This window comes from Bacillus sp. FSL M8-0077 (genome assembly GCF_038050255.1).
GTDB lineage: Bacteria > Bacillota > Bacilli > Bacillales > Bacillaceae > Bacillus > Bacillus altitudinis.
The window spans coordinates 3,760,358-3,932,014 of sequence record NZ_JBBPAF010000001.1; the positions used below are offsets into that span (position 1 = coordinate 3,760,358).

A 171,657-nucleotide genomic window follows, 5' to 3' on the forward strand; every position below is an offset into this window, starting at 1 on the left:
CCACTCATCTAACTTATCATATCTAGAAGAAGCGCTACCTAAAATTTACATAAAAAAAGACAAAAGCGATTCTTCACTTTTGTCTTTTTCACTTTATTCTGTAATCACTGTATGAATCAAAGTCGGAGCATCGGCATGGTCATCAATGCGGATGTTGTCATAAATTTTCTCCATGACATTCGCAACATCTTCACGGTTTGCATGCAGCGTCACGAGAGATTCACCTTTTTCTACACGATCGCCTACTTTTTTGTTTAGCATAATACCAACAGATAGGTCGATATCGTCTTCTTTTGTTGCGCGTCCTGCTCCAAGAATCATCGCTGCAACACCGATTTCGTCTGCGACGATTTCAGCGATCACACCTGATTCTTTTGCCGGAACTTCGATTTGATAAGGTGCTTGCGGCAGTTTTTCCGGTTGATCTACAATCGAGCCGTCTCCACCTTGGTTTTCTAAAAATTCCTTGAACTTCTCAAGTGCTTTGCCGTTTTTCATGACTTCAATTAGCTTTTCTCTTGCTTCATCAAGTGTCTCTGCTTTTTTCGCAAGAACGACCATTTGACTTCCTAATGTGAGCACAAGCTCGTTTAAGTCTTCAGGGCCTTCGCCTTTAAGCGTGTCAATCGCCTCTTTCACTTCAAGGGAATTTCCAATCGCTAATCCTAGCGGCTGAGACATGTCTGAGATGACAGCCATCGTTTGTCTGCCAACATTATTTCCGATACGAACCATTGCTTTCGCAAGCTTCTCAGAATCTTCAGGTGTTTTCATGAAAGCACCTGCGCCTGTTTTTACATCTAGTACAATGGCATCTGCGCCAGCAGCGATTTTCTTACTCATAATAGAGCTTGCAATGAGCGGAATTGAGTTAACAGTTCCTGTTACATCACGAAGCGCATACAGTTTTTTATCAGCAGGTGTCAGGTTGCCTGATTGTCCAATGACCGCTACTTTATGACGGTTCACCAGCTCGATGAACTCGTCTTTTGTAATTTCAACGTGGAAGCCTTTGACTGCCTCTAGCTTGTCGACAGTTCCACCCGTATGTCCAAGACCACGCCCAGACATTTTTGCAACAGGTACATCAAGTGCTGCAACAAGAGGAGCGAGTACAAGCGTTGTTGTATCGCCTACACCGCCTGTTGAATGCTTGTCTACTTTAATGCCGTCGATAGCAGACAGGTCAATTGTGTCCCCTGAGTTTGCCATAGCGAGTGTTAAATCTGCACGTTCTTGATCCGTCATATCTTGGAAGAAAATCGCCATCGCCAAGGCACTTGCTTGGTAGTCAGGAATTGTTCCGTCCGTATAACCTTTGACAAAGAAAGAAATTTCCTCTGAAGATAATTCTTTTCCGTCACGTTTTTTCGCAATGATATCTACCATTCTCATTGTTTTCACCATTCCTTTTTTAGTTTAGTAAATCAAACCGACAACGCCTGCTGTTAAGAAGCTGACGAGTGTTGCACCGAATAACAGCTTTAATCCAAAGCGTGCGACAACGTTTCCTTGTTTTTCATTTAAGCCTTTCACTGCTCCAGCAATGATACCGATAGACGAGAAGTTCGCAAATGACACAAGGAATACAGAAATGATCGCTTCTGTACGAGCAGTGAAATGAAGACCGTCGCCAGATAGAGCAAGCATCGCTACAAATTCGTTAGATACCATTTTGGTCGCCATAATACTTCCTGCTTGTACCGCTTCACTCCAAGGTACACCAACAAGGAAAGCAAATGGTGCAAACACATATCCAAGTACATCTTGGAAAGAAACACCGATGGCAGCTGTGAAAATGCCATTAATCATCGCAATTAATGCAACGAATCCAATCAACATCGCAGCCACAACAATGGCTACTTTGAAACCATCCATAATGTATTCGCCGAGCATTTCAAAGAAAGATTGTCTTTCTTCTTCTACGACTTCAAGCATGTCTTCGTCTTTAGACACTTCATATGGATTGATGATAGACGCAATAATAAATCCACCAAATAGGTTCAGCACAAGTGCTGTAACAACGTACTCCGGTTTAATCATTTGCATATACGCACCGACAATGGACATTGATACAGTCGACATCGCAGATGCACACAATGTATAAAGACGCTGTTGAGGTAATAATCCAAGTTGCTTCTTAATGGAAATGAACACTTCGGATTGACCTAAAATCGCTGACGCTACGGCGTTGTAAGATTCTAGTTTCCCCATTCCATTGACTTTACTAAGCAAATACCCAATTCCGCGTACGATCAGCGGAAGGATACGCCAATGCTGCAGGATACCAATCAAGGCAGAAATGAAGACGATCGGCAACAAGACATTGATGAAAAAAGTTGACGCATTATCATTCATTAACCCGCCAAATACGAAGTTGATCCCTTCACCAGCATAGCCTAGAAGCATTTGGAATCCTTTTGCAAAGCCCCCGACTAGGAAGTTCCCAACACCTGTATTGAGCAGAATATAACCTAAAATAAATTGCAGTACAATCATGACAATGACTGGACGGAATTTCACTCGCTTTTTCCCGTTACTTGCCAGCCATGCAATGGCGAGAATCACCAGCAAACCGATAATACCAATGACGTATTTCATGTTTTTCCTCCTTGAATGAATTCGTTTACATTAATGTGCTTGTATGGAACAAACCCTATTTCGCAAACAAATTGCGGAAGAAAATCCCAGAAATGAGATCCTTCCGCATATGACTTTTTCATCATCTAATGAGTCATGAATGTTATCCTACCATAGGATCGTATGAATTAATAGTCTTTAGTAGGAGCTGATTGATCCCCTTTAATAATGGAAACGCCTGCACTGGCACCAATGCGGGTTGCGCCTGCAGCTGTCATCGCTTCTACGTCTTCTTTTGTTCTTACGCCGCCTGATGCTTTGACACCGATATCAGGTCCAACTGTTTTACGCATTAATGCGATGTCCTCAGCTGTTGCACCGCCTGTACTAAATCCAGTCGATGTTTTGACGAAATCAGCGCCAGCTTTTACAGAAAGTTCACAAGCTTGTACTTTCTCTTCATCTGTGAGTAAACAAGTTTCAATGATGACTTTCACTAAGGCTTTGCCTTTTGCTGCGTCTACAACGGCACGAATATCTTGTTCAACTGCTTCATATTCGCCATCTTTCAATGCCGCAATATTGATGACCATGTCCACTTCAGTTGCACCATTTTCAATGGCATCCTTTGTTTCAAATGCTTTCACTGCTGTTGTGTTTGCACCTAACGGGAAACCGATGACTGTACATACATCAACGCCTGTTCCTTCTAGTTCTTTCGCCGCAAGAGATACCCAAGTTGGGTTCACACAAACGGAAGCAAATTGATAGGTCTTTGCTTCTTCTAGTAACTGCATGATCGCAGCTTTAGATGTATCTGGTTTTAGTGCTGTATGATCAATGAGCTTTGCTATTGTCATGATTCACACTTCCTTTTAATTATGATACTTTCATCTTAAATGACTATTGAACAATTGTAAACACACTTATGAAATTTTGTTCATCTATTTTGTGACATTTAAAACAGCTCTTGCTGTGTGCTGATCGATCATCAATACGTTCGCATATTTTCCTCTCAGCGCCCCATGGATTGAGGCAACCTTTCGATGTCCACCAGCGACAAGAATGGAGCGCTCTTTTTTTCTCAAATCATCAAGCTCCACACCGATTGTCCGATTGTTAATCGCTTCACTGCAAATGCGTCCTTCTTGATCATAAAAACGCGAACAGATATCTCCGACACTGGATGTCTTGAGCAGTGCCTTTTCTTCTTCACGGAAATAACCGAGCCTAAACAAAAGCGCCTCATCTCTTACCGTCCCAACAGTAAACACAGCGATATTTGCCTGTTTGCCCATTTCAATAATGCGCTGGATATGTCTGTCCTGTTCGACCATCTCTTTAACGGCGGCACTATCGAACACAACAGGCAGCGGCAAATAGCGTGGTGCCGTTTGAAAAGCTGATGCAAACAGCTGGATCGTTTCCGCAGAATATGTATTCACATGTGAATGGCTGATTCCACCTTTCAGCTGAACAACTTCTACCCCTTTTACCTGTTTAGGTTGCATCTTTTGAGCAATTTGATACATCGTGGTGCCCCAGCTCACTCCAACGATATCGCCGTCTTTCACCGTATTTTGAAGATAATCTGCACCAAACCGGCTCAAGTAATCAGTAATCGTTGGATAATCGTCCTTTGGTGAAAATACCACATGAGCCTCGAGCAGATCATATTTTTCTTTCAGCAATAAGGACAGCTCATTTAAATCCTCAAATGGGTCCATCACTGTAATTTGGACGTACCCTTTTTCCTTCGCATACTGAAGCAGACGAGACACCGTTGGCCTCGACAGGTCAAGCTGCTTGGCGATTTCCTGCTGACTGTAATCAGATAAGTAATAGAGCCTTGCTGCTTCAATACTTAATTGCTGTTTCTCCCGATCCATTCGTACGCCTCCTTTTTTCCTCTATCATAACAAATTGTTCACTTCACCATGCACAAATGTTCATTTAAAGAAAATGGTGTAGGTTGCGTGAAAGGTCTCTTGCTTCTCTAAAGTTTGAATGCCGAATTTCTCCTTATACTGCCCATTCGTCCCTTCCATATCAGCGATCCCATACCAAGGCTCAATACAAACAAAAGGAGCCATTGTTCCCTTTTCTTGATCATATGGAGACCAAATACCAACGAACGGAAAACCACTGAGATCGACCTCAATGCCGTGACCTGCTTGAGAAATCAATGATACTTGATGAATATGACTAAAGATCATTGCATCGTTCTGAAAAAGTTCTGGGCGAAGTTGAATCGGCTCAAACTCAACACCTTTCTCCTTCTCTCTCACAAGTGAATCATGAAGTTCATATTGGACTGGATCATGTTCGGTGGAAGGTGTCAATGTAAGTGAATAATCCGCTGTCTGCTCACCTTCAACAAGCGGGACATGAAATGCCGGATGCCCGCCAATCGAGAAATACATCGTGTCATCTCCCTCATGAACAATTTCCCAGGAAATCGTTAGTCCATTTTCCGACAGTGCATAACTGATGCGCGCTGTAAATTCATACGGATATTGTGACGTGTGACGGCCATTTGATTGATATTGAAAAACCACCTGATCTTTTGCTTCTTCAAATAGTTCAAAATCAACATCACGCAAAAATCCATGCTGCGAGAGATGATACATTTGATCGCCTATCTTGTATTGATCATCCTTCAACCGTCCGACAATCGGAAATAAGACGGGAGACACTCTGCCCCAATAAGCAGGGTCACCAGACCACATATATTGACGTCCACTTTCTTTATGAAGCACCTCTCTCACCTCGGCACCTCTTTCATTGATTTGAACCAATAACAGATCATTTTCAATCGTTCTCATTCAACACATCCCCTTTCCTTCTTCTTTTATTATGACAGGGATTTTCGGTTTGAGTATAAAAATAAGAATTCCTCAAGCCTTAGAATGTTTCTTCATATAAAAAAATTTTAAAAAAGACAGAAATTCGCCAACAAAATGTAATGCTGATTCGTCTAATCTTATATAAAATAAAAGAATCGTTGTTCTTTTGGAGTGACAACAAAAAAGACGCGTTTGATATTGATGGGGGATTCTTTTTCATGAACAGCAAGGAAAACCGTTTACGTTACATATTAGGATTAGATGGGCTGAGAGCTGTTGCCGTATTGGCGGTCATTGCTTATCACTTACATATTGAACCCGCAAGCGGCGGGTTTCTTGGCGTTGATTTGTTTTTTGTGATTTCTGGTTACTTGATTACAACCATCTTGCTGCATAAGCAGGATTTGGGCTATCAAGAGCTTCTGCCTTTTTGGATGGGCCGCATCAGAAGGCTGCTTCCAGCTGCCTACGTCATGATTTTTTTAATCGTCAGCTGGTGCGCCATTGCTGGTTCAAATGCATTAATGTCCATTCGTGGCGATGCCTTATCGTCCTTTTTTTATGTGAGTAACTGGTGGTATATTTTTCATCAGCTCTCTTACTTTGACAGCTTCAATGCTGTATCTCCACTAAAAAATTTATGGTCTTTGGCGATTGAAGAGCAATTTTATCTCATTTGGCCGGTACTGTTGATTGCTGGACTGAAATGGGTGAAAAATAGATCCCATCTTCCTATGATCACCTTTGGTCTGGCACTTGTATCTGCTTTATGGATGGCCATTCTCTATTCACCGGATACTGACCCGAGCAGGATCTATTATGGAACAGACACACGTGCGTTTGCACTCCTCATCGGGTGCAGTCTTGCATTTGTCTGGCCTATGCACAGACTTTCCAGCAGAAAATTACTTCCTGTCGGCAGACGTATGTTACATATAGCCGGATTCGGTTCGATGGTCATTTTCCTCTTATGTGTTTATGCAGTCGACGAATTTGACGGCTTTCTCTACCAAGGCGGTATGCTTTTATTCTGTCTGAATGCAGCGATCTTAATTGCGTGTGTCTGCCATCCTGCCAGTCTGATTGGGAAATGGTTGTCTTTTCAACCACTCGTTTGGCTCGGGAAGCGGTCTTACGGCATCTACCTATGGCATTATCCAATTATCGTACTGACCACACCGGTCATTGAGATTGGACAGCCTTCTATGGGACGTGTCACATTGCAGCTCATCGCAATTCTACTCATATCAGAGGCTTCCTATCGTTTGATCGAACAGCCGATTCGTAAACTAGGGTTTAGACAATATTTTGCCTCTTGGTCGATTTGGAAAACAGGAATCAAGCAATGGTCTATGTCCAACAAAGTGTTTCTTGGGATTGCCGCAGTCCTTTTGATTTTATTTACCATCGGCATGTCTAGCTCGTCTCATACATCCCCGCTTGCGCAAGAAGTAACACAAATTAAGACAGCGCCCCAAAAGGCTGGGGGTCAGACAGAATCAAAAGTGAAGAAAAAGAAAGACAAACATGAGAAAAAAGCGGATCCTAAACAATTTCACCAAGTTCTTGCCATTGGTGATTCCGTCATGTTAGACATTGCCTCAAATTTAGAAAAGGCATATGAACCAATCACCATTGATGCAAGGATCGGAAGGCAAATGAACGAGGCCATCCGCATCGCCCCTCAATATGCTTCTTTTAATAAGGCTGATACCGCTGTTATTATTGAGCTTGGCACAAATGGTTATTTTACAGAGGGGACTTTGACCTCATTCATTCAACATTTCTCGAAGGCACATATTTTTCTTGTGAACACTCGCGTTCCAAGATCTTGGGAAAATGATGTGAATGCAGTCATCGAGAATGTAGCCAATCAACATCACAATGTGAGCTTAGTCGATTGGCATTCAGCTGCAACAGGACAGTCATCCTATTTTCAGCCAGATGGTGTTCATCTTTCCACAAAAGGCTCTGACACATTGACTCAGCTCATTAAAGCCAGTATCAAGAAAAAAGGAGATGTGTCATCTTCATCATAAGAAGACTAGCATCCTGTGAAGACATGTGTGCAATTGCTCTGCGTATTTTGATGGAAAATCCAAAAAAGACATACTTTCCTAGGCATGTCTTTTTTTGTGATGGATGAGCACGAAGCTGCATTATGCTTTACTTTTAAAAGACCAAACGATGACAGGTATGAGAATTAACGATAAGATTCCTCCACTTAAAGATAATGTAGCATAACTCGCATTCGCAACGACCATTCCTGAAAGGGCACCGCCAGAAGCACCTGCTAACGCAACAAAAACATCGAGTGTTCCTTGGGTTTTTGCCCGGGTTGATGGTTCTGTAGAATCCACTATTTGAGCAGTACCACTAATTAAACCAAAGTTCCATCCCAATCCAAGTAAAGACAGAGCAATGATTAATAGAATCATTGAATCACTTGGTGCGAATGCTGCTAATAAACCAGCAAGTAACAATGTGATGCCCGCCGCTATGCTCATAGCTGTTCGTCCTAGTTTATCTACAAGTACACCCGTGATAGGTGAAGGAAGATACATGGCCCCTATATGAAAACCAATCACAATGCCCACTTCGGCTAATCCATGACCATGATGCTGCATATGCACCGGTGTCATGGTCATGAGTGCAACCATGACAATTTGAGTTAAGATCATAACCGTGGCACCTACTGTAAGCCCTTTTTTATCTGTTTTTTTATCCGCAGCATCTGGTTTATTTACATGCCCATGTTCTACTTTGTAAGCTGCTATTCTTCGGGCAATGTCTAACGGATCAGGACGCAGTAAAATAAAAAGGACAAGACCAGCTACAATAAGTGCTGCTGCTGATAAAATAAAGGGACCAGCAAGTGCTGGAACACCAATTGATACTGCAAATTTCCCCATCACTTCAACTAAATTCGGACCTGCTACTGCTCCAAATGTTGTCATGACCATTGTCGTACTAATGGCAGTTGCACGCTGTTTGGAATTCGCTAAGTCCGTCCCAGCATAACGCGCTTGTAAATTTGTCGATGTACCTGCGCCGTAAATGAAGAGCGATGCAAATAATAAAAAGACACTATTCATCATAGCTGCCATCACAACGCCAATTGCTCCGAGCCCTCCAGCAACAAAACCTGTCGATAAACCGATCCGTCGTCCATAACGTTGCGAAAGCTTTCCTACAATGAAAGCTGACCCAGCTGACCCCAAAGTAAATAAAGCGATTGGGACTCCTGCATATGCTTCAGTCCCAAGCATTTGTTGCGCTAAAAGGGCGCCTACCGTAATTCCTGCGGCTATTCCAGCCCCTCCGAATATTTGCGATAGACTGACAACGAATAATACTCGTTTATATAATTTTTTCAATTTTAGGGGCGAATCTATATAACTCTTCACTACATCTTGTTCTGTATCTAGCACTTGTAAACACCCACTTGAGATTTATTTTCCAAATTCAGTCGACAATCCTCGATTTAAATCTCTTTCACCTCTCAGCCATTTACATGGAGAGAAAGCTGTTGTTTTCGGATCATAGACACCTTGTTTTTAAATATATCATGAATAAAGCGCCCACCTGACTGACTTTCTCTTTTGAGCTGACTCGTATTCTTTGTCGTTTTCTTCTATGCCGTTAAAAGGCTGGCTTTCAATGCTAATGCGTGCTTTTCCTTCGTTTTTTGATCCACCAACGCAAAATCACCATTCTCATACGCTAATGAAAATAATTCTTCGATATGAAAGACACCTGCCTGAAACTGCCTGCTCAATACATGCAGTGCCGCAGCACTTGCGACTTGAGCCGTTGCTTGAGACTCATCGCGACCTTTTATTCCAAGCGCTGCCTGATGAATTTCGTTACTCTTCATTCCTACCGCTTCCACTTTCACTGCATATTGATCTGTACCCATTTGAGCAGATTGAATCAGTGAAACGGCTCGTTCCTTGATTTTCGGCATCGTGAGAAGGGACGTCATTCCGAGTTTCCTTGTGAGAGCAAATGCACGTGTCGCTACGCCAGAATCAAAACAGAGCCTTGTTGTTACAGAAGGCACATGGAGCGTCGAAGGCAATGTTTGCTGGTCAGAGAAAGGGAACTGATAGGCTTGCCGCTTTCCAAGCGTTTTGCCAAAATCAATGCGTTTCCCTCCAGTAAAACTTTTGACTTTCTTTCGCTGATGATTCTTCGTCAGCTCATAATCCGTATGCACATGATCAAGCGTCCATTCAATAGCTGCTTTTCCATGCTGGTCGCCTAACCCAAGCATGATACTAATATCAATTTGCTCCACAGAGGTCAGATTAGATGCCGCCTTCGCTGCAAGCAAATTGGTGAGACCAGGTGCAAGACCTACGCTCAACACAGCCGTTGCGTTCAATGGTTGCTGTACCTTTGCCAGCTGCTCAATATAGGCTCCTTTTGCCGAAATATCTAGATAATCAATGCCTGACCGTAAGCATGTTTCAGCAAATGACGTGTCATCTTGATCAAGACACATGATCACGAGTTTCGTTTCATCCATCCAGTCCGTATCCACTGGTTGTCTTACGTCTATCTGAAATGGACGTACACGCCCATTCGTTTGGCGTGAAAATTGTTCAGCCTTCTCATAACTTCGGCCAGCCGCAAAGACTTGCCCTGGATACACGTCACTTAATTGAAGACATATTTGCTGCCCCACATGTCCATAGCCGCCTATCACCATCACTTTTGACCTCATTTTCCAACCGCCTTTCTATTGCCTCTTTTACAAACAATCCCTTTGATCATGCCAGCTTGAAAATAAGGTCTGATGTCTTGAAATCCTGCTTCGGTTAATTGTGCTGTCATCTTTTCTTCAGACACGGGATATGTTGTGACACCCAGCCTTTCTCGGAAGGACGTAAACACTTCCTTTTCCAAGCCTTGACGCTTCATGAAGAGAGAAAGCATATGAAGCTCCTGCTGAAATGCAGGCGTTTCTGGATCTCCTTGAATAAACGCCAGCACGAGCGGTGCCCCTGGCTGAAGCCGGCGGGCGATCTCCTGTAAAAAGGGAAGCTGATCTTTTACAAAATGAATGACAAGCAAACTTACTGCTGCATCGTACGACTTTTCAACCGGCACTTTGTCTAAGGCCATCTCATACCATGTGACGCGATCTTGCATATGAAGCTGTGCCACTCTGCGCTTGGCCATATCAAGCATGGTTGGAGATGGATCAACCCCTATGATATGCCAGTCTTTATTTCTTTGAAGCATGTTGATGATCTCTTCGCCCCCACCTGCTCCGACTGTCAAAATGCAAGAAGCCGCTCCCATTAATTCGATTTCTACTCTATCCACTGTCAGCTCATGCAAAAGATGATAGCCCGGTACTTTATGTGCAATTGTCGCTGCATAGGATTCAGCAACAGGATCATGCCAATGTTGATTTACACTCATATGTCTTCTCCTCCAGTTTCCGCTTTGCTTCGTTTCTTTTACACTAACGGTATGTTATCTTCATTGTAAGAAGATAGATGAGAAAAAACGATCCCTAAAAGTGGGGATATTGAGGAGGAGATCAAGTGAACAATCCAGCCGCTCATTTTCAGCAGCTGAGAAAAAACATTCGAGATGAACTTGCTGCTATCTGTGATTTTGATGCTGCCTGTATCACAACCATTGATCCAGCTACTCTCCTCTCGACGGGTTCTTTTACAGATGAACCGATTGAAGCCATACATAACGAGCTGTTTCAAAATGAATATTTAAAAAAAGATGTGCACCAGCATGAAGATCTAGCGAAAGGTCCTGTCCACGCTGCCAGTCTCGTCCAAAGCGGAGAATACACCAATAGTGGTCGATACCAGCACATTTTGTTACCTAACGGATGGGCAGATGAATTGCGGGCAGCCCTTGTGATTCAAGGTGAATGCTGGGGAATCGCAAGCCTTTATCGGAAAAAGGAGAAGGAACCTTTTCATGAACAAGACATACAAGCGGTTAGTCGCCAAACACCAGCACTCGCTGCCAAGCTGAGAGATGAACTTTTTAAAAAAAGAGAAACAGAAGAAGATGAAACGGCGGAACACCAAGGCTTCCTCATTCTTTCACACGATTACCATCTTCTTTATGGAAATGAAGCTGGACTTCATTGGCTTCACACCTTCCAAACCTTTGAGCAAATTCATGACGGTGCCGTCATGCCCCGGCCGTTTAGAGCATTAGGTGCTAAGCTTTTATATGGCGGCGGTGACCAAACAGCGGTCAGCATCACCAGAATGCCGACAGGGCGTTTTCTCTCTCTTCAAGCATTTCGATTAGCTCAGGCAGCTGGGCAGGAAGAGGCTGTCATGATTCATATTAAACGAGCTCAAACAAGTGACATTCTTCCTTATATAGCGAAAACATATCGGCTGACAGAAAGAGAAATGAACGTCCTTGATTGCTTAATAAAAGGACAATCCACGAAGGAAATTGCCAGTACGTTATTTATCTCGCCTCATACTGTGCATGATCATGTAAAGGCGATGCTCGAAAAAACAAATTTGAACAGCAGACGTATGCTTGTTTACTTTTTCTCACACATATAAAAAAAAGCGGCTACCTCATTGGTAGACCGCTCTTACTTTATTTTCCGATGACTCGCTCATGCAGAACATGTGCTACTCCAGCTTCATTATTGGATTTTGTCACTACATCTGCAACTGCTTTGACATCGTCAATGGCATTTCCCATAGCAACGCCACATCCTGCAAATTCCAGCATCGACACATCGTTCCCATTGTCTCCAATCGCCATCACTTCTTCACGAGAAATCCCCAGTTCTTGCGCTAGAAGCTTTACAGCATTTCCTTTGCTCACATCGGGATGAAGAATTTCTAGGAAGAAATCTGTGCTTTTCACCATCATGTACTGATCCTTTACTTCAGATGGAATGGCTTGTATCGTCTTTTCCAAACGTTCCGGCTGATCAATATACATCATTTTCGGAAGTCTCATGGATGGGTCTGCCTCTTCGACAGGTAAATACTTAAGCGGCAATTTCGTTAAATACGATTCAAGTACCGTGTATTCACTAATATCCCGATTTGGTGTGTATAGATGAGCTGAATCGAAATAATGCATAGGTGTATCCAGCTGACGGCTCAGTTCATATAAAGAAGTCAAATCATCATAGGATAAAGTTAATTCTGATACGACTTCATTTGTATGGCTGTTTTGTACAAGCGCTCCGTTATAGGCGATGACATAATCCCCCTCTTGATCGAGCTGCAGCTCTTTTAAGTAGCGGTGCACCCCGCCAATCGGCCGGCCTGTACATAAAACAATTTTAACGCCTTTTGCCTTCGCCTGTTGAATCGCTTCAAACACCTCATCCGGCACCATATGCTGATCATTTAATAACGTACCATCCATATCAATTGCGACTAATTTATACATTCACTGCTCCCCTTTTCTCAGCAAAACGTGCTGTCACTATTTTGAGTGATCATCTACATGATCACATGCTATTCATCATACTATGTACCTATTTTAGCCTATCGTTTTTTTCTTACGCTGTCTACTTGTTCCTATCTGTAACAAAAAATCACGTTCTCCTAATCTATTATAACGTATTCTATGAAATCTGCTGTGAATAGATCAGTTCCCCCTTTTTAACTATATAAAAAGAAACAAATGTTCATCAGAGAATATTTTGAAACTAGCAAATCTAATTGTATGATAGATAGCAAAGAAAGGAGGTGCAGAGAATGATTACATTAACGAGAGGAAAATTGTCAAAAATGTCTGGTGTACATATTGAAACCATTCGTTTTTATGAAAATGAGGGTGTGCTCCCCGAGCCTAATAGGGCACATAACGGCTATCGTTTATATGATAAAAAATATGTACTCATGCTATCCTTTATCACTGAAGCAAGAAAGCTAGATTTCTCACTGAAAGAAATTCGTGAAATTATCACATCACTATTCGAGAAACAGTCGAAAACAGAAGCGGAACAGCTGCTCGAACAAAAAGTAGAGGATATTCAAAAATCCATTCAAGAGTTAAAAAAAAGGAAGGCGGCCATTCAACTGTTAACGAAACAAACATTAGCTAACATTAGTTAATTGTAAGGGCTGCCCAAGATGTGCCGGTATTTTTTACTGGCACCCCTCTGCGCCTAGCTGTTAAGTACACGTTCTATGAAAACATCAGGTATACTAGAGACAGCTAGACGTGACATCAATCGTATTGAAAGGGGTTATGAGTAGAATGAGAATAGCAACCATCGGAACAGGTGTGATTGTGGAAGGTTTCCTGCAGGCGATTGAACAGCTTGAAGGTGCTTCTTGCCACGCCGTCTATTCAAGAAAGGAAGCAACGGCAAAGAAGCTCGCAGATCAATTTGGGGTGCAAACGACTTATACCGATTTAACCGCTATGTTAGAAGATCCCCACATAGAAGTAGTGTATATCGCATCACCAAATCGTTTACATAGCGAGCATGCGACGGCTGCATTGAAACACGGAAAACATGTGATTTGTGAAAAGCCTTTCACCTCTAATGTGAAAGAGTTAGAAGCCTTAATCGCTCTCGCAAAGGAAAAGCAGCTCTTCCTATTTGAAGCCATTACGACTGTTCATATGCCCAACTATCATTTAATCAAAAAACACCTTTATCAATTAGGCAAAATCAAACTCGTTCAATGCAACTATAGTCAATATTCAAGTAAATATAATCAACTGCTCGCCGGGGAAACGCCAAATGTCTTTAACCCAGAGTTTTCTGGCGGTGCCCTCATGGATATTAACATTTACAATGTTCATTTCATTATGAATCTATTTGGTTCACCGAAAGACATTCGTTACCAGGCCAACCGCCATCCAAACGGCATCGACACATCTGGTGTTTTAACTTTTACTTACAATGATTTCATCGCCACAAGTGTTGGCAGCAAAGATACAAGCAGTATGAACTTCGCTTTGATTCAAGGGGAAAAAGGGTTCCTGCATGTGAAAAATGGTGCGAATGGCTGTGAGGAAGTGTTGCTGCATATAGGGGACCAAGTCACTTCACTCAATGCACAAACCAATTCAAACCGCTTGTTTTATGAAGTGGAAGCCTTTCAGCATATCATTGAAACCAGAAACGACGAAAAGTGTTATGAATGGCTTGATGACAGTCTTTCTGTCATGAAGGTTCTTGAAGCCGCTAGGAAAGATGCCGGTATTGTTTTCCCTGCGGATCATGCTTAAATAAAAAAACCGCCTTCTGAAATGAAAAGGCGGTTTTTTGACATTAGATACTCTTTGAATATGCCACCAGACGCTGAGACATATGATTCACTTCATCAACTGAAGCGTTCACTTGCTCTGTTAAAGCAGCCTGTGTCTGCGTAAGAGCTGTCATATTGGAGATATTTTCAAGAATTTGATCGATTTGTGTTTTCATTTCAGTTAAACTAGATTCGATATTTTCTGTCGCATTGGCACTATGAAGCGCTAGCTTACGCACTTCATCGGCAACAACTGAGAAACCGCGTCCCTGCTCGCCTGCTCTTGCTGCTTCAATTGCGGCATTCAAACCGAGCAGATTCGTTTGGTTTGCCACTTCTTTGATCAAGTCTGAAATATTCTTCGTCTCATCTGCACTGTTTTTCGCCAGATGAGCAGCAGATGTTGACTGCTCTTGAGCGACAGCAAGCTCCTGTGCTTGGTTTGTCACAGAACTGATGCCAGATACCATCTCACTAATTGAACTTGAAAGCTGTTCTACTTGGGAAGCCATTTCATGGGCTGTTTTTTCTTTATTTTTTTCTAACGTAATATCACGAATCGTTCCTGCAACACGTAAAGGAACACCCTTCTCATCACGAATGGTTTCACCGCCCGCATGATACCAGCGGTACTCGCCATTTTTACTCTGCAATCTATAATCAATGTCAAATGGCGTGCGCCCAGAGTGGTCATTTAAGTGATCCGAAAAGGCTTGGAGAGCCGATTCTTTATCTTCAGGATGCAAACGATCACTCCAGCTACTCAACACGTTCGGGAAATCTTTTTCATCTGTAAAACCAAGCGTTTTTCTAAACTGTGGAGACCACCAGAATTCATTGTTTGGATTGACAGAATCACCAGCCTCTACAACCATATCCCAAGGAGCTTCCACAAGCGCACGGTTGATCAAGTCATATCTTGTCACGAATGCTTGCAGCTCTTCTTCTTTCATTTTCTGATCATGAATATCAAAAAGAGCCCCTGCCACACGAAGAGGTACCCCATTTCGATCTCGAATCGTCGTTCCAGTTGCTTTGAACCAGCGATACTCGCCATTTTTCAACTTCAGACGATATTCGATATCATACGGTGTACGGCCAGAATGATCCAATAAATGCGTAGAGAATGCATTTAAGGTGTATTCCTGCTCATCTGGATGAATTCGAGATGCCCAGCTGTCTAAGACATTCGGAAAATCGTTTTCATTTTGAAAACCTAGCATTTTGCGGAAATCATCTGTCCATGTGAATTCGTTTTTTGGATTCACAGGATCTCCTGCTACAACCGTCATATCCCATAAACCAACTTGAATCGCTTTTGTCACTAAATTCATACGCATATGAATATCTTCTTGCGCATCTTGCATCTTTTGCAACGCTTCATTTATTTGAGCCACAGCTTCTATTGTTTGACTAGAAGAGAATGCAGCAGTATCAATTCTGGCTGAAAAATCCCCCTTCTCAATTCGTTCAACTAATTGACTGGTTTCACTTAGAAGGGCTCCCGACGATGAATCACTTGCTTTTCTCATAAACATCTTCAATAACTCCTTTCATTCTTCCATATTTTTTTGAAATATTTTACAGTTACAAATAATTCTTTATTAGGACTTTAGTCATACAAAAGATATATCGACAAAAACTGAAAATTGTTTATGTCAGAATGAAGGCAAATGTTCATTTTTTCACGAAGTTTCAGATTTTGGGGATGGGTCATGGAAAGGATTTATGGAAGAAAACGGCTCATTTGATAGAATCAACCACCTATTTTGTCTGAAAAATCTCTTTTTTTATATTGACACTGACCGCTCGAAAAAAGAAAATGGAACATAAGCATTTTAAAAAAGGAGAACGTCATGAGCGCGAATCAGGAACAACACGAATTAAAAAAGCTTTTATCGCCGCGTCATATTCGCATGATTGCGATGGGCGGGGTCATTGGTACAGGAATCTTTAAAGGAAGTGCCGATACAATCGGCTTAGCAGGTCCTGGAGTCATCTTTTCCTATGTATTTGCTGGATTGCTTCTTCTCATTGTCATGGCGGCTTTAGCTGAAATGGCCATCGTCTATCCGGGGAATAACCTTCGCGACCTCATACAGATTGCGCTTGGTCAACGTTTTTCATTTGTTGTCGGATGGGTTTACTGTTTTATGTGGCTCACTGTATGTGTCATTGAAATCATTGCAGCGGGGAGTTTACTTCAATATTGGATGCCAAACGTACCTTTATGGTCCTTATGTTTACTTTGCTCGCTTTTAGTCATCGGAATTAATTTAAATAATGTAAAATACTTTGGTGAAATTGAGTTTTGGTTCGCTGGAATGAAGATTTTCGTTATTATTGTGTTTATTATTCTCGGTGCCGCATTATTATTTGGAATCATTCCGAGCGAACAAAGCACGCCTGTTCTCACCAATTACCAAAACTTTGTCCCGAACGGATGGGGTGCTGTCTTTGCCTCATTATTAGTGGTGATCTTCTCGTATGGAGGCTCTGAATTGATCGGGCTGACCATTACAGAAACAAAGGATGCAGAAAAGGTTTTACCTGGTGTTGTCAAAAGTATGATGTGGCGCATCATCTTGTTTTACACACTGCCGATTTTGATTATTTGCGGACTCATTCCTTGGAATCAAATCGATCCGAATAACAGTCCTTTTGTCCAAGTCTTTTCAGCAGCTGGCATGCAGGGTGCCTCTCACTTCATTAATTTCGTCTTGATTACAGCCGTTCTATCTGCCGCCAACTCTGGTATTTACGGCACGACGAGAATGATTCATTCTCTATCTAAATCAGACGGCGGTCCAAAAAAGCTGGCACAGGTCAACAAAAGAGGTGTACCTATTTTAAGTTTATGGGTGACCGTTCTGTTTCTATTAATCGGAACATTCTTTGCTTACTTGTACCCAGATCAAATTTTCAGCTATATGCTGGCTATCCCTGGTTTTGCGGTTTCTCTTATTTGGATCAGCATCTGTCTGGCACATTTGAAACTGCGTCCAAGATATCCGCAGGAGCCGTATTTCAAAGTTTGGTTATTTCCGTATTTCACTTTATTTGCTGGTCTTGTACTCAGTGTCAGTTTTGTTCTGTTCCTATTCAGACCAGAGAACTTACCTAGCTCGATTATCAGCATCGGTTTCTTAACAGCAGCCATCATTGCTTCATTTTTAATGAAAAAGAAAGCTTAGAAACGCAAGCAAAAACCCGCCTCAGTGGCGGGTTTTTTCATGAGCAGCTGCTGTGACTTCAAAATCAACAGACGCTTTTGGGATGCCGTTGATGATGATGGTTAATGTATGAATGCCTTCATAGTGCTTTCTCGTTGTCATATTTTGAAACGACTGTGACCTTACGAACTCTCTATGGAGCGTTGATCCTGTTTCAAATTCTGTGATTTTAAATACCTTTTGATTGCGTGTACCACGAGCTTTCACGTAATCAATGGCATACTCTACGCGCAGCTTTAATGGCTTATCAGCCTGAAGAATAAAATGAAAGGTCAGTTTCTCTCCAATACAAATGGGGTCCTGCGTAACCTTCAAATCCGTTACTTGGATAGAAGGATCATCTCCATAGCCAAATAAAGCCATGATATCTGGATCGCCTTTTTTCAATAACGTACGGGATGCATGTTTGACAATCCAGTTTGTATGTTCATTGGTTCCATACCAGCTTTTGACCATTTGCTTCATGAGATCGGGCTGAATTGCAGAAATATCATTTAAATGATTCGCTACACTTTTTTGCACATACTTGGCCGAATCTGACTTCAAGTTTTCCAAAATGGGCAGCGTGACAGAAGGGTCCTTTTTCAGCGCAGGGACGGATAATCCCCACGGCAAACGAGGCCTGCATCCTTCACTAGCGAGACGGCGAATATGTTCATTTTGATCCTGTGACCACACAAGCATCTGCGCCAGCATTTTCTCTTGATCTCGAATGAGAAAAGGTCGAACGGCAAATTCAGCAGTGGAAAACGGTGTAAAGTATTCAAGTGCTTTGATCGAGATATCCCAATGGTCAACACCATATGTCTCGACATAGTCTGGAAATACGAGCGCACTGAGCCCTGTAAAATGCGGTGCTGTCTGACGCAGTACATCGATTGCCTTCTCATAATCCTCAGGCAGACAGGCATGCATCGATTCAGTCACTCTTCTCATTCGTCCTTTCAACTCCAGCTGCTCCCAATCCTCTTGAAACACGAGCTGCTGAAAGTGATCAGCATCAAATACAGTTGACACTTGCGCAAGTTTTTCTGCTAAATTTTGAATAAATGGTTCATTATATACATGTTTTAAAGGTTCGATCATGTCCGCCTCCCATAGCTCAATATCATTATTTTATCCTAAATTGTCAAAAGCGGCATAACAACAAGCCAAAAACAGCCCAATTCCGAAGAATTGAGCTGTTGTGCCGTTATATAAACATATTAATGATCATAATAAATGCAATGGCGCTAACGGAAATGATGGTCTCCATAGCCGTCCATGTCAAGAATGTCTCTTTAATGGTCATACCAAAATACTCTTTGATCAGCCAAAAACCAGAGTCATTGACATGAGACAAAATCAGTGAACCCGCTCCTGTTGCTAAAACAAGCAGCTCTCTGCTCACATCCGGCATGGATGCAGCGATTGGGGCTACAATTCCGGCCGCTGTCATCATGGATACTGTAGCAGATCCTGTTGCCACACGAATAACCGCAGCAATCAGCCAGCTAAGTAAAATCGGTGAGATTGGGGAGTGTTTGGCTAAATCAGCAATATAATCCCCAACGCCTGAATCGATCAATACATTATTGAACGCTCCGCCTGCACCAATCACAAGCAGAATGGAAGCGATCGGTCCCAAACATTCGTTACTAAATGACAGCACTCGGTCACGGCTCATCCCTTGTATAAAGCCAAGACTAAAGAAAGAATACACGGTCGCAATCAATAAAGCTGTTATGGGATCTCCGATGTACTTAAACATCTGATACCACATACTATCCTCTGGCAAAATAATGTCCGCCAACGTGGCAAGCAGCATAAGGATGACCGGCACCAAAATGGTAAACATCGTATTCGCAAAACCAGGAAGCTTCCGATCAGCATGTCGTTCCGTGAATTGCTTTCTGAGCATCTCTGGAACTGGTTTATGTATTCGTTTTCCAATCCACTTACCATACAACGGTCCAGCAATAATAGCTGTTGGCAAACCGACGATGATTGAAAAGAAAATCGTTTTCCCCACGTTGGCATGATAGATGCCTACTGCTGCCATTGCAGCTGGATGAGGCGGAACTAGCCCATGCACAACAGACAAGCCTGCGATTAATGAAATCCCAATCGTCACGAGCGAAATGCCCGTTTCAATCGCAATGGTAAAGAGTAAGGGAATGAGAAGAACAAATCCGACCTGGAAAAAGACAGGTATCCCCACGATAAAGGCTACAAACATCATCGCCCAATGCACATTCTTCGTCCCAAAACGACTGATGAGTGTTTGAGCGATCCGCTCAGCGCCCCCTGACTCAGCCATCATTTTCCCAAGCATGGTCCCAAGCGCTAGCACAATCGCCAGTAACGATAACGTGTTCCCTAATCCCGTTTTAATCGATTGAATGATTTCCTGTAAATCCATTCCTGTAGCAAAACCTACTAGCATAGAGGTAATAATCAAACTCACAAACGGATTCAACTTAGCGACTGTAATGAGAATGAGTAAAAGGACAATCGCCGCAATCACAATGAATAAAAGCATGTTCTCCCACCTTTTCCCCGATGTTTAACGATTTTGTTTTAATTGCAACGCACTAATGACATCAAATTCATCCTTCAGTTTGTCATAGAGACGCTCATATAAATAAAATAGCTCTATGTATGTTTCGTTGTTCTCCATATTTGGTTCATGGCGAGCAGAAATACGAATCCATTCCTGTACTTCTTCTATCTCTTCCATATGACCTAAACTATGAAGTGCAAGGACAGCCGCCCCAAGTGCGGAAGCCTCGTAGCTTTCTGGAACGAGCACTTCTCTGCCCATCGTATCCGCCAAAATCTGCCTCCATAGCGGGGATCTCGCAAATCCACCAGAAGCCCGGACATCCTTCGCTGGACCTGTTAAATCTCTTAGTGCCACACCGATCGAGAAAACACTCATAATGACGCCTTCTAACACGGCTCTAATAAAGTGCTCGCGCTTATGCTGAAGACCAATCCCGAAGAACGTGCCTCTTGCGTTTGGATTCCAATAAGGTGCACGCTCACCTGTTAAAAATGGTAGAAACAGCAGTCCTTCTGAGCCAGCTGGAACCTTCTCTGCAATATCAATCATCAGATCGTAAGGGTCTACACCTAGACGCTTCGCTACCTCCACCTCTGACGACCCAAATTCATCCTTCAGCCATCTCAGCATAATCCCGCCGTTATTGGTCGGTCCTCCGACTACCCAGTGCTTGTCCGTCAATGCATAGCAAAATGTTCTTGATTGCTCATCTGTAATCGGCTGATCTACGACTGTACGTACTGCACCACTTGTCCCAATCGTGACTGCTACCTCACCTTTGCCAATCGCACCAACACCAAGATTCGCTAGGACACCGTCATTTGCACCCACAACAAATGGTGTATCTTCTTCAATGCCCATTCGCAGCGCAATTTCTGGCTGAAGCCCACGCAGCTGATGCGTCGTTGGAACAAGTTCAGACAGCTGATTCACCTGAATTCCTGCAATACGTAGGGCCTCCTCGTCCCATTGAAGCGTTTCCAATCGGAACAGTCCTGTTGCTGATGCAATTGAATAATCGACCACATACTGACCGAAGAAATGATAAAGAACATACTCTTTGATGGAAATGAATTTTGCTGCCTGATTGAAGACGTCAGGTGTCATTTCCTTGATCCATCGTATTTTTGAAAGCGGTGACATTGGATGGATCGGTGTTCCGGTTCTTTTATAAATTTGAAAGCCATCTAAGTCCGTTATGATTCGTTTCGCTTGTTCTGCACTTCTGTTATCAGCCCAAATGATACTGTTTGTTAATGCTTTTCCATTCTCATCCATGACGATTAAGGAATGCATCGCCGTACTAATTCCCACACCTATGAGTTTTTTTGCATCAAATGCTGCTTTCGTCAATGCGCCTCTTACACTCGCAATCACAGCATCTAAAATATGTTCAGGGTCCTGCTCAACCCATGCTGGCTGGGGGTGAATGAGATCATAAGGAACAGAATGCTTTGATATGACTTTCCCCTGTGGTCCAAATAGAACCGCCTTTGTACTTGTTGTTCCAATATCCAAACCAATTACCGCCTGGTTTCCCTTCATCTGTATCACGCCCAATCATTGATTTGAAATAAAGTGTCGTGGTGCCGGTGTACCTGATAAATCCCATTATAGGAATATTTTTTTCGACATTCAACGATCAAAAAGAAAATAATTTTCACTGAAAACCTCAGAATCGTTACCACAACAGCATTTTTCACTAACAGAAAAATTTATTTTTGAAACCATTACACCCTTTTTTGAGAAATCGTTTCTCTCATTTGCTTTAAGTTTGTTAATGTTTCCTGCTGCCTTAAATGTGCAAGCGCAAAATATAGCACATCAATCACAGTAAGCTGGGCAAGCCTAGCAGACATCGCTTCCGTTCGGAAAGCCGTTTCTTGCGTTGATGTATACAGCGTGACATCTGCAAGCTGACTCAATGGAGAACGCTGATAGCTTGTAATGCCAATGGTTTTCGCTCCTTTCTCCTTGGCTGTTTTCATCGCATCCAGTAAATCCTTATTTCGACCAGAATGAGATATACCAAGCACTGTGCTCTTTTGATCAAGCAGACCTGCCGACATCGCTTGAAAGTGAGAATCTGTATGAACAATACAGTTGATGCCTGTTCTCATAAATTTGTGAAAAGCATCTTTGGCGATGAGGCCAGACCCACCGCTGCCATAAAACTCTAAGCGCTCTGCTTCATGGATTAATTGTACGGCTTTTTCTACATCTTCTGGATTCAACAATTGAAAACTATCCTTTAATGCAGTGATGTTTGCCTGAAATACCTTTTGCATAAAAACGGCAGTATCATCGTCAAGACTCATCTCTTCATCTACATAATCAGGCTTCGTTTGGTCTATTTCCTGGGCAATAGCAATCTTCAAATCTTGATACCCCTCAAATCCAAGCCTTTTACAAAGACGAAAAATCGTTGCCTCTGAGCTCGCTGTCTTTTTGGCAAGTTCGACAATCGACAAATGGATGATGTCGTGGGGCTCACTCGTAATGTGCTCAGCAATTGCTTTCAATTTTGGCGGCAATCCTCTGCTTGCTGCCCTTATCTTATCTATACTACTTAAACTGACAGAAGCCAATTGACTTCACTCCTTCCTTATTCATGGGAGCGCATACATTTCCTCATGTTCCCATCTTATAAAAAAGAAGCCTGTTTGGACAGACTTCTTTTTTAAGAATTCAAGACTTTGATCATTAAATCAAAAAACCCTTCAGCATCTACATCCATACACACTTGAAGATTGCGATCTTTTCCCCATTGATGCTGAAAATCACATATCATTTGACCATCGCAGAACTCACTCTTCGTCTCCACTTCTACATGAAACGCCTGTGTATTCACAAGTTGTTTATCAATTGCAAGACTTACAGCAAGCGGATCATGCATAGCACATGCCCACACCCCATTCCGCTCAAAATAGCGCTGGCGGTAAATGCTTGTGCTCTCTCTGATATAATTGGCTAACGTTTCATTTTGAATGGCATTAATTCTCTCATCCGTTAACAAGACCTGTCTCGTGACATCCAGCCCTACTTGAGTCAATGAAGTGAATCCAGCCTCCAGCACCAATTTCGCCGCTTCTGGATCTGCATATGTATTAAATTCCGCAACCGGTGTGACATTTCCCTGTCCCTGCACGACACCCCCCATAAAAATGACTTCTTTCACGTGATGAACCAGCTCAGGGCATTTTTTTACCGCAAGGGCTAAATTCGTTAAAGGCCCTGTCAACACGAGCGTAACCTGCTTCGAATACTTCAGCACTTGGTCAATGATAAAATCAGGCGCAAAACCTTCATCTGCGGTCTTCTTAGGCCGGGCGTCCTTTAAAGCGCCGCCAATTCCATCCTCCCCATGCACCCGATGTTCATAATGAGGGGCTCTCAAAAGAGGCGTTACTGCACCTTTGATGACAGGGATTTCCTCTGCCTCAACCAGCTCAAGCACTTTACACGTATTCAACGTCGCCGCTTCAACAGACACATTCCCGCACACCGTTGTGATCCCCAACATATCAAACCGCTTACTTTTCACTGCAAGCAAAATACCAATCGCATCATCAATTCCAGTGTCTACATCCAAGATCAATTTCTTTTTATTTGCCATGTTTGAAAGCTCTCCCTTGTTTGTAAGTGTTGTTAGGGGAATGATAGCATATTTTGAAATTGATTTAGGGAATCAATCGGCTTTGTCGACTTGTTATTTCACTTTTTCTCCAATGTCTTTCAAATATTGTTCGCGTTCTTTTTTGGAGAGATCTTTTAAAAAATTCTCTTTTAATTCCGGTTCATCTTTATATTTTTCCCAGTCCCTAAAACGAATTGATAACTCGTATGAATAACTCATTGAACTGATTTCTTTTGTTCTATACTTTAATGAAGCGGAGAACTCGTACTTTTCTGGCTCATCATTTATATATCCTCTAATTACGATGTAGCCCATTGGATCAATAGTTACCCTCTTCTTAAACGTTATGGTCTTAATAAAGTGATGGATGTCTTCTTTGCGTAAACATTCTTCTATTTTAGGCTTCATTTTTTCTGCGAGCTCTTCTGCTTTTTCTTGATCGCTCTTTTCTTTTACCACATCATTTGATTTACTTTGCTTATTGTGCTGAGTGATTAACGAAGTCACTGAGACAATGATGATAACGACCAAAACAGATACAAGTTTTATTGTGTTTTTCATGTCTACCGTTGCCACCTTCTTAATAATGAAAAATAAAAAAGGTAATTTATCAACTTTTTGTTATTTATCCCCAATATCCTTGAGGTACTGTTCACGTTCTTTTTCAGAGAGTCGTTTAAGATAGTTTCCCTTTATTTCAGGCTCTTCTTTATATTTATCCCAGTTTTTAAAGCGATATGATAAATCAGGAGAATGACTCATCGAACCTATTTCATTAGATTTGTATATTAATGATGCAGAAAAATGATATTTTTCTGCATCGTTATTTATATATCCATCAACTGTGACATAACCCATAGGGCTTATAGATACATTTTTTTTAAATGTGATGGTTTTAATAAAATTGTGAATATCTTTTTCATGTAAATATTCTTCAATTTTTGGTTTCATCTTTTCTGCGAATTCTTCGGCCTTTTCTTGATCGCTTTTCTCTTGCACTACTTCATCTGAAAAACTCTGATGAATGTACTCTACAACAAACACAGTTACGGAGATGACGGCGACCACAATTATGATAGAAAATTTCATGATATTTTTCATAAAAAGCAAAACTCCTTAATGAACTTTAATCAGCTGACTATTGAATTTGACAAAATAAAAACAGGTAGGCTAGTACCTGTTTTACTCTTTTTCTCCAATGTCTCTCAGATACTGATCACGTTCCTCCTTAGTAAAACTTTTAAGGTAATTTTCTTTCACTTCCGGCTCATCTTTATATTCTTCCCAATCTATAAAGCGGTCTGATAAATCAGGGTCATAACTCATTGAACCGATTTTTTTAGCTCTATATTGTAAAGAAGCTGAGAAACCGTACTTTTCCGGTTCATCATTTACATAACCATCAATCGTAATATCTCCCATTGGGTTAATGGTCACATCTTTTTCAAACGTGATGGTTTTGATAAAGTCATGAATATCTCTTTTGTGTAAGTGCTCTTCAATCTTGGGTTTCATCTTCTCTGCAATTTCTTCTGCTTTTGCTTGATCACTCTTTTCCTTGACCGCATTATTAGATTGAATATGCTTGTTGACCTGAACGATTAATGAAGTCACTGCGACAAGGATGACTACAAACAATACAGATAAAAGCTTTATTGTGTTTTTCATGTCTACCGTTGCCACCTTCTTAATAATGAAAAATAAAAAACAGGTAGGTGATTACCTGTTTTATTATTTTTCTCCAATATCTTTAAGATACTGTTCACGTTCTTTTTCGGAGAGTCTTTTAAGATAGTTTTCCTTTAGTTCAGGTTCATCTTTGAATTTATCCCAGTCTTTAAATCGATAAGATAATTCAGGAGAAAAAGTCATGGTACCTACTTCCTTAGATCGATATTCTAATGATGCAGAGAAGTCATACTTTTCTGGGTTACCATTAATATACCCTCTAATTATTATATAACCCATTGGATTAACGTTTACTCCCTTATCGAACGTAATGGTTTTAATAAAGTTGTGAATATCTATTTTATGTAAACGTTCTTCTACTTTCGGTTTCATTTCTTCTGCGAATTCTTTTGCTTGTTCTAAATCGTTCTTCTCTTTCACGATTGTTTCACCTTCTGATTCATTCAATTTTTTTTCTTTATCTTTTTGAAAAACAAGTGATAATACTAGAATAAAAACGATAGTAATCAAAACAATCAGTACAACCTTAAATGTATTTTTCACAAAAATTATCCCACCTTTTAAATATTCAATCGATAGGTTTTTATACCTTTTTTTATAGATATTTACCATACAATATCTTATAATATACATGATAATTATTACAGGAGTGTAAATGTTGACCAAAAAATATGCAATTAATCAACTTAGCGATAAAGAATATAATGAAATATCATCAGCATCTTATGATATCTTCAACTATGAAAATTCTAAAGATATACACTTGAAAAATGGTAAAATAATGTATGTTGTTGACCACCAAGAAACAAAAAAAGGTCTTAACTCACTAACCCTTGTATCAGAAGAAGATTTTGAGCGCTCCGATGGCGGAAAAGACCTCACCAAAATCAAAAACGCCGTCATCGCCTACCGCGGGTCAGAACCGATTGGGGCAGGCCAATATAAAGATACCATTAAAAAACATGGAAAAAAAGAGTCAGATGATCTTCTTTCTACCATTTTGACAAAGCTGCCTCCTTTTAGCCAGTCAGAGACGTCAAAGGAAGTGACGACGAAGATGACGACAGGGACAACGACCTATACAAATGAGATTGTGCAAGATTGGTTGATTTCAGATACGAAGTATTTGATTAAAAATATCCCTTTTGAACACGGCGCTGAGAATCAAATGGTGCAAGCGGACCGGTATGCGAAAGAGATCCATAAGAAAATGCCGAATGCGAAGATGTATGTGACAGGGCATTCACTTGGTGGGTCAAATGCTGCCTATGTTCTTGTCAAAAATGATTTTATTCAAGGCGGGGTCACCTTTGAGAATCCGAATATTTACCCAAATCTATCGGATGGTCTGCAAGCCAAAGCATTAAAAGGTGATTACCGTAGTAGATTAACAGAATATATCAATCTCAATGACGGGCTATCTCTCTTAAATCGTCATACGACAGAAATCGGTCGTGTGAAAGTGATGTATGATGCCGCTTTACCTGAAGGCGTCGATTACACTGAGGACTCCTCAAAAGCCGTCCAATTTATGAAAAATCTCCTCAATCGGGCAATGAGTGTGAATCCTTCACTTGATGCGAATTTATTTCTTGAAGCCCTCGCCGGCAGCCATGGCTTAGACCGGTATTCCTTTTCGTCAGATGGCTCCGTTCAAACCATTGATGATATGTTGAGAAAAAACCCTTCTCTCACTGCCGCCATGTTACATCAATTGAGCCAATCAAATGTTCACCCTCAAAGTGTGGTAGCGATTTTAATCAAGTCGCATGTTCTCATGAACACAGGTCGTACATTCTCCACATATGCCGAGCACCATATGCAGCAAATCATTCGTAAAATTGAGAAACTCGATGACAAAGTGGAGCAATCGGTGGAACGCGTCCGTTCAAGATACAAACAAATTGTCGGTTTTGGTTCGTATGATCAGCTGACGGCTTCAGATGTGGATGCTGTGATTCGCCACTTAAAAACAGAGGGTCTTGAAAATGAATTCTATTCGGTCAAAAAATATGATGCAGCGATTGATCATGCGATGGATATGAAAAGGTGGCTGGACTCGGTATCAGATGATATGAGCCAGCTAGGAAAACAATACCACGATGCAGATACGGCCCTAGCCAAGAACATGGGTATTTCTTAAGGAGTACGATAAATGGAATTTTCAAAGAAACAACCAACAGATGCAGATCGTTTTTTGCAAAGAATGACAGATACGCATACATCAAGCTCCATCTTCTCAAAAATAAACTTTGACACGGAAGACATGACACCAGCAGAGCTGGCTGCTTTGAAAGCAAAGATCAAAGAAGAACAGAAAACAGCGCTGATCAGAGCCATCCGGCATCAGCTTCAAAATGAATTTGCAGAAGATCGCCAAGAAGCAGAAAAAATGTTAGACCTGATCGATGAACTTCTGATCAAGGTGTATCAACATAAAAGGGAGATCCAAACCCATATGTCAGGTGAAGCCGTTGACGCTTTAATAGAAAAAATCGAACAAAGACTCACATTTTTTGAGCTGAAAGAGGATGTTCAATCCGCTATCGACTCGATCGGCATTTAAATGAACCTTCCATCCGGTGAATCTTTTCCCCGTTTCACTCGTATATACTAAAAGAGTGATTGATTTGAAAGGAGATCTGTTTGTGGGATATATGTTGTTATTTTCGGTTGTGATCGGTCTTGTCCTGACCCTTTTGCTCACACCACTCAGGTTAATCGTTAGAAAGAAAGGGACTGAACAACAGGTACCGCTTATGTGGATTGCGGGACTTGCCCTGCTGTTCATCATCGGGATTTTCGGCTTCTACTACATCACCAATTTAGACCGTAACCCATCATCACTGTGGCTCATTGGACTTGTTGTGACAGCAGCAGGTGCCTTTTTATCAGTGGGATTGGAGCGGAAGATCAAGGGCGTTTTATTTCTCATATTATTGCTACTCGGTGTTTATATGGCAACCGCTTTTCTATTCAATGCAAATGAGAAATTCGACGTGTCTAAAATGGAGCAAAAAGTCGAAATCAAAGCGTTTGATGAGACAGAAACACCTGCGAGTGTACCACCGCAATTTGCTCGCAATAAGATGAAGAAATCGTTCGGACAGGTGCCAAACACAAGCTACTACGAGCTGGGCAGCTTGCAAATTCAGAAGGTCAATGGTGAGTATGTGTATATCGCACCCGTCGAGTTCTCCGATTTCTTTAAATGGATTCGTTCTGGTAGCACACCGGGTTACTTTACACTAAGTGCGACCGACTCATCTGCCAATCCAAAGTTTGTGAAAACCGAGATGGTCTATACGCCTTCTTCCTATTTCAATAAGGAAATTGAGCGGCATATCCGTCTTCAGTACCCAAATTTGATTTTCTATGGAGACACGCAGCTGGAGATCAATGATGATGGCAAGCCTTATTACATCCAAACATTTGGAGATTTTATCTCTGCACGAAACGGGTTTAAAGCTTCAGGTGTGGTTGTTGTGGATGCCAAAACGGGTGAAACGAAGAAATACGCCTTAGACAAAGTACCAGCCTTTATTGATGGCGCTGTGTCACCAGAGGCCGTCAGTCTGCAGAATAGTTACTTCGGCAACTATGTACATGGTTTCTGGAACAGTCTTTTTGGAAAATCGGATGTGAAACTCCCTTCAGACGAGGGGACTGAAGCCAATGTAAGTCCAGTGTTTGATGCCAAAGGGGAAATGTATTACTTCACAGATTTCACCAGTCCAAAAGAGGGCGTTGATTCCATGCTCGGGTATGCACTGACAAATGCCCGAACAGGAAAAGCCACGTATTATACGGGTAATCTTGAAGAATCCTACATGGATTCACAAGGAGCTTTGCAAATTATTGAGAAACGATTTATCGAGAAGAAATGGAAGGGCCGCATGCCGATTCTTTATAATTTCTATGGGGAAGCCAGCTGGCTTACACCTGTTCTCGATTCAAACGGGTTCCTGCAAAACTACTTTATTGTTTCGGCAGCCAATCCTGAAATCGCGGCATACGCTTCTACACCAAACGAAGCACTAAGAGCCTATAAAACAGCTCTTCAAAAAGGCGGCGGTACCGTCAATAGTTCATCAAAGCAAGAAAAGAAAGAGTCGACAGGCAAAGTAAAGAGGGTGTATAAGGAAAAGACCGGGGATTATACAACCGTCACCTTCTTACTAGACGATGGGAAAAACTACACCATGTCTTCTGAAAAAGAGCCTCTTATCATTTATTTAAAAGATGGGGATCAAGTCACCATGAAGTACACAGATACAGGTGAGATTTTCCTCCCAGTTGATGAAATCAACATCAAAGGATTATAAAAAAAGACGCTTCTCCTACTGCGGAGAAGCGTCTTTTCTCTCTTTCCTCAACAACTCAACAAGCAATTCCTTATTTTTATTCCCGCCTGTCATCGGGGATTCGACATAGGAAAATGTCCGTTTAAAATCCATTCCCCTCACAGAAATGACAGCCAATTCACCGCCAATGCTGCCCCGCTGGAGGACATATTTAGATAAAACAGATAGCCCCATTCCATGAATGACAGCTTCTTTGATGGCCTGGTTGCTGCTAAATGTCACAAACGTCCGTGCTTTCAGGCCATTTGATTTCAGGACGTGCTGTAAGTATTCTCCTGTCCCAGATCCCTCTTCTCTTGTGATCCATGTTTCATTTTGCAATTGATCAATGGTGACGTCCTTTTTCTTTGCAAACGGATGGTCTAATGGGGCAACGATATACAATTCATCCTCTAGGAACGTTTCTACAGAGAGTTCTTTGTCATTGGTTTGTCCTTCGATTAATCCGATATCGACATGGAACAACCGGACATGTCTGGCAATCGCCTCTGTATTATCAATGACCACCTCAATATCAACATGCGGATAGAGCTGATGAAATTCTGCCAAGATTTGCGGCAGTACATACTCCCCAATGGTAAAACTCGCTCCAATCGTGAGCTTCCCTCGTGCCAGATGATGATGCTCATAAATATCCTGCTTCGCCTGTTCATATAAACGAATGATTTGTTTTGATCGATGGTACAGCATATCCCCAGTTGGCGTCACCGTTAATTGCTTTGGCGAACGATTAAGCAGAACAGTCTGAAATTCCTGCTCCAAATTCTTAATGTGAAGACTGACACTCGGTTGAGAAATCCGCAGCTTCTGAGCTGCTTTTGTAAAGTTTTTCTCTTCTACAACTGTCACAAATGTCTTCAGTGCATCATAATACATCTGTCCCTCTCCTATCAGAAATCTTAATCCTACATCTTCAATATATATATTTTACTAATTCCTTTCCAGATCGTAAAGAACAGTCTAAACGCAATCAATTTAATAAAAATATTTACTAATTTTTTTAAAGACTCTATACTGAAAGGAGATATTTTCTATAGGAGGTGCTGACTTGGCAGCTAAAATAAAGGACATTGCGGAAAAAGCCGGATTATCCATCGCCACCGTGTCTCGCGTACTGAACCAAGATCCCAACCTATCGGTTACGGATCAAACACGTGAGAGAGTATACGCGGCAGCAGAAGCTTTGTCCTATCAAAAAAAGACATTCAAACATTCGCTAAAAAAAATTGCCTTTCTCTATTGGATGACAGAAAAAGAAGAGCTTGAAGATATTTATTTTAAATCCATTCGTCTAGGCATTGAGGAACTCACCAATACCAGAAGCTTAAATGTTACCGCTTACAACCCATCTGATGGTCTTCAATCGATTGATCCTTCTACAGAAGGCATCATCGCCATCGGTCGATTTAAAAAAAATGAGCTTGATCAATTATATGCGATCACAAAACACATCGTCTTTATTGATACATCACCAGATGAAGACCGCTTTGATTCTGTGAAACCAAACCTGAAACGAATTGTAGAAAAGATTATTGATTCTTTTATCGAAAAACAGCACACATCCATCGGATTTATTGGCGGGACAGATCTTGATCTCAATACAAATAGGCGTATTCCAGATATTCGTGAAACGACCTTCCGCCAGTACATGACAGCACACAACAAACTGGATGAGCAATTGGTCTATATCGGTCACCATTTCTCTGTAGATGAAGGCTATTCATTGATGATGAAGGCGATCGACGAGCTTGGTGATCACCTGCCAACCGCTTTTTGTGTCGCAAGTGATCCTCTTGCGATAGGCTGTTTACAAGCATTAAATGAACGCGGTTTTTCTTTACCAAATCGAGTGAGTGTCTTTAGTATCAACGATATTCACGTCTCTCAATATGTGTCACCACCGCTCACAACTTATCACATCCATACCTCTTTACTTTGCGAAACATCTGTCGATTTACTTTTAGAAAGACTGGTTGATGGCAGAACATTACCAAAAACCGTGCTGATTGCCTCAGATCCTGTCTTTCGTAAAAGCACGATATAAACAGCTGGAAGCCCTGCCGTATATGGCGGGCTTCTTTTCTCTTTATTTCAGTAAAAAATTTTACTTAATAAATTTAATAAAATGTGTTTACTTTTTTTACTCAAGTTGATATTCTCACATTAAGAAAGCGTTTTCTTATCATCTGTGAAAAAAGAACGAGAGGGGATTACGAATGAAAAAGGGAAAATGGGCGACATTATCGGCAGTCGTTGGTACTGCTGTGCTGCTGCTGTCAGCATGCGGACCAGGAGATGACAATTCAAGCGGTACACAGCCGGCATCTACAGGTACAAAGACCTTGTTAGTGTGGGAGGATGTCAAAAAGTCTGATGGGATTCAAGACGCTGTCAAAGAATTTGAAAAACAAAACGACGTGAAAGTCAAAGTAGTCGAAAAAGCATATGCCGACCAAATTGAAGCGCTTCGTCTTGATGGCGCAGCCGGCACTGGTCCAGATGTCATCACCATGCCTCACGACCAAATTGGCTCAGCTGTCACAGAGGGATTGTTACAAGAAATCAAACCAGATGAAAAAGTGATCAATTCCTTCACAGACGAATCGATTCAATCACAAACGATAGATGGAAAGCTGTATGGCCTACCAAAATCCGTTGAAACCACTGTGCTTTTCTATAACAAAGACCTCGTGAAAAAGGCACCAACAACACTCGATGGCTGGTATGACCTTTCGAAAAAGCTGACAAAGGACGGGAAATACGGTTTTGTTGCGAAATGGGATGAAATTTACTACGCAGAAAGTGTATTAGGCGGTTCAGGTGGCTATATTTTCAAACAGAAAAACGATGGTGCTTATGACGTCAATGATATTGGTCTTAATAACGATGGTGCCATCGAAGGCGGAAAATACATTCAGACATTCTTTAGCGAAGGACTTTTCCCGAAAGGCATCATTGGTGAGCAAGGAATCAATGTCCTCAATTCCTTATTCACTGAGAAAAAGGCAGCGGCTGTGATTTCTGGTCCATGGTCATTTGGCCCTTATAAAGAAGCGGGTATCGACTATGGCGTGACCGAACTGCCAACACTCCCTAACGGAAAACATATGAGCTCGTTCTTAGGTGTAAAGAGCTACAACGTCTCCTCTTATTCTAAAAATAAAGAACTCGCCGAGAAATTTGTTGAGTTTATCACGAACGAAAAAAATTCGAAAAAGCGCTTTGAAGTAACAGAGGAAATTCCACCTGTGAAAAAGCTGATGAAAGACCCAGTGATTACTGAAAACGCAAATGCGGATGCTGTTTCAAAGCAAACAAAATATGCCACGCTGACACCGAACAATCCAGAAATGGCAGAGGTGTGGAAGCCGATTGACAGTGCATTAGGACTGATTGCGACCGGCCGTACCGATGTGAAAAAGGCATTTGATGATGCGGTCAAACAAATCGACTCGCAAATTAAAGCGAATCACTCCAAATAAACATCAAGCGCAGGTAGCTGTTCAGCTATCATGCTGCCTGCACTTGATCTAATTTCATATGAAGTAGGTGTTAGACGTGACGGGTAACCTTGAACTAGACCGCACACACATAGTGGAATCAAAGACACACCGGAGACGGGCGCTAATGTTCTCTCTTATACCCGGGATGGGGCAAATATACAACAAACAGTATGGCAAAGGGGCACTCTTTTTCCTGTTTGGCGTTTCTTTTCTACTTGTGTTTTATGATTTATTCAATATTGGCTTCTGGGGGCTGTTCACACTTGGTACGATGCTGCCTCGTGACAACTCTGTTTTCCTTTTAGCAAAAGGAATTATTGCACTTTTAACAGCTGGATTTGGCATCGGTTTTTATGTACTCATGATACGAGATGCATTTATGAACGGAAAGAAACGTGATCAAGGGGTTCCGCTTCAATCCATCCGTGCTCAATACCATCAGCTCATCGATCAAGGCTTTCCTTACTTAATGAGCACTCCTGCTTTCTTTTTACTTCTATTCTCTGTTGTCTTTCCTATTATGTTCAGCTTTGCGCTGGCCTTTACAAACTATGATTTATACCACTCGCCTCCTGCCAATCTCATTGATTGGGTAGGCATCAAAAACTTTCAAAATATCTTTTCAATCGATATTTGGAGAGACACATTCATTGATGTACTGGGCTGGACGGTCGTATGGACGTTGGCTGCATCGACCCTTCAATGTGCTGTCGGCATCTTTCTAGCGGTTCTGCTCAATCAAAAAGATTTAAAAGGAAAACGGTTTTTCAGAACAATTTTGATTCTGCCGTGGGCTGTTCCAGGATTTGTGACCATTTTGGTGTTTGCTGGATTGTTTAACGACACGTTTGGCGCGATCAACAATACCCTTTTTGCATCGATTGGAATTGATCCAAAACCATGGCTGACAGATCCATTTTGGAGCAAAATCGCTCTTATTACGATGCAGACCTGGCTTGGTTTTCCTTTTGTGTTCATTATGACAACCGGCGTTTTGCAGGCCATTCCTGAAGATTTATACGAGGCTGCAACCATTGATGGGGCAAATTTCTTTCAGAAATTCCGGTCCATTACATTACCGCTTGTCCTCTATTCAATTGCACCTATATTAATCACGCAATATACGTTTAACTTTAACAACTTTAATATCATCTACTTATTTAATGGCGGGGGGCCGCCTGTTGCTGGATCCACAGCGGGGGGCACAGACATCTTGGTGTCTTGGATTTACAAACTGACGATGCAGTCTTCTCAATATGCACTCGCTGCCGCTGTTACGATCTTACTGTCAATCTTCGTCATTGCCATTGCACTTTGGCAGTTTAAGAGAACGAATTCATTCAAAGAGGAGGACATGATGTGATATGGGATCAAAACAAAATAAGCTCATTCGTCTGAGTATCACTTATTTCATCCTTTTCATTGCCTCCGTATGTATTCTATATCCACTCCTTTGGACGATCGGTGCTTCCTTTAATCCTGGGAACAGCCTGATGAGCACAAGCATGTTTCCGAAATATCCAACGTTCAGCCACTTTACAGAACTCTTCTTCGGTCAAGGAGCACTTTATGCAAAGTGGTATTGGAACTCAATGAAAATCAGTATTGCAACTATGCTCTTAACGTTGATACTTGTCAGCTTTACAGGTTATGCCTTTTCTAGGTTCCGATTCAAAGGCCGCAAAAATGGGCTGATGCTCTTTTTGCTGCTGCAAATGATTCCTCAATTTTCAGCGCTGATTGCCATTTTTGTATTGGCTCAAATGCTTGGACTCATTAACAGCCACCTCGCATTGATTTTGATTTATGCAGGCGGACAAATTCCAATGAATACGTATTTAATGAAAGGCTATCTTGATGCGATTCCAAAGGATCTCGATGAATCAGCCAGAATGGATGGCGCAGGGCATTTCAGGATTTTCATCCAAATTATTATGCCGCTTGCCAAGCCGATTTTAGCCGTTGTTGCCATCAACTCATTTACAGGACCGCTGGGTGATTTCATCATCTCCAGTGTCATTGTCCGTTCACCCGAAATGTATACGCTCCCAATCGGTCTATACAATCTTGTATCAGACAAAATGGGTGCCAGCTACACGACCTTTGCAGCCGGGGCTTTACTCATTGCGATTCCAGTTGCTTTATTGTTTCTTGTTTTACAAAAACAATTTGTATCCGGCCTCACACAAGGCGGGACAAAAGGATAAGGGGAGATTTGATGAAGAAATGGTTACTCGTCACTGTTGTCGTTTTCTTTCTGATGGGGTTAGGTATTCTGCCTGAAGCAAAGGCTGATACGATTTCGGTGAAACCGATCAATGGGTTGCAAGGTGATTTCATCAAAGGAGCCGATATCTCCATGCTCGCAGAAGTGGAACGAAGCGGCGGCAAATACTACAACCAAGACTGGCAGCAGGTTGATCCTCTCAAGCTATTAAAAGATAAAGGTGTCAACTATGTGCGCATCAGACTCTGGAACCACCCATACGACAACCAAGGCCGTGCCTATAACGGCGGGACAAACGATTTAAATACCGCCATTGCTCTATCGAAACGTGCAAAAGCACAAAACATGAAAGTGCTGCTTGATTTTCACTACAGTGATTTCTGGACCGATCCCGGTAAACAGTTCAAACCGAAAGCTTGGACCAATCTCTCGCAAAGCGATTTAGAGAAAGCGGTTGGCACTTACACAAGCGATGTGCTCAAAGCGATGAAAGCACAAAATGCCCTGCCAAATATGGTACAGGTCGGGAATGAATTGAATTCAGGTATGCTTTGGCCGAACGGAAAGAGCTGGGGTGAAGGCGGCGGTGAATTTGACCGGCTCGCTGCTTTGCTAAAAGCGGGAACAAATGCTGTCCGCTCTGTCGATTCAAACATCAAAATCATGCTTCACCTTGCACATGGAGGGGACAATGGCGCATCTCGCTGGTGGTTTGATGAAATTACCAAACGAGGCGTTTCGTTCGATACGATCGGTTTATCTTACTACCCGTATTGGGACGGGGGATTTAGCGGTCTTACTACCAATATGAATGATATTAGCGCCCGCTATAACAAAGATGTCATCGTGGTAGAAACCGCCTACGGCTTCACAACAGCAAATGGTGATAACCTCGATAACTCATTTAACCAAGATTCAGTCAATACGGCCGGTTATCCAGCATCACCACAAGGGCAGGCATCTTTTATACGAGATCTATCAGAAAAAATTTCACAAGTGAAGAACAATCGCGGGAAAGGGTCCTTTTATTGGGAGCCGCTTTGGATTCCAGCAAAAGGTGCTCCGTGGTCTAGTCAATACGGGCTCGCTTATATTCAAACAACCGGCACAGTCGGGAATGCTTGGGAAAATCAGGCCATGTTTGATTTCAACGGAAAAGCCCTGCCTTCTCTTGATGTATTTAAACAAATGACACCGTAATTAAACAGATAGGACGTGACAAAATGGGAAAGCGTTACCCACTCGTTCACCCAAATGTGAAAGGCTTTTTGCATGGTGGCGACTATAATCCTGATCAATGGCTCCATATGCCGGAGATCATTGACGAGGATTTTCGATTAATGAAGCTTGCACACTGTCAAACATTCTCTATCAACATTTTCGCATGGAGCAAGCTCGAGCCAAAAGAAGGGGAATATGATTTTGCCTGGCTGGATGATATCATGAACCGCTTGGCAGCACAGGGAGCTCACGCCATTCTCGCCACGCCAAGCGGAGCAAGACCTGCTTGGCTCTCGCAAACATATCCAGAAGTCTTACGCGTTGAAGCAAACCGCCAGCGCAACTTACACGGGCTTCGCCATAATCATTGCTTCACCTCACCGGTTTATCGAGAAAAAACGAATACACTTAACCGTTTACTCGCTGAACGCTACAAGGACCATCCAGCGCTGATCATGTGGCACATTTCAAATGAATTCGGCGGCGAATGTCATTGTGAGCTTTGCCAAGAGGCATTTAGAGACTATTTGAAAGACAAATACAACCATGACCTTGAAGCTTTGAATCAAGCATGGTGGACGGGATTTTGGAGCCACACCTTTACCGATTGGTCGCAAATCGAGTCACCTGCACCGCACGGGGAGCACATGATTCATGGCATGAACCTAGACTGGAAGCGTTTTGTCACAGCGCAAACGATCAATTTTTATCAAAATGAGATTGAACCGCTGAGAGAATTAACACCTCATGTGCCAGTAACCACCAATTTTATGGGCGACTATCCGCATATGCGTCCATTCCTTGGACTGGATTATCATCAATTTGCAAAAGAAGTCGACGTGATCTCATGGGATAGCTATCCAGCATGGCATAGCGGCAGAGAAACCACTGCAGAATTAGCGTCAAACGTCGCCTTCGTTCACGATTTATATCGTTCACTAAAGGACGGTCAGCCGTTTCTTGTGATGGAAAGCACACCAAGCCTCGTGAACTGGCATGAAGTGAATAAGGTGAAGCATAAAGGAATGGCACACCTCTCTGCCATGCAGGCGATTGCCCACGGGTCCGACTCCGTCCTTTATTTCCAGTGGAGGCAAGGCCGAGGCGCCTCTGAAAAATTCCACGGCGCCGTTGTGGATCATTCAGGACATGAACACACACGTGTGTTTCAAGAAGTCGCTGATTTAGGAAAACAGCTGGAGCAGCTTCAGCCGATTGCGGGTACATCCGTTCAACCAGAGGTCGCCATCATATATGATTGGGAAAACCATTGGGCGATTGATGATGCGCAAGGTTTAAATAATACCAACAAACGCTATGTAGAGGCTTGTCAAACTCATTATCGAAGCTTCTGGAAAAAGGGCATCCCTGTTGATATTGTCGGAATGGAAAAGGATTTCTCATCCTATAAAGTGCTTGTGGGGCCAATGCTCTACATGATCAAACCAGGCGTGGCAGAAAAGATCGAAGCATTTGTCAAAGAGGGCGGCATTTTTGTGGCAACTTACTGGAGCGGCATGGTCGATGAAAACGACCTCTGTTTCCTTGGTGGTTTCCCCGGTCCTCTCCGTCATGTACTTGGTATTTGGGCAGAGGAAATCAACACGTTGATGCCAGATGAACACGTCTTAATGACCACAGGAAATGGACGCACTTATCATGTCGGGCAATATTGCGAGTCCATTCATCCTGAAACGGCCTCTGTGTTAGGGCATTTTGAGAATGGCTGCTATGAAGGACAGCCCGCCCTTACTGTCCGTCCATTTGGCAAAGGGAAAGCATACTATATGGCTTCTGAAAATGAGCAGGCGTTTTATGATGATTTTTACGAAGATCTCATCGCAGGAATAGGCATACAACCGATCCTATCCTCTTCGATTCCAGAGGGAGTCAGTGTCCAAAAACGCACTGATGGATCGCAGGACTTTGTGTTTATGATGAATTTTACAGATAGTAAAAAGGTAATTTTGTTAGAAGATCAAATCACTTATGAAGATGCATTCCACTCTTCAAATTTAACAGGAAAAATAATACTAGATGCCTATGAATATTTTATATTAAAAAGAAAAAAAGAATGTCTTTAAAGACATTCTTTTTTTCTTTTTATGCAAGAACCAACCTTAAATTCAGCTTAAATTCAGCTTATAAACAAAATTCTAACTTGAAATAATATGGCAAAGCATGATACATTATTTGTGAGAATTAGCAAAAAAATACTTTTTGAATCAAGGAGCATTTATGGATAATAAACACAACTTTATTACTCTAATACATCATTTCGTCTTTTCTCCTAAGAACTTTCTCTTAATCAAATACTCTAGTGAAAAAAATTATCGTCATTCTTGGTTTGTTTTCCTGGCTGTGTTAAGTCTGTTTTTAGGGTTTTATTTAGCTATTTTCCCCACAATCTCTACATTAATTAATCATTCTTTTAAAACAAATGGGATTGATTATACTGCTGATATGAGCATACTCATTATGATGATTACACTAGCATTAGGGATTGTTCAATTTACAGCAATGGTTCTTGTAAGCTTCTTTATAATACATATCATTGGGATATTATTTGGTGGTGTTGCTACTGCTAAAGAATTTTTCCCAAGTTTTATTTATTCTATCATACCGGTTGCTATCAAATTTATAATTCTCATTATCTTTTCTTTCTTTTTAGGTAGTGATTTTGCATTTTCAGTTATTTATCCAAATTCTCAAAAGCCAATTGATATTATATTGAATATTATCATCGACCCCTTTTTTTGGTGGTCTACCATTCTAGGGTGTATTGCAATTAAAGAAATACACAAAATTTCCTATATAAAAACTGTCATAATCGTTTGTATAACAATGTCTTTAGGTATTATTTCTCTTTTTTCAACTAGCTTATTTTTGTAAACTGAAAGGAGGTGAATTCAAATATGAAAAATAGCAATCTTTTTAAAATTGCGAGTGTTACAAGTATAGTTTCTCTTTTTGCCATCGCTACTTTCCTTATGGGTTCTTCAGAAGGTATTGCAAGTTTAGCTTCTATTGATTTCAATTCAGGTAATCAATTTGCTTTAGACCTTGCAACAAACTTAGGAATTAGTCGCAAGACCGCTTATGCTGCTATAGGTGTTATCATGACTACGGGCGATGTCCTAACAATACTTAGTCTATTAGCTGTTGTTTTGGGTGGAACTGGCCTTGTCACTGCTGCTATGGTAGCTACTGCGAAAAAATTGGCTACAAAACACGGCAAAAAATACGCTGCAGAATGGTAAAATCCAAAGTGAAGAAATTGAGGAGTATAATTATACTCCTCCTTCTTTTCGTCTAGGAGGAATATAATGCTCAACAAAAAAGTTTTTATGGCAAACTTTAAACTTACATATAGACGTACTTTAAACCGTTTGATTTACTTTTTCCCATCAAGCGAAAATTTACTAAAATCAAATAGACTTATTTTTGTTTTTACACCCTTTTTTTTAGTCTACCTTTTTATTCTATATAAGGCTTCAACTACTCTTTTGCCTAATGTACCAGTCCATATTTTATCATTAGGTACAAATTTTATTATTCTTTTTTTTGTTTTGAATATTTTAAAATCATCAACTGATATTTTACATCGATATGTATACCCTGAAGATTTCCTTCTTTTACATACTTTAAAGACAGATCCCAAAAAAGTTCTATTATCGAGATTTTTCACAACAATTTTTCTAAATGTTTTATTCAAATTAACAATAATGGTATTCCCTGTACTTTTTTTCATAAATTTTTATACAAGTAATAAACTATACCTTTTTTTATCATTTGTACCACTATTTATATTTATCTTTGGCCTTACATGCATTTACTCATTACTCACATATATCGCTTATTCTAAATTTTTATACAAAATCTTGAATTCTAGGTTAATTAGTCTGTTATCTTTTATAGGAATTGCACTCTTATCTGCTCTTTCAACTACTTTTTTTGGTTGGATCGGACTTAACTACTTTTATGAAAAAGATCTTCTTGAAGCTATTGAAAATTTCATATCTGTATTTAGATTAGAGACGATATTAACAAACACATGGCTTCCTACTAACTGGTACCTACTTTCAACAAAAAGTGATATCTATTTATTTATCATATGTTCTTTAGGTTTAATTGCACTAGGATTTCTTTTACTCTCTATTTCCTATCTAATAGTTTTGAAAGTGTTGCTTATAAAGGAAGCAACACCTAATAATCTTTTGCCGAGAATAAAACCAATCAAATTACCTTTTTTAAATTATTTAATAAATTTCTTTCCCCGGCAAAATATCGCAATTTTAAAAAAGGATCTTACTGCTCTATTAAGAGCTAATTTTACTATCAAGAGACGCTTATTGCTATCTGTAAATATGATTGCAATAGAATTAGGTGTATTGGTAGGAATTAGTTTAAATCAAAAGTGGTTTGACTTCTCGGAACTTTTTGTTATTTATCCAATTTTATTTGCCGTAACTTACAACACTTCTTTATTAGGAGAAGGCTTACTTGGGATAACTTCAGCAGATGCAGAGCGCGAAAATCTATATATTTATAAGAATTCAGGCGCTTCTATCTTCAAGTTGATTGCAGGAAAATCAATACTGCATTTATCTATAATTCTTATTATAATGAATTCATTATTTTTAGTTATATTATTATTATTCAACTTAGATACTATGACTCAAATTATTTTGTATATCATGATTAATTCAATTAGTCTTATTATAGGTTCTGGCCAAGTGATAGGTACTTTCCTCTATCCTCGTTTAGACTGGGAAAATTTAGAGGATATTGGTTCGTCTGTTAAAGCCTCATTTTTTGAACATACTATTCTTGGGGTACTACTAGCATTTTACCTTCAATTGTATGGGGTCTCAGGTGCTCTCGTTACTTTTGAAATTATTGATAGGAGTATATTCTTTTTACTTATTGTGACTGGAACATGTCTATTTTTCATTGGAATTTCTCTATTTTATTATTTTTGGATTAAAAGAATAGGAACGAAACATTGGGAGATGAAAACATGAAAATTGAGAATCTATCTTTCAAATATAAAGATAAACAAATTTTAAAATCTATAAATTTAAAAATAGAGCAAGGTAAGGTATATGGTTTACTAGGACCGAATGGTGCTGGAAAATCAACACTTTTAAAATGTATTCTCGGGATTATGAAACCATACGAAGGTAATATTACTATCAAGGAGAAAACTATATATTCTGAGAGATCTTCCTATCTTAAGTATATAGGTTATGTTCCTGATTCTCCTTTTATCTATCATTATTTAACCCCTAGAGAGTACCTGGAATTTATTGCTGACTTACAAGACGTACCCTCTGAAATGAAGGATAATAGAATTGAAGTTTTGTTAGATCAATTTAACTTAAAACAAAATGAGAATGATATGATTTCTACATTTTCATTTGGTATGAAACATAAATTATCTGTTGCTGGAGCCATAATTCATGAACCTGAAGTTTTAATATTAGACGAACCATTAGGTGCGTTCGATCCTCCCACTACAAAGATGATGAAAAACTTTCTTAAACGTTATGCTGAACAAGGTAATACTGTGATCATGTCTACACACCTTGTTAATATCGCTCAACAACTATGTGATAGAGTTGGTATTTTAATTAACGGTGCTCTTGTTAAAGAATATGATCACCTTACAAACATTCAGCACTTTGAAGATTTAATTATAAAAGATATGGATACTTTACTAAAATGACAGGAATAATAATCAGAAATAAACGTATACTTTATATAGCAAGTATTTTATACATAGCAGGTATAGTTCTTGGGGTTATTTTTAACAATATTCTACCTAGTCTTAGTCCAGAAACTGTTGATGAAGTTACAGTTCTCGGATATTTCAAACATAACTTTGCTGCAAATTTATTTCTCATTTTCTCAATGTTTACATTTGGTATTTTGACATCTATCTTATTATTATTAAATGGATTTTTAGTAGGCTTATCCTCTTTACAAAGTATTACCGATCATGGTAACAATTTGTTATATATATTAACTGCTTTAATTCCTCATGGTATCTTTGAAATTCCTGCCATGATATTATCAGGTTCACTTGGTTTCAAATTGTTAGACTTTGTCTACTTAAAAATAAGAGGGCTACATTCCCCCAAGAAACATTTCTTTTCGGATATTTTATTTTTTACTATGGTGATATGTCTGTTGACATTACTTGCTGCTTTAACAGAAGCATTATTAACGCCCTTTTTACTAAAAAAAATTCAATAGGAGGTCCTTATGTTTATTAATAAAAAAAAGATAGATAAATTACTAGATGATCATTTAGAGGAAAACAAGGGAGATTCTAAAAACACAATTAATAGTTCTTTTATAATTGTATTTTATTTTTCAATACTCTTATCAATCTGTACTTTCTTTTTTGATTATAGATTTTTTTTAATCACTTTGTTTGGTCCAACCATTTTAGTGACTTTTATATCTCCTCCCCTACAATTTAATAAAGGAATTTATAGAGGTTGCTCTGCATTATATTTATTACTATTAATTATAGTGACATTTTTCTGGATCAAGTAAATTATCAACTGTTAATAAAAAACGTCCGAAACAGACGTTTTTTATTTTACCATTTTAAGTGGATTTTTTTCTAAATTTTTTGACATGTTGAACACCGCGCCACGATTGGATTCACCATCCTTTTTTACCATTGTATAGGTATGAAAGCGGTTGCCTAATGCTCATATTTTTGATACTCTTTTTTTCAATGCAAATGTGGGATTGCATTGGTAAAAAAACAAACAAATGTAAACGGTTTATTGTAGGGGGAGGGGCTTATGTTAACGTTTGTTGGATTGTTGATTATTTTAACGATTGTTGTTTTGCTGATTTGGGGGAAAGCAAGTCCAATTGTCGCCATGGTCATGGTGCCTTTAATAGGCGCATTCATCGCAGGGTTTGGTATTAATGACATTCAAACCTTCTTTGAACAAGGGATTATCAAAGTATTGCCAGTGGCGACCATGTTCATCTTCGCCATTTTATTTTTTGGCATTTTACAAGATACAGGGTTCTTTGAACCTGTAATTAAAACGTTAATCAAGCTGACCAGAGGGAATGTTGTCACAGTTGCGATGGGAACTGCCTTGATTGGAGTCATCGCACACTTAGATGGAGCAGGCGCTACAACCTTTTTATTAACTGTACCTGCACTGCTTCCACTTTATAAAAAATTACATATGAGTCCTTATTTACTGCTATTGTTAATTGGGACGAGTGCTGGATTAACCAATATGGTGCCTTGGGCCGGCCCCACAGGACGGGCAGCGAGTGTCCTTAATATGGACCCATCTGAACTGTGGGTACCGCTCATTCCAATTCAGCTGATCGGTGTCGTACTCATATTAGGAATGGCATTCATTTTAGGAAAGAGAGAAGAAAAACGCATTCGGGTAAAAGTTGCAGCAAATGAAGTAGCTGCTGTTCAATTAGAAGGCGCTGATTGGGATCGTGCCATTCAATCAATCAGTGAAACAGGTGATGCGTCTTTAAAGCGTTATCACTTAATGTGGGTAAACTTCATTCTATTTTTAGCTGTTGTTGTCCTTCTTGTGATGAACGTGATTCCTGCTAGTTATATGTTTATGATTGGTCTTTCACTAGCACTTTTGGTGAACTATCCGAATGTGAATGTACAAATGGAGCGAATTAAGGCGCATGCTCCAAGTGCACTAATGATGGCAGCTGTTATTTTCTCCGCAGGTTCTTTTTTAGGAATTCTTGAAGGAACGGGCATGCTGAAGGCCATCGCAGTGGACAGTATTCACATTTTACCAGCTTTCTTACTGCCATTTTTACATATCATTGTGGGGATATTTGGGGTTCCGCTTGATATGCTGACAAGTACGGATGCCTATTATTATGCACTTCTGCCAATTGTCGAATCGATTACATCAGAGGTCGGCGTGTCAGGGACATCTGCAGCATATGCCATGATGATTGGAAATATCATCGGCACCTTTGTCAGCCCCCTTGCACCTGCTGTATGGCTTGCCATCGGTCTTGCAGGGGTCGATATGGGGAAACATATCCGCTACTCCTTCTTTTGGATGTGGGGGTTCAGTATCGTTTTACTCATCATCGCCAAACTGATTGGCATCATATAAAAAAGAAAGACATGCGCAAACCAGCGCATGTCCTAGGTTGTTGACAAAGGGCTAAAATGAACTTTATTTTAGCCCTTTGTCTTCTTTTCAGCGTGATAGAAAACCTTTGCAGTCTAGGAAGGACGAGCACCGGAGCAGAGCGAATTTGACATTCGTGAGCACCGGAGCGCAGGACTGACAACGAATGCGAGGGTTTGTCTACACGCTGAGACATGCGCAAACCAGCGCATGTCTTTTTCTTTGAATTATGAAGGATATTCACTCGTGTGAATGTCTGTTTTCGGTTTTCTAATCAGTGACATCAATCCAACGATCAGCAACAAGATCATCGGAACGAAAGCAAGACCAACAGTTCCAATTAAAAGAGTCACAGCCGAAACCAAGAAAAGAATACCAGAAAGCACGGCACGGCGGTCTGTTTTCAAAACAATCACACCAACAAGGGCTAAGACAGCCGCTATTGCGGAAACAACCATAAACTGAACGCCAAAGGCATGAACCGATGCCTCAAGTGTTTCAACTGGCAAGGCGCTGCCTTCCTCTTGTAAAATCTCATTCATTTCTTCATAAAATGCTGGGTCCACAGAGAGCATCAACGCCCCAAAACCAACACCAATTACGTTGAGGACAATACTGATAATCCCCATAATTTTTTCACCTTTACGCTTAATCATTGATAGAAACCTCCTAAAAAGTTAAATTAACCTGTTTTTACTTCTCGCTTTTGGAAGACGATTAAAGCAACCGCCAAGAAGATGGCCCAATAAATGACTAGGACCGTTAGTGAGAATCCTAGGGACATGCCTTCGATATAAGTAGGTGTTTCTGCGAAATACTGTACAGGATCGTTGGCAAACAATAAGTATTTCGCCCAATCAAAGAAGAACATCAAAATGCTTGTGATGGATGCTCCGACAACATAGGCTAATACACTAATTGCTATGGAAATGGCCTCACTTCTAAACACCGTTGAGATGGCAAAAGAAAGTGTCCCTAATACAACAAACATAGCACAATGCGCCAAATAATAAGAGACCATATTTGCAAACTGAGACCGTTCAATGACTTCACCATTTTGATAAGCCAAATACACATAATCATTGTTTAGTCCAAAGAATATCGCACCTAAGATAAAGGATAAGATAAATAGGACAGCGATCAGGAAAAGTGAATATAGTTGAACGGTAAAGTATTTAGACAAAAGAACCTTCAACCTGGATGGCGGACGAATCAGTAATAATTTAATTGTACCATGCTTATATTCAGCCGAGACAATGGTGGCTGCAATAATAATCACAAATACACCGACCAGCTGAAGCAAATTAGCATTTGTTTTCACATAAGTCCATGCATTTTTACCGAATTGATCGGCTGGAGGTAAATCATGTTTGATTCGATACTCATTGATCGCTATATCGGTTTCAAGGGATCTCTTATAAAAGCTTATATTATCCTCTTTCAATTCTTGCTTATTTGCTTTATTGATTTCTTGCAACTCAGTTTTCCAATCACCGGATGCTTGATCTCCGTCATTTGTCTTAACAGCAAAAATCAACGTCGCAATCATACCTAACACAAGAAGTCCAACCATAATCCAAGTACCTACACGATAACTGATTTTCATCCACTCGTTTTGAATGAGGCGAATCATACGTCTGCCTCCTTTTTACCTGTTAAGCTTAAGAACTTATCTTCTAAGGTTTGTTTTTCTATTTTGATTTCGTACAAATGAATAGAAGCTTCACTCAAATGACGAATCAATTGTGGCATTTTCTCTTCTAGGATGGAGAAGAATAAGTACTGCTCCTCTTCTCTAACTGTGATGCCTTCCTCGAATGCCTCAATGAGCTTTTGAGCTTCTACTAGCTCGCTTGATGCTACTTTCATTCGATAATTGACCAAATCATCATGCTTCGTCTCTGCACGCTGATCCTCAATCGCAATCAGCTTTCCTTTTTGGATAATGGCGAAACGATCACACATCAATTCCATTTCCGACATGAGATGACTTGAAACAATGACAGCAAGACCTTCTTCCTTTGCCAGCCTTCTCAAGTAATCTCGTATCATACGAATTCCCTCTGGATCTAGTCCATTGGTCGGCTCATCTAAGATTAGCAGTTTCGGTTTATGTATCAATGCCTGAGCAATCCCCAAACGCTGCTTCATTCCTAATGAAAACGTACGGACACGCTTATGTTTCACATGCTGCAAACTAACTAGTTCTAGCAGTTCATCAATTCGACCTTCATCCACTTTTCCATTCATTCTGGCAAAATGAACAAGGTTTTGTCTTGCCGTTAAATGATTATACATTTCTGGATTTTCAATAATGGCACCGACATCTTGGATGGCATGCTGATATGAGGTTTGAATACTATGACCATTAATCAGAATGTCACCGGATGTAATGGGAGAAAGACCGACCATCATGCGAATGGTTGTCGTTTTTCCTGCGCCATTCGGTCCTAAGAAGCCAAAGACTTCGCCCGCTTGGACAGAGAAACTCAAGTCTTGAACAATCTTTTTCCCACGAATATGCCTAGATACATTTTGCAGTTCTAAAACGTTCGTCACGTTACCTCTCCTTCTTTGTCTAAGTATCATCTATCATCTATTTCCTGATAAACACCATGATCCGTCAAAAATAGAAGAACACTTCCATATGGTACAGCAATGCCCAAAAGTTGTGAAGGGGATTAGGCAAAATTTAGAGAATCATCTGCCTTTTTTAAGGTGAGGTTAAGGTAATCATTTTAATAAGATCTTATTGCACGAAAGGGACTCCCCTAAATTTTATAGGAATTAGAACCTAAATCATAAATAGTATATTTTCAAATTCTTTAAGTATGATAAAATATATTAACTTCAGCTACTCCCTCAACATAAAGATATAATAGAGGCAAGCGATAAGATGTAGAGTTAGATCACCTTGTCTTTTTTCAATACTGACTGTTGCAGGTGGTATTATTTTATCGTATGTAATGTCAGCGATGGTCTGCTTTGAGTCTTCCAATCTAACACGTTTATCTGCGAAACCTCTCTTTAGATAATAGGTAGTATCATTGATGATGAAACGCATCGTTGGATTTGTTTTGATTTTAGTTTGATCTTCGAATATCAACCTTCCTTTCTCCTTACATTCTATGCTCCAATTTGAGCGGTACATAGATCTGAAGGATAAATTTTCTGTAGCTTTTACAACAGTATTCAAATTTGCATCCATAACCTCAACATTCAAAAAAAACTCATCAAATATATGATCCAAAATTCTCTCAGCTTTATTTTTATAAAATCTTTTTATGAATCCAATGGGGACACCTTCTTTATTGATGATAGGGATGCATTTAGTCGTTTTTTTCATAACAGTTTTTTTGAAATATCCAAATTCCACTTCTACCACCCCATCGATAACTGATCTTCAAAAATAAAAGCTTTATAAAAAATATAAAACACCTAATGAGCAAAGGAATTGAATCCCTGTGACAATTTAGGTGTTTTTTATACGTTAACAACAATCCTATACATCATTCTTCTTCAGCATTTATAGTAAGCTTGTCATGACCGAATTCTAATTATGAGAAGAACATTTCTTTGTCATTATACTTTCTTCACAAACTCCGATTTTAACTTCATCGCGCCAAAGCTAGGAATTTTACAATCAATGTTATGATCGCCTTCGACTAAACGAATCCCTTTGACCTTCGTCCCTATTTTTAAAACCGAAGAAGAACCTTTGACTTTTAAATCTTTAATCACTGTGACCGTGTCACCATCACTTAATAGATTTCCATTCGCATCTTTGACAACAAGCTGCTCCTCTGCTACTTGTTCTTGTTCTAGCGACCATTCATGCGCACATTCAGGGCAAATAAGCATGCTGCCATCCTCATATGTATAGGTTGAACTGCACGAAGGACAATTCGGTAGATTAGACATTTGTGTTTCCTCCAACTTTCTTTTTCATTTAGAACCATTTTACCACATTTCTATAGAAAGAGATGTGATAGAAAAGGAAACATTTTTCACCGCTTACTTATTTTTTCCAATTTTTATCATGGCCGCAATATTCCGTGCTGTTCTCTCTACATGCACACTAGCATCATGCATGACTTCAGCCAGAGTGGTGACGCCAGGGATAATACTAAAAAGTGCATCAATGCCATGATCATGTACGACTGCACTGTCTTTTGAGAGGGACCCAGCGATGCCAATCACAGGGAGTCCATATTGTTTCGCTGCTTTGGCTACACCGATCGGCGTTTTGCCGTAAATGGTCTGCTGATCAATCCGGCCTTCCCCGGTAATGACTAGGTCAGCGTCCTTTAGTACGTCATCAAAATGGACGGCTTTCAGTACAATATCGATTCCCTTTTTCAGATCAGCCTGTAAAAAGCCTAATAAACTCGCACCGAGCCCCCCTGCAGCTCCTGCACCTGCCGCATCGCCAACGGAGACATGAAGCTGCTGCTTAGCCACTTGTGCAAAATGAGATAAATTCCTGTCTAACAGTTGAACCATTTCTGTATCTGCTCCCTTTTGAGGACCGAACACAGCAGACGCTCCTCTTTCACCCGTTAAAGGATTATCCACATCACACGCCACTTCTAGACGGACTGATTGCAACCTCGGATCTAGTCGAGATAGGTCAATAGAAGCTAAATGATTCAGTGATCCACCGCCCGGCGTGAGGTCTTGGCCTGCTTTATCGAGAAAAGAAGCACCTAAACCTTGCATCATGCCAACGCCGCCATCATTTGTTGCGCTGCCGCCAAGCCCAATGATTAAATGCTTCGCTCCTTTATCCAGCGCTGCAAGCATTAATTCTCCTGTCCCTCTAGACGTCGTGAATAAGGGGTTCCGTTTTTCTGGCGGGACAAGATGTAATCCTGATGCTGCTGCCATCTCTATGACAGCTGTCTGACCATCTCCCAACATACCAAAAAAGGCATCCACAGGTTTGCCAAGCGGGCCCGTGACCACTTGCTGGACAATGTTCCCGCCTGTCGCATCCACTAACGATTGAACTGTGCCTTCCCCTCCATCTGCCATTGGGATTTTCATATATTCTTCATGTGGCAAAATAGAGCGAAATCCTCGTTCAATGGCACATGCTATCTCATAAGCAGATAAACTTTCTTTAAATGAATCTGGTGCGATCACAATTTTCATCCAAAAATCCCTCGTTTCTCATTAAGTCCTCAGCCGAACAGCTGGAAAATACCAAAGATAATGGTCGATACAACGGTTAATGTCAAACCAATTAACGATTCAAAGGGCATTAATTTTAACCGTTCTTTTATATCCATTTGAACACTTCCTGCCGTTGCATGGAAAAAGCTTCCGTGCGGCATATGGTCGAGAACAGTTGCGCCAGCGTGAATCATGGCTGCGCCTGAAAGGGCAGATACACCAAGACCAATAAGAGTTCCGCTAAATACACCACTTGCAACTGCCGTCCCTGCAGTTGTCGAAGCTGTGGCTGCCGACATAAAAATTCCAGACGCTGGTGCAAGCAAGTAAGGAGGTAGTCCCGAAGCGTCAAGCGCCTGAATAAATACCTCTTTCATGGAAGAATTCGATACAATTCCAGCCAATGTGCCTGTCCCTAGTAACATGATCGCTACACCTGACATTTTATGTAGCCCTGACATCGCATAATCATTGAGAAACTTCCCTTTTTTCATGAAAAGAGCGCCTACTATTCCTCCTATTGGTAAGGCAATCATTGGATCAATATTTATTTGAAACAACGGCCTCAAGGCTAACAAGAGAATGGTCACAAGCGGGCCGACAAGCGCTTGTAGAAAACCAGGCACTTGAATCTGGCCTTGGTCAGCTCCCTCTTCCAGAACAGGTGTCCCTTTATTCGCAAGCTTTTTGGCTAATACATACGTGACTGCTATCCCGAAAATAGCCGGTATGACACCTGCCGCCATCAGAGAAGTAAGCGGAACACCAAAAGCATCAGAGGCTGCAATGGCATTCGGATTCGGTGACATGATATTCCCCGCCTTCCCTCCTCCAATCATCGCAAGTAAAATCCCCGTTTTTGAAAGTTTTGCACGCTTGGCAATGGCAAGTGCGATTGGTGCTACTGTAATGACTGCTACATCTACAAAAACACCCACCGTTGTTAAAATCATTGTTGCAAGTGCGAGTGCTAAAAGTGCTCTCGCCTCTCCAAGCTTTTTGACGATGGCCTCCGCAATAGATAACGCTGCACCCGACTCAATTAAAACCCCTGCCAGTACACCTGCCGCCATAATTCGAAGAACAGCCGGAATCATGTCCTTTGCGCCTTCCATCATGACGTTCACAGTCTGCACAACATCTACACCGCCAACCAAACCGCCAATAAATGCGCCTGCCAGCATGCCGTAAGCAGGTGATACTTTTTTTAGAATGAGAACAATAGCGATTACAAGCGCAGTCAATGCGCCCAATGTACTTACTGTCACATCTCCACCCATACTCCATTCCTCCTGATTGTCTTTTCTTAATTGTAAACGCTTACCCTTTGGGATCGAGTTGTGAATCTAAATGAACTTCTTATATTTATTTCTTCATCCAGTTGTGCAAATGCTCAATTAAGACAGTTGATTGTCCAATTGTGCTATGTACAGCTCCATCAACTGTTTCACATGACGCGGATCTTTTCCGGTCAATGCCTGAATTTTATCTAAACGATATCGCAGTGTATTACGGTGAATAAATAGACGATCAACGATTCTTTGTAAATCCCCGCCCTCTTCAATGTAAACCGTTAACGTTTGAACGAGCTCCATTTCTTGTATCAGCGGATGATAAAAATCACTCCACCGTTTCCCCTCTTTGGCGGCTCCCGCTTTTATAAACAAGCTTTCAAGCTGATAAGATTCAAAGACATATATGCGTTCCTCTGGATGGAGCACCTTTCCTAACCGCAGGGCTTCTCTCGCATGCTGAAAGGACAACGGTAATTGACTCATGTCCTCAGCGACAGTTCCTACACCCACAAGCACTTGCCCATCAACTGCACCCGCCATTGTTTGCTGCAGCTGTTCAATCACATGCTTGAGTTGATGGTCAAATATCGGCTGTCTTAACAGGATCAATTCATGACGGAAGGTCATGCCTAGTAAATCATCCGCATTCTTATCGTATTGAATGGCATGCATCATTTTGTGTACAGTGTCCTCAGACGATGGAATCGGCTGAAAAACAATAGCCATTCGCCGCTTGTCTAAATCCATTCCAAGCCAGTCAGCACGGTACTTCAGCTGATGATCACCCATGTCAGATTCGGAGATGAGCTGATTCACAATTTCACTCTCTATTCGCTGCCGCCACTGGAAGCGTTCAAGCAGAAAAGACTGCTCTAATACGAGCTCAGCTGCCATTTTTACCAGCTCGGCATGATGACGAATGTCCTCTGGCTCACCCGTAATCCCAATGACACCAACAACTTGTTCCCGAAAGCAAATAGGCAGATTGATTCCAGGCCTCACGCCTTTTAAGCGGCGGGATGTCTCCTGATCAATCTCCACGCTATCTCCGCTTGACAGCACTAGACGTGCTCCATCATGTTTTTGTCCAATCCTTTTTCGTTCACCAGACCCAATAATGACACCATCTGCATTCATGACATTGATGTTTTGATGTAAAATATGCATCGTACGTTCAACCATCTCTTGAGCCAATTCACTCGTTAAAAATTGCATTCAGCATCTCTCCTGAAGGGGTTTTCATTCAATGTATCATAGTGTCATTGCACAATAAATGCAAAGCTTCAAAAAACAGCCGTTGACAAAGATACGCCAAAAAGTGTTTAATCAAATCAAGGGACCGACCGACAGTCTAGTCAAAAGAAAGGATGGCTTTATGAGAACCGTTAAACATCCTGAGGAACGCAAAAATGACATCTTAAATGCAGCAGAGAAGCTTTTTTCAACCAAAGGCTATCAGCAAACCACAATTATTGACATCCTCAAAGCCGTTGGCATTGCAAAAGGCACATTCTATTATTACTTTACTTCCAAAGAAGAAGTGATGGATGCAATCATTGACCGGATCATAAAAGCAGATATCATCGAGGCAAAGCGTATTGCCGCTGATCCAGATATCTCAGTGGTTGATAAATTATTTCGCATCATCATGGCACAATCTCCTAAACAGGGCAGCCATAAAGAAGGCATGATCGAACAATTTCATCAGCCTGCGAATGCAGAGATGCATCAAAAAAGCTTGATCAAAGCCATTACAGAGCTATCACCCGTTTTAGCAGAAGTCATTCAGCAAGGGGTAGAAGAAGGGATATTTCAAACGGATTATCCGCAAGAGACGGTCGAATTTCTCCTCGCTTCTGCACAGGTTATCTTTGATGAGGGACTTTTCCAATGGACCACAGCGGAAAGCATACAACGGGCGCTAGCATTTATCGCAATCCTTGAAGCCTCTTTACATGCAGAAAAGGGAAGTTTCTCCTTCCTTCTCCAACGTTTAACTGGAGAACCGGAAGACAATAATCAGTGATTGGTCACTTCAATACCAATCCTGCATACATTATAGACTGACGGTCGGTCTAAAAGGAGAGTGATTTTCATGTCGTTATCAGCCAAAAATGGCTCCACCCATTTTATCTATCTCGTTCTCGGGCAAATTATTTCCGTTTTCGGGTCTTCCTTGATTCGTTTTGTTCTATCTTTACACGTCTTGGATATGACACATCGTGTTGATTTATATGCCCTGCTTTTCGCTTTATCCAATATCCCGCTCCTCCTTTCGCCATTAGCAGGAGCAATGGCTGACCGGTTTAACAGAAGAAATTTGATGATTTTATTTGATGTTCTTACTGGCATTATGATTCTGGCTTTTTATTTCTGGTTATTTTCAGGTCATGATTCACTTTATATGATTGGAGCCGTCATGATTCTCCTTGGTGTCATGAGTACGTTTTATGCTCCTGCTGTGATGTCCAGTATTCCTCAGCTAGTGAAAGAAGAAAAATTAGAACAAGCGAATGGCATCGTGAATGGCGTGCAGGCCCTTTCAGGTGTTGTCGCTCCTATCATTGGCGGCATTTTATACGGACTCATTGGGAGTCAGGTCATCATAGGCGCTAGCAGCATTGTATTTTTTCTATCAGCATGCATGCTTTTACGGTTAAATATTTCTTTCTCACCTAGCCCACTCGCAGAACCGATGACCAAAGTACTCTTGAAAGATATGAAACAAGGATTTTCCTATATCGGAAGCCAGCCATTTTTAAAAAGAGCCATGCTGCTTGCAGCGTTGCTAAATTTCTTCCTCACACCATTTTTTATCGTTGGAGGTCCCATTATTTTAAGGGTCACAATGAAAAGCAGTGACATCATGTATGGAATAGGAATGGGCATCATTGAGTTTGCCGTCATCGCAGGCGCCCTGCTAGTTGGGCTTGTAGCGAAACATTGGCGCATTCCTACTTTGTATCGCTGGCTGCTCGTTATCGCAGTCATTTTGCTGCCTGTTGCTTTCTCAACATCCAAGATGGCTCTTCAATTTGGTACATTTCCAGCCTATTTTCTTTTTTTAGCAGGGTGTCTCCCAATTGCCATGTTGCTCACCATGATTTCGATCGTTGTCATCTCACATGTGCAAAAGAAAACACCAAATGCCCAATTAGGAAAAGTCATGGCCAATCTGACAATGGTCTCTCAATGTGCTGCACCGCTCGGTCAAATGATGTACGGGTTCTTGTTCAACACTTTTTCCGCCAGCATGTATGTAACCGTGTTAATCGTCAGTGCCTTGATGTTTGCACTTGCCTTCCTTACAAAAAATATGCTTCGACATGAAGGAGAATCAGCCTCATGAGATTGACGTTTATCAAGAAAGACCTAACCCGCCACCGTCTCATTTCAATCGGCTTAACCCTTTGCATCATGATGACATCATTTTTAGCAACAAGCGCTGCGCAAATGACGGCCCAGCTGAATGGTTCCATTTCTGATCTACTCCAATCAGCCAAAGCACCAGACTTTGTCCAAATGCACGATGGCAGCTTAGATGAAAAAGCGGTCGATACATTTTCAAGTAAACAGTCGATGGTGAAGGCGCATCAAATTGTTCCAATGATTCCGATCGAACACGTCGACATCAAGTTCGGGGAGGAGCCCGCTCAAGCAGGTGTGATGGATCATTTATTTGTAAAGCAAAATCGCTACTTTGATTTTCTTTTAAACGAACGAAATGAAAAGCTCACTGTAAATAAAGGAGAAGTAGCAGTCCCTATTTACTTTCAACAAAAATACCACTTAAAGATTGGCGAAAGATTACTCATTACAAAAGGCTCTCATCAATTCTCTTTTCAAATCAAAACGTTCTTACGAGATGCCCAAATGAATCCAAGTCTTGTCAGTTCAAAGAGATTTCTTCTGCATGATGCGGACTGGGCAGCACTGAATCAAGTGTTTCAAAAAAAGGAGTACTTAATTGAATTTTTATTGCATGATGCTGGTCAAGCAGATGCTTTTCAATCACTCTATCAATCATCTGAGCTGCCACAACAGGGGCCTGCTGTCACATTACCCCTGCTTCGCATGCTGAATGCCCTAACAGATGGTATGGTGATCGCCATTCTCCTCCTTGTCTGCTTTCTGCTCATTAGCATTTCCCTCCTCTCTCTTCGTCTGGCTATGACCGCCGCTATAGAAGAGGACGAACGTGAAATTGGAATCTTAAAAGTACTAGGAATCCCTTTATCAAAAATCAAACAATTGTACGTTGGGAAGTATGCTGTGCTGGCCTGTATAGGGTGTATAGGAGGCTATTTGATGACACTCATGTTTGGTGATATGTTTACAGCCAATATTCAGCAATATATGGGGAATCGCCTCTCTTTTATTCATCAGGTGATCCCGCTTTTGGTGTCAATTTTGACGGCAATGATCGTCATCTCATTCAGCTATGCTGTCCTAAGGAGATTTGGCCAAATATCAGCAGCTCAAGCCATTCAAGCCGGCATCAGTTCACCAAGCCATAAAAAACAAATTCCTATGCATCTCCAGAAAAACAGATTCCTCCCAGTCAATTTTTGGTTTGGTTTGAAGGATCTGTTCTCCCGAGTGAAGATGTATTCAACAATTGCCTGTATTATCGCGCTTTGTACATTTTTAATGTTAATGCCGATTCAGTTATGGTACACATTACAATCACCAGATTTCATCACATATCTTGGCTCTGGAAAAAGTGACCTTCGAATCGATATTCGGCAGGGAAATCATTTAGAGAAAAGTACAAATAAAATAGAGTCTATGATTAGCGAAGACCTAGACATTCAAACATCTGCCGTCTATCAAACAACTTCTCTACAGGCAAAAACAATGGAGAATACATTAGAAACACTCTATTTAGAAACAGGTGATCTCTCAGCATTCCCTCTCACCTATTTACAAGGAAGGGAACCGTTGAAGGAGGAAGAGATTGCTTTGTCAGTGTTGAGTGCTGACTCACTTCAGAAAAAAATAGGCGAAAAAGTCACTCTCGCCACAAATGGACAGCAAGTTCAAAAAATAGTTACCGGCATTTATCAAGACGTCACCAACGGAGGGAAAACAGCTAAAGCATTATCTCAGCCTTTTCCTCAATCATCCCTTTGGAAAACCATTCAAATACAATTAAAACAAGGAATAGATATGGCAGGAAAAAAAGCAGCACTTGAAACAAATATGTCTCCTGCAAAAGTGACAGATATGAAAGAATATGTGCATCAAACAATAGGAAGCACCGCATCTCTAGTAAAAGTGATTGCATTATTTTCAACCATCGCAGCTTTTGGAACAGCCAGCCTCATGTTAATGATGTTTCTGCACATGTTAAGGGCGAAAGATTTAAATCGTACTCACTTGTTAAGGACGATTGGGTTTTCTCAAAAAGATTTAACCTATCAATACTTAACAAGTTTTATCGTCGTTCTCTCTATTGGTGCCTTCATTGGAGCAATCGCTGTTCATACTATTGGTCCGGCGTTGATGAGTGCAGGCGGCGCATCATTAGGAGCATCCAGCCTTCAGTGGTTAGCCCCGAAATGGGTTTGGATCGTGTATCCTCTCCTGCTGTTTATGGTGAATTTAACTGTCATCTCGTGGTTATTGAAGTCCTTTTTTTCTAGTAAAATCAGCCGTCATACACTTTCATAAGGAGATGTTTCACATGGAACAATTAATTGAAGCGAAACAATTGTCTTTACAAATTGATTCATTAAAAGGACAAAAACAGACCATTCTTAGAAATATTCACTTAACCATTAAACGTGGAGAATTTGTCACCATTATGGGACCTTCAGGGTGCGGAAAAACCTCTTTACTTTATCAACTTAGCGGTATAGAGACCTCCTCAAGAGGCGAAATCAAATATAAAGGTCAACTGCTATCAGAAATGACAGACAAACAGTTAACAGCTTTGCGCTTATCAGAGATGGGATTCGTCTTTCAACACAGCCACTTACTAAAAAATCTCAATCTATTTGATAACATTATTGCTGCAGCTTACTTAGCGAAGAAAATGCCGAGAAAAGAAGTCAATGAACGAGCGAAATATCTAATGGAGAAACTTGATATTGATCATTTAGCTGATAGATATTTATCAGAAGTATCAGGAGGACAGCTCCAAAGAGCCTCTATCTGTCGAGCTCTTATGAATGAACCAAACATTCTTTTTGCCGATGAGCCCACAGGTGCTCTTAATTCAAGCACCACAAAGGAAGTCATGGATATTTTTTCACAAATCAATTCTGAAGGAACAACTCTGCTTCTCGTCACCCATGATCCAAAAGTGGCCCTTTGCTCTGAAAGAATTTTGTTTATGAATGACGGTGAAATTACAGCTCATTTAAATTTAGGAAAATACGATCACTTCAACGCTGAGAAACGAGAGACCTTGTTAAACAAGTGGTTACAAAATTTAGGGTTTTAATTGGTTTAAAACAGGCAGAAAGCTGCCTGTTTTATTTTTTATTACACTCAAAGGAGTAATCCATAGTCAAACTATTTGTTTCTAGTATGATTTTGCCGTCTTCTTGTTGACAAGATTCTGTCAGCAACTCAATTTCTTTGCTATAAAAGTATCTCTTTGAGATATAAAGAGTGACTAAAACAAGTAAAAGCGTCGTAATAACAATTGTCATTTGCCAGTTTAACATTTGAAATCTTTTTTCATTTCAACATCCTTTCTGAAAGGTCAATACTTGTCTCGGATATTCACCTTTCTCAGTAACTACCAGTTTCTTTTCCAACATCATCTAGAAACATCATAACTAATTTTTTCTTCTAGATCGACCTTTCATTGTTCTTCTCTCATAGCTAAAATAGCTTTATTTCATATATTTGGATGGTATTTTCGACCATAAACTTAAAACTAATAGTATCTATCACGTTTTTAGACTTCCAAAAAAAGATTTTAATCATTTGAATAAACAATCAAACACCATTACAATATCTTACATCTCATGACATAAGGTCCTTTTTATTACCTCCTGTCAATCACCTCCCAGAAACGATTATATTTTACCAAAAATTGTGATATCGTTTTTTATTGAAACAGGCGAAAGGATGTTTAAAGAGGTGAAATTTCCATGACGATCATTTCAGCTGAACAGGTGGGGAACCGTTTAAATGATTGGCGTATTGCCATTCGTAAGCATGATGTACACAACGCAAAGACAATCTACACAGAATTAAAGGAATTACTTCAAGAAATGGAAGAGAATCAGGAGGTCTTGACCTACTATTCATTGCTGGAAGGCAAGTTTAAGCTCATGTTATATGAACGAAGGGGTAAAAAATTGAATGAACCGACAGAGCTAGAATACCCTTCTAAAACAAACGACTTAATTGAATACTACTTTTACCTATATAAAGCCCTTTACGCTTCATATAACAGAGACTATGCATCAGCCATCGGACTGTTTAAAATCGCTGAGAAAAAACTACAAAACATTCCTGATGAAATAGAAGTAGCAGAATTTCATACGAAGGTCGCAAACCTTTATATGTTGCTTCGCCAAAGCCTGATTTCACTTCATTATATTCAAAATGCCATCGATATTTTCAAAGGTCATGATGGCTATGAAAGAAGACTGACAGCAGCTTTTGTAATCGCAGCCACCAACTTCATGGATATTGGCGATTTCAAAAGAGCTGAGAATTACTACACAAAAGCATTACACATCTCAAATCAATTAAACGATCATTTTCTAGCATCACAGCTTTATCACAATATCAGTATTCTATATGCCGAAGCTGGAGAATCAAAAAAATGTATTGATGCCCTAGAAAAGGCTCTTAGCGATGATGACTACCTTTCATCTTGTTATTTCCAACACTCCATGTTTATGTTACTAAAAGAGCTGCTCTCCATCGATGAAAAGTCGCAAGCTCTCTATTATTTTGAATTGGTCAAACAAAAACATGAAATAGACAAAAACCCCATCTATACAGCAAAAATGAATTTTCTCTATCACCTATATTTCACTGAAGACATATCCAAAAAAGCTCAAACCTGTTTCGATGACATCAGCATTCTGAAAGAATTAAAGGATGTTGAAGGTGCCCGTGAATTAAGTGCACTAGCTGCCAAACACTTTGAAGAGCTAGGTTCAATTCACCAAGCATACCTCTTTTTAAAGGATGCCTATCAATTGGAACACACTACACTTAACTGGAGGAATTATGATGAAAAAAGTGAGTTTACTCATCTTCGCTTTAGCCATCGTTGTTTTCGGACAAACGGTGTCTTACAATTCGTTAAATGATACAAATCTTGGCCCAACAGAACGACCTATCGGAACATAAACCGATACAATACAAATAACCACTTGCCTCATTACAAGGCAAGTGGTCCACATTTATTTTAGTTCTTGATAAGAAATGAGGCGGTGAATATGTACCGCAAGATACGTAAGTTCGTCATTTGGAATAACAATACTATGCACCTGTTTAATATAATCTTTGATTTTGAAAGCCACATCCATCGCTTGAGGATACAAGTTTGCAATTTGTTCAAACAACTCATTTTCTTGATCTGATAATAATTTATTTGCGTAAAATCTTTCAACAAAGAATTTCACATGTGTAATAAATCGGCTGTAATGAATATTCTCTTGATCCATTTTCATATTCAATGTATAGCGGACGAGATTCACAATACTTCCGATCATTTTGGCATACTTCATGCCATCTTTTGAATCGGACTCTTCACCTAACGCATTAATTAAATGAAAGGCGATATTGGCCGCTTCTTCCTTTGGTAATTGTATGCCCAATGTATTGTTGACTAACTCAAGCGCATAATTACCTACTTCAAATTCTTCGGTATAATAGTTTTTGATTTCCCAGTATACTCGATTTGTAATATTAATATTCTTCTTGTGCCGTTCTACTGCAAAATTCAAGTGGTCCATCAAGGTAAAATAGACACCAGAATTCAGATTTGAGTTTAAGCGTTTTTCAGCATATTGAACAATATGCTGAGTTAAATCGATAAACTCTTGCGGCATTGAATCTAACAGTTGGAGAAATTCCTTCGCTCTCATGTTATCGACAGACATAAACACTTGGTCTGCCTTCTTTTCTTCAATCATTTGACCTGGTTTTTGTCCATAACCAATCCCTCGGCCGAATAGAACCATCTCCTGTTGGTTCTGATCTTCAGCCAGAACCACACTCGAGTTTAAAACTTTTTTGATTTTAAACATCGTCATCACCTGTTTTCATGATTGTGGTTTTTCAATCAAGCGATTCACCATTTGTTTCAATGACCTTTTGGTACCAATAAAATGAGTCTTTGCGAGAACGTTTTAATGTACCGTTTCCATCGTCATCTTGATCTACATGAATAAATCCGTATCGTTTTGACATCTGTGATGTACCTGCACTAATAATATCAATTGACCCCCAGCTCGTATATCCGAAGAGGTCAACGCCTTCTTCCACCGCTTCTCTCATTTGGCGGAAATGCTCTTTGAAATAGTTAATACGATAATCATCGTGAATTGATCCATCAATTTCAACAACATCTTTTGCACCCATGCCGTTTTCTACAATGATCAGCGGTTTTTGATAACGATCATATAATTCTATTAATGAAATTTTCAGACCAATTGGATCAATTTGCCATCCCCAATCAGTAGATGGAAGGTAAGGATTTTTGACGCCACGGATTGTATTTCCATCCGTTTTTTCTAATCCTTCATCAGCTGATTCAGTTAAAGACATATAGTAGCTGAATGAGATAAAATCTACTGTATTTTCTTTTAAAATAGAAAGATCATCTGATTCCATTTGGATATGAATGTTTTTTCTCTCAAGCATGCGCTTGATTAGCGGCGGGTATTCACCAAATACCTGAACATCTGCATAGAAATAGTTTTCTAAGTTTTGTTTCAATGCCCGCTCCACATCATTCGGATGACAAGTGTGCGGATACGTTGTTAATTTTGTCAACATACACCCTACTTGACTGCCTGGTATAATGCGATGACAATCTGCTGTTACGAGTGCAGAGGCAATGAATTGATGATGGAGTGCTTGATAAACCGTTTCTTCCTCTTTCCCTTCTGGGCAGCGATCAGGAATAATTCCTGCTGTAATAAAAGAGTGGCGGTGAATACTATCTATTTCATTAAAGGTAAGCCAATATTTCACATCATGTTTATAGCGTTCAAAACATACATTGGCAAACTTAACAAAGAGATCAACGACTTTTCTTTCAACCCAGCCATTATATTTCACGCTCAGTGCTAACGGCATTTCATAGTGTGACAGCGTCACAATCGGTTCTATGTTGTGTTTTTTCATTTCTGCAAATATACGATCGTAAAATTGGAGTCCTTTTTCATTTGGTTCGTTCTCTTCTCCAGTTGGGAAGATTCGGCTCCATGCAATAGAAATGCGAAGAGTTTTAAAACCCATTTCAGCAAATAGAGCCAAATCCTCTTTATAGTGATGATAAAAATCAACACCTCTGCGTTTTGGATACTTTTTATCATCTGGATCTTTCATCGCTCGATCTATATTTTCAGAAGTAACAGCTAAATGCCCTTCATAATCTTCTACACTCAAATTAGACCGGTACATCGCAATATCAGCAACAGATGGGCCCTTTCCATCTACATTCCAAGCTCCTTCTGCTTGGTTGGCGGCAATGGCGCCGCCCCATAAAAATCCTTTTGGAAAACCTTTTATTGTCGTCATATGTTTAGCCTCCTAATTGGGTGATAACCATCAATGTATCTTGGCGATTGACCTCTTGTAATGGCTGTACCTTAATATCATATTGATCTGTATTCGTGATTACTGCAAGTGTAACTGGATCGTATCCTGCTTCCATGATTTTTTCCACATCAAATTCAATGAGTAAATCCCCTGCTTGTACACGATCTCCTGCCTGCACTTTTGGATAAAAATACTGGCCTTCCAACTGTACAGTATCAATGCCAATGTGGAATAATACTTCCACCCCTTTGTCCGTTTTCATACCGAGTGCATGGTTTGTTTCGAACAACAAGGTTACCTCACCATCTACTGGTGCATATAGCGCTCCTTCTGAAGGAACAATGGCAATTCCGTCTCCCATAACCTTTGAAGAGAAAATATCATCTTTTACTTCAGATAGAGAGATCATTTGACCAATCACAGGGCTTTTGAATGTTTCCCCTGCTCCAATTTGTTCAGCAAATGCATCTTGATCATTTGTCTTTTCTTCTACTTTTTGATCCTTACCTAATACAAAAGCAGCGATAAAAGCGACAACGAAGGAAATGACAGCTCCAATGACAGCAAACATTAGGTTTCGTGGAAGCTCATCTGATATAAACATCGACATACTTGCTAATCCAGGACCAACAAGTACAAAGGCTTGTATACCAACTAATCCAATGAAGATCCCGCCAACAAACGAACCAATCATGACACTTCCAAGTACACGTTTATTTTGAAGTGTCACACCATACAAAGCAGGCTCTGTGATGCCAAAGAATGCTGAAATTCCTGCCGAAATGGCTGTTGATCTGAGTACCTTGTCTTTCGTGCGTAGTGCCACTGCGAAACATGCTCCACTTTCCGCAATATTATGCGCAAGGGATGCTGGTAAATAAAGTGCTTCTTTCCCGAGGTTCCCCATCGTTGTAACTGCATAAGGGACCATTGCTTTGTGCATGCCTGATGCAACCATAAACGGGAGTACCGCTGCTAAAATTGCGACAGCTACCCAACCTACTGTATTAAACATCGCAAGAATAACGGATGAAAACCCTTGTCCTGCTGTAAAACCAAGTGGTCCTAATAACAGTAACGTAACTGGTACAGTAATGACTAATGACATCATTGGGACAAAGAAAATCCGAATTGGTTTTGGTGAAAATCGTGTGAAGAATTTTTCCATTTGAGCGTAAAGCAATACAGAAAGGATTGCTGGAAACACTTGATACGCATAAGCTATATTTTTCACGTCGAATGACATTAATTGTGCACCTTCAGTGAGCATGGCTGTCATGTTCGGAAGAAGGAGTGCACCGACTGCTGATAATGCGACCAGTGGGTTTACTTTTAGTTTATTTGCCGTTGTTACAGCGACTAGTAATGGCAGGAAGTAGAGTGGTGCGTCACCCACCATGTTCAGTATTTGATAGGTTTGGCCTTTTGCATCCACCCATCCTAATAAAGAGAAAAGGAGAAGAAATGATTTTAAAATCCCTCCGCCTGCGATTGCCGGAACAAGCGGCTGGAAGACACCCACAATGAAATCTAATAGAACTGTGCCTACTTTTCTTTTTTCTTTTGGTTGATTGGATGGCACGCCTTGCCCAGACGAGCTGCCTCCCATTAAATTTGTTACCTTTTGATACACTTCAATTACGTCATTCCCAATGACCACTTGGCATTGTCCTGACATTCTGACAGCTATGACACCTGGTGTTTTTTCTAATGCTGGTACATCTGCTTTTTTCTGATCAATTAGTGTAAAGCGAAGTCTTGTTGAGCAGTGCTCAAGGTGCGCAATGTTTTCTTTACCACCTACATGCTGTAAAACGTCTTTGGCGACTTGTGTGTAATCCATTTTTTCTCCTCCTTTTCTCATACATGAGACCTATATTTTGGCAATAAAAAAAGGATCTAAAACGACAAATTAAAAAAATTCATCGTTTTTAGATCCTGCCTGCATGACCAGTCACATGTCTAATTTATTTATATTGGATTTGTTTTTAGTATATATTGATTATATGAAAGCGTCAACATTTATTTTTCTAAAAATTATTAAGGTCTATATGCCTAAAATACTTTTCTTTATTTACTTAAAGTAACTTTCTATTCTTTTGTTCCTTCTATCATCAATCAACGAAATGTTTCTCCATAAAAAACCAGATAAGTTGATTCACTCATCTGGTTTAAGAACACCTATTTTTTCTTTTCTTCAGCCTTCTTTTTAAATGCTTTCGCTTGTTTTTCATATTCCTTTTTCGTGACCGCTTTTAACTCTACTGAATCGCCTGTCATGATATATGGTTTAGGGAGTTTTTTATATTCCTGACGCGTGAAAGCTCTTAACTCTATTGTACCATTAGTCTTTTTAATTGGCAGTTTGATTGATTTTGCATCTCGATCAGTCGAACCTATAAGTACACCGTGTTCAATTATAGGATCATAGCTCATGTCTAAAAAGCCCCCGCCATCAGTAAAGCCCCCGACTTCTAATTTCATTTCTTTATAGGGCTTACAACCTTCTTCAGAAACAGTTGTTATTAGAAAAGAGCCGAGCCATCCATTCTCAATATGCATGCTTTCCACTTGTAAAAATAGTTGTTTGTCCTCTGCCGTATATAGAAAACCATATACCTTTGCTACCTTATCCCTGAAGTGTCTCATATTGTCATAAAATCTAGTTTCTGAAGTATCAACTAGATGTTCATGTCGAACTTGAAGTTTTTTGTGATACGAATCTAGCTTTTTTCGATTGATTGCTTTATATATTCTGCTTTTCTTATCACCTTGTTTTTTCACAGATAGGTCTTTACCGGACATTTGAACTTCGTATATGATTGTTTCTTTGCCTTGTTTGACTCGAAATTCATAACCGTTTTCCTTTGAACTCCCGGACACTACATATTGTTTTTTATATATTTGGGGATCCCACCATATTTCTTCTATATACTTTTCGTTTAGATGCCCCGTTACTTTGCCTTTATTCTCAGATATCTCAAACCAGCTCATTTTATCCTTCGTTTTATACGCAAATGCATAGGCATGATTCAATGAATTTTTTTGTGCGGTCGCTTGATATGCTGTCCAGCCGCCTCCACCTAAGATGAGTACTGCCAGGATAGACATGATCCACATTTTTAATTTACTCATACGTACCTCCACTCATATATGCTTTTAAAAACTTTTATTATCCCTATCATATATTCAACTAAATTCTGATCGTCCTGAAATGCCATTCACAACAATCATCTGTTCCAACACGATCTACTTTTGCATTTCTTTCGCCTTCTTTTTGAATGCTTCTGTTTGTTCTTGATATTCCTCTTTCGTGACCGCTTTAAATTCTATGATCCCGCCTGCCATTTTAAAAGGAAATTTAATGTATGTTGCGTCTCGATCAGTTTCCCCTAAAATAAAACCCTTTTCAATTGCAGGATAAGTACTCAAATCAAACATTATCCCATCTGAAACTCCACCTGCTGTATGTTTCGTTTCTTTATATGGTTCACCACCATCTCCTGGGACCTTTCTCATTAGAAAAGAACCTGCCCATTCAGACTCCATATACATTCGTTTTACTTTTAAAAATAGTTGGTATGAACCATCCTCCGCTGTATACAGATAACCATAAGCGCCTGTTACTTTCTTAATGAAGTTTCTTACATAATCATGAAATCTATTTTCCGTGTCATCCATCAGTTTCTCATATCGAGTATGAATGTCCTGTTGAACAGCACGTAGGTTTTTTTGATCAACTGCTTTGTATGTGATGCTTTGCTTTTCACCTTGTTTTTTCACAGAAAGATCTTTTTCGGCAAGGTGAACTTCATATGTGACCGTTTCTTTCCCTTGTTTTACATGAAATTCGTAACCGTTTTCAATTGATTTTCCGGTTAATTGATATTTGTTGATAAATATATTGGGATCAAAATGCCTTTTTGGATTTTCCTCTAAAATGGTTTCATTCAGATGACCTGTTACTTTTCCGTTTCTCTCTGTTACCTTGAACCAGTTCACACGATCATTTGTCTTATATGCAAAGGCGTAGGGGTGATTCAAACCACTCTTTTTTGCGATTGCTTGATATGCTATAAAGCCGCCTCCACCAATCATTAGTACCGCCAGAATAGCCATGAGCCAAATTTTCGATTTACTCATATATCCCCCTCCAAACTATAATCGTTCAATCAATATGAATGATTCATCTCATTGATTAACAAATCAGTGATCTATTCACCTCCTTTCTAGCATTTGTTTTTTTCTCATACATCTTGTGTCTGCAGCTATACATCGTTTATTATATATCTAAATGATATATCTTTTAGATAGGTGTGTTGATCAATGAAAAAATACAATGATACGACGTATGCGATTTTGGGGATTTTAACGACAGATTGTAAGTCTGGGTATGAAGTGAAGCAATTAATTGATAGGAGCTTGCATCACTTTTGGAAAATTAGTTATGGACAAATTTATCCAGCTTTAAAGTTAATAGTCGAGGAAGGGCTTGCGAAGGTTTCACCTGCTTCTACAACTGGGCGCTCAGACAAGCGGGAGTATCATCTGACTGAAAAAGGGCTGGACACGTTGAGGCAATGGCTGGCGCAGCCGCTCGATCAAGTACCATCAGAACGAAATGAGGTGTTATTAAAGTTATTCTTCGGTCAATATCTTTCGTTTGAGAAAAAATTGGTGCTTTTACAGGATTATGAGAGGCAGCTCCGTATCCGTTATGAGACATATGTTGCGATTGAACAAAACATTCAAGAGCTGTATCCAGATGAAGCTGATGCGAAGTATTGGCTGTATACGTTAGATTACGGAAAGAAAGTGGCACAGGCTGGAATTGATTGGTGCGTAGAGACCTGTGAATCGATGAAGAAAGAAGGGTGAACAAATGAAAAAAAATATACGTGCTGACAGGTATACAACAGACAATTCTGAGCCGATTGTTGTGTTCATTATCGGAATGAGAATCAATAAACGCTGGGCTGTCCATCAATGGCTGCCAGTATTTATGGCGATGCCGGGGATGATCAAAGAACTTTATACACATCAAGAAGAACTTGGTTTTCTCGGGACAGAAAATTACTTCGGTTTACGCACCACCACCATGATCCAATATTGGAAATCAACAGAGGATCTCCTTGCCTACGCCAAGATGGAGAAGCATTTGGCTGCTTGGAAAGGATTTAACCAAAGAGCACGAAATAATGACACAGTCGGAATTTATCATGAAACGTATCAAATTCAAGCCGGTTCATATGAATCTATCTATGTGAACATGCCTTCTTATGGATTGAGCCAAGCTAAAGCGCCCATCCTAATTGGAAAAGGGGAAGGTAAAGAAACCGCAAAAGAACGCCTTTCTATAAAAAATTCCTAGAGATCATTCTCTAGGAATTTCTTTTTGCAACCATCACAAAATGTTTTAATATGCGGGCAGTTAATCCCCAAATGGTATAACGATCGTAATCATAAAACCACTCCTCAATCGAACGACTCCCCCAGCTGTATTTTTCTCCATTCATGATTTTTTCATAAGGAAAGTCCTCTCCTGGTGTTGGCTGAACCGATACATGGTGTAAGTACGGCTCATATTGGCTGAGCCATGATAGAGGTACTGTAAAGGTCTCCTCTACTTCTTCTTGATTAAAGGAATGTTTGACCTGCTGTTCATCAATGATTCCGACAAATGGATATACCACAAAGGATGGAGAGGCAATATAAGGACTTAGCTGTCCTAAAACCTTGACGGATTCGGGCGGAATCCCTAGTTCTTCATATGTTTCCCGCAGTGCAGCTTCTTTTGCGGTTTCGCCGCCGTCGAGTTTGCCTCCTGGGAAGCTAATATCGCCAGGCTGTTTTCTCATCGTCAGTGATCGCACTTCAAATAAAACATGCCATTCCCCGTCTACCTGCACCAAAGGGACAAGGACTGCCGCTTTGAACGCTGTCTCTTCTCCAATAAATAGCGGCTGTGATTGATGTAAGTCACTTTTTAATTGATCAATGAACATGGGCATCACCTATTTTCCGTTTCTCTTTTCTTTAGCGTATCATTGATTTCCTTTTGAATAAAGGCGATCTTTCTGACAATTACTTTTATCATTTTGACAACTATACTTGTCAAAATGAATATAATACTTTACAATCAAGAGGAGATTTTGATCAGAGTTGAGGTGACAGAATGAAAAATCGGCTAAAAGAGCTGCGGGCACGTGATGGTTTAAACCAGACGGAGCTTGCGAAACAAGCAAAGGTTTCCCGCCAGACGATCAGCTTAATGGAACGAGATGAATTAATGCCGTCTCTCTTACTTGCTATGAGGCTTTCACGTATTTTTCAAGAACCCATTGAACATATTTTTCTATTCGAGGAGGATGAACTCACATGAAAACTGTATACAAAATGCTCTTAGGTGCTCTCCTTGGTTTTCTCGGTGCTTACTGTTTGCTGGCAGCCGAATTTGAGATGACACTTCTGCAAGCTGCATTTGAAGCAACTCTTGTCATCACTGGCTTGACAGTTCTATTCATCATTTATTGTTTTTTAGGCATATCACGCATGAAGAAAAGAGTCTCTCTTTCAGTATCTGGTGATGCGGAGGATGAACTAGAGGCAAAACAGTACCGAACATTTACTGATGTAACGTTAGCTAATACGGTGAGCACCATTTTATCGATTATGGCAATTGGTATTTCCATCGTAACCGAGCAGCCACTCTGGCTGATTCTCGCAAATGCTGCTTTATTTTTGATCACCGTCATTCTTTCTTATGCATCGATCAATGTCCTAAAGCTCGTCTATCCTAATCGTCACCTACCTAGTCCTTCCGATAAAGATTATGGCAAAAAACTGCTCGCCATTTCTGATGAAGGTGAAAAGCATGTGATGCTCGATGGGCTTTTTCACACTTATCAAATGATGAATATTTTATTGACCGGTGCCATGTTTATTTTGATTGTCTATTCTCTTGGCGCCAATCACTCTCAGCTCTTCTCCATCATCGTCGTTGGACTTGTTCTAATCATTCTTAATGCATACTATATGTTGAAAATTAGAAATCGTTAAATAAGCAAAAGCACAGCCATTTAAAAAGGCTGTGCTTTTTTCGTTCATTATGCTGAACGGCGTTTCTTTCGTGCATAAATCAAAAATAGGAACCCAAACCATACGGGTGTCAATAACAGTGCTGGACGTGTTGCATCAGCGAAAAACATGATGACAAGAATAGCAGCAAAGAGCACAAGAACCGCTATATTCACAAAAGGTGTAAATGGCGCTTTAAAGGTAGACGCCTTATGCAGTTCAGGACGTGTCTTCTTATATTTCAGATGGCATATTAAAATAATACTCCATACCCAAATGAAACAAATGGCACTGATCGTTGTCACAATACCAAAGGCTTGTTCAGGAATCAGCTTGCTTAAAAGAGCCCCTACTGACACCACAATCGTCGACACAAACAGGGCATTACTTGGAACAGCATGCTTATTTAGACGGCCAAAGGATGCCGGTCCTTGTTTTTGATGACTGAGATTATACAAAATTCGGCTCGTTGAGAACATACCGCTATTACAAGCAGAAGCCGCAGATGTCAGGACGACAAAGTTGATGAGACCCGCCGCTACTGGTATCCCAATCAGCCCAAAGGTTTTCACAAAAGGACTTTCTGATGCACTGAGTTCTGTCCATGGGTTGATACATAATAGTACAAAGATCGCACCCACATAGAAAAATAGAATTCTTAATGGAATTTTATTAATCGCGGACGGGATGTTTTTTTGCGGATTTGCTGTTTCTGCCGCTGATACGCCGACAAGTTCCACTCCGACATACGCAAAAACCACCATCTGGAATGACAATAAGAAGCCTGTCACACCATTTGGAAATAATCCTCCGTGTGACCATAGATTCGTTACCGTCACGGGCCCTGCATCTGTTTGAAAACCAATGATTAACAGGACAACCCCAACGCCAATCAACAATAATATTGTAATCACTTTAATCAGTGCAAACCAAAATTCCATTTCTCCAAAAAGCTTCACCGTTAATAAATTAAATCCTAGCAAAATCAATAAACATATAATAGCAGGAATCCACTGCGGAATATCAAACCAGTACTGCACATACACCCCGACCGCAATAACATCCGCCATCGCTGTCATAATCCAGCAAAACCAATACGTCCATCCTGTCACAAAGGAAGCCCATGGGCCAAGATAATTCTCTGCTATATCCGTTAAAGACTGATAGCCCGCCTTAGATAAGAGCAATTCTCCAAGTGCCCTCATGACAAAAAAGATGGCCATTCCAACAATTAAGTACGCAAAAATGATCGATGGTCCTGCCAATTGAATAGCCTTTCCAGAGCCTAAAAACAGCCCAGTTCCAATCGTTCCGCCAATGGCAATTAATTGAACATGACGGTTTGATAAATCTCGCTTTAACTCTTGTTGTGCCAATTTCAACACCCTCCTACGACACGATTCTATACTGAAATAATGAACTCTGAAAAAGTCCATAAAAAAAGAGATTGGATGCGCTCCAATCTCACGGTCATAAAAGAATAGCAAAATAGAGAAAAGCAATACACAGCATGATCCATGCATCACAAATACAATATTTCGTACTCTTCTGTCCTTTTGCCTGAGATTGTGAACCCTTCGGCGCCGCACATACATGCGGTCTCTCCAGAAGCTGCTCCTGCCATAGTGTGACCCACAGCAATCATAGCCTTCGATATTTACTTAAAATGTTGCTATTTCTGAATAATTTTATATTTTACGCCTCTAAAAGAAAGCTGTCAATGGTAATCTTTTAAGATGTTGTTTCCTCTTTATCTGAAGCTGATATGACATCACTTCATCAACACCCCTTGATTAAGGTATAATGAAACAAAGAATGTTCGGCTCGTTTGGTGGAGACATCCATCTTGATGATGAACCATAGTTAGGCAATCCATTGAAGTTGGTGAAGACAAATGAAAAAAATGAACAAACAGCGTGTGACATTACAGGAAGTCGCCCGGCATGCCGGTGTATCGACTTCAACGGCCTCACTCGTTGTTCGCAACAACCCTAGGATCTCTGAAGCCACCCGGAAAAAAGTGCTGCAATCCATGGAGGATTTGGGATACGTGTACGATCGCGTCGCCGCCAACATGCGGTCGAAAAGTTCAAATATTGTGGGTGTGATCGTCACTGATATTTCAAACACCTTTATTTCTGAATTTTTAATCGGTGTGCAAACCACACTTGAGTCACTTGGCTATACCGTTTTACTTGGGACAACCTTTGATAGTGTGGATAAGCAGGAGCGGCTCATTTCCACAATGGTAGAGCACCGAGTGGGTGGAATCATCTTAAATCTAGCATCGAAGAGCTCGACACGAACGGTGAAACAATTAAACAACATTCGCACACCAAAAGTATTGGCAAACCGTGAATTAGCAGATGTCCATTGTGATTATGTCGGCGTTGATTATGAACAAGGTACTTGGATGGCGGTCCGTCATCTTCTTCAAAAAGGACATCGCCGCATCGCTTTCTTAGGCGGAGTCAAATCCTCCTCGACTTGGATTGAACGGATGAAAGGGTTCAAAAGAGCCCATGATGATGAGGACCTGGCGATGGATGAATCTCTTATTATCGATATGGTGCCTACCCGTGAAGGCGGGAAAGAAGCCCTTGCCCAAGTGATTGACCTTCCCGAACCACCTACTGCTATTTTTTGCTTCAGTGATTTAGTGGCGTTTGGGGTGATTCAAGAATTGGCAGCGCGTGACATCAAACCTGGTGAAGACATTGATGTAGTTGGGTTCGATAACATCCCTGAAGCTGAGATGTACCACCCGCCGCTCACCACAGTCTCATCATTTCCACGATCCATTGGAGTCAAAGCAGCCAACCTTTTGTATCATAAAATGAACGAGCAGGATGAAGAAATGCAGCGATTGATATTAAAGCCTCAACTTCATATTCGAGAAACCTCGACATGATCATGAAAAGGAGAATTGCTTTGCAATTCTTCTTTTTTTATTGTGCAAGTCAACTATTTCTTTATTACATTTTTCTTTTTTTAAATCACAAAGTCATAAACTTGACACATTTTAAACACAGGAGTATATTTATCTCGTTGCTTCTTTTGGTATATCGTTATACCTTTTGTGAACATATCGTTATTTATGATATCAACTACAGTTAAAGATGGATCTTTTGATTCTGATCAAATCGAGGAAGTCCATCAACTTATGATAACTGTTATTATTTTTAATTATTTAGTAGAACGATGTACTTATTTGAAGAACAGATGCATATTCATTATTTTTTCATCAATCACACAAGGGGTGTTGTGATGGACTTAATATTATTTACGTTTAAGGAAATAACAAAGGGTAACAAGAATTTGGCCCGAACAGGGTTTCAAATATAGGAGTGGGAACATGAAAAATCCATACATTAAATCATCACTTGGCATGTACTTAAACTATTTCATGCTAGGCATGATCAATATTATTGTGGCATCAAACATGGAAAGCTTATCTGAACGCTACCATGTAGATATTCCAAAAATCAGCTTGCTTGTATCAGCAATCGGTATCGGTAAATTAATTGCTCTCTTTTTCTCTGGCCGGCTGGCAGACAGCTGGGGGCGAAAACCTGTCATTATTACAGGTAACTTTCTTTACTTATTATTCTTAATTGGGATTCCAACGACGACCAATTATACATTGGCTTTCATTTTTGCCATTTCCGCAGGGATTGCAAACTCATTACTTGATTCAGGAACATATCCTGCTTTGACAGAGTCATTTCCTAAAAAAGCAAGTTCAGCTTCTGTATTAGTGAAGGCGTCTGTATCAATTGGTGCGACTGTTCTTCCATTTATCTTGGCATTCCTTATTGCACATGATATCTTCTGGGGCTGGGCATTCTTTGGTCTAGGACTTCTTTATTTACTTGTAGGCATTTACTTGATCTTTATGCCGTTCCCAAATCATAAGCAAACGGCTTCTCAAAACGATCTTCCCGTTCAAGAGCAAATGAAGGAAGAACCGAAAATGTTTGGTGAAGGTTTAGCTGTTGTACTTATGGGATTCACGTCTACTGCATTATTTGTTGTATGGCAAACTTGGCTTCCACAGCTCGGGTTAAAATTGATTGGACTTGGCTCAGGACAAGCGACACAGCTTCTTTCTTATTTTAGTATTGGTGCACTGGTGTCTGTTCTATTGCTTTCAGTCGTATTAGATAAATTCATTTCACCGATTATGGTCGCCATTATTTACCCAATTGGGGCATTCCTTGCCATGCTTTCGCTATTTCAAATCGAAACGTACGGCATTGTCATTGTTAGTACCTTTTTCTTAGGATTATTTACAGCAGGCATTTTCCAGTTGGCTATGAGTATTATGATGAAATTATTCCCTACAAACAAAGCAACGGCTTCATCATATGTCAACATTGCGGCAAGCTCAGCGTTTATCCTTGTTCCGCTGATTACAAGCGGACTCGTCAGCACGTACGATATTAAAATGACTTTATTCTTCGATATGATCATTGCGGTCATCAGCGTATTGTTAGCAGTCTTTGTTTTACGACGCATGAAAAAATTGTTTAGATAATTAAAGGAGATGTCAATCATGACAAACATACATGAACGTAATATTGATGGAAAAACAAAATTAGTCGGTCTTCTTGCAACACCAATCGGGCACAGCCTGTCACCACGGATGCACAACCTTGGCTATACACTAACAGGAATCAACTATGCTTACCTTGCTTTTGAGGTAGGAAATGATGAACTAGAAGCAGCAGTAAACGGGATGAAAGCGATGGGTGCAGCTGGATTTAACGTATCCATGCCGAACAAAATGAAAGTGCTCGATTACTTAGATGAACTAGATGATTCTGCAAAATATACTCGTGCAAGCAACACAGTTGTGAACAAAGATGGCAAGCTGGTTGGCTACAACACAGATGGTCTTGGTTACGTAAGAAACTTAATTGAACACGGCGTTGAATTAGCTGGACAAAAGGTTACACTCGTTGGATCTGGCGGCGCTGCAACACCGATTGCCATTCAGCTTGCACAATCAGGTATTCGTGAAATTAGTATTTTTGCTCGTAATGACCAATACTTTGTTCAAGCAGAAGAAAATGTAAATTACATCAACAACGAAATGAAATCATTCGGTGTCAAAGCAAACATTTTCCCACTTGAAGACAAAGACGCTTTCCGTCGTGAAGTAGCTGAAAGTGCGATCTTAGCAAACGGGACAAGCCTTGGCATGAAACCATTAGATGAGCTCAGCATTATTGACGATACCCTTGATGTATTACGCAAAGACTTAATCGTGACAGATGTCGTCTACAACCCGCAAAAAACAAAACTTCTTGCTCAAGCACAAGAAGCTGGTGCCAAAACGATTAACGGTCTTGGCATGATGCTATGGCAAGGTGCCCTTGCGTACAAACTCTTTACTGGCCAGGATATGCCAGTTGAACAAGTGAAACAAATTCTATTTGAAAATGACCGTTTCTAAACGAAACACAGAAAAAAGACGACCTCCACTCTGGAAGTCGTCTTTTTTATTCGTGAATCATCACACGGCGATATCGATAAAGGATATACACCGCGCCGATGATCGCCACAACAGCCACACACGCATCAAATATAAAGATTTGCAAAATGGTCGAGTGGGTTTCGATCAAACCAGTGACGACCGGAATCACAATGGCGGACACTCCACCTGCTGTTGAGATAATTCCTGTCATCGTCCCTTTGTTTTTCCAGAAAAACTCAGCCATTACGGTTAACGTCAGTTGAAAGACACCCGCTGTTGAAAAGCCCAATACAAATGCATTGACGGTCCCGATGACTGGAGACTTCACGACCAATAGCACACAGATAGAGGCTAATGTAATGATCGGATAGAGTAGCAGCACGGTGACCGGACGGACAATGCGGCGCAAAAGAAATGCGAGCAATAAGACAGACAGCAAACCGCCCATGCTATAGTAACTAAGCAGCTTCACAGAACTGCCAGAAGCCATCCCCAATATTTCCTCACCGTACGTAGGCAGCCAAATTTGCGGCAATGCGTACAGACCATTTGATGTAAAACTGATCACAATAAGTGCGACCCCTTCTCTCCAAAACGTAGGCTCTGATGAGAAACGCGGAAGTCCATCATGCTCCGTCACCTGAACTTGCTCCACCTTGCGATGATTCGGAAATGGCAATGTCCACAGCATTATCACATTCACTAAATAGATAAAAGCAGGTGCAAAAAACGCAAATCCATAAAACAGATCATGCTCTGCTAAAAAGAAAATAGCGAGCGGCAGAATGGTCGCCCCAATCGAAATAAACGCCTTCACCATCACATTTGCAGATCCCGAGTTTTGAGGAAAAGCTTCCATTAAAGCCGGATACGTCCCTGCATCCATCGCCGAATTCGCCACCCCTGCCAAAATCGCAAACGCAAATGCGATTTGATAATTCGGAGACATTGGGATTCCGATGAGGAACACTGCCATCAGCACCCCCGAAACCAAAATGACCGGCTTTCGTCCAAAACGATCTGACAGTACGCCCGATAGACCATACGTAAGCACCCTGCCAATACCAAGTGCAGATATCATATAACTAATCCCCGCACTATTTGTATCTAATTGTTTGATCAAAAATGGCATATTAGAAGCCAAAATAATATTGACCATACCTAATAAAAAATAATTGATATAAAGACTAGAAGCCGTTCTCAAATACGGATTCCTCATGCTGACACACCCCTCAACACATTGCAATGAAGTGACAAATAATGGTTACGCTTACAAGATTCATGCGTGAGGAGAAACAGCTTTGCAACCTTCACGTACTTGAAACATCTCATCATTTCATGCAGCTCACAGCTTACATGCCCTTCATTTATCAAGCATCTATTCAAATTTTCACTAGCTCTTATTTTATATGAATGTGAAAAGTAATGATAGTGAATTGCTTAAATTTGAGAGAATTGTTTATAGAAAAAAATCCCTCTAAACTCACATTCCCCAAAGACTAAGCTCATAAAAATATTCTGTACGCTCTATGTATCATCCAAAATGAAAATCCTCTGCTATTAAAATGAAATCTCCGTATCCACTTGAGAATTTGGTGTGCTCAAGAAGTTTCGTTAACTGATGAAACACTTCATCTACATTCACTAAAAGCGCTCCAATTTCATGATCTCGGAAAAAAAGCAATCTCCCTTGTTTAGGAGTCGCTTTCACCCTTCCGGCCATTTCCTTTAACAACTGTGTAGATTTTTCCCTGCTCTAGATAGTTGTCTCCATGTATTTGACTTTTATGTTCTCTCGATTGCAGGAAAGTAAATGCCTTCTGACAAAAAAATTGATTCTCTTCGACCTCCAAAAAAGGGGGTTCTGGAAGTGTCATATAGCTTAATTCGTTTATTAAGTGCTTTCTTCTGCTTTTTCTTTTTAAGGTTTCTATTTTAGTTTTTTGGTTTTGTGCATATCAGATACCTTTCTTTAAAAACAAATTCTCTTCTGGTTATATTTGACCTTTTTGCTCTTTTCACGTTATCAGCACAATCAATTTAATAAATAAGTACGAGTTCTTTTATCTAAATACCTTTGCAACCAAGATGATTTTTGTTTTTCTTAAGGAAAAAACCTTGAAAGGTTCCTACCCATCAAGGTTTTTGTGGCTACTAAGATTCAAAAGCCGTTCTTTCTGGGAATATGCCACCTTCTCTTACAAGGCATACTGCCAATCTTTGAGCCGCCCGATCAAAATAAAACTCGTTAGGAATATTTTGATCTGGTAAGCTCTCTAACTCTCTAAATTTTCTAGTTATTTTACTCAACTCAATTTTACCCATTATCTCTTCATTTGGTCCAAATTTGTAAACTACAGTTTCTTCATCCTCATATTCCTTTAATAATAAAACATACGAAGCCAATTTTATTCCTCCTTTGGTGGATACCAAGGACGCCCAGATTCAACTGTTTTATCATGTGCGGTCCTGTAATCTGTTTTGAATATTCCTTCAAATTTTGATTCAAAAAGTTCATGATTTAATAAATCAATATCATTCTTTTTATAATTACCTTTTTGTAACCTATCCCAAGCTTGTGCAATTTGATAATCTGAGTCAAAACGCCCAACCCCATGCTCTTTTACATGCTCTTTTATAAACAAATGCTCCTTTATTCTTTGTATCCTGTGTTCGGGTATTCCAGTATTCTTAGAAATAGGCTTAATATCAGCTTTTGTCTTTCTAAAAGATTCATACATTTCTTCTGCTTTATCAAGTTGTTTTAGATATTCATCTATTGAAAGTTCTCTACCACCAGTTTGAACTCTTTCAGCATTCTTAAAACCTATTTTACCATGAAACCCTTTTGCCCCAAACGGCAAAAGCATGCCAAGCGCTGCATTCATACTCGCTTCCTGCTGTTCTCTCGAGACCTTATTTCCAAACATATCTCGACCCGTAATCGCTTCGCTGAAGCCGTTTGTTGCGGTGAGTCCATATAAGCCTTTTTGTGATGTTTTCAACGCATCGAAAGATTTTTGTGATGTCTTGTAAATGTCGACTGCTCTAACTGCGGCGGACGTGGCTTGAGTCGTTTTATAGACGGCTTTTCCGCCTTTGAAAATACGTCCTGCCCAACCGACGATCGGGATGTATCCTGCTGCTGCCATGCCGCCTGCGGCGACTCGCTGGCCTGCGGTGAGTTCTTCACCTGTGATCGGATCGACACCTGTTGCGGCACGTTTTGCATCGTTCACGCCTGTCAGTTCATTGACGATATTTCCTCCGTAATCAAGAGCTTTTTCATACCACGGACGGTTGGCTAGCGCTTCTTGTTCCTTTGCGATCTTGCGAGCTTCTTCTTGATCATTTTTGATTTTCAGATATTCAGAAGTTTGCTTCTCAATATCGTTTTTTGCCTTGTAGATTTCGCTAATTTGATACGCTTTCTTGTCAAAATTCATAGGCGAAATGGATTTTCCATCATTTGTCGCATTCATCATTTCTGCGTACAATGCCATTGTAGCCTGCTGCTCCGTCTCTGACAAAGCATATTCATCTTTTAGATTTTGATCAAGCTCTCTTAGGTCTTTCACTGTCTTTTTTCGCTCGTCTTCCGCATCTTCTATTTTTTCATCAAAAGTTTGGCTATCAAATACTTCTAGTGAAATGAGGTCATCTATGTCTTGAAAAATGGTTTTAAGAGCGTTTTTTTGATCCTTTATAATACTTTTGGCATTTTTGATTCCCATATGTACAGCGTTGTCTAAAAAGTGTTCTTCTACAAAGGTATCGCCGCCAAAGTTTGTATCATCAAGCGTTCCAGAAACACCTTCATGAAAGGCTTTTTGCTTATCAATAAAGCTGATGAACATGTCCACATTTCCGGCGAGTTCTTTGTAGAAACTTTTAATGTTATCCGCACCTTTCCCAGTGAAATCGTCACCGAGGTTCGCCACGCCATGTAGCGCTTTTTTTAAATCAACCATTTCTTCTCGGAGTGCCTGATAATGTTTTGCCCTTGCATCCACGACACTGGTTAGTGCTTTTGCATCAAGTATCTTGCCCAGATTAAGCCACTCCCTCCATTATTGATCATAAAGTCTATTTTACCGTGACCTTCAAAACGGAAAAATAGGCTAAATGACATAAAAAATGGAATGAACTCTCTATTCAATTTACCTACTAATTTGGATAAACGAGTTTATCAATTGCAAGGATATAGAAAAAGCCAGACAGTTCATTATACTCTGTCTAGCCACATGTTCACGTTACTTATAATCATTGATTGGTCCTTTATCCATCAAGACATCGATCTCATTTGAATACTTCATTTTTAACTTCGGTCTACGCTCAGAGTTTGGTTTACTGTAAAGCTCTAAAGGACGAATGATCACGCCATCATTCGTGTTTTGAAGAATACCTGGAACACAAGAATAAATTCGATCATTGTCATTTGCATGTTTCGCATGAATCGTGACAGACGTTCCTTGATGATTATCGATACTCATAGTCACTCTATATCTATAGAAAGAACCCGTTCCATTTGATTGAGCAGAGTAAACAACTGGTACCACCGCTAGGATATCATCATTTAACCTTAGTTTAATGACTTCTGTTTTCATTGATTCATGGTTTCTACCGACATCTCCCATATGCTCAACAGCTCCGTTGCCGTGACTTTTGAGAGCAGGAACACCTTTTGCGCCAAACATGGCCACATCTATTTGTTTTCCTGACTTCGTATAGACCAATGCATAAATATCATAATCGGTTCCAGATTCCCAAGATACTGTAGCTGTAATCTCAGGCGTTTTTTCAATGATGATCGGTTTATGACCTTTGTCTAGACTAATTTTACCTTGAACTTTCTCTAAGCTAATAGGTGCAGTGACTTTCTCTTTAGCGGCTGGCTTCATTGGAGCAGGCTCATCAATTAATTTTTCAGAAGTCATTTGAGGAGGTGTAGAAACATCCTGTTCATCAGGTTCAACCTCTACCCCAAAAAGCTTACATAACCCTTCTAATCCAGAATCGAAGCCACGCCAGATAGATCGTGCTTTCGTTTCACTATTTCTTATGTATAGCTCTACTACAACAATACCCTTTTCATTTGTAAAGCTTACTGGTGTTAGGTATAGCACCTCATCACCTGTTCGAATTTCTGCTTGCAGATTCTTCACTTGAGAAAAGCCGATTCCTTGATCTTCTGTTAGTGTAATAGCCATCTTTGTAATTCCGACAGGCACTTTGCTCATATCAAAATTCAATTGATGTCTTTTCAACTGATCTGATATCTCTGCTGGTAAAAGTGTCGCGACACCCGTGACACTCTCCGGCTGATTGTAAAAAATTATGCCATTATCTCCTTGAACTAGATCTGAATCTGTTAAGAGAAACGCCGTTAAAGAAATATCAATTGCAGATGACACTTCATAACTGATGGATACTTGTCCCTTTGGAGAGTTTAGTACGGTATTGGCACCCATTTGCAGAGTTTGATTCATTTCAACAACTCCTATTCTTTATCTATCATTCATCATTTTTATAGACCAATTATACCAAATTAAGTAATGGAACCTATTAATATCTATATCTCTTTTCATCTCTGTAATGGTATGAGACAATGCCTCCTAAAAACAAGCTACTCTCGAAAGGAGAATCAATGTGGATAAAAAAATCATTCCTGCTGTTATGGTGATATTTAGTTTTTGGATTCTTCTTCAATTAGCATTTAGCATCAATATCTTTCGCAATCCAATGAATTATTTCATTGTGCCAGTCATTTCTTTATTACACTTCTTCACCGTTCGTTGCAATGACGTTTTGATACCAAGTAAACGAATCTTTTTTGAGTCTCTTCATTGAACCATTACCTTCGTTATCGCGGTCAACATAGATCATGCCGTAGCGTTTTTTCATTTCACCGGTTGTGAATGACACGATATCAATGATGCCCCAAGGTGTATAGCCGATGAGGTCCACATCGTCATATTCAATCGCTTTTTTCAGTGCTTGAATATGAGATGCGAGATATTGAATTCGCTCTGGGTCATGAATAGATCCGTCTTCTTCCACTTGATCAATGGCACTTTTCCACAATGAATAGCGGGATTTGATAGCGATCGTAAAAACGATTCAATGTATATCTTAAGCCTGTCTCAAAAACGGGGTTCAGTCCCATTCAGGAGGATTTTACTGTTCTCTTTCAACCTGTAAACATTCCTTCCCTCTCTCTTGAGTAGTTAACCCATCGATGGCAGTACCACCATAAAAAATGACTAAATAATCCTCTTTACCTATAAGAACAACCGGAAAAGCATGATGTTCTTGCAGATTCTTTTCAACATCATCTGGATGAATCTCGACTTCCATTTCATGTCCAATAAATGCATACTCGAACGTAAGAGTATGATAAATTTCTACAAGACACTGTACGATCTCATGTTGAATAAGAACTACATCATGTGAAACAACCTCTGTCCAGTTTAAACACAGAACGAATCCAACAAAACCAGCTTCTTTTTGTATGTTCATGGTCGTATGTTTTAGACATGTTCCCGCTAATTCAAATTCTGTATAAAAACCTTCTAAGTAATTGTTTTTGATTTTATTTTCTTTTACATCATGTTCGATCCATGTTTCGCCATCAGCGTCCTGACTAAACTTTACTTTTGTTACTGATATTCCTTTTTTTGTTAAATAGTCAGTCAGTTGGTGAAAAGTAGTTGTTAAATGAATGTCATCATAGAATACCAATCCGATATTGATATATCCTCCTAAAGCTATGCTGAACCCCTCGCTTTCTTTATGTTTTGTTCAAGCATACTACAAAAAAGTAGATTCTTTTGAACCTGCCTTTTGATCCGGTATTCTTTCAGCCTTAAAATTCTTTACTGTCTTACTACTCACTGACATTCCTTTTCCTGTAACGGTAACGTAGACCTTTCCGCCCCTAGCGCCTAGTTGTTTGATGTTACATGAACAATTCCAATTCATCACATCAAAAAGATTCATTTTACGAATGCATCATACAAACTTATGATGAACATAACAACATGGTTAGGAGGATTCGCCAGATGAAAGATATTAGGGTGTATCATGTCGATGCGTTTACAACTGAGAAATTTGGAGGTAATGCCGCTGGGGTGGTGTTGGATGGGGAATGGTTAACGGAGGATGAAATGCAGAATATCGCCAAGGAGTTGAACTTACCCGAATCTGTTTTCTTACTGCCGGCACATGATGAAAAAGCCGATTATCGAGTGAAATATTTCACTCCAGCGGAAGAGGTCAATTTCTGCGGGCATGCGACAGTTGGATTGACTTGGCTTTTAGCGACGGAGCTAGAGATGGCTAAAGAAAAATCAGGGGTGGTGTTAGAAACAAAGATCGGCCGTGTTCCCGTTGTATGGCACGAGGAAAATGGCAAGGTCGTTGATGTGGAGATGACACAGGTCACACCAAAGACGCGAGATTTTATCATCGATGTAGAAGAGCTTAGTGACATGCTCGGTATAAGCAGTGACAGGATTGATCCATCCTATCCTATAAAATTAGCAAATACCGGGAACTGGCATCTCCTTGTTCCGCTGAAACATCAGGATGACATTGATCAAGCGGCACCAAACTTAGCTGTTTTAGGGAAAATGAATAAAGCACAGGATATCACAACGACTCATCTTTATACGTTTTAATCCACAAACGACTATGATCTTTATACAAGGGATTTTGCACCTGGGATTGGTATACCCGAAGATCCTGTAACGGGAGCAGCAAACGGTGCATTGACCGGATATTTTTATTTGGAAGGGATCATTTCTCAGCAAGAAACCACTCATCTGCGTATTGCTCAAGGTGATGCAATCGGCAGACCAGGATTGCTTCGTATCACGGTCATTCCGAATGAAGCAAAGCCAGTGATTAAAGTAGCAGGTGCAGCGGTTATTACCATTCGCGGGGTGATCACACTATAAATTGATCAGCTTGAATAGAGACTCTCGTTCAAGCTGAATCTATTTAAAATGATCTTTGACCGCTTCAATCCATCTTTTAGTAGAGGGAGAGACTGTGTTAAAAGATTTAAACGCCATATTGATTTCGCGATAAACACTGGTCTCAAGTGGAATTACGTTCGTATGAGGCACCTGAGGCGGCAAAATCAACTTCGGAATGATCGTGAGCCCAAGACCTTCCTGAACCATAGAGATGATCGTATTGTTGTCCCCAATTTCAAACAAAACATGGGGCTTCACGCCTCTTTCTTTTAATAATTTCTTAATGAGTTGATCACAGCCCGCTTTTGGCATAATAAATGGTTCATCTTGAAACGAAGCGACTTCCATCACCTTCTTTGTATGGAAACGATGACTCTCTTGCATGAGCACCACCAATTCATCTTGAAACAGTGGAACAGTTTCCAAATCTCTAGATGGCTGTGTTAAAAACCCAAGATCAACTGTGCCAGACGCGATCCACTCTTCAATCTCTTCATAGCCGCCTTCGTATAACTCCAATTGGATATTGGGATAACTTTTCGTAAAACGATGAATGAGCGGCGGAAGCATTTTTGCAGAAAAACTAGAAAACGTGCCGATCTTAATGCTCCCCACTTCCATCCCTTGAATCAACGCCGCCTCCTGCTCAAGCAATGACGCATGATGAATGATTTGGCGAATATGCGGCATCACCCGCTCACCTGCATCTGTCAGCGACAGCCCGTTTCGATTCCGATGAAGCAGCACAATCCCAAGTTCTGACTCAAGCTTCGCCATATTATGACTCACCCCAGACTGCGTCAGCCCAAGCTTCTCACCAGCTTTTGTAAAACTGCCGCATTCGACGACTGTTTGAAATACTTTGTATGGGAATGTCATTCGTTCGCTCACCTCACTTTAGATCTTGACAAAACCTACTGTTAGACATGTCTGTGATTTTTCGATTTAATTGTTGTTCGACCAATTGAAAACATGCCTGCTGAATCCATAAACGTTTAAATGTATAGAGTTGTTCTTTTTCATCGCCATGCATCTCTTCATCTTTTTCTAACTGAAAATCTGTTAATTCGATTTTGTCATGAACATGCATATGAATAAAAACATGCGCATTGTGAAAATCATGCATATGCTCTACTAAAGCTGAGATATTGGTGATAAAGTCATCAAATATATCTTCTTCTAGCGTTTTCTTGAGATCTAGATGGCTGTGCACATCCATTGATATGTAATTATCTCTTTCATCCAGTTCTTCTTGAGTAGCCAGAGGGTTATCATGAATCGTTGCTTTTCTATTTAAATCTGTAATCGAGAAATAGACGATGATGTCTTTATTATCGAGAAATTCATACGCCCATATCTCTGCATCTCTTAATCTTAAAATGCGGGTGAGGTTGTCCAACTTTTTATACCCTCCAATTAATTATTCATCGTCGTCGACGAAGACCTAGACGCCGCTTCATCAGCTTTCACACAATCAATCGCAACAACGAGCGCAATCATCACAGGCTCCATCTCTTCCTTCAAAATATCCACCTTGTAGCTATCCCCCCAAGTAAACCATTCCTTCTTTACCTGACCGATCACTTCGCCGCTTTGCAGCACTTGGAAATTCATATCCCACCAGTTCCCTTGTACTTCGATACCAGCAGCATCAATTGAATATTTTGCTTTGAAGAACGTAAACTCTTTTTTGATCGTCAATACCTCTTGCCCACCGACTTCTACTAAAAACTTTGGTAAAAAGCTAAACATTTTCTTCGTAATTACAGCGATTTCTTCTCTTTCTGTATTCAAAATGGTGAACGTCTTTGGCACCTTCATAAAGCTGCCTTCGACCACATATACATCATTCTCCTGCTCATCCTTTACCGTAAACCTGCCGCTCAGACTAAATACCTTTTGTTTCATATAAAGTTGTTTCATAAGTACCTCCGATTCAGCTCAATCAATTGATTAGTCTTATATCTGATTATACCAAAAAATAGAATGTACAAAAAACCACCTAAGTTCAGATGGTTTTGGGTTACTGATTCATTGTCAGAAAATTTTTTCGTAGATTTGAAAAGCCAATGGAATTCTACACGTTGATTCTTAAATTCTTAATTGCCAAAACTTAGCTTTTAAATAAAATTAATACTTAGTAATAATTTACTAAGCATTAATTCGTTATTTCATAATAAGCCCCACAATTTTGCTAAATGGGATCGATGAATCATGTTGAACAACTAAAGCTTTTGAGAATCGATTTAGGTATTGTTTCTCATGTGACTTTGGTGAAAGAATGATTAACTTCCTTTTCAATTCCTGCACATATAAATCAAACACTTTTAACTTTCGATTTTCATCAAGCGCACTATCAAATTCATCTAGTACAATAAAACCTGGTGTAAACGATAAATTTTGTAATAGTGCTAGCGCAAATAGTAATGAGCTTAACGACTCTTCACCGCCGGACACACCTTTTCCAACTCGTCCGCCTCGTGCTTTCACACTAACATCTTCCATCGTCCCCCGATGGCCTTCTTTCCTTGCTTTAATGAATAATTTAAACACATTACGCCCTCTTCTATCTGCATCAACTGTCCAAGACACTTCTCCTTCAAATTGAAACTGCCTCATAAAGAATTCAAATCGATTCCTCACCTCAAGCACTCTCATGTTAATCGTTGTTTCTAACTTGTCCTTTAATTGCTCTGTCCTCGCTCCATTCTCTGTTAATAAATTGTCTAAACGGCTATATTCTTGATCCAGTCTTTCATATTCAGTCTTCGCAGCCTTATAATTTTCAGGTGCTTCTGGATCAATCTCAGGTTCATTTCTTGCACCATCAAACATCGTTTTTCCATGATCTCGTTCTGTTCTTAACTCACTAATAGATGGAATTTGATCAGGAAATCGTTCTTGGCTTGCTTCTGAGTAAAGCGGTAACTCGAACTTTTTGATTTCAGTGATCTCTTGCATGTAACCCACCAAATCTTGCTTCATTCGATCTATTTCATCCTGTTTTTCTTTCAGTCGACGGCCTATGTCCTCTTTCTCTCTATTTTTATATTGTAAGTCATCTTCTAATGCTGTTTTCACTCTCTTTTGTTTTTTGACTATAACAAGATGCGTATCAAGTTCTTCTTCTAAATAGTGGCTGTGTTTCTTACACCTTTCATACTCTCCTTCTATAACAGCCAACTGTTGTTGAAGTGCTTTATATGCTTGATACTTTTCTTTCCTTTTCCCTAACTCTTCGTAAAAAGTTCCTTCTCGTTCGAACAACGTATAATCATTGTTCAGTTGGGCTTTTACGTTATTCAAATCGTGTCTTTCTTGATCTAGCTGTTTTAACTGCTGCTGCTTTCCTGACAATTCCTTTTCTTTTCTTGTTAATTGTCTCCCTCGATCTTCCCGTTCATACTCTTTTGACATAAACGCTTCTGCTTCTTTCACAGATGTAATAACACGATTTAGATTTTGTAGTTGTACCGTTAACTCATTCAGCTCTTTCTCTAATTCCGTACACCTTATCTTCTTTATCTTTAGTTGTTGCTCTACTTCTTTTTTTCTGGCCTGTAATGATGTTTCGCTTAAAATCAATCGGTCTTTTTCCTGTGAACCTCGAATACCCATGTCATCATATAAATATCCATTTTTGATGTGGATGGTCTTATGTTTGAAGAATTGCTCGATCCACCACAATGCTTTGATTGCATGCGGAATGAATTCGTCTCGTACACTTTCCTTCACTTTAAGATGAAGTGCTGGTAAGGATGTCATTGAGCGATCTGGAACTATATTCATGAGAGACACATGGTACAGGTCATTAGGTGGTTCGACTTTTTTCCCTTGAAAAAAGATTGTGTACTTAATCGCATCGAAAAGTTGCTCATCTTTTAATTGAGCCTGTTCATCTAATTCGACTAATTCACGAAGGGGAAATGCTCTCACATTTCTCTGTCTGAAATAGCTAAGTGACTGCTGTTGGCGTTGAGAAAGCTCTTGATTGTCCATCAATAATTGATGTTCGATTTCTAATTCCTCGACCTCTTTTGATAAAGTAAACTGTTCATCTTTCGATTGATTGATCTCGTTCTCTAATTGATGAATTCTCACGCTCACATCATAAGAACTAATGTACTCATTTAAAAGCTCTTTCATTTTTTTACTATCCGTTTCATCTTGCTCTATTCTAACCTTTAATTCTGCTATTTCATTGCGCAATTGATTATCTATCTCTTTTAATTGAAATACATCTTCATCGACTTGCAAAAGCTGATGCGAGTTGTGATTAATCTCTTTTTTCAACCGAATTAAGTTTTCCCTCACGTCCTGCTCTGTATGCCGAATGTACTTTTCTTGTTCCCTGATATCCTTTAATTCCTCTTCTATGATAGAAATTTCTTCATTTTTCTCAGTTATCTTTTCTTTTAATAGAGACATCTCTTCGTGACAATTTTCAATATCATCTTCTAATTTTTCTTGTTTAAGTAAAAGTTGATTTACGCCTTCACTTTGCTCTAAAAGTTGTGCTTGTTTCAACTGAATTTTATCATTTATTTCTTCATAATCAGTTTCAAGCTGATCATTCAAATCTTCCAACAGCTTCTGTTCTTTTTTGAGTGCTTTTTCTAATAAAAGGAGGGCTCTTATATATTGCATGCCTCCGGTCTTTAGACGTTCTTGATTCTGATTAAAAAGGTATAAGCGTTGTTTACTAATATCGAGACTTAATTTACTGTTATCGACGTTGTGCTTTGTAAGGTCTAACGCTTCCTTGGATTCTTTTAATCTCTCAATGCTTTCTTCCCACTCTTGCTGCATTTGAGAAATACCGTGCATTTCACTAAAAACTCGAAAACGCTCTTCTGGATTCATAGTCGCAAATTGGTTGACATCTTGCTGATACCAAATTAAGTAATAGGCATCGGGATCGATCTTATATTTATACAGTAGTGTCTCTTTATAAGATGAAAAGTTAAACTGTCCCCCACCAGAGGTATATGTGATTGTATTCTCCCACTCATCGATCTCATCTCCAGTTGAAATGGAATATTCTCTTTTCAGCAATTGCCCCGACTCTTGTACGATGTTCAACGTAAACTGAATAAACTTTGCTGCATCAATTTTCATCGGACCTTCATTTTGAAACACAATTGAAATTTTAGCTTTCCACGTCTCGTCTGGCAAAAGGTTCCGTGATTTTAAGCCTTCCAAGTCAACTTTTGAAGAATATAAGACAGCACCTAGACAATAAGTAATGGTAGACTTACCAGAACCATTTGGCCCAGAAATGAGAATATGCTGATCAGCTCCAGCTAAATCAATTTGTTCAGGACGATAATCCCGTATGCCATTAAACGTTAATCTCCAAGGTATCATTGCTCTGTCCCTTCATTCTTAAAATTGTAGCGTTTAAAAAACTTCATAACTTCTTCTTTATTTAATTGATTTGAGTGACTAAACTCCGCTGTTCTTCGCAAAAAAGAGTCAGAAAAGATATTTGCACCGATAGCCGTCAATTGGAAAGCCCTTTCTGTTGAATCCGTCTCGTAGTCTTCAATCGCACCGATTTTTTTTAAAGGGTCGATATTTAAATTGATTCTATTGTTCGCCTTCTTTGTTTCATGCCCCAATGCCTCTAACAGTTGATCAAACAGTGTATATTCATGTTTCAGTACTTCCTGTTGATAAAAGATATAGAGTAAAATAGCCAAGCTTTCCTTAGATAGTGTGTTACGCGCAGCTGATGCTGTCACTCGCATGAGCACAACTACTTGATCCCGCGTATCATCATAGATGATTTTGAAATATCGGCTAATGGCTTGATTAACTCTTTTGATAAATGAAAAAAAAGAGTCTTCATCACCCGAAATACCTAGTTGTTTCTCAACTTCCTTACGAGATAACCCAAAATTTCCAGATCGAATTGAAGCAGACGATGAAAAAAGAATGTTCATGAACGTCATCTCTTCTATTTGCGTGAGAACGCCCCGAATGTCTTGCAAGGCATTCAGTGGGTTTACATTCAATTCGTTTGTTTCACCATTTGAACTTTCATTGATGGTCGTTGTCTCTTTTCCGTTTGACAATATCTGTTCCATCTTCACTGTTCATCCACTTCCATTCTTTTTCGTACTGTTTATGTCCTCTCAGTTCCGTCCCCTTTGATATAACAATCTCTTTATTGCTCACTAAAGCAGAAATAGCAGTTAAAGCATTTATTGCGTCACTCCACTGCTCTGTTGTAGCCTCAATGACAACCTGTTCTAAAGTCGCTTGTTCTTGTTTTTCAAAGTACGCTTCAATCTTTGTTGTATCAATCATTTCTTTTGTTAAAAGCCAATTAGACTCTGCGATGTGTCGCTCTAAATCAACACCAGATACCTCTTCACTTGCGTATACGATGTCCTCTTCTTCCTCTTGAATTGAGTCAATAATAGGTTCATAATTTTCTAAATAATCGACAGCCACCTCAATTGTGCCAGACGTTAAAGGAGAAGCAAATTTCACAGGCATCCATAACCCATCAACTGCCTCATCCACATATTGATTTTGTTCCATGAAACTTAACAACTGATAAACATCTGGAATATCTGATTCAAGCGGTGGTTCAAACATACTGGAAATGAAACGTCTAATCTTTTCAGGCTGAATATGAGAACTAAATGGGGTATTCTGCATATTCGTAAACTTTAAATATTTTTTAATCATGCCAAGGCTAAGATTTGTCCCTGTTGTAAGTACTTCTGTACCTTTCTGCATGAGTTCTGTAAGTACTAAACTGTCTTCTACCGTTTGAAACTTTTTAAATCTCTCTTCCAATTTTACATCTAAATCATTCATTAACTCGTGAATCAACTCTAACTGGGGTAAGGCATGTCGATCGGCAAGCATTTCTAGCTCACGCTCTTTTAAAAGTGTAATAGCATTTTCTACATGCCTTATCATACTTGCAATTTTGTTCCCACCTGAAATCCCTTGATCGTCATAGGCCTCACTAATATCTGAATCTCGTCTAGCCTGAAACAACGACCTGCCAATCTCATCATTCATATAATAAGCTAATGAATCATTGGCCAGTCGAATCAGCATATCCATCATCCGTTTTCCAACATCACGCATTTTGATTCTTCTCGTTTGTTTAGAAATCCAATTGTACTTCACTAGCACCTGGATTACTTGATCGACTCTTTTTTGAGAAGGCGGCTCCTTATCATCATAACGATTTCGATACCGATAGTAGATTGATTCAGTATTTTCAATAGGCTCACCTAAACCTAGAGCTTCTTCATTTAGCAACTGAATGATTTTTAAAAGCCTTAGTATTTCCCCAGGAGTTTGAAAAAATTGTTGAGCACCTAAATCACTAAGAACCCCACTAAGAGTAGAAATATCCCGCATGGATTGCATCAATTCTGGTGCTGAGTATGAAGATTGAAAAATTGAAATTAATCCTGAATCCACTTTTTCCAAAGATCGACACCTCCCATCATCTGCTCTTGTTCCATCTTTTGATGCTGAAGGAAATCCATGACACACTGTTCATAATGCTGATAATCCGTGACCACTTCTTGATTTTGCAATATCCACTTTAGTTTTAAATGATCAAAAGATTTCAGTATTTCATATACTTTTCTTGCAATATAAACGCCATCTAAATCATAATCACACCAAATCATCACTTGCTTTACCTGACTATGCTCTAAAATTTGTGTCACCGCTTCTCGATGAGCAGACCTCAAATGTCCATCTGTACACAAAACATATGATTTCGTCTCTTTTAAAAAATCCCTTTTTGACGCCATACTTGTTAAAATAGCTCGATTTTCAACGATCCAGAAAGTCGTTGCATCTGTATGATATGCTTCATTTAATATAGATAAGTTTGTGAGGGCATGAACTGGTCCAATTTCATAAGAAGAATATTGTCCCTTCAGTTTTCCAGAAAAAAAGACGGGTGTGATCTGCCCCAAACTCGTTAAACCCAACTCTTGAATCGGCGTCTGCGACCAGTCCTCTATCTCACTTATAAATTCTTCTTTGTCAGCATCAAATTTTTTCGATCCACCAATCTCCTTGTAATACGTTGCACCAATCTCTTTCCAATCAAACGATTCTTTAAGAGAGGAAATATGACAAAATGCGCAAACAAAATGTAAATACTTAAGCCTTTTTATCAGTGGCCAGCTGGTTGAAAATGATAAGGAAATCCCCGTCTCGCTTGGATTTAATTGCTGAACCCTCTCTGTTAACTTTTTAATACCTGATATTCTATTGGGAGATAATGCTTGATGTTTTTGGCCCATTTTCACTGCAAACTCGTTTAAACGATCTTGGATCATTAAAATGTCATTCACCAATTCATCATGCTTTCTTTGATGCTGCACTGATTGATATTCAAATAATCGATAGCCCATCCGATAATGAGCTTTACTAACTGTTTTACCATCCTTCTCAAAACGAATCTCCTTGATAATCCAGCCTTCCTTTAACCAATTAAATGTTTCCTGTTCATCTTCATTTAATTCCACTTTTTTATTAGTTGTTAAGGCTAAAGATGCTATGGCTGGATCTAATGGTAAATCATTTACATGTTGATACTGGGTAGATACAGTTAATACGCCTAAAACCCGATATGTTCTTGCAGACCGCTTAATAATGTTGAACTGAGTGAAAAATTGATCTTGTAATGCAGATGTTAACTCCAACTCTTCTTTGCTTCTTAAGATATAGTCTTCAATATATTGGCGTACCTTTTCATCTATCATATCATTGCCTCTTTACTTATTTGACGTTTCTATTTAAACGGGTAATTTAGTGTGAATTTGGCATTATCGCATTTCCACAGTGGCGTTTTTTCATATTCAAATATGTTCATATATAAAAAATATCTGATCTTCGCATTCATTAAGTTTATATGCATTATTTTACTATTTCACTCTATAAATTGGAATTGTTTTCAGTTAAGAAAAAAGGCTTGGGTAATGTTTGTTAAAGTTCGTGATGCAGAATGTAGGTTTATAAATTAATAAATGATCGTCTCTATCTTACTTTCTTTTCCCCTCTACAGAATCGTGAGTTAAACTTGTTTGTTGCCTGACAAACTTTCTTTTGTTAAAGGTAGTTCATGGAATGAGATGTTGTTATTAACATTGAAAACAAATGGGATCTATTGAACGATATAATATGATTTCACTTATTAACTTTAAATTATCTTTAAATGTTTAGGTTATAATGGAAATAAAAAAGCTTGAAAAATCGTCAATCCTACACGAAAAGCATCACTAGATAAGTACGGCAATGTTATCAGTGAATAAAAGGAGGAACTATGAAAACAATAAAGTTTTTTGACTGGACCATTCATTTACAACATGATTTAACAGCTATTACAGATCATAATGAAAAGAAATTAGTCATTTTAGAACCATCAATTGAATTAAATGGTGTGATCTGGATAGATGAAAACGATGACCTACAAATCAAACCGACTTGGGATTGTGTCATTACAATTGATCCAACCAACAAATCTCTGACAATCCGGCAAACAGAAGAAGTATTCGGAGATGTGTACGAATGAAAATAGGAGGAATTATGAAGAAGACCACTTTTTATGATTGGACCGTTCACTATCCTGAACAATTAACAGCAGTCAAAGATGATACAGAAAAGAAAATGGTCTTTCTAGAACAAACGGTTGAATTCAAAGGGATTATCCGTATTGATGAGAATAATGAACTGCAAATAAAGCCGACTTGGGATTGTGTTATTATTGTGAATGCAAAACAGATGTCTGTCACAATTCGTGATGCAGAAGACTTTGTAGGGTTACCATAGAAATAAAAAAGTCTCGTTTGAGGAAAATCACTCAAATGAGACTTTTTTGTTTAGTACCCATTTACAAAGTAAGCAATGGTTTCTAATTCATCTTCTTTCAGTTCTCTGTTCACGTACTTTCGATATTCATTCGTGATTTTCTGCTGATCTCCACCACATAGATCAGTGAATTTCGCAATCATCCGAAGCTTGTCTGTTTCCTGACGAAACTCCTCTTTTGACCACGGTCTTTGGTGTGAAGGAATATACGTTTCGGCATCAAAAGCTTCTAACTCATCTAAAAGCCGCAATATTTCTTTCACCGTATAATGTACTTTTTCGGCATACATTTTCGGATAAATGCAATCACCAAGAAACAGGATTTTTTCCTCTTTCACATACACGATCACTGAATCTGCAGCATGATCGCCCCCAACATGCTGCACAACACAAGTGACCCCGCCAAGATCAATCTCCATCCGACGATCAAACGTCACAACCGGTAAAACCACCTGAATCTCTCGATGATTCTTATATTCTTCTTTGATGGCCTTCGCGCAAAACTCAATCTCCGTTCCTTCCCTCACCCGCTCACCAATCGCCTCATCTGACCAAGAAAACGGAACAAGCTTCTCCATTTCTTTTCTGGTTTTTGTAGAAGCAATTGAAACCGTATCAGGCAGCGCAGGCAGACCAAAAATATGATCCCAATGCCAATGCGTGAGGACCACCAGATCAGGAGAGGCGAGCTCATGCTTTAAAATTTTTTGGATGAAATAGTTCGCATGATCTTCTGAATTACCGGCATCGATCATTAATGTTTTGTTATTGCCTACGACCATGCCTAGGATGGGGCGGTCGGTGAGTGATACTGGTGTGATGTAGGAGAAGGTTTGGCCTATTTTTTTGATTGTGTGCATGGTGTGCCTGCTTTCTAATATTTTTATGTTTTATCCCCGTTGAATTGTTATGCGCTACTTAATCAAATATTATTTCTTTAACAAATGTTTGGCTAATTTTCGATCTTCTTTATCTTTCGTCTTCATGGAAATATGTTCAATCAATTCTCTTGTGGCCGCTTGCTGCGAATACGAAGGAGACCATTCTTTTAATACACTTAAAGCATGATACTGTAAATTTCCATCATTTGATCTAAGTGCAGCTTGAATCAATGGCAATCCTACACCGTCGTGTTCATATAAATCTTGCACAATATATTGTAGACAAGCCACTTCATCATCTGAGAGGTTTGATAACGATAAATGTGTTTCTGCAAATGTACAAAGCTCTCTAATATGCTGGTGATGATTTGTGTCCATCACAGCAAAGTATATTTCACTATTTGTCGGATCTTTCTCAAGTAAAGCAAATAGATGCTCAATCACATCTAAACGATAAAAGAGAGCGATTTCAAGTGCTTGGGAGCTAAAACCCTGTTGTAACGTATCGATTGCAAACTTTGGCCATCTACTGTCATTGATAAACGGTCGAACCGCTTCTTGGATAGCCTCATATTCGTCCTGTTTCCATGAATCATTTAATCGGTCTTCCCAAATCTCTTGATCATCATTTAAAAACTCATTTATTTTCAAAATTGGATAAAAGTCCTCAATTGTTTGGCAGTGCATATGAGCATGGTGAATAAATCGGCAGAGAACTGAGCTTGCATTTGAATACTCATCGATTCCGTAGATAGATACCTCATCTTCTAATAATGCTTGAATGATGAGACTCGCTCCATCGTATAATTCTTTGGAAATTTCATCTTCTGATAAAGCTGTTTCCAGATCACCATTAAGAGCACAAGTATAAGCTGAGTATTCATTCATGATTGTATTTTCGCAGCCCTTTGTTAGTAGCCATCGTTTTATTTCTGGCGTCGAGGCTTCCAATTGCTCAACAGCCGAAATCTTCCCCCATCCATCAACGGACTTTGCAAGACGCCAAACATGTTCGTTTCCTTGAATTGTGCCATTCTTCAATGCAAACACGACATAAGAAGTAAATTCTTCATGCATACCTATTGTGAATAAAAGCTCTTTGTATTTTTCACAGTTTGTACATCCCAGTATCATGACTGCAAATTTGACGACCTCCCGATGTGCCGCATGTTCAAGAAGCCATAACGCTTCTTGCTGTACACGGGATTCATCCCATTGTGTTTGCTGAAATCGTTCAATTAGCTCACTGTTGCGACTCGCCATATTGTTAGAAATGATTTTTTCATATGTTTTTTTTCTAGTTTCGTTTGTAGGATGATTCAGTTGTATTTCAAAAAGCTTCAATAGTTTCTTCACATAAAAAGGGGCAGGTCGTTCATCTACATAATAATCAGATAAACCGGGAGCCAATCGTGGTTCATTTTCGTCAAATAAATAATCTTCATCGGGTAAACGGTCGTCTACTATTTTATGATGTGATTGAATTTGTTGTTGAATAAAGGGAACGATTTTCTCTTTATGATCCCATGGTAGAAGGTCTATCTTCATTGAATCATCTAAAACCGTTTCACGATCTACCTTCACCATACAACGAAATCGTACATACCCACCAAGTTTAACGGACACCTTTTGTTTAGTACCATCTTGAAGCTCCAATATCCCCGACAATTTTGAATATGGAATTATATGAGACAATAAACTTTTTCGTTGTTTTCTATCAACCGTCACACCATCAATGATTAGTTGCTCTTCTTTTATTTGGTTTGTAATTTCTATAGAATGCCCTTTATATTCAATTTTCCACGTTTTATTTATTTCTTTTTCTACGTCTTTTATTACGTTACGTATTTCATGTTTAAAGTCAGCTTTGAAGCTCATGGAAGTCTCCTTTGAGTAATTGTAGATTGAATATGTGATCGTTCCCAATACCTGCTGTAACCGTTTCTTGAACTAAGTTTTCATTATATATAATACGATAAAAGAGAGTTTTCCTACATAAAAAAGGTATGGGAAAAAATTAAATTCCCGTACCTTTTACTTTCAAAATGTTATTTATTAAATGTCGGCTTTTTTCTTCACATATTCAAAATACTGAGTGGTAATCGAGACCTTTTCTACTAGCACGAAAGCAGTTTTTATCGTCTCTTCCCACGGATTGAAATTATGTTTTGTTTCTTTAATTTTCAGTTCAGTTATCCAATTGTAAGGAATATTCTCTTCTTGAAATGCATCTTGAATTGCGGATATATACTGACTGTTCTCTCCTTTAATAGAGTATAAAATACACTTTTAAAAATGTCTATTTACCTATATTTTATTGAAATAACGCATTGTGAATTAGTTCTTGTTCAAGTGGATCTTCTAAGGAGTGAAGTAAAGATGAATCTAATCTACTGTTCAATATATCATATGCTTTAGAATATGGGTTTCCATTGTATTGTAGATTATTAGCTGCTCCCCACCAATTATTACCTAATTTTGACATTCTATAAGCTGTGTAGTTTGCTAAGGAAGCCACATCTATATCATTCTTTATAGCTACTTCTTGAACTGCTTTCTTTAGAAATTGTATTCTTCCGCTAGATATATTGATGCATTCATCGAAAAGTTCTACACTTCTTCCTCCAAATATAACCTCTTCCGCAAACTTATTAGCATCTAATTCTTCTTGGTCATCAGTTTTAATTGATTGGACTTCACCTAAATCAACAATCTTTCTTTCTAACAAATCTGGCTCTTGAGTTGCGTGCCAATATTCGTGCAGTAAATCAAATAACCATCTAGAATAAGATGCACTTTGTTGTTTTAGGACAATAACATTCCTCCCATTAAATCTCCAACACGCACCGTGGAAACCACCTGGCATTTCAAAAGGTATTACTGGAATACCAAGATCCCATAAGTGAGAAATACAAGATTCCAAGCTTAAATCTCCATACGATTCAATTACATTTCTCCTAAAAACCAGCGGATCCGTCGTGAGTTTTTTAGGAGAAGTATCCAATACTCGAGATATTTCTTTTGATATGAATTCTGCATAAGATGTATAGAGATAAACAAGTTCATCTCTAGTACCTTTAGGGGTTTTATATCGAGCATTCGTTAACATATAATTATTAATTTTTGAACCACTAAGAATTTCACTTAAATTTTCATTAAAAATCTTTTTTAAAGAAGAAAATAACTTAAGATAACCATTTGTTAAATTATATTCTTCTTTTAACTCGAAAGGTATTAGTTTATTAAAAAGAAAACCTAAAGAGTTTTTAACATTTTTCTTTATTTGATCAGAGTCTAAAGCGAACATACTTTCCAACTCTGCAGGTATTTCTATTTTTAGTAGACTAATTAATTTAATTATCGTAGATGTATCAGCTTCAGCAAATAATTCATCTTCTAATTCAATATAATCAGACACATCCATATTCAGTTGGTTAGCTATATATTGCTCATCAATGCCTCTTGAAATTCTAGCTCGAATTAAATTTAGAGGCAGTTCAGTGAACCTATTAGATAATAGGCCTTGTAACTCGCCACTTTTTAATACTTCATATTCATTAATTTGACTTTGTAAATTCTCTACTTCTCCTTCTAATGCCTTTCTATAAATTTCTTGTTTCTTTGGAGATAGCTTCTTAAAAGATTCGTCAGCATCAATTTCTTGAAGTGAAGATAAAAATTGTGTTAAGCTTTCTTTTGAAATTTTTAACTCTATGTCGTTTTTTATCAAGTGCCTCACCTCAAATCTATTCTTATTATACCTTTTGGTTGTTTAGTCTTTTTATCCTTTTGAAAAAAATCTATATACCGTGAACCCACTGGGCTTGTTGCATTCGCATACATGGGGAAAAATTCTCCTTGATAGCTCATTTTTTGTAACCGTCTTCCAGATAAAGAAGCATCGACTAATCGATTATCAATTTTACCTTCATCAATTTCATCTAGATCATAAAGGGCGTCATAATCCCCAGGATTTTTCTTTTCAGTTACAAAGCTACCATCTATGAATATTTTTGTACTTCCAGCTTTTTTAAATTCTTTAATAGCCCTCTCCAAGCCTTCCAGTTGTAAATTTCTCTTATAATTAATACCATACTTAGCTTTAAACTCTTCCCAAGTCGTCAGGTGTATTCCTGGAGGGAGATTCTTATTAACAAAATTAGGTATTGGTAAAACAGTGTTGACTGTATTGTTAGTCATCATTAATATTCAACTCCAGAAATTCGCTTATTATATGAATTAATTATATCATGACCAAATTATGTAAACAATTTTATAATTCGTTTGAATTTACACGCCGTTTACCATAGGATAAAGCTTTATACTTCTAACCATTTAGCTTATTTTTAATCTCAATTGTCCATTCCATTTCTTGTTTTACCATCATTTATGATAAGGCTCCCCCCGCACAATCCGAAACGCCCGATAAATCTGCTCCACCAACACCAGTCTCATCAACTGATGCGGGAACGTCATCCTCGAAAACGACAGTTTCTCATTCGCACGCTGCATGACAGCGTCGCTTAACCCAAGTGATCCACCTATGACAAAACACACCTTACTTTTTCCGTATGTTGCCAGCTTATCTATTGTATCGGCTAATTCTTCGGAACTTTTCATTTTTCCTTCGATGGCGAGGGCGATGACGTGGGCGTCTGGGTTGATTTTGCTTAGGATGCGTTCGCCTTCTTTGTCTTTGATGATTTTCATGTCTTGCTCGCTGAGATTCTCGGGTGCTTTTTCGTCCGAAAGCTCAATGATCTCGATTTTCGCATAGGCTTGTAATCGTTTTGTGTATTCGGCTATGCCTTGCTTTAAATATTTCTCTTTTAATTTTCCTACTGTGATAATTGATATATTCACAGGTCATCCCCACCTTAAGAACAAGTTATTCATATAAGTTATCAACAATTGTGGATAAAATTTGTGTATTTTGTGTCCGATCATTCGTTCCCCACTATATATATTGCAGGTTCATCGCACAATTCACAGGTTGTGGATAAGCTGTGTGTATGTTCGATTTTTCTGAATTCTGGCGGTGTTTCGTGATCATCTATGTACATGTCTAGTACGGTTTCTATATGTTCTGCACAAGCATAAAGTAATTTGTTCATAAGTTTCTAATTCCTCCAATATGTTGTTTGGTTATTCACAAGTGTTTCGCTCATTGTTCAATATAACCGATTTATTCACATGTTAATAGTCTTTTACCATTTTCCACACCTTTTATCCACATACCAAATAAAAAAGCCTCCACTCCTGTGAAGGCTTCCTTCTATCAAAACGGATTGTAAAATCTCGTTCCTCTAACAAATGTAATCACTAGCGACACAATCAGTACCGCTCCAACAAATATTAACGCCGCATAATCTGCTTTTTGAAAGTCTTTCGCCGTAAACCATGTGCGCTTTTTATGCTTCCCAAACCCGCGCAGCTCCATTGCATTGCTGATCGTTTCAATCCGCTCTAGGCTAGAAAAAATCAACGGCATCACAATCGACAGCGCATTTTTAATCCGTTTTCCCAGTTTTTCATACTTTGATAAATCAATGCCTCTTGCTTGCTGAGAAATGGCAATCGTGCGAAAATCACGCTGAATATCTGGAATATAGCGCAAAGCAATCGCTACCGCATACGAAATCCGGTAGCTGACCCCGATTCGGCTGAGCGATGAGGCGAATTCACTTGGATTTGTTGTCACGATAAATAAAAGCGCTGCTGGCATGACGGTCACGTATTTCAGTGTAATGTTCAATTGATAGAAAAGCTGTTCAAGTGTGACATTGTACCAGCCTGCAATGTGAAACAGCTCGTGCTTCGCTCCATAGATGGCGACACCTTGCTGAGGCGCAAAGATGTAAATGGCGATGTTGTTGATCACAAGGAATATCGCCAGGACGATCACCACGAAGGAGATATCACGAAATCGCACATTCGACAGTTGAAAGAACACGATACTGGCAACTAGCATAAACACTAAAACGCCTGTATCATATGTGAGCATCGCTGCGGATGACCAGAGGGTAAAGCAAATGAGTTTGGTTGCCCCTGTCAGCCGGTGAATCGGCGACGGGCGATCGATATAGGACAGCATGTCTACAGCCATGTCATTCGTTCCTTTCTGTCAACCTCAATGAAGCGATCCACGAGTTCATTTGGATTCGGCCAGTCTGCTTTTAGCGCCAGTTCATACAGCGATGTTTCCTTTAAGCTCGCCTTTTGGACTAGCAACTGATCTGTCAGCACTTTGGCTGGTGTATCATCTGCGATTTTTTCTCCATCTGAAATGACAATGGTTCTTGTTGTGTATTCGAGCATGAGATGCATATCATGGGTGATCATCAAAATCGTGACGCCCTGCTGATTTAATTGCTCTAAAAACGTCATCATCTCTGTGTAATGTCTAAAATCTTGACCGGCCGTTGGCTCATCTAAAATGATGATTTCTGGCTCTAACACAAGAATCGATGCGATGGTGACGCGTTTTTTCTGTCCAAAACTAAGTGCTGAGATTGGCCAATTTCGAAATGGATACAGCCCGCATACTTTTAAAACCCGCTCTACACGATCCTTGATGTCGTCTTCCTTTACGCCTCTTAAAACAAGACCTAGTGCGACTTCATCAAAAATCATTTGTTTTGAAATCATTTGATTTGGGTTTTGCATGACGACGCCGATTCGTTCGGAACGCTGCTTGATGGTGTCTCCTGTGATGTCATCTCCATTTAAAAGGATTGTCCCTTTTGTTGGCTTTTCAAATGCACAAAGCAGTTTGGATAGTGTCGTCTTGCCTGCGCCATTGGCACCGGCGATGCTGATCATTTCTCCTTTTTTGACGGTAAAAGAGATGTTGTTCAGTGTGTTTGGTCTTGTCGGATAATCAAAGCTCAGCTCACGCACTTCTAGTAAATCCGGCGCTGCATTCTGCTCGACTGACGGCTCAGATGCTTCCATCCATTGTTCGATTTTCTCTTTTGCCTCGTCATTTAAGGTGAGCTGCTGTAAATTAGCGATCTGATCTCCTGCTGCAATCGGAATGCCTGCATATTTCATCGCTCTCACATATAAAGGCTCACGTAAATACGCCGCTTCTAATACATTGGAGGCGAGCAATTCATCTGGTGTCATATCTGCTGCAATCGTGCCGTCATTGACAACGATGATGCGGTCGACATGACGGAAGAGGACGTCTTCTAATCGGTGTTCCACCATCACGACCGTTTTTTTCGTTTCTTTTTGCAGTCGATCAATGAGATCGATCACTTCTTTGCCTGTAGCAGGATCAAGGCTTGCGAGTGGCTCATCGAATAGCAAAATGTCGACATCGTTGACAAGTACGCCTGCGATAGCGACACGTTGTTTTTGACCGCCTGACAGCTCATGCACGGATGATGCGAGCTTGCCGTCTACCTCTGTTAATTTTGCCGCTTTCTCGACACGTGTTTTCATTTCTTCGCGTGTGACTTGATCATTTTCAAGTGTAAATGCAATGTCTTCTCCTACGGTCAGCCCGATAAATTGTCCATCAGGGTCTTGCAGCACCGTTCCAACGAGCTGTGAGAGGGAGAAAATGTTTTCTTTCACTGCATTTTTCCCGCTGATGTGAAGACTTCCTTCCATAGAACCTTTATAAGACGCAGGAACTAGCCCATTGATACAATGGGCTAGTGTGCTTTTTCCCGATCCAGAAGGGCCTGCGATGAGGACTTTTTCTCCTTCATAGATGGTCAGGTTGATATCTTTCAATGTTGGTTCTGCCTGACTGCGATACTTGAATCCGAAATGTTCGAATTGAATCATCGGTTTCTTCATTTATGTGTTCCACCTTGCTTCATGATGTTTCTTTCGATAGACTGCCGCTTTTGCTTCTTGTTTTCGCATAAGCCGCAATGATGATGGTGCCAAGTACACCGACTGTGATGATGTTTGAGGTTCCTGCTACGATGCCTTGAAAAAATACTTTGTTAGCAGGTTCTGCATAGATCACAATGTCGAGTACCGGCGCAATGACAAACCAGCCTAATGCTTGTGCGCCGACTTGGACGGCGTTGAAGAACGCGATTTTTTTCCAGCCAAAGTCTCCCTCTTCTACTTTTAAACGGTTTGAAATAAAACCGATCATCAAACCTACCAAACCAGAAACGATAATCCAGCTCCACCAAGGTCCAAATGTGGTGGCATCTTTAATCAGATGACCAATAAATCCAATCAATGCGCCTGCAACAGGACCAAATAGCACGGCCATTAACGCAAGGAACGCGTACGATGTTTCAATTTGTGTATTCGGAATCCCAGTTGGAATGGAGACGAAGCGTCCTAAAATGACAAAGACGGCTGCGCCAATTCCGATGGCAACGACAGTTTTCGTTGAAAGTTGTTTACCTGCCATGATGTTTCCTCCTCTTATTCATATATAATGCGCGGAGCTTTGCGAATCGAAAGGCGCCAGCCTGTGCCTGTACCGATGTTATAAGCCTTTGCAAATGACCCTTGATTGATCGCCACGCCTAAATGATCGAGTGAATTGACATATACGAGTGGTTCGCCTACCTTTAAATCGGCAAAAGATCGTCCATAGGTCATGATATTTTTATACACATTTTTTGGCCCGTTGGCAATGGTAACTTCTATTGCATCCCCATAATTGATTGAAAGCTGTTCAAATAACGTATGATGAATGTTTGTCCATAGGTTTCCGAACCGCACATCTAAAATATCAATCGTCCCTGTGATCACTTCTTCTTCCGCATAAGCTTGTACGACTGAAAGGTGAATAATGTCCTCTATATTCGCCTTTGGCCCGACCTCTTCAAAAGAAATCACACCTGAAGCAATTCTCGCGCCCGTATAGGCGTAAATGTCTCTACCATGAAATGTATGTGATTTTCCTGACTTCGGCAGACGGTTGATCGTTTCATCTAAATACCGAGCCTCCACGATGCCAATATCCTGTGCGACATGCGTAAGTGTCCCATTATCAGGTGTGATGATATAGTGTGAGCTTGTTGTTTTGACGACAAGGCTCTTTCGCTCTGATCCAACGCCTGGGTCAACGACGGAGACAAACACCGTTTCTTCCGGCCAATATGTGACCGTCTGAAGCAAGCGATAAGACGCTTCCCAAATGTCATATTGGGGAATGTTGTGAGTTAAATCAAAAATGCGGATGCCACTCCTCACTGTATTGGCTACGCCGTACATTGCGCTGACCGCTCCATCATCAATACCGAAATCTGATTGTAAAACCAATGCATGTTCACTCATGTTAATCTCCCTTTCATTTGAAAAAATGGTTGTGGTGTTTCACGTGGAACATTTGAACATTTGTATGAAAAAAAAGTGGACAATAAAAAATACCCCATCCTTATCTATGAATCATAAGGACGAGGTATTTGTCTCGTGGTACCACCTTTATTTACTGTTTGCTCGCGCTAAACAGCCTCTACAAGTACAAAGCTCCAATTTGGCTCATATACTGTGGTTTTGATAACGAGTACCAACTCTCGTCGTCACCTACTAATATCATGGATATGTTCAGCACGAGGCTCAGAGACCATTTTTCGAATCATTATTTTTGCTTCTTTTCAGCTGCCGAAGCTCTCTGTGGAAAAATTGATGATTGTACTTTCTCTCGTCATTGCCTGTTTAACTATCTTGAATTAAAGCTATCATACATGATGTTTTTTGATAAATCAAGATATTTTTCTGAACATTTTTAAAAATGAGTTAACTGTTCTGGAAGAGTCTTCTTTTTTATAAAATTTAAGCAAATGTTAAAGAGCGAGATATGGTGTCTTTCTTTTCTAGCGGTATAATAAAGATGAAGGGAGGTACAGTGTGTGTGGACCATCTGTATGAATGAATTTAAGCAGCTCTTCAAAAGCACAAAATCCATCTTAACAATTGTTATTATTTTCATTTTATCTACTTTTGTATCAAGTCTTCCATTTATAGCTGCTTATCAAGGGAAGTGGGAACAGGCAAAAGACCCGTATTCCATTGGGAATGAACTAGTGATTTCGTTATTTGGTTTCTTCCTTATTTTTTTATTGTCTCATGATATTTTGAGCCGCGAAATTCATTTGAAAACCATTCGTTTTCTCGTCAGCAAAACGACCCGTTTAAACATTGTCATCGGGAAATATCTTGGGCTGATGCTGTTTTGGCTCAGTTGCATTATGACCACATATATCTTAAATATGGTGATTTCACATCGTTTTCTGTTCTCCGATGCCTTAAAAATATTAACATTTATCAGTGTCGGCATCTCCTGTGCTTTGTTTTTGTCCATGCTCTTTCCAACACCACAGAAATCGATGTTTGTTGGCATGTTGTTTTCCTTTTTATTTCCGATCATGAGCATGATGTCTGTTCTTTCTTCAGAACGGTTGATTCACTGGTTCCAATACGTGACGCCTTATTATTATGTGCGCTGGAGTGAACCGCTGACCTATGTGCTGATGAATGCCGCATTGACAGTTGTCTTACTCATTGGAACTGCACTACTGTTTCAGAGGAGGGATGTCTAAGTGCTTCATACAAAAGGGCTGACAAAAAAATATCGGACAAAAGTCGCAATAGATCATATTGACCTTGATATCCATCAAGGGGATATCTTCGGCCTCATTGGACCGAAGGGTGCTGGTAAGACGACCTTTTTTAATATCATTACAGGGATCTCCCGCCCCACCTCTGGCACGTTTATCATGATGAACATGACGTCGTTAAAAAAAGTACGTCATCATATCGGTGTTCTGCCTGAATATACAGATTTATATGAAGGGCTGACTGCTATTGAGCATATTGCCTATTTATCGAAAATTACGGGTACTCGCCAGAAAACGAGCTATTATGAAGAATTACTCGAATTTGTTGGCTTACATCGTTATCATCAAGAGAAAGTCGGTGCCTTTACACCTGGGATGAAGAAGCGGCTCGGAATGGCTCAGGCCATCGCTCATCAGCCTGACTTTATTTTACTTGATGAGCCTTTTGCGGATATTGATGCAGATTCTATCTTACATATCCAGCGGGTGATTGAATCGTTAAAATTTGAAGGAAAAACCGTCTTTTTAACAGCAGACGAGCCAAGCTTCACCCAGCCTATTTGTACCAAAACAGCTTTCATATCTGAAGGAAAAGTCGTGTCCTCTAGTACTCATCCTCAAGAGAAAACCATCACGTCCTCAACCATTCGTGCCACCTTCAAGCATGCATGGATTGATGATGAGGTGAAGCCTGTTCTCACGCAGTACTTACAAAGCGTGGGAACAGACCTTGTGATCAGAGATGACGAGACCTCATTGTTGATTCGTTCAGAAGCTCAAGTCCCAGCTATCATTCGTGCGTTTGTGAAATGCAAAGTCGACCTATACCGAGTCACGGCGCAAGATACCATGATGTCCCCATAAAAAAGTACCGTACGCTCTCCGCACGGTACTTCTCTTTTTTTATAAAGGCTTGCTCATGTAAATCCCAGTCTCAGCAAAGCCCGTTTTCTCATAAAGTGAGCGGGCGATTTGATTATGAGCAAAGACATGCAGCGATAGTTTTTTCACACCTAATGACTTTGCCTGCTCTTCTAATGCCGACATGGCCTGTTTTGCCAGCCCTTTTCCTCGATACGCTTCAAACAAAATAAAATTATAAATAAATCCTTCATGCTGAGGATGATCTGGGTCATAGCAAAGCCATACCCACCCAATGGATTCATCTCCATGCAAGAAGGTCCACAGCTCGTGATCCTCTGTCTGAAGACCTTCAGGAAGTAGCCGCTCAAATTGTTCCTCTGCGTTCTTTTGCGCTTCTTCCTGACCCCACGTCCCTGCGAGTATCTTTTCTTCTGCGTACCTCTTAATGGATGCCTCTATCAAGACGTCATAATCCGGTTGTGACATCGGCTGTAATGTGACCAAACGTATCTCCCCCTTTCCTTTTATCATATGCCGAGCATGTAAAAAAAGCCAGTCCCCTATAGGAACTGGCTAGCCTCCGAACTGATCGGTTTGGGAGAGTTTGATCTCGACTGATTTTTTCTTTCCGCTTCGGTAAAATTGCACCTTTACCTTGTCGCCTACTTTCTTTTGATAAAGATATTTACGCAGATCGACGATATTTTGTACTTCCTTGCCGTCAAACGACGTCACGACATCCAGCTCTTTTAACCCTGCTTTCCCTGCTGGAGACAAAGGCTCGACACTCATCACGACGACTCCGGTTGTGACCTTTGATGGCAGTTTTAACGTTTCCTGCCAATGATAGCTCGCAATATCTGCTAGTGATTTCATGCCAACGCCAAGATACGGACGCTTCACCTCTCCATAGCGCTCTAAATCCTCTATGACAGGGATCACCAGATTCGCAGGAATAGACAGCCCAATCCCTTCCACCTCTGACTCAGCAATCTTCATTGAGTTGATGCCGATCACTTTGCCGTCCATATTGATCAAGGCTCCGCCGCTGTTCCCAGGATTAATGGCGGCATCCGTTTGCAAAACTTCCGCATTCCAATCCGTCTGTCCATCACCATTAGAATCAACAGGGATCGCACGCTCTGTTCCAGAAATCACACCTTGTGTGACGGAGCCAGCAAATTCAAGGCCTAATGGATTTCCAATGGCGATGACAGGCTCACCTGGCTTGACATGGTCTGAATTGCCGAAGGCGGCGGTTTTCTTGATCTTATTACTTTTGACCGTAAGTACCGCTAAATCCATAAGCTGATCACTGCCGACAAGATTTGCCCCGATCCTTGTCCCGTCCTGAAGGCTCACTTCAAGCTGATTTGCGCCTTTGATGACATGATGGTTGGTCACGATATAAAAGGTGTCACCCTTTTTTTTATAAATCACACCTGACCCGCTGCCTGCTTCACCGCCTTCTTCCCAAAAGCTCGACTTTTGAATGTTAATGACGCCGACAACTGTATCCGACATACTCGACACCACTTTTGTGACCGCATCATTCACGTTCACATTGACGGTCTTTAAAGGGCCCTCTGATGCCTGCTGATCTCCAGCTGACTGCCAGCCAAAGGGGGTGCCGCTCTGTCCAGACACATAGGGGAAAAAGAATCCCATTAAAAAAGCTCCTACCAATACACCGATCAGACCAGATAGGAAATATCCTTTTCTGCTTCGTCTCGGCTTCCACTCTACATCGCGATAATCCACTATGTTTCCTTCCTTTCAGTGAATAGATGATGTATATAGTGTTGGTAAGAAGCTCTTATCTTAATCATACGATTGTAAAAATCATACGGCGCAAAGCGGGGTTGCTTTTTTCGGGTCCGTATCATATAAATCAAAGCCGTCCCCTACAACAAAGCCCTTCATTTCAAGCGTCTGCTGGACCGCCATACGGGCTAAGTCCTTCATGTTGTTGTCTTGACTCAAGTGGGCCAAATAAATGCGTGAGGTGGCGTCTCCAATCACGTCTGTCATAGCAAGAGCTGCATCTTCATTGGATACGTGTCCGACATCGCTCAAAATTCTGCGTTTAATACTCCATGGGTAGCGCCCCATTTGCAGCATGCCGACATCATGGTTGCTCTCAAATACGAACGTATTGGCTGATTTAATAATCCCTTTCATTCGATCACTCACATAGCCTGTATCCGTCATAAGGGCAAGTTTACGCCCGCCATAATGGAATACGTAAAACATGGGCTCTGCCGCATCATGTGATACGCCAAATGATTCAACATCGAGTCCGCCGAATGATTGAACCGTCTCCATATCAAAGTGGAATTTCTGCTCTGTATCCACTTTCCCAATATGTGACTCCATCGCCTTCCATGTTTTCGCATTTGCATAGACAGGAAGCTTGTACTTTCTTGCCATAACACCGAGTCCTTTAATATGATCTGAGTGCTCGTGTGTGACAAAAATTCCGTCCAAGTCTTCTGGCTTACGATCGATTTGACCAAGCAGCTCCACCATCTGTTTGCCGCTTAAGCCTGCATCTACTAAAAAAGCATGCTCGTCTGTTTCTAAATAAAAAGCGTTCCCCGTACTTCCGCTCGCTAGTACACTGAACTGCAAGCTCATGTTCTCTCACTCCAATGAAGATTTGTCTTCTTTCTCTATATGATCAAGTGTTGAGCCATCAATGGCATTGATCAAATATTCTTCCTCTGTCTTTTTCTTTGAACCAGCTGCCACGCCTTCAATCTCTACTCGCCATACAGGAACCATGACTTGAGTACTTGCACCTGGGTATTGCGTGTAGTAGCCAAGCTCTACTTTTTTCACTGTCGTGTTTTGGCTCAGCATATTTTGTGTATATAAGTCCTTCACCGTTTCAAGCGCCGGGACAAGGGTTTCTTTTCTCACTTCATTAATCGATGTCACCATCGACTGCCGATACGAGACGACCTCGTTTTGATCGTTCACATCCAATGTGATTTTCCCAATGGTTTCGGTGTCATCAAGACCTTCTTGGAAGATGTATTTTCCTTTATACGTTTGGAAAAAGACGATTTCACCTGTTTCTTCATCGATGCTCCAGAGCTTATAATTCTTGCCATCCAGCAAACGCTGGCTCACAAGATTGGTCGCTGCTGTTTTCATATCTTTTTTCGGCAATGCGACTGGTTTATTGAAGGTCATTTCAAGCAGGGTGACAGGATCATCTTTCTCGGTTTTCGGGAATGTGCTTTTCGTCTTTTGATCAGCTAATCCGTCGACATCCTTTTTCGTATATTGCTTTTTCTCAGCTGTAATGCGGTATCCAATCTTCGCTTCATCTGATAGATTGCCATATTTGATTCCGTCTGCCTTCATTTCTTCCAGCGTATCTGTTTTTTCGATAATCGCAAAATGATCGGTCGATCGCTTTTCAAAGTATTGAAAACCTAGAAAGATATCAAGAACGAGAAAGGCTAGGATAAAGATCGTTTTGGTCTTATTCCACTCCATGATTCTCGCTCCCCTCTGTCAGCAGGTCATTCGATAAAATGACGGTTTTTCCATTATATTTCATACACCATACCGGCTCTAGCCAGACAAACATTGCTTCATCCTGATCAGATGCCGTGGATGTCGCTTGATAGGCAGGGAAAATCTGTTCAATTTTCTCTAAATCATCATACTTCGTCTGCTTGATGATCAAGTTTTTCAGCTCTGTCCCATTCATCAGTTTGACCTGTTCACTCTGACTCGCTTTGTTGCCGAGAATGTAGTTTGGACGCTTGTAACTCAAGATGTCATCATTCGCCCATTGCACCTCAAGTGATGTCATACCAAATGGATGCTTTGTGCTGTTGACGATCGGCAGTCCATCCATAAACATATTAAAGGACAGTTGCTGGTTGCTGTTGATACCGAAGTATTGATAATTATCGGTAAAACTTCCGGTATCATTGAAATACTTCACGCTTCGCTTGATCAAATCCCCCGTTTGGAATACGGTACTGGAATTGATATTGCGGTGCTGATATTGAATGCGGTGGTCTTTTTGATTTGCTTCAAGACGACTCGTTCCATCTGTATACACCGTCCGGTTTAAATTAGACTCCTCCCCAACTAGACTCGGGTCTGTAAACAAAGCGTCCTTGAATTTGCTTGTCTTAATCGTTTCGATAAAGAACATTTTCGCTTCAAGCTGCTTTTGCTTCTGCGGCAGAAGGAAATCTCGTTTTGAATTTGTAGAGAAAGTATAAAGATCATAGCGCGGCATCTCATTTTGAGCGGCGGCAATGCTATCCATCAGATTACGATAGTTGGCTGATTCAATCGTCAGCTCAAGCACTGTTTCCTTGCTGTATGAAATCAAATAGACTTTCTTATTGGCCTTATCCTGCTGAGCGAACGGCACAATCATCCGGTCAAACGAGTTGTATTCAATGGATTTATTCGGCCATTTAAATAGCGCTTGGAAAATATCAATCGGAATCGGATCATTGAACACAAGATCCAATGTCTTGCCTTGCCCCTCGCGTCCATAGAAGAAATTCTTAAATTTCTGCTCGGAATATTGGTCCGACACATCGGCAATCTCTTTGACATCCCACAGGCTCACATCATTCCAAAAGTTTTGGAAGAGTTCCTTTTGATCCACTTTGAAATGCTCTCCATTGGAATGGATGAACATCTCACGCGGCTTCACGACATCAATGAGACTCCGAGGCTCGTCGCTTGAAATCTTCTTCGTTTCCACGACCTGTGTGCCGGCATCCGCCTGATCCTGCATGACGGGCTGGAACATCCAAATATTCCATGTAAACACAAGACTGATCGCAATTAGGATTGTCAATATAATGGTTTTAAAGGTCTCACGCTTCATCCCAATCATCCTCTTGTTCTTCATTGTACGGAAGGCTAAAGGTTACCGTTGTGCCTTTTCCTTCAATGCTGTCAGCCCAAATATCTCCGCCATGAGCCTGAACCATTTCTTTTGCAATCGCAAGACCTAGGCCGGTTCCGCCAAGCTTTCTTGTTCTTGCCTTATCCACTCGATAAAAACGTTCAAAGATTTTATCCATATCCTTCTTCGGAATACCGATTCCTTCATCTTTGACACTGAATAACACAAGACCCTTCTCCTCGTCCAAATCGACAGTGAACGTAATATGTCCACCCTCTGGTGAGTATTTCATGGCATTGGAAATGATATTATCGAGCACTTGTGTGATCTTATCTTGATCAATTTCAACATACACTTCGCGCTGCGGCAGGTTGCGGATGAAATCGACATGCTGCTCCTTCGTCATTTCAAAACGATCAATAACTAAAGAGATAAACCTGATAAAATTCGTCCACTCCCGGTTGAATTGATAGTCCTTGCTGTCGAACTTAGACAGCTGAAGCAAGTCATTCACAAGCCGAATCATGCGCTCGGTTTCATTCTGCGTGACACTGAGGAACCTTGGTGCAAGCTCTTTATCACCAATCGCCCCTTCAGCGAGTGCCTCAAGGTAGCTCCGCATCGTCGTGAGCGGTGTGCGCAGCTCATGAGATACGTTCGCCACGAATTCACGGCGTTCCGCATCAATTTTTTCCTGCTCGGTTACGTCATAAATGACTGCAATTAAACCATCAATTTTCCCATGCTCTTTCTGAATCACTGAGAAATTCACACGCAAAACAGACAGTTGATCTTCGCGTTCAATTTCCAGCAGCATGGAGTCTTGATTTTCGACTAAATCTTCAAATGTATGAGTTTCTTCTAAGCCAAGCAAGGACGTGATCGGCATCTCTAGAGCTGTTTCACGTGAAACATTCAAAAGCTCTAGTGCCGGGCTGTTTAATAGAATAATGGCACCGTTTTGATTCGTGGCAATGACGCCATCGGTCATATAGGCGATAACAGAAGAAAGCTTTTTCCTCTCACCCTCTGTCATCAGCTGCGCTTCCTCCAGCTCTCTCGTCAAATGATTAAAGGTCGTCGCAAGCTGGCCAATTTCGTCATGTCCATACTTCCGGACCTTCCTGGAGAAGTTCCCTTTGGCGAGCTCGATCGCTTGCTTTCTCATATCCGAGATTGGATGTGTGATCGTTCTAAAGATGAAAATACCAAGTAGAGCGGTCGTCCCAAGTGCGATCAGTGTACCCGTCGCCAAAATGGTGTTGATCGTTCGCATTTGGTTAAAAACACTTTCCATAGAAGAGACCACATAAATCACACCAACAGTCTCTTGATTCTCATTTTTGACGGCTGTCGCTGAAATACGCACCCGTTTATTCGACTCTGGGTCATAAAACTTCTTTTCATAGTCTTTGCCGACCGCAAAAATACGGCTAATGATTTGATCCGTAATTTTCTTGCCGGCAATTTCCTGACTGCCATTATTCACTGAGGCAATGACCTCTCTGCTTTCATCAATATAGCTGACTTCAGAAATTTCATTAGACTCATCTTTGTTGTTAAAATCGTTTAAGATCTTTTGAGCATCCTCTTTTAATTCTGCCTTGCTTTTCGATGAATCTTGTTCTAGGTAATACGATAACGAGTAGATTCGCTGATTCAAGGAATTATCATATGAATTAATTAAGGACTGCTCTAGCTGCTTCACAAAGTACACGCCAATGATCTGCATGGCGACAATGATCAGCAGCACGTAAATCAAGGTCAATTTAAAGTGAATCGAGCGAAAAAAACCTACTTTACTCATAAGAATCTTAGTCCTGCTCTGGGTTTCTTAAATAGTAGCCGACGCCTCGTCTTGTTACGATCCAGCTCGGGTGGCTAGGGTTGTCTTCAATTTTTTCACGAAGACGGCGGACTGTGACGTCTACTGTACGGACATCTCCGAAATAATCGTAGCCCCATACAGTTTGCAGTAAGTGCTCACGTGTCATGACTTGTCCAATATGCTTCGCTAAGTAATGAAGCAATTCAAACTCACGATGCGTTAACTCAATCGTTTCGTCACGCTTAGACACGACATACGCATCTGGGTAGATCACAAGTGAACCAATCTCGATATCATTTGATTCAGATTCTTCCTCTGATTGCGGAGCAGCCGTCTGTCTTCTTAAATTTGCTTTTACACGTGCAAGCAGCTCGCGTGTACTGAATGGCTTTGTGACATAATCGTCCGCGCCAAGCTCAAGACCAATGACTTTATCGATTTCAGAGTCTTTTGCTGTCAGCATGATAATCGGCATATCATATTTCTTTCTCACTTCACGGCATACTTCAACGCCATCTTTGTTCGGCAGCATAATGTCGAGCAAAATGATGTCTGGCTTAATTTCTTCTACCATTTCAAGGGCTTCATTTCCGTCATACGCACAATGAACCTCGTAGCCCTCTTTTCTTAAGTTAAATTCCAATATATCCGCAATCGGCTTTTCATCATCTACGACAAGAATCTTTTTTTCCATTGTGAGTTCCTCCTGCATTTTTAGCATCTATGTCATTCCATTTTGCATGTCTCATTACGCCTTCTTCATTTACGAAAAAAAGGCTCACTGTCTATTATAACGTTTTACGAGGCAAAGATAAAAACAATAACGGCTTTCTTTGCTAGTAAACGTTGGATAGAAGAACTCCACCCAAAAAAATTGATGACTTTTTCCTTTTTTATTGAAACTTTTCCAATCACCGAACGTCTATATACATGTAACGTCTTCTTCTTATGGAGCCGGGCCCTACCTAGGTCCGGCTTCTCCCTTTTTATGCCTTCTTTTCATAAGAAAAACGCACCTGCGATTGCAGATGCGTTTGGAAGTGGCTCGGGACGGAATCGAACCGCCGACACACGGATTTTCAGTCCGTTGCTCTACCAACTGAGCTACCGAGCCATCATCAAAAGATGAATATGTATAAATGGCGGTCCGGACGGGACTCGAACCCGCGACCTCCTGCGTGACAGGCAGGCATTCTAACCAACTGAACTACCGGACCTCAGTAACTTGCCCGAAAAAGCAATCGTGGTGCTCCTTCAAGCAAGTGAGGAAAAATTAGCTTAACGCTAAAGTAAATCAATGACCCGTACGGGATTCGAACCCGTGTTACCGCCGTGAAAGGGCGGTGTCTTAACCGCTTGACCAACGGGCCAAAACATGGTGAGCCATGAAGGACTCGAACCTTCGACCCTCTGATTAAAAGTCAGATGCTCTACCAACTGAGCTAATGGCTCTCGGTTTGTGAAAAGTGAATCTGAAGAAGCTGTATTGCGTCAAACCAATCGCTTTAAAAGCTGGAAAATCGCATCTTAACAAGTTTCAGAGACCTTTGCAACAACGAGATTTATAATATCATAGAGTAATTACATATGGCAATACGTTTTTCGACATTTTTTTAAAAAAAGTGTCGGATTTGATATCTTCTGTTACATGCCCCATCCCTGCAAGCGTCTTCATTAAATCAATGACCCCTGCCTATTCCAAGCACACAGAAACGTTTGATTCCGACCAATATTGGTTATACAAGAAACAAACAGCATGGTGATTGAAAAAGGAGGAAGCATAGGATGAGTTCATTTAAATTAGGAGATAAAATGCCCGATTTTTCACTGCCAACAGTGCAGGGCGATCACATTGAGTTTTACAAACATTTAGAGGAGCATCAAAGCTGGCACCTTATCGTTTTCTTTAGAGGATCATGGTGCCCAGTATGTGTCGAGGAATTAAAAGAGCTGGAAAAACAGCAATCCTATTTTCAAGAAAAGGATATTCACTTAATGACGATTTCAACGGATAACCCTGAAGACTTGAAGGAATTTGCAGACAAAGAGGGACTTTCTTTCCCCATCATGTCTGACCAAGACCTCACATCATTGAAAGCCTATGAAGTCTTCTATCACGGGGAAGATGCCCCATACGAAGATCATGGGGTGCACGGAGAACCTGCCTATTTCTTATTAAATGAAAAAGGCCAAGTCCTCTATCAGCAAAGACAAACAAGTCCATTTGGCAGACCGCACGCCAACGAACTGCGCAAAATCATTCAATACATTCGTAAAAATTTAAAAGGCCAATATAAGAGTCTAAAATAAAAAAGAAGCTCTCATCAGAGGGCTCTTCAATTGATGACAAAGGGCTAAAATGAACTTTATTTTATCCCTTTGTCTTCTTTTCAACGTAGTTGAAAACCTTTGAAGTCTAGGAAGGACGAGTAGCGGCGCTGAGCGAATTTCACATTCGTGAGCACCGGCACGCAGGACTGACACCGAATGCGAGGGTTTGTCTACACGTTGAGAAGCTCTCATCAGAGGGCTTCTTTTTTTATGATTGTTTTTTATTGTATAGCCAATCTGCGGTGAAAAACACAAGGAGACCTGTCATTAAAATCACAAAAGTAACAGGTGTACTCTCATCTTGAAAAAAAGCGTAAGATGCATGTCCCCCTAATGCTAAAAGATAAAAAACAAACGCCGATCCTGCTGCTTTTTGTGCATTGGCTTGTTCTCTTTTCGTCGTTTTTTTGAAAAACATTGTATCTATTCCCTTTAAGATGCTTTCTTCATTGTCACACGGCGAAGTGCCTGTGATCGGATATACTCCATTGGTCCAATCCGCAAAACCTTTAAGCAAAGGGCTGAAATGGCGATTTGCAGAAGTGAAATGAACAGCCATGACAAGACGATAAGGGGGGCGTTGATTTGCCCGCCAAGACCCAATCCCCAGCTATAAAAAAGAATCGAGCAGATGACATTTTGCAGGATATAGCAGCTAAGCGCCATTTTCCCTACATATTCAAACCAAGTCCACATGAACCATGATTCCGTCCGTTCTAGAAGCTTCGCCACGACAGCAATATAGAAAATAGAAAGGAATGGTGAAAACACATAGCGCACCACAAATTCTACTATTTCATTTGGTACGAAGACGAGCGCATTCAGCGGCAGACCAACCCACAAACCCATTCTGAATAATATTTTCCGCAGAGTTTGCCCACGCTCATTTTCATAAAATACACCAGCTCTCATCATCCGCACACCTAATAAAAACAAAAAGGTATTCATTGGGATAATAAAGATCGCTTCTTCTCGGTACATCAAAAAGTGCTGTAATCGGTCTTGAACTTGAGATATCCATGTCTCCGGCAGTTGTTCTTCGTACGTTGGTTCACTGCTCCCGTCATAGGATTCAGTTTCCAATTCAGAGAAAGAAAATACAACGAGAAAAGCCGTCACCAACAAATGAATGACACCCGAGACAATCATGCCTTTTTTGATGCGCCGACTTCCTCCACGGACAATAAACGCCACAAGCAAACCCGTGACGGCGTAACTCATGAGTACATCATATTCCATCACTAGCGCAAAATGGACAAAGCCTTCAATCAATAAGAATAAAAGAATCCATAAATATGTACCCGGCCAAGTCGTATTTTTTCTTTTCGCCTGCTGGTATTTCAGCTCTAGCCCTACACCAAACATGATTGTGAGCAGCGATAACATTTTGCCATAAACGAACATAGAGACAAGACTTTCAAGAAAACTACCATTTTCATATTCATCCGCAATCTGATTTGTCGCAAAGGTATCCCCTGCGTACGCAAAAAACCAAACGTTTGTACCCAATGTGCCTAATATCGCAAAACCTCGTAAAATATCTAATAATCGTATTCTTTCTTTCACTAGAACGCTCCTTCCCTTTTATACAGTTATCACATTTTGGTAATGACAGGAAGAGCGTTCCGTAGAAATTAAGGAATATTTAAACAAAAAAACACCAGTAAAATGTGTGATTTTACTGGTGTCTGATCAGTCTATAATGATGGACGGTACACGCTGCGGACAACGTTCGTTTGGGAACGGTCTGGTCCGACTGAGAAAATAGAAAGTGGAATACCTGTTAATTGTGAAATGCGCTCTAAGTAATGACGGGCATTTGCAGGCAGTTCACTTAAATTCTTCACGCCTGTAATATCCTCTGTCCAACCTGGCATTTCTTCGTAGACAGGTTCACATTTCGCTAATTCATTTAGACTTGCTGGGAATTCTTCAGTGATTTCTCCGTTCAATTTATAAGCAACACAGATTTTCAATTTCTCAATCCCTGTCAGTACATCGATGGAGTTAAGAGATAAATCTGTAATTCCGCTCACACGGCGCGCATGACGGACAACAACACTGTCAAACCAGCCAACACGGCGCGGGCGGCCAGTTGTCGTACCGTATTCACGGCCAACTTCACGGATTTGATCGCCAATTTCATCATGAAGTTCCGTCGGGAATGGGCCATCACCTACACGAGTTGTGTAAGCTTTTGATACGCCGACCACATGTTGAATTTTCGTAGGACCTACACCAGAACCAATCGTCACGCCTCCAGCCACTGGGTTAGATGACGTCACGAACGGATATGTCCCTTGATCGATATCAAGCATAACGCCTTGTGCCCCTTCAAAAAGAACACGGCGGCCTTCATCTAGAGCATCGTTCAATACAACAGATGTGTCCACGACATATTTTTTCACTTGCTGACCATATTCATAATACTCATCTAAAATATCTTCAATTTTGAAGCCTTCTGTGTCGTACATTTTCTCTAAAAGACGATTTTTCTCTTCTAGATTACGGGCAAGCTTCTCTTCAAATACTTCACGATCTAATAAATCTGCGATACGGATTCCGACGCGGGCCGCTTTGTCCATATAAGCTGGTCCGATTCCTTTTTTCGTCGTACCGATCTTATTAGCCCCTTTCCGCTCTTCTTCTACCTCGTCCAATTTTAAGTGATAAGGCAGAATGACATGGGCTCTATTGCTGATTCTGAGGTTATCTGTACTCACATTCCGTTCGTGAAGATACGCAAGCTCAGTGACCAACGCTTTAGGATCAACCACCATTCCATTACCGATGACACAAGTTTTCTCTTTGTAAAAAATACCGGACGGAATGAGGTGTAGCTTGTAAGTCACTCCATCAAATTTGATTGTGTGACCTGCATTGTTTCCCCCTTGATAACGGGCAATCACCTCTGCATTTTCTGAAAGGAAATCGGTAATTTTCCCTTTCCCTTCGTCACCCCACTGCGTACCTACTACGACTACTGAAGACATATCGTGCACCTCCGTTAACCTTTCAAAACGTTATCTCTTTCAAACACATTTATTTTATCAATGCACAATGAAAAAGTCAACGTGAAATCCGAACATTAATATCTCGAAATCAAATTTTGTTCGTTTTACATGTGAGGAAAAGCGCTTTAATTGCTCATTCTACACTTAAACAAGAAGATTTCGAGCAAAATTACTGTTTTTCTCATTTCCGTTTGTTCAGTGATTTTCAATCAATTGAATCATCGAACTTGCCATAAAGTCGGGTGAATATGGTCTGCCTTTTCTCAGCCACCACTCAGCTGTTCCAACATAAGCAGAAATGACAAATTGCTTCTGCATCTCGAGAGGAACGTGTTGTGGATCAGGTGGTGAACCTGTGACTTCTTCTAGCCCCAAAGTAAAGCTTTCTTCAAAAAAAGCACTGGCCGTCTGATGAATATTAAGCTCTCGTCCTCTTTTCAAGAGAATCTGATACTCCGCTTCATGTTCCTGCAAATGCTGATAAAAGCGATAAATATACACATATGCTACATGATCGCCCTTCCACTCATTTTCATGTACAGGAGCAAAAATAGCGGTTTTCATGACATCAAACATCTCATCCATGACCTGCTGAGCTAAGTCAAACTTATCCTCATAATGCTGATAGAAGGTGGTGCGATGGATTCCTGCCTTGTTCGTCAAATCTTGTACAGAAATCTTCCCCCATTCCTTCTCCTTTAATAACTGAAATAACGCTTTTCTTAATTGTTTCTTTGATTCAGTTGCGCGCTTATCCCCTCTGTAGCAGTCCGCCACAAGCCGCTCTCCCCTTCCCATTTTCTTCAACAGATTTCGCTTTTCTGTTGGTTGAATCCTTTCTCCTGATGAATTACCTTTAAATCTAACACAGTGAAAAAAAGGAATCATCTGACAACCCATAAGGAGTGATGATCATGGAAACAACAACACCTAGTGCCGTTCAAAAAGCGTTATTAAGAGGGAAAAATAAGCAGGACCCGTATCACCCATTTGATTGGTACGCCAAAATGCGTCAAGAATCTCCTGTACATTTTGATGAACACAGCCAAACATGGAGTGTCTTCACCTATGAAGAAGCAAAGCGCGTCACCATCGATAAAGATACCTTTTCTAGTCAACCTCCTCAAGACCACCGGAAACATTCACTGATGAAAACAATGGTCATGATGGACCCGCCAAAACATACACGAATCCGTTCCATTGTGAGCAAAGCCTTTACACCCCGGGTGATGAAATTGTGGGAACCACGCATTCAAGAGTTAATGGATGATCTCATTGCACAAATAGAAGGTAAGGAAGAGATTGATCTTGTTCAAGACATCTCCTACCCGCTTCCTGTGATTGTCATTGCAGAGCTTTTAGGTGTGCCAACAGAACATAAACAATCCTTTAAAGAATGGTCCGATATTCTCGTCAGCATGCCTAAAAGTGAAGAAGAAAGAGATGTCGTTGAATGGCAGAAAACACGGGATCAAAGCGAAGCGGACATGATGGCGTTTTTTGCTGACATCATTGAAGAGAAGCGGCAGAACCTTAGTGATGATTTGATTTCGCTTTTAATTCAAGCGGAGGAAAATGGAGACAAGCTGTCCGCAGACGAATTAATTCCTTTCTGCAATCTTCTCCTGTTAGCAGGCAACGAAACGACCACCAACCTGATCTCCAATATGATCTTTAGTTTGTTAGAAAATCCGGGGACATATGAAGCGCTCGCTCAATCACCTGACCTCATTCCTCGTGCTGTGGAGGAAGCTGTCCGTTTTCGTGCCCCTGCGCCTACCATCGTCCGTTATGTCACGGAAGACACCGAACTTGGAGGGAAAGTATTGAAAAAGGGAGACATTGTAATTGTCTTTCTTGCGTCTGCGAACAGGGATGAACGTCAATTTCCAAACGCACATGAGTACGATATACACCGGCACCCTAATCCCCATATTGGCTTCGGCCACGGCATTCATTTCTGCCTAGGCGCACCACTTGCTCGCCTGGAAGCATGCACTGCCATCAAAGCCATACAGGCACGTTATGAATCACTAGAGCTTCTCTCTTACGTCCCAATGGCAAGCAGCGGTATGTATGGGCTAAAAGAGCTGAAGCTCCGTGTCACGCCTCGTTCCTAACAAAAAAGGCTCCCACGAGATGGGAGTCTTTCTTAATCAGGTGTAATTCCTTCTGTATTCATGAGCACCACTCGATATCCATCTGGATCTTCAATCGTCATGCCTTCTCGATCCCAGTAAGGGTTCGTAGAGGTGACATGCCGTCCGCCAAATGCGATCAGTCTCTTTTTCATCTGCTGAAATTCCTCTTCATCCGGAATATAGAACACAAGCAGCTGCTCTGGGTGGGGAACGGGCAAGCTTTCGTCTTCTTCGTGTTTGGTGATTTCCAGATGAACATGCTGGTGAGGAAGCCCAAGCATCACCCCATCATACCCTTCATGCTGATCAAATGAGCCAATTCGTTTCAGCCCTAAACCTTCTTCATAAAAAGAAACAACCTCTTTCATGTTGACGGTTGGACGTGCGATGCGTAATTGAGCGGCTTCGAATTGTTGAAACTTCATCAGTCATCACTCCTTTTCTCTCCCTTTAGTATACGCTCTCTTTTTCTCTCACTCCTCCTCATTTCGACTGTTTTTCAGTCATTCTTTCGATGTAGATGGATCAAAAAAGCCCAGCTTCTTGAGCTGGGCTTTAAGCACCGGGCGGAACACCCGCATCGTCAAATCTTCTTTCTAAGTTGACGAATTTGTTATATTCTTTCACGAACGCCAGTGATACCGTTCCAACTGGACCGTTACGCTGTTTCGCAATAATAATTTCAATAATGTTCTTATTCTCTGATTCTTTGTCATAGTAATCATCACGATAAAGGAACGCCACAATATCGGCATCCTGCTCAATACTTCCTGATTCACGAATATCAGACATCATCGGACGTTTGTCCTGACGCTGCTCTACCCCACGAGAAAGCTGTGATAAGGCAATGACCGGCACTTCAAGTTCTCTTGCTAGTGACTTTAAAGCCCTAGAAATTTCAGATACCTCTTGCTGACGGTTATCGCTTGATCGTCCACTCCCTTGGATGAGCTGTAAGTAGTCAATCAGGATCATGCCAAGTCCGTTTTCTTGCTTCAAACGGCGGCATTTTGAGCGAATCTCACTGACTCTAATACCAGGTGTATCATCAATGAAAATCCCACTGTTTGATAACGAACCCATCGCCATTGTCAGCTTGCCCCAGTCCTCTTCTGTGAGGTTACCGGTTCTTAGGTTTTGTGCATTGATATTTCCCTCGGCACAAAGCATACGCATGACCAGCTGCTCAGCGCCCATCTCTAAACTAAAGATGGCGACACTTTCATCTGTCTTGGTCGCGACGTTTTGTGCAATGTTCAAGGCAAAGGCTGTTTTCCCTACGGACGGACGAGCTGCTACAATAATCAAATCATTTCGCTGAAAGCCAGCTGTCATACGGTCAAGCTCTGAGAAACCCGTTGGAATCCCAGTGATATCACCTTTTCGATTATGAAGCTGTTCGATATTATCATATGTCTGAACAAGAACGTCTTTAATGTTTTGGAAAGCTCCTGAGTTTTTACGCTGAGCCACTTCCATAATGGTTTTTTCAGCATCACTCAATAGATCTTCTACTTCATCCTCACGCGTATATCCATCCTGTGCAATGGTTGTCGCTGTACGGATCAGACGTCTTAAAATGGATTTTTCTTCTACAATTTTTGCATAATATTCAATGTTAGCGGCAGTTGGGACAGAGTTCGCAATATCTGTTAAATACGAAATCCCGCCTACCTCTTCTAGTAAGTCTGTATTGGCAAGTTCTGATGTCACCGTGACAAGGTCAACCGGTTCCCCTCTATCACCAAGTACAAGCATCGCATTGTAAATCTTTTGATGCGACATTCTATAGAAATCCTCTGGAATTAATACTTCAGAAGCGAGCGTTAGCGCAGATGGTTCTAAAAAAACAGCACCTAATACGGCCTGCTCGGCTTCTATATTTTGCGGCGGCAGCCGGTCATCGAGAAGTTCCGTCATGCCAAGCACCGTCCTTTCATAAAAAAATACGCTACTCATCATTTTAACATTTTCACCAATAAAAAAGTGAAAAACATCAACTATAGTCAAAATTACCATGTGGTTGTTTCATTGAACAGCGAAACAACACACTTCAAATAGAAAAGACTCTGTAACATAAATTGTTATAGAGTCCTTTGTATCGCTAATGGAATTTGTAGCTGATGTTCACACATGTGATCGATACTCCAACATGGCATGAACACGCACATGATCAAATATTGAAAATATCAGGTGCGTTTTTTAATCTATCGTTTTCTTAACTCCGTAATTCACCTTTTGTCCAATGTCATATAAAGACCCGTTTTCATACCCAATAGATAACACCAAATCGGGAATAGAATCATATCCGTTTTTGGCTAAGTCAAAGAGTTGTGCACCATAATGTGATGCAGCAATGCGGGCATTTTCAGCTGTGTATGGGTTTTTTAGAAGTTCTTCTTTGTAGATATCAAAAATATTCGCTCCGGTATCCGTTACAAATTGACCGTTTACAATGCTTAAATCTCTTAAATTGTAGCCTGTTACCGTTTTGATTTGATTGACAAGATGGAACTTTGCAAGTGAATCCGGCGTGAATTGAGTCGAATCATCATTTCTACTTTTCATAATATGAAAAAATAGTTCTCTTGTATTGTTGCTTGTATTCAATATGTCTTCTATTTGTTTGACTAGGGTTTCGTCTGTTGATCCACTCACCACTAATTTAAAATGATTGGGGTCAATGGTAAAAGTTAAATTGGCGTTTTTAGGAATATTCAAACCATTGGTAGAAAACAAAGCTTGCAGTTGTTCGTTCACCTTCTGACGATTTAATAGTTTCTTTTCTACACTTTCTTGGGTAGGGTCGTACCGATTTTCATTACGGAAGATAGCATCATTGAAGTCATATTGTCCACCTTTATTATTCCTTGCCCAACTCATTTCCATCGTATAAGCAGCTTCTCTCTCCACTTTAGTTAGATCACTTCTGAAATAAGAAGAGTATGGATTTCGATACTTATCATATATATGACTCTGAGGATCTTTGAATCGTTTATTTTGTTCATTTATTTTTTCGTATTTTTCATCTAATATTTTCATTCGTCTATCAGATTCGGTCATCACTTCGTTTGTACTTTTAATAGCTGATTGACCTTTAGAGTTTATTTGGTTCAAATTGTTCGAAGAACTGGCTGTATATGACGTATTAATATTCATTTTGATTCTCCTTTTTTAAGAAAATAGTGATTATTAAATATATCGGCAATTCAGTTAAAATTTGTTAGTTTAATGTCGATATAGTAATTATTACAAGGAGGGTTAATATATGACAAATACTATCTTTAAACGTTTATTATTACCAGCATTATTATTGGCGCTTGTTACTAGTTTTTTTGCACCTACTTCAGCGGAAGCAGCAATTACGGGGAATAACAGCCCTAACACTGCAAGTTCAATGGGATATTGGAAAAATAGTCGTTCAGACACGACAATCTTACCTGAAGGTGAAAATGAAGCGTATTATCAGTTTACGATCAATAAAGGTGAAAGAGTTTATGTCAGAAGTTCGTATAATAAGCAATATACAGGGATGAACATCGAGGTGTATAATTCGAAATATTCTAGGACAGGATCCGAAGTTATAAATCCTGATTCAGTAACGCCTTTTATTTTTGCAAATACTGGTGACGTGACTTCAACTTCAGAAACTTATTTTGTGAAAGTAACCCGTGGTACATATACCGGTAACATGTATTTTACTGTTTCCATTCAAGATCGTATTAAATCTGGAAATGGGACATTCAATTTTACAGGGACTGCTACAAACTTGGGGAATTCTTCTTTAAATTTTTTAGGAGTTGACTCTTCAGTCATTACAATGGATTTAACGAATAATTCCACAGTTCCTAAACGCGCTGTAGTTAAATCAATTACGACAACTAGCACTCAAACACCCAACCAAGGGAATGTCACACACAAACTGCTGGCTAGTGATAGTAACATTTGGTATCAATCACTTTTCTCCTCTGCAACAAGTGGTTCTTATCGTATATCTCTGGATGATCAATTAAGAGTCGCTCAAAAATGGAACTTTAAGTACAACGCAAAAGCTACCGCGAGATCTACTATGAGCAATGTCAAAGCCGATATCCGTTACGAATATGATGTCACCGATGGATTTTAATTAAATGGTGTTGACAGAGATACGATCAAAAAGTAAGGAAGCATCCCTTACTTTTTTTGTTGCCTCATTTTTGATGTTATATGCTATTTCGCCACTCTACAGAGCTTGAGGGCGTGTTGAAAAGAGGAGGATGGTGATCATATTGGTAGGCCTCTGGTACAAATCCCATTGTTCATAGGCTGCAAATGTCATCCGTATATCATGTCATGATTGCTTCATTTCATGATATTCCTCCACTGTAACGTATTTTTCAGATTGAGCTGATTTTCAAGCAGATTTAGCCTCAGTTTTCCTAATGGGAGTTTCATTCTGCCTACATTCCCTGCAATCTTGTCTTCCCTAGAAAATTGTCTATGAATTTACGCATGATATTGAATAAGTTGTGAATTAAGATCACTAACTTTCCCCAAAATCCCCCTCTTTTTTTCTAAAAACACAAGAAGGTCTATAGACTTATTTTACTCAAAATTATTTCAAGAAAAAAAACCTATATTTAATCCTGATTCAAACAGAAGAAAATGGTAAATATTTTGAGACTGTCAAGGTTTTTTGGCATTTCTACTCTGTTTAAATGCACAATCCGGCATTCTCTATTTCCAATCATTTGGTAGTCAGTTAGTCCTTTATTTTCTGAATATTGAGATTAAGTTATCAATTATACAACTTTATGAACATTTGACTTCCTAATTGATAACCATTATCATTTGATTTGCTTGCGTGATAATTGAGAATCATTTTCATTTAAATTTTTATTACTACACTCATCCAATATCCGCAAGCCTGCTTTTATCATCATTTGAGGGTCAATTTGAGAAAGGGGATTTTTCACATATGGCCAAACGCACTGAAGGAATGGGTACTGATGATTCACTTTTTGGAGAAAGCCGTCCTTTTTTTATACCTGGGACGGAACAACTAGATATCACAGCACACCCATACAGACTTTTTATATTTAAACCGAACACCACTCCTCCCGCAACTGGTTTTCCAGTCATGTACGTGCTTGATGGGAATTCACTTTTTGGCACAATGGTCGAAGCCATCCGTTTACAGTCAAGAAGACCTGAAAAAACAGGTGTCGTACCTGCTATCATTGTTGGAATTGGCTATCAGACAGAAGCGCCCTATCATCCGCTTAGGCATTATGATCTCACTCTTACCGGCCCTGACGTTTCCATTGGGGGTAAAAGAAAGGACTTCTCCATCCATACATATGGCGGCGCCTCTGCTTTTTTTTCTTTTTTAGAAAAGACGGTTAAGCCCTACATTGAGCAGCGCTTTCCGATTAATCAGAGTCGTCAAACACTATTTGGCCATTCTCTTGGCGGGCTTTTTGTATTACACACACTATTTGAGCACCCTGATGCTTACCAGACATATATTGCGGGCAGCCCTTCTATCCACTGGAACAAAGAATTATTTCTAGAAAAAGAACACCAATTCACCAACCGTATCCGTCAAGTGCCTTTGGATGCAAGGCTACTTGTAGGTGTAGGTGAGTTAGAAAAACATCATCAATGTCAAATGAATGCTCATGCACATGCACTAGCAAATCGGATGCTGACTTTATCTTCATATGGCTTGCATACGGCCTATCACGAGTTCCCTGAAGAAGGACATACGTCCGTTTTACCAGTGCTAATGAATGACGCTTTTCGTTTTGCACTCTATCATGATGATCCTTTCACACCCACAGACATGAAGGAAAGGCAGTGAACACATGAAACACAGTGGTCTATCTCAAAAAATTGCCCTTATTACAGGCGCAGGACAAGGTATTGGTCAAGCAGTCGCAAAAAGACTAGCAGATGAAGGTGCGATCATTGCAGCAGTTGACGCAAATGAAAAGCAGCTACAAAGCACCGTCAGGCAAATGAATGATGAAGGCATACGTGCCTTTGCCTATCCAGGTGACATTACCGATCAAGCATCTGTTCAGCACATTGTCGATCAAATTGAAAAGCAGCTTGGCCCCATTTATTTACTGGTCAATGTAGCAGGTATTCTTCGAATCAGTTCGATTGACCAGCTTAGTTCAGATGACTGGCACCAAACCTTCGCAGTCAATACACATGGTGTCTTTTATGTCTCTCAAGCTGTCTCCAAACACATGATGAAAAGATCAGATGGGGTCATTGTGACCGTCAGCTCTAACGCAGGTGCCATTCCTAGAATGAATATGGCTGCCTATGCAGCTTCAAAAGCAGCAGCTACTTCCTTTACAAAAACGCTTGGATTAGAGCTGGCTACCTATGGCATCAGATGCAACGTCGTCTCTCCCGGCTCTACCGCAACACCTATGCAATGGGCTTTATGGTCTGATGAGCAAGGAGCAGATCAGGTGATTAAAGGTTCATTAGAGACGTATAAAACCGGTATTCCTTTACAAAAAATCGCTGACCCTCAACACATTGCTGATGCAGTCATCTTCTTTGCATCTGAGCAATCCAGCCATATTACGATGCAGAATCTCACAATTGATGGTGGCGCAACACTCGGAATTTAGCATTTTATCAAAAAGGAGGCCTTTTCATGAAACATTCATTATTGTCGACAGAAGAACAAGTACAGTTGATCCAAGACTATCAGCCAGGCGCATTTTTCCTTGCTTCTCCTAAACGAGCGTTACTTGCAGAGGGGATATTCCAGCATATTAAAACCAATCAACTCGATGAACTATCCACAAAGGTAGCCCATGTTTTTGAGACTGCCAAACAAGCTGGAATTCAAGCACCGATTGTTGCTGGTGCTGTTCCGTTTGATCCGGCACAACCCGTTCGTTTAAATGTACCAGTCCATGTACAGTTTAGTGATCCACTCGAATTTCATCAAGATGATGAAGAATTGGAAGTGGCATCCTATGAGGTGACACCTGTCCCCTCTCCCGATGTCTACATGGAAGGTGTGAACGAAGGGCTAGCTAAAATTGAAAAAGGAGAGCTTAGCAAAATCGTCATTTCTCGATCTCTCCATCTCAAATCAAATCAAGACATTCCTACGAAAGCAATACTAGAACGGCTGGCTCGTCATAATACAACTGGTTATACGTTTGCTGCAAATGTAGCTGATCCGAAATCTTCCCAAAAGCGCACACTTCTTGGGGCAAGCCCTGAGCTGCTTCTTTCAAAAACTGGTTCATCTGTGATTTCCAATCCACTCGCTGGTTCTCGGCCGCGCAGTTCAGATCCCGTAGAAGACCAGCGTCGTCACGATGAACTCCTTACTTCAGCGAAGGATTTACACGAGCATGCAGTGGTTGTCGATGCTGTCACTAAAGCGCTTGCTCCTTACTGTCGTACGTTAGATGTTCCTGCATCACCATCCGTCATACAAACAGAAACGATGTGGCATTTATCTACTGTCGTAAAAGGTGAATTAGCAGATTCCAGTGTATCCTCCATTGATTTAGCGCTAAGCCTTCATCCAACACCCGCAGTATGCGGAACACCTACAGCAGATGCACGTGAAGCCATTCAAGCGATTGAACCTTTCGATCGAGGATTTTTCACAGGAATGGTCGGGTGGGCAGATGCAAATGGTGATGGTGATTGGATTGTCACCATTCGTTGTGCTGAAGCTGAGGGTCACTCCCTTCGCCTATATGCGGGTGCAGGGGTGGTCAAAGGATCAAAGGCACAAGAAGAGCTAGCCGAAACATCTGCAAAATTCCACACGATGCTTCGTGCGATGGGCATCTATCAGCTATAAAAAGAAATAGGAGATGACAAAAACATGTTTGTTCAACCACCTACATGGCCAGAAGAATTTGCAAAACAATACCGTGAAAACGGCTGTTGGCGTGGGGAAACCTTTGGCGGTATACTTCGTGAACGTGCTGTATCGTTAGGAAATAAAACAGCGATTACATACGCTGATGCGCACATGAGCTACCAAGAACTTGATGAGCGTGTCAGCAGTCTTGCTGCCGGTTTTCATCAGCTTGGAATTCAAAAAGGAAGTCGAGTTGTCGTGCAGCTCCCTAACATTCCCGCTTTTTTTGAAGTCATTTTCGCTTTATTTCGTATCGGTGCTTTACCCGTCTTTTCGCTGCCATCTCATAGAAGCAGTGAAATCACTTATTTTATTGAGTTTGCCGAAGCAGACGCATATGTCATACCAGATATCGATGGCGGCTTTGATTATCGATCACTCGCACGTCAAGTGAAAGAAAAACTTCCATCATTACCTCATGTCATTGTTGCAGGGGAAGCTGAGGAATTCCTTGCCTTGGATGATTTGCGCAAGGACCCATCGCTCGATCCTCAGATTCATGTAAAGGCAGGCGATATTGCATTTCTTCAGTTATCTGGAGGCAGCACAGGCCTTTCTAAGCTCATTCCTCGTACACACGATGACTATATTTATAGTCTTTGGAAAAGCAATGAGGTGTGCGAGCTCACAAAAGATAGTGTGTATCTGGCTACACTTCCAGTTGCACACAACTATCCATTAAGCTCACCTGGAGTTCTTGGGACATTATACGCTGGTGGAAGAGTCGTTCTTGCATCTGGATCAAGCCCTGATGTCGTCTTTCCACTCATTGAAAAAGAACGGGCGACGATTACCGCTGTCGTTCCACCTATCGCGTTAATTTGGTTAGAGGCCGCTCCTCATCGATCAGATGACTTATCGAGTCTTGAGGTCTTACAAGTCGGTGGTGCTAAATTAAGTGCTGAGGCAGCAAAACGAGTAATGCCTGCCCTTGGGTGTAAGTTACAGCAAGTTTTTGGCATGGCAGAAGGTCTGGTCAACTATACCAGATTGGATGACCCTGAACATGTCATTATTCATACACAAGGACGCCCGATGTCTGAATATGATGAGGTACTAGTCGTAGACGATGAGGACAAGCCCGTCCCGAATGAAGTGGCTGGACACCTTTTAACAAGAGGACCTTATACGATTCGCGGCTACTATAAAGCCGATGAACAAAACAAAAAAGCATTTACACCCGATGGCTTCTACAGAACAGGTGACATCGTACGATTAACCAAAGAAGGAAATGTTGTTGTAGAAGGCAGAGACAAGGATCAAATCAATCGTGGTGGCGAAAAGGTTGCCGCTGAAGAAGTTGAAAACCATTTACTTGCGCATCCTGACATTCATGATGCCGCCATGGTGTCCATGCCAGATCCATTTCTTGGCGAACGCTCATGTGCCTTTGTTATCGCGAAAGGAAACAACAAACCAGCACCGCATGTCTTAAAGTCCTTTCTAAGAGAACGTGGGCTCGCTGCCTATAAAATTCCTGACCGCATTGAATGGATCGATGCGTTCCCACAAACAGGTGTAGGCAAAATCAGTAAAAAAGCATTAAGAGAATTAGCTGCAATTAAGGCTACCAACGTATAAAAAGAGGAGTGAAAACCATGGCAATTCCTACTATTCCTGCGTATTCAATGCCGAGCATACAAGATTTACCCGAAAATAAAGTGAACTGGATACCGGATCCGAAACGTGCTGTTTTGCTAATACATGACATGCAGCAATATTTTTTAAATGCATTTCAACAAGATACATCACCGATTACAGAGTTAGTGCAACACATTGAACAATTACGGGATACATGCAAAGAACTTGGAATTCCAGTCGTCTATACAGCTCAACCTGGTGACCAAGACCCGAAGGATCGTGCCTTATTAACCGATTTTTGGGGACCTGGACTTGGTGATGATGAAGCATTGACAAAAATCATTGATCAGCTTGCTCCATCTGAGGCAGATACAATGCTGACAAAGTGGCGTTATAGCGCATTCAAAAAATCCAACTTTTTAGATCTTCTTCACGAAGGCGGACGTGATCAACTGATCATTACTGGCGTATATGCACATATTGGATGTATGCTGACAGCCGCAGAAGCATTCATGCTCGATATTGAAACCTTTTTTGTCGCCGATGCCGTCGCTGACTTTTCACTTAAGCATCACAAAATGGCGATGACCTATGCAGCTGAACGCTGTGCGGTCACCACTACGACAAACCAAATCATTCGTCGTTTAACAGGACAGGAAGCAGATGGTGATGATTTATCCTTCGATGCTATCGTTCACCAAGTAGCTGAATATCTCCAAATCGAGCCGAATGAAATACCGCTTGACGAAAATCTTGTCTACCTTGGGCTTGATTCTATCAGAATGATGAGTCTAGCGGAAAAGTGGAGACAGCAAGGAGCGGCCATCAATTTCGTTGATCTTGCAGCAAACCCAACGCTTACTCATTGGCGAGCTCTTCTTTTCCCAGAAAAACAGCCATCTATTCCAAATATCGATTATTTGTAAAGGAGGTATAGACCCTTGTCGATCCAGCCAGTCGATTCATTCCAACTAACCGGTGCCCAATCAGGCATTTGGTATGCGCAGCAGCTTGATCCATCTAATCCTATTTTCAATACAGCTGAGTATATAGAAATTAAAGGTTATATTGACCCCATACACTTTGAAGTAGCCATTAGAAAGACTGTCTTAGAAGCAGATTCCTTGTATATGCGCTTCGGTGAGGATACTGACGGTCCAAAGCAATGGTTTACGTCTAAAAAAGAGATTCCATTTCAATCTATCAATTTACAAAATGAAAAACAGCCGCTTGATGTGGCTAAAACATGGATGAAGGCAGACCTTTCAACACCAGTATCTTTAGAGAAAGATGTATTATTCCGTGAAGTACTTTTTCAACTAGCTGACGATCGATTTATTTGGTATCAGCGCATTCATCACATTGCCATTGACGGATTCGCCTTTTCACTCATGGCACGTCGTGTTGCTGAGGTCTATTCAGCCCTATCGAAAGGGATATCTGTACCTCCTCAAACATTTGGAGCTTTACATGATGTAGTTCAAGAGGAGATCACTTATCAACAGTCCAATCGATATGAAGACGATCGAGCTTTTTGGAAAAATCGCTTTGCTGATCAACCTGAAATTGTCAGCCTTGCTGAGCTTGCCCCAAGAACGTCGGATCACTTTATCCGAAAAACGGCTAACTTTGATGCGGAAAAAGTAAGCAAAATGAAAAAAAATGCCCAAGCCTTCGGTGGTACGTGGCATGAAATGATTCTTGCCGCATCCGCACTCTATGTGCATCGTATGACTGGTGCACATGATATTGTTTTAGGATTACCTGTGATGATGCGCCTTGGATCGTGTGCCTTACAAACACCTGGAATGGTCATGAACCTGGTACCGCTTCGTTTAACATGCAAACCAGAAATGACGCTCTCAGCACTTGTTCGCCAAGTATCTGATGAACTGAAAGCCATTCGTCCTCATCAACGATATCGTCACGAAGACATGCGAAGAGACTTAAAACTCATCGGCAGAAATCAACGATTATTCGGCCCACAGATCAATATCATGCCATTTGATTATGATCTCACGTTCGATCAGAGCATTGGTCAAGCACATAATCTTTCAGCAGGACCGGTAGATGATTTATCAATCAACATATACGACCGCGCGGATGGGAACGGATTTCAAATCGACTTTGATGCAAACCCTGCCGTTTACAAAGAACAAGCAGTTGACGCTCATCAGCATCGTTTTCTTCAATTGCTGGAGGAAATAACTGGACTAGAGCAAGATCAGACAATCAGTCAATTCAACCTTCTTTTGTCTGAAGAAAAAGAGAACATTCTCAAGCACTGGAATGATACAAAACGAGAATTACCAAAAGAATCATTACGGGAACTATTTGAAAAACAAGTGAGCAAAACGCCGCAAGCAAAAGCATTACAGTTTGAAGGAATCACTTTGACCTATGAAGAGTTGAATCAGCGAGCAAATCAATTAGCTCATTATTTGAAAAATCGTGGCATTGGACCAGAACAATTCGTCGCAATCGCTCTGCCTCGATCCATCGATATGGTCGTAAGTCTATTAGCCGTCGTCAAAACGGGAGCCGCGTATCTGCCATTAGACCCTGATTACCCTAACGATCGAGTCGCCTATATGCTAGAAGATGCCAAACCAGCGTGCTTGCTCACAGTCAAAGAGTCAGCAGACGGTTTGGACCATCCTCACATCGTTCAATTGGATGATTCAACTGTTCATCAGGAAATTGCAGGCAGTCCGCATCACAATCCGACTTGGAGCGAGGGCTCTCCACATCACCCAACTTACATCCTCTACACGTCAGGATCGACAGGCAAACCAAAGGGTGTTGTTGTAACAAAGCGAAATGTAATCAACTTTATATTGTCCATGCAAGATTCATTTTTATTAGATCAAGGAGACCAGCTTTTAGCGGTAACGACCATAGCCTTTGATATTTCCGGGCTAGAAATGTTCCTCCCACTTTTACATGGGGCTGCTATTTTATTGGCAAAAAAAGAAACCATACAAGAGCCAGCAAAGCTTTCAGACATGATTCGTTCTCATCAGGTCACAATCATGCAGGCAACACCAACGTTGTGGCATGCATTGGCAGATGAATACCCTGACGTGATCACAGGTATGCGTGTTCTTGTTGGAGGAGAAGCACTTCCTGCCTCCCTTTTGCACACACTGCAATCTCTTCAATGCGACATTACCAATTTGTACGGACCTACAGAAACGACGATCTGGTCTACGATGCAAAATGTCACAGCACATCAAGAGAATAGCGGGTCGGCAATTGGTAAACCCATTTGGAATACGAGCATTTACATTTTAGATGAAGGACTAAACCCAGTCCCAGCAGGATCAATCGGTGAACTTTATATTGCAGGTGAAGGAGTATCAAGAGGATATCTTGGACGATACGACTTAACGGCAGAACGATTTGTCGCTGATCCGTTCGGCACAAAAGGCACAAGAATGTATCGTACTGGAGATTTAGCCAGATGGCGTGAAAATGGTTCGATTGATTATATAAGCCGTGCCGATCATCAAATTAAAATTCGCGGCTTCCGTATTGAACTGGGTGAAATTGAAACCGTGATTATGCAGCATCAAGCTATAAAGCATACATCTGTGATCGTTCGTGAAGATCAACCTGGGCAACAGTTGCTTTGTGCGTATGTTGTGCTGACAGACGACTCAGCTCTTCACCCTTCAGAGCTCAGGCAATTTGTGGCTGCATTACTTCCAGACTACATGGTGCCTTCTGCTGTTGTCTTTTTGCCGGAACTGCCACTTACACCAAACGGCAAAATCGATCGCAAAGCATTGCCGGTGCCAAATATGTCTTTAGTTAGTTCCGAGCGTACACCTAGAACACCCCAAGAAGACATGCTATGTAGTTTATTTTCAGAAACCCTTGGTCTATCTCAAATTGGCATAGATGATAGTTTCTTTGACTTAGGCGGGCACTCTTTACTCGCCGCTCGTCTGCTTAGACGTATACGCGATACATTTGGAGCAGACCTAAGCATGAGTACCATTTTTGAATCACCTCGGGTCGCTGAACTTGCGCAGCACTTGGACAAAGCGAAGGACATTCGGCCGCCGCTTCAGGTAGAAAACAAGCCAGATGAGATACCGTTATCCTTTGCCCAAAAACGGCTCTGGTTCCTTCATTGCCTTGAAGGGCCAAGTCCAACTTACAATATTCCACTTGTCATTCAGCTGACAGGTACACTAGATCAACAAGCTCTAACTGGTGCTTTGGCAGATATCACTGAAAAACATGAAACCCTTAGAACCATTTTTCCAAATAAGAATGGCATGCCAAGACAGGTTATTTTACACCCAAAAAGTGTTCAGCCTGAACTCCACGTCACAGCTTCGAGTGATCAACAAATTGAGAATCAATTAAATGAAGCCATTCGCTATAGCTTTCAGGTTGAAGAAGAACCTGCACTGCGAGCTGAATTATTCATGCTTGATGCCAATCGGTCTGTCCTGCTTCTATTGCTGCATCATATCGCTGGTGACGGCTGGTCGCTTGCACCATTGACACGAGACTTAGCGGCTGCTTATGAAGCCCGTATACAAGGGAAATCCCTCTCCTTGCCAGCGGGACCTGTTCAATATGCTGACTATGCTATTTGGCAGCAGAAGCTGTTGGGTAGTGAAGAAGAGACGGATAGTCTATTTGCCAAGCAGCTCAGCTATTGGAAAGGTGCCTTACATGACCTGCCAGAAGAACTTGAGCTTCCCTATGACTTCCCACGTCCACAGGAAGGAAGCTTCAACGGTGCGACGATAGACTTTACGATCGAACCGGCTTTACATCAAAACCTTCTTGAGCTTGCGAAACAGCATCAAGTGAGTTTGTTCATGGTGCTTCAAGCATCACTTGCAGCATTACTGACACGCCTTGGGGCAGGGACAGATATCCCAATCGGCAGTCCAATTGCTGGACGGAATGACGATGCACTTGACGATATTGTCGGATTGTTTGTAAACACACTAGTATTACGTACCAATACAGCTGGTAATCCAACCTTCAGTGAGCTATTGAAGCGAGTGCGAAACGTTGACTTAGCAGCCTATGAGCATCAGGATCTGCCATTTGAACGGCTAGTGGAAATCCTAAATCCAACCCGCTCCAGATCACGGAATCCATTATTCCAAGTCATGCTTGCCTTCCAAAATACACCGAAGGCGGAAATGAAGCTGACACAACTTGATTCGGATCTCTACGTGAAACCAGTGGGATCAGCTAAATTTGATCTGACCATCGAATTGACAGAACAAAGAACTGAAACTGAATCAGCAGCAGGATTAACAGGATTGTTTGAATTCAGCACAGATGTATTTAAACAAAGTACCGTTCGAGCAATCGCTGACAGAATGAAGCGCTTTTTAACAGAGATAGCTGAGCGCCCACATGTGCCGATTGGTCAAGTGAACATTTTATCAGATCAAGAACGACAAACATTTCTCCCTGACAAACAGACATTCGCTCAGTCAGACCAAGCACCTAATCTCCCAGCCTTATTGGAAAAAACGGTGCAGCAATTCCCTGATCGAGTGGCTGTAACGGATGGCAAGAGGCAGCTTACTTATCAAGAGTTAAACAACAAAGCCAATCGTCTTGCTCATTTATTAATACAAAGAGGCGTTGGACCAGAACAGTTCGTTGCACTTGCCCTGCCTAGATCAATCGATATGCTCATAAGTTTATTAGCCGTTCATAAAGCAGGCGCAGCCTATGTTCCGCTTGATCCTGATTATCCAGCAGACAGACTGGCATACATGATACAAGATGCCAAACCAGTTTGCAGCATCACAACAAAAGCAGCTGCATTACATCTCCCTGCTGATTGCGATTTGATTTTGTTAGACGAAAAAGAAACAATTGATCAATTGCTGACTACGCCAAATCACAATCCGGCTGATATAGACAGAATTGAGCCGCTATCTTCTCTGCATCCGGCCTATATTATTTATACGTCCGGCTCTACAGGGAAACCAAAAGGAGTGGTCATTCCACACCAAAATGTCATCCGTCTTCTGACATCTACTGAACATTGGTTCCATTTCGATGAAGAGGATGTTTGGACAATGTTCCATTCATATGCCTTTGACTTTTCAGTTTGGGAAATATGGGGACCCCTTTTATATGGCGGGCGACTTGTCATTGTTCCTCATACCATCTCTCGTTCTCCAGAAGAGATGATGCAGCTTCTAGTCGATGAAGGTGTGACTGTGCTTAATCAAACACCATCCGCCTTCTATCAGCTCATGCAGATAGACAAGGAACAACAAACACTTGGTCAAGCATTATCACTCCGCTATGTCATCTTTGGCGGTGAAGCATTAGAGCTTAGCAGATTAGAAGATTGGTACAGCCGTCACTCAGACTGCAAGCCAAAATTAATTAACATGTATGGCATTACAGAAACCACCGTTCACGTTACGTACAATGTACTCAATCGAGACATGATCGCAAAGAAATCCAGCAGTTTAATAGGCGAACCAATTCCTGATTTACACGTGTACGTACTAGATGAATACCTACAACCTGTTCCACCTGGGACAACAGGTGAAATGTATGTAGCTGGAGCTGGTTTGGCTAGAGGTTATCTAGGCAGGCCTGACCTGACATCAGATCGATTCCCTGCTGATCCTTATGGAGCACCTGGCACAAGGATGTATCGTACAGGCGACCTCGCTCGCTGGACAGAAGAAGGGGCACTTGATTACATTGGTAGAGCTGATCATCAAATTAAAATACGCGGGTTTAGGATTGAACTTGGAGAAATCGAAGCCGTTCTATCACGCCACGACGCAGTTGCACAAGTTGCCGTCATTTTGCGAGAGGATCAGCCTGGTGACAAACGCTTAGTCGCATACATCGTAACAACTGAAGAAAGCCATTTCGATACAGAGACTCTTCGCCATTTTGCGGCAGCCAGTCTTCCTGATTACATGGTGCCTGCGGCTTATGTACAGATTGATACGATGCCGCTTACAGCAAACGGGAAGCTTGATCAAAAATCACTGCCGGCACCTCAATTGCATATACAGCAAACGGATGGCCGCGGCCCAAGAAACCCGAAAGAGGAAATCCTGTGTCATCTTTTTGAAGAGGTGCTTGATTTGCCAAAAATCAGCATTGACGATCGCTTTTTTGACATTGGCGGGCATTCCTTACTTGCGGTTCGTTTAATCAGCCGCATTCGTGATGCACTTGGTGTCAAACTGAGCATCGGAACGTTGTTTGAAGCACCGAACGTTGCCAGCTTGGCAGAGAAACTAGAAACAGGAAGCGATGAAAACGCACTAGAAATATTACTGCCGCTACGAACAAATGGAGAAAGACACCCTCTCTTCTGTGTTCACCCAGCAGGTGGTCTTAGCTGGTGCTATGCAGGCCTCTTGAATACATTAGAGAAAGACATCCCTATTTATGGATTACAGGCACGAGGAATCGCAAGAAAAGATGACTATCCGCATACACTCGATGATATGGCTGCCGATTATATTAAGCACATCCAAACGATTCAGCCAAAAGGCCCTTATCATCTACTTGGCTGGTCACTTGGCGGAAACGTTGTACAAGCAATGGCTACTCAACTCCAGCAGCAAGGTGAAGAAATCGCTCTCGTTGCGATGCTGGATGCCTATCCGAACCATTTCTTACCGATTAAAGCAGCACCTGATGAAGAAGAAGCACTAATCGCTCTTCTTGCACTAGGCGGTTATGATCCAGATACCTTAACAGGTGAACCGCTCACGATGAAAAGTGCTGTCGACATCTTGAAGAAAGACGGCAGTGCACTAGCAAGCTTAAGTGAGGATGCCATTAGAAATCTAAAAGAAACCTATGTCAATTCAGTTCGATTGCTCGGGGAATATCAGCCAAAAACTTATCATGGGGACATATTATTCTTTAGATCTACCATTATTCCAGATTGGTTTACACCAATAGATCCCGAAGCATGGGCATCTTATATCAACGGAACCATTGAACAGCACGACATTCATTGCCGGCACAAAGACATGTGCCAGCCTAAACCCCTAGCAGAAATTGGCGTCATCTTAGACAACGCTCTGCACCGGGTCAAACAAAAGCACTAAGAATAAAGGAGAGATGACAAATGACAAATCCCTTTGATCGTGAAGACGGTGTATTTCTTGTGCTTGTCAATGAACAAGGACAACATTCACTTTGGCCATCATTTGCACCAATACCAGATGGATGGGAAAAGGTCTTTGGTGAAGACACTAGAAATGCCTGCATTGATTATATCCAGACACACTGGCAGGACTTACGGCCATTAAGCTTAACAAAAGAACCTGCGTTAGCACATGGAAAAACGGAATAAATCATCGCACCCTGATCTCCATCAGGGTGCTTTTTTGACAGAATAAACACACCATTTTCCAGCTCTTTCTGATACAATTCAATTGAGAATATTTATCAATTAATAAGAGATCAGGTGGTTTTATGGGAAACAATCATCAATTATGTACAAAGGTAAATGCTGAACAATGCATTTATCGATTAACATATACTGAAAAAATAAATAATGCAGATCTTCCACATACGGAGCAGCAGTTGTCAGATACTTTCTGCCTCCTTTTTAGCATAAGCGGCAGCGGTTTACTTACATTGAACGATCAAAGATGGCGATTGAAACATCTGACACTCTATACGATGATGCCTGGGGAAACATTTATGTTGAAAACAGAGCCTTATCAAAAACACGAGCTCTATCTGTTTCGCTTTCAGATGTACACGCCGCAAGGTCAAAACATAGAAGAAGTATCAACTGAACATGCCCGTTCTTTACTGAATGTATGGCAATTTATCGATATTAGCTCGATTGAACAAATTCATTCTTTACTGTCCGACATGACAGCAGAATGGCAAAAACCTGAATCCATTAGCTTTTTTAGAAGCCAAACCCTTTTTCAACAGCTCATCCTGCAGCTTTTCACACTGCATAAAGAAGACATTTGTGACACAACACACGCCCTTTTCAAAACAAAACAATATATCGATCAACATTCCGAAGAACCTCTCAGCCTTACAAGTCTATCTCATATGGCTGGCATCAGCGCCAATCATTACAGCGAGCTATTTAAAAAGCATTTTGATGTGAGTGTCACTGATTATATCACCAAGAAAAGACTGGCTAGAGCCAAACAGTTCATGGCGAAAGGTCATGCAAAACTCAAAGACATAGCACAAGATATCGGCTATCAAGACCCCTATTACTTCAGCCGCATCTTTAAGAAAAAAACGGGAATGACTCCTTCTGCTTATATGAAAAGCCGCCAGCGGAAAATGGCTGCCTATGGCCATTCCATACTCGGGCAGCTTACACCCATTCATATCATCCCATATGCTGCCCCTCTTCACCCTAAATGGACAGCACATGATTTTGAGCATTATGCAGAAGAAATTCCGATTCATCTGAGTGCACATCGTATCAACGAGCATGCTGAAGCCAATTTACAGCAATTAATGGAAGCACAACCTGAGCTGATCATTGCCAATGATCATGTGACAGAGGAAGAAAAACAAGTGTTGAAAACCATCTGTCCTGTGCACTTTGTTCCATTCACACAATTGGATTGGCGCACTCAATTCAGACAAACAGCTATGTTCTTAAACGAAACGAGGGAAGCAGAAGAATGGCTCCTTCATTACGAAAAACTTGTTAATCAAGCGAAAAAGGCATGCGTTATTGATCTTTCACCAAGAACCGTCCTGCCTCTTCGTATCTTTCGAGATCAGCTCTACTTATCTGTCAATCGAACTATGGCAGAAGTAATTTTTCATGACATTGGCCTTCTGCCAGCTTTTCAGAATGATGGCCAGCTCATCGAAAAAAAAATCAGCATTCACTCTATACAGCAGCTAGACCCAGATGCCATCTTCCTCTTGTTGCATAAAGAACCAAAAACCATTGCTTTTTATCAAAAATTAAAGCAACAGGAGGCTTGGCAAAATCTCAAGGCTGTGACGCAACAAGCCGTCTATCCACTCGCTTCTGACCCTTGGCGTGAATACACAGCAGCCAGTCATCAACGAGTCATTCAGGACCTTTTATCTTTTTTTCCGTAAAAAGTCCATCACTAGACAGATCATTGTCTATGGATAAAAGGACGAATGACTACTACAATCTTTAATTGAGAACAATTATCAGTTAAAGGAGAAAACAAATGAAAAAATGGTTCGCATTGCTTATCCTTTGTATCATGACGATCATCGCAGCAGCCTGTGGTGCTGCAGAAAATAAACCGGCTTCAAACACAACCAAAAGCAAGTCAGCTGAAGCAGCAGAAACAAACATCAAATACTTAGATCAAACGTACAAACTGAAAACACCAGTGAAACGAATCGTCATTGCTGGAAGCCTAGAATCGATGGAAGATGCAAAACTACTTGGTATCGAGCCTATTGGTGCTTCTACTGTCGGCGGCACTTTCCCTGAATTATTTAAAGACATTACAGCAAAAACAGAAGGCATTGGGGAAAAAACAGAACCGAACCTAGAAAAAATCTTAAAACTAAAACCAGACGTGATACTCGGATCAACCAAGTTCCCGCCTGCAACAATTAAAAAACTAGATAAAGTCCAAACGACGATCCCAGTATCACATGTCTCTTCCGACTGGGAAAGCAATCTTTTATTACTCGGTGAACTGACTGGAAAAAGTGAAGAAGCGAAAAGCATCATTTCTGATTATCAGAAAGATCTCAAACAAGCGAAAGAAACCCTGAAAGACAAAAGCAACAACAAAACAGCTGTCATTTTACGCATTAGACAGGGCGACCTGTACGTGTACCCTGAAGACGTATACTTCAACTCTACTTTATATGGGGACTTAGGATTTACAGCACCAAGTGATATCAAAAAAGCCAAAGCACAAGCAATGATTTCATTGGAACGCCTAGGTGAACTCAATCCTGATTATATCTTTGTTCAATTCTCCCAAGAGGAAAACTCATCGAATCCAAATGCATTGAAGGACTTAGAGGGAAATAAAATTTGGAACAGCCTAAAAGCTGTGAAAAATGGACACATCAATGAAAATGTCGTTGATCCTATGCTTCAGGGAGGAACAGCACTAAGCAAAACCACCTTCCTTGATCAGGCTGTCAAATGGCTAGATCAAACCAACTAAAAAGATGCGCATCTTGACAAAGGGCTAAACATTTTAGTCCTTTGTTCTTCTTTTCAGCGGAGCTTGAAAACTTGAAGGAGAGAATACACATGAACGGAACGTTTCTATATGACGAATTGAACGGGCGGCAGCTTGATATTTACCTTCCACCGGACACCTCTATTGATGTTCCAGCTGTCTTTGTACAAGATGGCTCTTCTTTGTTTAGAACCCACCTGCTAGAGATCGAAAGCATGATTGAAGCCAAAACCATCTCGCCAATCATCATCGTCGGTATACACCCCTTCAATCGACTTGACGAATATACACCATGGAAAGCATCATCACTGCATTCTGGATTCCCTGACTTTAAAGGTGAGGCACAGACATATGTGTCATTTTTAGCAAATGATTTGCTTCCATATATCAAAAGAGAATACCCAGTTAAACAAACCGGTCATGAACATAGCCACGTAGGTGCTTCATTAGGTGGACTATTTGTTATTTATACCCTATTGATGCACCCTACCCTTTTTCAACATATCGCATCTATCTCTGGGTCATTTTGGTATCAAGATTTTCTACCGTTTGCTAAACAACAAAACATTCAGTCTGTGGACCACCTTGTCTATTTGTCTGTAGGCAGTGAAGAAGGGAAAGGCAAAACATCTGCCCAACAGCACATGCCTTTATTCAACAAACAACTCCATGATCTTTTATTACAGAAAGGGATGCAGGAACGAAAGCTTCACTTTCACATTGAACAAGGAGAGGGCCACCATCTGAAACAATTTCAAAAAAATTTCTTATCGGCCATCAAGTGGTTTTATAAAAGAAAACCCAAATTTTTTATCAGCAAGTCACAAAGTCGATATGGTATATTGGAACGTATAGATTGAAAGAGGAGGGATTTGCGCATGAGACCTTTACAAATCTCAGCCGATACCGCACAAAAGCTTGCTGCATCACTCAATGTACCGTTAGAGCAAATCATGCATATGCCGCAGCACATCTTATTAGCTAAATTAGCGGAGCTTGAACAGAAGAAAGATCGTTCTTAAAGAAATAAAGGAGTTTACATTCATGGAACAACAACTAGAAAAATCAACATTACATCCTCGCAGTACAGGGCAAACCATTTTGCTGATTGCTGGGATTTTACTCATTGCCTTTAACCTGAGGCCAGCCATTACGTCTGTTGGTCCTGTGATCGGTGCCATTCGTTCTGATTTACAGCTTTCAAATGGACTTGCTGGTTTCCTCACGACATTACCACTGCTCTCATTCGCATTGCTATCTCCCATTGCACCTAAAATCGGAAAGCGCCTTGGGAATGAACGAACACTTTGGCTTGGGCTTGCTGTCCTGCTCTTTGGGATTGTCATTCGTTCATTTGGCAGCATCACCTTTTTAATGATGGGAACGGCGCTAGTCGGCGTCGGGATTGCGATTTGTAATGTGCTTTTACCTGGACTTGTGAAGCATAAATTCCCTGCACATGCTGGATTAATGACAAGCGTGTATACGACATCGATGTCCGTTTTTGCTGCACTTGCATCTGGTGTCAGTGTTCCGCTCAGTCATGCGATGCCTGGCGGCTGGAATACGTCATTTCTTGTCTGGGCCGGACTTGCCCTTCTTGCGATGATGGTGTGGGCGCCGCAGCTTCTTCATCAGAACACAGCGGCTGTCAAAAGCATTTCGCTCAAAGAGCAGCCAATATGGCGTTCACGTGTCGCATGGCAGGTGACCTTTTTTATGGGCTTGCAATCATTTCTTTTCTACAGCAGTATCGCATGGTTTCCTGATATTTTGACATCACATGGAATGAACCTAGCGACAGCGGGATGGATGCTGTCTATTATGCAGTTCACTGGTCTGCCATCCACCTTCTTAACGCCCGTTTTTGCAGAAAAATTAAAAACGCAAAGACCGCTTGTCGTCGGTCTTGTCCTTGTGTATTTACTCGGCATGATTGGACTCCTCCTCGGAGGGTCGACGCCTATTCTTGTCATCTCTGTGCTATTCATCGGCGTCGGACAAGGGGCCAGTATCAGTCTTGCCCTCACATTTATCGGATTAAGAACAACCAATATGGAACAAGCAGCTGCCCTCTCTGGAATGGCGCAGTCACTCGGTTATTTATTAGCCGCTGTTGGTCCATTCATGATTGGTATCCTTTTTGATGTCACACATACATGGACACCAGCCATTATCATCTTTATCATCGTCCTATTTTTCATGTTTATATCCGGTATGCGTGCTGGGCGAAGCGTCTATATTTCAGATCCATCATAAACAAAGAACCCGCCTCCTCGTGAGACGGGTTCTTTTCTGTTTTATGCTTGTTCTGTGACGTGCACCTTTAATGTTGCTTGTACTTCTGGGTGAAGCTTCACAGGTACATTTGTGTATCCTAACGCACGGATGGCATCATTCAACTCGATTTTACGCTTATCGAGTTTGATTTGATGATCTTTCTGCAATTTATCAGCGATTTGTTTGCTTGTGATCGATCCAAATAGACGACCACCTTCACCTGATTTAGCAGTGAGTTCCACTGTCAGCGCCTCAAGTGTTTCTTTTAATTGTTTCGCTTGTTCAAGCTCTTGGATGGCATTCTTTTTCTCTTTGTTTTTCTGCCCTTCCAATGCACTTAGGTTCGTTGGAGTTGCTTCAACAGCTAACCCTTGTTTGATGAGAAAGTTGTGAGCGTATCCGTCAGCTACATTTTTGACTTCGCCTTTTTTCCCTTTGCCTTTTACGTCTTTTAGAAAGATGACTTTCATCTTTGAACCCCTCCTTCGAAATATTCGTCTATGGCAGCCTTTAACTTCTCTACCGCTTCTTCAATGGTTATACCATAAATCTGGGTCGCAGCGTTAGTCAAATGACCGCCGCCATCTAATGCTTCCATAATGATTTGAACGTTGATATCCCCTAACGATCTTGCACTAATACAGACAGTATCGTCATCTCGCCTTGCGACAGCAAATGATGCTTCAACCTCACTCATCGACAAGAGAGAATCAGCCGTCTGTGCAATCGTAATTTGATCATAATACTCAGATCTGTCAGACGGCAAGGAAGCAATCGCTACCTGATTTTGATACAGCTCTGTATGCTGAATGAGCTTTGCCCGTTTGATGTAATGATCGACTGTCTCTTTCAAAAACTTTTGCACAAGGACAGGATCTGCCCCTTTTGCACGAAGGTAGGATGCTGCATCGAACGTTCTTGACCCCGTTCTGAGGGAGAAACTCTTCGTATCCACGATGATCCCAGCAAGAAGTGCTGTGGCTTCAATCATGTTAATCCGCAATTTCTTCGGCTGATACTCTAACAGCTCTGTCACAAGTTCTGCTGTAGATGAAGCATACGGCTCCATATAGACAAGTAAAGGATCACGGATAAATTCCTCACCACGTCTATGGTGGTCAATGACAACGACGTTTTCGATCTTATTTAGCAGTCGTTCTTCCATCACAAGGGACGGTTTATGTGTATCTACGACCACAAGCAATGTGTCATCCTTTGCAAGCTCCATCGCTTCCTCAGGCGTGATAAAACGGGACCAAAGTTCTTCATAATTCTTAATTTCACTAATTAAGCGTTGAACGCTGTCCCCAATCTGGTTGGCATCAATGACGATGTAACCTTCTTTTCCATTCGCCTGAGCAACCTTTAAAATCCCGATCGAGGCACCGATAGAGTCCATGTCGGGGAACTTATGCCCCATGATCATGACATTACCGCTTTCAGATACAATTTCTTTTAAAGCATGTGAAATGACCCGTGCGCGTACTCGTGTCCGTTTTTCCATTGGATTGGTTTTTCCACCGTAGAATTTCACTTTCCCATTCGGCTGTTTAATCGCTACCTGATCCCCGCCTCGTCCGAGGGCAAGGTCAAGACTCGACTGCGCAAGTGCGCCAAGTTCTTTTAAAGAAGGAACAGACGCACCGATTCCAATACTAAGGGTAAGCGTTGCGCTATGCGCCCCTGTTTTCTCACGGACCTCGTCTAAAATAGAGAACTTCGACGCTTCCAGCTCTGCTAGGATGCTCTCGTTTAATACTGCCATAAATCGTTCAGATGAAATTCTTTTTAAGAAAATGCCGTACTCTTGTGCCCAATTGTTTAACAGCGATGTGACTTCACTATTAATCGCGCTGCGCACCTGATCATCGAGACCTTGTGTGACATCATCATAATTGTCTAAAAAGATATAAGATAACACCGTTCGTTCATTTTCATACTGTCTTTCAATCTGCACTTGTTCCGTGACATCAAAGAAATATAAAAGGCGCTCTGACCGTTTAATAATGACTTTGAATTTCCGGTCATTCAGCGTCACATTTTCTGTCTCAACCTCTTGTTTAATAAGAGGCACAATGGATTCAAATGTATCATACAAGGATCTGCCGACAAGTGTGCTTTCATGGAAGCACGAAGCGAGAAACGGATTGGTCCATTCGATATAATACTGATCATTAAACAGCATAATACCAATTGGCATCTCCATTAATGCTTCTTCTCCAACCTTTTTGACTCGATAGGATAATGTTGAAATATATGAATCAATCTCTTTTTGCACCTGCGTATCTGCCCACTTTAAGAAGTAGAGCACACCTGCAAGGACTAAAAGACCAACCGCTCCTATGATCCAATTAAAATAAAGGTTGAGGAGGACTGTGATCACCGCAAGGACAATTAACGCGAAGATCGGATACTTGATGACAGGTTTTCGATAGAAGCTTGGCACTGATATCAACTCCTCAACATTCAGAGTGAATTATTTGTTTTTACTTTTTCTCTTAAATCAAAGCCTATGTCAGCAATCCCTATAATACGCACAATTACACCGATTGGCGGAAAGAGAATCGTCAATACGACGGCAAAAATGGGTACCACTTTTGAGATGTTTTTTTCGTGGCAATAATAGAAGATAAAAGAAAAGCCCTGAATAAGCACCAGTATAAATAAAATTTGAAAAGCACTCGTTTGCACGAGCGATAAAAAGCTGCCTTTCTCCGGCTGAATCAGCATCAAAAGCAGTGTGAGTAAATAATACCATACCATGCTTTTTGGCAGGCGCATATCCTTAAATTTCTTCAGAGCTGGCATGTCTGGAACAAATCGTTTGATCAACGGCCGAACAAACCAATGATTGACGAAAGACATCAGCGTGACAAAAATCAAAAGCGCTACAGGTAAAGAATTTAATCCCGTATCCTGCATCTCTCTAAACTGCTTGAGTTGTTTTGCTATGTCCTGATCAGAAGCGCCAGATTGTTTTAAGGTACTCTTTACCATCGGCATGATTTGGTCAATTGATTCCTTTGCGACACCCAGTATATCTACTTGAAACAGCTGGACACTGACAACAAAGTAAATCAGAAAACTGAATAAGTAGATCAGCGCACCCATAATGATAGCCTGACCTGGCTGCCTCCTGCTGTAGAAAACGCCCATACCTATTCCAACAGCAATCAGCATTGGCGCACTTAACAGCCCATTAATAGACCCAATTAAAAAGCTGATCACTATGCCAATAGCGCCAGCCGCAATTCCTTTTTTCAAGCCATGCCTGATTGTATAGAGAATGATCGGAATTGGAGCAGCCATGAAGAAAATAATGGATAAAAGTGGCACATACAAATAAAACAGCGTCATCACCGCAAAAATACTGATCATGATAGCGCCTTCTACTAACGCTTTTGTTTGTTTCACACCTTCACCTCAATCCAATCATTTTTCTATATCTTGCTCAATGTGTACTTCTATGTATACGTACGATGTACGCTCCGTCATATCTTGACCCAACCTTTATTTTACCATAGCCGCAAATCGCAAGTAAAATGCAGGCTATCCCAAGAGCGTTTCACGTGGAACAACTTAGATCGTCTTGTACATGCAACTTTTCAGACAGCATGTTACAATTTTTTAGATTATTCTTAGCTATAAACCCTGAATTCAAGGTCAAAAGCTGTTAGAATAGAAACATCATCAATAAAAGTAAGAAGGAGAATTCACATGGGAAAAACACTCGTATTCGGACACAAAAACCCTGACACAGACACGATTTGCTCTGCTATCGCTTACGCTGATCTGAAAAACAAAATTGGCGTTCAAGCAGAAGCTGTCAGACTTGGAGAAATCAATGGAGAAACACAATACGCATTAGATTTCTTTAAACAAGAAGCACCTCGTTTCATTGAAACGGCTGCAAACGAAACAAAACAAGTCATTCTTGTCGATCATAACGAATTCCAACAAAGTGTAAGCGATATTGATCAAGTACAAGTGACAGAGGTCATTGACCATCACCGTATTGCCAACTTTGAAACAAGTGAACCTCTTTACTATCGTGCTGAGCCAGTTGGCTGCACAGCAACGATCTTAAACAAAATGTACAAAGAGCACCAAGTCACAATTGAAAAAGAAATCGCTGGTTTGCTTTTGTCTGCGATCATTTCTGATTCCTTGCTATTCAAATCCCCAACATGCACACAGCAGGATGTTGATGCTGCCCATGAGCTGGCAAAAATCGCAGGAGTAGACCCTGAAGTATATGGTTTAGATATGCTGAAAGCAGGAGCTGACCTAAGCCAAAAAACAGTTCAAGAATTAATCACACTGGATGCAAAAGAATTTGCACTAGGTAACAGCAAAGTCGAAATTGCACAAGTTAATACAGTTGATATCGCTGAAGTAACAGCAAGACAAGCTGACATCGAAGCAAAAATCAATGAAGTCATCGCAGCGAAAGGTCTTGATCTATTCGTTTTAGTGATCACAGACATTCTAGAAAATGACTCTCTTGCGCTTGCACTTGGTGCTGAAGCAGCAAAAGTAGAAAAAGCATTTAATGTCACACTTGAAAACAACACTGCTTTACTCAAAGGTGTTGTATCAAGAAAGAAACAAGTCGTGCCTGCACTAACAGACGCGCTTTCTTAATCAACACAAAAAGACTGCTGACCATTCAGCAGTCTCTTTTTTCTCTTTTAATGAATGTACATATCGCTGACAAGAATATCCTTTAGCACACTTGTTGGAATCGTGAATTCAACTACACCCATGTAACCAGGCGCCACATCATATTCGTTGAAGGAAATCACCAGTTTGCCTTTTGAATTGATATAGAAGCTTTGATCTGGCTGAATCTTCTTAAACGGGTCAACCGTATCTTGCTTCGTCATCCAGTAAATCTTATTTGAATCCTCTTTCATCTGTTTCTTCATTTGTTCTTTAATATTTTCACTAATCACATCAATATAACGGTCATCTTTAAACAGACTTGGTAATGTAATGAGTACATGGTTTTTCTTATCCACCGTATCATATGTCATTTCCTCTGCCGCAGAAGCCTGAGTTGTCACCTTGTATCGACCTAGTGAAAGAATTTGATCATTATTTGTTCTTACTTCATATCCGCTCTCTACACTCAAATGACCATTTTTATAACCCTTTGTTTCCTTTTCAAAATCTTGATACAGCTTTTTGTTTTCAGCTAAATATTTTTGATTCAGGCTGTCTTGTAATTTTCCGTCCCCAAGCCCTGAAACGTGTGGTGTTTTGAGATCAATATTTGTTCCCTGATCGCTCTTTTTAAATTCTGTGAACGTCACGACTTTCACAAGCTCTCCAATGACGGGTACTTCTGAAATCGCTCTTGCTGCCTGCGGACTGACATTTACAGTGGTGACAAATAAAGCAGCCGCAGCAACAAGTCCGATCGTCCATTTCTGAAAATGAGGTTTCTTGTTTTTTCGTTTTAATGTCCGTTCAACCATAGCATCGTATTCCGGGGGAATAGGGATTTCTAAATATTCCTCTTTTAACTGTTCCAAATGCTTATCCATTTATATTTCCTCCTGCGATAATTCTACTTTTAAAAGCCGCAACGCCTTATATAATCTTGTTTTAATGGTGTTTTCATTTTCTCCAAGAATATGAGCAATGTCCTCTAGCTTTAAATCCTCAAAGAATCTTAATATAATGATGACCCGATACATCTCCGGCAAATCTTCTATCGCCCGTCTGACATCTTGATCCTCATAGACATCCGATTCACCCTGTGATAAAAATTCCAGCGTGTCATCGTCTGTCACTTGCACACGCTTCTTCTTTCGTAAAAAGTCGAGGGCAGCGTTTACGACGATTTTATAAAACCAGCTATGCATCTTAGTCGCATCCTCTAATCGGTGAACAGATTTGAGTGCTTTATGAATCGCCTCTTGAACGACATCCATCGCATCTTCTGGGTTTTTGACATAGCTATAGGACAATCGATAAAAACTGTGTTTATGCTCCATTACGTAATCCGCAAATTGATCATCAATCTTTCGTTTCTTCATTTTACAAAGAGCTCCTTTATCTTAAATGCGCATCTGTTATTTCTTACATTGGATAGACGCGCACCTGTTAAAAATAGTTTGCGCTCGATTATTTTTTAACATGTCATCCCATTTACGTTTCTATACAAAAAGAGCGAACCTGACGGGGGTTCACTCTTTTAAAGCCGTTATTTTTTGATAAACAAATGGTTTAAGTGGTGAAAGCGGATGAATGATGGACACTCCTGTTTCCTGCTCCACCTGCTTTGCAGCGTGAACCATCGAGAGCTGCATCACACAAATATCTCCATGCTGCTGCTTCACAGATTGCCTTAACTGTTCCATGATTCGCTCATGGTAGGCTTGCATCTCACCGTTCAAGCAAAGATGAAAGACATCCTCTAGCACAACTACTTCTGCCTTCAACTGCTTTCCCCTCTCTTTTGCATATGAAGACAGTCGCTTCATCGTTCCTTCTACTGTATCTGGGTTTGAAAACACAAGCTGAAGCGGACCCTCTCGCTCACAAATCTGCTCAAATAACGGCTCATCTATCGGAACAATTGGTTGTTTGAAAAGGTGCTGTTGCTCCCCCAAAGCCGCAATGTATTGTGTACACGTTAATAGAATAAGATCAGCTTCTCCTTCTTGCATGAGTCTGTTGATGGCATAGGTTTGCTGCTGCTCAAGATCAAATGCGGGATCTTGTTTGGCTCGTTCCATAAACGATGAATCGACGATGTGATGCAGATCAAATCCTGTGTCATAGAAAGCGTCGTCAATGTAAGAAATATTAGATGGATGTGCGTGAAGGCAGTGTAATCGAATCATTAGGTCCGCTCCTCATAAAAGTTTTCACTCATTATATCAATCCTTGTATGAAATAGGGAGCAACATGACCATATTGTTAGGGAGATATTGAAGGAGGGATTATACCTTGAAAGAAGATCAACAGCCTACATCATCTTCAGAGTCAGAAGAAACCTTGACGAATCGACAAGGTCACCCGGTAACAGATAATCAAAACATGAGAACCGTTGGGAATAGAGGACCGACTACGCTTGAAAACTACGATTTCCTAGAGAAAATCAGTCATTTTGATCGTGAACGCATCCCTGAACGTGTCGTTCACGCACGAGGTGCTGGCGCACACGGATACTTTGAAGCCCACGGTACATTCGGTGACGAACCCATTTCCACTTATACTAGAGCCAAATTATTTCAAGAGAAAGGAAAAAAGACCCCTGTCTTCGTTCGATTCTCTTCTGTTATTCACGGCGGACATTCACCAGAAACTTTACGCGATCCTCGGGGATTTGCGATTAAATTTTATACAGAAGACGGCAACTGGGATCTCGTTGGGAACAACCTCAAAATTTTCTTTATTCGAGATGCTTTGAAATTTCCTGATTTGGTTCATGCCTTTAAGCCTGACCCTGTCACCAATCGTCAGGATGGTGAGCGCATTTTTGATTTCGTTTCACAATCACCTGAAGCAACACATATGGTGACATTTCTCTTCTCGCCATGGGGCATTCCTGCCACATACCGGCACATGCAAGGCTCTGGCGTCCATGCCTATAAATGGGTGAATCATGAAGGAAAAGCAGTGCTGGTCAAATATCACTTTGAACCAAAGCAAGGAATTCGCAACCTGACACAAGAACAAGCCCAAGCCATTCAAGGGGAAAACTTTAATCATGCCACACAGGATTTATATGAAGCCATTGAACAAGGAGATCATCCTGAATGGGAAGTATACGCGCAAATCATGGAAGATGACACCCACCCCCATCTAGACTTTGATCCACTCGATCCGACAAAGCTCTGGTACAAGGATAACTATCCATGGAAACCGATCGGACGAATGGTGCTAAACAAAAATCCAGAAAATTATTTTGCAGAAGTGGAACAGGTTGCCTTTGGGACGGGGGTTCTTGTAGACGGATTAGATTTCTCAGATGATAAATTGCTGCAAGGGCGTACCTTCTCTTACTCTGATACGCAGAGATATCGAGTCGGGCCAAATTATTTACAGCTGCCGATCAATGCACCGAAAAAGCATGTTGCCACCAATCAGCGAGATGGGCAAATGGAATATCATGTGGATCAAGGAAAAGGACAAAACCCCCATGTGAATTATGAACCGTCCATTCTCGGGGGATTAAAAGAAGCACAGCAAGATGGAAAGGATCATACGCCTTTTGTAGAGGGTGAAGTCAAACGAGAAGCCATTGACCGCCCGAACAATTTCGGACAAGCCGGAGAAACCTATCGTCGCTTCAATGATTGGGAACGTGAGGAACTGATTAAAAACTTAGTCAACACCTTAGCTACCTGCCAAAAAGACATCCAAGACCAAATGATCGAAAACTTCACAAAAGCTGATCCTGACTACGGAAAACGTGTGGCCGATGGCTTAAAAGCCTTCAAACGAGAGGAGCCAAGCGGACCCATTGGATCAACAGGTGCGGCACAGGCTGTCAACGATGCGATCAACAACAGCACACCTTCAGATCCTTATTAATGAAAAAAGAATGCAGCGGAGTGGCTGCATTCTTTTTGTATACATCTATTAAGCGTTTTGACCTTTTTTGATCCATTCTGCTACATTCACTGTACGTTTCGCCTGATGTTTTGCGGCTGCTTCTGCATCCTCTTGGATCTTACCATTTTGGTCAACAGTGACACTCACACCGTAAGGGTTACCCCCTGCGCCGTATAGAGAATCATCCGTGTATCCAGGAGCGGCAATAATGGCTCCCCAGTGGAACATCGTTGTATAAAGGCTCAGAACTGTCTGCTCCTGTCCGCCATTTGGGTTTTGTGCAGATGTCATCGCACTCACTGCTTTGTTTGCTAGTTTCCCTTGGAACCATAAACCGCCTGTTGTGTCTAAGAATTGCTTCATTTGAGCCGGTAAGTTACCGAAACGTGTCGGCATGCTGAAAATAATGGCATCTGCCCACTCTAAGTCACTTAACTGAACCTCAGGGACATCTTTTGTTTCATCTAAATGTGCTTTCCATGCTGGATTTGATGCAACAACTGCTTCTGGTGCCAATTCAGGAACCTTTAAAATTTTGACTTCAGCACCAGCTTCTTTCGCTCCAGCCTCAGCCCATTTTGCCATCTGATAGTTTGTACCTGTTGAACTATAATAAATAATCGCTAGTTTTACGTTTTCCACTTGTTCCATCTCCTTTTGTTTGGTTTGCCCAAAAAGCTTCTGTAAAAATCCCACCTGTATTCCCCACCTTATTTAAATTGACGACGATACCACAATGCCGCAGCATCGACTTCTTCTCTCGTTAGCTGATGTCCACGATTTTCCCAATGAAGCGTTACGGATGCTCCCGCCTCCTGAAGCAGTTGCTCCAGTTCCTGAGATTCCTCAGGACGGCACATTGGATCATTTTCACCAGCTGCTATAAAGACTTGTTTCCCCGCTAATGAAGGTAATGAAACCCCTCGTCTTGGGACCATTGGATGATGCAGGATCGCTCCTTTCAGCGCATCTCCGTAATGGAATAACAGACTTCCAGCAATATTCGCCCCGTTTGAATAGCCGATGGCTACAACATTGTGACGATCAAATCCATACTTATCTGCTGCTTCCCCGATAAATGTATATAATTCCTCTGTACGATCAATTAAATCTTGCTCATCAAAAACACCCTCTGCCAAACGCCTGAAAAAACGCGGCATGCCGTTTTCTGATACATTTCCTCTCACACTAAGAACAGATGCTTCAGGGTCTACCACTTCTGCAAGCGGCAATAAGTCTTGCTCTGTCCCGCCAGTTCCATGCAGCATGAGAAGGACAGGTTTTTGTTCATTCTTTCCTTTTTGAAAAAGATGCTTCATCATGAATCTCCTTTCCCTTTGATTTCTCTTACCTCAATCGGCAGCACGATTTGTTCAATTTGACTACGCTGCGCCTCATATTGCGGCGGCAGTTTCAACGCTTCACCCATCGTTTCCACAGATTCATCGTGTGCAAACCCTGGAGGATCGGTCGCAATCTCAAATAATATGCCGCCAAGCTCTCTAAAATAAATGGCATTGAAATAATTTCGATCTTGCACAGGCGTCACTTGATATCCGCTTTGCGCAACATGTCTTTGCCAATCTAATTGATCCTGATCATCTGTTGCTCTCCACGCAATATGATGTACAACACCCACGCCCATACGTCCTCGTGCAACAGGTGTCTTGTTCACATCAATGACATTGCCGATTTCTCCAAACGAACGGAATCTCACATAATCTCCTTCCGTGCCGACTTTTTCAAGTCCCATCGTTTGCTCTAGCAGCTGCATCGTTTGCTCAGGCTGTGAAGTTAATAAAACAGCTCCGCCAAACCCTTTAATCGCTACTTCTGGTGTTACCCCATTAAATGTCCAGTCATTCTGTTTTCCTTCTTCACGCTCTACAAGTTCTATCAATAAACCGTGCGGATCTTCAAATGAGAGAAATTCCTCTCCAAAGCGTTCAATCATTTCATAAGAAACACCAAACTGCTCAAGGCGTTCCTTCCAAAAAGAGAAAGCACCGGTCGGTACGACATATGTTGTCACACCTACTTGACCTGCTCCAATTTGTCCCTTTTGTGCACCTGGCCAAGGGAAAAACGTAATAATGGTACCTGGAGAACCTCCTTCATTTCCAAAATATAAATGGTATGTGCCTGGATCATCAAAATTGACGGTCTTTTTCACGAGACGAAGACCTAAAACACCTGCATAAAAATCAACGTTCTCCTGAGGATGACCAACAATTGCTGTGATATGGTGAATTCCTTCTGTTTTCTTCACTTCTAATGACCTCCTCTTCATGACGTAACATGTCTCTACTCATTATGTCTTGACTGACGCTTTTATATTATCTCGAATTCGAGATATATGACTAAAAAATATATTTATCTCGAATTAAGGATATTCTTTTTTGAAATAGATGTCAATGATTTTTGTTTTTTTCTTTTCAAAAGCAGGCCGCTTTGTATATAGCAGACCTGCTTCCCCTTGATTATTGAAGCAATTTTTTCTTTTTCAAATAGGCTTCGGCTACTTGAAATGCATCTTTCCCCTTCACATTGACTTCGTAATTCATTTCTCTGGTGTTTTGTTAATAATGACCCATTTAATGTGTATTCCTTTTTAATATTTACTGGTAAAATTCTTATAAAAGATATTTCTTGGGGGAGAAACAATGACTAATACTTGCCCATACTGTGGCACAAAACTAAATATAGAAACAGATTTCTTTTTTTGTGATTTTTGCGATATGAATTTACCACTAGAACAGATTCAAAAAGACGGAGAAAGAATCCAAATAATAAATAGAGAAATCAATTCTGCCTATCTTAATATGACAACTCCAGAATTGATGACATTTTCAACATGGGAACTGATACTTCTTCTAAAAGAAGCTAGAAAAACAAGAGCTTTCTTTTTTGAGCCTAATACTCGCAAAAATACACAGAAGGAGGAAGATGAACAATTTAAACTATCCACCAAAAAAATGTATGTAATTGAAAATATACTGAAGATACGGCTAGGTTATATCCCAGCAAATCTAAATCAATCTTTCCTCAACAGATATAAAAAAAATATAGAAAACCCTAAATATAAAACAAAAATGCTAATATGGGAAACATAATTAATATATTTTCACTTGAGCAGTTTAAACTTTTAATATCTATTTTATTTAATAAAAAAAGCGAAGAGCTCAAGGCCCTTCGCTTTTAAGTCAACGACTTACTCACCAGTAACGTATGGAAGTAATGCCATTTGACGTGATTTTTTAATCGCTAATGTCAATTTACGTTGATACTTAGCGCTAGTTCCTGTTACACGACGAGGTAAAATTTTACCACGCTCAGAAACAAACTTTCTAAGAAGATCAACATCTTTGTAATCGATGTGCGTGATTCCGTTAGAAGTAAAGAAACATACTTTACGACGTTTCGCACGACCGCCTCTGCGTCCACCTGCCATTTGTTTTCACACCTTTCCTTTGGTCATTTTTTTTCAGATCAATTAGAATGGCAAATCATCATCGGAGATGTCAATCGGTTTACCATCATTCGCAAATGGGTCATCATTGAAGCTATTTCCCTGATTGCGATTTTGGTTGTTTTGATTGCCATATGGATTTTGACTTGGTTCATTTCCAAATGGATTCTGATCATTTTGGCTGCCGCCATAATACTGGCCTCCGCTATTGCCACCGCCGCTGTATCCACCTGAACCAGCACCGCCGCTTTTAGGCTCAAGAAATTGAACACTTTCAGCTTGAACCTCTGTCACGAAGACACGCTGTCCTTGCTGATTTTCATAGTTTCTTGTCTGCAAACGACCGTCTACACCGGCAAGACTTCCTTTTTTCAAGAAATTAGCCACGTTCTCGGCTTGTCTTCTCCAAGTAACACAGTTAATGAAATCGGCTTCACGCTCTCCAGATTGATTCGTAAACGTACGATTCACAGCTAGAGTAAACGTAGCTACAGCCGCACCATTAGGCGTGTAGCGAAGCTCAGGGTCTTTTGTTAGTCTTCCGACCAATACAACACGGTTTAGCATATTGAAAGACCACCTTTAAATATATATTTCAATGATTTATACTTCTTCTTTAACAACAATGTGGCGAATGATATCGTCACTGATCTTAGCTAAGCGGTCAAATTCTTGAACTGCTGCAGCGTCAGATTGAACGTTTACGATTTGGTAGAAGCCTTCACGGAAATCGTTGATTTCGTATGCAAGACGACGTTTACCCCAATCCTTTGTTCCAGTGATCTCCGCACCGTTAGAAGTTAACACGTTATTGAAACGCTCGATAACTGCTTTTTTAGCCTCATCGTCAACTGTTGGGCGGATGATGTACATAACTTCGTACTTTCTCATCTGATTGCACCTCCTTTTGGTCTAAGCGGCCCTAAACGGGCAAGGAGCAATAAATTATATTACTCACAATTGTATATTATAACAAATTACTTGGCCTATGACAAGAACCTATACGTTAAAACGGAAATGAATGACGTCTCCATCTTTCACTATATATTCTTTACCTTCTAAACGAACTTTACCTGCTTCTTTTGCAGCAGACATACTTCCGCCAGCTAGTAAATCTTCATAAGCAACCGTTTCAGCACGAATAAATCCACGCTCGAAGTCCGTATGAATGATTCCAGCACATTCCGGTGCCTTCATTCCCTTTTTAAATGTCCAAGCACGTACTTCCTGCTCACCTGCTGTGAAGTAAGTAGCTAAGCCAAGAAGTGAATAAGATGCTTGAATCAGCTGATCTAGACCTGATTCTTTAATGCCAAGCTCTTCAAGGAACATTTGCTTTTCTTCTCCTTCAAGCTCTGCAATTTCAGACTCGATCTTCGCACAAACGACGATGACTTCAGCGTTTTCACCAGAAGCAAACTCACGAATTTGCTGCACATATTCGTTGCCGTCATGATCCGCTACTTCATCCTCACTCACATTTGCTACATAAAGAACTGGTTTAGATGTGAGTAAGTGAAGCTGTTTCACAAGCTTTTGCTGTTCATCCGTAAATTCTACAGATCTTGCCGGTTTCCCAGCTTCAAATGCGTGCATTAGCTTCGACAAAATATCAAATTCAGCTACCGCTTCCTTATCCTTTTGTTTTGCAAGCTTACTCACACGAGCCAAACGCTTTTCAACCGTTTCTAAATCAGCCAAAATCAACTCTAAATTAATCGTTTCAATATCTGACACTGGGTCAACCTTACCTGACACGTGTGTAATGTTATCATCGGCAAAAGCTCTCACCACGTGACAGATCGCATCTACTTGACGAATGTGAGAAAGGAATTTATTTCCTAAACCTTCTCCTTTAGATGCACCTTTCACAATACCAGCAATATCAGTGAATTCGAAAGCAGTCGGAACTGTCTTTTTTGGCTGCACTAATTCTGTCAGTTTTTGCAAACGCTCGTCTGGAACTTCTACAATTCCGACGTTTGGATCAATGGTACAGAACGGATAGTTAGCAGACTCCGCTCCAGCCTGTGTAATTGCATTAAATAGCGTTGACTTCCCGACGTTAGGTAAGCCAACAATACCAGCTGTTAAAGCCATTCTTTCATCTCCTCTATATGAAACGTGCTCGTTATACTGCGTAATATGAACCTAGAGCAATTATAAGTAGGTTTACATGAAAAGACAAGCTAACCATCATGCATTTTCAATAGAAGAAACATTACCAAAAAGACTAAATCGGAGCTTTAAAATGAGAAATTGCATCTGTTTCTCTGAACAAAAGACAAATTTCATCAAAAAAGCATGAGGCCTACTTAAGCAGTTGGCTCCTCATGCTTGACGAGAATTTTCTTCATTTTTCGTTCAAAATCTCTTCTTGGGATCATCACGCTGTGCCCACACCCTTCGCATTTAATACGAATATCCATGCCCAAACGAATGACTTTCCACCGATTGGCACCACATGGATGGGGTTTTTTCATTTCAACGACGTCATGTAACCCAAATGCTTTGTCTGCCATCAGCATTCACCTCTCTTGATCACTTCATTAAATCTATTGTACAAAAAAACGACGATAGAGAGCAATGCACAAAATAAAGAGCCGCTGTCTTGTATCAATCCCGTTCTTTTTTATAGAAAAAACCCTTCTTTTAGATCATTTTATTTGTGACCAATAGTTACTTAAAATTCACTTTTTTTCAATATTGTCACAAACACTGTAGGTCAAAAGGTTTTTATTGGTAGAACGCTGTGGTTTTTCCATATTTTTTGATTTATGATATCTGCATAAATGTTATGTGAGGGAGCAGGTACGATGGTCAATCGAAAGGATAGATTAACCGACAAAGATTATAAAATCATATCCGATCACGCTGGAAATGCAGAGAATTACCAGCAGAACCATACGATAGAAGTAGGTCAGCATACGCTCACTGTCAACGATTTTCTAAAAATAGATCATCACTTATATGGTTTAACGATGCAGCAGGAACAGTCAGATGAGTTCATTGTCGCGTTTCACTGTCCTCTGCCAAAACAAATGACGGTGACATCGACACAAGACGTTCAAACGGCTACCCGATCATTGTTAAAAACAGATTATGCCTACCCCATAGAAAGAAAATCCTTAGCCGGAAAGCAAGATCATGTCTTTTTTAAAGGGAAGGAATATATCGAAGACGTCTGTCAGAAGCACCCGAATGCAACCATCTATCTCACTGGACAAGCGCTTGCCGGTGCTGTTTGTGCTTATATTGCGACAGAGCAGCCAGCTGTCAAAAAAGCCATCACATTCGATAGCCCAAATATATGGAGCAGCCTGGCACCTTCCATTCAGCAAAAAGCAGTAGAGGGAAAATATGCCCATGTTCTCACAGAATATATTCACCCCAATCATTATGTAGGTTTACTCAATCGCCACCATCATGGGGTTGGACAAGTCAAGTACACCGTACCACCCCGGGAGCAGGGATCGGTCCAAGAATCCATAAAATATAAACCAAGAGAAATTGACACCTTTTTAAGATCAGCTTTTGCATCGATGAATATAGAGTGGAACGAATCATTTGATACAAATGCATTTTTAGCTCTCGTTTCAGGAGAGTTTAAAGTAAATGGGTATTCATTCCATTCAAATGGAACCGCTCGTATTTTAGATGAACAGCTTGATCACAATACAAGTTTTACAGCGATGCTTTTACAAGAGATCCATTCAGGCCGTGCATATGCACAAAACGGGCTTGAAATTATCATAAAATCCCATTTACTAAAAAATTCATCTTATGATCTACAAAGTATTATTGAACATGAAGGACACACTGTATTTGAGAAAATAGATGGAATTGATGATAGTGTAAAAGATGCCGTACATCATGTAAAACAAGAGCTGAAAGGACTTGTCGGCTTTGGTCACTATGATTTATTAACCCATAGCGATGTAGAAGCACTGTTAGAGGAAGTAAGGATGGAGCAGCCGCAATCATCTTTTTATTCTCATGAAAAACAACTGAATGCCTTGTACACCTTGAGAGACTACGAACAAGAACTTTCCACCCTTTCAAGACATATGTACACAGTGGGTGATGACTATGCCAAGGCAGATAGACGCCTTGCGATGCAAATGGGTATTCGTTAAGAAAGGAGTCGACATATGATCAATCAAAATAAACCTCCTAGTGACGCCCAGCGTTTCTTGCAAAATGTGAGTGCCCGCCGCTCCATGTCTGTATTCGAAAGTCAATCTGCACCACAAACACAATCGCAATCACCTGAAGAAATTGCCGCTATTCAGGCCATGCGCAGAGAAGGACAACGAAAAGATTTAAAACGATTGCTAAAAATGCGTCTTCACGATGAATTGGCAAACACACGTATGCACTTGGAGTACCAATTGTCCAAAACCGAAGACATGATAAACCAGACAACCATTGTCAAACAGCACGTATCCCAGCATTTAAAGGGACAAGCCATCTCAGAAATTGAGGAACGCATGCAGCGTCTCCAGCACATGCCTGTATATGACGATATCAAGGAAGCGATTGATTCCATTCGGATAAAATAAGCACTTCTCTTTGAAAGAGAGGTGTTTATTTTATTTTATCAGTATAATTTTTAGAACGAAAAAATATCTTTTTACTTAAAATCGGATACAGCATTAAACAGACAAGCAAATAAAGATTGAGCAAGCTGTAAATCGGATACAAGAAAGCAATCAAATCAGCAAATCCAAGAGAGGTTAAAGGTGCCATCAAAAGAAGCATGATGAATACAATGAGCCAGCGGGGCATTCGTACAAAAGAGAGCATGCGGCTGGATAAACCAAATAATCCTGCAGCGGTTGTTGTATAAATCGCTAAACAAAGAACAATGGTCATAAACACAAACAATGATGTTGGTGCCCCCTCTAATACTGTAAACAAAGGAATCCCCTCTGCTGAAAGACTCCCAGAAATATCAACTAGTATTTCGTTATACACATAAGAAATGACACCAAAAATCAAACCGCTTAATATACTCGCAACCTTGGCCTCTCCAAGCCCCTTCATTTCTTTCCCCACTGAAGACAGCACCGCCACAACAGATAATATATTCAAAGAAGCAAAGACGATACTGGCAGGCCAATTGTATTGCTGGCCAAAATCAATTCTCCACATATGATCATGATTCATATAATAAAAAACAAACGCATAGATGAGCCCCGCCACCAAAATTGGTATAATGAAAGCATTCACAGATAAGAGCCCTTTCACATCCCAGAAAAAAATCATAAATGAGAATAAACAAAATGCACCGATTCCAATCCAAAATGGCACATGATACATCTCAAGTGTCACCCCGCCACCGGCAATCATGACCGTTGTTGTCGTGAATAAATAAAGGACAATTAAGACGTCATACACTTTAGCCAGCCATGGACCGACAAGCCGCTCTAGCACTGGCACAAAGTGATCGGCACGCACCTCATAACTGATTTTTAACACCACATAGGTAGACAGCATAAACATGAGCGTAAACAGTAGAATGGCTAGTCCGCTATCAAGGCCAAAAAACTGCCAAATTTCTTGACCGGAGGCATATCCCGCTCCTATCAAGCTTCCTAAAATTAAAAGGGTCCACCTTGAACCAGCCTTCCACACAATCATCACCTCATAGGTATAGAATTAAGCTTGTTTCCGTATACTGTTACTAACTACTATGACAAGGAAGTGAGACCTATGAATAGCAAGAACGGTCTTTTTTTAAGAAATAGGGTGAAAGAATACGTGTCCCATACGGATACAAATGCCATTCAGCAGCTTAAAAGTACTTTATTCTCGCATCTGCAGAAAGCAGGAAAAAGACCCGTTGCCATCGTCTGCATAGGAACAGACCGCTCAACCGGTGACTCTCTAGGTCCACTTGTAGGAACAAAGCTTTCAAGTCTGGATTTAAAAAAGCTGCATGTATACGGCACTCTCTCTGACCCCGTGCATGCGGTCAATTTAAAGGAAAAGCTCGCTGAAATTGAACAAGCTCATAAACACCCATTTATCGTAGCCGTTGATGCCTGTTTAGGAAGAGTGAAAAGTGTAGGATCGTTCCAAATCGGAGAAGGACCGTTAAAACCTGGTGCAGGTGTGCAAAAGGAGCTGCCAGAAGTAGGAAATATTCATATTAATGGAATCGTCAACGTGAGCGGTTTTATGGAATACTTCGTTCTCCAAAACACCCGTCTTCATCTTGTGATGTCTATGGCCAATACACTTTCTGAAAGTCTATCTCACATTGATCAAATGGATTGGACGAGAGAAAAAAGCCGTTCTCTCTTCACCCCTATTCAGAATATCACTGGAAGAATATAAAAAAGACCATCTCGTATCAAGATGGTCATTCCGATGATTCTCTCGTAGAAAGCAATTCAAGGATTCTTTCTAAATCTTCATTTGAGAGAAATTCAATCTCAATTTTCCCTTTTTTCTTCTGTTTCTTGATCGTCACTGAAGTACCGAAGTAATTTTGTAAGAAAGACTCTCTTTCTTTCAAAATGCGATCCTTTGGTGCTTCTTTTTTCTTTGTTTCACGTGGAACATTTTCATTTAATTGCTGAACAAGTTTCTCAACCTGACGGACATTTAATCCTTCGTCCACGACCTTCTTTACCAATGGCGCCAGCTTCTTTTTGTTTTTCAAACTAAGCAGCGTGCGTCCATGTCCCATGGATAATGTTCCATCCGCAATCAGCTTTTGTACTTCATCCGGTAATGTTAATAGGCGAAGGTGGTTCGCAATATGCGGTCTGCTTTTACCTAACCGCTTGGCTAATTCCTCCTGAGTCACACTTAAGTGATCTAGTAAGGAGGCATAGGCTTCCGCTTCCTCTAATGGAGATAAATCCTCGCGCTGTAAGTTTTCTAAAAGAGCGATCTCCCTCATCAGTGTTTCTGAAAATTCCCTGACGATCGCAGGAATCGTTGTCAAACCAGCTTGTTGTGCTGCGCGGAAACGGCGCTCTCCCGCGACAATGTCATATCCCTTAATGGACTTACGAACAATAATCGGCTGTAAAACACCATGCTGCTGAATCGATTCTTTGAGATCAGACAATGCATCATCATCAAACGTTTTCCTTGGCTGATAAGGGTTCGGACGCAAATCCTTCAACTTAATTTCTTCGACAGTTTCTTCATTGGAATCCACATTGTTAAATAGTGCATTAATACCCTTTCCAAGACCTTTAGCCATTCGCATCCACTTCCTTTGCTAAGTCTAAATAGACATCTGCACCTCTTGAACGTGGATCATACAAGATAATAGGTTTCCCATGACTAGGCGCTTCACTTAGTCTCACATTTCTCGGAATCACGGTCTGATAGACTTTATCTCTAAAGTATTTTTTTACTTCTTCGATGACTTGGATTCCAAGGTTTGTTCTTGCATCAAGCATTGTCAGTAAGACACCTTCAATGGCAAGGTCGGTATTTAGATGTTTCTGCACAAGACGAACCGTATTCAACAATTGACTCAATCCTTCAAGCGCATAATATTCACACTGAACCGGTATTAAAACAGAATCGGATGCAGTTAACGCATTAATCGTCAGTAATCCAAGTGATGGCGGGCAGTCAATAATCATATAATCATAATTTTGCTTCACAGATTCAAGTGCTCTTTTCAGCCTCACTTCACGTGAGATCGTAGGCACAAGCTCAATTTCCGCCCCTGCAAGCTGTATCGTCGCAGGAATGACATCAAGATTTTCGACCTCTGTCGTCTTAATCACATCGAGTACATCTGCATCGTCTACTAAAATATCGTACACGCACTTCTCTACGTCTGCCTTCTCAATCCCAATACCACTCGTGGCATTTCCCTGCGGATCAATATCAACTAACAACACTCGTTTTCCTATGTATGCTAAACACGCACCCAAATTAACAGAAGTTGTCGTCTTCCCAACGCCGCCCTTCTGGTTGGTAATCGCTATGATTTTCCCCACGATGTCACCCACTTTCAACTTAACAAGTTTCTCATTCATTCATACTTCCTATTCTATCAAAAAAAGTATGAAACGTTTGCTTTTTTTGTTCCCCCATTATAAATTCGTGAATGAATCTGTGTTTCCGTACATGAATAGATGCATAAAAATGCGCTTCAAAGATATATTAATATATCTTTTCAAAGAAAATAACGAGACAAAAAACCCCCACTTTTCATGAAAAGTGAGGGAGATACAATCAAAAGTTTAATCCGCCAATTTTACGGCCTTCGCTCACAATGACTTTAGGTGTCACTGTTTTATAGTTCTTCTTTTTCAAAAACCCATAGGGTGCTTTAATGGTAAATGTGGCATGTCCAACAGCGTCCCCGGTTTTCGCGTAAGCCTGCCATACAATCTTTGAACAATAAGTAGGGTCCAAGGATTGAATAGACATAGTGATCGAATATCGAGCCTTCGGATGGTCTTTCACGTAATCGTGCGCCCAATCCCCAGCTAAATCTGCCTTTTCCTGATGATTAATCCGAATCACCTTTGTATTGGCACTATAGCGAAACCAGCTTTGAATGGAATCAATATTTGGATGCTGCCGGAACCCTGGAATGGATGCATAGCTTTTCTCATTAATGACGATGCCTGCATGACCTATTAAACCATTCAAAGCACCAGTGCTCGTCACCAATATATCCCCTTTTTGAGGCATAATATCGGTTCCAGGATACGGTTTACCAAAAAGATGGCGAATGGTATTCGGACTTTCATCTGTTACCATTTCATCCTGTTTGTTTTGCCTTAAACCATAGTTCTCCAAATCATCATCAGCTGTGATCACATCGATCGCATCGTCCTGAGACGCTTGCTCTTGATTTAATTGTTGAACCGTTATATCTGTCGAAACCACACCTTGTTTCTTCAGAGCACTGAGTTCTTCTTTCGTAATCGTTTCTTCCGCTGAATGAGTATCATGACTCGTGGACGTGCTCACAGCAAACACAGTCGTTTCATTTGAAAAAAGAGAAAAAGAGATTAGTAAATAACAGATAATAGCAAAAATAGTCTTTTTCATTTTCATTGGTTATATGTCACCTCCCTTCTACTATGAAAATCATATTTTACCAATTAATTAATAATAAGTAAATATCATGAATTTAAGGGAGGTAAAGACAAAAAAGCTGACGAGTAATGCTCATCAGCTTCTTTCTATTTAGGAATTCGAATGGTTAATTGGATATATTCCTCAAATTCTTCTTCCTCGGTATTTATTTTAAGTCCGCTGTCTTCTACCATATGGAGAGACTGACGAATGGTATTCATCGCAATTCGCGTATCTCGGCTAAACGCCTTACGTTTCGGCTTCGGTTTGCGATCTGTTTTTTGTTCAAGCATCTTCACTACACGCTCTTCAGTCTGTTTCACATTCAGCTGCTTTTCGATGATTTCCTGCAACAGCGTGATTTGTAATTCTGGAAGCTTTAAAGGTACAAGTGAACGGGCATGCCTCTCAGAGATTTTTTTCTCCAAAATGGCTTGCTGTACCTCTTCAGGCAACTTTAAAAGTCTTAGTTTGTTTGCAACAGTCGATTGTCCCTTACCTAAACGCTGAGCAAGGGCTTCTTGCGTTAAATCATGAAGCTCTAAAAGACGTGCATAAGCATGAGCCTCTTCAATTGCAGACAGCTCTTCTCTTTGCAAATTTTCAATCAATGCCACAGATGCCGTTTCCGTATCAGTAAAATCTTTTATAATAGCGGGGATCTTCTCCCACTGGAGAGTTTGTACCGCTCTCCAACGTCTTTCGCCGGCGATCAGTTCATATTTTCCTTCTTCTTCTGTTGGTCTAACAACAATCGGTTGAATAATGCCATGGGTATGAATGGTTGTGGCCAGCTCTTGTATCTTTTCTTCTGAAAAAATGGTGCGTGGCTGAAAACGGTTAGGCATAATTGTGTCGACCGGGAGCTCCTGTATCTCTTCCTTTAATGTATCATGCTCAGCAATCTCTGCCTCTATTTCGGTTTCACGCTCAGGATGTTCTTTGTCACCAAGCCCGAAGAAGCGTGAGAGTGAATGCTTCATGAACCTACACCACCTTTAAAAACTACCTTTTTATAATTCTATTTTCTCATGTTTTTTCCTTCTGTAAAATCATAAATATTGAAGAAAAACCGACCTTTTACATGATCAACCCTCTATTGGTGATTTATTAGGTGTTCCTGGTTTTCTAGGATATTTTTTTGGTGTTTGTTTTTTCTTTTCAATGACAATGATGTTCCGTTCGCTTTCTTCTAAAGGAAGAACAAAGGAATGCTTTTCAACAACCTCTCCTCCGAGGACAGTGACGGCTTTTTTTCCTGCTTGCATCTCTTCATCTGCAGCAGATGCTTTTAATGCAACAAACAATCCTTCCTTTTTCACAAGAGGCAGGCATAGTTCGCTCAGGACAGATAAGCGCGCAACTGCTCTAGCGGTGACAAGGTCATAGCTTTCACGTTGATCTTTACGTTGTCCAAAGGTCTCCGCACGATCATGATAAAAAGTAGTATCTTGTAAGTTTAACCCTTTTGCTAACTCATTGAGAAACGTAATGCGTTTCTGGAGAGAATCAACAATGGTCACATGTAGATGAGGGAAACAAATTTTTAGAGGAATGCTTGGAAAACCAGCACCAGCTCCAATATCACAAATTGTTGTCACATTGTGAAAATCAATAAAAAATGCTGCTGATATCGAGTCATAAAAATGTTTTAAATATACTTCTTCCTTTTCTGTAATGGACGTTAAATTCATCTTCTCGTTCCATTCTACAAGCATATGGAAGTAAGTTTCAAATTGTTCAAGCTGCACTGGAGAAAGAGTGATCCCTTTCTCCTCTAGTGCTGCTGTAAATTGTTCAATGTTCATGCCGACATCCTTTCTACTCTGCTATCTTCGCAATACGTCCCTGCTCCAAATACACTAAAAGGATAGAAATATCAGCAGGGTTAACGCCTGAAATACGAGAAGCCTGTGCAACAGAAAGCGGTCGGACTTCTTTTAGCTTTTGCTTCGCTTCAGTTGCAATCCCTTTGATGGCATCATAATCGATTCGATCCGGAATCTTTTTGTTTTCCATCTTTTTCAGCTTTTCAACTTGTTGGAGCGACTTTTCGATATAACCTTCATATTTAATTTGAATCTCTACCTGTTCACACACATCAGCAGGAAGCGGTGTGTCAGCAGGAGCTAGTTTCACAACAGATTCATAGTTCATCTCTGGGCGCTTCATCAAATCACTTGCGCGAATACCGTCCTTCAATTCACTTCCACCAAGTGAACGGATATATTCCTGTGTCTCTGCTGTAGGTTTAATAATGACAGAATATAAACGTTTTTTCTCTGCTTCAATGGCCTCTTTTTTCTGTGTGAATGCTTGGAATCTTTCTTCAGAAATTAAACCAATGCTATATCCAAGTTCAGTTAATCTTAAATCAGCATTGTCATGACGCAGAAGTAAGCGGTACTCTGCACGAGAGGTTAAGAGACGGTAAGGTTCATTTGTACCCTTCGTGACAAGATCATCAATGAGAACACCGATATATGCATCAGATCGGCTTAAAATGACTTCTTCTTTACCCAATGCTTTTCTTCCTGCATTGATACCTGCCATAATTCCTTGACCTGCTGCTTCCTCATAACCAGATGTACCATTAATTTGGCCAGCTGTATATAATCCAGAAATTTTCTTCGTCTCAAGTGTCGGCCACAATTGTGTAGGCACAATCGCATCATACTCAATGGCATAACCCGCTCGCATCATTTGTACATTTTCAAGCCCTGGAATGGTTGACAGCATTCGCTGCTGTACATCCTCTGGCAGACTTGTAGATAAACCTTGAACATACACTTCTTGCGTATTACGGCCTTCTGGCTCTAAGAAAATTTGATGTCTCGGTTTATCATTAAAACGAACCACCTTATCTTCAATAGACGGGCAGTATCTAGGACCTGTTCCTTTAATCATACCGGAATACATAGGAGAACGGTGAAGATTCTCATCAATAATTTGATGAGTCTCTAAACTCGTGTATGTTAACCAGCATGGTAATTGATCTGTAATATATTCCACAGTTTCATAAGAAAACGCACGTGGTACATCGTCACCTGGTTGAATTTCTGTCTTACTATAATCAATCGAGTGGCTGTTTACTCGAGGCGGTGTCCCAGTTTTAAAGCGAACCAAATCGAATCCTAACTCTGCTAGGTGATCCGATAATTTGATGGATGGCTGCTGGTTATTAGGACCGCTTGAATAAGAAAGATCCCCTAAAATAATGCGGCCTTTTAAGAAAGTACCCGTCGTTAGGACAACAGACTTGGCGCGATAATTTGCACCTGTTTGAGTCACGACACCTTTACATTCATCATCTTCTACAATTAAATGGTCTACCATCCCTTGCAGCATTGTTAGGTTTGGTTCATTTTCCATTGTTTTTTTCATTTCGTGCTGATATTGAAACTTATCTGCTTGCGCTCTTAACGCACGGACAGCAGGTCCTTTCCCAGTATTCAGCATGCGCATTTGAATATGCGTCTTATCTATATTTCGTGCCATTTCTCCGCCCAATGCATCAATCTCCCTAACGACAATCCCTTTAGCGGGACCCCCTACGGACGGATTACATGGCATAAAAGCAACCATATCAAGATTGATGGTCAATACAAGTGTTTTGGCGCCCTGTCTTGCAGAAGCAAGAGCAGCCTCAACACCAGCATGACCGGCACCGACGACGATTACATCATATTGGCCAGCTTCATAACCCATTTCTTTTGTTCCTCCCTTTACTTTCCTAAACAGAATTGAGAAAATAACTGATCGATTAAGCTTTCATGAACAGCATCCCCAATAATTTCACCTAGCTGCTCCCAGCAGCGTGTTAAATCTATTTGAACGATGTCGATCGGTACGTCCATTCCAATTCCTTCCAGAGCATCCTCAATCGATTGTTTTGCTTCTTGAAGGAGCGCAATATGCCTAGTATTGCTCACATACGTTAAATCTCCACTTTCAATTGAGCCTGTGAAGAATAAAGATTGAATGGCCATTTCAAGCTCATCAATCCCTTTTTCTTGTAATAAAGATGTTGTCACGACCGGACGATCCTTCGCTAACTCTTTTACCTTTTCTACATCAAGTTTAGGCTCAAGATCAGTCTTATTGACAATCACAATAATGTCCATACCTGAGACAGCCTCAAATAGCTTAATATCTTCCTCAGATAACTCTTCACTATAATTGAGCACAAGTAAAATCAGGTCAGCTTCTTTTAAGACCTGTCTTGATCGTTCGACCCCAATACGCTCAACAATGTCTTCAGTCTCACGTATACCCGCAGTATCTACTAAACGGAGCGGTACTCCTCTTACATTCACATATTCCTCGATGACATCTCTAGTTGTTCCAGGAATATCGGTCACAATTGCCTTTGTTTCCTGAACAAGACTATTTAATAAAGAAGACTTCCCAACATTCGGTCTTCCAATAATAACAGTGGATAAGCCCTCACGTAGAATTTTCCCCTGCTGTGAAGTTGTTAGAAGCGATTCAATTTCCTTTTTCACAGATGTCGCCTTTTCAACTAAGACTCGATGTGTCATTTCTTCAACATCATCATACTCTGGATAATCAATATTCACTTCTACATGGGCAAGTGTCTCCAATATCTCACCACGAAGTCGTTTAATCAAACCGGAGAGACGTCCCTCCATTTGAGTAATTGCGACATTCATCGCACGGTCAGTCTTTGCACGAATCAAGTCCATTACGGCTTCTGCTTGTGACAAGTCAATTCTTCCATTTAGGAAAGCACGTTTTGTAAACTCACCTGGCTCCGCTAATCTCGCTCCTTCTTTTAAAGCAAGCTGCAAGACTTTATTGACCGTGACAATTCCGCCATGGCAGTTGATCTCAATAACGTCTTCTCTCGTAAATGTTTTTGGCGCTCTTAATACAGACACCATGACCTCTTCTATCACTTGCTCGGTACTTGAATCTACAATATGACCATAATGAATTGTGTGAGAATCCACTGATACAAGTTTTTTCTCCTTAGGCCCCTTATACATGCGATCAGCAATCTGAACTGCATCAGGCCCGCTTAAACGTATAATGGCAATTGCCCCTTCACCCATTGGTGTAGAAATTGCTGCAATTGTATCCACCGCTCATTCACCTCTTTCTCTATTCAATAGACAGTCTTATATCTATTAAATGGACGTTGTCCATCTCTATATCAAAAACGCTTAATCCAAAATTTAAAGATACCACAAATGCATGCGAAGCGAAAGTAGCCCACATTTAATTATCCACAGTTTTGCACCCTGTCTATTTTAACACTTAACTTATCCACATGTGAATAAAGACGTTCTAAACTTGTCTTCACATCTTACACCTAAATCCAATAAATTAAAACGCCCTTCCACCTTTGCAACCAAGGGAAAATGACGTTTTCGATCTAAATAACACACTAACTTTTTAGAAATAAAGGAGGAATCTACTATTAAAAGGAAATTTTTCAATAAAAAAAGACTAAAATCCAGCTTTGCTGAATCTTAGCCTTTCTGCTATTTTTTATACAGCACCACAACATGACGCTTGCTGCCTGTATCTTCGGATGCCGTAGCAAGTTCTTTAGAAAATGCTGCAATCGTATCATGAACGACTTTTCGTTCATTCGAAGGCATCGGTTCTAAATGAACCTTTCTCTTCGTTTTTAAAACACGGTTTGCCGTTTTGATTGCGTATTGTTCAAGTGCTTCTTGTCGTTTCTTCCTATAATCTCCAATATCAATTGAAATATGATGATACTGATCAGAATAACGATTAAACACTAACTGCACCAAGGTTTCTAAAGAGTACAGTGTTTGTCCTCTTTTTCCAATCATTAATGAAGTTTTGTCTCCATCAATATGAAAAGAGATCTTTTTCGTTTCTTTTTTCGAAACAATGTTTGCTTTAGGATCAATTGATTTAACAATTTTATCTAAATACTGTGTTGCTAGTTTGAGCGCATCTCGCTTTTCTACTAACTTGACAACAGCTGGTTTTTTACCAAATAATCCTAAAAACCCTTTGTTTCCTTCATCTACTATTGTGATATCTACTTCTTCTTTTAGTAGTTGAATTTGTTTAAGTCCGGAATCTACTGCTTCTTCGATTGTGCGACCGACAGCAGTTATTTCCTTCATTTTTTGTTCCCGCCATCTTTTTCTTTTGTATCAACTTGTACTTGAGGCGTTCTAATGACCAATGTTTGAATAATCATGAAAATGTTACCTACAACCCAGTACAGTGAAAGTGCCGCTGGGAAACTGACTGCAAATACAATGATCATAATCGGCATCACCCAAAGCATAATCGCCATTTGAGGGTTGTCCGAAGGATTTCCAGCCATCATTAGCTTCTGCTGAACAAAAGTAGCTACACCTGCAATAATTGGTAACAGGAATAATGGATCTGGACTGCCTAAGTCAAACCATAAGAAAGTATGTTTCTTGATTTCAGCTGTTCTCATGATCGCATGATAAAAACCAATTAAGATTGGCATTTGAATTAAGATTGGGAAACACCCAGCTAATGGATTCACACCATTCTTTTGGAAAAGAGCCATTGTTTCCTGTTGAAGCTGCTGCTGTGTTTTTTGATCTTTTGAGCTATATTTTTCACGAAGCTTCTTTAGTTCTGGCTGAAGTGCTTGCATAGCTTTTGTACTTCTTAACTGTTTAATCATTAATGGTAAAATGAGCAAACGAATCAAAAGAGTTACGATAATAATCGCTACACCATAGTTTTCACCAGTTAAATTTGCCATGTACGTGATTAATTGAGATAGCGGGTATACAATGTAAGAATTCCAGAATCCCTTACTATCTGATGTGATTGGTTCATTGATTTGTGTACACCCTGCCAATAGAACCAACACGCCAATTAAGCTAAATATTAGTAATAATCGCCTTTTCAACAAGATTCCTCCCATTACTTCAAACTTTATTTAAGTTGGAATTGATTACGAAAGTGACTCACCTAATCAGTATGGTAACATTTTTTCATTACAAAGTGGTGGTTTCATTTTAATTCACTAGATGAAGGAAGCGCTTTTAAAAATTGATTCAACGAAAGTTTCTATTACGAAGACTTTTTCGGTTGTTGTTGATAAACAGCGGATTTTCTAAATAAATGCTGGAGAGACTTCTTTGTTTCTTCAAAGGTCAATTCACTTGCTGGTTTTCGCGCGATTACAATGTAGTCTTTTTCTTGCTTTAGCTTATGACCTTCCTCTAAGAACACCTGACGGATCAGTCGTTTAATCCGGTTTCTTATCACTGCATTACCTATCTTCTTACTGACAGACAATCCTAAACGCAGCTCTTCTTGATTTGGTTGGTCCAACTGATAAATGACGAATTGGCGATTAGCCATTGATTGACCTTTTTTGAACACTGTTTGAAACTCTTCATTTTTTTTTAGCCTGTTTCGCTTCTTCATGTTTTCTTCCACTCCGATAAAAACTGACAGTTCATTTACGATTTTATGTAAAAAAGACCACTGACATTATTCAGTGGCCTAAGCTGATAATTTTTTTCTACCTTTGCTGCGGCGTCGCTTTAAAACTAGACGTCCGTTTTTAGAACTCATACGGCTGCGGAAGCCATGAACTTTACTACGCTTACGGTTATTTGGTTGAAACGTTCTTTTCATTTATGACACCTCCCTGAGGAATAGCTGTTTAAGACAGTCTAACTCATTATATTTGTGTAACCCATCGATTGTCAATATCAATGATAAAACTCTTATTATCAACCTTATAAGCATAACACAATTTATCAAGTGAAGAAACCTTCTTTTTTAGTTTCCAGCATTTTATTCTTTTTTCCCTTCAAAAAAACCTTCAAAACAAGGTTGTGGATATTTTTCTGGCATATTTAGACTATCCACATCCATTATCGACATTTTTTTCACACAAATAACCTATGTGGATAATTATTTTTCAACAGGATGTAAAGTGTGTGGATAAGTTTATGGCACCCATTGCACCATCTTGTTTATTTTGATATTATATTTGTGTTTTAACTCTTAATTACTTATCTGGCCTATTTATCTTATCCACAAATTGTGGATAACCTGTGGAAAGTTATTACACAGCTTGTTGAATTGTTTATCCACAACCTGTGTAATTTGTCGAAAAGACGTTTTTCTACTATATTAATTGTTTTCAACAAAGTATGTGCACGAATGGTGATGACCATTTGCTCTTTTTCGTGTTCTATAACAGTTTGATACTGGTCATTTTAAAAAGAAAAGGAGGGGGGAGAAGCCTT

Annotated in this window: 154 protein-coding genes, 4 tRNA genes, 5 pseudogenes, 1 riboswitch and 1 other annotated feature; of the genes and pseudogenes, 60 read left to right on the plus strand and 103 right to left on the minus strand. The window is 40.6% G+C overall.

The genetic code is table 11. The features are described 5' to 3' along the window. Positions 1-93: 93 nt before the first annotated feature. The 5 genes from NST57_RS19475 to NST57_RS19495 all read right to left on the minus strand — a co-directional run bounded on the left by NST57_RS19475 (position 94) and on the right by NST57_RS19495 (position 5,405). Positions 94-1,395: a pyrimidine-nucleoside phosphorylase gene (locus NST57_RS19475; protein ID WP_035702607.1), complete on the minus strand. Its 1,302-nt coding sequence runs from the start codon at positions 1,393-1,395 to the stop codon at positions 94-96. A 24-nt stretch (positions 1,396-1,419) separates the two neighbouring features. Beyond that, entirely contained in the window at positions 1,420-2,601 is a 1,182-nt protein-coding gene (locus NST57_RS19480; RefSeq protein ID WP_017358632.1) for a NupC/NupG family nucleoside CNT transporter, read from the minus strand. Between the two features lie 167 nt (positions 2,602-2,768). Beyond that, positions 2,769-3,440 carry a deoxyribose-phosphate aldolase gene (gene deoC / locus NST57_RS19485; RefSeq protein WP_142153267.1) on the minus strand — a complete coding sequence of 224 codons (672 nt, stop codon included), beginning with the start codon at positions 3,438-3,440 and terminating at the stop codon, positions 2,769-2,771. Between the two features lie 84 nt (positions 3,441-3,524). Then, positions 3,525-4,469, minus strand: coding sequence for a sugar-binding transcriptional regulator (locus NST57_RS19490; RefSeq protein WP_341299109.1), 945 nt, complete (start codon positions 4,467-4,469; stop codon positions 3,525-3,527). A gap of 60 nt (positions 4,470-4,529) precedes the next feature. After that, positions 4,530-5,405: an aldose 1-epimerase family protein gene (locus NST57_RS19495; RefSeq protein ID WP_341299110.1), complete on the minus strand. Its 876-nt coding sequence runs from the start codon at positions 5,403-5,405 to the stop codon at positions 4,530-4,532. 239 nt (positions 5,406-5,644) lie between these two features. On the opposite strand from NST57_RS19495, the gene NST57_RS19500 reads away from it, so the two are divergent. Further along, positions 5,645-7,465, plus strand: a complete 1,821-nt coding sequence (locus NST57_RS19500) for an acyltransferase family protein (RefSeq protein WP_341299111.1) — start codon at positions 5,645-5,647, stop codon at positions 7,463-7,465. Positions 7,466-7,585: 120 nt separating this feature from the next. Here the strand turns inward: NST57_RS19500 and NST57_RS19505 are convergent, their stop codons facing one another. The 3 genes from NST57_RS19505 to NST57_RS19515 form a co-directional block, all read right to left on the minus strand. After that, on the minus strand, positions 7,586-8,857 hold the full coding sequence (locus NST57_RS19505; protein ID WP_341299112.1) for an MFS transporter: 1,272 nt from the start codon (positions 8,855-8,857) through the stop codon (positions 7,586-7,588). Between the two features lie 203 nt (positions 8,858-9,060). Continuing rightward, positions 9,061-10,155, minus strand: coding sequence for a saccharopine dehydrogenase family protein (locus tag NST57_RS19510; RefSeq protein WP_341299113.1), 1,095 nt, complete (start codon positions 10,153-10,155; stop codon positions 9,061-9,063). After that, positions 10,152-10,859 carry a class I SAM-dependent methyltransferase gene (locus NST57_RS19515; protein WP_341299114.1) on the minus strand — a complete coding sequence of 236 codons (708 nt, stop codon included), beginning with the start codon at positions 10,857-10,859 and terminating at the stop codon, positions 10,152-10,154. Before NST57_RS19515 ends, NST57_RS19510 begins: the two co-directional genes overlap by 4 nt. Before the next feature lie 125 nt (positions 10,860-10,984). On the opposite strand from NST57_RS19515, the gene NST57_RS19520 reads away from it, so the two are divergent. Next, entirely contained in the window at positions 10,985-11,992 is a 1,008-nt protein-coding gene (locus NST57_RS19520) for a helix-turn-helix transcriptional regulator (RefSeq protein WP_341299115.1), read from the plus strand. 37 nt (positions 11,993-12,029) lie between these two features. Here the strand turns inward: NST57_RS19520 and yidA are convergent, their stop codons facing one another. Further along, a complete protein-coding gene (yidA, locus tag NST57_RS19525) occupies positions 12,030-12,842 on the minus strand; it encodes a sugar-phosphatase (RefSeq protein WP_341299116.1) in 813 nt (270 codons plus the stop codon). 311 nt (positions 12,843-13,153) lie between these two features. Here yidA and NST57_RS19530 point away from each other — a divergent pair, with 311 nt between their 5' ends. Both NST57_RS19530 and NST57_RS19535 read left to right on the plus strand, forming a co-directional pair. Next, entirely contained in the window at positions 13,154-13,513 is a 360-nt protein-coding gene (locus NST57_RS19530; RefSeq protein ID WP_142153283.1) for a MerR family transcriptional regulator, read from the plus strand. A gap of 145 nt (positions 13,514-13,658) precedes the next feature. After that, on the plus strand, positions 13,659-14,642 hold the full coding sequence (locus NST57_RS19535) for a Gfo/Idh/MocA family protein (protein ID WP_341299117.1): 984 nt from the start codon (positions 13,659-13,661) through the stop codon (positions 14,640-14,642). Between the two features lie 43 nt (positions 14,643-14,685). On the opposite strand, the pseudogene NST57_RS19540 reads toward NST57_RS19535, so the two are convergent. Continuing rightward, positions 14,686-15,999: pseudogene (locus NST57_RS19540) on the minus strand (methyl-accepting chemotaxis protein); the annotation flags it as partial. Positions 16,000-16,518: 519 nt separating this feature from the next. On the opposite strand from NST57_RS19540, the gene NST57_RS19545 reads away from it, so the two are divergent. After that, positions 16,519-17,856, plus strand: a complete 1,338-nt coding sequence (locus NST57_RS19545; protein ID WP_142153291.1) for an amino acid permease — start codon at positions 16,519-16,521, stop codon at positions 17,854-17,856. A gap of 21 nt (positions 17,857-17,877) precedes the next feature. On the opposite strand, the gene NST57_RS19550 is transcribed toward NST57_RS19545, so the two are convergent. The 9 genes from NST57_RS19550 to NST57_RS19590 form a co-directional block, all read right to left on the minus strand. Further along, positions 17,878-18,978 (minus strand): DNA alkylation repair protein, encoded by a 1,101-nt coding sequence (locus tag NST57_RS19550; protein WP_445818830.1) that lies wholly within the window; start codon positions 18,976-18,978, stop codon positions 17,878-17,880. 109 nt (positions 18,979-19,087) lie between these two features. Next, positions 19,088-20,416 carry a GntP family permease gene (locus NST57_RS19555; protein ID WP_048002495.1) on the minus strand — a complete coding sequence of 443 codons (1,329 nt, stop codon included), beginning with the start codon at positions 20,414-20,416 and terminating at the stop codon, positions 19,088-19,090. Between the two features lie 24 nt (positions 20,417-20,440). Then, the gene (gene gntK / locus NST57_RS19560; protein ID WP_341299120.1) at positions 20,441-21,985 is read right to left on the minus strand and encodes a gluconokinase; all 1,545 of its coding nucleotides are present in this window, start codon (positions 21,983-21,985) and stop codon (positions 20,441-20,443) included. A gap of 185 nt (positions 21,986-22,170) precedes the next feature. Then, positions 22,171-23,028 carry a MurR/RpiR family transcriptional regulator gene (locus tag NST57_RS19565; protein ID WP_341299121.1) on the minus strand — a complete coding sequence of 286 codons (858 nt, stop codon included), beginning with the start codon at positions 23,026-23,028 and terminating at the stop codon, positions 22,171-22,173. A 92-nt stretch (positions 23,029-23,120) separates the two neighbouring features. Further along, complete coding sequence (locus NST57_RS19570; RefSeq protein ID WP_341299122.1) at positions 23,121-24,056, minus strand: nucleoside hydrolase; 936 nt, start codon at positions 24,054-24,056, stop codon at positions 23,121-23,123. Between the two features lie 93 nt (positions 24,057-24,149). Then, positions 24,150-24,638: a DUF1433 domain-containing protein gene (locus NST57_RS19575; RefSeq protein ID WP_341299123.1), complete on the minus strand. Its 489-nt coding sequence runs from the start codon at positions 24,636-24,638 to the stop codon at positions 24,150-24,152. A gap of 60 nt (positions 24,639-24,698) precedes the next feature. Further along, positions 24,699-25,178, minus strand: coding sequence for a DUF1433 domain-containing protein (locus NST57_RS19580; protein ID WP_048001200.1), 480 nt, complete (start codon positions 25,176-25,178; stop codon positions 24,699-24,701). A gap of 81 nt (positions 25,179-25,259) precedes the next feature. Then, positions 25,260-25,745 carry a DUF1433 domain-containing protein gene (locus NST57_RS19585; protein ID WP_341299124.1) on the minus strand — a complete coding sequence of 162 codons (486 nt, stop codon included), beginning with the start codon at positions 25,743-25,745 and terminating at the stop codon, positions 25,260-25,262. Positions 25,746-25,808: 63 nt separating this feature from the next. Continuing rightward, positions 25,809-26,309 carry a DUF1433 domain-containing protein gene (locus NST57_RS19590; RefSeq protein WP_341299125.1) on the minus strand — a complete coding sequence of 167 codons (501 nt, stop codon included), beginning with the start codon at positions 26,307-26,309 and terminating at the stop codon, positions 25,809-25,811. Positions 26,310-26,424: 115 nt separating this feature from the next. Between NST57_RS19590 and NST57_RS19595 the strand changes: the two genes are divergently transcribed. The 3 genes from NST57_RS19595 to NST57_RS19605 all read left to right on the plus strand — a co-directional run bounded on the left by NST57_RS19595 (position 26,425) and on the right by NST57_RS19605 (position 30,091). Further along, entirely contained in the window at positions 26,425-27,909 is a 1,485-nt protein-coding gene (locus tag NST57_RS19595; protein ID WP_341299126.1) for a lipase family protein, read from the plus strand. A 12-nt stretch (positions 27,910-27,921) separates the two neighbouring features. After that, on the plus strand, positions 27,922-28,332 hold the full coding sequence (locus tag NST57_RS19600) for a hypothetical protein (RefSeq protein ID WP_142153307.1): 411 nt from the start codon (positions 27,922-27,924) through the stop codon (positions 28,330-28,332). 82 nt (positions 28,333-28,414) lie between these two features. Further along, positions 28,415-30,091 carry a hypothetical protein gene (locus NST57_RS19605; RefSeq protein WP_142153309.1) on the plus strand — a complete coding sequence of 559 codons (1,677 nt, stop codon included), beginning with the start codon at positions 28,415-28,417 and terminating at the stop codon, positions 30,089-30,091. A gap of 15 nt (positions 30,092-30,106) precedes the next feature. Here NST57_RS19605 and NST57_RS19610 read toward each other — a convergent pair whose 3' ends face one another. Next, entirely contained in the window at positions 30,107-31,006 is a 900-nt protein-coding gene (locus NST57_RS19610) for a LysR substrate-binding domain-containing protein (protein ID WP_142153311.1), read from the minus strand. Positions 31,007-31,178: 172 nt separating this feature from the next. Between NST57_RS19610 and NST57_RS19615 the strand changes: the two genes are divergently transcribed. The 13 genes from NST57_RS19615 (at position 31,179) to NST57_RS19675 (ending at position 45,231) form a co-directional block, all read left to right on the plus strand. Continuing rightward, positions 31,179-32,174 (plus strand): LacI family DNA-binding transcriptional regulator, encoded by a 996-nt coding sequence (locus NST57_RS19615; RefSeq protein WP_341299127.1) that lies wholly within the window; start codon positions 31,179-31,181, stop codon positions 32,172-32,174. Between the two features lie 172 nt (positions 32,175-32,346). Next, positions 32,347-33,612 (plus strand): extracellular solute-binding protein, encoded by a 1,266-nt coding sequence (locus tag NST57_RS19620; RefSeq protein ID WP_142153315.1) that lies wholly within the window; start codon positions 32,347-32,349, stop codon positions 33,610-33,612. 145 nt (positions 33,613-33,757) lie between these two features. Then, positions 33,758-34,996 (plus strand): ABC transporter permease subunit, encoded by a 1,239-nt coding sequence (locus NST57_RS19625; RefSeq protein ID WP_142156132.1) that lies wholly within the window; start codon positions 33,758-33,760, stop codon positions 34,994-34,996. Between the two features lies 1 nt (position 34,997). Further along, complete coding sequence (locus NST57_RS19630) at positions 34,998-35,840, plus strand: sugar ABC transporter permease (protein ID WP_341299128.1); 843 nt, start codon at positions 34,998-35,000, stop codon at positions 35,838-35,840. A gap of 11 nt (positions 35,841-35,851) precedes the next feature. Next, positions 35,852-37,060, plus strand: coding sequence for a glycosyl hydrolase 53 family protein (locus NST57_RS19635; protein WP_142153317.1), 1,209 nt, complete (start codon positions 35,852-35,854; stop codon positions 37,058-37,060). Positions 37,061-37,083: 23 nt separating this feature from the next. Next, positions 37,084-39,165 carry a beta-galactosidase gene (locus NST57_RS19640; RefSeq protein ID WP_341299129.1) on the plus strand — a complete coding sequence of 694 codons (2,082 nt, stop codon included), beginning with the start codon at positions 37,084-37,086 and terminating at the stop codon, positions 39,163-39,165. 154 nt (positions 39,166-39,319) lie between these two features. After that, the gene (locus tag NST57_RS19645) at positions 39,320-39,973 is read left to right on the plus strand and encodes a YIP1 family protein (RefSeq protein ID WP_025208265.1); all 654 of its coding nucleotides are present in this window, start codon (positions 39,320-39,322) and stop codon (positions 39,971-39,973) included. Between the two features lie 23 nt (positions 39,974-39,996). After that, positions 39,997-40,341 carry an uberolysin/carnocyclin family circular bacteriocin gene (locus tag NST57_RS19650; protein ID WP_025208266.1) on the plus strand — a complete coding sequence of 115 codons (345 nt, stop codon included), beginning with the start codon at positions 39,997-39,999 and terminating at the stop codon, positions 40,339-40,341. A gap of 66 nt (positions 40,342-40,407) precedes the next feature. Next, on the plus strand, positions 40,408-42,105 hold the full coding sequence (locus NST57_RS19655) for a hypothetical protein (protein ID WP_341299130.1): 1,698 nt from the start codon (positions 40,408-40,410) through the stop codon (positions 42,103-42,105). Next, positions 42,102-42,809: an ABC transporter ATP-binding protein gene (locus NST57_RS19660; protein WP_041508029.1), complete on the plus strand. Its 708-nt coding sequence runs from the start codon at positions 42,102-42,104 to the stop codon at positions 42,807-42,809. The genes NST57_RS19655 and NST57_RS19660 overlap by 4 nt, the downstream gene beginning before the upstream one ends. Then, entirely contained in the window at positions 42,806-43,339 is a 534-nt protein-coding gene (locus NST57_RS19665) for a stage II sporulation protein M (protein WP_025208269.1), read from the plus strand. Before NST57_RS19660 ends, NST57_RS19665 begins: the two co-directional genes overlap by 4 nt. Positions 43,340-43,348: 9 nt before the next feature. After that, positions 43,349-43,645, plus strand: a complete 297-nt coding sequence (locus NST57_RS19670; protein WP_041508030.1) for a hypothetical protein — start codon at positions 43,349-43,351, stop codon at positions 43,643-43,645. 257 nt (positions 43,646-43,902) lie between these two features. After that, positions 43,903-45,231: a citrate:proton symporter gene (locus NST57_RS19675; RefSeq protein WP_142153321.1), complete on the plus strand. Its 1,329-nt coding sequence runs from the start codon at positions 43,903-43,905 to the stop codon at positions 45,229-45,231. Between the two features lie 245 nt (positions 45,232-45,476). Here the strand turns inward: NST57_RS19675 and NST57_RS19680 are convergent, their stop codons facing one another. The 8 genes from NST57_RS19680 to NST57_RS19715 form a co-directional block, all read right to left on the minus strand. Then, positions 45,477-45,905 carry a DUF4064 domain-containing protein gene (locus NST57_RS19680; RefSeq protein ID WP_007497283.1) on the minus strand — a complete coding sequence of 143 codons (429 nt, stop codon included), beginning with the start codon at positions 45,903-45,905 and terminating at the stop codon, positions 45,477-45,479. A gap of 26 nt (positions 45,906-45,931) precedes the next feature. Then, positions 45,932-46,882: an ABC transporter permease subunit gene (locus tag NST57_RS19685; protein WP_142153323.1), complete on the minus strand. Its 951-nt coding sequence runs from the start codon at positions 46,880-46,882 to the stop codon at positions 45,932-45,934. Continuing rightward, positions 46,879-47,838, minus strand: a complete 960-nt coding sequence (locus NST57_RS19690) for an ABC transporter ATP-binding protein (RefSeq protein ID WP_341299131.1) — start codon at positions 47,836-47,838, stop codon at positions 46,879-46,881. The genes NST57_RS19685 and NST57_RS19690 overlap by 4 nt, the downstream gene beginning before the upstream one ends. Before the next feature lie 265 nt (positions 47,839-48,103). Then, a complete protein-coding gene (locus NST57_RS19695) occupies positions 48,104-48,625 on the minus strand; it encodes a tubby C-terminal domain-like protein (protein ID WP_341299132.1) in 522 nt (173 codons plus the stop codon). Positions 48,626-48,831: 206 nt separating this feature from the next. Next, positions 48,832-49,170: a zinc ribbon domain-containing protein YjdM gene (locus NST57_RS19700; RefSeq protein WP_039962846.1), complete on the minus strand. Its 339-nt coding sequence runs from the start codon at positions 49,168-49,170 to the stop codon at positions 48,832-48,834. 93 nt (positions 49,171-49,263) lie between these two features. Continuing rightward, entirely contained in the window at positions 49,264-50,403 is a 1,140-nt protein-coding gene (locus NST57_RS19705; RefSeq protein ID WP_142153327.1) for a glycerate kinase, read from the minus strand. A gap of 29 nt (positions 50,404-50,432) precedes the next feature. Beyond that, positions 50,433-51,704: a GntT/GntP/DsdX family permease gene (locus NST57_RS19710; protein ID WP_142153329.1), complete on the minus strand. Its 1,272-nt coding sequence runs from the start codon at positions 51,702-51,704 to the stop codon at positions 50,433-50,435. Positions 51,705-51,821: 117 nt separating this feature from the next. Beyond that, a complete protein-coding gene (locus NST57_RS19715) occupies positions 51,822-52,934 on the minus strand; it encodes a CdaR family transcriptional regulator (RefSeq protein WP_341299133.1) in 1,113 nt (370 codons plus the stop codon). A gap of 160 nt (positions 52,935-53,094) precedes the next feature. Here NST57_RS19715 and NST57_RS19720 point away from each other — a divergent pair, with 160 nt between their 5' ends. From NST57_RS19720 to NST57_RS19740, 5 genes are all read left to right on the plus strand, one after another. Then, on the plus strand, positions 53,095-53,745 hold the full coding sequence (locus NST57_RS19720) for a TetR/AcrR family transcriptional regulator (protein ID WP_008347371.1): 651 nt from the start codon (positions 53,095-53,097) through the stop codon (positions 53,743-53,745). Between the two features lie 69 nt (positions 53,746-53,814). After that, positions 53,815-55,068: an MFS transporter gene (locus NST57_RS19725; protein ID WP_341299134.1), complete on the plus strand. Its 1,254-nt coding sequence runs from the start codon at positions 53,815-53,817 to the stop codon at positions 55,066-55,068. Next, positions 55,065-57,392, plus strand: a complete 2,328-nt coding sequence (locus NST57_RS19730) for an ABC transporter permease (RefSeq protein ID WP_341299135.1) — start codon at positions 55,065-55,067, stop codon at positions 57,390-57,392. The genes NST57_RS19725 and NST57_RS19730 overlap by 4 nt, the downstream gene beginning before the upstream one ends. A 13-nt stretch (positions 57,393-57,405) precedes the next feature. Next, positions 57,406-58,167, plus strand: coding sequence for an ATP-binding cassette domain-containing protein (locus tag NST57_RS19735; RefSeq protein WP_142153337.1), 762 nt, complete (start codon positions 57,406-57,408; stop codon positions 58,165-58,167). Positions 58,168-58,825: 658 nt separating this feature from the next. Beyond that, complete coding sequence (locus NST57_RS19740; protein WP_142153341.1) at positions 58,826-60,004, plus strand: response regulator aspartate phosphatase; 1,179 nt, start codon at positions 58,826-58,828, stop codon at positions 60,002-60,004. Between the two features lie 93 nt (positions 60,005-60,097). Here NST57_RS19740 and NST57_RS19745 read toward each other — a convergent pair whose 3' ends face one another. The 5 genes from NST57_RS19745 to NST57_RS19765 form a co-directional block, all read right to left on the minus strand. After that, on the minus strand, positions 60,098-60,946 hold the full coding sequence (locus NST57_RS19745; protein ID WP_142153343.1) for a PRD domain-containing protein: 849 nt from the start codon (positions 60,944-60,946) through the stop codon (positions 60,098-60,100). Positions 60,947-60,977: 31 nt separating this feature from the next. Then, positions 60,978-62,444, minus strand: coding sequence for a glycoside hydrolase family 1 protein (locus NST57_RS19750; RefSeq protein ID WP_341299136.1), 1,467 nt, complete (start codon positions 62,442-62,444; stop codon positions 60,978-60,980). 4 nt (positions 62,445-62,448) lie between these two features. After that, entirely contained in the window at positions 62,449-64,308 is a 1,860-nt protein-coding gene (locus tag NST57_RS19755; RefSeq protein ID WP_142153347.1) for a beta-glucoside-specific PTS transporter subunit IIABC, read from the minus strand. A 338-nt stretch (positions 64,309-64,646) separates the two neighbouring features. Beyond that, positions 64,647-65,600 carry a hypothetical protein gene (locus NST57_RS19760; protein ID WP_142153349.1) on the minus strand — a complete coding sequence of 318 codons (954 nt, stop codon included), beginning with the start codon at positions 65,598-65,600 and terminating at the stop codon, positions 64,647-64,649. A gap of 114 nt (positions 65,601-65,714) precedes the next feature. After that, positions 65,715-66,608: a hypothetical protein gene (locus tag NST57_RS19765; protein ID WP_142153351.1), complete on the minus strand. Its 894-nt coding sequence runs from the start codon at positions 66,606-66,608 to the stop codon at positions 65,715-65,717. A gap of 183 nt (positions 66,609-66,791) precedes the next feature. Here NST57_RS19765 and NST57_RS19770 point away from each other — a divergent pair, with 183 nt between their 5' ends. Together NST57_RS19770 and NST57_RS19775 are read left to right on the plus strand one after the other, a co-directional pair. Further along, entirely contained in the window at positions 66,792-67,343 is a 552-nt protein-coding gene (locus NST57_RS19770; RefSeq protein ID WP_008347390.1) for a PadR family transcriptional regulator, read from the plus strand. 4 nt (positions 67,344-67,347) lie between these two features. Continuing rightward, positions 67,348-67,836 (plus strand): DUF4188 domain-containing protein, encoded by a 489-nt coding sequence (locus tag NST57_RS19775; RefSeq protein ID WP_341299137.1) that lies wholly within the window; start codon positions 67,348-67,350, stop codon positions 67,834-67,836. A gap of 10 nt (positions 67,837-67,846) precedes the next feature. Here NST57_RS19775 and NST57_RS19780 read toward each other — a convergent pair whose 3' ends face one another. Further along, the gene (locus NST57_RS19780; protein ID WP_142153355.1) at positions 67,847-68,470 is read right to left on the minus strand and encodes an NUDIX domain-containing protein; all 624 of its coding nucleotides are present in this window, start codon (positions 68,468-68,470) and stop codon (positions 67,847-67,849) included. 170 nt (positions 68,471-68,640) lie between these two features. Here NST57_RS19780 and NST57_RS19785 point away from each other — a divergent pair, with 170 nt between their 5' ends. Together NST57_RS19785 and NST57_RS19790 are read left to right on the plus strand one after the other, a co-directional pair. Beyond that, positions 68,641-68,847, plus strand: coding sequence for a helix-turn-helix transcriptional regulator (locus NST57_RS19785; protein ID WP_341299138.1), 207 nt, complete (start codon positions 68,641-68,643; stop codon positions 68,845-68,847). After that, positions 68,844-69,524: a DUF3169 family protein gene (locus NST57_RS19790; RefSeq protein ID WP_341299139.1), complete on the plus strand. Its 681-nt coding sequence runs from the start codon at positions 68,844-68,846 to the stop codon at positions 69,522-69,524. The genes NST57_RS19785 and NST57_RS19790 overlap by 4 nt, the downstream gene beginning before the upstream one ends. A gap of 47 nt (positions 69,525-69,571) precedes the next feature. Here the strand turns inward: NST57_RS19790 and NST57_RS19795 are convergent, their stop codons facing one another. Then, a complete protein-coding gene (locus NST57_RS19795) occupies positions 69,572-70,918 on the minus strand; it encodes an amino acid permease (RefSeq protein ID WP_341299140.1) in 1,347 nt (448 codons plus the stop codon). A gap of 162 nt (positions 70,919-71,080) precedes the next feature. Beyond that, a riboswitch (glycine riboswitch) is annotated at positions 71,081-71,160 on the minus strand. 276 nt (positions 71,161-71,436) lie between these two features. Between NST57_RS19795 and NST57_RS19800 the strand changes: the two genes are divergently transcribed. From NST57_RS19800 to NST57_RS19810, 3 genes are all read left to right on the plus strand, one after another. Next, entirely contained in the window at positions 71,437-72,453 is a 1,017-nt protein-coding gene (locus tag NST57_RS19800) for a LacI family DNA-binding transcriptional regulator (RefSeq protein ID WP_341299141.1), read from the plus strand. 444 nt (positions 72,454-72,897) lie between these two features. Continuing rightward, positions 72,898-74,079: an MFS transporter gene (locus NST57_RS19805; RefSeq protein ID WP_142153363.1), complete on the plus strand. Its 1,182-nt coding sequence runs from the start codon at positions 72,898-72,900 to the stop codon at positions 74,077-74,079. An 18-nt stretch (positions 74,080-74,097) separates the two neighbouring features. Further along, on the plus strand, positions 74,098-75,000 hold the full coding sequence (locus tag NST57_RS19810; protein WP_142153365.1) for a quinate/shikimate dehydrogenase: 903 nt from the start codon (positions 74,098-74,100) through the stop codon (positions 74,998-75,000). A gap of 46 nt (positions 75,001-75,046) precedes the next feature. Here the strand turns inward: NST57_RS19810 and NST57_RS19815 are convergent, their stop codons facing one another. The 5 genes and pseudogenes from NST57_RS19815 to NST57_RS19830 form a co-directional block, all read right to left on the minus strand. After that, the gene (locus NST57_RS19815) at positions 75,047-76,240 is read right to left on the minus strand and encodes an MFS transporter (RefSeq protein WP_142153367.1); all 1,194 of its coding nucleotides are present in this window, start codon (positions 76,238-76,240) and stop codon (positions 75,047-75,049) included. A 315-nt stretch (positions 76,241-76,555) separates the two neighbouring features. Beyond that, positions 76,556-76,955 (minus strand): annotated as a pseudogene (locus NST57_RS20420) (YxiF family protein). 220 nt (positions 76,956-77,175) lie between these two features. After that, on the minus strand, positions 77,176-77,427 hold the full coding sequence (locus tag NST57_RS19820) for a hypothetical protein (RefSeq protein WP_039962862.1): 252 nt from the start codon (positions 77,425-77,427) through the stop codon (positions 77,176-77,178). A 2-nt stretch (positions 77,428-77,429) separates the two neighbouring features. Next, on the minus strand, positions 77,430-79,034 hold the full coding sequence (locus NST57_RS19825; RefSeq protein ID WP_445818804.1) for a ribonuclease YeeF family protein: 1,605 nt from the start codon (positions 79,032-79,034) through the stop codon (positions 77,430-77,432). A gap of 240 nt (positions 79,035-79,274) precedes the next feature. Further along, positions 79,275-80,510 (minus strand): TerD family protein, encoded by a 1,236-nt coding sequence (locus NST57_RS19830; protein WP_142153372.1) that lies wholly within the window; start codon positions 80,508-80,510, stop codon positions 79,275-79,277. Between the two features lie 187 nt (positions 80,511-80,697). Here NST57_RS19830 and NST57_RS19835 point away from each other — a divergent pair. After that, positions 80,698-80,799, plus strand: a pseudogene (locus NST57_RS19835) (hypothetical protein); the annotation flags it as partial. Here the strand turns inward: NST57_RS19835 and NST57_RS19840 are convergent. Both NST57_RS19840 and NST57_RS19845 read right to left on the minus strand, forming a co-directional pair. Then, positions 80,797-81,163 (minus strand): annotated as a pseudogene (locus NST57_RS19840) (family 1 glycosylhydrolase); the annotation flags it as partial. The pseudogenes NST57_RS19835 and NST57_RS19840 overlap by 3 nt on opposite strands. A gap of 35 nt (positions 81,164-81,198) precedes the next feature. Next, positions 81,199-81,762 carry an Imm64 family immunity protein gene (locus tag NST57_RS19845; protein WP_341299142.1) on the minus strand — a complete coding sequence of 188 codons (564 nt, stop codon included), beginning with the start codon at positions 81,760-81,762 and terminating at the stop codon, positions 81,199-81,201. A gap of 320 nt (positions 81,763-82,082) precedes the next feature. On the opposite strand from NST57_RS19845, the pseudogene NST57_RS19850 reads away from it, so the two are divergent. Then, positions 82,083-82,979 (plus strand): annotated as a pseudogene (locus tag NST57_RS19850) (PhzF family phenazine biosynthesis protein). 39 nt (positions 82,980-83,018) lie between these two features. On the opposite strand, the gene NST57_RS19855 reads toward NST57_RS19850, so the two are convergent. The 7 genes from NST57_RS19855 to NST57_RS19885 all read right to left on the minus strand — a co-directional run bounded on the left by NST57_RS19855 (position 83,019) and on the right by NST57_RS19885 (position 91,756). Further along, positions 83,019-83,879, minus strand: a complete 861-nt coding sequence (locus tag NST57_RS19855; protein WP_341299143.1) for a LysR family transcriptional regulator — start codon at positions 83,877-83,879, stop codon at positions 83,019-83,021. A 13-nt stretch (positions 83,880-83,892) separates the two neighbouring features. Further along, a complete protein-coding gene (locus NST57_RS19860; protein ID WP_142153380.1) occupies positions 83,893-84,399 on the minus strand; it encodes a hypothetical protein in 507 nt (168 codons plus the stop codon). 17 nt (positions 84,400-84,416) lie between these two features. Beyond that, positions 84,417-84,923: an LURP-one-related family protein gene (locus NST57_RS19865; RefSeq protein WP_142153382.1), complete on the minus strand. Its 507-nt coding sequence runs from the start codon at positions 84,921-84,923 to the stop codon at positions 84,417-84,419. Positions 84,924-85,166: 243 nt separating this feature from the next. Then, the gene (locus NST57_RS19870; RefSeq protein WP_341299144.1) at positions 85,167-88,367 is read right to left on the minus strand and encodes a chromosome segregation protein SMC; all 3,201 of its coding nucleotides are present in this window, start codon (positions 88,365-88,367) and stop codon (positions 85,167-85,169) included. Beyond that, complete coding sequence (locus NST57_RS19875; protein WP_445818805.1) at positions 88,364-89,089, minus strand: hypothetical protein; 726 nt, start codon at positions 89,087-89,089, stop codon at positions 88,364-88,366. Before NST57_RS19875 ends, NST57_RS19870 begins: the two co-directional genes overlap by 4 nt. Further along, positions 89,043-90,461, minus strand: coding sequence for a hypothetical protein (locus tag NST57_RS19880; protein WP_142153388.1), 1,419 nt, complete (start codon positions 90,459-90,461; stop codon positions 89,043-89,045). Before NST57_RS19880 ends, NST57_RS19875 begins: the two co-directional genes overlap by 47 nt. After that, a complete protein-coding gene (locus NST57_RS19885) occupies positions 90,437-91,756 on the minus strand; it encodes a DUF2399 domain-containing protein (RefSeq protein ID WP_341299145.1) in 1,320 nt (439 codons plus the stop codon). The genes NST57_RS19880 and NST57_RS19885 overlap by 25 nt, the downstream gene beginning before the upstream one ends. Positions 91,757-92,316: 560 nt before the next feature. On the opposite strand from NST57_RS19885, the gene NST57_RS19890 reads away from it, so the two are divergent. Together NST57_RS19890 and NST57_RS19895 are read left to right on the plus strand one after the other, a co-directional pair. Next, on the plus strand, positions 92,317-92,565 hold the full coding sequence (locus tag NST57_RS19890) for a hypothetical protein (protein ID WP_142153392.1): 249 nt from the start codon (positions 92,317-92,319) through the stop codon (positions 92,563-92,565). Between the two features lie 14 nt (positions 92,566-92,579). Next, the gene (locus tag NST57_RS19895; protein WP_341299146.1) at positions 92,580-92,822 is read left to right on the plus strand and encodes a hypothetical protein; all 243 of its coding nucleotides are present in this window, start codon (positions 92,580-92,582) and stop codon (positions 92,820-92,822) included. Positions 92,823-92,872: 50 nt separating this feature from the next. Here the strand turns inward: NST57_RS19895 and NST57_RS19900 are convergent, their stop codons facing one another. From NST57_RS19900 to NST57_RS19945, 10 genes are all read right to left on the minus strand, one after another. Next, positions 92,873-93,721 (minus strand): MBL fold metallo-hydrolase, encoded by an 849-nt coding sequence (locus NST57_RS19900; protein WP_341299147.1) that lies wholly within the window; start codon positions 93,719-93,721, stop codon positions 92,873-92,875. 69 nt (positions 93,722-93,790) lie between these two features. Then, the gene (locus tag NST57_RS19905; protein WP_341299148.1) at positions 93,791-95,620 is read right to left on the minus strand and encodes a hypothetical protein; all 1,830 of its coding nucleotides are present in this window, start codon (positions 95,618-95,620) and stop codon (positions 93,791-93,793) included. Positions 95,621-96,056: 436 nt separating this feature from the next. Then, on the minus strand, positions 96,057-97,472 hold the full coding sequence (locus NST57_RS19910) for a hypothetical protein (protein WP_341299149.1): 1,416 nt from the start codon (positions 97,470-97,472) through the stop codon (positions 96,057-96,059). Positions 97,473-97,477: 5 nt separating this feature from the next. After that, positions 97,478-97,945 (minus strand): DUF6932 family protein, encoded by a 468-nt coding sequence (locus NST57_RS19915; RefSeq protein ID WP_341299150.1) that lies wholly within the window; start codon positions 97,943-97,945, stop codon positions 97,478-97,480. A gap of 180 nt (positions 97,946-98,125) precedes the next feature. Beyond that, positions 98,126-98,605: a 23S rRNA (pseudouridine(1915)-N(3))-methyltransferase RlmH gene (rlmH, locus tag NST57_RS19920; RefSeq protein WP_341299151.1), complete on the minus strand. Its 480-nt coding sequence runs from the start codon at positions 98,603-98,605 to the stop codon at positions 98,126-98,128. An 80-nt stretch (positions 98,606-98,685) separates the two neighbouring features. Continuing rightward, positions 98,686-98,856: a CxxH/CxxC protein gene (locus tag NST57_RS19925; RefSeq protein ID WP_073414986.1), complete on the minus strand. Its 171-nt coding sequence runs from the start codon at positions 98,854-98,856 to the stop codon at positions 98,686-98,688. A gap of 164 nt (positions 98,857-99,020) precedes the next feature. Continuing rightward, positions 99,021-99,848, minus strand: a complete 828-nt coding sequence (locus NST57_RS19930) for an energy-coupling factor transporter transmembrane component T family protein (protein ID WP_341299152.1) — start codon at positions 99,846-99,848, stop codon at positions 99,021-99,023. Further along, positions 99,839-101,554, minus strand: coding sequence for an ABC transporter ATP-binding protein (locus tag NST57_RS19935; protein ID WP_341299153.1), 1,716 nt, complete (start codon positions 101,552-101,554; stop codon positions 99,839-99,841). The genes NST57_RS19930 and NST57_RS19935 overlap by 10 nt, the downstream gene beginning before the upstream one ends. 19 nt (positions 101,555-101,573) lie before the next feature. Then, positions 101,574-102,131 (minus strand): ECF-type riboflavin transporter substrate-binding protein, encoded by a 558-nt coding sequence (locus tag NST57_RS19940; RefSeq protein WP_341299154.1) that lies wholly within the window; start codon positions 102,129-102,131, stop codon positions 101,574-101,576. Positions 102,132-102,145: 14 nt separating this feature from the next. Continuing rightward, positions 102,146-103,006, minus strand: a complete 861-nt coding sequence (locus tag NST57_RS19945; protein WP_100325692.1) for an SAM hydrolase/SAM-dependent halogenase family protein — start codon at positions 103,004-103,006, stop codon at positions 102,146-102,148. A gap of 112 nt (positions 103,007-103,118) precedes the next feature. Further along, positions 103,119-103,389: a binding site (T-box leader), on the minus strand. A 192-nt stretch (positions 103,390-103,581) separates the two neighbouring features. Between NST57_RS19945 and NST57_RS19950 the strand changes: the two genes are divergently transcribed. Both NST57_RS19950 and NST57_RS19955 read left to right on the plus strand, forming a co-directional pair. Then, positions 103,582-104,271, plus strand: coding sequence for an ABC transporter permease subunit (locus tag NST57_RS19950; RefSeq protein WP_142153414.1), 690 nt, complete (start codon positions 103,582-103,584; stop codon positions 104,269-104,271). Further along, positions 104,272-105,153: an ABC transporter ATP-binding protein gene (locus tag NST57_RS19955; protein ID WP_341299155.1), complete on the plus strand. Its 882-nt coding sequence runs from the start codon at positions 104,272-104,274 to the stop codon at positions 105,151-105,153. It begins immediately after the preceding gene. A gap of 39 nt (positions 105,154-105,192) precedes the next feature. Here the strand turns inward: NST57_RS19955 and NST57_RS19960 are convergent, their stop codons facing one another. The 11 genes from NST57_RS19960 to NST57_RS20010 all read right to left on the minus strand — a co-directional run bounded on the left by NST57_RS19960 (position 105,193) and on the right by NST57_RS20010 (position 113,327). Then, positions 105,193-105,657 (minus strand): GNAT family N-acetyltransferase, encoded by a 465-nt coding sequence (locus tag NST57_RS19960; protein ID WP_142153418.1) that lies wholly within the window; start codon positions 105,655-105,657, stop codon positions 105,193-105,195. A 69-nt stretch (positions 105,658-105,726) separates the two neighbouring features. After that, the gene (locus NST57_RS19965) at positions 105,727-106,917 is read right to left on the minus strand and encodes a S1C family serine protease (RefSeq protein WP_445818831.1); all 1,191 of its coding nucleotides are present in this window, start codon (positions 106,915-106,917) and stop codon (positions 105,727-105,729) included. Positions 106,918-106,995: 78 nt separating this feature from the next. Further along, on the minus strand, positions 106,996-107,790 hold the full coding sequence (locus NST57_RS19970; RefSeq protein WP_007497388.1) for an MBL fold metallo-hydrolase: 795 nt from the start codon (positions 107,788-107,790) through the stop codon (positions 106,996-106,998). A gap of 6 nt (positions 107,791-107,796) precedes the next feature. Further along, the gene (locus tag NST57_RS19975; protein WP_017368442.1) at positions 107,797-108,660 is read right to left on the minus strand and encodes a two-component system regulatory protein YycI; all 864 of its coding nucleotides are present in this window, start codon (positions 108,658-108,660) and stop codon (positions 107,797-107,799) included. Beyond that, positions 108,647-110,026, minus strand: a complete 1,380-nt coding sequence (gene yycH / locus NST57_RS19980) for a two-component system activity regulator YycH (RefSeq protein ID WP_142153425.1) — start codon at positions 110,024-110,026, stop codon at positions 108,647-108,649. The genes NST57_RS19975 and yycH overlap by 14 nt, the downstream gene beginning before the upstream one ends. Further along, complete coding sequence (gene walK / locus NST57_RS19985) at positions 110,016-111,854, minus strand: cell wall metabolism sensor histidine kinase WalK (RefSeq protein WP_142153427.1); 1,839 nt, start codon at positions 111,852-111,854, stop codon at positions 110,016-110,018. Before walK ends, yycH begins: the two co-directional genes overlap by 11 nt. A gap of 7 nt (positions 111,855-111,861) precedes the next feature. Then, entirely contained in the window at positions 111,862-112,569 is a 708-nt protein-coding gene (gene yycF, locus NST57_RS19990; RefSeq protein ID WP_017359978.1) for a response regulator YycF, read from the minus strand. A 347-nt stretch (positions 112,570-112,916) separates the two neighbouring features. Next, a tRNA-Phe gene (locus NST57_RS19995) sits at positions 112,917-112,989 on the minus strand. A 26-nt stretch (positions 112,990-113,015) separates the two neighbouring features. After that, a tRNA-Asp gene (locus NST57_RS20000) sits at positions 113,016-113,092 on the minus strand. An 81-nt stretch (positions 113,093-113,173) separates the two neighbouring features. Next, positions 113,174-113,245, minus strand: a tRNA-Glu gene (locus NST57_RS20005). 6 nt (positions 113,246-113,251) lie between these two features. Beyond that, a tRNA-Lys gene (locus NST57_RS20010) sits at positions 113,252-113,327 on the minus strand. 333 nt (positions 113,328-113,660) lie between these two features. On the opposite strand from NST57_RS20010, the gene NST57_RS20015 reads away from it, so the two are divergent. Then, positions 113,661-114,185, plus strand: a complete 525-nt coding sequence (locus tag NST57_RS20015; protein WP_039170410.1) for a peroxiredoxin family protein — start codon at positions 113,661-113,663, stop codon at positions 114,183-114,185. 229 nt (positions 114,186-114,414) lie between these two features. Here NST57_RS20015 and NST57_RS20020 read toward each other — a convergent pair whose 3' ends face one another. The 4 genes from NST57_RS20020 to NST57_RS20035 form a co-directional block, all read right to left on the minus strand. Next, positions 114,415-114,624 (minus strand): hypothetical protein, encoded by a 210-nt coding sequence (locus NST57_RS20020; RefSeq protein ID WP_142153431.1) that lies wholly within the window; start codon positions 114,622-114,624, stop codon positions 114,415-114,417. Between the two features lie 14 nt (positions 114,625-114,638). Then, a complete protein-coding gene (locus NST57_RS20025; protein WP_341299157.1) occupies positions 114,639-115,772 on the minus strand; it encodes a DUF418 domain-containing protein in 1,134 nt (377 codons plus the stop codon). 131 nt (positions 115,773-115,903) lie between these two features. Beyond that, a complete protein-coding gene (locus NST57_RS20030) occupies positions 115,904-117,199 on the minus strand; it encodes an adenylosuccinate synthase (RefSeq protein ID WP_007497400.1) in 1,296 nt (431 codons plus the stop codon). Positions 117,200-117,415: 216 nt separating this feature from the next. Beyond that, positions 117,416-117,997, minus strand: coding sequence for a TetR/AcrR family transcriptional regulator (locus tag NST57_RS20035; RefSeq protein WP_341299158.1), 582 nt, complete (start codon positions 117,995-117,997; stop codon positions 117,416-117,418). A 137-nt stretch (positions 117,998-118,134) separates the two neighbouring features. Between NST57_RS20035 and NST57_RS20040 the strand changes: the two genes are divergently transcribed. Continuing rightward, positions 118,135-119,340 (plus strand): cytochrome P450, encoded by a 1,206-nt coding sequence (locus tag NST57_RS20040; RefSeq protein ID WP_341299159.1) that lies wholly within the window; start codon positions 118,135-118,137, stop codon positions 119,338-119,340. Between the two features lie 32 nt (positions 119,341-119,372). Here the strand turns inward: NST57_RS20040 and NST57_RS20045 are convergent, their stop codons facing one another. The 3 genes from NST57_RS20045 to NST57_RS20055 all read right to left on the minus strand — a co-directional run bounded on the left by NST57_RS20045 (position 119,373) and on the right by NST57_RS20055 (position 122,520). Then, positions 119,373-119,786, minus strand: a complete 414-nt coding sequence (locus tag NST57_RS20045) for a VOC family protein (RefSeq protein WP_142153437.1) — start codon at positions 119,784-119,786, stop codon at positions 119,373-119,375. 130 nt (positions 119,787-119,916) lie between these two features. Further along, the gene (dnaB, locus tag NST57_RS20050; RefSeq protein WP_003214779.1) at positions 119,917-121,281 is read right to left on the minus strand and encodes a replicative DNA helicase; all 1,365 of its coding nucleotides are present in this window, start codon (positions 121,279-121,281) and stop codon (positions 119,917-119,919) included. A gap of 282 nt (positions 121,282-121,563) precedes the next feature. After that, complete coding sequence (locus NST57_RS20055; protein ID WP_341299160.1) at positions 121,564-122,520, minus strand: DUF4885 family protein; 957 nt, start codon at positions 122,518-122,520, stop codon at positions 121,564-121,566. Between the two features lie 109 nt (positions 122,521-122,629). Here NST57_RS20055 and NST57_RS20060 point away from each other — a divergent pair, with 109 nt between their 5' ends. The 13 genes from NST57_RS20060 (at position 122,630) to NST57_RS20120 (ending at position 142,266) form a co-directional block, all read left to right on the plus strand. Beyond that, complete coding sequence (locus tag NST57_RS20060; RefSeq protein WP_341299161.1) at positions 122,630-123,487, plus strand: hypothetical protein; 858 nt, start codon at positions 122,630-122,632, stop codon at positions 123,485-123,487. An 831-nt stretch (positions 123,488-124,318) separates the two neighbouring features. Then, a complete protein-coding gene (locus tag NST57_RS20065) occupies positions 124,319-125,203 on the plus strand; it encodes an alpha/beta hydrolase (protein WP_341299162.1) in 885 nt (294 codons plus the stop codon). Between the two features lie 4 nt (positions 125,204-125,207). Then, positions 125,208-125,993 (plus strand): 2,3-dihydro-2,3-dihydroxybenzoate dehydrogenase, encoded by a 786-nt coding sequence (locus NST57_RS20070; RefSeq protein ID WP_341299163.1) that lies wholly within the window; start codon positions 125,208-125,210, stop codon positions 125,991-125,993. 26 nt (positions 125,994-126,019) lie between these two features. Continuing rightward, positions 126,020-127,195, plus strand: a complete 1,176-nt coding sequence (dhbC, locus tag NST57_RS20075; protein ID WP_341299164.1) for an isochorismate synthase DhbC — start codon at positions 126,020-126,022, stop codon at positions 127,193-127,195. A gap of 24 nt (positions 127,196-127,219) precedes the next feature. Further along, the gene (locus NST57_RS20080) at positions 127,220-128,839 is read left to right on the plus strand and encodes a (2,3-dihydroxybenzoyl)adenylate synthase (protein ID WP_341299165.1); all 1,620 of its coding nucleotides are present in this window, start codon (positions 127,220-127,222) and stop codon (positions 128,837-128,839) included. Positions 128,840-128,856: 17 nt separating this feature from the next. Further along, a complete protein-coding gene (locus tag NST57_RS20085; RefSeq protein WP_341299166.1) occupies positions 128,857-129,765 on the plus strand; it encodes an isochorismatase family protein in 909 nt (302 codons plus the stop codon). Between the two features lie 15 nt (positions 129,766-129,780). Beyond that, a complete protein-coding gene (locus NST57_RS20090) occupies positions 129,781-136,929 on the plus strand; it encodes an amino acid adenylation domain-containing protein (protein ID WP_341299167.1) in 7,149 nt (2,382 codons plus the stop codon). Between the two features lie 20 nt (positions 136,930-136,949). Then, positions 136,950-137,177 carry an MbtH family protein gene (locus tag NST57_RS20095; RefSeq protein ID WP_024718451.1) on the plus strand — a complete coding sequence of 76 codons (228 nt, stop codon included), beginning with the start codon at positions 136,950-136,952 and terminating at the stop codon, positions 137,175-137,177. A gap of 122 nt (positions 137,178-137,299) precedes the next feature. After that, positions 137,300-138,925, plus strand: coding sequence for an ABC transporter substrate-binding protein (locus tag NST57_RS20100; protein ID WP_341299168.1), 1,626 nt, complete (start codon positions 137,300-137,302; stop codon positions 138,923-138,925). A gap of 98 nt (positions 138,926-139,023) precedes the next feature. Continuing rightward, positions 139,024-139,989 carry an iron-hydroxamate ABC transporter substrate-binding protein gene (locus tag NST57_RS20105; RefSeq protein WP_052320958.1) on the plus strand — a complete coding sequence of 322 codons (966 nt, stop codon included), beginning with the start codon at positions 139,024-139,026 and terminating at the stop codon, positions 139,987-139,989. A gap of 89 nt (positions 139,990-140,078) precedes the next feature. Beyond that, positions 140,079-140,867, plus strand: a complete 789-nt coding sequence (locus NST57_RS20110) for an alpha/beta hydrolase (protein WP_341299169.1) — start codon at positions 140,079-140,081, stop codon at positions 140,865-140,867. 18 nt (positions 140,868-140,885) lie between these two features. Beyond that, a complete protein-coding gene (locus NST57_RS20115; protein WP_008347524.1) occupies positions 140,886-141,029 on the plus strand; it encodes a YycC family protein in 144 nt (47 codons plus the stop codon). 22 nt (positions 141,030-141,051) lie between these two features. After that, the gene (locus NST57_RS20120) at positions 141,052-142,266 is read left to right on the plus strand and encodes a CynX/NimT family MFS transporter (protein WP_142153466.1); all 1,215 of its coding nucleotides are present in this window, start codon (positions 141,052-141,054) and stop codon (positions 142,264-142,266) included. A gap of 41 nt (positions 142,267-142,307) precedes the next feature. Here NST57_RS20120 and rplI read toward each other — a convergent pair whose 3' ends face one another. The 3 genes from rplI to NST57_RS20135 are packed head-to-tail and all read right to left on the minus strand — an operon-like array spanning position 142,308 to position 145,701. Further along, complete coding sequence (rplI, locus tag NST57_RS20125) at positions 142,308-142,757, minus strand: 50S ribosomal protein L9 (protein ID WP_008359128.1); 450 nt, start codon at positions 142,755-142,757, stop codon at positions 142,308-142,310. Continuing rightward, a complete protein-coding gene (locus NST57_RS20130; RefSeq protein WP_017359884.1) occupies positions 142,754-144,733 on the minus strand; it encodes a DHH family phosphoesterase in 1,980 nt (659 codons plus the stop codon). Before NST57_RS20130 ends, rplI begins: the two co-directional genes overlap by 4 nt. Before the next feature lie 20 nt (positions 144,734-144,753). Continuing rightward, a complete protein-coding gene (locus tag NST57_RS20135) occupies positions 144,754-145,701 on the minus strand; it encodes a YybS family protein (RefSeq protein ID WP_341299170.1) in 948 nt (315 codons plus the stop codon). 303 nt (positions 145,702-146,004) lie between these two features. Between NST57_RS20135 and NST57_RS20140 the strand changes: the two genes are divergently transcribed. After that, positions 146,005-146,931 (plus strand): manganese-dependent inorganic pyrophosphatase, encoded by a 927-nt coding sequence (locus tag NST57_RS20140; protein WP_142153470.1) that lies wholly within the window; start codon positions 146,005-146,007, stop codon positions 146,929-146,931. A 47-nt stretch (positions 146,932-146,978) separates the two neighbouring features. Here NST57_RS20140 and NST57_RS20145 read toward each other — a convergent pair whose 3' ends face one another. The 3 genes from NST57_RS20145 to NST57_RS20155 all read right to left on the minus strand — a co-directional run bounded on the left by NST57_RS20145 (position 146,979) and on the right by NST57_RS20155 (position 149,141). Next, entirely contained in the window at positions 146,979-147,836 is an 858-nt protein-coding gene (locus NST57_RS20145) for a DUF3298 and DUF4163 domain-containing protein (protein WP_052320957.1), read from the minus strand. Beyond that, positions 147,837-148,331 carry an RNA polymerase sigma factor gene (locus NST57_RS20150; protein WP_007497431.1) on the minus strand — a complete coding sequence of 165 codons (495 nt, stop codon included), beginning with the start codon at positions 148,329-148,331 and terminating at the stop codon, positions 147,837-147,839. A 150-nt stretch (positions 148,332-148,481) separates the two neighbouring features. Then, positions 148,482-149,141 carry a hypothetical protein gene (locus NST57_RS20155; protein WP_142153472.1) on the minus strand — a complete coding sequence of 220 codons (660 nt, stop codon included), beginning with the start codon at positions 149,139-149,141 and terminating at the stop codon, positions 148,482-148,484. 196 nt (positions 149,142-149,337) lie between these two features. Between NST57_RS20155 and katX the strand changes: the two genes are divergently transcribed. Continuing rightward, on the plus strand, positions 149,338-150,837 hold the full coding sequence (gene katX, locus NST57_RS20160; protein ID WP_445818832.1) for a catalase KatX: 1,500 nt from the start codon (positions 149,338-149,340) through the stop codon (positions 150,835-150,837). Positions 150,838-150,885: 48 nt separating this feature from the next. Here katX and wrbA read toward each other — a convergent pair whose 3' ends face one another. The 3 genes from wrbA to NST57_RS20175 are packed head-to-tail and all read right to left on the minus strand — an operon-like array spanning position 150,886 to position 153,148. Continuing rightward, on the minus strand, positions 150,886-151,509 hold the full coding sequence (gene wrbA, locus NST57_RS20165) for an NAD(P)H:quinone oxidoreductase (protein ID WP_045034926.1): 624 nt from the start codon (positions 151,507-151,509) through the stop codon (positions 150,886-150,888). 59 nt (positions 151,510-151,568) lie between these two features. Next, on the minus strand, positions 151,569-152,180 hold the full coding sequence (locus tag NST57_RS20170) for an alpha/beta hydrolase (protein WP_144626542.1): 612 nt from the start codon (positions 152,178-152,180) through the stop codon (positions 151,569-151,571). Beyond that, positions 152,177-153,148: a ring-cleaving dioxygenase gene (locus NST57_RS20175; RefSeq protein ID WP_445818806.1), complete on the minus strand. Its 972-nt coding sequence runs from the start codon at positions 153,146-153,148 to the stop codon at positions 152,177-152,179. Before NST57_RS20175 ends, NST57_RS20170 begins: the two co-directional genes overlap by 4 nt. Before the next feature lie 373 nt (positions 153,149-153,521). On the opposite strand from NST57_RS20175, the gene NST57_RS20180 reads away from it, so the two are divergent. After that, positions 153,522-153,971: a hypothetical protein gene (locus NST57_RS20180; protein WP_142153483.1), complete on the plus strand. Its 450-nt coding sequence runs from the start codon at positions 153,522-153,524 to the stop codon at positions 153,969-153,971. A 98-nt stretch (positions 153,972-154,069) separates the two neighbouring features. On the opposite strand, the gene rpsR is transcribed toward NST57_RS20180, so the two are convergent. The 5 genes from rpsR to NST57_RS20205 form a co-directional block, all read right to left on the minus strand. Then, complete coding sequence (rpsR, locus tag NST57_RS20185) at positions 154,070-154,309, minus strand: 30S ribosomal protein S18 (protein ID WP_008347556.1); 240 nt, start codon at positions 154,307-154,309, stop codon at positions 154,070-154,072. Between the two features lie 42 nt (positions 154,310-154,351). Next, positions 154,352-154,894, minus strand: coding sequence for a single-stranded DNA-binding protein SsbA (gene ssbA, locus NST57_RS20190; protein ID WP_007497456.1), 543 nt, complete (start codon positions 154,892-154,894; stop codon positions 154,352-154,354). 36 nt (positions 154,895-154,930) lie between these two features. Next, positions 154,931-155,218 (minus strand): 30S ribosomal protein S6, encoded by a 288-nt coding sequence (rpsF, locus tag NST57_RS20195; protein WP_003215073.1) that lies wholly within the window; start codon positions 155,216-155,218, stop codon positions 154,931-154,933. Between the two features lie 108 nt (positions 155,219-155,326). Then, positions 155,327-156,427, minus strand: coding sequence for a redox-regulated ATPase YchF (gene ychF / locus NST57_RS20200; RefSeq protein WP_142153485.1), 1,101 nt, complete (start codon positions 156,425-156,427; stop codon positions 155,327-155,329). Between the two features lie 215 nt (positions 156,428-156,642). Further along, positions 156,643-156,849, minus strand: a complete 207-nt coding sequence (locus tag NST57_RS20205; RefSeq protein ID WP_008347561.1) for a DUF951 domain-containing protein — start codon at positions 156,847-156,849, stop codon at positions 156,643-156,645. 294 nt (positions 156,850-157,143) lie between these two features. On the opposite strand from NST57_RS20205, the gene NST57_RS20210 reads away from it, so the two are divergent. Then, complete coding sequence (locus tag NST57_RS20210; protein ID WP_341299172.1) at positions 157,144-158,463, plus strand: hydrolase; 1,320 nt, start codon at positions 157,144-157,146, stop codon at positions 158,461-158,463. A gap of 15 nt (positions 158,464-158,478) precedes the next feature. After that, a complete protein-coding gene (locus tag NST57_RS20215; protein ID WP_035390143.1) occupies positions 158,479-158,889 on the plus strand; it encodes a hypothetical protein in 411 nt (136 codons plus the stop codon). Between the two features lie 25 nt (positions 158,890-158,914). Here the strand turns inward: NST57_RS20215 and NST57_RS20220 are convergent, their stop codons facing one another. Beyond that, positions 158,915-159,970: a hypothetical protein gene (locus NST57_RS20220; protein WP_142153490.1), complete on the minus strand. Its 1,056-nt coding sequence runs from the start codon at positions 159,968-159,970 to the stop codon at positions 158,915-158,917. Between the two features lie 72 nt (positions 159,971-160,042). On the opposite strand from NST57_RS20220, the gene yyaC reads away from it, so the two are divergent. After that, complete coding sequence (gene yyaC, locus NST57_RS20225) at positions 160,043-160,669, plus strand: spore protease YyaC (protein WP_341299173.1); 627 nt, start codon at positions 160,043-160,045, stop codon at positions 160,667-160,669. A gap of 25 nt (positions 160,670-160,694) precedes the next feature. Here the strand turns inward: yyaC and NST57_RS20230 are convergent, their stop codons facing one another. The 11 genes from NST57_RS20230 to rpmH form a co-directional block, all read right to left on the minus strand. Then, positions 160,695-161,549 (minus strand): ParB/RepB/Spo0J family partition protein, encoded by an 855-nt coding sequence (locus NST57_RS20230; protein ID WP_116306609.1) that lies wholly within the window; start codon positions 161,547-161,549, stop codon positions 160,695-160,697. Further along, positions 161,542-162,303 carry a sporulation initiation inhibitor protein Soj gene (soj, locus tag NST57_RS20235; protein ID WP_008360890.1) on the minus strand — a complete coding sequence of 254 codons (762 nt, stop codon included), beginning with the start codon at positions 162,301-162,303 and terminating at the stop codon, positions 161,542-161,544. The genes NST57_RS20230 and soj overlap by 8 nt, the downstream gene beginning before the upstream one ends. Positions 162,304-162,541: 238 nt before the next feature. Next, positions 162,542-163,375, minus strand: a complete 834-nt coding sequence (locus NST57_RS20240) for a YiiX/YebB-like N1pC/P60 family cysteine hydrolase (RefSeq protein WP_142153492.1) — start codon at positions 163,373-163,375, stop codon at positions 162,542-162,544. A 128-nt stretch (positions 163,376-163,503) separates the two neighbouring features. Further along, positions 163,504-164,379: a nucleoid occlusion protein gene (gene noc, locus NST57_RS20245; RefSeq protein ID WP_060698954.1), complete on the minus strand. Its 876-nt coding sequence runs from the start codon at positions 164,377-164,379 to the stop codon at positions 163,504-163,506. A 105-nt stretch (positions 164,380-164,484) separates the two neighbouring features. Then, complete coding sequence (rsmG, locus tag NST57_RS20250) at positions 164,485-165,204, minus strand: 16S rRNA (guanine(527)-N(7))-methyltransferase RsmG (RefSeq protein ID WP_007497477.1); 720 nt, start codon at positions 165,202-165,204, stop codon at positions 164,485-164,487. Between the two features lie 13 nt (positions 165,205-165,217). Then, a complete protein-coding gene (gene mnmG / locus NST57_RS20255) occupies positions 165,218-167,104 on the minus strand; it encodes a tRNA uridine-5-carboxymethylaminomethyl(34) synthesis enzyme MnmG (RefSeq protein WP_142153494.1) in 1,887 nt (628 codons plus the stop codon). Between the two features lie 17 nt (positions 167,105-167,121). Then, positions 167,122-168,501 carry a tRNA uridine-5-carboxymethylaminomethyl(34) synthesis GTPase MnmE gene (gene mnmE / locus NST57_RS20260; protein WP_341299174.1) on the minus strand — a complete coding sequence of 460 codons (1,380 nt, stop codon included), beginning with the start codon at positions 168,499-168,501 and terminating at the stop codon, positions 167,122-167,124. 402 nt (positions 168,502-168,903) lie between these two features. Beyond that, positions 168,904-169,527: an RNA-binding cell elongation regulator Jag/EloR gene (gene jag / locus NST57_RS20265; protein WP_142153496.1), complete on the minus strand. Its 624-nt coding sequence runs from the start codon at positions 169,525-169,527 to the stop codon at positions 168,904-168,906. Further along, the gene (gene spoIIIJ, locus NST57_RS20270; RefSeq protein ID WP_200831200.1) at positions 169,524-170,300 is read right to left on the minus strand and encodes a YidC family membrane integrase SpoIIIJ; all 777 of its coding nucleotides are present in this window, start codon (positions 170,298-170,300) and stop codon (positions 169,524-169,526) included. The genes jag and spoIIIJ overlap by 4 nt, the downstream gene beginning before the upstream one ends. Before the next feature lie 164 nt (positions 170,301-170,464). Then, a complete protein-coding gene (rnpA, locus tag NST57_RS20275) occupies positions 170,465-170,824 on the minus strand; it encodes a ribonuclease P protein component (RefSeq protein WP_008347592.1) in 360 nt (119 codons plus the stop codon). A gap of 78 nt (positions 170,825-170,902) precedes the next feature. After that, entirely contained in the window at positions 170,903-171,037 is a 135-nt protein-coding gene (gene rpmH / locus NST57_RS20280; protein ID WP_008360908.1) for a 50S ribosomal protein L34, read from the minus strand. Positions 171,038-171,657 lie beyond the last annotated feature (620 nt).

Excerpts from the sequence above, each read along its gene's own strand:
- NST57_RS19645 (WP_025208265.1), top strand. The coding sequence starts at position 39,320 with ATGGATAATAAACACAACTTTATTACTCTAATACATCATTTCGTCTTT.
- NST57_RS20150 (WP_007497431.1), bottom strand. The coding sequence starts at position 148,331 with ATGAAGAAACGAAAGATTGATGATCAATTTGCGGATTACGTAATGGAG.
- yycF (WP_017359978.1), bottom strand. The coding sequence starts at position 112,569 with ATGGAAAAAAAGATTCTTGTCGTAGATGATGAAAAGCCGATTGCGGAT.
- NST57_RS19875 (WP_445818805.1), bottom strand. The coding sequence starts at position 89,089 with ATGGAACAGATATTGTCAAACGGAAAAGAGACAACGACCATCAATGAA.
- NST57_RS19925 (WP_073414986.1), bottom strand. The coding sequence starts at position 98,856 with ATGAACAAATTACTTTATGCTTGTGCAGAACATATAGAAACCGTACTA.
- yycH (WP_142153425.1), bottom strand. The coding sequence starts at position 110,026 with ATGAAGCGTGAGACCTTTAAAACCATTATATTGACAATCCTAATTGCG.
- NST57_RS19535 (WP_341299117.1), top strand. The coding sequence starts at position 13,659 with ATGAGAATAGCAACCATCGGAACAGGTGTGATTGTGGAAGGTTTCCTG.
- NST57_RS19575 (WP_341299123.1), bottom strand. The coding sequence starts at position 24,638 with ATGAAAAACACAATAAAACTTGTATCTGTTTTGGTCGTTATCATCATT.
- NST57_RS19625 (WP_142156132.1), top strand. The coding sequence starts at position 33,758 with ATGTTCTCTCTTATACCCGGGATGGGGCAAATATACAACAAACAGTAT.
- NST57_RS20220 (WP_142153490.1), bottom strand. The coding sequence starts at position 159,970 with ATGATTGTGTGGAAGGCTGGTTCAAGGTGGACCCTTTTAATTTTAGGA.
- rpmH (WP_008360908.1), bottom strand. The coding sequence starts at position 171,037 with ATGAAAAGAACGTTTCAACCAAATAACCGTAAGCGTAGTAAAGTTCAT.
- NST57_RS19705 (WP_142153327.1), bottom strand. The coding sequence starts at position 50,403 with ATGAAAATTGTGATCGCACCAGATTCATTTAAAGAAAGTTTATCTGCT.
- NST57_RS19800 (WP_341299141.1), top strand. The coding sequence starts at position 71,437 with ATGAAAAAAATGAACAAACAGCGTGTGACATTACAGGAAGTCGCCCGG.
- rplI (WP_008359128.1), bottom strand. The coding sequence starts at position 142,757 with ATGAAAGTCATCTTTCTAAAAGACGTAAAAGGCAAAGGGAAAAAAGGC.
- NST57_RS19815 (WP_142153367.1), bottom strand. The coding sequence starts at position 76,240 with ATGAGGAATCCGTATTTGAGAACGGCTTCTAGTCTTTATATCAATTAT.
- NST57_RS19530 (WP_142153283.1), top strand. The coding sequence starts at position 13,154 with ATGATTACATTAACGAGAGGAAAATTGTCAAAAATGTCTGGTGTACAT.
- ssbA (WP_007497456.1), bottom strand. The coding sequence starts at position 154,894 with ATGCTAAACCGTGTTGTATTGGTCGGAAGACTAACAAAAGACCCTGAG.
- NST57_RS20205 (WP_008347561.1), bottom strand. The coding sequence starts at position 156,849 with ATGGCAGACAAAGCATTTGGGTTACATGACGTCGTTGAAATGAAAAAA.
- NST57_RS20110 (WP_341299169.1), top strand. The coding sequence starts at position 140,079 with ATGAACGGAACGTTTCTATATGACGAATTGAACGGGCGGCAGCTTGAT.
- NST57_RS19635 (WP_142153317.1), top strand. The coding sequence starts at position 35,852 with ATGAAGAAATGGTTACTCGTCACTGTTGTCGTTTTCTTTCTGATGGGG.
- NST57_RS19515 (WP_341299114.1), bottom strand. The coding sequence starts at position 10,859 with ATGAGTGTAAATCAACATTGGCATGATCCTGTTGCTGAATCCTATGCA.
- noc (WP_060698954.1), bottom strand. The coding sequence starts at position 164,379 with ATGAAGCATTCACTCTCACGCTTCTTCGGGCTTGGTGACAAAGAACAT.
- NST57_RS19570 (WP_341299122.1), bottom strand. The coding sequence starts at position 24,056 with ATGGCAAATAAAAAGAAATTGATCTTGGATGTAGACACTGGAATTGAT.
- NST57_RS20240 (WP_142153492.1), bottom strand. The coding sequence starts at position 163,375 with ATGAAAATGAAAAAGACTATTTTTGCTATTATCTGTTATTTACTAATC.
- NST57_RS19640 (WP_341299129.1), top strand. The coding sequence starts at position 37,084 with ATGGGAAAGCGTTACCCACTCGTTCACCCAAATGTGAAAGGCTTTTTG.
- deoC (WP_142153267.1), bottom strand. The coding sequence starts at position 3,440 with ATGACAATAGCAAAGCTCATTGATCATACAGCACTAAAACCAGATACA.
- NST57_RS19760 (WP_142153349.1), bottom strand. The coding sequence starts at position 65,600 with ATGAGTAAATTAAAAATGTGGATCATGTCTATCCTGGCAGTACTCATC.
- NST57_RS20120 (WP_142153466.1), top strand. The coding sequence starts at position 141,052 with ATGGAACAACAACTAGAAAAATCAACATTACATCCTCGCAGTACAGGG.
- NST57_RS19745 (WP_142153343.1), bottom strand. The coding sequence starts at position 60,946 with ATGTTTAAAATCAAAAAAGTTTTAAACTCGAGTGTGGTTCTGGCTGAA.
- NST57_RS20170 (WP_144626542.1), bottom strand. The coding sequence starts at position 152,180 with ATGATGAAGCATCTTTTTCAAAAAGGAAAGAATGAACAAAAACCTGTC.
- NST57_RS19600 (WP_142153307.1), top strand. The coding sequence starts at position 27,922 with ATGGAATTTTCAAAGAAACAACCAACAGATGCAGATCGTTTTTTGCAA.
- NST57_RS20080 (WP_341299165.1), top strand. The coding sequence starts at position 127,220 with ATGTTTGTTCAACCACCTACATGGCCAGAAGAATTTGCAAAACAATAC.
- NST57_RS19785 (WP_341299138.1), top strand. The coding sequence starts at position 68,641 with ATGAAAAATCGGCTAAAAGAGCTGCGGGCACGTGATGGTTTAAACCAG.
- NST57_RS20105 (WP_052320958.1), top strand. The coding sequence starts at position 139,024 with ATGAAAAAATGGTTCGCATTGCTTATCCTTTGTATCATGACGATCATC.
- NST57_RS20070 (WP_341299163.1), top strand. The coding sequence starts at position 125,208 with ATGAAACACAGTGGTCTATCTCAAAAAATTGCCCTTATTACAGGCGCA.
- rpsR (WP_008347556.1), bottom strand. The coding sequence starts at position 154,309 with ATGGCAGGTGGACGCAGAGGCGGTCGTGCGAAACGTCGTAAAGTATGT.
- NST57_RS19870 (WP_341299144.1), bottom strand. The coding sequence starts at position 88,367 with ATGATACCTTGGAGATTAACGTTTAATGGCATACGGGATTATCGTCCT.
- NST57_RS19685 (WP_142153323.1), bottom strand. The coding sequence starts at position 46,882 with ATGATTCGCCTCATTCAAAACGAGTGGATGAAAATCAGTTATCGTGTA.
- NST57_RS20210 (WP_341299172.1), top strand. The coding sequence starts at position 157,144 with ATGGTCAATCGAAAGGATAGATTAACCGACAAAGATTATAAAATCATA.
- NST57_RS20140 (WP_142153470.1), top strand. The coding sequence starts at position 146,005 with ATGGGAAAAACACTCGTATTCGGACACAAAAACCCTGACACAGACACG.
- NST57_RS19905 (WP_341299148.1), bottom strand. The coding sequence starts at position 95,620 with ATGAGCTTCAAAGCTGACTTTAAACATGAAATACGTAACGTAATAAAA.
- NST57_RS19495 (WP_341299110.1), bottom strand. The coding sequence starts at position 5,405 with ATGAGAACGATTGAAAATGATCTGTTATTGGTTCAAATCAATGAAAGA.
- NST57_RS19765 (WP_142153351.1), bottom strand. The coding sequence starts at position 66,608 with ATGAGTAAATCGAAAATTTGGCTCATGGCTATTCTGGCGGTACTAATG.
- gntK (WP_341299120.1), bottom strand. The coding sequence starts at position 21,985 with ATGAAGGGAAACCAGGCGGTAATTGGTTTGGATATTGGAACAACAAGT.
- NST57_RS19945 (WP_100325692.1), bottom strand. The coding sequence starts at position 103,006 with ATGAGTGAACATGCATTGGTTTTACAATCAGATTTCGGTATTGATGAT.
- NST57_RS19900 (WP_341299147.1), bottom strand. The coding sequence starts at position 93,721 with ATGCACACAATCAAAAAAATAGGCCAAACCTTCTCCTACATCACACCA.
- mnmG (WP_142153494.1), bottom strand. The coding sequence starts at position 167,104 with ATGGGTTATGAAGCTGGCCAATATGATGTAATCGTCGTCGGTGCCGGT.
- NST57_RS20055 (WP_341299160.1), bottom strand. The coding sequence starts at position 122,520 with ATGAATATTAATACGTCATATACAGCCAGTTCTTCGAACAATTTGAAC.
- NST57_RS19610 (WP_142153311.1), bottom strand. The coding sequence starts at position 31,006 with ATGTATTATGATGCACTGAAGACATTTGTGACAGTTGTAGAAGAGAAA.
- NST57_RS19720 (WP_008347371.1), top strand. The coding sequence starts at position 53,095 with ATGAGAACCGTTAAACATCCTGAGGAACGCAAAAATGACATCTTAAAT.
- yyaC (WP_341299173.1), top strand. The coding sequence starts at position 160,043 with ATGAATAGCAAGAACGGTCTTTTTTTAAGAAATAGGGTGAAAGAATAC.
- NST57_RS19755 (WP_142153347.1), bottom strand. The coding sequence starts at position 64,308 with ATGGATTACACACAAGTCGCCAAAGACGTTTTACAGCATGTAGGTGGT.
- katX (WP_445818832.1), top strand. The coding sequence starts at position 149,338 with ATGAGAACCGTTGGGAATAGAGGACCGACTACGCTTGAAAACTACGAT.
- NST57_RS20030 (WP_007497400.1), bottom strand. The coding sequence starts at position 117,199 with ATGTCTTCAGTAGTCGTAGTAGGTACGCAGTGGGGTGACGAAGGGAAA.
- NST57_RS19490 (WP_341299109.1), bottom strand. The coding sequence starts at position 4,469 with ATGGATCGGGAGAAACAGCAATTAAGTATTGAAGCAGCAAGGCTCTAT.
- NST57_RS19660 (WP_041508029.1), top strand. The coding sequence starts at position 42,102 with ATGAAAATTGAGAATCTATCTTTCAAATATAAAGATAAACAAATTTTA.
- NST57_RS19620 (WP_142153315.1), top strand. The coding sequence starts at position 32,347 with ATGAAAAAGGGAAAATGGGCGACATTATCGGCAGTCGTTGGTACTGCT.
- NST57_RS20085 (WP_341299166.1), top strand. The coding sequence starts at position 128,857 with ATGGCAATTCCTACTATTCCTGCGTATTCAATGCCGAGCATACAAGAT.
- NST57_RS19480 (WP_017358632.1), bottom strand. The coding sequence starts at position 2,601 with ATGAAATACGTCATTGGTATTATCGGTTTGCTGGTGATTCTCGCCATT.
- walK (WP_142153427.1), bottom strand. The coding sequence starts at position 111,854 with ATGAGTAAAGTAGGTTTTTTTCGCTCGATTCACTTTAAATTGACCTTG.
- NST57_RS20065 (WP_341299162.1), top strand. The coding sequence starts at position 124,319 with ATGGCCAAACGCACTGAAGGAATGGGTACTGATGATTCACTTTTTGGA.
- ychF (WP_142153485.1), bottom strand. The coding sequence starts at position 156,427 with ATGGCTTTAACAGCTGGTATTGTTGGCTTACCTAACGTCGGGAAGTCA.
- NST57_RS19670 (WP_041508030.1), top strand. The coding sequence starts at position 43,349 with ATGTTTATTAATAAAAAAAAGATAGATAAATTACTAGATGATCATTTA.
- NST57_RS20180 (WP_142153483.1), top strand. The coding sequence starts at position 153,522 with ATGACTAATACTTGCCCATACTGTGGCACAAAACTAAATATAGAAACA.
- NST57_RS19970 (WP_007497388.1), bottom strand. The coding sequence starts at position 107,790 with ATGAGCTTGCAGTTCAGTGTACTAGCGAGCGGAAGTACGGGGAACGCT.
- NST57_RS20095 (WP_024718451.1), top strand. The coding sequence starts at position 136,950 with ATGACAAATCCCTTTGATCGTGAAGACGGTGTATTTCTTGTGCTTGTC.
- NST57_RS19680 (WP_007497283.1), bottom strand. The coding sequence starts at position 45,905 with ATGATTAAGCGTAAAGGTGAAAAAATTATGGGGATTATCAGTATTGTC.
- NST57_RS19805 (WP_142153363.1), top strand. The coding sequence starts at position 72,898 with ATGAAAAATCCATACATTAAATCATCACTTGGCATGTACTTAAACTAT.
- NST57_RS19675 (WP_142153321.1), top strand. The coding sequence starts at position 43,903 with ATGTTAACGTTTGTTGGATTGTTGATTATTTTAACGATTGTTGTTTTG.
- NST57_RS20215 (WP_035390143.1), top strand. The coding sequence starts at position 158,479 with ATGATCAATCAAAATAAACCTCCTAGTGACGCCCAGCGTTTCTTGCAA.
- NST57_RS19830 (WP_142153372.1), bottom strand. The coding sequence starts at position 80,510 with ATGAATCAAACTCTGCAAATGGGTGCCAATACCGTACTAAACTCTCCA.
- NST57_RS19915 (WP_341299150.1), bottom strand. The coding sequence starts at position 97,945 with ATGATGACTAACAATACAGTCAACACTGTTTTACCAATACCTAATTTT.
- NST57_RS19650 (WP_025208266.1), top strand. The coding sequence starts at position 39,997 with ATGAAAAATAGCAATCTTTTTAAAATTGCGAGTGTTACAAGTATAGTT.
- NST57_RS19895 (WP_341299146.1), top strand. The coding sequence starts at position 92,580 with ATGAAGAAGACCACTTTTTATGATTGGACCGTTCACTATCCTGAACAA.
- NST57_RS19935 (WP_341299153.1), bottom strand. The coding sequence starts at position 101,554 with ATGAAGAAACCGATGATTCAATTCGAACATTTCGGATTCAAGTATCGC.
- NST57_RS20230 (WP_116306609.1), bottom strand. The coding sequence starts at position 161,549 with ATGGCTAAAGGTCTTGGAAAGGGTATTAATGCACTATTTAACAATGTG.
- rsmG (WP_007497477.1), bottom strand. The coding sequence starts at position 165,204 with ATGAACATTGAACAATTTACAGCAGCACTAGAGGAGAAAGGGATCACT.
- NST57_RS19775 (WP_341299137.1), top strand. The coding sequence starts at position 67,348 with ATGAAAAAAAATATACGTGCTGACAGGTATACAACAGACAATTCTGAG.
- NST57_RS19940 (WP_341299154.1), bottom strand. The coding sequence starts at position 102,131 with ATGGCAGGTAAACAACTTTCAACGAAAACTGTCGTTGCCATCGGAATT.
- NST57_RS20045 (WP_142153437.1), bottom strand. The coding sequence starts at position 119,786 with ATGAAGTTTCAACAATTCGAAGCCGCTCAATTACGCATCGCACGTCCA.
- NST57_RS19790 (WP_341299139.1), top strand. The coding sequence starts at position 68,844 with ATGAAAACTGTATACAAAATGCTCTTAGGTGCTCTCCTTGGTTTTCTC.
- NST57_RS19630 (WP_341299128.1), top strand. The coding sequence starts at position 34,998 with ATGGGATCAAAACAAAATAAGCTCATTCGTCTGAGTATCACTTATTTC.
- rnpA (WP_008347592.1), bottom strand. The coding sequence starts at position 170,824 with ATGAAGAAGCGAAACAGGCTAAAAAAAAATGAAGAGTTTCAAACAGTG.
- dhbC (WP_341299164.1), top strand. The coding sequence starts at position 126,020 with ATGAAACATTCATTATTGTCGACAGAAGAACAAGTACAGTTGATCCAA.
- NST57_RS19975 (WP_017368442.1), bottom strand. The coding sequence starts at position 108,660 with ATGGAGTGGAATAAGACCAAAACGATCTTTATCCTAGCCTTTCTCGTT.
- dnaB (WP_003214779.1), bottom strand. The coding sequence starts at position 121,281 with ATGACGGAACTTCTCGATGACCGGCTGCCGCCGCAAAATATAGAAGCC.
- NST57_RS20015 (WP_039170410.1), top strand. The coding sequence starts at position 113,661 with ATGAGTTCATTTAAATTAGGAGATAAAATGCCCGATTTTTCACTGCCA.
- NST57_RS19780 (WP_142153355.1), bottom strand. The coding sequence starts at position 68,470 with ATGTTCATTGATCAATTAAAAAGTGACTTACATCAATCACAGCCGCTA.
- NST57_RS20145 (WP_052320957.1), bottom strand. The coding sequence starts at position 147,836 with ATGGATAAGCATTTGGAACAGTTAAAAGAGGAATATTTAGAAATCCCT.
- NST57_RS19710 (WP_142153329.1), bottom strand. The coding sequence starts at position 51,704 with ATGGGTGGAGATGTGACAGTAAGTACATTGGGCGCATTGACTGCGCTT.
- NST57_RS19510 (WP_341299113.1), bottom strand. The coding sequence starts at position 10,155 with ATGAGGTCAAAAGTGATGGTGATAGGCGGCTATGGACATGTGGGGCAG.
- NST57_RS19700 (WP_039962846.1), bottom strand. The coding sequence starts at position 49,170 with ATGTCTAATCTACCGAATTGTCCTTCGTGCAGTTCAACCTATACATAT.
- jag (WP_142153496.1), bottom strand. The coding sequence starts at position 169,527 with ATGAAGGAAATAACTGCTGTCGGTCGCACAATCGAAGAAGCAGTAGAT.
- NST57_RS19930 (WP_341299152.1), bottom strand. The coding sequence starts at position 99,848 with ATGGCTGTAGACATGCTGTCCTATATCGATCGCCCGTCGCCGATTCAC.
- NST57_RS19690 (WP_341299131.1), bottom strand. The coding sequence starts at position 47,838 with ATGATACTTAGACAAAGAAGGAGAGGTAACGTGACGAACGTTTTAGAA.
- NST57_RS20040 (WP_341299159.1), top strand. The coding sequence starts at position 118,135 with ATGGAAACAACAACACCTAGTGCCGTTCAAAAAGCGTTATTAAGAGGG.
- NST57_RS19580 (WP_048001200.1), bottom strand. The coding sequence starts at position 25,178 with ATGAAAAATATCATGAAATTTTCTATCATAATTGTGGTCGCCGTCATC.
- NST57_RS19740 (WP_142153341.1), top strand. The coding sequence starts at position 58,826 with ATGACGATCATTTCAGCTGAACAGGTGGGGAACCGTTTAAATGATTGG.
- NST57_RS20155 (WP_142153472.1), bottom strand. The coding sequence starts at position 149,141 with ATGATTCGATTACACTGCCTTCACGCACATCCATCTAATATTTCTTAC.
- rpsF (WP_003215073.1), bottom strand. The coding sequence starts at position 155,218 with ATGAGAAAGTACGAAGTTATGTACATCATCCGCCCAACAGTTGACGAT.
- NST57_RS19890 (WP_142153392.1), top strand. The coding sequence starts at position 92,317 with ATGAAAACAATAAAGTTTTTTGACTGGACCATTCATTTACAACATGAT.
- NST57_RS19475 (WP_035702607.1), bottom strand. The coding sequence starts at position 1,395 with ATGAGAATGGTAGATATCATTGCGAAAAAACGTGACGGAAAAGAATTA.
- NST57_RS19730 (WP_341299135.1), top strand. The coding sequence starts at position 55,065 with ATGAGATTGACGTTTATCAAGAAAGACCTAACCCGCCACCGTCTCATT.
- NST57_RS19770 (WP_008347390.1), top strand. The coding sequence starts at position 66,792 with ATGAAAAAATACAATGATACGACGTATGCGATTTTGGGGATTTTAACG.
- NST57_RS19750 (WP_341299136.1), bottom strand. The coding sequence starts at position 62,444 with ATGACGACAATAAAAGGTTTTCCAAAAGGATTTTTATGGGGCGGCGCC.
- NST57_RS19555 (WP_048002495.1), bottom strand. The coding sequence starts at position 20,416 with ATGCTTTTATTCATTGTGATTGCGGCGATTGTCCTTTTACTCATTCTC.
- NST57_RS19665 (WP_025208269.1), top strand. The coding sequence starts at position 42,806 with ATGACAGGAATAATAATCAGAAATAAACGTATACTTTATATAGCAAGT.
- NST57_RS19885 (WP_341299145.1), bottom strand. The coding sequence starts at position 91,756 with ATGATAGATGAAAAGGTACGCCAATATATTGAAGACTATATCTTAAGA.
- NST57_RS19545 (WP_142153291.1), top strand. The coding sequence starts at position 16,519 with ATGAGCGCGAATCAGGAACAACACGAATTAAAAAAGCTTTTATCGCCG.
- NST57_RS20060 (WP_341299161.1), top strand. The coding sequence starts at position 122,630 with ATGACAAATACTATCTTTAAACGTTTATTATTACCAGCATTATTATTG.
- NST57_RS20175 (WP_445818806.1), bottom strand. The coding sequence starts at position 153,148 with ATGAAGAGGAGGTCATTAGAAGTGAAGAAAACAGAAGGAATTCACCAT.
- yidA (WP_341299116.1), bottom strand. The coding sequence starts at position 12,842 with ATGTATAAATTAGTCGCAATTGATATGGATGGTACGTTATTAAATGAT.
- NST57_RS19500 (WP_341299111.1), top strand. The coding sequence starts at position 5,645 with ATGAACAGCAAGGAAAACCGTTTACGTTACATATTAGGATTAGATGGG.
- NST57_RS19855 (WP_341299143.1), bottom strand. The coding sequence starts at position 83,879 with ATGACATTCCCATACAAAGTATTTCAAACAGTCGTCGAATGCGGCAGT.
- NST57_RS19715 (WP_341299133.1), bottom strand. The coding sequence starts at position 52,934 with ATGCAATTTTTAACGAGTGAATTGGCTCAAGAGATGGTTGAACGTACG.
- NST57_RS20100 (WP_341299168.1), top strand. The coding sequence starts at position 137,300 with ATGGGAAACAATCATCAATTATGTACAAAGGTAAATGCTGAACAATGC.
- NST57_RS20020 (WP_142153431.1), bottom strand. The coding sequence starts at position 114,624 with ATGTTTTTCAAAAAAACGACGAAAAGAGAACAAGCCAATGCACAAAAA.
- NST57_RS19735 (WP_142153337.1), top strand. The coding sequence starts at position 57,406 with ATGGAACAATTAATTGAAGCGAAACAATTGTCTTTACAAATTGATTCA.
- wrbA (WP_045034926.1), bottom strand. The coding sequence starts at position 151,509 with ATGGAACAAGTGGAAAACGTAAAACTAGCGATTATTTATTATAGTTCA.
- NST57_RS19865 (WP_142153382.1), bottom strand. The coding sequence starts at position 84,923 with ATGAAACAACTTTATATGAAACAAAAGGTATTTAGTCTGAGCGGCAGG.
- NST57_RS19810 (WP_142153365.1), top strand. The coding sequence starts at position 74,098 with ATGACAAACATACATGAACGTAATATTGATGGAAAAACAAAATTAGTC.
- NST57_RS19725 (WP_341299134.1), top strand. The coding sequence starts at position 53,815 with ATGTCGTTATCAGCCAAAAATGGCTCCACCCATTTTATCTATCTCGTT.
- NST57_RS19585 (WP_341299124.1), bottom strand. The coding sequence starts at position 25,745 with ATGAAAAACACAATAAAGCTTTTATCTGTATTGTTTGTAGTCATCCTT.
- NST57_RS20115 (WP_008347524.1), top strand. The coding sequence starts at position 140,886 with ATGAGACCTTTACAAATCTCAGCCGATACCGCACAAAAGCTTGCTGCA.
- NST57_RS19655 (WP_341299130.1), top strand. The coding sequence starts at position 40,408 with ATGCTCAACAAAAAAGTTTTTATGGCAAACTTTAAACTTACATATAGA.